This is a genomic window from Pseudomonas sp. W5-36 (assembly GCF_046540455.1).
GTDB classification, from domain to species: Bacteria; Pseudomonadota; Gammaproteobacteria; order Pseudomonadales; family Pseudomonadaceae; genus Aquipseudomonas; species Aquipseudomonas graminis_B.
Genome location: NZ_JAXCIQ010000004.1, coordinates 1 through 230686, shown reverse-complemented (window position 1 = coordinate 230686; position 230686 = coordinate 1). Strand labels below are relative to the sequence as shown.

Sequence of the window (230686 nt, the reverse complement as noted above, 5' to 3'; positions counted from 1 at the left end):
CTTGCCGCCACGGCATTTCCCGGACGAACTGAGTTGGGGCTGGATCAGCGGACAGCTGTCGACCTTGTGGCAGCCGTTTTTGCTGGGATCGGTAGTGGCGGGGATTGTGCTGGGCGTGGCGGGGTATTTCGGGACGATGGCGTATTGGCGCTGGTGGGTCGGACGGCAGTGGCGGCGTCGCAAGGCTAAACGCCGATAGCAAGGACACAACAAAACATCTGGGAGTGAGCTTGCTCCCACATTGGAACTCACCATGTGGGAGTGAAATGCCCACTCCCACAGTATGCGGCGAGTTACTGACGCATCCCGCGTCCGCTCACCAGCAGCCGCGCGCAGCCCAGGTACAGCACGATGGTCGCGACGACCATGAACGCCAGGGCGATGCTGATCTTGATGTCCGACACACCGAGAATGCCGAAGCGGAAGGCGTTGACCATGTGCAGCACCGGGTTGGCAAGCGACACGGTCTGCCAGAACGGCGGCAGCAGGTTGATCGAGTAGAACACCCCGCCCAGATAGGTCAACGGCGTCAGCACAAAAGTCGGGATGATGGAAATATCATCGAAATTGCGCGCAAAGACGGCGTTGATGAAGCCCAGCAGGGAGAAAATCGTCGCGGTCAGCAGCACCACAATGATCGTGATCCCCAGGTGATGCACCTGCAAATCGGTGAAAAACATCGACAGCATCGTGACAATCACCCCCACCGCCAGCCCGCGCAGTACGCCGCCGATGGTGTAACCGATCAGGATGGTGTGGGGCGACACCGGCGAAACCATCAACTCTTCAACCGAACGCTGGAACTTGGCGCCGAAGAAGCTCGAGACCACGTTGCCGTAGGAGTTGGTGATCACCGACATCATGATCAGCCCGGGCACGATGTACTGCATGTAGGTGAAGCCACCCATGTCGCCGATCTGCCGGCCGATCAGGTTGCCGAAGATCACGAAGTACAGAACCATGGTGATCGCCGGCGGCAGCAGGGTCTGCGGCCAGATCCGCATGAAGCGCCGGACCTCACGATAAACGATGGTGTTCAGGGCGATCAGGTTGGGGCGCAGCTCCGAGCTCATATCGCCACCTTCGCCAGATTCTTCTCGACCAGACCCACGAACAGCTCCTCAAGGCGATTGGTTTTATTGCGCAGGCTCAACACCTGAATGTTCTGCAGCGACAGCTGGCTAAACAGCGACGTGATGCCGATGGTCTTGTCGACCTGCACCTCAAGTGTCTGGTTATCCACCCGCTTCACCGGGTAGCCATTGAGCTGAGGCGCGGCCTGCAGCGGGTCGCGAAGGTCCAGCAGGAAGGTCTCGACGTGCAGCTTGTTGAGCAGCGTCTTCATGCTGGTGTTTTCGATGATCGTGCCGTGGTCGATGATGCCGATGTTGCGGCACAGCTGCTCAGCCTCCTCCAGGTAATGCGTAGTGAGGATGATGGTGATGCCCTTCTCGTTCAGCTCGGTGAGGAAAGTCCACATCGAACGGCGCAGCTCGATATCAACGCCCGCAGTAGGCTCGTCGAGGATCAACAGACGCGGCTCGTGGATCAACGCGCGAGCGATCATCAGACGGCGCTTCATGCCGCCGGACAACGAACGTGACGGCGAGTCGCGCTTGTCCCACAAACCCAGCTGGGTCAGGTACTGCTCGGCGCGTTCCTTGGCGATCTTCGGCGGAATGCCGTAGTAGCCCGCCTGGGTCACGACAATGTCGAAGGTCTTCTCGAACTGATTAAAATTGAATTCCTGCGGCACCACGCCGATCGAGCGCTTGAGCTGCGCCGGGTTGCGATCAAGGTCGTGGCCGAAGATGTTCACGGTGCCGCTGGTTTTGTTGACCAGCGTCGACATGATCCCGATGGTGGTGGATTTGCCGGCGCCATTGGGGCCGAGCAATGCGAAGAAATCACCCTCGGCGACGTCCAGATCAATGCCCTTGAGGGCCTGGAAACCGTTGCCGTAGGTCTTGGTTAGCTGCCGGATGGACAGAGCTGAACTCATGACTGAACACACACCAATAAAATGAAAAGGAAGATAAACGAATGCGAACGTGCAGTTGCCGGGCCGATATGGCCGATCACAGGGGGCGCTGACATTGACGGCGCCGCGCAGCCGGAATGTCAGGCGCAACACATCACTTCAAATGCAGTGGCCGCAATGTTGCGTCCCGATGCCGCCCAAGTACAGCGACATCGATTGATAGTCAGTATTAACTCGACACGGGCTGAACTCAGGTCAGCGCGGTCATGACGGCCTTTCGATACGCCGGACGCTGTTGCAAACGTTCGTACCAGGCTTTGAGGTGGGGCAGCTCGCGACGTTCAATCGGCATTTCGAACCAGGGATAAGCGAAGCAGCCGAGGGGGATGTCGCCCACGCCGAATTCATCGCCCGAAAGATACGGCTGACGCGCCAGGGCTGCATCGACGATGACCAGCAGGCGCTCGACTTCGGCTTTAGCCGCATTGATCTGCGTCCAGTCCTGCTGCTCGGCGGGGGTACGCAATACGCCCCAGAAGACCGGACGGAAAGGACCGGCCAGCGTCGAGGTGGTCCAGTCCATCCATTTCTCAGCCTGGGCACGTAGCTTGGGGTTGCCGGGATAGAGAGACGAGTCAGGCGCGTATTGCGCCGCCAGATAGCGAACGATGGTGTTGGATTCCCACAGCACGAACTCGCCGTCTTCGATCATCGGCACCACGCCTTTGGGGTTCTTCGCCAGGTACTCGGGCTGATCGTTGATACCGAAAGCGCCGCCGGCATTCAGCGACTCGTAATCGAGCCCCAGTTCCTCGGCGATCCACAATGCCTTGCGCACATTGGACGAGTTCTTGCGGCCCCAGATCTTCAACATGTTGTCATTCTCCGTGTGGTCAACGAGCGATGAGTGGCGTTTGCGGCGGGCCACAGTCTACTCCGGGATGCGGGTGTTCAAGCCACAACTTCCTGCGCATCGGCCAGCCCCCGAACTCCGTTGGTAGCACGGGGTCACTATCGATGCGCGGGCCAGAGCGGTCGACTGCGCAGCCGGTTGCGCTTATCGCGCCGTCATCATGGAGGGCTGTTTATGTTGTTGCTGTGGATCGTAGTGTTGGTGGTTGGCGTGGCCTGGCTGGCCCATCGCAGGGTTGCACCCTTCCCGGCCCTGGGCATCGTCGCGGTGTACCTGCTGGCAATGGGCGCGTTCAGCCATGCCCATGGCTGGATGGTCATTCCATGGGTGTTGTGGCTGGGCGTCGCGTTGCTGCTGGCGTTGCCGGACCTGCGCCGCAAGCACTTCAGTGCGCCGATGTTCTCGTGGTTTCAGAAAGTGCTGCCGCCGATGTCCGCCACCGAGCGCGACGCCATCGACGCCGGCACGGTGTGGTGGGATGGCGAGCTGTTCAGCGGCCGTCCGGACTGGAACACGCTGCTCAGCTATCCAAAGAGCAAACTGACCGACGAAGAGCAGGCCTTCCTTGACGGCCCGACCGAAGAACTCTGTGCCATGGTCAGCGACTGGGAAGTCGGTCAGGCCATGGACCTGCCGCCGCAAGCCTGGGTGCATATAAAAGAACATGGCTTCTTCGCGCTGATCATTCCGAAGGAATACGGCGGCAAAGGCTTCTCGGCCTACGCCCACTCGCAAGTGGCGATGAAGCTGGCGACCCGCAGCGGCGATCTGGCCTCCACCGTGATGGTGCCCAATTCACTGGGCCCGGCAGAGCTCCTGCTGCATTACGGCACCGACGAGCAGCGGAATCACTACTTGCCACGCCTGGCCCGAGGCGACGAGATCCCGTGCTTCGCCCTGACCGGACCGCTGGCCGGCTCCGACGCAGGGGCGATGCCCGACACCGGGATCATCTGCAAGGGCCAGTGGGAAGGTGAGGAAGTCATCGGCCTGCGCCTGAACTGGGAAAAGCGCTACATCACCCTGGGCCCTGTCGCCACCCTGCTCGGCCTCGCCTTCAAGGCCTACGACCCTGAGCATCTGCTCGGTGACGAAACAGACCTGGGCATCAGCCTGGCGCTGATTCCAACCGACACCGCCGGTGTGGAAATCGGTCGTCGTCATGTGCCACTGGGCGCGGCGTTCATGAACGGCCCGAACTCGGGCAAGGACGTGTTCATTCCGCTGGAGTACTTGATCGGCGGCCAGGCCATGCTCGGCAAAGGCTGGATGATGCTGATGAATTGCCTGTCGGTCGGGCGTTCGATTTCTCTGCCTGCAGTCGGTACCGGCGCTGCGAAGTTCACCAGCCTGGTCACCGGCCAGTACACCCAGGTGCGCGAGCAGTTCAACGTACCGTTGGCAGCGTTCGAAGGGATTCAGGAATCCCTCGCGCGCATCGGCGGCAACGCCTGGCTGATGGACAGCGCGCGCATCCTGACCGCCAATGCGGTGGACCTGGGCGAGAAGCCTTCGGTGCTCTCGGCGATTCTGAAATACCACCTGACCGAGCGCGGCCGTGAGTGCATCACCCACGCCATGGATGTGCATGGCGGCAAGGGCATCATCATGGGCCCGAACAATTACCTGGGTCGCTCGTGGCAAGGCGCGCCGATCTTCATCACCGTGGAAGGCGCGAACATTCTGTCGCGCAACTTGATGATCTTTGGTCAGGGCGCCATTCGTTGCCATCCGTTCGTGCTGAAGGAAATGGCCCTCGCCGGTCGTCAGGATCATGACCGGGCGGTGGTGGAATTCGACGGCCTGCTGATGCAACACATTGGTTTCGCCGTGCGTAACGCGGCCAGTACGCTGGTGTTGAACCTGGGCCTTGGGCATTTCGAAAGCGTGCCGGGCGACCGGCTGAGTCAAGGTTATTTCCGCGCGCTGAACCGTCAGGCGGCGGCGTTCGCGATGCTGGCTGATCTGAGCATGATGTTGCTGGGCGGCGAGCTGAAACGCCGCGAGCGTCTGTCGGCGCGGCTGGGCGATGTGCTGAGCCACATGTACCTGGCGTCCGCCGCCCTCAAGCGTTACCACGATCTGGATTACCCTGAAGCGCTGGCGCCGCTGTTTTGCTGGTCCATGGAAGAAGCGCTGGGTGAGTCGGAGCGCGCGCTGGATGAGCTGCTGAGCAATTTCCCGAACCGCATTCTCGGTGGATTGCTGCGAGTGATCGTGTTCCCGTTAGGCCGTCGTCACAAAGGGCCTTCGGACAGGCTCGATGCCCAGGTGGCGGAAATCCTTGGCCGCGCCAAAGGCGATCCGGCGTTGGAATCAGTGCTTGCCGGTTGCTATCGCCCGACTGACGCAGAAGATCCGGTCGGCGCATTGCAGCACGCGAGCGACTTGCTCAGCGGCGCCAAGGCTATCCGCAGCAAACTCCATCAAGCGGTGAAAAGCGGTCAGGTCAAGCCGGCGGGGGGTGAGCATCTGATCGAAGCCGCGCTCAATGCGGGCGTGCTGCAGGCGGCGGAAGCGCAGACCCTGCGTGCGGCAGAGGCGGCACGCCGCAAAGTGATCGACGTGGATGATTTTGATAAGGAAGCGCTGGTCGCCACCGAAGGCAAAACACGCTAACCACGGCGTACCCTGTAGGCGTGAGCTTGCTCGCGATCGCGGCGGGTCAGCAACATACGGTTGGCTGACCCGCCGTCATTCCCAGGCAAGCGAATCGCTCCCTACAAATCGCAGCCCGCGACTTACGTCTACATACACCGCTCTGGCTAATTGTCCTACACTCCTTGGTAACAACAAGAAAAACCCAAGGGGACGCACCATGATTGACCAACGCCTGACCCACCGCTGCCTGCTCTCTGAAATTGCCTCGGGGGAGGATCTTTCCAGCGGTAAGCCGACACAAACCTTGCAAACCCTTCTGATGATGGGCTTCGTCACCCGTCTGCCCAGTCCCGACCGCACTTTTGCCCACCTGGCCCTGACTGAGGCAGGCCATCGGTATCTGGCCGGGTTGTGGCATTGAGATAGCCGCAGGCGGCGGGGGGATCTATACTCCCGCGCCTGTTTTTGTCTCTGAGGGCTTCATCATGGCCGACGCCAATCTCGACCACATCATGAATCAGCTGTTGCATTTGCGCGGCATCCTGGTCGCGCTGGGAGAGGCCGAGCAGGTCCCCGAAGAAAGTCATGCGCTGTTTCTGGAGCGTTACGATGAGTTGCTGACGCTGTTGCCGGCTGATCCGATCGAGAGTCAGTATCTGGGGCAGGATTTGTTGTGTCAGGTGATTCAGCGTTATCCGCAGATTGCTCATTTGGTGCCGCGGGATTTGTTGTGGTTTTTCGCCGGCGATTGTCTGCATTTCATGCCGGACGATGAGATTGATTTGTATACGGCGCTGGAGGAGCGTCGGTTTGAGGCGATGGAGAACGAGGAGCCGTTCGACTGGAATCAGGAGAAGCAGTTGTTGGCGATGTCGCAGTCTGAGTCCAAGCATTGATCTGAAGCTATCCGGATCAACATCAAGAGCGTCCGCCTGAGAGCATTGAGGGGACTGATTTATTTACAGCGCTTCACCGTAAATTAATCTGTCCCCGGTCGTCATGCGGCGTGGCTTATGACGCCAAGATCAAAGGCGTCAGCCTAACGGCCTCTGTTTCGCCTTCGGCGAGTTACTTTTAAAAAGCACTAAAAGTAACCAAAAGTGCCTGCTCTCGGTTTGGCCCGACTTCGTCGGGTTCCCTCACTCCGACGACGCTCCGTGGGCCCGCGCCGAACGGACATCCATGTCCTGACGGCGCTCTCGCGGCATCCATGCCGCTCGGCCCACTGCGCGTCGTCTGCGTTCGGCCTGCACCCAAGTCGCGTTCTGCGGTGTCTGGGATATTTATGTATGAAGATCAAAGCGTGGAGCAGATCAACGGCTTCCCGGCTAAAGCCGGTCCTACAGGGAGCGTCGCCGGTCCTACTGACTGCGCTCATTTTGTAGGACCGGCTTTAGCCAGGAGGAGGCCAGTGCGGGTGCCGCAAATTGATCGTTCCCACGCTCTGCGAGGGAATGCATCCCTTGGCGCTCCGCGTCACTCTGAACTGGCAGTGATACTTCCACTTTATAAAAGATTCCCTGATCTTACCTTTCCGCTAAATGCATTTTTTTTATAATTAGCTTAGCGCCAAATCGAATTTCACAGACCCTCCGCTTGCCCCTATGTTGCTGACTTGCTCCCGCGTGTCCTCTCGCGTCGGTTTGCCCATCAGTGCAAGGAGTTGTCATGAGCGTCGAGTTCATCGGTTATATCGCTACCCAGCCCGGATCGGAAATTCATCCCCGCAGCGGGCCGGCCGTTCAGCCTGAGTACGTGGAGAAAGTCGCCCGAGCCCATGAAGAGGCGGGGTTTGATCGGGCACTGGTTGCCTACCATTCCAACAGCCCGGACAGTGCGTTCGTGGCGTCTTATGCGGCGAGTGTTACGCGTACGTTGAAGTTTCTCGTGGCCCATCGTCCGGGCTTTATTTCCCCCACCGTCGCCGCTCGGCAATTCGCTACGCTGGATGTGTTCACTGGCGGGCGTATTGCGGTGCACATCATTACCGGCGGGGACGATCAGGAGCTGCGCGCTGACGGCAGTTTCATTGGCAAGGATGAGCGTTACGCCCGCACGGACGAGTACCTCGGCGTGGTGCGCCAGGAATGGACGGCCGACAAGCCGTTCGATCATCAGGGTGATTACTACCGGTTCGAGGGCGCTCATTCGTTGGTCAAGTCGCCGCAGCAGCCTCACATTCCGCTGTATTTCGGGGGTGCCTCTCAGGCTGCGCTGGAAGTCGCCGGTAAGCATGCCGATGTCTATGCCCTCTGGGGCGAGACCTACGAGCAAGTAAGAGACATCGTCAAGCAAGTGCGGGCCGAAGCCGCAAAACACGGCCGGACAGTACGTTTCAGTTTGTCGTTACGGCCGATTCTGGCGGAGACGGAGGAAAAGGCCTGGGCGCGTGCGGACGATATTCTTGAGCGGGCGAAGGCGCTGGCCCAAGCGTCGGGATTGGAGCGACATGAGCCGCCGAATGAAGGCTCGCGGCGTTTGCTGGAAGCAGCGGCCCAAGGTGCGCGTCTGGACAAACGCTTGTGGACCGGCATTGCCGGGCTGCTCGGCGCGAAAGGCAACTCCACCTCGTTGGTGGGTACCGCAGAGCAAGTGGCCGAGGCGCTGCTGGATTATTACGACCTGGGGATCACGACGTTCCTGATTCGAGGTTTTGATCCGCTGGAAGATGCGGTCGATTACGGCAAAAAGCTGATCCCGCTGACGCGCGAACTGGTCGCCCGGCGTGAGCAGGACAAGAACGAAAAAGTGGCGTAATCGCCGCCTGCGCTGGGGGTACATCGACATCCCATGCCTAGCGCGCCGCGTAACGGCGCGCCAGGATTAGGTAACACGCCTGATAATCCGTCCCGTGCCGATCCAGTTCGCGGATCAGCGCGTTCCAGTGCCGTGTCACGCCCGGGCCGGTGCCGCTTTTCAGGACTTTGGCCTGTTCTTCCACCCTCTTCACCACTTCTTCAGGCGGGAAGATCAATTCGGCATTGCCCGCGGCCTGCGCGGCAATCTGTCTGTATGTTGCAGGCATATTCGAGGTTGTGCAGCTGTTGAAACCCGTGCTCGACACTCACCCCCGCCGTGAGCAGACCGTGGTTGCGCAGGATCATCACGCTCTTGTCGCCCAGGTCCGCCACCAAGCGTTCACGCTCGCCGAGGTCCTGCGCGATGCCTTCGTAACCGTGGTACGCCACGCGCCCGGAGAACCCGAGGGAATGCTGGGAGATCAGCAACACCGTTCTTCTGCGTAGAGAAGGCAATCCCGTCGCGAGTGTGGGTGTGCAGCACCGCCTGTAAATCAGGCCGCGCTGCATGGATGGCGCTGTGGATTACGTAGCCGGCGTTGTTGATGCCCAGGCCGGTCGAGTCATCGACAATAGCGCCGTCAATGTCGACTTTCACCAGATTGGACGCCTTGATCTCATCGAACAGCAAGCCAAAGGCGTTGATCAGGAAGTGCTCGTCAGGCCCCGGCACCCGCGCGGAAAAGTGCGTGTAGATGTGGTCGGTCCAGCGTTTCAGGGCGGCGATCCGGTAAGCAGCCACCAGTTTCACCCGCACCTCCCATTCTCCCGGGCTGACCCGGTCACGCACGCTGCCCGCGTTGATGGCGGTGCTGATGCCGGACTGAACGGGTAAAGAACTGACGTTGCTCATGCATGACTCCCTGGTGGTCTGGTTCAGACGTAATCGGGGTAGCCTATGCGCTGAGCAAACCATTTAGAAATCACATTTTCTTATAAGATAATTATTAGTGTTTTTTATTATCTGGTTGAGCTTTTCATCAGGCGGAGTCGGCTGACAATTAGACCTATCAGCTGCATTAGTGCCATCAGACTGCCTACCGCAATATTTACTGACAGTTCTCCGCCCCGCTTTCAACCGTGTCTAAATCGTCTCATACCGGTGGAGTCCAGCAGCAGCAATCGCCCAGAAGCAGCCATTTGCAGGCGATGCCGCCTCAAGTGCGATGCACAGCGTCTACCCGCTGATTGCTCCGCAACTACAGGACTCCGCCCCGCCCAAGTCTTGGTTTTTCAAACCTCCACTGGTAGCGTGCCGCGCCTCGCGGTATCGCCCGCTCCCCTTTCGTCATCGTTTCCGATTCGGGGACTCGCCGCCCCCTACTCAAGGACGCTGCGCGTTATGCATATGGCGATGCACGGTCATTAGCAAATGGAGTTAACAATGACGCAAAACAGCACCGTGCTGTCCGGCATCCCGCTGGATCAATTTATGGACCGTGTTGAGGTCGAGCATCAAGAACACGGCGCCGACTTTTTACTGGGCCAGTTGCGCGCACAGCCGCTGAAGGCGATCTCGCTGGAATCGATCACCCGTCTGCACGTTTTGTGGGTTAACGCCGGTGACGCTGAAGCAGCCAGAGCGGTGCTTACCGACGACGGCCAAGCTTTGATCGAGGTTACGCCTGACGATGCGCGCAACGAACTCAAATTCAACCTGCTGCTCTACCAACTGCGACTAGGCAACTATTTGAAAGACGAGCAGGGCCTGCTGCAGGCGTTGGACAGCCTGCAGCAACTGACCAAGGAACCGCTGCCGTTCGACATCGAGCGGTACTGGCGCCACCACATCTTCGAAGATCTGCAGCACACAACGCTCGATGTGGCGCTCCGGGCCATCGAAGTGAGCCACACCCTGTCACTGATCACCCCCTGCCGTCACACTTTGCGGGCTTGGGACGATGCCGATCAATACCGGCGCCGGGCCAGGGTACTGGCCGTCCATGACCGTAACGAAGAGGCGCGTGAAACCGCGCTATCGGCAGTTGCCGCTTTGCGCACAGCCAAAGAAGATCAGGATGTCGACGTTAACGACTGGCTGTGGCTGGGCGATTCGCTGATCGAAATCGTACCGTTGCGCCTGGCGATGTTTGAGCAACCTGTGATGCGACTGACCGCAGAGTTGGCACTGCCCCAACGTCGGGAATATGAAGTGCGGCTGGCGCGTTTGGCCGCCCGGTCACTGCACGCCCAAGGCGACCTGGCAGGGGCGTTGAAAATCTGTGAAGTGGCGACGCTGAGCTTAGGGGCCGACGGCGGTGACAACTTCGTTGATTTCCATTTGCCTTGGCTGCTTGAGGACGGCCAGATCGAAGAGGCCGGGCAACGTGCGTTCGTGGAAATTTATGAAATGCGCGACGAAATGTGGCCGGGCACGCCTGCTTGGGTACACGATCGCCTGCTCGATGCCGAGGATGCATCCGCATGGTGGCCGTTGTGCGTGATGCGTGCCTGTGACGATCAAGCGGTGCTGGAGCGGTTCATTTCCGGCCTGCCGTCGCGTGACGAGTCGATGCCGACCTTCGGGCCGCTGCTTGATGCCATGCATGCCAAAGGCCACGAGCTTGGGCAGCTCGACAACGTCTTCACCGAGGCCCTTGCTGAAGCCAGGCGCCGCTCGCCAAACCACCCGTGGATCAATCGCCTGTTGGCGGTGCGGGAACGCATTGCCGGTCGAATCGACGCCAACACTGAACTTGCCATGCTCCGCGAGGCAGTCCCCGCCGGCAATATGCAGGACAACCGCAGCGCCTTCAGCCTGCTTAGCGCCCACGCGAGTGTGTTCGGCATTATCAATGCCCTGCGCCAACCTTTACCTCCACTGGCCGGTGGTATGTACTACTACCGGTTTGCGGTCCACACCGAGGGTCTGGTCGAAACGCACGTCGAGCAACTCTCGAGCGATGAGGCAGACCACGCCTGGGCGCTGCTGAGCCAAGTACAAAAGGCTGCCTACGAACACGGCCAGGCTCGAATGGAGCAATGTTTCTCTAGCGGCCGCGGGCACCGCTTCGATGCCTGTGCGCACCTGTACTCAATGCTGTGCAACAACTTGGCAAATAACTACCGGCGCTACAACGACCAACGCATGTATGAGCAGGCCATTGAGCTGCATTCCCGAGGCATCACCGCCAGCTCGTTCGCAGAACATTATCAGGGCATCCTCGAAAACCGAATTCTGCTGGAGGACAACGAGGGCATCGCCGACGCTGCCGAACGCCTTTGGCACTACGCAGCCGACTATGGCTACAGCCGCCACGACCCTGAAGAATACCTGCTGGGTGTCACCCGTGCCCTGCACCGCCTGGACCGCAACCGTGAAATATTGATCTGGCTGGAGCGTATTCTCCAATGGCAGGAAGAGCGCGGCGTATGCGACCAAGATTTGGAGTACTCGGAGCTGTTTGTAAGGACGAAAATCGCCTTGTACTTGTCGTTCAGTCTGCCGGAGGCGGCCACCAGCTTGTGGCTGCGCTACGCACCGCACATTAACGAACGCGACGAGGCATCCCTCCTGGGCTGCGCCGGAGAAGTACTTGAAGGGCTTGGCCGCAAGGAAGAAGCTTTGGCGTATTACCAGCGCTCCATCCTGCAAAGTGACCCGAACAACGCGGCCGACCAGCACAATATCGAAATTTTCCGCCAGAGCATCGCCGAGCTGGAGGCTGCTGGAAAACCGGACTGCAAGACCTGGTGGCAGATATGGCGGTGAAACCGCAAGCGCGACAATCCGGTTACGCCTCGCGCAACGCACTCAATGCTGATCAGCTCAAGCGCGGGATTGCTGAACGCAGCAAGGCCCGCGGTGATGCGCCAGAGGTGGGCAAATGGTTGCTCAATCATTATTACCGTCATCTGGTCGGCAATTTCGAACCCGCGCGGCGGATCCTGACCCTGGAGCAGGCTGCCGAAGCACTGGGCTCCGAGCCGCCCTCATGGGTGCCAAGGCATTTGAGCGACGCCGGCAAAAATTCGCAGCAGACACCCCCGCCGCTGGTTTGGGTCGATCCGCATCAAGCGCCACTGCTGGCTCAAGAGGCCTTGCTGGTGGAGTTCCTGACCTCTCGCCAAGGCACGGCGCTGGCCGGTAAGCTCGACCGCATCAACTGCCCGCAGGCGCTGGCGCTGTGGCAAAAAGAACATGCGCAAATGGCGGAGCGGGTCGAGCTAGGCTGGCGCAAGAGCGCCCCCGAGGCATTGCTCGCTCGGGTGACCACCGCTGAGCACGTATTACAGGAGCTGCGCCCCGAGAGCCCCTCGCTGCGCGCGGAAATGGCCTTTGAAAGCTACGTGATGCGCCACTGCCTGGGCCAGTTCGCTGATCGTCGTGCCTTGACCGGCGGCTACGGCGAGCGCTACGCAGAAGCGCTGGAGCAGCGGCGCATGCGCGTGTTCAGTTTTCGCGACAGCCAGGGCCAGCCACACATCACCATCAGCCTGATCGTTCAGGCCGACGGCACCTTGACCGTCGAGCAGGTCAAGGGCAAGCAGAACCGGCCACCGGTCGAGCGTTATTACCAGGACTTGCTGCAGTGCCTGAATGCCCTCGGCACCGACCTGCAGACGCCCGACGACTGCATTGCAATCGGTATCGTGCGCACCGAAGTCGGTTGGCAGCGAATCGAAACCGTCAGCGACCCGGCCGCTCAGAGTCGTCTGATAGCCTGTTATCCGCAACTGTACGATTGCCTAGATGCGCCCTCCGCCATGGTCGAATGGCTGGTGGCCGGACGTCAGCCACAGCAGTTCCTGCAGACTGCCCCGCACGCGGCTTCCGTCAAGTACGCCACTCGCCACATATTCTGCGAACGCGTTGAGCGTCCGTCTGATGCCCCGCTGTACCTGACCGAAGATGTGCAGTGGCCTGATATGACCTCGCCGCTGGCCGGAGAAATCCAAGCATGGCAGGCTCGGGCAAGGTAAGGAGAACGGCATGTTTTTAAGTATTGCAGCGGTTGTTTCAGGCTGGTTGTTGTGGCGAGTATTTAGGGCAAGGGGCGGCGCATCGTTGTTCAGCCCGTGCAAGCACTGGTCGCTACTGTTAGCCAGGCCCATGGCTGACGCAATGGAAATCGAGGGCTTCTACTCGCCGGCATGCGATCCCTTCACGGAGGAAGCGCAGACAACCGTGCGCGCAGCGTTGCTCTACCAAGCCGGAATACGCAGCAATTTCGATGACGAAGCGGTGCGGGAGCACTTCAGTGCGACACTCGAACAGCAATGGTACAGCCTCGACCTGCAAGCGCTGACGGCCGAAGATGAACCCCGTGCAGCCATGGCTTTCGCCTGCGCGCGGGTGGCGTTTCTGATCCGCTGTGCATTGCTGATGCGCTGGCTCGAGCCCGAACTCGCCTGGCGTGTCCTGCTGCTCAACGCACAGCGGGCGCAGGATTGTTTCGACAGTTGGGCAGATTTCGGTAGCGCCTATAAGCTGGGGCGCGAGCAGTGGGTTGCAACGTTTCGCGTCGATTCGCTGGGCGAAGCGTTCCACGAGCAGCATCTTCGCCAGTTGCTGGCAGCCGGCAGCGGCGCTTGGGCCGATATTTACTGGCAAACGCCTGCGGCGTTGAATCCAGTTTTGGCCGAGTAACGCCTGTGCTATGGCGAGGACTTTTCCTGGTAGTCAAAACGGTGTCTTGATCAGACCGTCCACCATCACGTCACAGCCCTCAAGCCGCATCCCGCTCCTGCTCCAGCGCTTGCGCCACCACACGACCGAAGGACGCCACCGGCGCCTGCAGATTGCCGAGGAAGCGCGGGTAGATCAGCCACAGGTCCATCACCGGCTTGAAATCCTTGAGCGGCATGACCGCCAGTGAATCGCGGTAGACGCTGCGCTCCAGCAATGGACGCGGCACAAGACCCAGGCCCATGCCGTCGGCGACCAGGCCCAGTTGCAGCTCGGTGCCGAAGGTTTCCAGATTGACCTTCAGGCTCAACCCCTGGTCAGCCAAGGTGCGTTGCAGCCCGGCACGGAAACCGCAGCCGTCGGGGTTGAGCACCCAGCCCAGCGCGTAGCAGTCGGCCAGTTTCACCGGTTTTTTCGGCAGCGCGCTCTTGGCGCAGACCACCACCAGCTCCATCTTGCCGATGGACTCGCCAACGATGCCTTCGGGGAAGATCTTGCCCGCAGGGAACAGCGCCGCCGCTGCGTCCAGTTCGCCGTTCTCGATTTTGCCAATCAGGTGGCTGCCCCAGCCGGTAATCACTTGGGCGCGCAGGTCGGGAAATTGCCCGCGCAGGTGTTTCAGCGCATCCAGCAGCACGACGTCGCCGATGGTTTGCGGCACGCCCAGTCTGAGCAATCCGGTGGGCGGCGTGTCGCTAGCAACGAGTTCGCGTAACGAGTCCATTTCCCGCAGGATCGCCAGGCATTTCTGATAGACCTGATTGCCCATTGCCGTGGGCTTGAGCGGCTTGGTATTACGGTCGAACAACTCGACGCCCAGTGCCTGCTCGAAATTCTGCACCCGGCGCGTGATGGCCGGCTGGGTCAGGTCCAGGGATTCAGCGGCATGGCTGATTGACTGGCAGCGAATGACCGCCACGAAAGCATCGATGTCATCAATTTTCATTCGGATCGCACATGGAATAAGGGAAATAAGATAGGCAAAAATCATAATCGCCACAGAAGGCTATGGATAGCCTCTGTTTAGCCACAGAACGGCCAGCAACCTGTGAGTCAGTTATCAGCTACGTTTTGGTTATAACCTAATCATCAATGAATCGCATATTAGGCGGCTTAATTATGCTTATATTAAGCATTATTCTGTGTCTGGAGCCGACATGATCCACATCCGACACCCTGAACGACTCAGGGCGTTTATCGGCGCGCTGGCCGAGCTGATCGACAGCCATCCGGGGGAAGAAGACCTGCTTTCCCGGGGTGGCAAGCTGCTGGGGCAACTGGTCAGTTATGACGACTGGCTGCCGGATGAGTTCGCAATTCCCGATCCGCTGCGCTATCAACAGTTTCTGTTGCACGCCGACTCACGGCAGCGGTTTTCGGTCGTCAGCTTTGTGTGGGGACCGGGCCAGAGCACGCCGATTCACGACCACCGCGTCTGGGGCTTGATCGGCATGCTGCGCGGCGCTGAGTATTCCCAGGGGTTCGCCCGCAGCGCCGATGGCCGATTGGAACAGGAAGGCCCGGCGATCCGCCTGGACCCCGGCCATGTCGAGGCCTTGTCGCCGCGCAGCAACGACATTCATCAGGTCAGGAATGCCTTCGACGATCAGGTGTCGGTCAGCATTCATGTCTACGGTGCCAACATTGGCGCCGTGAAGCGCGCCGTTTACCAGCCCGATGGCAGCGAAAAGCTGTTCATCTCGGGTTATTCCAACGCCTTGCTCCCGAACATCTGGGATCTGTCCAAAGAGAACCAAGCCCAATGAGCCATAACACCCGTTCCTGCGCCGACATCCGCCGCGCCCTGCTCGCCCATGAAGAAGTCGCGCTGGTCGATGTTCGCGAAGAAGCCCCTTTCGCCGAAGCTCATCCGCTGTTCGCCGCCAACATCCCTTTGTCGAAGCTGGAACTGGAAGTGCTCGCGCGCATCCCCCGTCGCGACACCGCCGTGACGGTGTACGACAACGGCGAGGGTCTGGCCGAACGCGCCTTACAGCGCTTTCTGGGCCTGGGTTACATCGACGTCAAGCTGCTTGAAGGCGGATTGCAGGGCTGGCGCCACGCCGGCGGCGAGGTGTTCATCGACGTCAATGTGCCGAGCAAGGCGTTTGGCGAACTGGTGGAGCACCATCGCCACACGCCGTCGCTGGCCGCCGAAGAGGTCAAGCAGTTGCTCGACGCCAAGGCCGACGTGGTGGTGCTGGATGCGCGGCGGTTCGATGAATACCAGACCATGAGCATTCCCTCCGGTGTCAGTGTGCCCGGCGCCGAACTGGTGCTGCGCGCGCGCGAACTGGCACCCGATCCGAATACCCGAATTATCGTCAACTGCGCCGGCCGTACGCGCAGCATCATTGGCACGCAGTCGCTGGTGAATGCAGGCCTGCCCAACCCGATTTCCGCCCTGCGCAATGGCACGATTGGCTGGCTGTTGGCCGGCCAGACCCTGGACCATGGGAAATCCCTGCGCTTCCCGCCGGCCAGTGATGCAACCCGGGAAGTCGCTCGGGCGGATGCGCGCAACGTGGCGGACAAAGCGCGAGTGAAACGCGTCAGCCGCGGGGACTTGCCGGTCTGGCAGGCCGAGACGACTCGAACGACGTACCTGTTCGATGTGCGCACGCCGGAGGAATTCGAAGCCGGCCATGTGCCCGGTGCCCGTTCGACGCCGGGCGGCCAACTGGTGCAGGAGACTGACCATTACGCCAGCGTGCGCGGCGCGCGGATCGTATTGCTGGATGACGACGGCGTGCGCGCAAACATGTCTGCTTCGTGGCTCGCGCAACTGGGCTGGGAGGTGTTCGTGGTGGACGACCTGCGCCCAGAGGATTTCAGTGAAAAAGGCGCCTGGAACGCGCCGACTCCGCTCGCGCCGCAGGTCGAGGAGATCAGCGCGCAGACGTTACGCGAGTGGCGCGAACACGGTGGTGCGGCGGTGCTGGATTTCACTGCCAGCGCCCACTACGTCAAGCAGCATATTCCCGGCGCCTGGTGGACACTGCGTGCCGACCTTGCCAACGCGCTGCAAAACACACCGGTGGCCGAGCGTTACGTGCTCACTTGCGGCAGCAGCATGCTCGCGCGGCTGGCCGTGTCGGAGGTCGAAGCGCTGACCGGCAAGCCGGTGTTTGTGCTGAAAGATGGCACCGCCAGTTGGGTGGCTGCAGGCTTTGAGCTTGAGCACGGCGAGAGCCATCTGGCCTCCCCGCGCATTGACCGCTACCGCCGGCCTTATGAAGGCACTGATGCGCCGCGTGAGGCGATGCAGGCGTATCTGGATTGGGAGTATGGACTGGTCGAGCAATTGAGCCGCGACGGGACCCACGGGTTTTATGTGATCTGAGCCACGCTGCATTCCCTCCCCTTGTAGGAGTGAGCTTGCTGACGAAAACGGCGTTCCAGTCGCTGAAAATTCAGCAAGCACGCCCGCCAACTCACGGGCAACCGCTCCTGCAAAAAACGCATTGCCTCAATATATCTATGCAATGTTTTTATAGAGTCAAGCTAGATAATCACAAACGTACATAATTAGCATATAACCAAAAGATACTTCTATTCCATTTCTTATCGGCATATGGTCAATCCCCTTGCCGACCCCTTCTCCAGGCGGAGGCCGAGAACCCTTTTTCATGCCTGGAGAGACGCACCATGTCCGCCCCTTTCACTCCCCTGCTCCGCGCCCGACACGTGATACTCGGCGCACTGCTCGCATTATCATTCAGCCAGACCACACAGGCCGCCGAGCCACTCCAGCCGCTGCTCGTCGCCAACCAGAAGTCCGCGCTGAAGGTGCTGCTGGAGGTGTCCGGCGAGCTGAAGGACGTACCCTACGAGATCAAGTTTTCCGAATTCCCCTCGGCGTCGCCATTAGGTGAAGCCCTGAACGCGGGGGCCGTCGACGTCGGCGCGCTGGGCGACGCGCCGTATGTCTTTGCGCTGGGCGCCGGTGCGGCGTTGAAGGTCATCAGCATCACCCACGTCAGTGGGCGCTACACGACTGCGCTGATTGTGCGCAACGACTCGCCGGTCCACTCGGTTGCGGACCTCAAAGGCAAACGCATCGTCACCGGTCGCGGCTCCATTGGTCATTACCTCGCAATCCGCGCGCTGAACGAAGCCGGCTTGAAGACCAGCGACGTGAACTTCGTTTACCTGTTACCCAGCGAGTCCCGGCTGATCCTCGACAACGGCGACGCTGACGCCTGGGCCACGTGGGCGCCCTACACCACCGTCGCCACGCAGAACGGCGCGCGCATCCTGCCCAACGGCCCGGACCTGCTGACCAATCATTCCTACCTCGCCGCGACCAGCAAGGCCATCGCCGACAAGCGCGTGCAACTGGACGATTTCGTGGTGCGCCTCGACCGCGCCTACCGCTGGGCCAACGCCCATCCGGCCGAATACGCCGCCGCCCAGACCAAGGTCACCGGCCTGCCGTTGGCCGTGCATCTGGCCGTCAACCAGGACACGAAAATGGAACGCGTGAGCATCGATGACGGCGTCATCAAGCGCTTGCAGAATACGGCGGACATCTACCAGCGCGAAGGCATCCTCAACAAACACGTCGACGTGTCCCATGGCTTCGACCCGGATTTCAATGCCATCCGCCTGGCCGCCGAGCCATCAGCCGAGCAAGCTGCCAGTCAGAACAATCCCCAAGCTGCGCGCTAAGGGAGCGGGCTAATTTGGAAGCCTGTGGAATGTGCAGAACAAAATCGATTTGAGGCGCGTGTGCGTTGTAAATCCCGCACACACAAAAACGCCGCTCTGTTGAGCGGCGCTTTTGAGAATTTGGAGCGGGAAACGAGACTCGAACTCGCGACCCCGACCTTGGCAAGGTCGTGCTCTACCAACTGAGCTATTCCCGCAAATGGCGTCCCCTAGGGGACTCGAACCCCTGTTACCGCCGTGAAAGGGCGGTGTCCTAGGCCACTAGACGAAGGGGACACAGCCTGGAAACACCATGGTGTTGTGTTCCAGTTCCAGAAACACATCCGAAGACGCTTCCTGGTTTCACTCAACTTCGCCCGAAAGCAAAGCTGCTTAAAAATGGAGCGGGAAACGAGACTCGAACTCGCGACCCCGACCTTGGCAAGGTCGTGCTCTACCAACTGAGCTATTCCCGCAATGGCGTCCCCTAGGGGACTCGAACCCCTGTTACCGCCGTGAAAGGGCGGTGTCCTAGGCCACTAGACGAAGGGGACACGCTACAACATTCACTCCCTGCTACGCTCTGCTGTGTGCTTTACGCTGCAAGTGGCGCGCATTCTATGGATGGATATAGGGGTCGTCAACCCCTCAGTGAAAATATATTCAAATCAATGACTTCGCCCTCTATTTAGGCAAAGGACGGCCGATACACACGTGTCAGCCGCCATGGGCAATATCAGGCGGAGTGACAGGACCACCTTCCCGCGATAGTGGATAGCCACTACACTCGCGCAAATTACTTGATTGAGGCTTGTGCGGTGACACCACTCTTTATCACCTTCTTGGTTGTAGCAGGCATCGTGCTCCTCATTGCGGTGGGCTATCTGAATCATGTCGCAGAAGGCAAAAAGGTCGAGCGCGCGCGCAGCATGGTCGAGCTCAACGACCGGCTACGCCGCTGCAGCGAGCTGTCCGAAACCTTCCCCGGTCAGTTGATGACGCCACAGTTGAAGCTGCTGCTGGTTCGGCTGGAGCTGAACGTGGTCAAGCGCCTGCTCGCTCTGGAAAAAAGGAACAACCCGAATCTTCAGGAGCGCCAGTCTGAACTGGAAGCCCTGGTAGCGCAGGGCGACGCGATCACCGTCAGCAACCCGCCCAGCCCGATTCAAACCGAAGCCAAGGCCAAGGACGTGCGCTTTCTGCTGGAAGCCATGCACGGCCAGGTGACGCGAGCGGCCCACGACGGTTTCCTGCAAACGTCCGAAGCCAAGCAATGGATTCGCGAGATCCGCAACTTGCTGGTGCTGCTGCACATCGAGTTTTTCAACAACTTGGGCCAGCACGCGATGAGTCAGGAACAGCCCGGTCAGGCGCGTCTGGCCTTCGAGCGTGGCGTTCAGTACCTGAAAAACCAGCCTGAACCCGCGCCGTGGAAAAGCCACTTGCAGGCCATGGAGCGGCAATTGGCCAAGGCGAACTCCATGGTGCTGGACACCATTGCACCGACCGAAGACGACAACAACGAGCTGACCGAAGGGTTGCGCGTCGTGGACGCCGAGGCAGAGTGGAAAAAGAAAGCCATCTACGACTGATGGCTCGACACCGACGCACCGCGCCAAGCGGTGCGTCGGGGCTTCACATCAGCAATCGGTCGAATTCAGGAAAATCGCCGCCAGCCGTTCAATCCCCGCCTGATCTTCCTCGTTAAAGCGCCCGACGCTCGGGCTGTCCAGATCCAGAACCCCGATCAGCTGTCCATCCTTCACCAGTGGCACGACCAATTCGCTATTGGAAGCGCTGTCGCAGGCGATGTGGCCGGGAAACTCATGGACATCGACCACGCGCTGGGTTTCGCGGCTTTGTGCCGCCGTACCGCACACGCCCCTGCCGAACGGAATGCGCACACAGGCGATCTGGCCCTGAAACGGACCCAGCACCAGCTCTTCGTTGCGGTTGAGGTAGAAGCCTGCCCAGTTCAGGTCGTCGAGCTGGGTATAAAGGAAGGCCGAGAACTGCGCGGCGTTGGCGATGAAGTCGCGCTCATCCGCCAGCAGGGATTCCAGTTGTGCAGCGAGCAGGCGGTAGCCATCAAGGCCCTCCCCTGCGGAATTCAAATCGATCATGCGTCTTGCTCCAGCATTTTCAAACCAACCCAGTAACGGGCGAACTGATACGCGCAACGGCCGTTGCGGTTGCCACGGCCGGTTGCCCAGCGCACGGCGTGAATCTCGAGCGCTTCATCGCGCTGCCATTGCAGGCCGGCCCTGATCGCCAGCTCGCCGATCCAGTGCTCCACCACATCCAGAAAATGCTCCTGAGTGAACGGATAGAACGACAGCCAAAGGCCGAAGCGGTCGGACAGCGCGATCTTGTCTTCGACGGCTTCACTCGGGTGAATCTCGCCGTCGTCACCGCGCTGCCAGTGAGCGTTATCGCTCTCCTTCTCAGGCACTAAATGCCGGCGGTTGGAGGTGGCGTACAGCAGGACATTGTCAGGCGCCTGTTCCAGCGAGCCATCGAGCACGCTCTTGAGCACCCGGTAGTCGCCTTCGCCGGATTCGAATGACAGGTCGTCGCAGAACAATACGAAACGCTGGGGTGACTTCTGCAGTTGCTCGACCACGCGCGGCAGATCGCCCAAGTGATCGCGTTCGATCTCGATCAGGCGCAGACCGGCCTTCGCGTGCTCGGCCAGCAACGCCCGGACCAGCGACGACTTGCCCGTCCCACGTGAACCCCAGAGCAGCGCGTGGTTGGCGGGCAGGCCGTCGATGAACTGCTGCGTATTGCGGCCCAGTTGCTCACGCTGGCGGTCAACGCCGATGAGGTCGGACAGGCGCATGTCCAGCGTGACGTCCAGTGGCATCAGGTAACCGCCGCGACCTTCGTGGACCCAGCGCGCGGCCAGGGTCGTTTCCCAGTCCACGGGCTGCCGAACGGCAGGCAAGAGAGGTTCGAGACGCGCCAGTACCGACTCGGCGCGCTCCAGAAATGCGTTCAATCGAGAATCCACGGTTTCTCCTTGATTTAACGGGTTAACGCGTGGCCGCGATCAGCTATGCTTGCCACGCGACGGACACAAGAAGTGACAGTGCCTTTTATGGATATAGCGATCACCCACCGGCTGTCATTTAAACAGGCCCGATTGACTGTGCTGATCGGCTTTGTATTGGGCACGCTGCTCAGTCTGTCTCAAATTGCGCTCGATTATGCCAGCGAAGACGCGTCCATCGATCGTGAAATTCGCTCCCTGCTGCAAATCAGTCATAACCCCGCCTCGCGCATTGCCTACAACCTGGATGCAGAACTTGCCCAGGAACTGACCCTCGGCCTGCTGCACTCCCCGGCCGTGATCGGCGCGCGGCTGACGGATAACAACAACGTTCAGCTCGCTGCGGTATCACGGCCGCTGGCGAAAAGCGCCTACCGCATGGTCAGTGATTTTCTGTTCGGCGGGAGTCGGCAGTTCGAAGACGTGCTGCACCTGGACCATATCCCCGATGAGTCCATCGGCACCTTGCACCTGGACGTCGATACGTTCGCTTTCGGCAACCATTTTCTGCAGCGCGCCGGCATCACTCTGGTCAACGGCTTCGTGCGCAGCCTGGTGCTGGCCGGCCTGCTGCTGGCGCTGTTCTATTTCACGCTGACCAAACCGCTGACGGGCATGATCCGTGCGCTGTCGGAACGTGATCCGCGCAGCCCCGTTCAACCTCCGGTGCCCTGCCCACCCGGCCACGAAGATGACGAAATCGGCGTGTTGGTGGCGGTCACCAATCGGCAGTTCGAGAGCGTTGCCAGTGAATTTGCGCAGCGGCGGGAGGCCGAAAACCGGCTGACCGATCACCTCAACGAGCTGGAAGACATCGTCTCCGCGCGCACCCAGCAGCTTGAATCCAGCAATGCCCGGCTCAGCCAGTCAAACGAAGAACTGCAGATTGCGCGCAGCACGGCGCTGGACATGGCCCACGCGCGCTCGGCGTTTCTCGCCCACATGAGCCATGAAATCCGCACGCCGCTCAACGGCTTGCTGGGCATGCTGGCGTTGTCCCTCGATGGCCCGCTCAGCGCAGAACAGCGCCAGCAGCTGTCCATTGCCCACGACTCGGGGAAGGTGCTTGTCGAACTGCTGAATGACATTCTCGACCTGTCGAAATTCGACGCCGGTCAGGTGGAGCTCGAGCGCATTCCGTTCGACCTGGCCGCCTTGATCGAAGACACCGCCAGCCTGCTGTCGCAAAACGCGGCGCCGAACGTCGAGCTGACCTGCCTGATCGACCCGCGCTTTCCGGCGTCCGTGCTGGGTGACCCGACGCGGGTGCGGCAGATCGTCAGCAATCTGCTCTCCAACGCGCTCAAGTTCACCCGCGCCGGGCGTGTGGATGTGCGGCTGGGTCAGTATGGCGACCGCGTGCGCATCGAGGTGTGCGACACCGGCATCGGCATCGCCCAGGACGCCCAGGCGAAGATCTTTCAGCCATTTACTCAGGCCGAAGCCGCGATCACCCGGCAGTACGGCGGCACCGGCTTGGGCCTGACCCTGACCCATAACCTGACCGATGCCATGAACGGGCAATTGAGTATCGAATCCGCCGTGGGCGTCGGCAGCCGCTTCCGTGTGGACCTGCCGCTGCCGGCGCACACGCCGGCGCTGAAATGGCCAATGCTCAAGGGCAAAGTGCTGGTGGCCAGTGACGCGAACAGCGGGTTGCTGGAAATGCTCAGCCGGCTGCTGCCGGAATGGGGCGTGACCTGTCAGCCGCTGGCGGACGGCGCGGCGCCCGATGCCGGTGCCGGTGCGGACTTGCTGATCAGCGATTGCCCGGAATGCCTGGTGGCCATCCGAGAAGCGTGCACGGTGCCGGTCTTGCTGGTGACGGCGTACGGCAACTTCATGCCCGGCGAGCAGGTGGCGGCACTGGCGCCGCTGCAACAGCAGGCGCGGCCACTCTCGCGCACTGTGTTGCATCAAAGCCTGGCGCGCATTCTGGACGCCGACGGTCAGGCAGGTATCCGCCAGGAACAGGGCGACCCTTCACCCACCCATCGGGCGCGTATCCTGCTGGTGGAGGACAACCCGGTGAATCAGCTGGTGGCGAAAGGCATGCTCGGCAAGCTGGGCTGCGATGTGGTCGTCAGCAGCAATGGCGCCGAAGCCCTGCAGCAGCTTGAGCAGGATCACTTCGATCTGGTGCTGATGGACTGCAATATGCCGGTGATGAACGGCTATGACGCGACGCGACGAATCCGGGAGAACGAGCGCTGGTCGCGTCTGCCGATCATCGCGCTGACGGCCAACGCGATGCCGGAAGAGCGTGAACACTGCAAGGCCGCGGGCATGAGCGACTACCTCGCCAAGCCTTTTCGTCGCGAGGAATTGATGGCGTTGCTGGATCAGTGGATCCCGGTAGAACAGCCGCATTAAACGCTGCGCCGATCAGCCGGCCGCTTGCTCCTTCAACAGCGCTTCGATGTCAGCCTTGATGTCTTCCGGCTTGGTCAGTGGGGCGTAACGTTTGACCGGCTTGCCGTCGCGGCCCACCAGGAACTTGGTGAAATTCCACTTGATGCCTTCCGAACCGAGCAAGCCCGGTGCACGCTTCTTGAGCTGCACGAACAGCGGATGGGCATGGCTGCCGTTGACGTCGATCTTCTTGAACAGCGGAAAACTCACCCCGTAGTTCAGTTCGCAAAAGTCGGAAATCGAGCCTTCGTTGCCCGGCTCCTGCTTGCCGAACTGGTTGCACGGAAAGCCCAGCACCACCAGTCCGCGATCCTTGTAGCCCTGCCACAATTGCTCAAGGCCCTTGTATTGCGGCGTGAAACCGCACTTGCTGGCGGTATTCACCACCAGTAGCGCCGTGCCGCCGAAGTCAGCCAGGGTCTTTTGTTCGCCCTTGATCGTTTGCACCGGAATGTTCAGCAATTCGTCGCTCATGGCGATGCCTCGATTGAGTAAACCGCAACGCTAGCGCGCCATTGCCTGGCGCGCTATCCCATTGTTACCGGTGATAGGCCTGCATCAGGCGCTGCGTGGCACCAGGTCCAGGCATACGGAGTTGATGCAGTAGCGCAGACCGGTGGGCGGCGGACCATCCGGAAACACGTGGCCGAGGTGAGCGTCGCACTTGCTGCAGACCACTTCGGTGCGAATCATGCCGTGACTGACGTCGCGCACTTCGACCACTGCGCTGCCTTCCAGCGGGGCGTAGAAGCTCGGCCAGCCGCAGCCCGAATCGAACTTGGTCTTGGAGTCGAACAGAGGCTCGTTGCAGCAGATGCAGTGGTAAACGCCGTCGGTCTTGGTCTCGTTGTATTTGCCGCTGAATGGACGCTCCGTGCCCTTCAGCCGGCAGACGTTGTACTGCTCGGGATCGAGCATCGCTTTCCATTCTTCAAGGGTTTTATCCAGCTTAGCCACGGGTTGACCTCCGTAAATGAAAAAGCCCGATCTGTGTCTTTTCCACGGATCGGGTGGCACGTATGATTGCGCCTTCGTTGGACGCCAGTCTGTCACCCGCGTTTCTCGCGTACAAACCCATTTTGATGGCGTCATGCTCAGCGGTCCGCGCTTCTTCTTACAGCGGGCCGTCTCTTTTCGGGACCAATCACCATGCAGTTCAGCAAATCGAACAAGCTCGCCAACGTCTGCTACGACATTCGCGGGCCGGTGCTCAAGCACGCCAAGCGCCTGGAAGAGGAAGGCCATCGCATCCTCAAGCTGAACATTGGCAACCCGGCGCCGTTTGGCTTCGAGGCGCCGGACGAAATTCTGCAGGACGTCATCCGCAACCTGCCCATGGCCCAGGGCTACAGCGACTCCAAGGGCCTGTTCAGCGCGCGCAAGGCGGTGATGCAGTACTACCAGCAGAAGCAGGTCGAAGGTGTCGGCATCGAAGACATCTATCTGGGGAACGGCGTCTCGGAACTGATCGTGATGTCGATGCAGGCCCTGCTCAACAACGGCGACGAAGTGCTGGTTCCTGCGCCGGACTACCCGCTGTGGACCGCCGCCGTTGCGCTGTCCGGCGGCAACCCGGTGCATTATCTGTGCGACGAGCAGGCCAACTGGTGGCCTGATCTGGAGGACATGAAGGCCAAGATCACGCCGAACACCAAAGCGATGGTGATCATCAACCCGAACAACCCGACCGGCGCCGTTTATTCCCGCGAAGTGTTGCTGGGGATGCTGGAGATTGCGCGTCAGCACAATCTGGTGGTCTTCTCCGACGAAATCTACGACAAGATTCTCTACGACGACGCCGTGCACATCTGCACCGCCTCGCTGGCACCGGACCTGCTGTGCCTGACCTTCAACGGGCTGTCGAAATCCTATCGCGTGGCGGGCTTCCGTTCGGGCTGGATCGCGATTTCCGGGCCCAAGCACAACGCGGTCAGCTATATCGAAGGCATCGACATCCTGGCAAACATGCGTCTGTGCGCCAACGTGCCGAGCCAGCACGCGATCCAGACCGCGCTGGGTGGTTATCAGAGCATCAACGACCTGATCCTGCCGCCGGGCCGTCTGCTGGAGCAGCGCAACCGGACCTGGGAATTGCTCAATGATATTCCGGGCGTGAGCTGCGTGAAGCCGATGGGCGCGCTGTATGCCTTCCCGCGCATCGACCCGAAAGTCTGCCCGATCCACAACGACGAGAAGTTTGCGCTGGACCTGCTGCTGTCGGAAAAGCTGCTGATCGTTCAGGGCACGGCGTTCAATTGGCCGTGGCCGGACCATTTCCGCGTGGTGACGCTGCCGCGTGTGGATGATCTGGAGCAGGCCATTGGCCGGATCGGCAACTTTTTGAAGACCTACAAGCAGTAACGCAGCGTGCTGCAAGCGCCGGCTTTTGGATGAACGCTGGTGATGATTGACGACGATGTTGTCTGACTCACCGGGTTCGCCCCCAAGCCGGCTGCTGTTGTTCCGGAGGCCAGTCGCACCGCCCTCACCCTCTTGCCGATGAGGCTTTTCGCCAGCGCGACAGCAAACGACACAGTTTGAAATGATCGCCCGGTTGAATACACCCCGACATCACCTTATATACCCCCGCAGTACGTTACATATTCTTCCCGAGGAGAAACTCTTAACCATGATGCGCATTTTGCTGTTTTTGGCCACTAACCTTGCGGTCGTGCTGATTGCCAGCATCACCCTGAGCCTTTTTGGCTTCAACGGGTTCATGGCGGCCAACGGGGTTGATCTGAACCTCAATCAGCTGCTGATCTTCTGCGCTGTGTTCGGTTTCGCCGGTTCGCTGTTCTCGCTGTTCATCTCCAAGTGGATGGCGAAGATGAGCACAGGCACCGAGATCATCACCCAACCCCGCACCCGTCATGAGCAATGGCTGCTGCAGACCGTGGAACAACTGTCCCGCGATGCAGGCATCAAGATGCCGGAAGTGGGTATTTTCCCTGCCTACGAGGCCAATGCCTTTGCCACCGGCTGGAACAAGAACGACGCGCTGGTCGCGGTCAGCCAGGGCCTGCTGGAGCGTTTTTCGCCCGATGAAGTGAAAGCAGTGCTGGCTCACGAGATCGGTCACGTTGCCAACGGCGACATGGTGACGCTGGCGCTGGTCCAGGGCGTGGTCAACACCTTCGTCATGTTCTTCGCCCGAATCATCGGCAACTTCGTCGACAAGGTGATCTTCAAGAACGAAGAAGGCCGTGGCATCGCGTTCTACATCGCGACCATCTTCGCTGAAATCGTGCTGGGCTTCCTCGCCAGCGCCATCGTCATGTGGTTCTCGCGCAAGCGTGAATACCGCGCCGACGACGCCGGTGCCCGCCTGGCCGGTACGGGCGCGATGATCAGCGCTCTGCAGCGTCTGCGTTCGGAACAGGGCGTTCCGGTGCAAATGCCCGAAAGCATGACGGCGTTCGGTGTCAACGGTGGTTTGAAGCACGGCCTGGCCGGGCTGTTCATGAGCCACCCGCCGCTGGAAGAGCGCATCGAGGCGCTTCGTCGCCGCGGTTGATTGTGTAGAGGCTGCATCCAGAAAGGGCGACGTGAAGTCGCCCTTTTCTTTTGTGCTGATTTCTTTGCGCTGCGCTATCGGCGATACAGCCGATACGCATATTCCATGAGGGACGTCGCCCCCGCCTGCTTGAACTTCACACCCTCCTCCAGCACGTCCAGATCCGCGACGCGTTTGACCCGCCAGTCCGGGGAGAGCAACTGCAGCACCTCGTCCTCATCCACGGAGAACGGCGGGCCGGCAATCAACGACTGATCGTAATCCAGCGTCACCAGCAAGCCGCAGGCATCGTTCGACAACAGATGATTGAGCTGTTTGACGTAACGCCAGCGCAGGTCCGGCGGCAGCGCGATCAGGGCGGCTCGGTCGTAGAATGCGGTGCAGTCGCCAACGTCTTCCGGCGTGAGGGCAAAGAAGTCGCCGCACCAGATCTCGCAGCCCTCCGCACGATAGACCTTGAGCGCGCCACGCTCTTCAATCGTGGGCTGCCAGCCGTTCTCGCTGAAGAAGCCGGCCACCGCTATCTCAGACAATTCCGCGCCCACCACGTGAAACCCCTGGTTGAGCAGCCAGACCATGTCGATGCTTTTGCCGCACAACGGTACCAGCACGCGCTCCCCTGGCATGGCGGTGAGCTCTGGCCACAGGCGCAACAGGTGCGGATTCACAGACGCCTGATTGAAACCGATCTGATTGATCGCCCAGCGCTCATGCCAAAAACGCGGCTCCATAGACACTCCTGATATCCCGATCAAAACGGACGAAAACTTATATTAGATTTAGATGGATGCACTGCCCGATGATGCCACTCACCTTATACGCTCAGGACACTGCAAATGCTGCCTAGCCTGTTCATTTCCCACGGCTCGCCCATGCTTGCCCTCGAACCGGGCGAGAGCGGGCCGGCGCTCGCGCGTCTGGCCGCCTCCCTGCCGCGCCCCAAGGCCATCGTGATGGTCTCGGCGCACTGGGAAAGCAACGAGCTGCTGGTCAACGGCAATCCGCAGCCGGAGACCTGGCATGACTTCGGTGGCTTCCCCCCTGCGCTCTTCGCCGTGCAGTACCCGGCGTCCGGCATGCCGGAGCTGACGCAGCGCGTGCTGGAGCTGCTGACAGAGACTGACCTGCCGGCGCGCATGAACACCGAGCGACCGTTCGACCATGGGGTTTGGGTGCCATTGTCGTTGATGTACCCGCGGGCGGACATTCCCATCGTGCAGGTTTCACTGCCCACGCGGATGGGCCCTGCCCTGCAGACACGCGTCGGGCAGGCGCTGAATCGGCTGCGTGAGGAAAACGTTCTGCTGATCGGCTCTGGCAGCATCACCCATAATTTGCGCGAGCTGGACTGGCAGGCGGGACCTGAGAGCATCACGCCCTGGGCCCTCGCATTCCGCGACTGGATGGTGGAAAAGCTCGCGGCGGACGACCTGGAAGCGCTGCACGACTATCGAAATCAGGCACCCAACGCCGCGCGCAACCACCCGACCGATGAACACCTGCTGCCGCTGTATTTCGCGCGGGCGGCGGGCGGACAATTCAGCATTGAGCATCAGGGCTTCACCATGGGTGCGTTGGGGATGGACATCTATCGGTTTGGTTGAGGGGGCTGGTTTTGTCCCCGTGGAGCGGCTTCAGCCGGGAAGCGCACTTATAGCGCACTTATAGGGGACTGATTTATTTACAGCGCTTCATCGTAAATTAATCTGTCCCCGGTCAGTTGTGTGGCAACCGACGCCTTCCCGGCTGAAGCCGGTCCTACCCAGCCAAAACCCACTCGGCCTGGTGCCTCCCCCCTCCGTCTATGGGATCGGCGCCAGAGACAAAACGGGGACAGATTAATTTACGGTGAAGCGTTGTAAATAAATCAGTCCCCTTCAAATACTGCGACCGATGAACACCTGCTGCCGCTGTATTTCGCGCGGGCGGCGGGCGGGGAATTCAGCATCGAGCACCAGGGTTTCACCATGGGTGCGTTGGGGATGGACATCTATCGGTTTGGTTGAGGGGGTTGGTTTTGTCCCCGTGGAGCGGCTTCAGCCGGGAAGCGCACTTATAGGGGACCGCACTTATAGGGCACTTATAGGGGACTGATTTATTTACAGCGCTTCATCGTAAATTAATCTGTCCCCGGTCAGTTGTGTGGCAACCGACGCCTTCCCGGCTGAAGCCGGTCCTACCCAACCAAAACCCACTCGGTCTGGTGCCTCCCCCCTCCGTCTATGGGATCGGCGCCAGAGACAAAACGGGGACAGATTAATTTACGGTGAAGCGTTGTAAATAAATCAGTCCCCTTCAAATATACAAATAGTCGTAAATAAATCAGTCCCCTTCAAATAGTCATCCAAACGCAGTACTAGCCCCCAAATCCCACGCAAAAAAAATCCCCGAACCAGTCGGGGATTTTTATTCAGACGATCAGCTCAAGAGCGGATCAGTCCTCACGATAGCGACGCAGCTTCAACTGCTTGCCGGCAACGCGGGTGTCTTTCAGCTTGGCCAGCAGGCGCTCGAGACCGTCTTCCGGCAGTTCGACGAGGCTGAAGCTGTCACGCACCTGGATGCGACCGATTGCTTCACGAGCCAGGCCACCTTCGTTGAGGATGGCGCCCAACAGGTTTTTCGCAGCGATGCCGTCACGGGCACCCAGCGCGGTACGGCAGCGAGCACGGCCTTCGGCCAACGGCACCGGGGCACGACGTTCGCGGTCTCCACGATCAGGGCGGTCGCCAGCTGGACGCTCCGGACGATCACCACGTGGCGCGTTGTTCGGCACCAGTGGACGTTCTTTCTCGATCGCGCCCAGGGTCAGCGCCTGACCGTTGGTGGCCTTGCGCAGCAGAGCAGCGGCCAGAGCACGCGGGGTGCAACCGATGTCGGCAGTCAGGCGGTCCAGCAATTCGCCATGGCTTGCTTCGGCATCAGCGACCAGCGGCGACAGGCTGTTGGTCAGTTTCTTGATGCGGGCATCGAGAACGGCCTGGGAGTCCGGCAGGCGGACTTCGGCGATTTTCTGACCGGTCATGCGCTCGATCACTTGCAGCATGCGACGCTCGCGCGGCGTTACCAGCAACAGGGCGCGACCTTCGCGACCGGCACGGCCAGTACGGCCGATACGGTGAACGTAAGCTTCCGGGTCGTACGGCATATCAACGTTGAACACGTGAGTGATGCGCGGAACGTCCAGACCACGGGCAGCAACGTCAGTCGCAACAACGATGTCCAGACGGCCATCCTTGAGGGAGTCGATGACGCGTTCACGCTGGTTCTGGGCGATGTCGCCGTTCAGCGCAGCAGCCTTGTAGCCTTTGGCTTCAAGGGCGCTGGCCAAATCCAGAGTGGCCTGTTTGGTGCGCACGAACATGATCAGGGCGTCGAAATCTTCGACTTCCAGCAGGCTCAGTACGGCAGAGGTCTTCTGGTCAGCGTGAACCAGCAGGTGAGCCTGCTCGATCGCGGTAACGGTCTGGGTCTTGCTCTGGATCTTGACGTGCTTCGGGTCTTTCAGGTGACGCTCGGCGATCGCGCGGATCGACTGCGGCAGGGTCGCCGAGAACAGCACGGTCTGACGGGTTTCAGGCATGGCCTTGAAGATGACTTCGAGGTCATCCATGAAGCCCAGCTTGAGCATTTCGTCGGCTTCGTCGAGAACCAGGTGGTTCACGGTGGCCAGGACTTTCTCGTCACGACGCAGGTGGTCACACAGACGACCCGGGGTGGCGACGACAATCTGAGCGCCGTTGCGAATGGCTTTCAGCTGTGGGCCCATCGGCGCGCCGCCGTAGACAGCCACAACGGTCACGCCCGGCATTTGCTTGGCGTAGGTTTCGAACGCGGTGGCCACTTGCAGGGCCAGCTCACGAGTCGGCGCGAGGATCAGCGCTTGCGGCTCGCGTTTCGCCGGGTCGATCAGGCTCAGGATGGGCAGAGCGAAGGCGGCGGTTTTACCGGTACCTGTCTGCGCCTGGCCGATCATGTCGTGACCGGCGAGGATGATTGGAATCGATTGCTGCTGGATGGCCGAAGGCTCTTCGTAGCCGGTGGCTACTACAGCTGCAACAATTGTCGGGTGAAGGTTAAGAGCGGCGAAGCCGCCGGTTTCCTGGGTCATGGGTCTGCCTCTGAGTGCATCCGCAAAGACCCATGCTTCAAAGCTGCGCGTGCCGTGTAAGACCCTAGAGTCACCCTGGCTGCTTTGTCGGCGGGGATTTGCGAAAACGTATTGATGAATGGATCGTCATGGGTGGTTCGTGACCGAACCGGTTCGAGAAGATGGCTTCGCGAACCCATACCGTGACGAGGGCCCTATGAAAGGCCGGCGCGCACTATACCGGAAATGCTGAAATAAGTGAGGATTTTTTTCGCGAATCAGCCCCTTGCGGCCAACTGTCACAGGCTTTGCGCAAAGCTGCGTCAGTGTCTACTTTTCATGTGCCCGGTATCGGTAGCGGGCAGAGCTTAAACGATTCACCCAGACAGTGCGACACCCCACCCTCCCTTTCTCCTCATCTGCAGGAAACAGCGACATGACCTCTTCGATCAAAGGCCACGTCAGCCGGGAACAGCGCGGCGCAATCATGCTCATCGGCCTGGACCGCGCCGCAAAACGCAACGCCTTCGACCTGGATATGCTCAACCAGCTGAGCCTGGCCTACGGGGAGTTCGAGCGTAACGACCAGGCGCGGGTCGCGGTGGTGTTTGCCCACGGCGACCATTTCACAGGCGGGCTCGATCTGGCCAAGGCCGGCCCGGCACTGAGAGAAGGCTGGACGCTCCCGCCCGGCGGTTACGATCCCTGGGGTCTGTCGGTCGGTCCGCGGGTCAGCAAGCCGGTGATCGTCGCGGCCCAGGGCTGGTGCCTGACCCTGAGCATCGAGCTGATGCTCGCCGCTGATATCAACCTGTGCGCGAGCAACGCCCGCTTCGCCCATCTGGAAGTGCAGCGCGGCATTTTCGCCTTTGGTGGCGCGACCCTGCGGCTGCACCAGATCGCGGGCTGGGGCAATGCCATGCGCTGGCTGCTGACGGGCGATGAATTCGACGCCCACGAAGCGTGCCGCATGGGCCTGGTGCAGGAGGTGATGGCCCCGGAAGACCTGCTGCCCTCGGCGTTGCGCCTGGCCCGGCACATCGCCGACCGGGCACCCCTGGGAGTCCGCACCACCCTGGAGTCCGCGCGTCAGGCAGTGCTCGAGGGTGAAAGCGTCGCGGCGAAGGCGTTGCCGGCGCTGGTCCGGCGGGTGCTCGACAGCGAAGACGCCAGGGAAGGCCTGCAGGCGATGATGGAAAAACGCACCCCGGTGTTCAAAGGCTGCTAATCAGAGTTTGCTGACAGAGCCGGCTGAACGGGGATGCTGATCACGTCGCAGGCCGCAGCGTCTTGATCAGCGGCAACAGCGAATAGCCCAGCTGCGGCGCGAGGCTTTCGGCGCGCTGGGTCAGCGCGTCGATGTCGAGCGTCTGATCAAGGTCAGCGGGGACGATAAGGATGACGTTGCCCTCCTTCACCGGCAGTTCCCAGTAATGCCGGTGATAAAGCCCGCGCAGCAGCGCCGCCCCAAGTGGTTTGCCATCGTCCGACGCCCACTGGTTGATGATCAGCCATCCGCCGGGGTTGAGGCGCTGTTGGCATTTTTCGAGAAACCCCCAGGCCAGATGGCCCACGGCAGGGCCGGTGTCGGTGTAGAGATCGACGAAAATCAGGTCAGCGTCTTCGGCGGTCGGCAGCAGGTCGAGGGCGTCGCCGATGCGCACGTACAGCCGGGGATCGTCCTGCAGGCCCATGTACTCCATGGCCAGACGCGGCACATCGGGGCGCAGTTCGATGGCTTCGACGTCGTCGAGGGGGAGAAACTTCAGGCACGCCTGGGTCAGCGTGCCCGCACCAAGGCCCATGAACAGCGCGCTTTCCGGGGCGGGATGGCACAGGGCGCCAATGAACATGGCGCGGGTGTAGTCGTATTCGAGCCAGGCCGGATCAGCCGTGAACGTGCAACTCTGTTCGATGGCGTCACCGAACTCCAGGAAGCGGTAATCGGCCACTTCAAGTACGCGGATTTTGCCGAATTCGTCGTGAACTTCGGCCAACACGTGCTCTACGCGTTCCTCGGTCATTGCTGTTCTCGTGCCCATGGTCAGAGTGATTCGGGATAGCGCCCGCAGGGATTAGCATCGCCGCGCTCAGCGATCGACGTAGCCGCGCACCGGGCCTGGCGTGCAAAAGGGAGCTGAAAGCGGCCCGCAAAGGCGCGGATTGTCGGCGAATCACGCCCCGCAGGTCACGCAAATTCTCGGAGCGAGCTGCTAACATGCCTGTCCGATCGCACTGACTTCGAGTTCAACATGAGCCAACCCTGGAGCCCCGACAGCTGGCGGAACCTGCCTATCCAGCAGCAACCTCAATACCCGGACGCCGAGCACGTTCGCCGTGTCGAACAGACCCTTGCCAGCTACCCGCCGCTGGTGTTTGCCGGGGAAGCACGCGAGCTGCGCCGACAGTTTGCCGAGGTCACCGAGGGCCGGGCGTTCCTGCTGCAGGGTGGCGATTGCGCGGAGAGCTTCTTCGAATTCTCGGCGGCGAAAATCCGCGACACCTTCAAGGTGCTGCTGCAAATGGCGATCGTCATGACGTTTGCAGCCGGTTGTCCGGTGGTCAAGGTCGGGCGCATGGCCGGGCAATTCGCCAAGCCGCGCTCGTCCAACGACGAGACGATAGATGGCGTGACCTTGCCGGCGTACCGCGGCGACATCGTCAACGGCATCGGTTTCGACGAGAAGAGCCGCGTGCCCGACCCTGATCGCCTGCTGCAGGCGTATCACCAGTCCACCGCGACCCTCAATCTGCTGCGCGCTTTCGCCCAGGGCGGTTTTGCCGACCTGCATCAAGTGCACAAGTGGAACCTGGATTTCATCGCCAACTCGGCGCTGTCGGACAAATACAGCCAGCTCGCCGATCGCATCGACGAGACCCTGGCCTTCATGCGCGCCTGCGGCATGGACACCTCGCCGCAATTGCGCGAAACCAGTTTCTTCACCGCCCACGAAGCGCTGCTGCTGAATTTCGAAGAAGCCTTCGTCCGTCGCGACAGCCTGACGAATGATTTCTACGATTGCTCGGCACACATGCTGTGGATCGGCGACCGCACACGGCAGCTGGACGGCGCCCATGTGGAATTCCTGCGCGGCGTGAAGAACCCGATCGGCGTCAAGGTCGGGCCGAGCATGAACACCGACGACCTGATCCGCCTGATCGACATCCTCAACCCGGACAACGACCCGGGACGCTTGAACCTGATTGCGCGCATGGGCGCCAACAAGGTCGGCGACCATTTGCCGGGGCTGATCCGTGCAGTGGAGCGCGAAGGCAAGAAGGTGCTGTGGAGTTCGGACCCGATGCATGGCAACACGATCAAGGCCAGCAGCGGTTACAAGACCCGCGACTTCGCCCAGATCCTTGCGGAAGTGAAGCAGTTCTTCCAGGTGCATCAGGCCGAAGGGACCTACGCCGGGGGCATCCACATCGAGATGACCGGACAGAACGTCACCGAATGCATCGGCGGCGCGCGTCCGATTACCGAAGATGGCTTGTCGGACCGTTACCACACCCATTGTGATCCGCGGATGAATGCCGATCAGTCGCTGGAGCTGGCGTTTTTGATCGCCGAGACGTTGAAGCAGGTGCGTCGGTAGGGGGGCTGCGTCTGACTGCCATGGCCCCTTCCCGGCTGAAGCCGGTCCTACTAACGGCGCGCTGTTTTCTGTAGGAATGTCTAAAGCCAGTCCCACTAACGGCAGCGCCGTTGTCTGTAGGACTGGCTTTAGCTGGGAAAGCGTCGGATGTCACACCCTGGAATTGAGGGTGCCAGCGCGGGCCCAATCCCGGCTAAAGCCGGTCCTACGTTTCATTACAGGTGATCGAAGCCGCTGGCCACAAACGCCTCCCGCAAGCGCGCCGCACTGGCGCGCTGGCAGTTGATCAGCACGTGCGGCAGTTCCAGCCAGCTCGCCAGTTGCCACAGGTGCATCGCCAGGGCGTGCATGCCTTCGTCATCCAGTCCGGGTTGCTCTTCGTGAACCCCATGGACCGCCAGACGCCCTGCCGCCCGTTCAGCACGCAGGTCGATGCGCGCGGCGATGCGTTCGTTGTGCAGAAACGGCAGCACGTAATAGCCGTAAATCCGCTTGTGCGCCGGGGTGTAGATCTCCAGACGGTAGTGGAAATCGAACAGCCGCTCGGTGCGCGCCCGCTCCCAGATCAAGGAATCGAAAGGCGACAGCAACGCGCTGACCGCCACCTTGCGCGGCACCGTCAGGCCAGGAAGCGTATACGCCGGTTGCTTCCAGCCCTGCACCTGAACCCGTTGAACCGCGCCCTCCTCCACCAGCTCTGCCAACCCGCGCTTCGCCGGGGCCGGGTCCTGCCGGAAATAATCGCGCACGTCCTTTTCGGTAGCGACGCCCAGCGCTTTGACCGCATGCAGCAGCAAGCCGCGCTGTGCGTCGGATTCGCCAATATCGGGGTGACAGACGATCGCCGGCGGCAGAACGCGCTCGGGCAAATCGTACAACCGCTCGAAACCGCGACGGCCGGCGACCGTGACCTCACCCGCTGCAAAGAGCCACTCCAGCGCATGCTTTTCGGCGCTCCAGTCCCACCACGGCCCGGCGCGATCCTGTCGGGTGCTGATACTGCCCGCACCCAACGCGCCCTGCTCGCGAACGGTCTGTAACACCCGGGCAATGGTGGTTTGCTGCTCGCGGCCGAACTTGGCCAGTTGCTGATAAATGCCCTCTCCCTGGGCCGCGCGCTGCATTCGCCAGCGCATCATCGGATACAGTTCGAGGGGCAGCAACGACGTCTCGTGGCCCCAGTATTCGAACAGCTTGCGCTGCCGACCCTGGCCCCATGCCGCCTGTTCCAGCAACGTGCGCGGGTAAGGGCCGAGCCGGGAAAAGAGCGGCAAGTAGTGCGATCGCACCAGCGCGTTCACCGAATCGATCTGCAGCACGCCGAGCCGTTCGATCAGCTGTGTGACGTGGGCTGCCTTGATCGTCGCAGGCGGCTGGCGACTGCTGAAGCCCTGGGCGGCCAGCGCCAGCCGGCGCGCATGCTTGAGGGAAAGTGGCGGGTGGATCGGCAGTTCGGCGGGCATTGCAACCTCCATGGCGGTGCCCAACGCTAACCGATCATCCGCTGCCCTGTCAGCGCTTCATCGGGTCATCCCAGAAAGGACGCTGCATTTCTTCGTAGAGATCCGCTCGACTCAGGCCCAGATCCTTCAGCGCATCATCGCTCAGCGTGGCCAGTTCGACGCGCTGCTGATGCAGCCTGCGCCAGCGAGCAACCTGCGCCACAAATCCTCTCCACCAATGTTTCGGCGCGAATACCCGCGACAGTGGCTTTGCGACCAGTACGTAACCTTTTTGACCTTTCATCGTCCTGCCCTCCAGTGGGGATGGGCAGATTCTCTCGCCGGGCTTAAGATCAATCCAACGAATGTTTCTTATGCACTGCATCTGGGAGATTGATGCATGACCACCTACCCGAGTATCGACAGCGAACTGCTGCGCACCTTTGTCGCGATCGCCGACGAGGGCGGTTACACCAAGGCGGGCGAGGTGGTGAATCGCACGCAGTCGGCCGTCAGCATGCAGATGAAACGGCTGGAGGAGGACGTGGTGCGGCGCCCGTTGTTTCTGAAAGACGGCCGCACCATCAGCTTCACGGCGGAAGGCCAAGTGCTGCTGGGCTACGCGCGGCGGATTCTGAAACTGCACAGCGAAGTGTTCAACACCCTGCGCGAGCCGCACATGGTCGGCACGGTGAAGATCGGCACGCCGGACGATTACGTGATGCGCTTTCTGCCGGGGATTTTGCAGCGTTTTGCCCAGGCCTATCCGCTGGTGCAGGTGGAAGTGCATTGCGAGTCTTCGTCGCAGTTGCTGCAACGCCAGGACCTGGACCTGAGCATTGTCACCCGCGAGCCCGGCAAGGAAATCGGCCAGATCCTGCGCCAGGAGCGGTTCGTCTGGGCCGTCGGCGCAGGCTTTTGCCCACAGGAGCAAACGCCGATGCCGCTGGCGATGTTCAACACCGACTGCTTTTGCCGGCAGTGGGCAATCAACGCGCTACAGGCGTCCGGCCGCGAGTTCCGGGTGGCCTACACCAGCGCGAGCCTGTCAGCGATCATGGCGGTGGTCAGCGCCGGGCTGGCGGTGACGGCACAGCTGCAAAGCCTGATCACCTCGGACCTCGAAGTGCTGGGAGAACAGCACGGGCTGCCGCAATTGCCGTCGGCGAGCATCGTGCTGCTGCGCAACCCCAACAACCCGTCGCCGATCACCGAGTGCCTGGCCGATCACATTGCCGAGGGGTTCAGGCTGTAAAAAGACTCAGGCTGTTAGATCACAGCTTGAAGCACAGCATGATCGCGCAGATGACCAGAAAGCCGCAGAACAGCGAGCGCAACGTACGCTCCGGCAAACTGTGCGCCAAGGCGACGCCCCAGCTGATGCTGGCCAGCCCGCCGATAGCCAGGGGAATGCCCATCAGCCAGTCGACGTGGCCGTGCAAGGCGTAAGTGGCCAGGGTAATCGTGGTGCTCGGCGCCGCCAGTGCCAGCGCCAGGCCCTGAGCGGCCACCTGCGTTGCGCCAAACAGGCCGGTCAGAATGGGTGTCGCGATCACCCCGCCGCCGACGCCGAACAGCCCGGCGGTGACGCCCGAGCCCACGCCCAGCAGCCACAACCATCGGGTGTGGCGCAATTGGGCGCCTGCAGTGCCCTTGCGCCAGACCATCTGGATCAGGTTGAACAGCGTCAGCACGATGAGAAACCCGACGAAGCCCAGGCGCATGCTTTGCGGGTCAACGCGCACCGCCCACAGTGAGGTCAGCCAGGACATCGTGAAACTGGGCACGATGAGCATCAGCGCATGGCGCACCGACACCCGATTGCGCTGGTTGTAACGCCACAGCGCCAGCAGCACGTTGGGCAGCACCATCAACAACGCCGTGCCCTGGGCCAGTTGCTGATCGAGCCCGAACAACACGCCCAGCGCGGGAATGGCGACCAGCCCGCCGCCAATGCCGAACAGTCCACCCAGTGTGCCCATGGCGGCGCCCAGCAGCAGGTACATCAATACGTCGACAATCACGGGCGTTCCTCTGATCCGATTTCAGCGCGCATGCTACGCAGTCAGCGCCGTCGAGGAAATCCGCGTTGACGATCTCCAGGGTGTACCACCGATTCACAGCATTGTCGGCGCCTGCCGCCGATCGATAGAAAGCTACACGCCCAGCCATTACCGAAATTATCTGGTGCATTAAACATCTGGGTACTAAATTACCGACCACTACTGACCGAGCGAGGGACACCCATGAACGCCAACGAGCCATCCCAAAAGGCTGGCGCTGGCAGCTGCGACGCGCTGCTGCTGGACAACCAGCTGTGTTTCGCCCTGTACTCGACGTCGCTGATGATGACCAAGGTGTACAAGCCGCTGCTGCAGGCGCTGAACCTGACCTACCCGCAATACCTGGCGATGCTGGTGTTGTGGGAGCGCGACGGCCTGACCGTCGGAGAGGTGAGCACGCGCCTGCTGACCGATCCGGGCTCGCTGACGCCGCTGCTGAAACGACTGGAAGCTGAAGGCCTGATTCGCCGGACCCGCAGCAAGGAAGATGAACGCGTCGTGCTGCTGACCCTGACCGACCAAGGAAAGGCGTTGCACACAAAGGCCCAGAGCGTTCCGCAATGCATTCTGGCCGCCAGCGGCATTAACCTTGAACAGCTCAAGGCCCTGCAGAAAGACCTGCTCGCCCTGCGTGGAAATCTGCTCGAGAGCCTCTGATCAGCCCCCTTCATCCACTCACCTCAAAAATCCCGAAAATTTATCTTGCGCACTAAACATTGGCGCAGTACATTTCACCTCACTTGCTTAGCGCACAAAACTTTAGCGCAAAGCAGACCCTGATTCATTCAACGCTATTCAACCCATCAGCACGTGAGGAATTACCATGCAAGCGCTCTACACTGCAGTCGCAACCGCAACCGGTGGCCGTGATGGCCGCGCTGTTTCCGACAACAAAATTCTCGACGTCAAACTGGCCACCCCGAAAGAACTGGGCGGCGCTGGCGGCGAAGCCACCAACCCAGAGCAACTGTTTGCTGCCGGCTACTCGGCCTGCTTCATCGGCGCACTGAAATTCGTCGCCGGCCAGAGCAAGAAAACCATCCCGGCTGACGCGTCGATCACTGCCCACGTCGGCATCGGCCAGATCCCTGGCGGTTTCGGTCTGGACATCGACCTGCACATCAGCCTGCCGGGCCTTGAACAAGCCGAAGCCCAGGCGCTGGTCGATGCAGCCCACCAGGTCTGCCCTTACTCCAACGCCACACGCGGCAACGTCGACGTTCGTCTGCACGTGACCGTGTAAAAACCTGGCGTAAGGCCTCGCCTCCAACCCTCGTCTGACCGGGAGAAGAACATGAACACGTTTGGCAAGATTCTGGCTGGCTCGCTCCTCGCACTGTCCATCGGCGACGCTTTTGCTGCAACCGATACGGGCGTCGAGCACAACACGCAGGCGTTTCTGGACGCGCTGAATTCGGGAAGCGGCAAGCCGATCGAACAGCTTTCGCCCAAAGATGCCCGCGCCGTCCTGACCGGTGCCCAGGCCGGGGTCAAGTTGACCCTGCCCAAGGCCGATGTCAGCCAGAAGACCATTTCGGTGGATGGCCAAGACATCAGCCTGACGATCGTTCGTCCGGCCGGCGTCAAAGGCACCTTGCCGGTGTTCATGTATTTCCACGGCGGCGGCTGGGTGCTCGGCGATTACCCGACCCACGAACGTCTGGTGCGGGATCTGGTCGAGGGTTCGGGGGCAGTGGCGGTGTTCGTCAACTACACCCCATCACCTGAAGCCCACTACCCGACGGCGATCAACCAGGCCTATGCGGCGACCAAATGGGTCGCCGAGCATGGCAAGGAAATCAACGTCGACGGCAAGCGTCTGGCGGTGGCGGGCAACAGCGTCGGCGGCAACATGGCGACGGTTGTCAGCCTGATGGCCAAAGACAAAGGCACGCCGGCCATCCGTTATCAGGTGCTGTTGTGGCCGGTGACTGACGCCAACTTCGATACCGGTTCGTACGATCAGTTTGCCGAGGGTCACTTCCTCACCCGCAACATGATGAAGTGGTTCTGGGACAACTACACCACCGATCCGAAACAGCGCGCCGAGATCTATGCCTCACCGCTGCGGGCCACGACCGAGCAGCTGAAAGGTCTGCCGCCTGCCCTGGTGCAAACCGCAGGGGCTGACGTGCTGCGCGACGAAGGTGAAGCCTACGCCCGCAAGCTGGACCAGGCCGGTGTGCCGGTGACGGCGGTTCGCTACAACGGCATGATCCACGATTACGGGCTGTTGAATGTGGTCAGCCAGGTCCCGGAAGTGCGCTCGGCCCTGCTGCAGGCTTCGCAAGAGCTGAAGCTTCATCTGAAGTAAAGGCGTCAGCGGGCGTCAACTCGGCGCCCACAAAAAAGCCCGACTCGATGGTCGGGCTTTCTCGTGTTCGGCGTTACATCACCGGCATTACAAAAACTGTGCTTATTTGGCACGGCCTTTGTAGGAACCGCCTTCACGGGTGTCGATTTCGATCTTGTCACCGATTTCGATGAAATCAGCCACCTGCAGCTCGGTGCCGTTGGCCAGTTTGGCCGGCTTCATGACCTTGCCCGAGGTGTCGCCACGAGCCGAACCTTCGGTGTAGTCAACGGTGCGCACGATGGTGGTCGGCAGCTCTACGGAAACCAGACGCTCTTCAAAGAAGATCGCTTCGCAGACGTCGGTCATGCCTTCTTCAACGAATGGCAGAACGGCTTCGATGTCTTCGGCGTTCAGCTCGTACATGGTGTAGTCGGTGGTGTCCATGAACGTGTAAGTGTCGCCGCTGATGAAAGACAGCGTGGCTTCTTTACGGTCCAGGATCACGTCGTCCAGCTTGTCGTCGGCGCTGTAGACGATTTCAGTCTTGTAGCCGGTCAGCAGGTTCTTCAGCTTGGTTTTCATGATCGCGCTGTTACGGCCCGACTTGGTGAATTCAGCTTTCTGAACCAGCCAAGGATCGTTTTCCAGCTTGATCACGGTACCGGGTTTAAGCTCTTTGCCAGTTTTCATTACGAGTATCCGAATTTGGATGAAAGATCTTTCTAAGCCCTGTACGAAAAGCCACTTTTCGTACAGGGCTTAATACAAGGCCGCGTATCATATCCAACTTTGGTAAAACCTTACCAGCGCAGTCGTCAGATCCTCCTGCAAGGCCTGTTCCAGACACCAGCGCCGGGCATGGGCGGCGAGTTCATCGGTGTGCTGATCCAGCGCATTCCAGCCCTGAGTCATGGCTGTTCCGCCATTCCAGCTGCGCCAGACCTCGGTCAGCGCCTGCCCTGCAGCCTCCGACAACCCCCCCCGATACAGCTCCAGAAACGCATCGAGCTTGGCCCAGTGGGCATCGTCATCCTGCTCATAGATGTGCCAGATCAGCGGCCGCCCAGCCCATTGCGCGCGGACGAAGGAGTCCTCGCCGCGCACCACGTTGAAATCACAGCACCACAACAGCGAATCGTAGTCTTGCTGATGCACGAACGGCAGCACCTGAATGGTCAGGGCATCGCGCGCATGCACAGCGCCCGCCGTCAATTCATCCACGCCCAACCAGCGCTGAACGTCGCCCAGAATGCGGCCCTCAGGCACCAGCAAATGGGTAGTGCAATCAGCCTGGGCCAGGCAATCCAGCCAGCTGCCGAGCCCGGCGTGTTCGTAGGCAAACAGTGACATCAGCCGCGCATCGGCGTGGGGCGCGATGTTCAGGCGCTGGAGGAAGGATTGGCGTGCGGCGGGATTGGCCTGAAACGCCTGGCGCATTTCGATCAAGCCGGCTTCACGCAACAACCCGCCGGTCTTCGCGGTGAATCCGGGGAAAAAGAAGTACTTGCGCAGGCCCGAAGACTGGATCGACGGCAGGCCGTGGCAGCCCGACACCCAGTCTTCGGCGCTCAGGTACTCGAGGTTGAACCACAGCGGCCGTTTCTCTGCCCCGAGCATGGCGTCGATGTAGTCCGGTGGCAGGCGACAGGCAAAGGCCTCGACCACGACGTGCGGCAGCTGCAACGGCTGCCAGGTTTTGGGCCATTCCGCTGGCCAGCGACAGACGATAACGCCATCCTGCATTTGCTGATCAGCCAGGGGATCGGCACCCGGGCACAGCCGGGCGAAGGCGTTCAGGTCATCGATCCAGAGGCGAACCTGCAGGTCGTGTTCGGCGACCAGTTGTCGGGCCAGGCGAAAGGTCACGCCGACGTCGCCGAAATTATCGACAACGCTACAGAAAATATCCCAAGAGGCTTTCATCCGGGCTCCCTGAGGATGTTCAAAAAAACCGATTGTCCGTCATTGCGGCGCAGAATCGCCAGCCCCGCTCGTGCGACAATCGCCGCCACTGCTGGCCACATGCATACAAGTCTGGAGTCTGTCATGTACGTCAACCCACGCGAACTGTCCGTCACGCTGCGCCCGCTCAAGCTGATACTGTCAATTGCCGCCGGCATCTGGCTGGGGTTTCTCGCTGTCCTGCTAAGCCTGTGGCTGATCTATCAACTGCTCCCCGCCGAGCAGACCCAGGCACTGAACAATGCCGCGGCGCAGATAACTGCCCCGCCCGCGGCCAGACCAAAACCCGAAACTGATAACCCGATGTTCGATCAGTACCGGCAGATCCTTCGCGACAGCGAAGCGCGGCAGACCCAGGAGGCTGAGCAGGCGGAGCGGCAACGCAGTTTCAACGGCCCGAAATGCCAGTTCTGGATGCAGCAGAACCAGACCGCGCCCAGCGAGAAAAGCCGTGCGAGCGTCTATCAGTTCTGCGGTTGAATCCCTTTTTGTCGAGCCATTCCATGCCACCGAATACGCCATGCCCGTGAACAAGCAAACCGTCCTGCAGTGCATCGTCGAGAAACTGCAGGTCGACCTCGATGTGGCCGTGCGTGCCGCGCAAACGGCGTACGAAACCGCGACCCACGAAGAGAACATCGCCGAGAACAAGTACGACACGCTCGGGCTGGAGGCGTCCTATCTGGCGGCGGGTCAGGCGCGGCGCGTGGAAGAAATCCGCCAGTCGCTGAACCTCTGCCGCCACCTCGTGCTCAAGCCGTTCGATGACCAGCGCGGCATCCAGACCGGCGACCTCATTGCCCTTCAGGCAGGCAACGGCGCGCAACAGCGGTTGTTTCTCGCGCCTGACGCGGCGGGGCTGAAACTCACGGTCGAAGAGCAGGTGATTACGGTGATCACCGCACGTTCGCCACTGGGACAAAGCCTGCTTGGCAAGTTCGATGGCGATGAGGTGGAGGTGGTGGTGAACGGCAGCCGTCAATTGTTCGAGATCACGCAAATCCTGTGACCCACTGATCATTTGCAGGGTTGTAGCGTCCGAGTTTTTGTGGGTAAGGTGCGCAGTCGCACCACAAAGGGTGAACCCCGGAACACGGAGCCGGGGACACGGATTTAACCAAGGAGATATTTCATGACGAACGTCATCACTTTCCCTGACGCCCATGAACGTGATCGCCTCAAGTCCAGTGACCACCACGGGTTGAGATACCTGAACAAGAAAGAGCGACAACTGATCGACCGACTGCGCATGACCAGTCACGCTGGCCGCCAGTACGTTTACGACTACGCCAGCATCATGCAGCGTTCCAAACCGCTGTACCTCGAGCCGGTGGACTGACGCGGCGCAACCGGGACACGCGCCGGTTCAGCAGAGGTTCAGTACAACGCCAATGAGCGCGGGCCTATAGTGGGCAGGTGTTTCTGTCCTCAGGAAAGCATCATGCCCACTGCCACGCCCACGCCCGTCCCCTCGCCCGCCGAACCGAGCGCTGCCGCTGCGCCGGCGGATCATCTGCGCTTTCACAAACGCCACGCCCACCTGGCGCCGACCTTTGGCACCGATGCCTTCGCCCTCAAGGCCGAGGCGTTTGCGCGCTTTTTCGGCACGCCCACCTTTCTCGGCGCCCAGACGTTTCTGGTGGTGCTGTGGGTCGGCGCCAACCTGAGCGGGCTGGTGTCATTCGATCTCTACCCGTTCATCCTGCTCAATCTGGCGTTCAGCCTGCAATCGGCCTACGCCGCGCCGCTCATTCTCCTCGCGCAGACACGACAGGCTGCCCGCGACAAGGCCAGCGCCGATGCCGACGCGCTCCACCGCGAGGCGTTGGCAACGGCTAATGAAGAACGCATGGCGCGAGCGGCGCAAAACACCACACAGATGCTGGAACTGCTGGAACAAAACACCCGGCTCACCGAAATGACCAAAGTGCTGACCGAACGGGTGGAAGCGCTGACGGCGGACATGCACAAGCATTTCGTAAAACGCGATGGGCATGTCTGATCTGGAGCCGGTCGCAGAACCCTGTGGGAGTGACCGCCACAGGCCCTCCGAAATCACATCCCGTTGAACGATCACGATCAAGCGCTGCCCGAAACTTCATGGCATTCATGATCCCCCGTCAAAACTCCCGTGCCCGCGCTGTGGTTTTTCCCTGCCAGCCGGCGCGGGATACTGGGCGTCTGCTTCGTTTATCCCCTTCCCCCTTGAACTCTGGAGTTTTCCCATGACTGTTCCCGCATTTGGCCTTGGCACCTTCCGCCTGAAAGATCAGGTCGTCATCGACTCGGTCAGCAACGGCCTGGAGCTGGGCTATCGCGTCATCGACACCGCGCAGATCTACGGCAATGAAGCCGAGGTCGGTCAGGCCATCGAGCAAAGCGGCGTGTCCCGTGATGAGCTGTACATCACCACCAAGATCTGGACTGACAATTTCGCCGCCGACAAGCTGATCCCGAGCCTTAAGGAAAGCCTGGCCAAGCTGAAAACCGATCACGTCGACCTGACGCTGATCCACTGGCCGTCGCCAAAGGGCCAGGTGCCCGTCGCCGAATTCATGGGCGCACTGCTGGAAGCCAAGCGGCAAGGCCTGACCCGCGAGATCGGCATTTCCAATTTCACCGTGGCGCTGATGGGTGAAGCCATCGCTGCGGTCGGTGCCGAGAACATCGCCACCAACCAGATCGAACTGCACCCGTACCTGCAAAACCGTACCGTGGCCGCTTTCGCTCAACAGCACGGCATCAAGATCACGTCCTACATGACCCTGGCCTACGGCGAAGTGCTGAAAGACCCGGTGATCGAACAGATCGCCCAGCGCCACAACGCGACGCCTGCGCAAGTGACCCTGGCGTGGGCCATGCAACTGGGCTATGCGGTGATTCCGTCGTCGACCAAACGCGCCAACCTGGAAAGCAACCTGAAAGCCGTCGACCTCACGCTGACCGAGGACGACATGGCGCAGATTGCGCAGCTGGACCGCGGCCATCGCCTGACCAGCCCGGCCAGCCTTGCGCCGCAGTGGGATTGATAAAGCGCTGATTCTGGCTTCGGCCAGAATCACCCCAATCAGCGCCCCCTAATAACGCACCCGAACCATAAACAGGCGCCCTGCCTGGACCCTCCCCCGAAATTGGTTCGCTTCCCGCCTGAACCAATCCCGCTCCTCCTCGCGAACCAGACTTCCGAACCTTTGCCGATTGGCCCGAAGCGGCGGGATCACGCCTGCCCTTGTGCCGGCCATCGGACCTTGCGGGTGAACCAATTTTCATTGGCATCGCTATTGCACTCCTCTTCTGCAGCCAGGCCCTGCTTCACGCAGCCCATGGCCTCCGGTTCACCCCCGTGACGAGAGACGCAGATGGACAGCATCGACACCGACGCAACCCGTGACACTTCGTCAAAGATGGCCCTCGACGCGTTGCGCCAACTGGTCGCGCAGCAGGCGGCCTTCCCGCAACGGCCGTTGCCGACCGAGCGCGATCTGGCGGTGGATTTCGGCGTCAGTCGCCGGGCCATTCGCCGCGCGCTGGCGGTGCTCGAAGCCGAGGGGCACATCTGGCGGCGGCAGGGCAAAGGCACTTTCGTCGGCCCTACCCCGCCGAGCGCGGCCATGAGCTTTGCCAAGCTGTCGAGCCGGACCAATTTCAGCGAGGTCATGGAAGCGCGCATCTATCTGGAACCGGCGCTGGCGTCACTGGCCGCCCTGCGCGCCAGCGGCGAACAGATGGCGATCCTGCGCCGGCTCGCCGAGCGCACCACCCACCAGCAACATGCCAGCGAACCCGACGCCGAAGGCATCGAACTGTGGGACAGCGCGCTGCACCGCGGCATCGCCGAAGCCGCCGGCAACCGCCTGATGCTCGATATCTTCGAAATGCTCGACGCCATTCGTCTTGACCCGGCCTGGCGCGACCTGCGCCAGCGCGCCCGCAACACCGATCGCCTGAGCACCTACAGCCACGACCACCACGACATCATCGGCGCCATCGAGAGCCGCGATCCGGCCAAGGCCGCCACCGCCATGCGCGGGCACCTGCGTGCGCTGCAACAGGCGCTCGATCACGTCATCCAGCAAGACCTCGAGGCCAGCGTATGAGTGCTTCACCCGCGAACACCCCATCGGTATTGAGCGTCAGCGACCTCACCGTGCGCTTCAAGGATGCCCCGGCCAATGTCGTCGACGGCGTGTCGTTCGCCATTCAGCCGGGCAAGACCCTGGCCATCGTCGGCGAGTCCGGCTGCGGCAAAAGCGTGACGTCCATGGCGTTGATGGGCTTGCTGCCCGACACCGCCACCGTCCAGGCCAGCGCCTCGAATCTGCTGGGCGAACCTTTGATCGGTATGTCCGACGAGCGCCTGCTGGACGTGCGCGGAAACCGCATGGCAATGATCTTTCAGGAGCCGATGACCTCGCTCAATCCGGTGTTCACCATCGGCGATCAGATTGCCGAGAGCGTGATTCGCCATCAGGGTCTGTCAGCCAGCGCCGCCCGCCAGCGCGCGCTGGAAATGCTGGAAAAGGTCCGCGTGCCTGATGCTCTTCAGCGCCTTGATGCTTACCCACACGAGCTGTCCGGCGGCATGCGTCAGCGCGCGATGATCGCTATGGCATTGGCCAACGACCCTGCGCTGATCATCGCCGACGAACCCACCACCGCTCTGGACGTGACGATTCAGGCGCAGATCCTTTCGCTGGTCGCCAGCCTCCAGGCCGAAACCGGCACGTCAATGATGCTCATCACCCACGACCTCGGCGTGGTCGCCGAAGTGGCCGACGAGGTCATCGTGATGTACGCCGGCCGCGTCGTCGAAAGCGGTTCGGTGAAGACCCTGTTCGATGATCCGCAGCACCCTTACACCATTGGCCTGATGGGCTCGATGCCCTCGGTCGGCCCTCGCGAAGGGCGTCTGGCAACGATCAATGGTCGTGTGCCGACGCCGGCCGAAATGCCCGGCGGTTGCCGCTTTGCCAGCCGGTGCCCATTCGTCATCGCCGCCTGCCGGGAAGCCCGTCCGCCGCTTCTGGAAGTCTCCGCCGGGCATTTCGCCGCCTGCATTCGCGTGCCACTTGAACAGCATCTGGGAGTCAGCGCATGAGCCTGTCAGGCCCACACATCGTGAACAACGGGGCGGCTGAGTCGGCACTGGAAAAGCCGATTCTGGAAAGCATCGCGGTGAGCAAACACTTTCACAGCGAAGCCGGATTGTTCCAGCGCAAAAAGCCGCCCGTGCAGGCGGTCAATGAGGTTTCCCTGGCCGTGCGCCGGGGCGAAACCCTGGCGCTGGTGGGTGAGTCCGGCTCGGGTAAATCGACCCTGGGCCGGGTGCTGCTGAACCTGCTCAAGCCCACCGCTGGCGACGTCATTTATGAAGGCCGCAACCTGGGCAACCTGCCCGCCGACAAGCTGCGTCAGGTACGCCGCGATCTGCAGATCATTTTCCAGGACCCGTTCGCCTCGCTGAACCCGCGCATGAGCGTGGAATCGATCATCGGCGAGCCGATCTGGCTGCACCGTGACGACAGCCGCAGCGCGCGTCAGGACAAAGTCGCTGAGCTGCTGCGCACGGTGGGTCTGGCGCCGGAGCACGGCAGCCGCTTTCCCCACGAATTTTCCGGTGGTCAGCGTCAGCGCATCGGTATCGCCCGGGCCCTGGCCTCGGAACCACGGCTGATCCTCGGCGACGAACCGGTGTCGGCGCTGGACGTCTCGGTGCAGGCCCAGGTGGTGAATCTGCTGGAAGACCTCAAGCACCAGTTCGGCCTGACCCTGCTGATCGTCGCCCACGGCCTCGCGGTGATCCGCCACATGAGCGACCGCGTGGCAGTGATGTACCTCGGCGAGATCGTCGAACTGGCGCCGGTCAACGCGCTGTTCGAAACGCCGTTTCATCCTTACACGCAAGCGCTGATGGCCGCCGTGCCGGTCAGCCATCCCGATCTGCGCCGTCCGCGGCCGTTACTCGGCGGTGACATGCCAAGCCCGAGCAAGCCGCCGTCCGGTTGCCGCTTTCACACCCGTTGCCCCCACGCCAAGCCGCTGTGCCGCGAGGCGAAGCCGCTCTTCGAAAGCGTCGAGCCGGGGCGTCAGGTGGCCTGCCATTACTGGCGCGAAATCGCCAATGCCGGCGCCGGTTCGCTGATCGTGCCCACGCCCAGCGCCGCCTACAGCCAGCGCCTGAACCTGTTCAAAAGCCATCAAGCCCTTTCTCTGGAGAGTCAGCCATGAAGTTCGCCCACCTGATGACAACCACGTTGTTGCTGCTCGCTGCGAATGCGGCTGTCGCCGAAACCACCCTGCGCATCGGCATTCAGGACGACCCTGACATGCTCGACCCGCACCGCTCGCGCACTTACTCGGGGCGTCTGGTCTACACCGCGCTGTGCGACAAGCTGGTGGACGTCAATCCGGACCTGACCTACGCACCGCAACTGGCCACCGCGTGGAACTGGAGCGAGGACGGCAAGACGCTGACCATGACCCTGCGCGACGGCGTGACCTTCCACGACGGCGAGGTGTTCGACGCCGCCGCCGTGAAGTTCAACCTCGACCGTGCGCGCACCCTGCCCGACTCCCTGCGCAAGAGTGAACTGGCGTCGGTGGAGAACGTTGAGGTGATCGACGCGAAGACCGTGGCGATCAAGGTCAAGCAGCCCGACGCGACGCTGATCTCGCAACTGTCCGACCGCGCCGGGATGATGCTCGCACCCAAGGCCTCGGCGACCGACGTGGCCTCCAAGCCGGTGTGTTCCGGGCCCTACAAATTCGTTCAGCGGGTGCAGCAGGACCGCATCGTGCTGGAGCGCTTCGATAACTACTGGAACAAGCAGGCGTACCACTTCGACAAGGTGATTTTCCTGCCGATTCCGGACACCTCGGTGCGCCTGGCAAACCTGCGTTCCGGCGACCTGGACATCATCGAACGCGTCGCGCCCACCGACGTGAAGACCGCCAAGGCCGACAGCCACGTGCAGGTGTTCAGCACGCCGGGCCTGGGCTACATGCAGCTGATGTACAACACCAACAACGGCGACAAAGCCAACACCCCGATGGGCAAGGACAAGCGCGTGCGCAAGGCCTTCGAGCTGGCGATCGACCGTGACGCGATCAATCAGGTGGTGTTCGAAGGCCTGTACGCGCCGAGCGCCCAGCCGTTCCCGAAAAACAGCCCGTATTACGACAAGGACTTGCCACTCCCGACCCGTGACGTCGAAGCCAGCAAAAAACTGCTCGCGGAAGCCGGGGTCAAGACGCCCCTCGCCGTGGAGCTGAAAGTCGCCAACAACCCCATCGCCCAGCAGGTCGGCCAGATCATTCAGGCGATGGCCGAAGAGGCTGGCTTCAAGGTCAATCTGATCGCCACCGAATACGCCACGCTGCTCAGCGAGCAACAGGCCGGCAACTTCCAGATCGGCATGAGCGCCTGGTCGGGCCGCCCTGATCCGGATGGCGACATCCACCAGTTCGTGACCTGCAAGGGCGGCCAGAACGACGGGCATTTCTGTGACCCGAAACTCGACGAGCTGCTGAACAAGGCGCGCACCGTGAACGATCAGGCCCAGCGTCAGGCCATCTACTTCGAGGCCCTGCGCCTGCTCGCCGAAGACGTGCCGACCAGCTACCTGTACTTCGATCCGCGAATCATCGCCATGCGCAGCAACCTCACCGGTTTCGTGCCCAACCCCGATGGTTTGATTCGCTTGAACAACGTCGCTTTCAAATGACAGCGGCGCCCGTGGACAACCGCTTCGGCCGCGAGGATTCGTCATGCTGACATTCATCCTGCGACGCCTGCTCAGTGCCATTCCGACGCTGATCCTGGTTTCGCTGTTCGTCTTCACCCTGCAAAAGCTGCTGCCCGGTGATCCGGTGCAGGCCATGGCGGGTGAAGAGCGCGACCCCGCGGTGATGGAATACCTGCGCGAGAAATACCGGCTCAACGACCCGCTGCCGCTGCAGTACGTGCACTGGGTCGGCAATGTCCTGCAGGGCGACTTCGGCACCTCGTTGCGCACCGAGCAACCGGTGACCGTGCTGCTGGCCTCAAAGCTGCCGGTGACCATCGAACTGGCGGTGCTGGCGCTGATCATCGCGCTGGTGATCGGCATTCCGACGGGGGTGATCTCGGCGGTGCGCAAGGGCACGTCGGTGGACTACGCGGCCAACGTGTTTGCCCTGTCGGGGATCTCGATTCCGCACTTCTGGCTGGGAATTCTGTTGATCATGATCTTCGCCGTGAAGCTGCAGTGGCTGCCGGCCTCGGGCTTTGTGCCGCTGGGTGAAGACGTCGGGCAGAACCTGAAAACCCTGATCCTGCCGGCCTTCGTGCTGGGCGCCGGGCTCTCTGGCGTGCTGATGCGCCACACCCGCAGCGCGATGCTCGAAGTGCTGCGCGCCGACTACGTGCGCACGGCACGGGCCAAAGGTCTGTTCCCGCGCACGGTGATCTTGAAGCACGCCCTGCGCAACGCGCTGATGCCCATCGTCACGCTCACCACGCTGCTGTTTGGCGAATTGCTTGGCGGCGCGGTGCTGACCGAGCAGGTCTTCAGCATTCCCGGCTTCGGCAAAATGATTGTCGATGCCGTGTTCAACCGTGATTACGCCGTGGTGCAAGGCGTGGTGCTGTGCGTTGCGATCGGCTTTCTGCTGCTGAATCTGCTGGCGGACGTGCTCTATCGCCTGATCAATCCGCGTCTGAGGACTGCCTGATGACTTCGATTGCGACCCATCCTTCGGCGCCGCTGAATACGCCGTCCCAGGCGCCGTTGAGAGAGCCGCTGCGGCCGCGCACCCGCTCGCCGTTCGTGAAGAAATTCCTCGCCAACAAGGGCGCGGTGGTCGGCGCGGTGGTGCTGATCGTCTTCATTCTCGCCGCGCTGCTGGCGCCGTGGATTGCGCCCCATGATCCGCTTAAAGCCAACTTCCTTGCCGTGCGCAAGGCGCCGTCGCTGATCTACTGGCTGGGCACCGACGAGCTGGGCCGCGACCTGTTCTCCCGCCTGCTCTGGGGTGCGCGCAGTTCGTTGCTGGCCGGCGGGGTTTCGGTGGCGATTGCCATGGTCATCGGCGTGCCGCTGGGCCTGTTGGCCGGTTACTTCGGCGGCAAGCTCGACGCGGTGATTTCACGCATCATGGAAGCGCTGCTGTCGTGTCCGTTTCTGGTGCTGGCGATTGCCCTGGGCGCGTTTCTCGGCCCGAGCCTGAGTAACGCCATGATTGCCATCGGGCTGTCGGCGATGCCGATTTTCTCGCGCCTGACCCGCGGTCAGGTGCTGGCGATCCGTCACGAAGATTACCTGGAAGGCGCCCGTGCCATCGGCCTGCCGGACCGCTGGATCATCCTGCGCTACGTGCTGCCGAACGTGCTCTCGCCGCTGGTGGTGCAAGCGACGCTGACCATCGCTTCGGCGATTCTGGCGGAAGCGAGCCTGTCGTTCCTCGGTCTGGGCCAGCAACCGCCCTCGCCGTCCTGGGGCTCGATGCTCAACACCGCGAAGAACTTCATGGAACAGGCGCCGTGGATGTCCATCGCCCCCGGCGTGGCGATCTACATCACGGTGCTGTGTTTCAACCTGCTGGGCGACGGGCTGCGTGATGCCCTCGATCCGAAAAGCTGACGGCGCTCGCGCTTATACGCCGAAGCTGCGCCTCTATAACCGATCAACTGCCAAGAAGAGAACGACTGCATGTTCGATGATCTGGATTACAGCCAACCCTACGCGTCCGCCCGCTCGCCGGTGATGGGCAACAACATGGTCGCCTGCTCGCAACCGCTGGCCGCCCAAGCCGGGCTGGACATGCTGCGTCAGGGCGGCAACGCCGTTGACGCCGCCATCGCCGCCGCCATGGTGCTGACCGTGGTCGAACCCACCGGTTGCGGCATCGGCAGCGACGCGTTCGCCATCGTCTGGGACGGCAAGACGTTGCAGGGCCTCAACGCCTCGGGCCGCTCGCCGAACGCCTGGACGCCGGAGCATTTTGCCGGTCAGCCGGAAATGCCCCAGCGCGGCTGGGCCTCGGTGACGGTGCCGGGCGCGGTATCGGCCTGGGTCGCGTTGTCCGAGCGCTACGGCAAGCTGCCCTTCGCCACCCTCGCCGCACCCGCCATCGGCTATGCGCGGGACGGTTATCAGGTGACGCCGATCATTGCCGAACTGTGGCGGCGTGGCGCCGGGCTGTTGAAGGATCAACCCGGCTTTGCCGAGTGCTTCCTGCAAGGCGGCAAAGCGCCGAAGGCCGGGGAGAAAGTCACGCTCAAGGATCACGCTAAGACGCTTGAGCTGATTGCCGAAACTAAGGGCGAGGCGTTCTATCGCGGCGAACTGGCCGAAGCGATGATCACTCACGCCAACGCCAATGGCAGCGTCATGAGCCTTGAGGATCTGGCGAACCATCGGGTGGACTGGATCGATACTTTGTCGGTGCCGTACGCCGGCGCCGTGGTCCACGAGCTGCCGCCGAATGGTCAGGGCATCGCCACGCTGGCGGGTCTGGGCATCCTTGAAGCGCTGGGCGTGGGCGAGCAGCCGGTGGACAGCGTCGAGACCGTGCACCCGGTGCTGGAAGCGATGAAGCTGGCGCTGGCCGATCTCAACCAGCACGTCGCCGACAACGACCACATGCGCGTCGCCGCTGAACACATGCTGGACCCGGCCTACCTGCGCGACCGCGCGGCGTTGGTCGGCGAACAGGCACAAGACCCGCTGCACGGTGCGCCCAAGGCCGGCGGCACGGTGTACCTGTCGGCGGCGGACGAGAGCGGCATGATGGTCTCGTTCATCCAGTCGAACTACATGGGTTTTGGTTCCGGTGTGGTGGTGCCGGGCACGGGCATCAGCCTGCAGAATCGTGGGGCGGGTTTTACCCTGGACGCGGATCACGTCAACACCGTGGCACCGGGCAAGCGGCCGTTTCACACCATCATTCCGGGCTTTGTGATGAACGCCGACGGCACGCCGCTGATGTCCTTCGGCCTGATGGGCGGGCCGATGCAGGCGCAGGGGCATTTGCAGATGATGCTGCGCATCCTGCGCTACAAGCAGAACCCCCAGGCCGCCGCCGACGCGCCGCGCTGGCGTATTGAGTCCGGGCTGAAGGTTGCGGTGGAGCGCTCGTTTGATCCGCAGGTGATCGAAGCGCTGCGCGCCAAGGGCCACGACGTGGAAGTGGAAGACCCCAGCGGCGTGTTTGCCTTCGGCGGCGCGCAGATCATCCAGCGCACGGCCCATGGATATGTGGGCGGGACCGATCCGAGGAAAGACGGGCTGGTGGCGGCGTATTGAGTCACCCGGCATTGTAGGACCGGCTTCAGCCGGGAAGAGACAGGTCCTGCTGAGCCACAATGTCTTGATCCACCGGGGACAGATTAATTTACGGTGAAGCGCTGTAAATAAATCAGTCCCCTCTACCGAGTCCCCTTTACCGTTTACACGAATTCATTCGATTCACTCCCTGATTCAGCCAGACACCACCGCAACAATCCCCACCAGACTCAACACCATCACTGTGCAACCCAGCACCGCCACTTCACGCAATGGCGGCGGAATGCGCTCGTGGGTGATGCCCCGGGCGCTTTTGCGGTAGCGCGCGTTGAGGCCGATCTGGATCAGGAGGCCCGCCATCAACGAAAAAATGACCGGCAGCAGCGCCACCCACCCAAACGGCGGAATCCAGCGCAAAAACAGAATGCACACCCCGATCAACGTCAGCAGCGTCCGGCGCCAGGCCAGCAGTGTGCGTTCGGGCTGCAGACCGGGATCGTCGTGGCGCAATGGCGTCGACGACACGGCATGACCGCGCCGGTTCACGACGCGCCGTAAATCAGAAAGACGATCAGCCCCGCCGCCACCAACGCGCCCCCCATCGACAGAATCGGCACCAGCACCGGCAACGGCAGCGGCTTGCGTTGACGCATCGCCCGTTCGACTTTCAGCCAGCGCACACAGGCACTGGCGCTCACCAACAAGGCCAGCACCAGCAACGACAGCGCCACAGCCCGACGCAGGCCGGGGCTGAACACGTCACTGGTGAAGGCTTCGACCGCGATGCCGCCCGCCAGGAACGCCAATGCCGTGCGGATCCACGCAAGAAACGTGCGTTCATTGGCGAGGGTGAAGCGCGGGTCAGGCTCGCAGCCGCCGCCGAGCAGCGAAGCCGACAGGCGATCACGCTCCGGCGGCGTGACGGGGGCGCTTGCGGAAGGAGTGGCGGGAGGAATGACGTTGCCGGGCTCGGGGGGATTCATGTCGCACCGTGGTCGGGTAGATGCGACGGATCATACCGGTCATGCCCGGGAAAGGCCCGTGTCCACAGCGACATGGGGTTGCCTGTTGCCGCAACGTGCATAACCTGTAGGAGCGTGGCTTGCCCCGCGATCGGGGACGCAGTCCCCGTAAATCCTGGCAACGCGCTGTGCCTGGAAAAACGCGTTGGGCGGGTCACGACGGGTTCCCCGCCGATCGCGGGACAAGCCACGCTCCTACAGTCGGATTATCGGTTCGCCAAGTCCACCCACACTGCGCCATCGGGATACTGATAGCGCTCCAGCGTTTCGGCGTGCATTTCGATGCTGTACCCCGGCCGTTGCGGGGGCATGTAGCGGCCGCGGCGGATGACCACCGGATCGAGGAAATGCTCGTGCAGGTGATCGACGTATTCCAGCACGCGTTTGTCCAGGGAGCCGGACACGGCGATGTAATCGAACAGCGAAATGTTCTGCACGTATTCGCACAACCCGACCCCGCCACCGTGGGGGCATACCGGGATGTCGAACTTCGCGGCCATCAGCAGCACGATCAGCACCTCGTTCAGCCCACCCAGCCGTGCCGCATCGAGCTGGCAGAAATCCAGCGCGCCGGCCTGGAACATCTGTTTAAACATCACCCGGTTGTGGCAATGCTCACCGGTGGCCACGCCAATCGGCGCGATGCGCTGGCGGATCGTCGCGTGACCGAGGATGTCGTCGGGGTGGGTCGGTTCTTCGATCCACCAGGGCTCGAACGCCGCCAGACGGCGCATGTTGCTGATCGACTGCTCGACGCTCCAGACCTGATTGGCGTCCATCATCAGGGTGCGTTCCCAGCCCAGTTCGTCCCGCAGGATCGCGGCGCGGCGCAGGTCTTCTTCGATGTCCGCACCGATCTTCTGCTTGATGTGGGTCCAGCCTTCGGCCACGGCTTCGCGGGCCAGCCGGCGCATCTTCTCTTCCGAATAACCCAGCCAGCCCGGCGCGGTGGTGTAGCCCGGATAGCCCTCCTCCCGCATCTGCGCCTCGCGCTTCGCTTTGCCCGGCACTTGGCGACGGAGCAACGCGATGGCTTCTTCGGGAGTGATGGCGTCGGTGACGTAGCTGAAGTCCAGGCACTTGACCAACTGCTCAGGGGTCATGTCGGCCAGCAACTTCCAGACCGGCTTGCCCTCGACCTTGGCCCACAGGTCCCACACCGAATTGACCAGCGCGGCGGTGGCCAGATGGATCACGCCTTTTTCCGGCCCCAACCAGCGCAATTGGCTGTCGCCGGCCGTGATGGTGTGCCAGAACGCGCCCATGTCCGCAGTGATCGATTCCAGGCTCAGCCCCACCACGCAGGGCGCCAGGGAGTGAATCGCGGCGGCGCAGATCTCATTGCCCCGCCCGATGGTGAACGTCAGGCCGTGGCCTTCCAGCCCGTCCGGTGAATCGGTGTGCAGCACGACATAGGCAGCGGAATAGTCCGGCGCGCTGTTCATTGCGTCGGAACCGTCGAGGGACAGGGAGGTGGGAAAGCGGATGTCGCGGACGGAAATGGACGTGATCTGCATGGTGGACTCTTGTTATGGGTAGCAAGATGGACGGGGGTGGGAGCGAGCTTGCTCGCGAAAGCGGCGTATCAGGCAAATTCGTAGCAGGTAAGACGCCTTCACGAGCAAGGTGGAACGCCACCCCGGTCACTCCCACAGGGACATGCGACTGTAGGACGGTTTGCGATACAGGCATAATCGCCAAATCCTAATCATCGATATCAAATCCGATATGTCAGATTCACCACCCTCCCCCGATCTGCCTGGCCCTTTCCCGATGCTGAAAATCTCCAGCCGGCAGATCGCGTTGCTCAACGCGTTGGGCGAACTGGGCAATCTGCGCAAAGCTGCCGCCGCCATTCACACCACCCAGCCGGCCGCCAGCCTGTTGTTGCAACAGATGGAAGAGCGCCTTGGCGTGCAACTGTTCGAACGCTTGCCGCGCGGCATGCAGCCGACGCTGTCCGGCGAGGTGATGATTCGCTACGCCCAGGGCGCGCTGCATGAGTTCGAATACGCCGAAGCGCAGCTGGCCGAGCTGGCACGCGGGTCCACGGGGATGGTGCGCATCGGCACGGTGATGGGCCCGGTGCCGACGCTGCTGACCCGCGGCGTGCTGGCGTTCAAGGCCGCGCACCCGAAAGTGCGCATCGCCCTGGAAGTCGGCACCAGCGATGAATTGATACCGGCACTGATTCGCGGCGATTTCGATGTGGTGCTGGGCCGGCTGCCCGATCAGCTCGACGGCCAGAGCCTCGATATTCAGCTGTTCGAACAAGGCGAATGCATGCGCATCATCGCCCGGCCGCAGCACCCTCTGGTGAACCACAGCAACCTGACCCTGACGGAGCTGGCGCCGCTGACCTGGATCCTTCACCCCATCGGCAGCCCCATGCGGCGCCAGGTTGAGAACGCATTGCAGGCAGCGCAATTGATTGAGCCCCTGGACATCATCGAAACCCGTTCGATTCTGGCGACCACCTCGATGCTGGAATCCTCGGACATGATCGCCGTGGTACCCAATGACGTCGCCCGGCACTACGCCCGCTACGGCATGGTCGCCATTCTGCCGGTGGAGTTGCCGTTGAGCATGGCCAATCTTGGCCTGATGACGTCGAAAGCCCGGCCGATGTCGGCAGCGGTGAAGGCACTGCTCGCTTTCCTGAGCTCACGTTTCTAAAGTCGCAGACGGTCGGACGAATCGATAACCCTGCGTTATCGCTCAATCGAAACCTTTCATTGGGAAATTACCCACCGGCTTCATAGAGTGGCTGAAAATCGGCCGGCAACGTCCGCACTTACGGGGCGGCTGCTTGAGAGGTCGTGAATAACAATAACCGGCCAGCCACGGTGCCGATCTCCGACGCAAGCCGTCGTCTCGCCCCGCTGATGCAGGCCGCCACCGTCATGAGAGGCCGCATGGAACTCATCGCCAAAACGCCTGCGTTCGACAGCAGCGCGCTGTTCATCCGCCTGAATCCCCTCGATAACGTGCTGATCGCTCGCCAGGCGCTCAACGAAGGCACGCACTTGGACGAAGAAAACGTCACCGTCTCGCAGCCGATTCCTTCCGGGCACAAGGTCGCGGCGGTTCGGGTCGAGCAGGGTCAGCCGCTGCGGCGTTACGGCCAGATCATCGGCTTCGCTTCACAGCCCATCGAGGCCGGGCAGCATGTGCATGTGCACAACGTCGAGATGGGCGACTTCTCCCGTGACTACGCCTTTGGCGTCGATGCCCACGAAACGCCGAAAACCGAGGCGTTCTTTCAGGGCATCGTGCGCGCCGACGGCCGTGTCGCGACGCGCAATTACATTGGCATTCTCACCTCGGTGAACTGCTCGGCCACCGTGGCCCGGGCCATCGCCGACCGTTTCCGCCGCGATATCTTCCCCGAGGCACTCGCGGACTACCCGAACATCGACGGCGTGGTCGCGCTGACCCACGGTTCGGGCTGCGCCATCGATTCCAAGGGCGAGGCCATCGACCTGCTGCGCCGCACCCTGGCAGGTTACGCCGTGCACCCGAACTTTGCGGCGGTGCTGGTGGTGGGCCTGGGCTGCGAGACCAACCAGATTCAGGACATGCTCGACAGCCAGGGCCTGAAAGCCAGTGACCAACTGCGCGCCTTCACCATTCAGGGCACCGGCGGCACGTCGAAGACCATCGCCAGCGGCATCACTCAGGTGCAATCGCTGCTGCCCCAGGCCAACCGGGTCACCCGCGAGACCGTCAGCGCCCGGCACCTGATCGTCGGCCTGCAATGTGGCGGCTCCGACGGCTACTCCGGCATCACCGCCAACCCGGCGCTGGGCAATGCGGTGGATCGGCTGGTGGCGGCGGGCGGCACGGCGATTCTGTCGGAGACCCCGGAGATTTACGGCGCCGAGCATTTGCTGACGCGGCGGGCGGCCAGTCAGGCCATCGGCGAAAAGCTCGTTCAGCGCATTCACTGGTGGGAAGACTACTGCCAGCGCATGAACGCCGAGCTGAACAACAACCCGTCCGCCGGGAACAAGGCCGGCGGGCTGACGACCATTCTGGAGAAGTCCCTGGGCGCGGTGGCCAAGGCCGGCTCGACCAACCTGATGGGCGTGTATGAATACGCCGAAGCCGTCCGCGCCCAGGGCCTGGTGTTCATGGACACGCCGGGCTACGACCCGGTCTCTGCCACGGGGCAAGTGGCCGGCGGCGCCAACCTGATTGCATTCACTACCGGTCGCGGTTCCGCCTACGGTTGCGCGCCGACGCCGTCGATCAAGCTGGCGACAAATAACCGCGTATTCGAATTTCAGCAGGAAGACATGGACGTGAATTGTGGGGGCATCGCCGACGGCACGACGACAATCGAAGAACGCGGCGCGTACGTGTTCCAGATGATGCTGGACATTGCCTCCGGCGCCCGCAGCAAAAGCGAACAACACGGTTATGGGCAAAACGAATTTGTGCCGTGGCACATCGGTGCGGTGACCTGACAGGACAGGCTGCCTTGGTAGGACCGGCTTCAGCCGGGAAGCTGTCTGGGTTTCAGTGGGACCGGCTTTAGCCGGGAAGCTTTTCCAGCGTCACACGGCAACATGGATGGTGCCCAAACCGGCCCCTTCCCGACTGAAGCCGGTCCTACACGAACGAAGCCGTCAAGCCCCACAACAATAAAAAAGGTGCGCAATGAAATCCCTCAAGACTTACCAGACGATCACCATCGTCTTCCTGATGCTGTTCGGGATCGTCAATTATCTGGACCGCAGCGCGCTGTCCATCGCCAACACGACGATTCAGAAAGACATGCTCATCAGCCCCTCGGAAATGGGCATTCTGTTGTCGGCGTTCTCGCTGGCTTATGCCTTTGCGCAGTTGCCGATGGGCATGATCATCGACAAGCTCGGCAGCAAGATCGCCTTGGGCGGCGCGCTGATGGTGTGGTCCCTCGCGCAGACGGCATCGGGCTTCGTCAACAGCTTCAGCGGCTTCTTCGCCCTGCGCGTACTGCTGGGGATCGGCGAGGCACCGATGTTTCCGTCAGCCGCCAAAACCCTCAACGAGTGGTTCGAGGAGCACGAGCGCGGCACCCCGACGGGCATCGTCTGGTCGGCGACCTGCATCGGGCCGTGCCTGGCGCCGCCGCTGCTGACGCTGTTCATGGTCAACTTCAGCTGGCGCGGGATGTTCATCATCACCGGTGTGCTCGGCATCGTCCTGTCGCTGTGCTGGCTGGTGTTCTACAAAAGCCGCGCGCAGTACCTGAAGGCGCTGGCGGCTGAGGGCCGTGAACCGGCCGTTCAGGTGGTTCAGGCCGATGCTGCGCCAAAGGCTTCGTTCTTCGCCGGCTGGCTGGACCTGTTCAAGCACCGCAGCACCTGGGGCACGTTCCTCGGTTTCATGGGCGTCATCTACATGCTCTGGTTGCACCTGACCTGGCTGCCCGGCTACTTCCAGCGCGAACACGGCCTTGACCCCTATCAAACCGCCTGGGTGGTGTCGTTCGCCTATGTATTCGGTGCGATTGGCACCATCGCCGCCGGACGCATCTGCGATCGGCTGGTCAGGCGCGGCGTCGGTGTGCTCAACAGCCGCAAATACACAGTGATCGGCGGGCTGGTGTTCGCTGCGGTCTTCACCCTGCCATTGACCTTCGTTACCGGCCTGAGCGGTTGCGTCGCCCTGCTCTGCCTGGCGCTGTTCGGCATCAACCTGTCCAGCGCCACGGCGTGGATGGTGGTCAACACCGTAGTCGACACCAAACGCGTGGCGTCACTGGGTTCTATCCAGAATTTCGGCGGCTACATCGCAGGCTCCATCGCGCCGATCGTCACCGGGTTCAGCGTGCAGTATTCCGGCACCTTCGCCACGGCCTTTGCGGTCAGCGCCATCGTGGCGTTGCTCTCGGCGGTCGCCTACTTTGTGCTGCTCAAGGCGCCGATACCCGAACACACCAACACGGCGCAGAAGGACTGGCAGGCGAATCTGGATGAGGTGCAAGGGCGTCGGGTTTGATCGGTGCTCCTTCAGCGGATTCCCGGGACCTCGCACCCGGTCCCAGGAATGCTGCAGTAGCCCGCCGAACGCAACGCCTGTGGGAGCGAGCTTGCTCGCTTCCACATGTCAACATCAGCCAAACTCGCACACCGGTCTATAACAACGTCACGCCCACACCGCAGCACATCTCCCGCAGAATTTATACGCCATAAATTTCCCTTCAAAATCCCGCACTTGTCCTACGCTGTGATTCAGACGGGTCGCTGTTGCGATGCTGCGTGTCCGAACGAGTGGATTGTTCGTCACAGTGGCGGGTCTGAAATCGTGACAGTCAGCGAGGGTGGGGTTTGAGACAGGTAGAAGGATCGGAGTTCGGCGTCAGAAACCGACGACTCAAACGCATGCCCGTATTGTGGCTGGCGGGGCTGTTTACCTTGTTGGTGTGCATATCCATCACGAGCATCACCGTCTGGCAATTGCGCCAGACGCGCATTCACGAGCTGGAGATCGCCAACACCAACGTCGCCAACCTTTCGCGCTCGATGGCGCAGCACGCCGATGACGCCTTCGATCAGGCACACATCGCCGTGTCCGCGGTGGTCGAGCGGCTTTCATTCGACGGTTTCGGCGCCGCCAGCGGTTCGCGGATGCACGATTATCTGCGCGCCACTGCCGCCAGCGTCGAACAGCTCCAGGGCCTGTTCATCTACGACAAGGACGGCAACTGGGCGGCCACCTCCCTCAACCACATGCCGGCCGGCGCCAACAATGCCGACCGTGAGTATTTTCGGTTCCATCAATCCATCGCCAGCAGCCTGCCCCACGTCGGTCCCGCCATCCAGAGCCGCACCACGGGTGACTGGATCATCCCGGTGTCGCGACGGGTGGACGATGAGATGGGCAACTTCGCCGGTGTGGTGCTGGCCACCGTCGAACTGAATTACTTCGAACGGTTCTTCGAGCGCTTCGACATCGGCAAGCATGGCGTCATCACACTGACCATGGCCGACGGGACCGTGTTGGCACGACGTCCGCTTATTCAAAACGTGCGCGGTACCTCCATTGGCGACGGCGAATTGTTCCGCCTTTACGTCCGCGAACACTACGAAGGCACGGCGAACGTCGTCTCGATGCTCGACCACGAACAGCGCCTGTACGGCTACAAGAAACTGGACCGCTACCCGATGGTGGTGCTCGCCGGTCTGTCCCAGCGCGAAGTGCTCGACGAGTGGCGGCAATACGCCTGGCGCTCGCTGGCGATCATCATCTGCGTGGTGGTCGCCAACCTGCTGTTTGGCGTGTTGCTGTTCCAGCAGATCCGTTTCGGCCTCAACGCCGAATCACAGCTGCGCATTGCCAGCCACTCGCTGGAAAAGCTCGCGCTGCAGGACAGCCTGACCGGCTTGGCCAATCGTCGGCATTTTCAGGAGATTCTCGGTCTGGAGTTTCTCAACGGGCAGCCGAACTTGCATCCGCTGAGCCTGATCATGATCGACATCGATTTTTTCAAGAGCTACAACGACAACTACGGACACGTCGCGGGCGACAAATGCATTGTCGCCGTGGCCGAGTGCATTCGCAGCAACATCAATCGTACCGGCGACCTGGCGGTGCGTTACGGCGGGGAAGAAATGGCCGTTTTCCTGCCCTACAGCGATATGCAGGGCGCGGTGAGCCTGGCGGAGAAAATCCGGCTGGCCGTGCTCACTCGAGCCCTTGAACACCACGGCAACCCGATCGGCATCGTTAGCATCAGTCTGGGGGTGTATGGCTGTAAAGCGCAGGAATGCGAGACCCTGGAAGACTTCGTCAAACGGGCGGATGCGGCGCTGTACGCCGCCAAACACCAAGGTCGCAATCGCACTGTGGCCTGGCAGGAGACGAAGCTGCTCAGTGCGCTGCCCGCGCCGTAACCATCTGCGCGACCTTGCCGCGAAACAGCTCCAGACGGTCGGCCGGCGCGTCGTATTCAACCACCAGCGCGCCCACCTCCTCACACTGCGCGACCTGGTAATGCGCAATGCTGGAGAGCTTCTCGTTAATCACCGCCACCGCCACCTGACCGCTGCGCGCCACCACGGCGCGCTTGAACTCGGCGACGTCCATGTCGAACGCGGTCACGCCTTTCAGCGCGTCCAGCGCACAGGCGCCGAGAAAGCACAGATCGAAATTGAAGTGGGCCAGTTGCTGAATGGTGGTGAAGCCGTAGGTGCTACCGGCGACGGGACTCAAGCGCCCGCCCAGCAAAATCACCTCCACCGACGGCAGCTTCATCAGCTCGACGGCGATCAGCGGCGCGTTCGTGGTGACGGTCAACGGCATGTGAGGATCAAGGGCTTTGGCGATGGCCAGATTGGTCGAGCCGCCGTCGATAAACACGTGCTGCCCGGCGCTGATCAATCCCGCCGCCGCGATACCCAACTGACGCTTGCGCCCGGGCTCATGCTCGACACGCATGGCCAGCGGCCCGTCCGACGCCAACGAAATCGCCCCGCCGTACACGCGTTTGCACAATCCGGCAGCCGCCAGCGCGCCCAGATCACGACGAATGGAATGCTCGGACACATTGAATTCGGCCGCCAGGTCCGCGGCGATCACCCTACCGTGCACGGCCAGACGCTCGGAGATCAAACGCTGACGCTCGCCGGGAAATGCTTCAGGGTTGGCAGACATGAGGCCTCGGTAAAGGGCTGAATCGATCAGAAACGAGCAGGATCATGCGGCGACGCCATTGGCAAAGTCAATGTGGCGGCGATTTGAGAAGACCCAGCTGGGCAGTGGATCTAACTGCGGCCAGACCACCGCCTTCGTGAGCAAGCTCACTCCCACATGGCCAGTGCTCGCCGTCGGACATCGCGGTTGCCTGAATGAACGGCCGGCGCCTCCAGTCTCTCAACTTGCGCCAATTTCCAAGAAAACAGAACACCGTGTGGGAGCGAGCTTGCTCGCGAAGATGCCGGTACATTCGCCGGATTTTCAGCGATGAAATACCGTGTCCTTGAGCCATGGGACGCGCCATCCCGGTCACGCCCACACGATCAATGTTGGCTACCCGCAGTGCAGCTCCAGGAAGACGGACGATCTGCCCTCCGCCCCACTTGAAGCGTCACTGCAACAACGAATAAACCAATGCCGAAATCGAGATCAACCCGATCACCACCACAAACACGTTCGACAGTTTGCCCGCATACCGGCGCATGGCCGGCACTTTGCGCACGGCGTACATCGGCATGAGGAACAGCAGTGCGGCAATGACCGGGCCGCCGAGGGTTTCGATCATCCCCAGAATGCTTGGGTTGAGCGTCGCCACCAGCCAGCAGACCACCAGCATGAAGCCTGCGGTCAGGCGATCGAGCAGACGTGGCGAAGGACGGCGGCCGGTCTTCATTACCAGACCTTTGAGGCCTTCACTCGCGCCGATGTAGTGGCCCAGAAACGACTTGGTGATCGCGACGAACGCAATCAGCGGCGCGGCAAACGCGATGGTCGGGTTGCTGAAGTGGTTGGCCAGATAGGACAGGATCGACAGGTTCTGCGCCTTGGCTTCCGCCAGTTGCTCAGGCGCCAGGGTCAACACGCAGCTGAAGACGAAGAACAGCACCATGACCACCATCAGCAGGTGGGCGCGGGCCAGGATTTGCGAGCTGCGCGGTTCGGCCTGCTCGCCGTATTGACGCTTCTGGTCGACGGCAAATGCCGAGATGATGGGCGAATGGTTGAACGAGAAGACCATCACCGGAATCGCCAGCCACAGGGTGTGCAGCAACGACGAGGGTGCCGGAAAGCTGCTGGCCGTGGTGAGAATGCCGCCGTTCCAGTGGGGAATCAGAAACACCGCGAGGAACAGCAAAGCCACGATAAACGGGTACACCATCAGGCTCATGGCCTTGACGATGATCTGCTCACCGCAACGCACCACCGCCAGCAAGCCAAGGATCAGCACAAACGCCAGCAGCGCCCGGGGCGGCGGCTGCACATGGAGTTGGTGCTCCATGAAACTGCCCACGGTGTTGGTCAGCGCCACGCTGTAGATCAGCAGGATCGGAAACACGGCGAAGAAATACAGCAGCGTGATCAAGGCACCGGCTTTCCTGCCGAAATGCTGCTCGACCACTTCGGTGATGTCCGCGCCATCGCGCCCCGACAGCACGAAACGGGTCAGCCCGCGGTGCGCGTAGAAAGTCATCGGAAAGGCCAGCACGGCCAGAATCACCAGCGGCCAGAACCCGCCGATACCTGCGTTGATCGGCAGAAACAACGTGCCTGCGCCGATGGCGGTGCCGAACAGCCCGAGCATCCAGGTGGTGTCGTTGCGGTTCCAGGTCGTTACGCTCGCGGGGGCGGCGTCGACGGTGTGTTCGACGCTGTTGGCCTGATCATTCATCCGGTCGATTCTCCGTTGCCGGTGATAGCTACATGGTCAAAAGCGCGTCGAAAAACGTGGCAGTCGGCGCCCCTGACCGGTTCTCTACAGGGAAAGGGGCGCGATTGTCCGGGATTGGAGAGCAGAATCAAAGGCTTGTCGGACCAAAAGCGTGCGGAACCGGAGGATGAAAGTTTCAAACCGGCTTAACTTCCGGCGCAAATAAGTAACTCTTCTTACTTATCAAAGCGGAAACTTCCCACGCCGGATATGCACAAATTAGTTCGCGAAACGAATTGTAAATCCACGGCAGTACACGTTTACTTCCTCCTGCACTAGGCTCTCGATCTACATTCAACCGCCCATGGAAGGCAACTCATGTTCAAGACTTTCGCTGTTATCACATTACTCACTGCCAGCTCGTTCGCCAGTGCAAATACTACCTCCGATCAATGCGCAACACTTGACAAGCAGCAGGCCGCAATGCTGTTCGACCGCTGGAATAACGCCCTGAAAACCGGCGATTCGAGCAAGGTGGCGGCGAACTACACCGCCGATGCCGTGCTGCTGCCCACCCTCTCCAACCAGCCCAGAACAGACCTTGCGGGCAAACTTGATTACTTCAATCACTTCCTTGAAAACAAACCGGTGGGCACTGTCGACAGCAGCACTGTGATGACAAGTTGCAATACCGCAATCGACACAGGCCTTTACACTTTTCGTTTTAACGACCACTCAAGCGTCAAAGCGCGTTACACCTTCACTTATGCACACGTGGATAACCAGTGGCTGATTACATCCCACCATTCCTCAGCCATGCCCGAGTAACGCACATTCAGTAAACAGCCGGCCTGACGTCCAACGCCAGGCCGACTCACATTTCAGACCCTTCCCACACCTCACTCGCCTGCGACGTCGCGCCGCAACGGCATGCTCAGCTCCACCCGCAAACCGTCCTGACGGCTGTCAAAGCGCAGCGAACACGCACAGCGTTGAACGATGGCCTGGACAATCGCCAGGCCCAGGCCAGCGCCGGGGCTTGTGCCGTTGCGCCAGAAGCGCTGGGTGAGCTTGTCCAGGTCCGGTTCGGGAATCCCCGGTCCATGGTCGCGAACGCGGAAATGCGCCTGCCCGTCGAAGGTTTCAACACTCAGTTCCACCTGCGCCGCGGCCTGGCTGTGGCGCAGCGCGTTGTCCAGCAGATTGCGCAGCGCGGCCACCGCCAGCGCCGCCGGCATCTGTACGGCGGCGCTGGACAACTGCGACGGCAGTATCAGGTCGATGCGCTGCTCGTCGCCGTGACTGGCGTCGTGAATGGCCAGCCGAGCGACCTGTTCGGCGTCGCACTGCACACCGTCATCAAACGACAGGCTGCCCTCGACCCGCGCCAACAGCAGCAGCTGTTCGAGGGTGCGGTGCATGCGATCGGCGCCCTCCTCCGCATGGCCCAGCGCTTTATCGCGTTTTTCGCCCTCGGTCATGCGCGCCACTTGCAGATGGGTTTTGATGGCAGTAAGCGGGCTGCGCAGTTCATGGGCGGCGTCGCCGGTCAGCCGACGCTCGCGCTCAAGGGTCTGGGCAATGCGCTGAAACAGCTGGTTCTGGCTGACCAGCAGCGGCTGCAACTCGCTGGGCAGGTTGGGCACGTCCAGCGGCTCGACCGAGTCGGCGCTGTGCCGATTCAAGGCATCGCGCATGCGGTTGAGCGGCGCCAGCCCCCTCCCGATGCCGAACCAGACCAGCGCCAGGCTGCCGAACAGAGCGACGAGCACCGGCACCGACGCCGCCAGCAGCACCGAGTGCCCCAGCACGTCGCGCTCGATCTGCCGGTCGGCGGTGCTCACCCGTACATTGCCATGCATCATCGTGTACACGCGCCAATGGTCGCCGTTGATCATCTGGTCATGGAAGCCGCTGGCGTCGGCCTTCAGCGGTTCGCTCGGCGAGCTGTCGGTGCGCGCCAGCACCTGCCCGCGCAGGGAGCTCAACTGACATGCCATGCCGTTGGGCAACGCCGGATCGTCGGCCCGCAGCGAGCGGGTGTCGCTGCCGGTGGGCATCTGCATCTGCTCGAGCAGCCCGGCGACCATGCGCGCCGAGGCCTCAAGGCGTTGATCGAGGGACTGCATCATCTGCGTGCGCAAGTCGCGCAGCATCCACGCCGCCGCCAGCACCCAGATCAGAATGAACGCCGAGCCCAGAATCAGACTCAGCCGCGTGCGCAGGCTCATCATGGCGTGGGCTCCGAATCATGGCCGGCCGGGCCGAGGCGATAACCGAGCCCGCGGACGGTTTCGATAATGCGGCCGCCCAGCTTGCGCCGCAGGTGATGGATATGAACATTGAGGGCGTTGCTCTCCACTTCGTCGCCGAAGCCGTACACGCAGTCCTTCAACTGTTCGCCCGAAAGCACGCGACCGCTGTTGTTGAGCAACGCTTGCAGCAGGGCCTGTTCCCGGCGGGACAGATCGACCGGCTGACCGGCAAGGCGGGTTTCCCGGCTGCTCGGGTCATAGCTGAGCACGCCATGTTCGATCACATTGACGCTGCGCCCGGCCATGCGTCGCACCAGGGTGTGCAGGCGCGCGCTGAGTTCACGCAGGTCGAAGGGCTTGAGCAGGTAATCGTCCGCGCCGGCCTGCAAGCCGTCGACACGGTCGGTGACGGTATCGCGAGCGGTAAGAATCAGCACCGGGATTTCCACGCCCTGCTGGCGAATCTGGCGCAACAGCTTCAGGCCATCTTCATCGGGCAGGCCGAGGTCGAGGATCATCACGTCGAAATGTGCGGCCGACAGCATCGCCCGCGCCGATGAGGCCGTGGCCACGCGGTCCACTGTCAGGCCCTGGGCATCAAGGCCTGCGACGATGCCGCTGGCAATCAGGTCGTCGTCTTCACAAAGCAGTACGTGCATGGTCGGCCCCGAAAAAAGGCGATTGAAGCGCAGAGGGATTAACGGCGGATTATGCACGAGCCGCCGCAGACACGACGCGCCGCACAGCGTTAATCGACTGTTAATCGCCACTGCGCAGGCTGCGCCCCATTCATAAGGATTGGAAGGTGAGCATGCGTAGGTTGTGGTTGATGATTCTGATGCTGATCCCGTTACTGGCGCAGGCAGTGCCCGGCGGGGATCCCTTCCCGGCGAAATCCGGTCCTTCACTCTTCAGCGAGAAGCCTGATTTTCTGTCGGCGAAGGACGCCTTCATTTTTACCTCGCAGCGAATGGCGTCCGGGCAAACCCGCCTGTACTGGCAGATTGCGGACGGTTATTACCTGTATCAGCAACGGCTCAAGTTCGACGGACTGAGCCAGGAACAGCAGCCCGGCCTGCCGACCGGCGAGGACCATCACGACGAGTATTTCGGCCAGCAGCAGGTCTATCGGCAGGCCCTTGAACTGACAATCCCGGCCTCGGCCAACGGTCAGATCAAAGTGAGCTGGCAAGGCTGCGCCGATGCCGGGTTGTGCTATCCACCGCAAAGCCAGCTCGTTGATGTGGGCAGCGGCAACGCGCAACCGGCTAGCACTGAAAAAGGCAACAACGTCGGCAATCAGGCAGAGGACGAGGCACTGGCGAGTGGCCTGGCGCAGCGTTCACTGGCCCTGAGCCTGCTGGCGTTTTTCGGGTTGGGTCTGCTGCTGGCGTTCACGCCGTGTTCACTGCCGATGCTGCCGATCCTGGCCGGCGTGGTGGTCGGCAGCGGCGCAAGACCCGCCCAGGGCTTAGCGCTGGCGAGCGTTTACGTGCTGAGCATGGCGATGATCTACGCCGGGCTGGGCGTGGTCGCCGCGCTGTTGGGCAGCAACCTGCAATCGACCCTGCAACAGCCGTGGCTGCTGGGCAGTTTCGCGGTGCTGTTTGTGGTGCTGGCGCTGCCGATGTTCGGCTTCTTCGAGCTGCAGTTGCCGGGCTTCCTGCGCGATCGTCTGGAGAAGGCCGGGCGTCAGCGCCACGGCGGCAGTCTGTTGGGCGCCTCTGCGCTCGGCGCGCTGTCGGGACTGATGATCGGCCCGTGCATGACCGCCCCACTGGCCGGCGCGCTGCTGTATATCGCCCAGAGCGGCAATGCGCTGCACGGCGCGCTGGTGTTGTTCGTCATGGGCGTGGGCATGGGCCTGCCACTGTTGCTGCTGGTCACGGTCGGCACGCGCTTTCTGCCAAAACCGGGCGCCTGGATGAATGTAGTCAAAGGCCTCTTCGGCTTCCTGTTGCTGGGCACCGCGCTGATCATGATTCGGCCGTTGCTCGCCGAAGTACTGTGGTTGGGGCTGTTCGGCGCATTGCTGATCATCTTTGCCTACAGCGCCATCGTGCAGACCCGGCCGTTGCAACGCGCTTCACGCCTCTGCGCACCCGTCGGTCTGCTCGTGGGCCTGTGGGGCCTGATGATGGTGATCGGCGCGGCGGCGGGTGGCGACGATCCCTGGCAGCCGCTCAAGGTCTACAGCGGGTCGAAATCATCCACCCCAAGCGCGGCCCATGACGCGTTCACCACGATCAAGGACCCGTTGGCCCTGGACCGCGAACTCGCCGCTGCAGCAGCCGCTGGGCAGTGGGTGCTGGTCGACTATTACGCTGACTGGTGCGTGTCCTGCAAAATCATGGAAAAGACCGTGTTCGCCAAGGCTGAAACCCTGCAGGCCTTGAACGGCGTGCGCCTGCTGCGCCTCGATGTGACGGCCGACAACGACGCCAGCCGGGCGCTGCTTGATCGTTTCAACGTGCCGGGGCCGCCGACGCTGGTGTGGATCGCACCGGACGGCAGCGAAAGACGCGACCGGCGTATCACCGGCGAAGTGGGCCTCGACGGCTTTTTGCAGCACTGGCAAACCACCCGGGGGCGCGACTGATGCTGAGCTTTTCCGTGGGGCCGTTCGCCCTGTCGCTTAATCATTTGCTGCTGCTTGTTGCCTTGGCGCTGGCGACTTTGGTCGGCTGGATCAGTGGCCGCAAGCAGCGAATAAACCCGGAACGCGCCGTCTTCGGCCTGTTTATGTTCGGACTGCTGGTGGCGCGTCTGGCGTTCGTCGCCCGCTACTGGGCGCAGTATGAAAGCGACCTGCTGCGCATCGTTGATGTCCGCGACGGCGGGTTCAGTGCCTGGCCCGGTGTTCTGGCAATTGTGGTCGGCGCCGCTGTCATCGCGTGGCGCCGACCGTTGCAGCGCAGGCCACTGGGATGGGGCGTCGCCAGCGGGTTACTGTTCTGGTGGCTGAGTAGTCTGGCCATTGAAAGCCTGCGTCGGGATGTCCCGCTGCCGGATCTGACGCTGCGCAACGGCGCCGGCGAGTCCGTGCAGCTGCGCGATTACACAGGCCGCAAACTGGTGGTCAACCTGTGGGCGACGTGGTGCCCGCCGTGCCGCCGGGAAATGCCCGTGCTGCAAGCCGCGCAGCAGGCCAATCCCGACGTCGTATTTCTGTTCGTCAATCAGGGAGAAAGCCCCCGTGAAGTGGCGACGTTTCTCAGCAGCCAGGGTCTGCAACTGGGCAACGTGCTGTTCGATGACAGCGGCGAACTGGGTCGCCGTGCCGGTTCAGCCGCCCTGCCCACCACGCTGTTTTACGGGATGAACGGCCGTCAACTGGACGGGCATCTGGGCGAACTGTCCAGCGCCAGCCTCACCCATTACCTGAACGGCCTCAGCCAGCCGCCGAGCGCTTCTTCACCGACGTCTTCACAGCCTTCGTCACCCCCTTCTTCGCAACAGAGGACCACCCCATGAACATCTTGCGCCCTGCGCTCATCGCTATCGCCGTTTCGCTCAGCCTGCCAGGCGCGCTGGCCCACGCCGAAGAACTGCCCGCCCCGGTCAAGGCGCTTGAAGCCAAGGGCGCGACCATCAAAGGCAGCTTCGACGCGCCGGCAGGACTGAAGGGCTACGCCGCCGAGTACCAGAATCAGGGCATGGCGCTGTACCTGACCCCGGACGGCAAGCATGTGCTGGCCGGCAATCTGTTCAATGAAAAGGGCGAGGACCTGAGCACCGCGCCCCTGCAGAAGCTGGTCTATGGGCCGATGTCCGAGGCGATGTGGGGCCGCTTGGAAAACAGCACCTGGATCGCCGACGGCGCCAAGACTGCGCCGAAAATCATCTACCTGTTCAGCGACGCCAACTGCCCGTACTGCAACCTGTTCTGGGAGCAGGCGCGGCCTTGGGTCAAATCAGGGAAAGTGCAACTGCGCCACATCATGGTCGGCGTGATCCGCGAGGACAGCGCCGCCAAAGCCGCGAGCCTGCTGGCCGACGTGAACCCGGAACTGGCCCTGCAGAATCACGAGCAGGCGGGCAAAGCCAGCACGCTCAAGGCCATGCAGAACATCCCCAAAGACATCCAGGCCAAGCTCGACGCCAACATGAAACTGATGGAAGACATGGGCCTGTCCGCCACGCCGTCGATTTTCTACAAGGACGAGGCCGGGCACCTTCAGCAGCAACAAGGCGCACCCCGGCCTGAGGCGCTGGCGAAAATGATGGGGCCAAAATAGCCGAATATCCGCCGTCGTGGGCGGGCGGTGGCGGACGGAGCGCTCTGACCGGTGGCAGCTCGTGTTTCAACGCGGGTACTGCACCGGCCTGTCATCCGTGTAAAAATGTCGACCACCATTTCAAGAGCCACACTCGGGAGGCTCGCTCCATGCGTTACGCCGAAGATCACAAAGCCCAGACCCACCAGCGGATCCTTCAGGAAGCCGCCGCACGCTTTCGCCGTGACGGCATCGGCGCCACCGGTTTGCAGCCGTTGATGAAGGCATTGGGCCTGACCCACGGTGGTTTTTATGCCCACTTCAAATCCAAGGACGACCTGGTCGAGAAATCCCTGCGCTGCGCCGTCGACCAGCTGCAGGCCGCACGCGCCGAGAAACTGGCGGAAGACAGCTCGACCCAGACGTTCATCGACCTGTACCTGTCGACCGCCCATCGCGATCACCCGGAAAAGGGCTGCCCGTTGCCGACCATGGCGTCCGAACTGGGCCAGCGCGGGCAACCGAGCGAGATCACCGACGAGTTGATTCATCGCATGCTCGCAACCCTTGATGCAGGCATGCCGGCCGATGGGCAGAGCAGCGACAAGAGCGTGATGCTGATGTCCGGGCTGGTGGGGGCGATGGTGCTGGCGCGCAGCGCAAAGGATCCTGCGCTGGCCGAGCGGATTCTGGAAACCACCCGCGATCAGCTCAAGCAACTGGTCGAGGGCTGACGCTCACTTCCCTGCCCTTTCTCGGCAGGGAAGCGTGACGTTTGTTTCACTGATGCCTCTCAGGGATGCCAGCGACGAAACAGCACGCTGGCGTTCACGCCCCCGAAGCCAAAACCGTTCGACAGCGCGTACTCGATGTTCATCGGGCGCGCCTTGCCGCGGACGATGTCGATGCCCACCGCCGCCTCGTCGGGGTTCTCCAGATTGAGGGTCATCGGCGCGATCTGATCGCGGATCGCCAACGCCGTGAAGACCGCCTCGATCCCGCCTGCTGCGCCGAGCAAATGCCCGGTGGCGGATTTGGTCGACGTCACCGCGACGCCATTCTGGTCACCAAACACCGTTTTGATCGCCGCCATTTCACCCTTGTCGCCCACCGGGGTGGACGTGGCGTGGGCGTTGACGTGCTGGACGTCGGCAGGCTGGATGCCCGCCTGACGGATCGCTGCCTGCATCGCTCGACGCGCGCCACTGCCATCCTCCGGCCCTGCAGTCAGATGATAAGCGTCCGCGCTGGTGCCGTAGCCGACCAGCTCGACGATGGGCGTTGCACCGCGGGCAAGTGCGTGCTCCAGGGTTTCGATAACGATGATCCCCGCGCCTTCGCCCATGACGAAGCCGTCGCGGTCACGGTCGAAGGGCCGCGAAGCGCGCGCAGGCGTTTCGTTGAAGCCATGGGAGAGCGCACGGGCGGCCGCAAAACCGCCCAGGGCGACGCGGTCGATACAGGCTTCGGCGCCACCGCAGATGGCCACGTCCGCCTCCCCGTTGCGAATCAGCCGCGCGGCATCGCCGATCGCCTGGACACCCGCCGCACATGCCGTCACCGGGGCGCCCAGCGGACCTTTGAAACCGTGCTGGATCGACACATGCCCGGCTGCCAGATTGACCAGAAACGACGGAATGGTGAACGGCGACAAGCGCCGCGGCCCGCGGCTGTCCGTAATGCGCACGGCCTCGGCGATGGCGCCGAATCCACCGACGCCGGCGCCGATGATGGTCGCGGTGCGTTCGCGCTCCTCTTCGGTGGACGGCACCCAGCCCGCCTGCTTGACCGCCTGTTGCGCAGCGCCCAGGGCGAACAAGATGAAGCGGTCCATCTTCTTCTGCTCTTTGGGCGGCGCCGCAGCGTCAGCATCGAACCCGGCTTCAGGGTCTTGCTCCAGTGTCGGCACCGGGCCGCCGACTTTTCCCGGCAAATCAGCCACCGTCCCCTCAGGCAACTGCACAATGCCGGAGCGGCCTTCGAGCAACCGCTTCCATACCGCTTCGACGCCGGAGCCCAATGGCGTTACCAGCCCCATACCCGTCACTACGATGCGACGCTCACTCATGGGTTCACCTTCTCCTCGTTTTTGGCAGTGGCCGGCACCCTTACGCGCCAGCCGTTTTGTAACGCTGCGCCGCGTGCTGCAGCGACAGATTCGGGCCCAGCGCCAGACGTGCCTGGGTGAACGCCTGCCAGAGCGCGGCATCGGGCAGCGACGGAATGGTCACCCGCTCCTGCTGATCAAACCCGGCCAACGCGGCGTCGACCATTTCGTTGACGTCCATGACCATTTCCGGCGGGAAGGCGTTGATGTCCATGCCCGCGCGCTCCCAGATTTCAGTGCGTGTGGCACCGGGCATCACCGCCTGAACCTGCACGCCCCGCTCGCTCATCTCGACGGCCAGCGATTGGGTCAGGCTCAACACATAGGCCTTGCTGGCCGTGTACACCGCGTTGAAGCGCTCCGGCAGCATGGGCACAACGGACGCGATATTGATGATCGCCCCGGTGCCGCGCGCCGCGAAACCGGCCGCTGCCGCTGATGCCAGATGGGTCAGCGCCACGATATTGAGTTGAATCAGGCGGTCCACTTCCCCCAGATCCGATTCGGCAAGGGGCGTACTCAGTGCAACCCCGGCGTTGTTCACCAGCAAAGTGACCGATGCGTCCGAGCGCAAACGCTGCTCGAGAACGCTGACGTCGGCGGGCTGGGTCAGGTCGGCTTTCACCACCTCAACGTGGATTGAATGCTTGGCGCGCAGATCGGTCGCCAGTGCTTCCAGCCGCGCCTGGTCACGGGCCACCAGCACCAGATCAAATCCGCGCCGTGCCAGCCGGTCCGCGTAAGTGAAGCCAATGCCCGACGAGGCGCCGGTGATGACAGCTTTGCCTTGAGTCTGAGTAGTCATGAACGTTCTCCGTGGGAAGGTAAGCGTAGCGGCGGAGAGATATTACATCCGTAATTTAAAAAATAATATGTCAGTCGACATTTTTCATTCTGTGCGTGATTGGCCAGCCCTGGTTTATTGCAGGCATAAAAAAGACCGATCAGTGATCGGCCTTTGCTCACAGGGTTTTAGTTGATCGACAGCTTGTCGCGGTTCTTGTCCAGCAGCGCTTTGCCGATGCCCTTCACTTCGAGCAACTCGTCCACCGCCGTGAAGCCGCCGTGTTCTTCACGGTAAGCGACGATGGCGTTGGCCTTCGCGGCGCCAATGCCGGACAGCTCTTTCTGAAGGGTTTCCGCACTCGCGCTGTTGAGATTGACCTTGGCGTCCTGCATGCCCGCCGGCGCGGACATGGCAGGTTTGCTGGCGTCCGGCGGGGTGGCGGCAGGGGCGGCAGTCACGGCGAGGGACGTACTCGCCAGCAGTGCGAAGATCAGAGAGGACAGGTAAGAAGTACGCATGAGTCATGCTCCATCGGCATCGTAAGTGGAAGCAGCATTCCTGAGCTGCTTCCCAAACCTAGCCGATGGCGGCAGTGCGTCAACGCAGGGATCGGTGACCGGATATGTCCTGTCTCGCAGGCCCCGTGCACAGCGGCCTGGCGCCCGTTTCAGCGATCGTTTGGCTGAGTAAGAAAAGGTTTCCGGTGTGCGTGTACTCAGGGTTCCCGACGACGCTGCTGATGAATCCAGTCAACGATATCGCCCTCGGGCGCATAGCCACTGACGGTGTCCCCGAGGATCTGCCGCACGCGGGTGTAATCATCGTCGTCCAGCGCCTTGAGTAGCTGCGAAAGGCTTTGCTTGAAGACGTCCCACGTGAGGAAGTCCTCCTGAGCTCTCATGATCATCGGGTGGCGAGTCGCTGCCACGTTGTTGCCGATCAGCAGCTCCTCATAGAGCTTCTCGCCAGGCCGCAGACCGGTGAACTCGATGGCAATGTCGCCCTGGGGGTTGTGTTCCGAGCGGATGCTCAGGCCCGACAGATGCACCATCTTCTCGGCCAACTCGATGATGCGCACCGGCTCGCCCATGTCGAGCACGAACACGTCGCCGCCCTGCCCCATGGAACCGGCCTGGATCACCAACTGCGCCGCTTCCGGAATGGTCATGAAGTAGCGGGTGATTTTCGGGTGCGTGACCGTCAGCGGCCCACCGGATTTGATCTGCTGATGGAACAGCGGGATCACCGAACCGGACGACCCCAGCACATTGCCGAATCGCACCATGATGAATCGGGTCTTGTTGACCTGATGCACATTGGAGCGGTCACCGAACATCACCGGCGCGGTTTCCCGGCTCAGTGCCTGCAACGTCAGCTCGGCCAGGCGCTTGGTGCTGCCCATCACATTGGTCGGGCGCACGGCCTTGTCGGTGGAGATCAACACGAAGTTCGCCACGCCGGCCTGCAGCGCGGCTTGGGCCGCATTCAGCGTACCGACCACGTTGTTGAGCACACCCTCGGCGATGTTGTGCTCGACCATCGGCACATGCTTGTAGGCCGCCGCGTGGTAGACCGTATTGACCTGCCAGGTCTTCATCACGTCCAGCAACTTGGCGTGATTGCGAATCGAGCCCAGGATCGGCAGCAACTTGACCTTGAGCGACTCACGAGCCACGCGCCGCTCCAGCTCGGTGAGGATCGTATAAAGATTGAATTCGCTGTGATCGAGCAGCAACAGCGTGGTCGGCTTCAGCAGCAGGATCTGTCGGCACAGCTCCGAGCCGATCGAGCCCCCTGCCCCGGTCACCAGCACGCACTGGTTCTTGATGCAGTGTTCGAGCAGTTCTTCCTGGGCAGGTACGGCGTCGCGGCCGAGCAGGTCGGCGATGTCGACTTCCTGCAGATCGTCGACCTTCACCCGGCCGGCGGCCAGATCAGAGAAATTCGGCACGCTGCGAACATGCAGCGGGAAGCCTTCGAGAAAGCCGAGAATTTCCCGGCGGCGCGCACGGGCTGACGACGGAATCGCCAGCAGGATTTCCTGGGCGCCGGTCACATCGATCATCTGCTGAATGTGCTTGGGCTTGTAGACCTGCAGCCCGGAAATGACCCGGTTAGAGATCGAGTCGTCGTCATCGATAAACGCCACGGGACGCATCGACCGGCCCATGCGCAAGGCGGCAACCAGTTGATTACCTGCCGCGCCGGCGCCGTAAATGGCCACTTTGGGCAGGCCATCGTCACGGGTCGCAAACGGCACATGGCGAGCGGCAGAGAACCAGTCGCCGAGGAAGTACTGACGCATGGCCAGCCGCAGGCCACCGATCATCACCAGGCTCAGCCACCAGTAATTGAACATCACCGATCGCGGCACAACGTGCTGGTGGTTGCTGTAGAGGTAGACCACGACCCCGAGAATCAGGGCCGAAAGGCTGACGGCTTTGATGATCGCGATCAGCGCGTCGTTGCCGAAATAACGCATGACCGCGCGGTACATGCCGAACCGAATGAACAGCGGGATGGCCACCACGGGGGCGCTTGCGAACAGCCAGGTATGGATTTCCAGGGGATTGATGAGCTCGTCGATGCCCAGGCGAACGACGAACGCCATCCACAACGCGAACCAGATCAGACAGACGTCTGCGGCGACCTGCATGATCCGCTTGTGCCGGCGAGGCAGCGCCAGCAGCGAAGTGCGAATTTTCTCCATTGTCCCCTCAAGCACGCGTTCAAACTCCTTTCAGTCGACCCTTGCACCGGCCATTGATTCCTGTCCCGCAAGGGAATCGGATCAACAGCATCAGCGCCAATGTCCACGCTCAGCTTTTTTCAAGCGCCCCTGCCTTGAAGATGACTGCCAGGGCGAGCAATGGAGCGTAAGCAATGATCACGCCGAGTGCCCCGTCCAGCCCGAAACGGGTGACACCTACAGCGACCGGCAACAGCCAGCACAGATTGATTACACCGACTGCGGACGTCACGGGAAGGTGCTTGCCAAAACGGCGCGAGGCGAATTGATAAGCGTGACTTCTGTGCGCCTCATAGACCTTGTCGCCCCGAATGAGCCGACGGATGAGGGTTACGGTAGCGTCTACGATGAAAACCCCGAGGAGGATAAGCCATACCCACAAGAACTGCGAGGAAATCCACGCGCCCTGCAGCGACAGACAACCGAGCATGATGCCGAGAAACCCGCTGCCGGCGTCGCCCATGAAGATCTTTGCCGGGGGGAAATTCCAGGCCAGAAAGCCCGCCACTGCGCACGCCAGCAGGACCGGCAGCCACACCAGCGTGGCGACACCGCTGAGGGCGTAGATGATCGCCGCACCGACGCAGACGCAGATCGCCTCGACGCTGGCAATGCCGTCGATGCCGTCCATGAAGTTGTACAGATTAAGCAGCCAGACCAGGTAAAACGCCGCCAGCACGTTGACGATCAAGCCCGGGGCGAGGGTCATGCCGAACACGCTGATCGGCGGAAGACCTCCCAGCCAGAACAACGCCCACGCTGCCGCGAAGAAGTGCCCCAGCAGGCGCCATCGCGCCGCGATGTGGCCGTGATCGTCGAGAAACCCCAGCGCCGCGATCAACGCGCCCGCGCCGAACATGGCCAGGAACGGATCGCGCCCGATCAGCCCTGCACAAAGCATCCAGACCAGTGCCACCAGGTAACTGATGACAATCGCCACACCGCCGCCCCGTGGCGTCGGGATCGTATGAGAGCTTCTACCGTTGGGAATATCGAGCAGGCTCTTGTGCAATGCATATCGTCGCAATACATGCGTCAGCGCAAACGACAACACCCCAACAGCAACCGCGACCCACCAATAATTCATGCTCGATCCGTAACCAGAAAATGCTCGACGGTCTTTTTCAGGCCGTCCTCTACCGACACCGGGGGCTGCCACTGCAACCGTTCGCGATTTTTGCTGATGTCCACCCGCAGCGAACCCAGCACCCGCTCGGCCGCCGATGTGCGACCCAACAGTGAGGCGCCGAGCATGATAAGGGATTCGGGGACGGGGATAAGCCAACCCGATGCCCCAATGTGCGATTTGAGGCGGGCGGCCAGTTCGGTGGTCGACAGGTCTTGGCCGTCGCTGACCAGAAAGACCTGGTTCGCGGCGGCAGGATGATCGATGCAGACGCGGATCAGGTCGATCAAATTGTCCAGCGAGACCAGGCTGCGCGCATTGTTCACCAAACCGAGCGGCAGCGGCACACCTTTGCGCAGGGTGCGCATCAGTTGCAGGAAGTTCGCCTTGACGCCGGGCCCGTACACCAGCACCGGACGGATGATCACCACTTCCATCGCAGAGGTCTTTGCCAGCGCCAGAAGGCCCTGTTCTGCTTCGTGCTTGGAGATGGCGTAGGGATCGCTCGGATTGGGCGCGTCGCACGGACGAAAGCATTGGCCCCGCGCAGTGGACTCGCCGTTGACCTTGATCGTGCTGATAAAGATGAAGCGCCGGACACCGGCTGCGGCGGCCTGCTCAGCGAGGTTCAGCGTGCCGAGGGTGTTGACCTCCCGGTACAGCGAAAGGGGGTCAGCCGCGGTGTCGTGCATGACATGCACCCGCGCTGCAGCATGAACGACCGTATCGACGTCGTGCAGCACTGCTTGCCATGGGGTGTCGGCAGTCAGCCCGGCAACAGCGGTCGTCGTGACGTTTGCAGAAGAATGGGGCATCGCCCGTCGGCTGACCGCAACAATGTGCGTGTCAGGCAGGTGTGCAAGGTGGTCAACCAGCGCTGTTCCCAAAAATCCCGAACTGCCTGTTACCAGGATTTTTCTGGTCATATCCGATCCATGCACATAAGAATTCGTCGTCAATCATGACGGCCGCTCCGGGGCAGCGGCGCCATTGTAGACGATTGGCTCGCGGCCCTGCCATTCAGTCAGCAGGACCGCGTGCCAAGTGCATCACTTGCCGTTGATCAACGCTTCGATCTCTTTCACCTTGGCCTCGACCAGGGCTGGATCACGACGGCTTTCGACGTTCAGACGCAGCAACGGCTCGGTGTTCGAACCGCGCAGGTTGAAACGCCACTCAGCGAACTCAAGGCTGATGCCGTCGGTTCTGTCGATGTTCGAGCAGGACGGCGTGTAGTGCTCCAGGATCTTGGCGATGATGGATTTGACGTCGTCGACCTTGTAGTTGATCTCGCCGCTGCACGGGTAGGCCGCCATGCGCTCATCGACCAGCTGCGAGAACTTCTTGCCGGACACCGACATCAGTGCAGCGACCAGCAGCCACGGGATCATGCCGCTGTCGCAATAGGCGAAATCGCGGAAGTAGTGGTGCGCACTCATTTCGCCGCCATACACGGCGTCTTCAAGACGCATGCGCTCCTTGATGAACGCGTGGCCGGTCTTGCACAGCACCGGCGTACCGCCCGCCTGCTCGACCTGATCAATGGTGTTCCAGGTCAGGCGCGGGTCGTGAATGATTTTCGAGCCCGGGTGTTGCTTGAGCAGCATTTCTGCCAGCAGGCCCACCAGGTAGTAGCCCTCGACGAAACGGCCTTGCTCGTCAAAGAAGAAGCAACGGTCGAAATCGCCGTCCCAGGCCAGACCCAGGTCGCAACCGTGCTTGAGCAGCGCGTCGCGGGTGATGCTGCGGTTTTCCGGCAGCAGCGGGTTCGGTACGCCATTAGGGAAGTTGCCATCCGGCTCAGCGTTGATGATGACCCACTCAAACGGCAGCTGGGAGCGGATCGCCTCCAGTGCAGGACCGACCGCGCCATTGCCCGGATCAGCGAGGATCTTCAGTGGACGAAGATCGGCGTCTTTGACGTAGGTCAGCAGGTGCTGAATGTAGGCCGTTTTGTCCGGCTTGGACTGAACGCTGCCGTGCTGGGCGGCAACCTGACCGAAATCGCCCGCATCGACACGCTGGCGAATGGCATCAAGGCCGGTGTCACCGCTGATAGGACGAGACGACTTCTGCACCAGCTTCATGCCGTTATAACCCTTCGGGTTATGACTGGCCGTGACCATCACGCCGCCGTCTGCTTCGTAGTGGCTGGTGGCGAAATAGACTTCTTCGGTGCCGCACAGGCCGATGTCGATGACATCCGCCCCGGCTTCCTGGATGCCTTTGATCAACGCTTGAGCCAAGGCCGGGCTTTCAAGACGCATGTCTCGGCCCACGACGATATTTTTGGCACCCAGTTCGACAACCATGGACCGACCGATGCGGTACGCGATGTCATCGTCAAGGTCATTAGGCACCTGACCACGGATGTCGTAGGCCTTGAAGCAGCGAGTCTGAAGAGCGGGATAGTCGGAATTCATGTGTAAAAACCTATGCGACGAAAAAACCCGAAGGTTCCTCTGTTCAGTAGAAGCAGCTCGAATGAAGAACTGCACGCAACCCTCGCGCCTGAAAGCTTGAGGCGTGGGTTAGGCATTGAAAAAGGGAATTAGTTATAGGTGCGCTTGTAATTATCTTCAACGCAAGCGTTGAGGTGTCTGGCGCGCGGGGATTCTATCAGGGCAGGCGTGACGCTTTGGTCTTCCTGCGCAGACGCGCGACTGAAACCAACAGCGGGCCCATCAACATGCCCACCAGCAGTGCAAAGATCACCGGCACGGCAACAGGCAGCTCGGGCGCGTTCCAGCCAAAGAATACCAGTGCGACGGTTTGCTGGTTTTCCAGCACAAATACGAGAATCGCCGCTGCGATCAACAGGGCGATAACTAAAAAGATCAGACGCTTCACATTTCGCATGAGAACTCCTCAAAGAGCTATTGGAGCTCGTGCTCCTCTTCTTCGTTCACCCGGTCGCGGAGCTCTTTGCCTGGCTTGAAGTGAGGGACAAACTTGCCATCGAGGCTGACAGACTGGCCTGTCTTTGGATTGCGGCCTACGCGAGGCGCGCGATAATGCAGGGAAAAGCTGCCGAAGCCGCGTATTTCAATACGGTCGCCCGTCGCGAGGCATTGCGACATCTGCTCAAGCATGGTCTTGATGGCCAGCTCCACATCTTTGGATGAGAGCAGTCCTTGATGGGTGACAATTCGTTCGATCAACTCCGACTTCGTCATGTTTTTCCCTTCTTTTTCAAGCAGCTAGGTAAAGCGCTTTGAAGGTTTTAGCATGACCTGAAGCATTTGAACAGAGTATGTCCAGACTTAAATCAACCGAGCTTGAAGATCGTCAACAGGCACTGGCCGAACATGCCGCAAAAACACCCGCCCACAAAAAAGGGCGACCGAAGTCGCCCTTTTTCAATGGTCAGACAGAACTCAGTTCTGTTTTTCCATTTGAGCACGCAGCAGGTCACCCAGAGTGGTAGGACCAGTGCTTTCAGCGGTTTCAGGCTTGCTACGCAGGCTCTGAATCGCTTCTTTCTCGTCTTCAACGTCTTTCGACTTGATGGACAAGCTGATCACGCGGCTCTTGCGGTCAACGCTGATGATCTTGGCTTCGATCTCTTCGCCTTCTTTCAGAACGTTACGCGCATCTTCAACGCGGTCACGGCTGATTTCGGAGGCTTTGAGGGTCGCTTCGATGTCGTCGGCCAGAGTGATGATGGCGCCTTTGGCGTCAACTTCTTTAACGATACCGCGGACGATAGCGCCTTTGTCATTGACAGTGACGTACTCGGAGAACGGATCGCTTTCCAGCTGCTTGATGCCCAGCGAGATGCGCTCACGCTCTGGATCAACCGACAGGATCACGGTGTCAAGCTCGTCGCCCTTCTTGAAACGACGTACGGCTTCTTCGCCCACTTCGTTCCAGGAGATGTCGGACAGGTGAACCAGACCGTCGATGCCGCCGTCCAGACCAATGAAGATACCGAAATCGGTGATCGACTTGATGGTGCCGGAGATCTTGTCGCCCTTGTTGAACTGGCCAGAGAAATCTTCCCACGGGTTAGATTTGCACTGCTTGATGCCGAGGGAGATACGACGACGCTCTTCGTCGATGTCCAGAACCATGACTTCCACTTCGTCGCCAACCTGAACGACTTTAGACGGGTGGATGTTCTTGTTGGTCCAGTCCATTTCGGAAACGTGTACCAGGCCTTCCACGCCTTCTTCCAGCTCTGCGAAGCAGCCGTAGTCGGTCAGGTTGGTAACACGCGCGGTAACGCGAGTGCCTTCCGGGTAACGAGCCTTGATAGCAACCCATGGATCTTCACCCAGTTGCTTCAGACCCAGGGAAACACGATTGCGCTCGCGATCGTACTTCAGGACCTTTACATCGATCTCATCGCCAACGTTGACGATTTCCGATGGATGCTTGATGCGCTTCCAGGCCATGTCGGTGATGTGCAGCAGGCCATCGACGCCACCCAGATCGACGAATGCGCCGTAATCGGTGAGGTTCTTGACGATACCCTTGACCTGTTGGCCTTCCTGCAGCGATTCCAGCAGAGCTTCGCGCTCGGCGCTGTTTTCGGCTTCCAGGACACTGCGACGGGAAACGACAACGTTGTTGCGCTTCTGGTCCAGCTTGATGACCTTGAATTCCAGCTCTTTGCCTTCCAGGTGCGTGGTGTCGCGCACTGGACGGACGTCAACCAGAGAACCTGGCAGGAACGCACGGATGCCGTTAACGTCGACTGTGAAGCCGCCTTTAACCTTACCGTTGATAACGCCCTTGACCACTTCCTCAGCTGCGAAAGCCGCTTCCAGAACGATCCAGCACTCGGCACGCTTGGCTTTTTCGCGGGACAGCTTGGTTTCGCCAAAGCCGTCTTCGACCGCGTCCAGCGCAACGTGGACTTCATCGCCGATCTTGATGGTCAGCTCGCCAGCATCGTTGTGGAACTGCTCCAGCGGGATGAGGCCTTCGGACTTCAGACCAGCGTGAACGGTGACCCAACCAGCCTGGTAATCGATATCGACGATGATCGCGGTGATGATCGAACCGGCCTGAAGGTTAAGAGTCTTTAGGCTTTCTTCGAAAAGTTCAGCAAAGCTTTCGCTCATTTTAATTCCTGTTGATAAGGGCGAAGAATACGCCCATCTGCCACGCTCCAGACAACGTGGGTTTCGTTCATATGAAAGAAAGCCTGCGGGACTATGACTGGTCTCCCACATGGCTTTCTGGTCATCCGGCGAGATCGCGGAGTGCGACTTCACTCAGGATGCGTTCAAGCACCTGCTCGATGGACAATTCGGTGGAATCCAGCTGAATGGCGTCATGCGCCGGCTTGAGCGGGGCTACCGCTCGCTGGGTGTCACGCTCGTCGCGGACACGGATCTCATCTAGCAGACTCGGCAGACTAACATCGTCACCCTTGGCCTTCAACTGCAAATATCGCCGTCGGGCACGCTCGTCGACGCTGGCCGTCAGAAAAATCTTCAACGGCGCGCCGGGAAAGACCACCGTGCCCATGTCGCGGCCGTCGGCAATCAGGCCCGGAAACTCCTGAAACGCCCGCTGGCGCTGCAGCAGTGCTTCACGAACAGCGGGCAACGACGCCACCTGCGACGCGCCACTGCCGACATGCTCATTGCGGATGGCCGACGTCACGTCCTCCCCTTCGAGGATAATGCGCTGACCGTGGTCATCGGTCGCTGCCATGAACTGCACGTCCAGGTGCGCAGCCAGCAGTTTCAGTGCTTCTTCATTGGTCAGATCGACGCCATGGTTGACGGCCGCGAAGGCCAGCAGCCGATACAGCGCGCCGGAATCCAGCAGGGACCAGCCCAGACGTTTGGCCAGCTTGCCGGCCACCGTGCCCTTCCCGGAACCGCTGGGTCCGTCGATCGTAATGACCGGAGCTTGAACTTTCACGATTGCCCCTCTTGCGTTACACGAATACCCACCTGAGCACACAGCGTCAGGAAACTGGGAAATGAAGTCGCCACATTGGCGCAGTCCCGGATATGAATCGGGCTGGCCGCACGCAGCGACGCGATACTGAATGCCATGGCGATGCGGTGATCGCCCTGCGCGTTGATTTCACCACCGCCGAGGTTTCCACCATCAATAATGATGCCATCTGCGGTCGTTTCAACGTTTATGCCGAGCGTCGCCAGACCGTTGGCCATGGCGCCAAGGCGGTCTGATTCCTTGACGCGCAATGCCTGAGCGCCCTTGAGGACCGTTCGCCCTTCGGCGCAAGCGGCGGCAATCAAGAGCGCCGGGAGCTCGTCAGTGGCCAGCGGTATCAGGGCCAGCGGGATATCGATACCCCTGAGACGGGCATGGCGCACGTGCAGATCAGCCACCGGCTCACCGCCCGCATCGCGCGGGTTGTCCAGCGTGATGTCCGCGCCCATCAGGCGCAGGATATCGATGACGCCCGAGCGCGTCGGGTTCACACCCACCCCTTCGAGGATCAAATCCGAGCCCTCAGCGATGGAGGCTGCCACCAGAAAGAACGCCGCCGAAGAAATATCGGCGGGCACTTCGATGCGGGCGGCCTTGAGCTCAACCCCTGACTGCAACGCGACTGTCGCGTCATGAGCGGAAACCGAATGACCCAACCCTTGCAGCATGCGCTCGGTGTGGTCCCGGGTCGGGGCTGGCTCATGCACCATCGTTGTGCCATTTGCGTAGAGACCGGCGAGCAACAGCGCGGATTTCACCTGAGCGCTGGGCAATGGCATGTCGTAGCGGATGGCCTGAAGACCCTGCCCGCCGCGAAGGGTCAGCGGCGGCCGGCCGTCTTCTGCGGTGTCGATCACGGCGCCCATCTGGCGCAACGGTTCGACGACACGGGTCATCGAATGCCGTGACAGCGAGGCATCGCCGGTCAGCACGCTGTCGAATCGCTGCCCGGCCAACAGGCCACAGAGCAGGCGCATTGACGTGCCCGAGCTTCCCAGATAAAGCGGTCCCGGCGCAGGTCGCAGCCCGTTGAGGCCGACGCCATGAATGTTCAGGCGACCGTGGTGTGGCCCCTCGATGACCACACCCAGGTCGCGGAATGCCTGCAACGTCGCCAGCGCGTCCTCACTCTCGAGAAAGCCTTCGACGACGCTGGTGCCCTGGGCCAGGGACCCGAGCATGATCGCCCGATGGGAAATCGACTTGTCACCCGGCACGCGAACCCGCCCCCGGACAACGCCGCCAGGCTTCCCGATAAACTTCAGGTCGGCGCACGTGGCGTGTTCGACGTAGGCACGACGGGCAAGGATCTTGCCGAAATGCTCGCGGGCGACCCGGGCCCGGGTGAACACACCGAGCAACTGGTGGCCATCGCCTGCATCCACGGCATCGCGCAGCGCATCGAGGTCGCTGCGGAACGTGTCGAGGGTGCGCAGCACGGCCTCGCGGTTCGCGAGGAAGATGTCATGCCACATCACCGGATCACTGCCGGCGATGCGCGTGAAGTCGCGGAAGCCCCCCGCCGCATAGCGGAAGATGTCGAGGTTTTCGTTGCGCTTGGCCAGCGAATCCACCAGGCCGAACGCCAGAAGGTGCGGCAAATGACTGGTCGCCGCCAGCACTTCATCGTGGCGCTCGACCTGCATGTGCTCGACGTCGGCGCCCAGTGCCGACCAGAGACGGTCAACCAGCGCCAGCGCCAATGGGTCGGTTTCGGCCAGTGGCGTGAGGATGACTTTGTGCCGCTTGAACAGCTCGGCGTTGGAGGCTTCCACTCCGCTCTGCTCGGAGCCGGCAATCGGGTGGCCGGGCACGAAGCGCGGCGGCATCACACCGAACGCTTCACGCGCGGCGCGGACCACATTGCCTTTGGCGCTACCGACGTCGGTCAGCACGGCATTGCCCAGGTCCAATCCAGCCAGTACGCCGAGGAGTTTTTCCATGGCCAGAATCGGCACGGCCAACTGAATGACGTCAGCCCCTACGCAGGCGGCAGCGAGAGTGTCTTCACAGCGATCGACCACGCCCAGCTCCACGGCCAGTGTGCGCGATTGCGGATCGAGATCGACGCCCACGACTTCGCGACACAGGCCACTCTCCTTCAAGCCCTTGGCGAACGACCCTCCGATCAGGCCGAGCCCGACCACCACCAGGCGGCCGATCATAGGCGCAGCGGGTTGCAGCGACGTGACATCAACCACGTGCCAGAACCTTGCTCAACGCCTCGATGAAACGACTGTTCTCGCTCGGCAAACCGATGCTCACCCGCAGGTGATTGGGCATGCCATAACCACCAATCGGGCGAACGATCACACCTTCACGCAGCAATCCTTCGTAAACCGAAGCGGCCTCGCGGCCCAGGTCTACGGCGATGAAGTTGGCTTTGGAGGGAATCCAGCTCAGGCCCATCTGACCAAGCCCCTCTTCCAACTGCTGCATGCCGGCTTCATTGAGCTGACGGCTTCGCGCAACGTAGTCCACGTCGCCCAGCGCAGCGCAAGCGGCGGCCAGCGCGAGGCTGTTGACGTTGAACGGCTGACGCACGCGGTTCAGCACGTCGGCCACGACCGGCGAGGACAACCCATAGCCGACGCGCAACGACGCCAGGCCATAGGCCTTGGAAAACGTCCGCGACACCAGCAGGTTTGGATAGGCGCTCAGGAAGTTAAGCCCGTCAGGCAGCTCGGCGCTTTCGGCGTATTCGATGTAGGCCTCGTCCAGCACGACCAACACGTTGTCAGGCACCTGCGTGAGGAAATCCGCCAGCGCGCTTGGCCCGAACCAGGTCCCGGTGGGGTTGTTGGGGTTGGCGATGAAGACGACTCGGGTGTTGCTGTCGATGGCGGCGAGCATGGCCGGCAGGTCGTGACCCCACGCCTTTGCCCTGGCGACGTGAGCAGTCGCGCCCACGGCCTGGGTGACAATCGGATAGATGGCGAACGCGTGTTCGCTGAACACCGCATTCAGCCCCGGCGCCAGATAGGCACGGGCGACGATTTCCAGAATATCGTTGGAGCCGTTGCCCAGCGTCACTTGCTCGGGCTGCACGCCACAGGCTTGCGACAGCCGCTGCTTGAGCTCGAAACCGTTGCCGTCCGGGTAGCGGGTCAATTCCGCCAGCGCGTCTTTGATCGCCTGCAACGCCTTGGGGCTGGCGCCCATCGGGTTTTCATTGCTCGCCAGCTTGATGATGCGCGCCGGATCGATATCCAGTTCACGCGCCAGTTCGTCCACCGGTTTGCCGGGAACGTAAGGCGATAGTTTTTGCACGCCGGGCTGTGCCAGCGTGAGGAAGTCGCCGCTCATGTACCGCTTTACCTCTTCAGTGAAACCCGTAGGGCTACAAGTCCGGACGCAGGATCAAAGCACTGCCTTCGGATAGGAACCCAACACCTTGAGCGCCACGGCTTCCTGGCTGATCTGCTCGAGGACGGCCTTGATCAGCGGGTCGCGGTGGTGGCCGACGAAGTCGATGAAGAACACGTAGGTCCATTTCCCGCTTCGCGAGGGGCGCGTCTCGATGCGCGTCAGGTCGATGCCGTTTTGGTGAAACGGCACCAGCAGTTCATGCAGCGCGCCCGGCTTGTTGCTCATCGACACAATGATCGACGTTTTGTCGTCACCGGTCGGCGGCACTTCCTGATTGCCGATCATGAGGAAACGCGTGGCGTTGTCCGGACGGTCTTCGATCTTCTCGGCAATCCGCGTCAGGCCGTAAAGGCCCGCCGCCATATCACCGGCGATCGCCGCCGAGTTCCACTCGCCCTTGACCCGCTTGGCCGCATCGGCGTTGCTGGCAACGGCGATGCGCTCGACGTTCGGGTAGTGCGCGTCCAGCCACTTGCGGCATTGCGCCAGGGACTGGGCGTGGGAATAGATGCGGCTGATGCTGTCAGTCTTGGTGCTTTCGCCCACCAGCAGATGATGGTGAATGCGCAGCTCGACTTCGCCACAGATCACCATGTCGTGCTCAAGGAAGCTGTCCAGCGTGTGGTTGACTGCACCTTCGGTGGAGTTCTCCACCGGGACGACACCGAAATTCACCGCACCGGCGGCCACTTCACGGAACACTTCATCGATCGCAGCCATCGGCTTGCTGATGACGGCGTGGCCGAAATGCTTCAGCGCGGCAGCCTGGGTGAACGTGCCTTCAGGACCCAGATAAGCGACCTTGAGCGGCTGCTCCAGCGCCAGGCACGAGGACATGATTTCGCGGAACAGCCGCGCCATCTCTTCATTGCTCAACGGGCCACGGTTGCGCTCCATGACACGTTTCAGGACCGCCGCTTCACGCTCAGGCCGGTAGAACACCGGCACCTCGCCCGCTGGCAGGTCGGCCATCTTGACCCGGGCGACTTCCTGGGCGCAGCGGGCGCGCTCGCTGATCAGCTCCAGAACCTTTTCGTCCAGGCTGTCGATGCGGACCCGCAGGGCCTTGAGTGCTTGTTCAGACATTAGCCGTGTTCCTTCTCGAACTCTGCCATGTACGCGATCAGGGCGTTGACCGCACTGAGGTCGATGGCATTGTAGATGGACGCGCGCATGCCGCCGACTGAACGGTGGCCTTTGAGGTTGAGCAGGTTGCGCGCTTCGGCACCCGCGAGGAACGGCTTGTCCAGGCGATCATCGGCCAGACGGAACGGCACGTTCATCCACGAGCGGTCGGACGGGTTGATCGGGTTGCTGTACAGGCCGCTGGCATCGATGAAGTCGTACAGCGTGCGCTGCTTGAGTTCATTGCGCGTGGCCATGGCTTCGACACCGCCCTGCTCTTTCAGCCATTCGAAGACCAGACCGGACAGATACCACGCCAGCGTCGGCGGCGTGTTGTACATCGAGCCGTTGTCGGCCGCGACCTTGTAGTTGAGCATCGTCGGGCACAGGGAACGCGCGCGACCCAGCAGGTCCTCGCGGATGATCGCCACGACGATGCCGCTCGGGCCGATGTTCTTCTGGGCGCCCGCGAAGATCATGCCGAAACGCGAAACGTCGAGGCGGCGCGAGAGGATGTCCGAAGACATGTCGGCGACCAGCGGCACGTCGCCGGTTTCCGGAATCCAGTTGAATTGCAGACCGCCAATGGTCTCGTTGGGCACGTAGTGAACGTAGGCCGCGTCTTTCGACAGCTTCCACTCGCTCTGGGCGGGAATGGCGAAATAATCGGCAGGTTTGGCGCTGGCGGCGACATTGATGTTGCCGTAACGCGATGCTTCTTCAATGGCTTTCTGCGACCAGATGCCGGTGTCGATGTAGTCGGCTGTGCCGTTTTCAGGCAGCAGGTTCAATGGAACCTGAGCGAATTGCTGGCTGCCGCCGCCTTGAAGAAACAGCACTTTGTAATGGGAGGGGATGGACAGCAGATCGCGAAAATCCTGCTCCGCCTTGGTGGCAATGGAGACGAACTCGTCGCTGCGATGGCTCATTTCCATGACGGACAGGCCTTTGCCATGCCAGTCCAGGAGTTCGGCCTGGGCACGCAGCAGAACAGCTTCAGGGAGCGCGGCAGGACCTGCGCAGAAGTTAAAGGCTCGCTTGCTCATATCCACTCTCGTCGTGTCACTGAATTAATTTGGAACGGGTGAAGTGCGGGGAAGTGCGGAAGGTGCTCGTTTCATTACGATCACCCGTTACCGGAACTGTTGACCGGCGCGTAGGGCATCGGTCAAAAAGGGGGGGCTGTCACCAGCCCCCCTCTCGGCGTTACTCCTGCGGCTCTTCTTCGTCAGCCGCGGGATCCGCTTGCGCATCGTCAGCGGACTCGTCGGTGTCGACGGCACCAATCACGTCAGCATCAACCTCTTCGCCTTCGAACGCTTCACCTTCCAGCTCTTCGCCCTCGACTTCCGATGGCTCCTGGACGCGCTCCAGACCGACCAGTTTCTCGTCCTTGGCCAGCTTGATCAGGGTCACGCCCTGAGTATTGCGGCCCAGACTCGAAACTTCGCCAACACGGGTACGCACCAGCGTGCCTTGGTCGGAAATCAGCATGATTTCCTCGCCTTCCTGCACCTGAACGGCGCCGACCAGACGGCCGTTACGCTCGTTGCTGACCATGGCGATGACGCCCTGACCGCCACGCTTGTACTCAGGGAACTCGGTGATCGCGGTGCGCTTGCCGTAGCCACGCTCGGAAGCGGTGAGGATCTGGCTGCCCTGCTCCGGAATCAGCATGGAAATCAGCTTCTGACCTTCCGGCAGACGCATGCCGCGCACACCGCGAGCCGTACGGCCCATGGCGCGCACTTCGGATTCCTTGAAGCGGGTGACCTTGCCGCCGTCGGAGAACAGCATGATTTCCTGCTCGCCATCGGTAACCGCGGCCGAGATCAAGATGTCGCCTTCGTCCAGCTCCAGCGCAATCAGGCCGACGCTGCGTTGACGACTGAACGCCACCAGCGGGGTCTTCTTGACGGTGCCGTTGGCGGTCGACATGAAGATGAACGGCGCCTTCTTCTTGTCAGCAGCCTTGATGCGCGCCTTGCGCTCTTCTTCGGTCTCGTTGCTGTTTTCGAGGTCTTCGGCCTCGGCGTCCACGCCTTCGGCTTCTTCTTCGTCAGCACGCTTGCGCATGGCTTCGAGATCGACCGGCAGCATGGTGGTGATGTATTCGCCTTCGCTCAGCGGCAACAGGTTGACCAGCGGACGACCACGGGCAGCGCGGGACGCTTCCGGGATCTCGTAGGTCTTGAGCCAGTACACCTTGCCTTTGCTGGAGAACATCAGCAGCGTGGTGTGACTGTTGGCGACCAGCAGGTGAGCGATGTAGTCCTCATCCTTGACGCCGGTGGCCGACTTGCCTTTGCCGCCGCGACGCTGGGCCTGATAGACAGCCAGCGGTTGAGTCTTGGCGTAGCCACCATGGGAGATGGTCACGACGCGCTCTTCTTCCGGGATCATGTCGCCGAGGGTCAGGTCCAGGCGCGCATCGAGGATCTCGGTGCGACGCACATCGCCGTACTCGGCGCGGATCAGCTCGAGCTCTTCGCGGATGACTTCCATCAGGCGCGTGGCGCTGTTGAGGATGCGCAGCAGCTCGCCGATCTGAGTCAGGATTTCCTGGTACTCGGTGAGCAGCTTCTCGTGTTCCAGACCGGTCAGGCGGTGCAGACGCAGCTCGAGGATGGCCTGAGCCTGTTCCGGCGACAGGAAATACTTGCCGTCTCGCATGCCGTACTGAGGATCGAGGTTTTCCGGGCGGGACGATTCGGCGCCCGCGCGCTCGACCATCTCGACCACGGCGCTGGATTCCCACGGCGTGCTGATCAGCCCTTCCTTGGCTTCGGCCGGGGTCGGCGAGGCTTTGATGAGGGCGATGACCGGGTCGATGTTCGACAGGGCAACGGCCTGACCTTCAAGAATGTGACCACGCTCGCGGGCCTTGCGCAGTTCGAACACGGTACGGCGGGTAACGACTTCGCGACGGTGACGAATGAAGGCTTCCAGCAGGTCCTTGAGGTTCAGGATGCGTGGGCGGCCGTCGATCAGCGCAACGATGTTGATACCGAAGACGCTTTGCAGTTGGGTCTGGGCGTAGAGGTTGTTGAGGATGACCTCAGGCACTTCGCCGCGACGCAGCTCGATGACCACGCGCATGCCGTCCTTGTCGGACTCGTCGCGCAGTTCGGTGATGCCTTCAAGCTTCTTCTCTTTAACCAGCTCGGCGATCTTCTCGATCAGACGCGCCTTGTTCAGCTGGTACGGCAGCTCGGTGATGACGATCTGCTGGCGACCACCGACCTTGTCGATGTCTTCGACAATGGAGCGGGCGCGCATGTAAATGCGGCCACGGCCGGTCTTGTACGCTTCTACGATGCCGGCACGACCGTTGATGATCGCGGCAGTCGGGAAGTCCGGGCCGGGGATGTACTGCATCAACTCGTCGACGGTGAGGTCGCCGTTGTCGATCAGCGCCAGGCAGCCGTCGATGACTTCACCGAGGTTGTGCGGCGGAATATTGGTCGCCATGCCCACGGCGATACCGCTGGAGCCGTTGACGAGCAGGTTGGGAATACGGGTCGGCATGACCGCAGGAATCTGTTCGGTGCCGTCGTAGTTCGGCACCCAGTCCACGGTTTCCTTGTGCAGGTCGGCCAGTAGCTCGTGGGCCAGCTTGGTCATGCGCACTTCGGTGTATCGCATGGCGGCGGCGTTGTCGCCGTCCACCGAACCGAAGTTGCCTTGGCCGTCTACCAGCAGGTAGCGCAGGGAAAAGGGTTGGGCCATACGAACGATGGTGTCGTAGACCGCGGTGTCGCCATGCGGGTGGTACTTACCGATAACGTCACCGACCACACGGGCGGATTTCTTGTACGGCTTGTTCCAGTCGTTACCCAGTTCGCTCATCGCGAACAGTACCCGACGGTGCACGGGCTTCAAGCCGTCGCGCGCATCGGGGAGAGCACGTCCGACGATGACGCTCATCGCGTAGTCGAGGTAGGACTGCTTCAGCTCGTCTTCGATATTGACCGGGAGGATTTCTTTGGCCAGTTCGCCCATGAGAAGCCTGATTCCTTTTTCTGGTGAAACCGCGTTCAGCCATCCGGGATGAACGAGGCTTGCCGCTGCCGACGATTGTCAGGCAACGACTTACGACAAATCAGCGAGTTATGCCATGAATGTGCGCAGTCATAAGGGTCGCCATGCGCCCCTTTGGAAACCGCCGGATGGTACCACAATCGCCGTCAGGCACGAAGTGTTTGCAGGCGCCGCGAACAAGCCGTTTCGCCAGCAGACGCCTGAGAAGCGCTCACAGAGCCCGATAGCGCGTTTGACGACGAATGGCATTATCGGCTGCGGGGTGATCAATGCAGGCGTTTGCGGCACATCAGCAGGGCCATTTTTGCCGTATCCGGGCGTTCGACAATGCCCTTCTCGGTGACGATGGCGTCGATGAGATCAGCAGGTGTAACGTCGAACACCGGGTTGAACGCATCGACGTCGGCCCCCACGCGTTTGCCGCCAACCTCAAGCAATTCGCGGCCGTCGCGTTCTTCGATGGGGATGTCGTCGCCACTGGCCAGGTTCATGTCGATGGTCGAGCTCGGCGCCACTACCATGAAGCGCACGCCGTGGTGCATGGCCGCGACCGCCAGCTGGTAGGTGCCGATCTTGTTGGCGACGTCGCCGTTGGCGGTGATGCGGTCAGCGCCGACGATGACCCATGTGATGCCTTTGGTTTTCATCAGGTGCGCGGCGGCGGAGTCGGCATTGAGGGTGACCGGGATGCCTTCGTTGACCAATTCCCATGCGGTCAGGCGCGAGCCCTGCAGCCAGGGCCGGGTTTCGTCGGCATAGACACGCTCGATCATGCCTTCCAGGTGTGCCGCGCGAATCACGCCGAGCGCCGTCCCGAAGCCGCCTGTGGCCAGCGCGCCGGTGTTGCAGTGGGTCAGCACGGTCTGCAGATTGCCCTGATGCTTGCGGATCAGCTCTGCCCCCAGTTGCGCCATGGTCAGGTTGGCTTCGCGGTCGCTCAAGTGAATGGCCACGGCTTCGGCTTCCATGGCCTTCAGGGGATCTTCGTGATCCTTGAGGCGATACAGGCGCTCGCGCATGCGGTTCAGCGCCCAGAACAGGTTGACCGCCGTGGGCCGGGAATTGGCCAGCAGGTCGAAGTCCTCCTCCAGAGCCATCTGCCAGTCACCGCCTTCGGCGAGCCGATCAACCACCGCCAGGACGATGCCGTAGGCCGCACTGATGCCAATCGCCGGCGCGCCGCGCACGACCATCGTGCGAATGGCTTCGGCTACGCCTTCAGCACTGGTGTAGGGATGCCAGGTTTCTTCGAAGGGCAAGACCCGCTGATCCAGGAGATACAACGTGCCGTCCCGCCAATCGATGGCCTTTACCTTCTCCGCAGCCAGTAATCGATCGCGCATTGCACACCCCACTTGATGAATTTTGAAAAGCTTGCCGCCACAGCGACGGTGCAAAGAAGCAAATCGCAAGCACCTTAAAAAGCCGCCGATTATAGCGAGCCGCCTGCGAAGACGCTCGGGTATACTTCGCCGTCCCCGTAATAAGCCATTGGATGCCCGCCCCATGCCCCATTCCGCTGCCCCGCTCGACCTGTTGTTGCTGCCGGACTGGCTGGTACCGGTCGAACCCGCCGGCGTTGTGTTGCAGCAGCACGGGATCGGCATTCGCGACGGCCTGATCGTTTATATCGGTCCGCGCGCCGAGGCCCTGCGCCAGCCGGCCATCGAGGTGCGCGAGTTACCGGGCATGCTGCTCAGTCCCGGGCTGATCAACGCCCACGGCCATGCGGCGATGACCCTGTTCCGCGGGCTAGCGGACGACCTGCCGTTGATGACCTGGCTGCAGGATCATATCTGGCCGGCCGAGGCGAAGTGGGTCGACGAGGATTTCGTCCGCGACGGCACCGACCTCGCCATCGCTGAACAGTTGAAGGGCGGCATCACCTGCTTCTCCGACATGTATTTCTTCCCGAAGGTCGCGTGCGAGCGAGTGCACAACAGTGGCATTCGCGCACAGATCACCGTGCCGGTGCTGGACTTCCCGATACCCGGCGCGCGCAACAGCGACGAATCCCTGCACATCGGCATCGAGCTGTTCAACGATCTGGCCCACCACGACCGCATCAAGATCGCCATGGGGCCCCACGCGCCCTACACCGTCAGCGACGAGAACCTGGAGAAGATCCGGGTCATCGCCGATGAACTGGACGCGATGATCCAGATGCACGTTCACGAAACCGCCTTTGAAGTGCACGACGCCGTTCAGCAACGTCAGGAGCGCCCCCTTGCGCGGCTGCATCGCCTAGGGCTGCTGGGCCCGCGCTTTCAGGCGGTGCACATGACCCAGATCAGCGATGACGACCTGGCGATGCTGGTCGAGAGCAACTCCAGCGTCATCCACTGCCCCGAATCGAATCTGAAACTGGCCAGCGGCTTCTGCCCGGTCGAGCGCCTGTGGCAGGCCGGTGTCAACGTCGCCATCGGCACCGACGGCGCGGCCAGTAACAACGATCTGGACCTGCTCGGCGAAACCCGCACCGCCGCGCTGCTGGCAAAAGCCGTTGCCGGCTCGGCCACCGCGCTGGACGCCCACCGTGCACTGCGCATGGCCACGCTGAACGGCGCCCGCGCCCTGGGCATCGACGATCACACCGGCTCGCTGCAAATCGGCAAGGCCGCCGACATGGTCGCGTTCGACCTGTCCGGCCTTGCGCAACAGCCGGTCTACGATCCGGTATCACAACTTATTTATGCAACGGGTCGCGATTGCGTGACGCACGTCTGGGTCGCCGGCAAGCCATTGCTGCAGGACAAACGCCTGACCCGCATGGACGAAGAAGCGCTGACCCGGACCGCCAAAGCCTGGGGCAACCGCATCGCGGCTGACAAAGCCTGACCCATTGAGCGCCGCCACGGTCAGATACCGTGCCCGGACACCGAATTCAAGTTTCAGAGGATCACACATGAGCAACGTCGACAACGCCGAAATCGCCAAATTCGAGGCCCTCGCCCATCGCTGGTGGGACCGCAACAGCGAGTTCAAGCCCCTTCACGACATCAATCCGCTGCGCGTGAACTGGATTGACGAACGGGTAAATCTCGCGGGCAAGAAGGTCCTCGACGTCGGCTGCGGCGGCGGCATTCTGAGTGAGGCCATGGCCTTGCGTGGCGCGACCGTGACCGGCATCGACATGGGCGAAGCGCCGCTGGCCGTGGCGCGACTGCACCAGCTGGAATCCGGCGTGAGCGTAGAATACCGGCAGATCACCGCCGAAGCGCTGGCCGAAGAAATGCCCGAGCAGTTTGATGTCGTGACCTGCCTGGAAATGCTGGAGCACGTGCCGGACCCGTCGTCGGTGATCCGTGCCTGCTACAAGATGGTCAAGCCGGGCGGTCAGGTGTTTTTCTCTACCATCAATCGCAACCCGAAGGCCTACCTGTTCGCCATTATCGGCGCCGAATACATCATGAACCTGCTGCCGCGCGGCACCCATGACTTCAAGAAATTCATCCGCCCTTCCGAGCTGGGCGCGTGGAGCCGCGATGCCGGGCTGCAGGTCAAAGACATCACCGGTCTGACCTACAACCCGTTGACCAAGCACTACAAGCTGGCCTCGGACGTCGACGTCAATTACATGATCCAGACACTGCGGGGAGTCTGAGCCATGCGCTTGAGGGCAGTTCTCTTCGACATGGACGGCACGCTGCTCGACACCGCGCCGGACTTCACCGCGATCTGCCAGGCAATGCTGGCCGAACGCGGCTTACCGCCGGTGAACGACAAGCTGATCCGCGACGAGATCTCCGGCGGTGCCAGGGCGATGGTCTCGGCGGCGTTCGCGATGCCCCCCGAGGCAGCGGAATTCGAGGCGCTGCGCCTGGAATTCCTGGCGCGCTATCAGACCGATTGCGCGGTGCACAGCAAACTGTTCGACGGCATGGCCGAATTGCTGGCCGACATCGAGAAAGCCAGACTGATCTGGGGCGTGGTGACCAACAAACCGGTTCGTTTCGCTCAACCGATCATGGAGCAACTGAGTTTGTCGGAGCGTTCCGCGGTGCTGATCTGCCCGGACCATGTGACCAAGAGCAAACCCGATCCGGAGCCGCTGCTGCTGGCCTGCAAGATGCTCGGTCTGGACCCGGCCAGTGTGCTGTTCGTGGGCGATGACCTGCGCGACATCGAATCCGGTCGCGACGCAGGCACCAAGACCGCCGCCGTGCGCTATGGCTACATCCATCCCCAGGACAACCCCGATCACTGGGGCGCGGACGTGGTGGTGAATCACCCGCTGGAGCTGCGCCGGGTCTTGGATGACGCGTTGTGCAGTTGCTGAGGCGACAGTCCGCAACCAAATCCTTCACTGCGCCCATTTAGACATTAGAAAGGAGCCGCCATGTTCAATTACTCCGCCCGCCCCGACCTGCTCAAAGGCCGGGTGATTCTGGTGACCGGGGCCGGCCGTGGCATCGGCGCCGCTGCCGCGAAAACCTATGCCGCCCACGGCGCGACGGTCTTGCTGCTGGGCCGGACCGAAGCGAATCTGAGCGCGCTGTATGACGAGATCGAGGCTGCCGGGCATCCGCAACCGGTGGTCGTCCCGTTCGATCTCGAGACTGCCCTGCCCCGTCAGTACGACGAGCTCGCCGCGATGATCGAAGCAGAGTTCGGCCGCCTGGACGGCATCTTGCACAACGCCTCGATCATCGGCCCGCGCACGCCGGTCGAACAGCTCACCGGTGAGCAGTTCATGCAGGTGATGCACGTTAACGTCAACGCCACGTTCATGCTGACCACCGCCTTGCTGCCGTTGCTCAAGCTTTCGGGCGACGCGTCCATCGCGTTCACCTCCAGCAGCGTCGGGCGCAAAGGCCGCGCATACTGGGGCGCCTATGGCGTGTCCAAGTTCGCCACCGAAGGGCTGATGCAGACGCTGGCCGACGAGATCGATGGGCTTGGTTCGCTGCGCGCCAACAGCATCAATCCGGGCGCAACCCGCACCGACATGCGCGCCCAGGCATACCCGGCGGAAGATCCGACCAACAACCCGACGCCGGAAGAAATTATGCCGGTGTACCTGTACCTGATGGGCCCGGACAGCATCGGCATCAACGGACAGGCATTGGATGCCCAGACCCGCTGAACCGGGTGATGCTGACGCGGTTGGCTCACCAAGGCGAGTGACTGCGCAGCGCCGCACTGCAACGCTTTTATCCGCTGAAGGGACGGGCGTAGACCTGGCGGTCAGCCTCGGTTGCTCGACGCTGCCGCCGGGCGAATCGCCCGACAGCATGGTGCAACGTGAGGACACGGCCCTGTACGCCGCCAGGCGCAAGGGCCGCCACCGCCTGGATACGGCGGGCTGAGGGATCAGGCGCGGGCGGGGATCCGGTGTTCACGGACCGAGCCGCTGCCTTCCTGAGATCGTTCCAGCGTCATGCACCGTTCCAGGAACAGGAACATGTACTCGTAGCTCTTGCAGACCGCCATTCGCAGGTCGCTTTGCAATTGCTCGCTGGGGTTGTTGCCGGCCAGGGTGCAGATGATTTCCAGCGCTTCCCAGGGGTGGGAATCGTCGTACTGCGCGTGCATCTTCAGCCACTTCATCGCCCGCTTTCGTGTGTCCGGCGGGAACATGTCCGCGTAGGTGTCCTGGGAACAGACCACGGCCGACCATTCACCGGTGGCGCCTTCGATGGCGTAGTTGGTCGCCGCGATGGCCACCACCAGCGAATCCGACGAACAGCTGTGCCAGCACCAGTGATTCAGGGCGTGAAGTTCCGACGGCACCCGCTGCGCCTGCAAGTCTTCCAGGCTCACCCCGTGGGCGGCGCTCCAGTTGACCCAGTAATCGGCGTGGTTGAGTTCGACCCGAATGTTGCGCATCAACCATCGTCGCGCCATGTCTTCACCCGGGTGTCGGGCGAATCGGGTTTTGGTCAGGTTATGCGCCATATAGACCGCGAACTGTTCGACGACCGGCCAGCCACCAATCAGGTACTGGCGCATGGTCTTAGAACTGAGCCGCCCGTCACGCATGCGTTGATAAAGTTCATGCCCTACCACCTTGGCCTTGGCGTCACTGCAATCTTCAATCAATTGCTGTGCCCAAGCGGGGTAACTGCTGGCATCCATCAGCGGACCGGTTCTAATGAACATATCGATCACTGTGTAGCTCCTTATATGAGTTGCTTAATGGTGTGTTCAGCGAAAAGTCCCGGGAGCGCTGAACAACAGTGGGGTCTGCCTCGCGGGCCGTGCGTGCAGACATTCACAGGTGAATAATTGCGGTCGCTCGATAACGTACCCCTGAGCGTAGTCCACACCGATTTCCAATAACGCCTGCTCTATCTGAGGGCTCTCGACGAACTCGGCGATCGTCTGTTTGCCCATTACGTGCCCGATATGGTTGATCACTTCTACCATCGCCCGGTTGACCGGATCGTCGAGCATGTCCTTTACGAAACTCCCGTCAATCTTCAGAAAATCCACAGGCAAGTGCTTCAAGTAAGCGAATGACGACATGCCTGCACAGAAGTCATCCAGAGAGAAACGGCATCCCAGACCTTTAAGTTCATTGATGAACCGAATGGCGCTGCCCAGATTGGCGATCGCACTGGTTTCGGTGATTTCAAAACAGATAAGTTCAGGGGGGATTGCGTAGATCTGGAACTGCTGTCGCAAATACTCGAGGAAGGCGTCGTCGCCAATGCTGCTCCCGGACAGGTTGATCGCACACACGGCCATTGGCCCTTCGCGGTGTCCGGACTTGAGGCACTCGGCGATGATCATGAAGACGTGCTGCACGACCCAGCGGTCCAGGGTGGTCATCATGCCGTAGCGCTCGGCGGCGGGGATGAAACTGTCGGGCAGGATCATGCGCCCGGACTCGTCGCGCAGCCGCAGCAGAATCTCGATATGGCCGTGGCGTTGCTCGGCATTGCGACCCAGCGCTGCAATTTCCTGGGAATACAGGCAGAAGCGGTTCTCTTCGAGGGCCATGTGCAGGCGCTGAATCCAGGCCATCTCGCCGAAGCGGGTGGACAGATCAGAGTCATCATCGTGATAGACCTGAACCCGGTTGCGGCCTTTTTCCTTGGCCATGTAGCAGGCCATGTCGGCGGCGCGCAGCGACGTCTCAAGGGTGGTCGGGACGTCGTCGATGTGCACCAGACCAATGCTGACGGTGGTGACAAACGGCCGGCCTTTCCAGACAAAATGCAGGCTTTCCACGGTTTGGCGCAGGCTCTCGGCCACTCGCTCGGCGGCCTCCGGCGCGCAGTGTTCAAGGAGGATGCCGAACTCGTCGCCGCCCAGACGTGCCAGCGTGTCGCCTTCGCGCACGCCCTGTTGCAGCAGCGTGCAAATGTGCCGCAGCAGTTCATCCCCCGCAGCGTGACCGCTGGTGTCGTTGACCAGCTTGAACTGATCGAGGTCCAGAAACATCAACGCATGCCGCGCCGGCTGTTCGGTCAGGCCGTTGAGGGCCAGCTCCAGGCGGTATTCGAACTCGCGGCGGTTGGTCAGACCGGTCAGCGCATCGTGGGTCGCCTGCCAGGACAAATTGGCGATGTACTGCCGCTCCTGGGTCATGTCATGCAACACCAGCACCGCGCCGCTGACTTTGCCTTCGGTGCGAATCGGCGAGCCGACTAGCGCGACCGAAACGGTGCTGCCGTCCAGGCGTTGAATCAGTCGTGAGCTTTCACTGCCGCCGCCCAGATTGCCGCTGAGCATGCGCTCGATCAGGGTCGAGGTGTCTTTCTGGTCATTCTCGTCGAGCAGACTGAACAGCGCCGCCAGCGGCAGGCCGGCCGCCTGCTCGTTCTTCCAGTGGGTCATGAGCTCGGCGGCGGGGTTCATGTAGACGATGGAGCCGTCGACATCGGTGGTGATGACGCCATCACCGATGGACTCCAGGGTAATCTGCGCGCGTTCTTTTTCCATCTGCAGCGCAATCGCAAAGCCGTGGCGCTGCTCCAGCAGTTTATGGGTGCGCAGCAGCGCGAGGATGATCAGGCACAGCGCGGTGGCGAGGTTGACCACCAGCAGAATCCGCAGGATGACCCGCGAGCCCTCGCCCAGCGCGTCGCTGAAGGCCATGGCCGCCGGCGTGACGCCTTCGTTGATGGCACTGATGCGCTGGCGCCAGCCCATGACTTCACTGTTGGTGACGTTGCCTTCCTGAATGCGCGCGTGCATTTCGCGGGCGACTTCATCCAGTTGCACCAGATAGTTGTCACCGACCTTCCACAGGTCGATGGCCTTCTCGAGATAGCTGAAGTGCTGAAAATTCAGGTAGAGCCAGATGATGCTCTGGGCATCGTCGGGATGGTTACCACCCTGCAGAATCCCCGCAGTAGCGCGCGCGATGTCGGGCACCGGCTGATCCATTGCCAGGCGCAAGTCATGCCCGCCCTGGGGAATGGCAATCGCTTTCTGATATTTCAGGTAATTGATGTCATCTCGACTGTTGGCGTAGAGATTCAGGTAGTAAATGGCGTCCTTCTGGCCCTTCGACCACAGGCTCTCGCCGCCAATGTAGCTGCGGACCGCCGACATCATGTACAAGCTGACGCAGCCGAGCAGTGCCTGTAACAGCACGACGGCGATAAATGGCCAGACGATGCCCAGAAGACGAGGCTTCTCGAGAATCCGCTTTTGCTTCATGGTGTCCCTTTGATCAGCACTGCCAGATACTCATTCCCCCTTCACCAGGCAACCTTCCTGGAGCCTGAGGGACTTCGCTAATTTCCACGATGCAGCAGACAATCTCTCACATCTTTTACAAGACGTAACCAGCCATTTGAGTGCGGAGACGTAAATATGACGCTTTTCACATTTTCAGTGATTGCCATGGGAGAGCATAGCCCGAGGATTGACGTGGTCCAGTTGCGATACGCCATTTCAGTGTGGCGGCTCTAAAACCCGTCGCGCTGTGTCACACCTGTTGCAGGTGTCCGTAGAGCCTGGCGTACAGCCCGCCGTCTGCAATCAGTTGCTGGTGATCACCGTCTTCGGCGATCCGCCCGCCATCGAACACCAGTACACGGTCCGCCTGTTTCACCGCCGACAGTCGGTGGGCAATGATCAGCGTCGTGCGGCCACTGAGAAACCGGTTGAGCGCCTGGTGCAGGTTGTACTCGGTGGCGGCGTCCAGCGCAGAGGTGGCCTCGTCGAGAATCACCACCTTGGGATCGGCCAGCACCATGCGCGCAATGGCCAGCCTTTGGCGCTGGCCGCCGGACAACCGAACACCCGAGCGCCCGACCACGCTGTCCAGCCCCAGCGGCAGCGCGCGGATCGTCGCATCCATCTGGGCGATTTCCAGCGCCTGCCAACAGGCCCTGTCGTCCTGCTCCCGGCCCATCAACAGGTTGGCGCGGACGGTGTCGTTGAACAGCGCCGGATGCTGCAAGACCACGGCGACGTTCTCGCGCACGGTGTCCAGGCCGATCTCCTGCAAGCTTGAGCCACCAAACCGGATGAGACCGGATTTCGCGGTGTAGAGCCCGAGCAGCAACTGCACCAGGGTGCTTTTGCCACCGCCGCTGGCGCCGACGATCGCAACTTTTTCGCCGGGATTGATCGACAGGTCCAGCTGATCGAGGACCAACTCGTCGTTGTAGCCGAAGCTCAGCCCGCGGACGTCGATGCTCACCGTCTGCCGACCCGCGAACGGATTGCTGTGCCCCGGATACTGAGGCTCGTCCGCGCGGGCCAGCAGTTCGTTGATGCGCGTCAGAGCACCGCCCGCCGCGTAATAGGCGTACTGCAGATTCAGCAGTTGTTCGACCGGACCGATCATGAACCACAGGTAGCTGAACACCGCGAGCATGTGGCCGATGGACAGGTCGGAGAACAACACCGTGAGCATCGCGGCAGCGCGGAAAATGTCGATGCCGAATTGAAACAGCAGCCCGCTGGCCCGGCCCGACGCGTCGCTCTTCCATTGGGACGACACCGCGTAATCGCGTACTTCCCGGGCACGCAGGCCGAGCAATCCGAGGAAATAGCCCTGACGGTTACTGGCACGGATCTCCTGAATACCCTCGAGGGTTTCGGTCAGCGCCTGGGTGAAGCGTGAGGTGCTGTCGTTTTCCAGTTTCTTGAGGTGCTTGACGCGCTTGCCGAGCTTCACCGTGGCGAACACCACCAGCGGGTTGAACAGCAGGATCAGCAGCGCCAGTTGCCAGTGCATCCACATCAAAATCGCAGCGGTCCCAGTGAGGGTCAGCATCGCCACGAGAAACTTGCTCAGCGTCTCGCCGACGAATTTGTCCACGGTGTCCAGATCCGTCACCAGATGCGCGGTGACCGTGCCAGTGCCCAGGCTTTCGTATTCGCTCAGCGAGATCCGCTTGAGCCGCTCGATCAGGCGCGTGCGGATGCGATAGACGATGTCCTTGGCGAGCCCGGCGAACAAGCGCGACTGGATCACGTTGAACACCAGTGCCCCCAAACGCAGACACAGTGTCGCCACCAGCATCAGACCGATATAGCCGACGGGCTTTTGCAGGCTGTCCGGCAAAAACTGATTCATGAAGACGAGTGCCGAATTACCTTTGCCCAGCAGCACTTCATCGACCAGCAAGGGCAGCAGCAGCGGGATCGGCACCGAGCAGAGCACCGCCAGGACCGCGACGCCATTGGCCACCCACAGCGCCTTCTTGTGCTGCAGCGCGAGGCGCCTGATCTGCGCCCAGTTCAAGCGGTCAGCGACAGGAGGTTCATTAGCCGGTGCAGCGGGATGGCGATGTTCCAGATCAGGGACGTCAGGCACTGGCGTTGCGCTCCAGCCAGCGACCCAGCAAAGGCCCGAGGACCTCCAGGGGTTGATAGCCGTTAGTCAGCAGCGCCAGTTGGCCGTTGCGCTCGGCGAGCATCGTCGGGAAACCCGCGATGCCCAAGTCCTGAACCCAGGAAAAATCCGACGCGGTCGCCGTGTGCTGTTCGACGCTGTCGAAGGCTTCGGCGAACTCGATGCGCGGCAAACCGGCTTTTTCGGCGAGTTCGGCCAGCACCGAGCCGTGGGTCACGTCGCGACCGTGAAGGTAAAAGGCCTGCTGGATTTCTTTGACCAGCCGCCAGGCGACGTCCGGTGCCAGGCTGCGCGCCGCAACGATGGCCCGGCAGGCGGGCGCAGTGTCGTAGACGAAACCGTCGGGCAAGGCACCCTCAAAACGGAACGTCTGGCCCGTGGCCTCGTGCACCGCTTGCCAGTGTTCAAGAATGTAACGTTTGGTCGTCGGTTCCAGCGCCGCGCCACTGCCGGTGCGCAATCCGCCCACCACCAGATGCAACGGCACCCCCGCCGCTCCCGCCTGCTCGACCAATGCTTCGGCCACCGGAGAAAACCCCCAGCACCAGGAACACATCGGGTCCATCACGTACAGCAGGCGGGTGGACATGGTTCAGGCCTCGTTGCTTGGGGTTTCAGTCGCCTGGCCGTCGAGCGCACGGTAATTGCGACCGATGGGGTGCGGCTGATTGCGCGCCTTCGCCAGTTCGATCTGCTTCTGCCGGTCGATGGCGCTGCGGCGGGTTTTCTCGCTCAGCGAATCCCAGCAGTGCGGGCAACTGACGCCCGGCGAATAATGCTCGCTGGCACGGTCTTCTGCGCTGATCGGCGTGCGGCAGGCATGGCATTGATCGTAGTCGCCTTCGGTCAGGTCGTGGCGGACTGTGACGCGATTGTCGAATACGAAGCAGTCGCCCTGCCAGCGGGTTTCTTCCTCGGGCACTTCTTCCAGGTATTTGAGGATGCCGCCCTTGAGGTGATAGACCTCTTCAAAGCCTTCACCGAGCATGTAGCTGGACGCCTTTTCACAGCGAATGCCGCCGGTGCAGAACATCGCGACCTTCTTGTGCTTCGCCGGATCGAAGTGGGCCTTGATGTACTCCGGAAATTCACGGAAGGACGTGGTTTTGGGGTCAATCGCGCCTTCGAAGGTGCCGATGGACACTTCGTAATCGTTGCGCGTGTCGATGAGCAGGACTTCAGGGTCGGCGATCAGCGCATTCCAGTCCTTGGGATCGACGTAGGTGCCCACCGCCTTGTTCGGGTCAACGCCCGGGACGCCCAACGTCACGATCTCTTTCTTGAGCTTGACCTTGGTGCGGTAGAACGGCTGGTCGTTGCAGTACGATTCCTTGTGGTCGATGTCGACCATGCGCGGATCGTTCTTCAGCCAGGCCATCAGGCCGTCGATGCCCTCGCGGCTGCCGGAGACCGTGCCGTTGATGCCTTCTTCAGCGATCAGCAAGGTGCCTTTGATGCCGTTGTCGACCATCGCCTGCAGCAGGGGCTCGCGCAGTGCGACGTAATCGGAAAGGGTGACGAATTTGTACAGCGCCGCGACGACGATGGGGGCGGTTTGGGTCATGTAGCGTCTCCAGGTGGTGACCCTCGCAAAGGGCCTACCGGGTGAATGATTCAGATGAACGCGTGCCGACCGGGCAACGCGGCGCGGATTCTATCAAGAATCGAACGTAGGCAGGCAGGCGGGTTGATCAATCGTCTCAATCACCCTGCTCATCTATCGGGAACATCGGCATCCGCCTCACAGACGCCTCAAAACCTGGGCACGAATGGTGGGTATACCGGCCATCGACGCGGTGGTCTCGGAGGCAACCCTCGCGGATTCGACGACCGCAGAAACGAATTTCAACGCGGCGCTGGCACAGGCCTCGAAGCTGGCTGCAGATCTGACGTGAAGGGTGGTTAGCATGAGGCAGAAACAAACCTAACGAATGTTAGGTAGCCTATTGACGTCTACGGTTTTCGCGCCTAAGGTTTGCCTACCTAACAAACGTTAGGTGAACATTCTTCCACCACAGGACGGCGCCATGACAACCAAATTGCAGCTTTTCACCTCTCCTTCGGCGTTTCCCAATCCCCAGCGACTGCGCCTGTTCATGCACGAAAAGGGCATCGCCGATCAGTTCGATGAAACCATCTATGACATGGCGCCCGGTGGCGAGCAACGCGGCTGGCGTCACCTCAACATGAACCCTTGGGGAGAAACCCCTACGCTCCAGTTGGCGGATGGCAGCTATATTTCCGAAACACCGGCCATCGCCCGTTTTCTCGACCAGTCCTACCCAGGCCGCAAGATCATGGGCGAAAGCGCGCTGGAACAAGGCCTGGACAACATGTGGGATAACCGCATCTGGGTGCATATCCTGTATCGGATCGTCACGGCTTTTCACGTCTTGCACACCGGGCTCGGCTTCAAGCTGGAGCTGACGAAGAATGAGGCATGGGGTGAGCACTGCCGCAAGGAGGCACTGATGCACGCCGCCCTGGTGAATCGTCATCTGGCTGACGGTCGCGAGTGGCTGCTCGGCGGTGCCGAACCCACGTTTGCCGACATCACGCTGGCGACCGCGATTGCCTTCTCCAAATTCCCGGTGAACGCAACCCCGCTGGACGAGCGTTTCGAGCACCTGGACAGCTACTGGCAGCGCTGGCAGAAACGCCCGGCCTTCCAGGCCGCCTACGCTGATCGCAGCAGTGGCATACCGGAGCTGGATTCGCCTTCCGCGTGATACGTCCGTAGGGCAAGTCATGATCTGTGAGGACGGTTGCAGGGACTTTTGCTTTAAGATCGCCGGTTCCACTGCAACTCGTCCGACCCAGGAAAGGCACGACAATGAGCATCAACGCCCGCGAAGCCATCCTTCTGGCCGCCCGAAACATTGCCCAGTCACAGGGTTACAACGGACTGAATTTTCGCGACCTGGCCCAAGCGGTTGGCATCAAGCCAGCCAGCATCTACTACCACTTCCCGAGCAAGGCTGACCTGGGCATTGCCGTTGCCAGGCGGTATTGGCAAGACGGTGCGGCGGCGCTGGAGACGCTTTCTGAGGAGACGCCGGATCCCGCTGAAGCACTGCGTCGTTTTCCAGAGATCTTTCGTCGCTCGCTGGAGGCCGGCAACCGGCTGTGTCTGGCCAGCTTCGTGGGAGCGGAAACCGATAATCTGCCCACGGCCATGGCCGAGGAGATTCAGGCTTTTGCTCAGGTGAATACAGACTGGCTGCGCCGACAGCTTGTCGCCGCCAACTGCTGCGAGGCAACCGACAGCGACGTCCGCGCGCGCGCCATTTTTTCGGCCGTCGCGGGGGCCCAGCTCATCGCAAGAAGCCGGTCAGACATCACGCTGTTCGATACGTTGATCGAGGCCTATCGCGCTTATGGCCCCTTACCGGCTTGATAGCCGCTTGCCCCCGAAGCCTGCAGCAAGGCCTGCTTCGGGGGGCAGGCGTCAGTCATGCCCACCCGCACAGGTCGGTGAAGACGGCGCGGCGCCGAGCTTCGCCCATTCCTCCGGTGTGTAGGTGTGCAGCGCCAGAGCGTGGAACTCACCCATCAGGCCACCGAGCAGGCCGTAGACCTTCTGGTGACGCTTGACCGCGTTGAGGCCGGCGAACTGCTCGCTGACCACCACCGCCTTGTAGTGAGTGTCCGTGCCGCGACTGTGCATGTGGCTTTCATTGAGCACCTGAAGGTACTCGGGCTGAAAGACCGTCAACGCGGATTCGATTCGCTGTTGCATGCTCATGTCAGGCTTCGCTTATGGCTTCTTGGCAGGAGCGGCCGGTGCAGCTGGCTTGGCGCCGGCCGGGGTCAGTTCCTTGGTCATGTCGGCGAGCAGCTTGTTGACCACAGGCACCGCGCTTTCCAGTTTGCTCTGGGTCAGCTGGAACGACTGCTGGCTGATCTGCGGCATCTTCGCCTGGACTTTCTGGCCCAGTGGCGACTGATAGAAGGCAACCAGGTCTTTCAGCTCGCTTTCGGAGAAGTTCGAGGTGTACAGCTTGACCATGTCAGGCTGCAGTTTTGGCCAGCTGATCACCTGATCCAGCGCGGCGTTGGCCTTGCCCTGATAGGTTTCGAGAGTGGCTTGCTTGGACGCAGGTGCTTTGGTTTCAGCGAAGCGCTGAGCGAACATCTGCTGGACTTGCATGTAAACCGGCGCACCCAGTTGATCGGCGTGAGCCAGTTTGAGGAACGCTACAGCACTGGCTTCATGGCTGGCGGTATCGGCAAGAACCTGGCCGCTGGCACATACCAGAGCAACCGCAGCACAAATGGCACGAAGACGGGTCATCGAGTTTCCTTATCTAGCAGGCGAGGCAGAACCCCAAGGCCGGCCATTCTGCGCCCCTTTGCGCATTTCCCTCAACCCCCGACCCTACGAGCGGTTATCCCGCAACCGTAACGCCCTCGCCCTCACGAAGGTTTAAGGCGACCGGCCCGGGCGTTTTGTCGCACACTGTGCGCACCTGTTCCGACCGCACAGCAGCCACGGGGAACCCACCGACTCCCCCGGTTACTAAACTGCGCCAATCGATCTTAAGGAGAGAGTCCAGTGAGCCGTACCGAAACCGACAGCATAGGTCCGATCGACGTCCCCGAAGACGCTTACTGGGGGGCACAGACGCAACGATCCCTGATCAACTTCGCCATTGGCCAGGAGCGCATGCCGCTGCCGGTATTGCACGCGCTGGCGCTGATAAAAAAAGCCGCTGCGCGGGTCAATAATCGCAACGGCGACCTGCCGGCCGATATTGCCAACCTGATCGAGCAGTCCGCTGACGAGGTGCTGCAAGGCCAGCTCGACGACCAGTTTCCCCTGGTGGTCTGGCAGACAGGCAGCGGCACCCAGAGCAACATGAACGTCAACGAAGTCATCGCCGGCCGTGCCAACGAACTGGCGGGTGGTGTTCGCGGCGGCAAATCGCCGGTTCACCCCAACGATCACGTCAATCGCTCGCAAAGCTCCAACGACTGCTTCCCCACCGCGATGCACATCGCGGCCGTGCAAGCGGTGAAAGAGCAACTGCTGCCGGCGATCGCCGAACTGTCCAGCGGTCTGTCCGAGCAGTCCTCGCGGCATATGAAGCTGGTGAAAACCGGCCGCACGCACATGATGGACGCCACGCCGATCACCTTCGGCCAGGAGCTCTCGGCCTACGTCGCCCAGCTCGATTACGCTGAAAAAAGCATCCGCGCCGCGTTGCCTGCGGTGTGCGAGCTGGCCCAGGGCGGCACCGCTGTCGGCACCGGCTTGAACTCGCCCCACGGATTCGCCGAGGCCGTTGCCGCCGAATTGTCCGCACTGTCCGGCCTGCCCTTCGTCACCGCGCCGAACAAGTTTGCCGCGCTGGCCGGCCATGAGCCCCTGACCGCCCTGTCCGGCGCGCTGAAAACCCTGGCCGTGACCCTGATGAAGATCGCCAACGACCTGCGCCTGCTGGGTTCCGGCCCACGTGCGGGCCTGGCTGAAGTGAAGCTGCCGGCCAACGAACCGGGCAGCTCGATCATGCCGGGCAAGGTCAACCCGACCCAGTGCGAAGCGCTGTCGATGCTGGCGTGTCAGGTGATGGGCAACGACACCACGATCACCTTCGCCGCCAGTCAGGGCCACCTGCAGCTGAACGTGTTCAAGCCGGTGATCATCCACAACCTGTTGCAATCGATCCGCTTGCTGGGCGATGGCTGCCGCAACTTCAACGAGCACTGCATTGCCGGCATGGAACCGGATGCCGCCAAGATGGCCGAGCATCTGGAGCGCGGCCTGATGCTGGTGACCGCGCTGAACCCGCACATCGGCTACGACAAGTCGGCGCAGATCGCCAAGAAAGCCTACAGCGAAGGCTTGACCCTGCGCGAAGCGGCGCTGCAGCTGGGCTTCCTCACCGACGCCGAGTTCGACGCCTGGGTGCGTCCGGAAAAAATGCTCGAGGCCGGCAGCAATGGCTGAATCCATCAGCGGCGCCACGCCACTGGAAGGCTATGGCAAACGTATCCTGATGATCATCGGCACGCCGAAAAGCACCAGCCTCGGCCACGCGCTGGGCGAGGCGTATGCCCAGGGCGCGCGTAGCAAAGGTCATGTGGTGCGGGTGCTGAAGCTCGACGAAATGGATTTCGACCCGGTGCTGCGCGGTGGCTATGAGTCCGCCCAGACCCTGGAACACGATCTGCTTGAAGCCCAGCGCGAGGTGCACTGGGCACAGCATCTGGTGTTTGTGTATCCGGTCTGGTGGGGCGGTTTGCCGAGCCTGCTCGGTGGGTTCTTCGACCGGGTGTTCATGCCCGGTTTTGCCTTCAAGGCCCATGGCAGGCACCACCCTTCCAACGAGCTGCTGAAGGGCCGGACAGCGGAATTGCTGGTGACCATGGACACGCCCTCGCGGTATTTCCGCTGGGTCTTCAAGGCCCCTGCCCATCGGCAGATGGTCCGAACCATCCTTGAATTCTGTGGGATCAAGACCACACGCCTGACGGAGTTCTCGCCGGTGCGCACCTCTACCGAGGAGCAGCGTCAGCAGTGGATTCGTCAGGCCGAGGGGCTGGGGAAGCGCTAAATCAAGTGCCTGCACTTCCAAAAATGGGGGGCGGAGGTGCAAGTTGATGGAACCGTTAAGAACGCTACTATTCAAATGCTCTGACTCACATTGTGGCGGCGCCTGTCGCCCATTCAGATCATTCGCGTACCAACCCAATGCCCGGAGAAGGCCATGTTAAGCAAGCGTGAACAAGATCCAGCCCCCACTGTTCGTTTTCGCAGCGACCGCGTTTCCCGTGTCAATGGCCTCTACTTCTTCAGCACCCGGGAAAACACCCTCGAAGGTCCGTTCATGAGCAAGGAAGACGCTGCACGGGAAACCGAGGTCTATGTCCGTCGCATGCAGGCGGCCAGCGCGTATCAGCCAGGCATGCCCTCCTCGCTCAACGGCTGACCGATCCCGCCTTTAGGAATGATTGCGGCGAAACGTCTCTTCGCCCATTGCCGCAATCTGTCCGTCGATCAGTGCATCGAACGGGCGCAACAAGCCCTCGAATGATGTCTCCGGCTCCAGCGTGTGCAGCGCATGGACAATGGCCTCCAGCGTCGACAGCGCGTCGGGCCCCGGCGCCTTGCGCAATCGATAGCGTGAGCGCGGCGCGTCCGTCAGCACGACCCTGGGCAACGCCGCCAGCAAGGGGTTCAGGTGCAGCAACTTGCGCGCTTTGCGCCAGGTGCCATCAGGCACGACGAGCAGCAAGGGCACTTCGTCGGCACTGCTGGCTGTCAGCGCCACGGCCTCCTCCCCCGGGAATAGCAGACACGCTCGATAACCGGGCCGGCTCAGCCATTGCGTCAGATCCTCGAACACCTCCCCCACGTGCAACTCCGCATTCTCAAGGCCCAGGGCTGCGAGGCGCGCCGTGTTGAGCGCGTGATTGACTTCGCTGGGATGCTGCAGGATCAATACCCGCGTCCGGCTGCTCAAAGCAGGTATGAGCGCACACAGGCAATGATCGGTCGGACGCAGGCAGCGTTCGCAGCGGGCACGGGACATCGTCGGTTTCCTACAGTGGATTAAGCTGCGCTTTAAGCAGATCCCGAAAGGTCTGAATCAGCGGCTCACGGCTGCGACCGCGACGCAGGATCATTGAGAACGGCGCCTGATAGCCAAAGGTTGCCGGCAGCAAGACCCGCAGGTGCCCGGAATCCACCCACGATTGCGCGTAGTGCTCGGGCAAGTAACCGATGTAGGCGCCGGACAGCACCAGAATCAGCTGCGCTTCCATACTCTCGACGGTCGCGGCGCTGTGCTTGAAGCCGTGACGGGCGAGTTCGGCCTGGCTCCAGTAGCCGCGTCCGACCATGCGCTGTTGAGTGATGACGGGCTCGGGAATGCGCCGCTCGGCATACAGCGCGTGGCGATTGCTGCAATACAGCCAATGCTGCTCGCGGTACAGCGGCTGATAGAGCAGGCCGTTCATGCGCGTGGAAAACGATCCGATCGCCAGGTCCAGCCGGTTGTCCAGCACGCCCAGCTGCAGTTCGTAGGGGCTCATCACCGCAAGGTGCAAATGCACGGCCGGATGCTCCGCACTGTAGGCGCCGATGACTTCCGCAAAGGGCAATGCGCGGTCACTGACCGTCGAGTCCAGCACGCCGAGATTGAGCGTGCCGCGCAGCTCGCCCTTGAGCGCAGCGGCGTAGAGTTCGAAGCCTTCCAGCTCGCCGAGCAGGCGCAGGGTTTCCTGATGAAACAGCTCGCCCTTGCTGGTCAGGCTGAACCCGCCACGCCCGCGATGACAGAGCACGATGCCGAGCGCGGCCTCAAGCTGGCTCATGTAGGTGCTGATCGCCGAGGTCGACAGATTGAGTTCTTGCTGAGCGCTGGCAAAGCCCTGATGGCGCACGACGCAGGCGAAGATGCGCAGCAATTTGAGGTCGGGAAGCGCGCTGGGCATGGGGTTTCCAGGATGGTTTTCCGCGCAGCTTACCCGATACTTCAGGAATATCTGAACTAAGTATTTCGCCTGACGGATTGTTCGCGGCGGGTCCGGTCAACAGAATCGGGGCCATGCCGGAAGCCTGCTTCCGCCCCTTTTGCTTACCACCGATGAGGCATTCCCGTGGACAAGATTTTCCATCAACCACTGGGCGGCAACGAAATGCCGCGCTTCGCCGGCATCGCCACCATGATGCGCTTGCCGCACCTGCAAACCGCGGCCGGGCTGGACGCGGCGTTCATCGGCGTGCCGCTGGACATCGGTACGTCCCTGCGTGCCGGCACCCGCTTCGGCCCACGGGAAATCCGCGCCGAATCGGTGATGATTCGCCCCTACAACATGGCCACCGGCGCCGCCCCCTTTGACTCGCTTTCAGTGGCGGACATCGGCGACGTGGCGATCAACACGTTCAATCTGCTGGACGCCGTGCGCATCATCGAAGAGGCCTACGACGGTTTTCTCGAGCACGGCATCATCCCGCTGACCCTCGGCGGCGATCACACCATCACGCTGCCGATCCTGCGCGCCATGAAGAAGAAACACGGCAAGGTGGGGCTTGTGCACATCGACGCCCACGCGGACGTCAACGATCACATGTTCGGCGAGAAGATCGCCCACGGCACCACCTTCCGCCGAGCGGTGGAGGAAGGTCTTCTGGATTGCGATCGGGTGGTTCAGATTGGTCTGCGTGCCCAGGGCTATACCGCCGAAGATTTCAACTGGAGCCGCAAGCAGGGGTTCCGCGTGGTCCAGGCCGAGGAGTGCTGGCACAAGTCGCTGGCGCCGCTGATGGCCGAAGTGCGCGAGAAGGTGGGCGGGGGTCCGGTGTACCTGAGTTTCGACATCGACGGCATTGACCCGGCCTGGGCGCCGGGCACGGGTACGCCAGAGATCGGCGGGCTGACCACCATTCAGGCCATCGAAATCATCCGTGGGTGCCAGGGGCTGGACCTGATCGGCTGCGACCTCGTCGAGGTCTCGCCGCCCTACGACACCACCGGCAACACCTCGTTGCTGGGCGCCAATCTGCTCTACGAAATGCTCTGCGTGCTGCCCGGCGTGGCACACCGCTGACAGACCACATTTGACCCGCCGGCCCCTTCCCTGCTAGAGCCGGCCCCACAATGGGTGTGCGCTGTGTCAATAAGGCCAGGCGCGCTGCTTTCTAGTGGGACCGGCTTCAGCCGGGAAGAGGCCTGTATGAACACCCTCAATTTTGCGGCGTAGCGCCTGACGCCTTCCCGGCTGAAGCCGGTCCCACATGTGTGCGCTGCATCGGGCGCGCCGTTCTTTCATTGCTCGCCGTTACAAAAAATCCGCACACACCTTCCATTCGTGTCCCGCCAACTTGGGCTAGCCTTAGTCCGAGACCGCCGACGTTGCGCATCGCAGCGCAGGTTTTCAGGGTGGTTGCTCACTGGGCATTTCTGCCACAACCCTCTGTTTTTTGATGTTGGGGTGATTACCACTTGAATCAAAGCAGAGGCCTGCCATGAAGCGAAGCGAAGTCAGACAACATGTCATCGACACAATCGGAAAGATTCTGGTCGATAAAACCCTGATTCAGGAAGAAGAGGACGTGACGCTGAGCGCGCTTGAGCTGGATGAAGCCGACTTCAACGAATTTTTTTCAATTCTGCAAAGCGACTTTGGCGTTGTCCTCCCGAATCAGATTAAGGCCGACATAGCAGGTATGTCCGCGCATTCACCCTACGGACAACTGACGCTGCAGGGCCTGGTTGACCTGATTCTCGTCGAGAAGAAACGCAGAACCCATCACTGAGGGCAATCGGCATCGATTTGGGAAAGCAACTGAATCATGCGGGAGAGGTGACCGAACGGTCGGGGAAAACAGAGCGGGCTATCGGGCGATAGCGCCGCTTTTTTTACACGTGTTACCGGGCACTCAACGGCGTGGACGACGACGCTCATCATCGTTGCTGCGCACGGGAATGGGTTGCAGCTTTGGCTTTTCAATCAACCCGAGCGCGACGCCTACATCGTGAAGCCATTCTTGCAATTTGCTGTTCATATAACGCCCCCTTCAGGGAAATACTCGGCAGCCAATGTCCGAACTGCCTAGAGCAGATCATAGTGCTAAGGCGCACTTTACGCCTGCTACCGAGTGTCGCGGCAGGAATTTTTCGCCTTGCATGACGATGTGACACTGCAAATCGGCCATTCGAAGCCATCACGCGACAAACGGCAGGGCCGTCAACCTGCCACCACGGGCGTCATCACCGCGCATTCATGGGCCTGGCGACGTCTGGCCAGCAGATAAAACACGCCACCACCCAGGAAACATCCTGTAAACCATGCAAAGTTCGCCATCGGCTGCAATGCCGGGATGAAGGTGATGGCAATGCCTGCCAGGGTTGCCAGCAACAGCGCCTTCACCGCCGTGTAATTCACGCCGCCGGTGTACCAGTAACGTCCGGTCGGCCCATCGTTGAACAGCGCGTCGACGTCGATTTGCTGCTTTTTGATCACGTAATAATCCACCAGCAAGATGCCGAACAACGGCCCGATGAACGCTGCCAGCACGTCCAGCGTGTAATGGATAACGGCGGGGTTGTTGAACAGATTCCATGGCGTGATGAAGATGGACGCCACCGCCGCGATCATACCGCCTGCGCGCCAGCTGATCTTGCTGGGGGCGACGTTGGCGAAGTCGAACGCCGGCGACACGAAGTTGGCGACGATGTTGATGCCGATCGTCGCGGTCACGAAAGCAAATGCGCCAAGAAGCACAGCGATGTCATTGTCGATGCGCGCCACCGTGGCGATCGGGTCATGCAACATCTCGCCGAACACCGGCAACGTTCCCGAAACGATGACGACGGTGACCAGCGAGAAGGCCAGAAAATTGATCGGCAGCCCCCAGAAATTGCCGCGCCGTACTTCAGACATGCTCCGGCAGTAGCGACTGAAGTCGCCAAAGTTAAGCGTAGGACCCGAGAAGTAGGACACCACCAGCGCCGTGGCCATGATCACTTGGGAAAACGCTTCCCAGCCGGTCAGCGATTTTTCGGAGAGGGTAAAACTGATGTTGGCCCAGCCCGCCTTCCAGACAATCCAGCCCGCCAGGATGAACATCACGGCGTAGACCACAGGGCCGGCCCAGTCGATGAAGCGGCGGATCGAGTCCATCCCGGTCCAGAACACAGCCGCCTGTACCACCCAGAGTGCCAGGAAGCCGAACCAGCCGAGGTAAGACAAACCTGCAAAGTGCGGCTCTGCGTAGACCGACATCTGTGGGAAGAAGCGCAGCACCACGATGATCAACGCGCTGGACGCCAGGTACGTCTGCACCCCGTACCACGCCACCGCGATCAGACCGCGAATCACCGCTGGAATATTCGCACCGAACACGCCGAAGGCCAGACGGCAGATCACCGGATATGGCACGGCGGCCTGCTGACTCGGCCTGGCCAGCAGGTTGGCGATCACCTGAATAATGCAGATACCCGCCAGCAGCGCGATCAGCACCTGCCAGCTCGCCAGCCCGAGGGCAAAAAGGCTGGCCGCGAAGACGTAGCCTCCCACGCTGTGCACGTCACTCATCCAGAACGCGAAAATGTTGTACCAGGTCCATTTCTGCGGCACGGGGCCCAGGTCCTCATTGTACAGGCGGGGGCTGTAGCCCTTCGGCAATGGCTCGGTCATCGCATTTCTCCCTCATAAGGACGAAGCGGCTCCCGGCATCACACGTGCACACACTGCGTACGGGAGCGCGTGTGGGTTGTATACGAAACAGGAGGCAGAATGCGTGCCATTGCCGAAGAGATTCGCGTGCAAGACGCCAAGACAGCGGGTTTCCGGCAGCCGATGAGGCCAAGATGTCAGATTTTCAAAGAGGTGATTTCAGACGCCGCGCCTGCCCACAGTGCACCGTGACCAAAGTCGGTGCATTTTTAACGGGCAGGAAATGGGCTGATGGATGAACGAGAAGGTGTATACGATTAGCGCGGGCTTTGGTTCAACTTATAAGCGCTAGCCTCATCGCCTCCCCTTCGATTAACGCCCGCAATCACTCCGGCAGCTGGGCCAGTCCATCCGGGTCGGTCATTGCCCGCTCCAGCAGATCCGCCGGCAGACTCTTGCTGGCCCGCGCGCCCAGCAGCTTGAGCTGTTCGCTGCGGCTGACCAGATTGCCGCGCCCCTCGACGAGCTTGTTGCGCGCGGCGCCGTAGGCCTTGTCCAGCTGCTGAAGGCGGTTGCCGACTTCGTCCAGGTCCTGGATGAACAGCACGAACTTGTCATAGAGCCACCCTGCCCGTTCGGCGATCTCCCGCGCATTCTGGCTCTGCCGCTCCTGCTTCCACAGGCTGTCGATGACCCGCAGCGTTGCCAGCAGCGTGGTCGGGCTGACGATCACGATATTGCGGTCGAACGCCTCCTGAAACATGTTCGGCTCGGCCTGCAACGCTGCAGAAAACGCCGCCTCGATCGGTACGAACAGCAAAACGAAATCGAGACTGTGCAGCCCCTCAAGGCGCTTGTAGTCTTTGCCGGACAGGCCTTTGACGTGATTGCGCAGGGACAGCACGTGCTGTTTCAGCGCCGCCTGGGAAATCACCTCATCGTCAGCTGACACGTACTGTTGATAGGCCGTCAGGCTGACCTTCGCGTCCACCACGACCTGCTTGTCGCCGGGCAGCATGATCAGAACGTCGGGCTGGAAGCGCTCGCCGTCGGGGCCTTTCAGGCTGACCTGGGTCTGATACTCCCGGCCCTTTTCAAGTCCGGCATGTTCGAGCACCCGCTCCAGAATCAATTCGCCCCAGTTGCCCTGGGTCTTCTGCCCCTTCAACGCACGGGTCAGGTTGTTGGCTTCGTCGCTCAGGCGCAGGTTGAGCTGCTGCAAGCGCTCCAGCTCCTTGCTCAGGGAGAAACGTTCGCGGGCTTCGTTCTGATAACTCTCTTCGACGCGCTTTTCGAACGACTGGATGCGTTCCTTGAGCGGGTTGAGCAACTGCCCCAACTGCTGCTGACTGGTTTCGGCAAAGCGCTGCTCGCGTTCATCGAAAATCTTGCCGGCCAGCTCCGCAAACTGCGCACGCAGCTCATCGCGGGAGCCTTGCAGGTCGGTGAGGCGCTGCTGGTGACTTTCCTGCTGTTCACGCAGCTCGGCGCCCAGCGAGGCGCACTGGGCGTCGAGTCGACGCAGTTCGGCTTCTCTGACGGCCCGTTCGCGCCCCCAGTCTTCCTGGGCCTCCCGCGCACCCTCATGCTGTTGGCGCAGCAGTTCCACTTCCCGGCGCAGGGCCGCCAGGTCCGCCTGCTTGACCGCATTGGCCTGGGCAAGGTCGCTGATCTCGTCGCGACTGGCGTCGAGCTGGGCATTCAAGCCATCCTGCGCCATCTGCGCATTACTCAAGCGCTCGTCGAGCAACGCGGTGTCCGCTTCCCGTTGCGCCAGACGCCGCTGCAACTGCCACGCCAGCCCCAACAAAGGCACCGCTGCCACCGCCAAACCCAGCAACAGGCTGGTTAACTCAAACACCATAAAATCCAGACTCCGACATTCATGCAGACCGCATTATGCGCAGAAGCAGGCTCGACGTCCGATCCGGGTAAATCAGTGCCTCGGAAAAAGAAAACCGCCAGCGGGTGCTTCAAGAGCGCCGCGATAGAGCCGGCGCTTGGGACAATCCACAGAACCTGTGGATAACTCAGTGGACAACACCCCTTAAGCTCTCGCAAACGCACGTAGAATGGGGCCTGCGTTCAAACTGACGATTTTTTCACCAGCGTAAAAAAACGATGGTTTTCATTGACTTAATAATTCGTTGCATTAAATCAAGCGCTTAGCGGCCGACGTGACAGTGACATGACAGATACCTTTCGCAATGTGCACAAGTTCATTTCGTCTGTTCATAAGCCCGTTTCGACAGCCCCCATCGCCAGTGGAAATTCTCGGGAATAAGGCACTGGGCCACCTTTTCTGCCCGATATGCTGTACGCTCTTTCGCCCGCTTTCCGGCATACTTCTGCCCTATTGCAAATCAGTGCTTGCTTTGCCCCAGCGACTCCATTAGCATCGCCGCCGTTAGTACCAAGCTGAAAGTCAATTCTGATCGAACAAATCCCCCAATCCCGGTTCGCCAACTGAGCGAACGGATTGAAAAAAGGGATCGATCACCTCGATGGTTTCCAGACATGAACTCACACGACCTGCCGTCAAAACGGAGGGGTGTGTAAAACATTCATGCTCTACCCAACCAGCCTGCAAATTGATCAGGATCTTCACCTCGAGCATCGAACCTTAGCTCTTGTTGTGTTGCCTGCCCTCCTAAGTACCTACCAGTCAGCCCCGCGCCACACTTCAAACGCGCTCAACTGGCTGCTTTTGTTCCAGACAGGTTCTGCGCCCTGCCCTTGACTCGCATTCGAGCATCGGTCCGCGTTTACTGGAACGTTTTAATTTTGCACGCCTCTTATTGCGTGTCGATTGAGGAAACACCCATAACATGACTACCCATATCCAGACTCAAAACGCTATTCGTACACTGACCAACGCTTTTGCTCCAATGAACTGCCTGATCATGGCAGCACGCAAAGGCTGCTTCAGCTTCACCATCGTCAACGAGCACGGTATCGCCCGCCACAGCGAGCGTTTGTACCCGGATCAATACTCCAGCGACGCTCCGCTGCAGGCTGTGATCGACCGTACGCGTCAGGCCCTGGTTGCCTGATATGGCTGCCTGACACCGTTGCCTGATACCGTCCGTCGGTTAATATCGCTGCATCGACAAGGCCTCACCCGATAACGGTGGGGCTTTTTTGTGTCTGTTTTACTTACATAAAAAGCGACAGCTGCAGTAATGAATGCCGGTCAACGTGGTGACGCAGCACGGGAACTGACCGTAAAACAGACCTTTACACCGCAAATATCACACTACACTTCAAGTCAGCGGCTCCGGTCGCTGCCGGTGGGCCCACTCCATCCCTGCTGCCAAGCGCCAGGGCCTGCCGACTCATCAACTCCCCGAGGGTGTTATGGGAATCGCCGCCAGTGAACTGTGTCGCTATGTCATCCGCCCGACACTCGTCTACCTCGGCCGACACAATCGAGCGGCCGAATCCCTGCTGCTGGGCGTCGCCGCCAGCCAGTCCGCGTTAGGCGCCGAGCTGGACAACCCACGCGGCCACGGGCTTTACAGCATCGCCGACACCCAGCACCGCCAGTTGTGGGATCACTACCTCGCCCGCGATCCGGACCTTGCCAGCCTGGTTCGAGGCCTGGCCAGCCAGCACGCGTTTCTCACCGGCCCCGATCTGGAACTGACCGTCAACCTGCGCTACTCGACCGCCATCGCCTGGTTGATGGTCGAAGCGAGCCATATGTCGCTGCCGGATGCCGATGATTCGCTGGCCATGGCGCGGATGTGGCGCGAGGTATTTCAACCTGGCGGTCAGCTTCAGGATTTCACCGCGGCCTGGCAAACATGGGTCAGCCCCCTGTTTCAGTCCTCGCCAGCCATTTCGTGACCGAGTGGTATTCAACGAAGAAGCGGCGAACTTTCAGGATTGTCCTACAAGAACCGCTCTAAATAGGCTGATTCGGGCTATGGCGCGGGGGCGGAAATATTGGTAATTTCCGCGCGGTGATCAACAAGGAGTTCTAACAATGAAAAAAACAATGATCAAATCCAGCCTCAGTCTCGCCATCACTCTTGCCTCCACCCAGATTTTTGCATCCGGCTTTGCCCTGAATGAGCAAAGCATCAGCGGCATGGGGACCGGTTTTGCGGGCCGTACCTCTTCTGTCGATGACGCCAGCATCGTGTACGGCAACCCGGCCGGCATGTCGCGCCTCAAGCGCGCTCAGGCGACCGTGGGGGTCGCCGCAATCGATGCCTCCACCGACATTACCGACACCAGCGGCCGCAGCACCGGCTCGAACAAAGGCGACATGGTGCCTTTCATCGCCGTACCGATGGGTTTCTACGTGAACCCGGTCGACGAGCACTGGGCGTTCGGCTTCGGTGTCTACGCGCCATTCGGCCTGGTCACCGACTATGAAGACAACTTCCAGGGCCGCAACTTCGGCAGCAAGAGCATCGTCAAGGTCGTGACCTTCCAGCCGACCGTCAGCTACGCCTTCAACGACAAGGTATCGATCGGTTTCGGCCCGACCATCAACCGTATTTCCGGCGCGCTGGAATCGGCACTCAATGTCAGCCCACTGCTGGGTGCCCGCACCGGCGACGGCCGCGTGCAGGTCAAGGGCGATGACGTTGGTTACGGCTTCAACGCCGGTATCCTGGTGCAAGCCACCGATACCACCAGCGTTGGCCTGACCTACCACTCCAAAGTGACCTACAAGCTTGAAGGCCACACCGAAGTGACCCCGGGTGCAGGCGTGCCTTCGGCCATCCTGCCGGGCGGTCGCTATGACGCCAAGCTGAACATCGATACACCGGAAACCGTCGACTTCTCCGTCACTCAGAAAATGAACGACGCCTGGAAGCTGTACGCCGGTGCAACGTGGACGCGTTGGAGCCGTCTGGAAGACATCACTGTTCAAAACTCCGGCATTACGCCGGTGTCTCGTCGCGACGCTACTCAGTCTCTGGTCGGCACCATCAAGGAAGAGCAGAACTGGCACGACACCTGGGCCTACGCCGTGGGTACGTCGTATCAATTGAACAAGCAGTGGGTGCTGCGTACCGGTCTGTCGTTCGACCAGTCGCCGACCAACAACGAAAACCGCTCGCCGCGCATCCCGACGGGCGATCGCACGATCTTCAGTCTGGGCGCCGGTTACAGCCCGACCGACGACATCACCATCGATGTGGCTTACTCCTACTTGCAGGAAGAGAAGGTCAAGGTTGCCGACGCGAACGCGCTGGGCCAAAGCTACAACGCCAAGTACGACAACAGCGCCAACGGTTTCGGCGTGGGCATGACATACCGCTTCTGATGCAGTGGGCGGGACAGGCCGATCACCTGTCCGCCCTATAGAAAACCCCGCAGCCAGCGATGGATGCGGGGTTTTTCGTTGTGGCCCGTCTGCTTTGCGTCAGCGCGTTTTTAGGGTTTGGAAGCGATAGCCTTCTCGATGGCTGAAATCAGCTCGGGATCGTCCGGTGCGGTCTTGCTGGAGAAGCTGGCAACCACGTTGCCTTTGCGGTCGACCACGTATTTATAGAAGTTCCAGCTTGGCGCGCTGCTCTGCCTGGCAAGCACCTTGAACAGGTTGATGGCGTCGGCGCCACGCACCGGCTGCGGCTCGGTCATGGTGAAGGTCACGCCGTAGTTCACGTAGCAGACCTTGGCGGTTTCGTTAGCGTCTTTGGATTCCTGCAGAAAGTCATCAGAAGGCACGCCGAGGACTTCCAGCCCCTCGCTTTTGAAGCGCTGATTGAGGGCTTCAAGGCCTTTGAACTGCGGCGCGAAGCCACAGAAGCTTGCGGTGTTGACCACCAGCATCGGCTTTCCGGCGAACTGTTTGCAGAGGTCGATCTCCTGTTTCGCCCGCAGCTTGGGCAGCTCGCCCTGCAGCAGTGGCGGGCAATCGGCGGCCGCGGCGGCGCCACTGAGGGCAAGCAGAAGCAAAGGCGCGTGAATCCAGCGAAGGGCCATGGTGACGTCTATTCAAGAGCGGGCAGGAAAGGTGGAGCTGTCGCTACGCTACTCCGCCGCGCGATGTATGCCTAGCGCGCCACAGAAACGTGGCTATTAGCTGGCTTTTCGGTCGCCATGAACGCCCGCTGGATCGCCTGGGGCGGTTCGCCGAAGTTGCGCAGAAACGCCTGGCGCATCCTTTCCCGATCGCCGAAGCCGGTTTCCCGGGCCACCACCTCAATGGGATGCCGGCTGGTTTCCATCATTGCCCGCGCGACTTCCACCCGCAGGCATTCGATGGCTTTGGCCGGGGTCTGGCCGGTTTCCTCGCGGAACACCCGACTGAACTGGCGGGGGCTCAAGCGGGCAATGGCCGCCAGCGCGTCTATTGAAAGATCGCTTTTGAGGTTCTCGCGGGCATAGGCCAGCGCCAGTTGCACGCGGTCGGACTTGGGGTCCAGTTCCAGCAGCGTCGACAACTGGGAATGCTCGCTGCCGCGCCGCTGATAAATCACCAGCTTGCGCGCGACCTGCCGGGCGATGTCGGCGCCGAGGTCGTTCTCGACCATCGCCAGTGCGAGATCAAGCCCGGCGCTCATGCCCGCGCCGGTCCAGATCTGGCCGTCCACGGTGAACAGTTTGTCGTCCTCGACACGAACGTTCGGGTAGCGCTTGCGAAACTCCGGGGCGTGAATCCAGTGCATGGTCGCGCGCTTGCCATCGAGCAGGCCCGCTTCGGCCAGCACAAACCCGCCCGTGCACAGCGACGCCACGCGACGCGATTGAGCCGACGCGGTGCGCACGAACTCAAGCAGGCTGGGGGTGGGCAATTGCAGGTCCATGTAGCCGCTGACAATGATGGTGTCGTAACCGTCGGGCTGCAATGGCGTGGTGTTGACCGAGAAGCCTTCGGACGACATGACCGCCCCGCCGCTTTCGGACACCAGATGAAAGGAATACGCCGCCTCGCCCTGCATCAGGTTCGCGCAGGTCAGCACGGAACCGACCGACAGACTGAGGGACTGAAATTGCGGGTACACCACCAGCGCAACGCTATGCATGACACCTCTCCGGTTGGTCCGGAACACCATGGATAAATCTTCGATTAGCTAGCGTAGCGGGTTTGTAGGAGCGTGGCTTGTCCCGCGATCTGGCGCGCAGCGGCAGCAAGTCTGCTTACGGACTGTCTGGCACACCGCCGCGCAGGATTTTGCTGCCGGTTCCCGGCAGATCGCGGGACAAGCCACGCTCCTACTCCTACTCCTACTCCTACTCCTACTCCTACTCCGCACGCCGCACGCCGGCGGCAGGACACTGCATCAATCCCACATCAGCGCCAACGTCACCAGCACCAGGGTTTCGAGCAGTTCAAGCATCGCGCCGGCGGTGTCGCCGGTGCTGCCGCCCAGACGTTGCATCATCACCCGGCGCAGCCAGAAGAAACCGCCCGTGGAAACGACCAGCACCCACGCCGCCGCGCCGCCACCGATGAGCACGCAGACCACCGCCACCGCTGCCAGCACCTGCACCCCGACCTTGCGCGGCAGATGATCGGCCAGCGCCTGGCCCAGCCCGCCGGCGCGCACATATGGCGTGTTCAGAAACAGTGCCAGCATCGCCGCGCGGCCTATCACCGGCGCCAGCAGCAGGCCAATGCCCGTGTGCGCTTCAATCAACGCCAGCACAGCGCTGAATTTCAACAGTAACACCACCACCAGCGTCACCACCGCAATCGGGCCGCTGCGCGGGTCTTTCATAATGAGCAGCGTGCGGTCGCGGTCGCCAAACCCGCCGAGCCAGGCGTCCGCGCTGTCGGCCAGGCCGTCCAGGTGCAGCCCTCCACTGAGCATCACCCACGCCGCCAGCAGCAGGGCGGCATGCAACAGGGTCGGCGCGCCGTCGAGCAGGTGATTCAGCACCATCAACAGCACGCCGAACAGCAACCCCACCAGCGGGTAGAACAGCAGAGAACGCCCCGATTCCTGGGGCGTCGGCATGCCCGGCAGGCGAATCGGCAGACTGCTGAGGAACTGCAAGGCGATCCAGAACGGCAGCATTTAAACCTCCGTCAACTCACCGTCGGCCTGGACATCGAGGCCGAACATACAGCCGTGTGCCACCGTGACCTGCAGCAATTGCTCACGGGGCAGACCGCGGGCGCGGGCCAACAGCAGACGCATCACCCCGCCATGGCTGATCAGCAGAATGCGCTGTCCGTCATACGCCCGCTGCACCCGCTCAACGGCAGCCAACACGCGAGTGGCAAACGCCTCAACCGGCTCACCGTTGGGTGGCGTAAACCCGTACGGATCCTCCCAGAAGCGGCCCAACCCGGCAGCATCGGTTTCCATCAACTGCGCGGGGCTCTGCCCTTCCCAGTCACCGAAATGCAGTTCCTGAAGACCGGCTTCCAACTCCACGGGCAAGCCCAGTCGCTCGGCCAGCTCGTCGGCGAAGCGGGCGCAGCGTTGCAGCGGCGAGCTGACGATGCGGTCCCAGGGGCCACGATCAATCACCGCCGCGCGCATCTGCTGCCAGCCGGTGTCGGTCAGCGCATCGTCAATACTGCCGCGCAGGCCGCCGCCGAATTCGGTTTCGCCGTGGCGCAACAGGTCAAGATGCAAGGTCATGCCGGGCGGTCTGCCACGGCGGCTTCAGCGAAGGTCGCCATGCCGTTATGCAGCTCACAGGCCAGACGCAACAACGGCACCGCGAGCGCCGCGCCACTGCCTTCGCCCAGACGCAATCCCAGGTCCAGCAACGGCTCGGCCTGCAGCGCGTCCAGCACCAGACGATGGCCCGGCTCGGCGCCCCGATGGCCGAAAAACAGCCACTCCCGGCACGACGGATTGATGCGCACCGCCACCAGCGCCGCCACGGAACAGATAAAGCCATCGACCAACACGACGATGCCCTCCTGCGCACAGGCCAGGTAGGCGCCGACCAGCGCCGCCACTTCAAACCCCCCGAGGGCGCGCAGACTGGCCAGGGCGTCACCGACGGCGTCGGCGTGCAGCCGCAGGGCCCCCTCGATCACTTGGGCCTTGTGGCTCACGCCCTCGGCATCCAGACCGGTGCCGGGGCCGACCAGCAAGGTGGCCGGACAATCGAGCAGCGCGCAGGCCAGCGCGCTGGCGACGGTGGTGTTGCCGATGCCCATTTCGCCGCCGATGAACAGCTGAGTACCTGCGGCCTTGGCGCGCAACACGCTGTCGCGACCGCCTTCGAGGGCGGCGTGCAGTTGCGCCTCCGCCATCGCCGGGCCGTGGGCAAAATTTGCGGTGCCCGGGCCAAGATTGAGGTGGCGCACACCCGGCAGGTCCAGCGGCGCAACCGTGCCCAGATCGACCACGTCCAGCTGCGCGGACAGTTGCCGGGCCAGCACGCTGATGGCCGCGCCGCCCATGATGAAGTTGTGCAGCATCTGCCCGGTCACTGCCTGCGGGTACGCCGAAACCCCTTCCGCGACTACGCCGTGGTCACCAGCAAAAATCGCGATCCAGACCTCATCGACCTTCGGCTTCGGACGACCCTGCAGGCCGGCCAGTTGCACCGCGACGTGTTCCAGACGGCCCAGTGAGCCGGTCGGTTTGGTCAGTTGCTGCTGCCGGGCCATCGCGTCGTCGCGGCTGGCGTGATCGACGTCTCGGGCAGGCGCGAGCCACCAGGCGTTACTCATAGTGCAGGTCCTTTCAGGGTCATGGGCAGTCCGGCGACGGTAAACACCACGCGATGGCAGCGTTCTGCCAGCGCCTGATGCAGCCAGCCGGCTTCATCGACATAACGACGGGTCAGCTCACCGAGGGGCACGACGCCGAGCCCGGTTTCGTTGCTGACAAAAATGATCTCGCCCGGCCATTCCGCCAGGCCATCGAGCAAGGCTTCACGCTCTTGAGCCAGGCGCTGCGGATCGTCGAGCATCAGCAGATTGGTCAGCCACAGGGTCAGGCAATCCACCAAGAGGCAGCGGCCCTCCCCGGCGTTTTCCCGGAGCACGCGGGCCAGCTCGACGGGTTCCTCGATCAGCCCCCATTCAGCTGGCCGACGCTCGCGGTGCAAGGCGACGCGCTGGTTCATTTCGCCGTCGAGGGGCTGACTGGTGGCGATATAGATGACGTCGAGGCCGCTGTCGCTGGCGAGTTTTTCAGCCAGCCGACTTTTGCCGGAACGCGCACCGCCGAGGATCAATTGCAGCATCAGGGTTGCTCCAGGCCGCAGAGCTCACGCAGCAGTGTGCCGTCCAGGTGAGTTTCGACCAGATCGGCGAGGCGTTCGATGTCGCGCTCGCGCAAAGCGTGGTAATCGACCGACTGCACATTCTGCAGCCCGGCCCATCGCAGCAAGGCGCTGCTCGACGCCGGGTTCTCGAACAGACCGTGCAGGTAGGTGCCGAGCACTTGGCCGTCAGGGCTGCACGCGCCATCGCAGCGGCCGTCGGCGAGCTGGACCAGTGGACGTTCCAGCGCCGGGCCGGTGGTCACGCCCGCATGAATCTCGTAGCCGATGACGTCGGCGTCTTCGAGGGTCAGGCGACCGCTGACGTTGCGCAGTTGCTTCTCTTCTTCCAGCACCGTGCTCAGGGCCAACAGCCCCAGGCCCGGGCTTGACCCGGCAGCGCCTTCGAGCCCCAGCGGGTCATGCAACTGCTCGCCGAGCATTTGCAGGCCACCACAGATGCCCAGCACGTTGCCGCCGTAACGCAGGTGGCGGTTGATGGCGGTGTCCCAGCCATTGGCGCGCAGATACTCGAGATCGCTGCGAACGCTTTTCGAGCCGGGCAGGATGATCAGGTCAGCACCAGGAATCGTCTGCCCCGGCCCGACGAATTGCAGATTGACCTGGGGGTGCAGGCGCAGCGGGTCGAAGTCGGTGTGGTTACTGATGCGGGGCAACACCGGCACGATGACGTTGAGCACCTGCTCGGCCTTGTCGGCCTGACGCTGGTCGAGGCCGTCTTCGGCTTCCAGGTGCAGGTCCATCACGTAGGGCAGCACGCCGACCACTGGTTTGCCGGTGCGCTGTTCGAGCCAGTCGAGGCCGGGCTGAAGCAGCGCGATGTCGCCACGAAAGCGATTGATGATGAAGCCTTTGACCCGCGCCTGTTCGCTGGGCGACAGCAATTCCAGGGTGCCGACCAGATGGGCAAACACCCCGCCGCGATTGATGTCCGCCACCAACAGCACCGGGCAATCCACCGCTTCGGCAAAGCCCATGTTGGCGATGTCGCCGGCACGCAGGTTGATCTCTGCCGGCGACCCGGCACCTTCGACCATCACCACCGGCCAGCCTTCGCTGAGGCGACGATGGGAGGCGAGTACGGCCTGCATGGCGATGGCTTTGTAGTCGTGGTAGGCGACGGCGTTCATGGTGGTCACGGCGCGACCGTGGATGATCACTTGCGCGCCGGTGTCGCTGTTGGGTTTGAGCAGCACCGGGTTCATGTCGGTGTGGGGTTCGAGGCCGCAGGCCTGGGCTTGCACGGCCTGGGCGCGGCCGATCTCGCCGCCGTCGGCGGTCACTGCGCTGTTCAGCGCCATGTTCTGCGGCTTGAACGGCACGGTGCGCACGCCCTGACGGGTCAGCCAGCGGCACAGCGCCGTCACCAGCGTGCTTTTGCCGGCGTCGGAGGTGGTGCCCTGAACCATCAGGGTTTTGCCGAGGGTCATAGCCGCTCCCGGGAGAATTCGCTCAGCGCCTGCTCAAGACGCTGCCAGTCCGCTTCTTCGCGCGGCAGGCCGAAACGCAGGCTGCTGTTGTGGGTGAAGATGCGCAGGAGGATGCCCCGCTGTGCGCAGAATTCGTAAAGCGCTTCCGCCAGCGGCGTGATCAACCACTGGAACAGCGCGCAACCGCCCTTGGGCGCGAAGCCGTGGCGATTGAGCACGTCCACCAGACGCTGGCTGGCCTGCTCGGTGCGCTGACGCTGGCGTTGATGGCCGGCGACATCGTTGAGACAGGCCTGACCGATGATCCGCGTCGGCCCGCTGACCGACCATGGCCCGATCTGCCGCGCCATGACTTTCAGAAAGCGCGGCTCCGCCAGCACAAAACCCAGGCGCACACCGGCCAGGCCGAAAAACTTGCCGAACGAGCGCAGCACGATCAGGCCCGCGCGCTGGGTGTACGCCGCCAGGCTCAACTCCGGCGTGTTGTCCATGAACGCTTCGTCCACCACCAGCCAGGCGCCGCGCTGGGACAGACGCGCGTGCCATTCCAGCAGGCGTTCGGGCGGCAGGCTCAGGCCGGTGGGGTTATTCGGGTTGACCACGACGAGCACATCGAGGGTGTCGATGAACCGCTCCACTTCGTGCTCCAGCACTTCGCGCACCAGAAAACCGGTGTTGCGCCAGGCCTCGGCGTGCTCGGCGTAGCACGGCGACAGCACGCCCACCTTGCCCGCCTGACGCAGACGCGGCAGCGCCTGGATCGCCGCTTGGGAACCGGCCACCGGCAGCACGTCCGTGGCGCCGTAGTAGCGACGGGCAGCGATTTCCAGGCCGTCATCGGTTTCCGGCAAACGCGCCCATGCTGCTTCGGGGATCGCAGGGATCGGCCACGACCACGGCGAAATCCCGCTGGACAGGTCGAGCCAGTCCGCCTCATCAATGCCGTATTTCAGGACTGCGCCACGCAATCGGCCGCCATGTTCAAGCATAAAATTCTGTCCCCAGACACAAGATCAGCAACCACAGCCACACGCCGCGCTGCACCAGTTGCCAACCGCGATCAATAGAGTCGGCGTCCGCTGGGACGCCTTCACCCAGGGTCGCACGCTCATGCAGTTCGCCGTGATAAATCGCCGGACCACCCAGTTCGACGCCCAACGCACCGGCACCGGCCGCCATCACCGGGCCTGCGTTCGGGCTGTCCCACTTCGGGGCCTGGGTGCGCCAGCAACGCAGGGCCAGTCGGGTGTTGCCCAGCAGCGCGTAGGTCAACGCCACCAAGCGCGCGGGAATGTAGTTAAGCAGGTCGTCGATTTTCGCCGCCGCCCAGCCGAAGCGTTCGAAGCGCTCGTTGCGATAGCCCCACATGGCGTCGAGGGTGTTGCTCAGGCGGTAGAGCACGACGCCCGGAGCGCCCAGCACGACGAACCAGAAAATCGCCGCAAACACTGCGTCGCTGCCATTCTCGAGTACCGATTCCGTGGCCGCACGGGCCACTTCAGTGCTGTCCAGCTCGGAGGTCTGGCGACTGACCAGGTAACCGACCCGGCGGCGCGCCTCGTCCAGATTGTCGCTGCGCAACGCCTGGGCAACCGGCTCGACGTGCTCGCCCAGACTGCGCAGGCCCAACGCGCAGTAAAGCGCCAGTACGTCCACCAGCCAGCCAACGAACGGCAGCCAGCTGAGTAACGTGGCGATCAGGGTCAGCGGAATGACGGCGATGAACCATGCGCTCACGCCATGGCTGCGCCAGCCCCGGCCGGCGACGTTCAGGCGCTGTTCGATACGTTCGGCGAAACGGCCGAACGCCACCAGCGGGTGGTTCCGTTTTGGCTCGCCGAGCAGCGCGTCCAGCGCGACTCCGGCGACGCTCAATAACGCCACACTCATGCAATCACTCCCCATGTGTTCTCGTAGACCAGCTCTTGCAACGCGCGCGGCTGCGCCCAGCCTTCCATCACCAGCATCGGCGCCGGGTAGAATTCCTTCACAGGGCCCAGGCACAAAATCGCCAGGGGTTTCGAACCGGCTGGCATCTGCAGCAGATCGGCCAGGGCCTGGGGGTCGAACAGCGATACCCAGCCCATGCCGAGGCCTTCGGCACGCGCCGCCAGCCAGAGGTTTTGAATGGCGCACGACAGCGACGCCATGTCCATCTCCGGCAGGGTGCGGCGGCCGAAGATATGTTTGTCGCGGTCATCCATCAACGCGGCGACCAACACTTCGGCGCAATCGCTGATGCCCTCGACTTTCAGCTTCATGAAATCGTCAGACCGCTCGCCCAAAGCTTCAGCGGTGCGAACGCGCTCCTCCTCCACCTGCGCCTGAATCTGCGCGCGCAAGGCCGGGTCGGTGATGCGCAGAAAGCGCCACGGCTGCATCAGGCCAACGCTCGGTGCGTGGTGCGCGGCTTCGAGCAGACGGGCCAGCAACTCCGGCGCGACCGTGCCACCGCAGAAGTGGCGCATGTCGCGACGCTCGGCGATGGCGCGGTATACGGCGGCGCGTTCGGGGTCGGTGAACGTGTGGTCAGTCATGCAAGCGAGCTCATGGCAAAAACAGCGCCGCCATCGCCTGGGGATTCGAGGGGAAGTAGAAGTGCACGTACGACGCAGTCATGCGCCCTTCCCGGTACACCGCTTCGGCACCGCGCCCGCCATTGGGGCTGAGGCCGCGGGCGATGGGGGTCAGCTCGGTGCTGGTCAGGGAGTGGTGATAGGTGTGGCCACGCAGCGTGCCTTCCGGCAGCTCGACCGATTGCAGGGCCAGGGCTGCCAGACGCTTCTGCATCACGGCTTCACCCTTGAGCAAGCCCACCCCTTCGGCGCGCTGGCCGTCGACATCGGTCAAGGCATTGAGCAGGTACAACATGCCGCCGCATTCGGCGAGCAGGGGTTTGCCGGCGGCGTGGTGCGCACGAATCGCGGCGAGCATGCTGTGGTTTTCGGCCAGCGCCGTGTGATGCAATTCCGGGTAGCCGCCCGGCAGATACAGGCTGTCGGCGTCGGGTAATTCCCGGTCGCGGAGCGGCGAGAAGAACGACAGTTCGGCGCCCATCTCCCGTAGCAGGTCAAGGCTGGCACCATAGAAAAATGCGAACGCCTCGTCGTGGGCGATGGCGATTTTCACGCCGGCCAGCAGCGGTTCGGCGGGATCGAAGTCAGGCGCGGTGAAGGTCACGGCCGGCGGCAACGTGGCGTCGCAGGTGCTGGCCAGCGCGTTGGCAGCAGTGTCGAGGCGCATGTCCAGGTCATTCAGTTCACTGGCCTGAACCAGGCCGAGGTGCCGGCTGGGCAGCTCAATGCCGGTTTCACGGGACAGCGCGCCGTACCAGCGCAGGCCTTCGGTCAGGCTGCCTTCCAGCAACTGCGCGTGGCGCACGGTGCCGACGCGATTGGCCAGCACGCCGGCAAACGGCAGATCCGGCTGATACCGCGCCAGTCCCAGCGCCAGTGCGCCGAAGGTCTGGGCCATGGCCGTGCCGTCGATTACCCCGAGCACCGGCACGCCAAAACGCCGGGCCAGGTCCGCGCTGGACGGGGTGCCGTCGAACAAGCCCATGACGCCTTCGATGAGGATCAGGTCGGCCTCCGCGGCGGCTTCCCACAACAGGCGCCGACTTTCGTCCTCGCCGATCATCCACATGTCCAGCTGGTACACCGGATGGCCGCTGGCGCGCTCGAGGATCATCGGGTCGAGAAAGTCCGGCCCGCATTTGAACACGCGCACCTTGCGGCCCTGATTGCGATGCAAGCGGGCCAGTGCGGCGGTGACGGTGGTTTTGCCCTGACCGGACGCAGGGGCGGCGATCAATACTGCCGGGCAGTGCCGCGGTGGGCGCTCACTCACAGCTCGATGCCTTTCTGCGCCTTGATGCCGGACTGAAAGGCATGCTTGACCACGCCGATTTCGGACACGGTATCGGACAGGTCGATCAATTCCTGCTTCGCCCCGCGACCGGTGACGATCACGTGCTGCATCGGCGGACGTGCCTGCAAATCGCTCAGCACCTGCTCCAGGTCCAGATAGCCGTGCTTGAGGGCGATGTTCAGCTCATCGAGCACGACCATGCCGATGGAGGCGTCCTTGAGCATTTCACGGGTCACGGCCCAGGCGGATTCGGCGGCGGCAATGTCACGCTGGCGGTCCTGGGTTTCCCAGGTGAAGCCCTCGCCCATCACGTGGTAACGCACTTGTTCAGGGAAGCGGCGGAAGAACAGCTCTTCGCCGGTGCTGTGCCGGCCTTTAATGAACTGCACGACGCCGCACTGCATGCCGTGGCCCATGGCGCGGGCAAGCATGCCGAACGCCGAGCTGCTCTTGCCTTTGCCGTTACCGGTCAGGACCAGCAGCAACCCGCATTCATTGGGCGCGCTGGAAATGCGCTCGTCCATCACCGCCTTTTTGCGCAGCATGCGCGCCAGGTGGCGTTCGTCACGTTCGGGGGATTCGCTCATCTCAGCTCTCCGCTTGAGGGCAAGTGTGGCAAACGGAGGGCACAGGCAAAGACTGTCAGCAGGCACTGGGCAAAACCCGGCCTGCAGCAGAGCATCGCCCTCCGTGATGCTGTTCGATGGATCAGGCCGGTCTCCGGACTCACGAGTTGCCACAACCGTGGCAGGCCAGGCGCCTTCCCATGTTCAGCGAACACAGTGGCATTGTGCGTGGCTTTGACTCATCTACCGTTGCGGAGGCAGCGCCGGAATTGATCACACGAGCAATCGCACCGGCTTCCCTGTTTCACCCTGCGGACCTGACGGGTCCCGGGCACCTGAAACATGGCGCGAAGGTTAGAGGGTTGACTCGGGAGCGTCAATCGAACCGTAGGCAGACCGCCTCCGGCTAAACGGGATTTCACCCTGAAAGGCATACGTGCTCACCCAGCAACAGCGGATGAGCATAGTGCTCAGGAAGTCGCTATTGCCTGGCCAGGTTCGATGGCTGGATGACGCGCTTGGCATTCAGCCAGGCCTTTTGCCAATACGGCTTGTCGAGACTGTCGAGTTTGACCGTGCCGCCAGTGGCCGGCGCGTGGACGAACCGCCCTTCCCCGACGTAGATGCCGGCGTGACTGACGTGGGAGCCGCCACTGGTGGCGAAGAACACCAGATCACCGGTCTGCAACTGACTGCGATCGATGTCAGGCCCGCGCAGGGTGATCATTTCCCGCGTCGACCGAGGCAGGGTGATGCCCGCGGCGTCGTGGTAGACGTAGCCGATCAGGCCACTGCAATCGAAACCCGAATCAGGCGTGTTGCCGCCCCAGCGATAGGGCGTGCCGACAAGGCCGATCGCGCGCAACAGGACGTCGTCGGCAAGCGGTGAAGAAAACTGGGGGGGAGCGGACACCACAGGCCGGTAGACGACCTTGCGTGGAGCGGGCGGTGGCGTGCTGGAACATCCGGCCAGCAGCACAGCCAGGGAGGCGACGATCAGGCGAACCGTTAACGACATAAACACGACAACCTGTGCGGGGTGCAGCTTACTTTGCCGAGAGCCGGGATTGCGCGCAAGAGGGTCAGGCCCTTTGCGCGCCCGGAATTAACGGTGCTGGCGCTTGATTGTAGTCGAGGTCATCGCGGTGGTAGTTGCAGGTACCGTTGACGATGCCGTTACAGGTGCCATTGCCAGCGCGCGTTTGGCTTCGATGAACGTCTTGGCCCAGTAGGCATCGTCGAGGCTGTCGACACGGACTCCGCCACTGCGACGACTGCTGGAGTGGATGAACTGATCATCGCCCAGGTAGATGCCGGCATGGCTGACACGGCCGCGGCCGGCGGTGCTGAAGAACAGCAGATCGCCTGGCTTGAGGTCATTGCGCTTGATGAGGGGGGCATCGATATTGATCATTTCGCGGGAAGAACGCGGCAGGCTCATGCCCGCCTCTTCACGGAACAGATAACCGATGAAACCGCTGCAGTCGAAACCGGAGGTGGTCGACGTACCGCCGAAGCGATAGCGAGTGCCTATCAAGGATTTGCCGCGTTCGAGGATGCTGTCAGCCAGAACCGGCAGGCGGTAAGGCTTGTTGTCGGCAAATTGAGCGAGTTCATCTTCGGTAGCGACTTCGTCATCCAGTACGGAGGATGCGTAATCAGCACGCTTGCTGGCGGATTGAGCGGTGGCAGAGTCCCGGAATTGGGGGCTTTGCGACTGTTGTTGCGACGTCGGCATCTGGGCCGCGCAGCCGAACAACAGCGTGACGAGTGCGAGAGGCACGAGGGGTGCGAAGCGGTTTAGCATGTGCACGACCGTGGCTGAAGTGTAAAGAAGCCAAGACTATGCCTTCAATCGTACCCATTTGCAAATTCAATCGAAACAAATGTGACTTACGATGTCGTCCATCACTTCTAAGGCTCTACACCTCAGAAACGCATCCATGTGCGCGGAATGATCGGTCGGAGAAGGGTTTATCTCGGCAGTAAAGCCGCCCGTCACCCGAGCGCGCAGCATGGGCTCATGAATGTACGGGAAGCTGGCAGTGGTTCCGATGCTGAGCACAGCGTCAAAACCTTTTGCCATCTCCTCCTGAAGCACATTCAATGCCAACTCCGGCAACATCTCCTGAAACAACACCACCGATGGCCTCAAAACGCCACTACAGCGGGGGCACAGCGGTGGCAGTGGTCGACTGAGGTGCTCGCTTGACTGCGGATCTACGGCGCCACAAGATTGACAGTACAGCGGCGCCAGCTGTCCGTGGATCTCGATCAGCCGCTCTGACGGACTGCCCGCCGCCCTGTGATAGCCGTCGACGTTTTGCGTCAATACCCAGCACTCCGGCTTGCGCCGCTGCAATTCAGCGATGGCGTAGTGCGCCGCATTGGGACGTCCGCCCAGGCAAGCGCTGCTCAATTGTGCGATGTACTTCCAGCACAGCGTGGGATCACGCCGCAACATCGGGCCGGACAAGGCCATTTCGATGGGCAGGCCGTCGTCGGTCTCGCCGTTGTACAAGCCACCGACGCCGCGATAGGTCGGCAACCCTGAATCCGCCGACAGGCCGGCACCGGTAATGATCAAAATCCGCGTGGCGTGGCGCAAGGCTGCTGCGGTTTGCAGGACCAGGGCCGGATCGACCACGGACTCGCTTACCAACCGAGGGTTTCTTTCAAGAAGGGAATGGTCAGCTTGCGCTGGGCCTGCAGCGATGCCTGATCGAGTTGCTCAAGCAAGTCGAACAGCGCGCTCATGCTGCGCTTGCCGCGGGTGAGGATGAAATGCCCCACCTCATCGGTGAGGTGCAGGCCCCGACGGGACGCGCGCAGTTGCAGAGCGCGGAGTTTTTCTTCGTCGGACAAGAGGCGCATCTGGAACACCAGCGCCATGGTCAGCCGGGATTTCAGGTCCGCCAGTTTGACCGGCAGCTCACGGGGCGAGCATGAAGCGGCGATGAGCAAGCGTCGGCCGCTGTCGCGCAGGCGGTTGAACAGGTGGAACAACGCTTCTTCCCACTCGGGTTTGCCGACCACCGCTTGCAGGTCGTCGAGGCACACCAATTCGTATTGCTCCAGATGATCGAACAGGCCGACGCCTTGATCGAGAAGTTCGGCCATCGGCAGGTAAACCGCCGGCTCGCCCATCTGTTCGAAGCGCAGGCAGGCAGCCTGCAACAGATGCGTGCGCCCTACCCCGTTCTTGCCCCACAGATAGATGAGGCTTTCTGTCCAGCCGGCCTCGGCTTCGCACAGCCGCTCGACATAGCCGAGTGCAGCGGCATTGGCGCCTGGATAGTAATTGATGAAGGTGGCGTCATCACGCAGACGCACACTCAGGGGCAGCTGAACTGGTTTCATGCTGGCTGAACGGTTCGTGACGAACCGCCAAGGGGCCTCTGTGAAAAGTGTGCAAAGTCTATACCCGCAGGGCTGGCCGCACAATGCGGCAGACCGCCAGCAAAATCAAAGGCTTGCGCAGGTCACTGGTATGACAGGGGATTACGGGACAATGCCGTGGAGGAAAGAGACGCGCGGTGAACACCGCGCGCCTTCACGAATCCTGATTCGCGGGAATCAGAGATCCAGGTCGTCCAGACCGCCGTAAATGTCCGAATCCTTGTACAGGTCATGAACATGGCGCACCAGGACCATGATCACCGCCGCCACCGGCAACGCCAGCAGGATACCGGTGAATCCGAACAGCTCGCCGCCCGCCAGAATCGCGAAGATCACCGCCACCGGGTGCAGGCCGATGCGGTCACCCACCAGCAGCGGCGTCAGCACCATGCCTTCCAGCGCCTGACCGACCATGAACACCGCGACGATGCCCAGCATCGGGTACAGGTCGCCGCCGAACTGGAAGAAACCGGCCAGAATCGCCGAGCCGATGCCGATGACGAAGCCCATGTACGGCACGATGGCCGCCAGACCGGCAATGACACCAATCAACAGCCCCAGCTCCAGCCCGACCAGCATCAGGCCGGCGGCGTAAATCACGCCCAGCGCGACCATCACCAGCAACTGGCCACGGATGAACGCACCCAGGACTTCATGGCATTCATCCGCCAGTGCGACGATTTTCTTCTCGCGATGACGCGGCAGCAGGCTGCGCACCTTCGCCATCATCACGTCCCAGTCACGCAGCAGATAGAAACAGACCACCGGGATCAGCACCAGATTGGTCAGCCAGCCGATGAGCGCCAGGGTCGAGGTGGTGGCCTGGGACAGGACGATGCCGACGATGTCGCCGGTCTGACCCATGTGCTCCGAGATCGCCGCCTTGACCTTGTCGAACTTCCAGAACCCTTCTGCCAGCCCCAGTTTGGCCTGCGCCCACGGCATCGCGGTGTGCTGCAGCCAGTCGAGAATCTGCGGCGCCAGTTCGTACAGGCGATAAAGCTGCTTGGCCAGCATCGGCACCAGCACCAACAGCAGGCCCATGAAGATCAGGGTGAACAACAGAAACACCGTCACCACACTCATGGTGCGCGACAGCTTCAGTTTTTCCAGCCGGTCTGCCAGCGGATCGCCCATGTACGCCAGCAGCAGCGCCACCAGGAACGGGGTCAGAATCGAATGCAGCAGCCAGACGAACAAACAGACCAGGACAACCCCGCCCAGCCAGAACCAACGACGCGTATCAGTCATTACTGCCTCTTTCCCCAGGATGATGTGCTTCGTGCAACGTCGTTATGAACCTGTTCACCAACGGAAGTGCAATGCGCTGTCGGAAACAGCGGGCGGCTGCGGTGCCGCTGGCGTGCCGTCCGCGGAAACCGGCGCGGGATTGGCCGCAGAACTGTCCGGCGCACTGGCGATTTCACCGGCCGGCACTTCCTGCAGTTTCGCCAGCGCCAACTGGGAACGCAACTGATCGGGGCTGCCGCTGACATCGAAGGCGATACGGTCACCCTCGGCTGATTTCAGACGGCCACCGAAGGGTTCGAGCAGGTGCAACAGCTGCGCGTAACGCTCAAGATTCATGCCCTGTACGTCCAGCACCATGCCCGTCGAAGCGCCCGGTTTGACCACAAAGCGTGGCGCCAGACGCTGGCTCACCGCCAACAGCACCGCGTCGGCCAGTTCCGCCGAGCTGGCGCCGCTGGCACTGCCCTGCTCCATCTTGTCGCCCAGCCACAGGTGCCATTTGCCCTGCCACTGGCCGCCATTCTCCTGCGCGTGAACCGCCAGAATCGCATCCGAACCGTAGCGCTCGGAAGCCTCTTTGAGCGGGCCGACGTTGTTGCCGTCGAGGGTCTTGGCGTTGCCGATACCCTGCTCGCCCAGGTCCGCGAGTGGCAGACGCAGCGGCAGACCGCGATGCTGAGCCGCGCGGCGCAACGGCTCGGCAGAGGATTGGCCGTCGCCGACCAGGTTGGCGCCGTCAGTCGCGTCGTTCAACCACCAGGCCATGATCACCGGACGGTTGGAGCCCCACAACGACAGCCCGGCCTGCCGCAGCACGCGCTCGGTGCTCGACGGGTCGAAGTCGACCTGGAGGGTTTCCGGCGGGCCGGCGTCATAACCATACTGGCTGATGATTTGTTGAGGGTCCTTGCGCACGTCGGCAAGGCCGCCGTTCTGCACGGCCTTGGGGTCGCCGGTCAAGCGGATGACCAGGGTTTCCAGCGCGGCCTGGGTGGCGCGGGTTTTCTCGTCAGGGGTCTGGCCGCTGACGGGCTCGCGCACCTGATAAAGAGTGTTCACCGTCTCGGCGAGCGCCGGCAGACTCATCAATGAGAGGCACCCTGCGAACAGGCAGTTTTTTAGGCGCATGAATGAAGGTGGACGCATGAAAGATTCCCGCTGGGTAAAAAGGCAACGCTATAAATAGCTGCATAAAGACGAATGACCCGACTCTGACCGCAGACGCGTCCGAATCGCTCACTCAGGCGCCAACGTTACACCGGATCCCTCTGTCGACGAACGGGTGCGGCGGGATAAACCGGGTTATTTTTTCTTCACCGTTGTCCTGCCCGTCGGCCCAAGGATGGCCGCTTGCGCCCAACCCTGATAAAATCGCGCGCCTTCGCAGACCGGCGATGACACGGCCCCCGCGTCGTTGCCACTCGGTCGTTACCCCGAATCCCCCCCTTAAAGGCCTGGATCATGAGCAAGCAACCCTCCCTGAGCTACAAAGACGCCGGTGTTGACATCGACGCCGGTGAAGCGCTGGTCGAACGCATCAAGAGCGTCGCCAAGCGCACAAAGCGCCCGGAAGTGATGGGCGGGCTCGGGGGCTTCGGCGCTCTGTGCGAAATCCCGGCCGGCTACAAGCAGCCTGTTCTGGTGAGCGGCACCGACGGTGTCGGCACCAAGCTGCGCCTGGCACTGAATCTGAACAAACACGACACCATCGGCATCGACCTGGTCGCCATGTGCGTCAACGATCTGGTGGTCTGCGGCGCTGAACCGCTGTTCTTCCTCGACTACTACGCCACCGGCAAACTCAACGTCGACACCGCGGCTCAAGTGGTGACCGGCATAGGCGCGGGCTGCGAACTGGCTGGTTGCTCGCTGGTCGGCGGCGAGACCGCTGAAATGCCCGGCATGTACGAAGGCGAAGACTACGACCTGGCCGGCTTCTGCGTCGGTGTCGTGGAGAAAGCTGACATCATCGACGGCTCGAAGGTGGCCGCCGGCGACGCACTGATCGCCCTGCCGTCTTCCGGTCCGCACTCCAACGGCTACTCGCTGATCCGCAAGATCATCGACGTGTCGGGTGCCGATATCGACACCATCCAGCTCGACGGCAAGCCGCTCACCGACCTGCTGATGGCGCCAACCCGCATTTACGTCAAGCAGCTGCTCAAGCTGATCAAAGACACCGGCGCGGTGAAAGCCATGGCCCACATCACCGGTGGCGGCCTGCTGGACAACATCCCGCGCGTGCTGCCAGAAGGCGCTCAGGCCATCGTCGACGTGGCCAGCTGGACCCGTCCGGCGGTCTTCGACTGGCTGCAGGAAAAAGGCAACGTCGATGAGCATGAAATGCACCGCGTGCTGAACTGCGGCGTCGGCATGGTCATCTGCGTGGCCCAGGAACACGTCGAAGTCTCGCTGAATGCCCTGCGTGAAGCCGGTGAGCAGCCGTGGGTTATCGGCCAGATCGGCACCGCTGCCGAAGGCGCTGCACAAGTCGAGCTGAAGAACGTCAAGGCTCATTAATGCCTGACATGCCCCAACCCTGTGATGTGGTGGTGCTGCTGTCCGGCACTGGCGGTAACCTGCAGGCAATGATCGACAGCTTTCAGGACAGCGCGAGCCCTGCGCGCATCCGTGCGGTGATTTCCAACCGCGCCGATGCCTTCGGGCTTGAGCGGGCCGCCCGTGCGGGAATCGACACCCGCGTGCTCGATCACACCGGCTACGAAGGTCGCGAGGCCTTCGATGCGGCGCTGATCGAGGCCATCGATTCGTTTCAGCCGTCGCTGGTGGTGCTCGCCGGATTCATGCGCATCCTCACGCCCGGGTTCGTCCGCCACTACCATGGCCGCCTGCTGAACATTCACCCTTCCCTGCTTCCGCGGTATAAAGGCCTGCACACCCATCAACGGGTGCTGGAGGCCGGCGATGCCGACCATGGCTGCAGCGTGCACTTTGTCACCGAGGAACTCGATGGGGGGCCTCTGGTCGTACAGGCAGTTGTTTCTGTAGAGTTGCACGACACGCCCGCCACGCTGGCACAGAGGGTACACGCCCAGGAACACTTGATTTATCCCCTGGCCATTCGCTGGTTCGCCGAAGGACGATTGACCCTCGACGAACACGGCGCCTCACTGGACGGCCAGCCCTTAGGGCCCAGCGGCCACTTGATCCGACATTAGGAGATATTATGCGTCGCGCTTTGCTCTTCGCTTTCGCTCTGTTCGCACTTCCCGCAGTCAACGCGGCAGACCTTCAACCTTTTTCCGCCAGCTACACCGCTGACTGGAAACAGCTGCCCATGAGCGGTGGCAGCGCCACCCGCAGCCTCGAGAAGAACGCCAACGGCACCTGGACCCTGAATTTCAAGGCATCGATGATGATCGCCAGCCTGACCGAAGTCAGCACGATCAAAGTCGACAAGGATCAACTGCTGCCGCAGACCTACCACTTCGAACGTGGCGGCCTGGGCAAGAGCAAAACGGTCGATCTGGTATTCGACTGGCCCACCAAATTCATCACCGGTTCGGACCGTGGCGACGCGGTGAAAATCCCGCTGAATGCCGGTGTCCTCGACAAGTCCACTTACCAGCTCGCGCTGCAGCATGACGTAGCGGCGGGCAAAAAGAGCATGTCGTACCAGGTCGTCGACGGTGACGAAATCGACACCTATGACTTCCGCGTGCTCGGCACTGAAAAGGTCGAGACCAAAGTCGGTTCGGTCGACGCCATCAAGGTCGAACGCGTGCGTGACCCGACGCAGAACAAGCGCATCACCGTGATGTGGTTCGCCAAGGACTACGACTACCTGCTGGTTCGCCTGCAACAGGTTGAAACCGACGGCAAGGAATACAACATCATGCTGCAGGACGGCACGGTGAACGGTAAGTCGGTCAAGGGCAGTTAATTCAGCCAGCTGATTCACGCCCTGCATCGAGCGTAATACGAAAAACCCCGCCTTCATGGCGGGTTTTTTTTTGGCGTCGATCAGTGATTCGGGCCTACATGAAACATTCTTCATGGCCTTCAACCGAGTGTGACAAAACGCCGCACACCCTTCAAATACAAGCATTTAGCGCACTGTTACGGATTTGGTAAATAACTGTTGCCGGATGCGCGCGTTTACTTGGTCGGCCGCCGAAAACTATAAAGAAGGCCTGCGACGTCCTGCCGCAGATTTCCAAAAGTCAGGAGTTTGCACTATGACCGTAACTGTTACTGAACGCGACGACGCCCACATCTCCCACGAAAGCATCGCCGATGGCATCCAGATCTGGGATGTACGCCAACAAGACCAGCTGGTAGGGATGTTTCATTACGAATCGGACGCACAGCGTTACGCAGCAGAGCTTGCCGAGCAAGAAGCAAAGCTTGAGGCCAGTCATTCGTAATTTCGGAATCGCAGCAAAACAAAACCCGCCACGTGGCGGGTTTTGTTGTTTTAGCTGAGTGAGCGACGGGCGCTTACCACATCAGGTCATCCGGGATCTTATACGCAGCGTACGGATCGTCGCCATCCGGCTCTTCGGTCGGCGCGCTGAGCATGACGATACGGCGCGGATCGCGCTCCTGCACCTTGAGGGCGGCTTCGCGGGGGATCACCTCGTAGCTGCCGCCGTGGTGCACGATGGCCAGCGAGCCGTTGCTCAGTTTGCTGCGCATCAGGGCGTTGACGGACAGGCGCTTGACCTTCTTGTCATCGACGAAGTTGTAGTAGTCCTCGGTGGTCAGCTTCGGCAGGCGCGTGGCTTCGATCAGTTGCTTGACCTGTGCCGCACGGGCTTTCTGCTCGATTTTTTCCTGCTGCTGACGATTCAATTCCTGGTCACGTTTGGCTTTCTCGGCCATCGCTTCCTGGGCAGCGCGCTGGCTGGTGTCGTCCGCCACCGCCTGGCCCTTGTGCACCAGACGTTGCTCCTTCTGCTTGCTCTTGCTGGCCTGCTTCGCCTGTTTTTCATTGACCAGTCCGGCTTTCAGCAACTGGTCACGAAGGGAAATACCCGCCATCTGTCTTCTCTCTCTAAATAGTCAACTCAACCGCAGTTGGGCGTGATCTTTTCCTGACGCTTGGCTTCGCCCCAGAGCGCATCCATCTCTTCGAGGCTGCAATCTTCGATGGGGCGCCGGGTGTCGCGCAAGGCCTGTTCGATAAATCTGAAGCGCCGCTCGAATTTGGCATTGGCGGCGCGCAGGGCATTTTCCGGATCAACCTTGAGGTGGCGGGCCAGATTGACGGCGGCAAACAGCAGATCGCCGACTTCTTCGGTGATCCCCGCGCTGTCGTTGTCAGCCATGGCTTCGAGGACTTCGTCGAGCTCCTCACGGACGTTATCGACCACCGGCAAGGCGTCCGGCCAATCGAACCCGACCTGGGACGCGCGCTTCTGCAGCTTCGCCGCCCGCGACAGCGCCGGCAATACGCCCGGCACATCGTCCAGCAGGGACAGCTGCTCGGGTGCACTGGCCTTCTCGGCGCGTTCCTCGGCTTTGATCTGTTCCCAGCGGTGCTTGACCTGGTCTTCGCTGAGACGCGGGGTTTCCAGCGGCGCGTACAGATCGCCGGTCGGGAACACGTGGGGATGACGGCGAATCAGTTTGCGGGTGATACCGTCCACCACGCCATCGAACTCGAAGCGCCCTTCTTCCCGCGCCAGTTGGCAGTAGTACACCACTTGAAACAGCAGATCGCCCAGCTCACCGCGCAGGTCATCGAAATCGCCGCGCTCAATGGCGTCGGCCACTTCGTAGGCTTCTTCGAGGGTGTGCGGCACGATGCTCGCGTAATGCTGCTTCACGTCCCACGGACAACCGAATTGCGGATCGCGCAGACGGGCCATGAGCGTGAGCAGGTCTTGGAGGCTATACATGAGGGATCCCTTTGGTCACAGCTTCAAGCGGCAAGCCACAAGCTTCAAGCCGTGCGCGTACAGCTTGCAGCTTGTGGCTTGCCGCTTGTAGCTTGCAGCTACGCCTCACGGCGTTCTGTTTCGCCGCGTTTCGATGATGTTCGGCAGTTGCGAGATGCGCCCCAGCAGCCGGCCCAGCGCGTCCAGGCCCGGGATCTCGATGGTCAGCGACATCAGCGCGGTGTTGTCTTCCTTGTTCGAGCGGGTGTTGACCGCCAGGACGTTGATGCGCTCGTTGAGCAGGATCTGCGAAACGTCGCGCAGCAGGCCCGACCGGTCGTAGGCTCGGATGATGATGTCCACCGGGTAGGTGAGCACCGGCACCGGGCCCCAGCTGACCTGAATGATCCGCTCGGGTTCGCGCCCGCCCAGTTGCAGCACCGAGGCGCAGTCCTGACGGTGAATGCTCACGCCGCGGCCCTGGGTGATGTAACCGACGATCGCATCGCCCGGCAGCGGCTGGCAGCAGCCGGCCATCTGGGTCATCAGGTTGCCGACGCCCTGGATCTGAATGTCCCCGCGCTTGCCCGGTTTGTAGCCCGTGGCCTTGCGCGGAATCAGCTCCAGCTGCTCGTTGCCCCGCTCCGGCTCGACCAGTTGCTGAGCCAGATTGACCAACTGAGCAATGCGCAGGTCGCCGGCACCGAGGGCGGCGAACATGTCGTCGGCGATCTTCATGTTGGCCTTCTCGGCCAGCTTGTCGAAGTCCACCTGAGGCAGCGCCAGACGCGCCAGTTCGCGCTCCAGCAGCACCTTGCCGGCGGCAACGTTCTGGTCGCGCGCCTGCAGCTTGAACCAGTGCACAATCTTCGCCCGCGCCCGGGAGGTGGTGATGTAACCCAGGTTCGAGTTCAGCCAGTCGCGGCTCGGCGTGCCGTGCTTGCTGGTGATGATCTCGACCTGCTCGCCGGTCTGCAGGCTGTAGTTCAGCGGGACGATGCGGCCGTTGATCTTGGCGCCACGGCAGTTGTGGCCGATTTCGGTGTGCACGCGGTAGGCGAAGTCCAGTGGCGTCGCGCCCTTGGGCAGGTCGATCGCGTGACCGTCCGGGGTGAACACGTAGACGCGGTCGGGCTCGATGTCGACGCGCAGCTGTTCCGCCAGCCCGCCGATATCACCCAGCTCCTCATGCCACTCGAGGACCTGACGCAGCCAGGAGATTTTCTCTTCGTAGTGATTGGAACCGGATTTGACGTCGGTGCCTTTGTACTTCCAGTGCGCGCAGACCCCCAGCTCGGCTTCTTCGTGCATGGCGTGGGTGCGGATCTGCACTTCCAGCACCTTGCCTTCCGGACCGATCACCGCCGTGTGCAGGGAGCGATAGCCGTTTTCCTTGGGGTTGGCGATGTAGTCGTCGAATTCCTTGGGAATGTGCCGCCACAGGGTGTGGACGATGCCGAGGGCGGTGTAGCAATCGCGCATCTCCGGCACCAGCACGCGAACGGCGCGCACGTCGTAGATCTGGCTGAACTCCAGACCTTTGCGCTGCATTTTTCGCCAGATCGAGTAGATGTGCTTGGCCCGGCCGCTGATGTCGGCCTTGACGCCGGTGGCCAGCAGCTCGTTCTCAAGCTGCGACATGACGTCGGTGATGAAGCGCTCGCGATCAAGGCGGCGTTCGTGCAGCAGTTTGGCGATCTGCTTGTACTGCTCGGGCTCCAGGTAGCGGAAGGACAGGTCCTCCAGCTCCCATTTGATGTGACCGATGCCCAGCCGGTGGGCCAGGGGTGCGTAGATGTCGAAGACTTCCCGGGCGACGCGGTTGCGCTTTTCATCGTCGGTGTTCTTCACCGCACGGATGGCGCAGGTGCGTTCGGCCAGCTTGATCAGCGCGACGCGCACGTCGTCGACCATGGCCACCAGCATCTTGCGCAGGTTTTCGACCTGGGCCTGGGTGCCGAGCACCAGCGATTGACGCGGGCTGAGACTGGCGCTGATGGCCGCCATGCGCAGCACGCCGTCGATGAGCTTGGTGACGGTGGGGCCGAAGCGGTGGTTGACGTCGGGCAGCGAGATCTTGCCTTCGCGCACGCCGCGGTAAATCACGGCGGCGACGAGTGAGTCCTGGTCGAGCTTGAGGTCGGCCAGGATTTCAGCGATTTCCAGGCCCGTCTGAAAACTCGACGTGCCCTCCGCCCAGAGGTTCTTGGCGGCGTTGTCCTGTTGCTCGGCGTGCCGGGCAAATTCACAGGCCTCTTTAAGGGCCTGTCGGTCCACTGCGAGGTCGACGCTGACCACGTGATCCAGCCACGCGTCGAGGTTGATACTGCCGTCTGTGTTGATCGGCTGGTGGGGTCTCACCTGTACCATGTTGCTTACCTTCCCTACGGCGCGATGAAATGCGCCATCAGTCGCCGGCCTTCTTGAGCGCGTGCGCCTTGCGGGCCATGCAAGGTCGTGTACGCGCGGGCCAGTCGGATTAAACGAGACTCCGTGTAAGGCATCGGCATTTCCTGAGCCGCCGCCTCACTTGCTCGCTTCAAATAACGCCATCGCCTCGACATGCGCTGTCTGCGGGAACATATCGAGGATTCCGGCACGTTTTAAACGGTAGCCCTGCTTGATCAATTCAACCGTGTCGCGCGCCAGCGTGGCCGGGTTGCACGACACATAAAGGACGCGTTGAGCGCCCAGCGACTTGAGCTTGCCCACCGCTTCGAACGCCCCGTCACGCGGCGGATCGAGCAGCACTGCGGCGAAACCTTCCGCCACCCAGGCCGCCTTGTCCAGTGGCTGCGACAGATCGGCCTGATAAAACGTCACGTTACTTAAACCGTTGACGGCGGCATTGGCCGTCGCCCGCTGAACCATGGCCTCGACGCCCTCCACGGCCACCACGTCGCGCGTCATTTGCGCAAGCGGTAGGGCGAAGTTACCAAGCCCGCAGAACAAGTCCAGCACTCGTTCGTCCTTGTCCGGCGCGAGCCAGGCCAGCGCCTGTTCGATCATCGCGGTGTTGACCTGAGCATTGACCTGCACGAAGTCGCCAGGGCGATAGGCCAGGGACAGATTCCACGGTTCCAGGCGGTAGCCCAGTTGCGCGGAAGGGTCGACCGGTTGCGGTTCGCCTTCGCCGTGCAACCACAGTTGCGCGTCATGGGTGTCGCAAAATGCTTTGAGAATGGCCAGATCGTTTTCAGGCAACGGCGCAGTGTGCCGCAGCAGCACGGCATTGGCCGAACCGCTGAACAGCTCGACATGCCCCAGCGCCTGAGGTTTGCTCAGACGGCGGAGCATGGGCGCCAACGCTGTCATGATCGGTTGCAAGGCCTGTACCAGCACCGGGCATTGTTCGATGGCGATGATGTCCTGACTCGCGGCGGCGCGGAATCCGACGTCCAGGCGTTTGGCGCGGACGTCCCAGCGCACGGCGACGCGGGCGCGGCGGCGGTAGGCGTATTCATCGCCGGTCAGGGGCGCGGCCCATTCCTGCGGCTCGACCCCGGCGATGCGGCTCAATTGCTCGGCAAGCATGCTCTGTTTCAGGGCGAGCTGTTCGGCGTGGGGCATGTGCTGGGTGCTGCAGCCGCCGCAACGGCCAAAATGCGGGCACGCGGCTGGCCGGCGCACAGGACTGGCCTGGAACACGCGCTCGGTGCGGGCTTCGACCACTTTGCCGTGGGCATTGAGCACGCGGGCCTCGACCTCTTCGCCGGCCAGACTGCCCATGACAAACCAGGTGCGGCCGTCGACGAAAGCAATGCCGCGACCGTCGTTGGCCAGCCGCTCGATGGTCAGGCGTTGTTTTTTACCGGTGGGGACCTGCGGGGCCCGGGTGCCGCCGCTGGGCTGGAAACGCAGGCCTGCATCACGCTTGGCCATCAGTTGGGCGCATCGTAGACGCCGGTCGACAGGTAACGGTCGCCGCGGTCACAAATGATCGCGACCATCACCGCGTTTTCGACTTCCTGCGACAGCCGCAGCATCCCGGCGACGGAGCCGCCCGACGACACGCCGCAGAAAATACCTTCTTCCCGCGCCAGACGACGCATGACGTCCTCGGCTTCGGCCTGGCCCATGTCCAGAATCCGGTCAACGCGGTCGGCCTGATAAATACTCGGCAGGTATTCCTGAGGCCAGCGGCGAATGCCCGGAATCGACGCGCCATCCATAGGCTGGAGGCCGACGATCTGGATGTCCGGGTTCTGTTCCTTGAGGAAGCGCGAAGTGCCCATGATGGTGCCGGTGGTGCCCATGGAGCTGATGAAATGGGTGACGGTGCCGCCGGTCTGCCGCCAGATTTCCGGGCCGGTGCCGACGTAGTGCGCCTGGGGATTGTCGCCGTTGGCGAACTGGTCGAGCACTTTGCCGTGGCCTTCGGCCTGCATGCGCTCGGCCATGTCACGGGCGCCTTCCATGCCCTCTTCCTTGCTGACCAGAATCAGCTCGGCGCCATAAGCGGTCATGGCGGCCTTGCGCTCGGCGCTGGAATTGTCGGGCATGATGAGAATCATGCGGTAGCCCTTGATCGCCGCGGCCATGGCCAGGGCGATGCCGGTGTTGCCGGAGGTGGCTTCGATCAGGGTGTCGCCGGGGTGGATCTGCCCGCGCAGTTCGGCGCGGGTAATCATCGACAGCGCCGGGCGGTCCTTCACGGAACCGGCCGGGTTATTGCCTTCTAGCTTGAGCAGCAACGTGTTGCTGGTGTTCCCGGCCATGCGTTGCAGACGCACCAGCGGGGTGTTGCCGACGCAATCGGCGATGGTTTGATACTGCAGGGTCATGGCGTGTTCGCGATCCAGACGTGCGGGGGTCGCCTATCATACCGGCAATCGCCGCCAGCCCATATCACGCAAAGTGAGGGGGTTATCGCTGAATGGAATAAGGCGGATTGTTCCGCGCCGGCAAACGCATGATCATCCTCAAGCCCTGCCCGGTGTTCTCCGCCCACAAGTCCCCGCCCTGCAGGCGCAGCGAGTTGCGCGCGATGCTCAGACCCAGGCCGAAACCACCGTCGCCGGGGCGGGCGCCGTCCAGACGGATGAACGGCGCGAAGATCCGCTCGAGATCGCCCTCGTCGATCCCGCCGCCTTGATCTTCCAGCCACAACAGCCAGTCATCGCCCTCACGCCGACCGTCCAGGCGCACGATGCCCTCGGGCGGCGAGTGGCGGATGGCATTGCGCAGAATGTTTTCCAGCGCCTGGGCCAGGGTGTTGAGATGGCCACTGACCCAGCACTCGCTGTCCAGATCGCAGCGCAACTGACGGGACGGCCAGCAGGTTTCGAAACAGGCGTCATCCACCAGCATCTCCCACAGCGCCACCACCTGAATGTCCTCGTCGGGCAGTTTTTCGCGCTCGGTGTCGAGCCAGGCGAGTTGCAGGGTGTCGTCCACCAGCCGGCGCATGCCATCCACCTCCCGGCTCAGGCGCTCGCGCAGTTCGGGCAGGCTTTGCTCGCTGTCGCAGGCCACCCGCAGGCGACTCAGGGGCGTGCGCAGTTCGTGGGAAAGATCGCGCAATAACTGCTGCTGAACCTGCACCGTCGAGTGCAGGCGCGCGGCCATGTGGTCGAAGGCGCGGTTCAGCTCACCCAGTTCATCACGGCGCTCGGTCATTTGCGGCGACAGTCGGCTGGTCAGCCGATCGGCGCGCCATGCGTTGGCCTGTTCGCGCAATTGATTGAGCGGACGAATCAGCAGGCGATACAGCCCGACGCACAACAGCAGGGTGAACAGCGCGGGAATCAGCCCGTTGGTGAGGATCTGCCCGATCAGCGCATAACGGCCCGGCTTGAAGCGCTCCGGCAGTTCGATCACCAGACTGCCCGCGTCCGGGTTACCGGGAAACGGGATCTTCAGCCAGGGCACGGTTTTCTGCCGCGTGCTCATCGGCCAGTCGATGCCGCGCATGAAGGTCAGGCGTTGAAACTGCTCGCGGGTCAGCCGCGCGCTGCCGAGTGATTGCAAATCGCTGCCGATGACCCCGACCCAGCCGGGTTCCTGCTGACGGACCTGCTTCAGCCATTCGTCGACGCCGCGCTGGCCACCCCTGCTCCACGCCCGTTCGGCCTGCGCCGCGTAGTCGTTCAGCACCTGATGGGCCTCGGCGTTGAGATAGGCGTTGCGGGTCTCGATGTAGCGGCCCCAATACCAGCTGAGCCAGATCATCAGCAGGCAGAAGCCGACCAGCAGGACCGCCAGTTTCCAGAACAGCGAATGCCGGCCGGGCAGCCGTTTGCGTGACTCAGGCATTCAACACCTCAGGCATCCGCCACCGCCGCCGTGAGCACGTAGCCTTTGCCCCAGACCGTGCGCAGCTGCCGCGCCTGATAGCCGACGGCTTTGAGCTTGCGACGAATCTGGCTGATGTGCATGTCCAGGCTGCGGTCATGCCGCGAGTAGCCGCGCTGCAAGACGTGCTGATAAAGGAAGGCTTTGCTGAGGACGTCTTCGGGATTGCGCCACAGGGTTTCCAGCAGACGGTATTCGCTGCCGGTCAATTGCGCCGGGGCGTCGGCGAAGAAGACGTCACAGCGCGCTTCGTCGAAGGTCAAACTGTCTTCATCGGCTTTTTCGACGCTGGGCTCGGGCTCGATCGCCGTCAGGGCGTGGAAGCGACGTTCCAGGTCGACCCGGCGCAGGATCGCCTCGATGCGCACCCGCAGTTCATCGACGCTGAAGGGTTTGGGCAGGTAATCGTCGGCGCCGTTCTGGAAGCCGGTGATGCGGTCGGCCTCGGCGCCGAGGGCAGACATGAGGATGATCGGCATGCTGTGGCGGCGACGCAGATGGGTGAGGATGTCGAGGCCGTTCATGCCCGGCAGCAGGATGTCCATCACCACCACGTCGAACGGTTCGCGTTGCGCGCAGGCCAGCCCTTCGACGCCGTTCTGGCACCAGGTCACCTGAAACCCGCAGCGATCAAGCTGATCATGAACGAACGCACCGAGCACGACATCGTCCTCGATGGCGAGTATGTGGGGGCGGTGAATGCTGGCGGGAGTCATTGGCGTCTGCGATTGATTCTCAAGCAGCGGATTATTCAAGATTGCGCGCCATGGGGCAATGCTGGCCTGCCGGCGATGCGTTCTCCAATGGGAGCAACGTGCTTCGGTAGGACCGGCTTTAGCCGGGAAGAGGCCGGTTTGGGCACCGTCAAATTTCGCGGTGTGACCTCCAATGCCTTCCCGGCTAAAGCCAGTCCTACAAGGGATATGTCCAGCTCCATCAAGTGTGCACGCCGCGCTCCCGTAGGACTGGCTTCAGCCGGGAAGAGGCCGGTTTGGGCACCATCAAATTTCGCGGTGTGACCTCCAATGCCTTCCCGGCTAAAGCCAGTCCTACTAGGGCAGTGTCCAGTTCCATCAGGTCGGCACGCGTCGGCGCACTGTGTGCACGAGGCGCAAATGACTACACTGCGCAGTGATCGAGCGCCACACGCTGCACTGGCGCAGCGGTTGCCTGAATTCATGCCGGGTTGTTGGAGAAGAAGTGTGCTGAGAAAAGTGGGCATCAAAGGCCGCGTCATGCTGCTGACTCTGCTGCCGGCGTGCCTGATGGCGGCGCTGCTGGGCGGGTATTTCACCTGGATGCAGCTCACCGAGTTGCAGACCCAGTTGCTCAAGCGTGGCGAGATGATTGCCAACGAGCTGGCGCCGCTGTCTGCCGCCGCGCTGGCCAGCGGTGACCAGGCCATGCTCGAACGCATCGCCGGCCAGGTGCTGGAGCAGGCCGACGTGCGCGCGGTGTCGTTCCTCAATGCCGAGCGGGGAATGCTGGCCCACGCCGGTCCCAGCATGATCAATCAGGCCCCCATCGGTAACAGCACGCACATGCTGCAGCGCTCGGAAAACGACGCGACCCGCTACCTGATGCCGGTGTTCGGGCGCAGTCGCCACCTGACCGGCGATGTGGTTCCCGCCGAAGCCGACCGCCTGCTCGGCTGGGTCGAGCTGGAGCTGTCCCACAACGGCACCCTGCTGCGCGGTTATCGCAGCCTGTTCGCCAGCCTCATCCTGATTGTCATCGGTCTCGGTCTGACCGCCATTCTGTCGCTGCGCATGAGCCGCACCATCAACGGCCCGATCACCCAGATCAAACACGTCGTCGCCCAGCTCAAGGACGGTAATCTGGAAGCGCGATTGCCGCCCATGGGCAGTTACGAGCTGGACGAACTGGGGTCGGGCATCAACCGCATGGCGGCGACGTTGCAGAACGCCCAGGAAGAATTGCAGCACAGCATCGAGCAGGCCACCGAAGACGTGCGCCAGAACCTGGAAACCATCGAGATCCAGAACATCGAGCTGGACCTCGCGCGCAAGGAAGCCCTGGAGGCCAGCCGGATCAAATCCGAGTTTCTGGCGAATATGAGCCATGAAATCCGCACGCCACTCAACGGCATCCTCGGCTTCACCCACCTGTTGCAGAAAAGCGAACTGACCCCGCGTCAGTACGATTACCTGGGCACCATCGAAAAATCCGCCGACAACCTCTTGAGCATCATCAACGAGATTCTGGATTTCTCGAAGATCGAGGCCGGCAAGCTGGTCCTCGACGCGATCCCCTTCAACTTGCGCGACCTGTTGCAGGACACCCTGACCATCCTCGCCCCCGCCGCCCACGCCAAACAGCTGGAGCTGGTGAGCCTGGTCTATCGCGACACGCCACTGTCGCTGGTGGGCGATCCGCTGCGGCTACGGCAGATACTGACCAACCTCGTCAGCAACGCGATCAAGTTCACCCGCGAGGGCACCATCGTTGCGCGGGCGATGCTGGAGGAGGAACACGACACCACCGTGCAGTTGCGCATCAGCGTGCAGGACACCGGCATCGGCCTCTCCAGCCAGGACGTGTGCGCGTTGTTCCAAGCGTTCAGCCAGGCGGACAATTCCCTGTCGCGGCACTCCGGCGGCACGGGGCTGGGGCTGGTGATTTCCAAGCGGCTGGTCGAGCAAATGGGCGGCGAGATCGGCGTTGAGAGCACGCCGGGGGAAGGTTCGGAGTTCTGGATCAGCCTGACGCTGCCGAAAACCCGCGACGACCTCGAAGACCTGCCCGCCCCGCCGCTGCTGGGCCGTCGAGTGGCGGTGCTGGAGCATCACGACCTGTCGCGTCAGGCGCTTGAGCATCAGCTGGAAGACTGCGGTCTGCAGCCGATGGTCTTCAACAATCTGGAAAACCTCATCAACGGCGTGACGGTGGTGCACCAGACGCCCCACGCCATCGACATGGCCGTGCTCGGCGTCACCGCCCACGAACTGCCGCCCGAGCGCCTGCGCCAGCAGATCTGGGACCTGGAAAACCTCAACTGCAAAGTGCTGGTGCTGTGCCCGACCACCGAACAGGCGCTGTATCAGTTTTCCGTGCCCGACGCCTACAACCAGTTGCAGGCGAAACCTGCGTGTACGCGCAAATTGCGCCGCGCGCTGTCGGAGCTGATCCAGCCCAAGCAGTTGCGCAACGAGGTGCCGGAGCCGCTGTCGAGCCGGCCGCCGCGCATTCTCTGCGTCGACGACAACCCGGCCAATCTGTTGCTGGTGCAGACCTTGCTCGAAGACATGGGTGCCAAGGTCAAGGCTGTCGACAGTGGTTATGCGGCGGTGCAAGCGGTGCAGGATGAACCCTTCGATCTGGTGCTGATGGACGTGCAGATGCCCGGCATGGACGGGCGTCAGGCCACCGAAGAAATTCGCAGCTGGGAGAGCGAGCGTCAGGCCACGTCGCTGCCTATTGTCGCCCTGACCGCCCACGCCATGGCCAACGAGAAGCGCGCGCTGTTGCAGAGCGGCATGGACGATTACCTGACCAAGCCGATCAGCGAGCGTCAACTGGCGCAGGTGGTGCTGAAGTGGACCGGGCTGGCGCTGCGCAATCAAGCGCCGGAGCGGCCGATCGAAATCGCTCAGGGCGGCATCAATCTGCAGGTCCTCGATCACGAAGAAGGGCTGCGGCTGGCGGCGGGCAAAGCCGATCTGGCGGCGGACATGCTGGCGATGCTGCTGGCCTCCCTCGCCACTGACCGCGAGGCCATCCTCACTGCACGCGAGGCCAGGGACAACGTCGCGCTGATCGAACGCGTCCACCGCCTCCACGGCGCCACCCGTTACTGCGGCGTCCCGCAATTGCGCGCGGCGTGCCAGCGCAGCGAGACCCTGCTGAAGCAGGAATCGGCGGACAGCGACAAGGCCCTGGATGAACTGGAGAAGGCCATCAGCCGACTGGAAACCGAGGCGCGCGTGACGGCTTGATCCAGGTCACTGATTTTTGCTCTGTGATGGATAGGCTGCGGGGGGTGGGTCAGGTCAAATGAAGGGCGTTGACAGGACGCCTTCGCGAGCAAGCTCACTCCCACAGGACCTTTGTTTGCTGCGACAGCCATACGTCAGGCCATTTAAGGAGCAACCATGCGCACGCTTGTTTACAGCAGCCAGACCTACGACCGCGAGAGTTTTCTTGGCGCGCAGGTCGCCCCGGAAATCGAGCTGCATTTCCAGCCCGCGCGGTTGACGCTGGACACGGTGGCGCTGGCCGATCAGTACGAGGTGGTCTGCGCGTTCATCAACGATGACCTGAGCGCACCGGTGCTGGAGCAACTGGCCGCAGGCGGCACCCGATTAATAGCCCTGCGCTCGGCCGGTTTCAATCACGTTGATCTCGCCGTCGCCAAGCGGCTGGGCCTCAGCGTCGTGCGGGTTCCGGCCTACTCGCCCCATGCCGTCGCAGAACATGCGGTGGCATTGATCCTCTCGCTGAACCGCCATCTGCACCGCGCCTACAACCGCACCCGCGACGGCGATTTCAGCCTGCACGGCCTGACCGGTTTCGATCTGGTGGGCAAGACCGTCGGCGTGGTCGGCACCGGCCAGATCGGGGCGACGTTCGCGCGGATCATGGCGGGCTTCGGCTGCCAATTGCTGGCCTACGATCCGTCCCCCAACCCGCGGGTCGAAGCACTGGGCGCCCGCTATCTGCCCCTCGACGAATTGCTCGCCGAAGCGCAGATCATCAGCCTGCACTGCCCGCTCAACGAGCACACCCGGCACCTGATCAACCCGGATTCGCTGTCGCGCATGCAGCACGGCGCGATGCTGATCAATACCGGGCGCGGCGCGCTGGTGAACACGCCGGCGCTGATCGACGCCCTCAAGAGCGGCCAGTTGGGCTACCTCGGACTGGACGTCTATGAAGAGGAAGCCCAGCTGTTTTTCGAGGACCGCTCGGATCTGCCACTGCAGGACGATGTGCTGGCCCGTCTGCTGACATTTCCCAACGTGGTGATCACCGCCCATCAGGCGTTTCTGACCAAAGAGGCCCTCGGCGCGATCGCCCAGACTACGCTGGATAACATCACCGGCTGGGCGGCGGGCAGCCCGCAGAATCTGGTGCAGTAAGCATGCGTGCTGCCGGTCGCGGGGTCGTTGGCCACGAGAATTCATCCTCTAAAGTGTTAGCATGCGCGCCTATTTGGAGACCCCCATGGCCGAACACGATTTCCGTTACAGCATGCTCACCCCGCAACACACCCTGATCGAATGCCGCAGCCTGGCCGTCGGTCGCTATCAAGTGACCGGCAACGGCGGCTCGATCAAGCCCGACGACGTGCTGCTGGTCACCGTCAAAGGCAGCAAAGAGCTGTTCATGCGCCTGAACGTCGAAAAAGTCCGCCACCTGATCAATCCGACCGGTCAGTGGGTGGCCGTCGCCAACGGCCCGGCGTTCACCGAGCTGGCGATCCATCAGTGGAAAGTCAATTGCAACGACTGCGGCAAAGAGCGCGACATCGAGTTCATGGTTGACGGCAAGGACGGCAAAAAAGCCCTCAAGCCTGCCGCCACCGCGCGCATCGAGGAGCTGGGCTGGAAGGTCGTCGGCGAAAACCACCTCTGCCCTGCCTGCGCGAAGAAAGCCGCATGAAACCGCTTCTGCTGACACTGCTGGCGGCCACGCTGCTGGCGGGATGCGCCACCGAATCACCTGCCCTCAAGCAGGACCATGGTTACGTGCTGGAATGGATCGGTGAACGGCCGTTGATCGACAACAGCCACCTGACCATGACCCTCGGCAACGACGGCCGCGCCTACGGCAATGCCGGCTGCAATCACTGGTTCGCGTCATACCAGTTGCAGGGCGATGCCATCACATTCGGCCCGGTCGGCAGTACCCGCAAACTGTGCGCGCCGGCGCTGATGGAGCAGGAACACCGATTCCTTGAAGCGATGGGCAAGGTGCAGAGGTGGGATGTGTCGCCCATCGAGCAATTGCGGCTGTGGCCGGCGCAGGGCAAACCGTTGCGGTTTTGGCTGGAAGAGGACTGATCGCATCCGGACGACGGGACGCGCTTCGCCTGAATCATCTGGTCGCCGGTAACGGCTGGAATTCGCCGCGCTCAAGGTTTTGCACCCGGTTGCCCATGGCGTCTGTGGCATTGAGATCCGCGCCTTTGGCGGCCAGTGCGTCAAGCACATCCTTGCGATGGAACAGCGCCGCGTACATGGCCGCCGTTTGCCCCGCGTTATTGCGTTGATCGGGCGCGCAATTAGCGGCGACCAGTTGCCGAGCAATGCTGAGTTCACCTTTGAAGATCGCCCCCATCAACGCTGTGTTGCCCCTGAGGTCTTTGGCGCAGGGATCAGCGCCAGCGTTGAGCAGTTGGGTGACGGCAGGTTGTTGGCCGTGGTAAGCGGCGAGAATCAGGGCGGTGTAGCCCTTTTCGTCCTGAACATTCAGGTCGAATCTGGCATTGATGAATTCGTTGAGCATGTCTTGTCGGCCCTCTCGGGCGGCTTGAAAAAACAGCTCTTTCAGTTGCGTCTGGGTGTCGGCGGTGCTGCCGGTATCTGACGGCCCGGCGTGGACCACGCTCGCGGTCAGACACAGCAACAACGCGTAAAAGGTTCTGCGCATGTGTTGTCCTCCAAGAGGTGATGTCCTCAAAAGCCTCGGCCCGCTGTGCCAACGGGCCGAGGGGGTCGGTCAGTCCTTCAGTGCAGCGGCCAACTGCTTGACCTTGGCCAGGTCGCCATTGGCAACCTTGGTCACGCCGGTGCCGTATTCCGGATCGGCCTTGTAGAGGTACGACAGCATGATGTTCTTGCTTTCGGTGTCGGTGGTCGCCAGGGATTCACCAAAACTCTGAATCAGGTCCTTGCGGTCCTTCTCGCTGTAAGAACGATACAAATCGCCCGCCTGTTTGAAGTTTTGTTCCTTCTGAGTCTTGGCCTGTTGTGTGCTGCCGGTCAGTGGCAGTTGGCTGTAGCGCGCCTCTTCAGCCGCTGGACGCTGATTGAGTCGGCTTGGCTCGTAGTTCACGCCGGTAGTGGTATGACCGGTATTGAGCGCGCCGTCCTGATTGCCGTTGTTGACCTTGACCCGTGGCGCGTTGATCGGGAGGCTCAGCACGTTAGTGCCCACGCGATAGAGCTGGGTGTCAGCGTAGGAAAATACCCGGCCTTGCAGCAGGCGGTCTTCCGAAGGCTCGATACCCGGCACAACGTTGGCGGGCGCCATGGCGACCTGCTCGGTTTCCTGGAAGTAGTTATCCACATTCTTGTTCAGGACCATCTGGCCGATTTTGCGCTCGGGAATATTGGGCCAGATTTTGGTGGCGTCCAGCGGGTCGAAGTCAAACTTCGCCAAGTCCTCAGGCTTGACCACCTGGACGTACAGGTCCCACTTCGGAAAGTCGCCCTTGTTGATGGCGGCAACCAGATCGTTGGTCAGGTGGCTGTAGTCCTTGGACTGCACTTCAGCGACCTGCTTGGGATCGAGGTTTTTCAGGCCTTGCAGGCTTTTCCAGTGGAACTTCACATAGTTGACTTCGCCCTTGGCGTTTACCAGTTTGTAGGCGTGCACGCCGTTGCCATCCATGGTGCGATAGCTGGCGGGTGTGCCTTCGTTGGAGTACAGCAACGTCAGCGTGCGGGTGGCTTCCGGGACGTGGGAGAAGAAGTCGAAACGTCGGGAGTCGTCATCCAGGTTGGTGCGCGGGTCAGGCTTGAAAGCGTGGACCATGTCCGGGAACTTGATCGCGTCACGGATGAAAAACGTCGGGAAGTTGTTACCGACCAGGTCCCAATTGCCGTCGGCGGTGTAGAACTTGGTGGCGAAGCCGCGGGGGTCACGCAGGGTTTCAGGGGAGTGGTTGCCGTGGACAACGGCTGAAAACCGTACGAACACCGGGGTGTGCTCGCCCTTGCTGAAGACCTTGGCTTTGCTCAGGTCGGAGGCGTCGTCGGAGGCAACGAATTCGCCATGTACGCCCGTACCGCGAGCGTGCACGACCCGCTCCGGAATGCGTTCACGATCAAAGCGCTGGAGTTTTTGCAGCAATTGCACATCTTGCAGGAGGACCGGGCCGTTGGGGCCGGCGGTTTGGGAGTTCTGGTTGTCGCCAACGGCGGCGCCATTGTCGCGGGTCAGGGTGTCTGCGTACGCTGCAGAACTGACCATCAGGCTCGCGCCAATCAGGCTGGCGGCGATAGGGGATCGGGGTAAGTACATCTCGGTCTCTCTCTCTGTTTTTGGTTGTTCTGAGAGTAGAAGCCTACGGTCCGAGCCCGCCATTCCTGAATTGGTTCTGACTATGTCCTTGATAAATTAAAAAATGTTGACGTGCTGACGGTCCTGGTCGGTCCGCTCGGCACTGAATGGGTTGCGGTTTTGGCTGGGACAGGAATCACTGCCTTAGCCCACGGGCATCGCCATCCTGCGCCGCAATAACTGCTTGCCCACCCCCTGCCCTCTGAGCTCGACATAGTGATAAGTCGCGCTGGAAATCGTCACGACCACCGCCAGAATCAGCAACACCATCAGGTTATTCAGCCAGGCATGCCCGGTGTCCAGATAGCGAATTTCACCCAGCATCGGCGCAGCGTCAAAGCCGGTTTTTTTCTGCACCACCATAAAGGCCGAAATAACAAAGAACAGTATGGCCAGATGGGTCAAGTAGATGGAGTAGGACAACCGCCCCAGACGTGCGAAGAATTCATACTTGAGCACGCGGGACAACGCTCCGCCATCGAAGGCAAACACCACGATGGTCACGCAGAATACTGCGCTGGCTGCCAATACCTTTTGCGACAACTCAGAGGTCAGCACCCACCAGATGGCGAGCGCTGACAGGGCTTCCAGCACGCTGAACAACCCAAAGCCAGGGGCAATCCAGCGTCTTGAGCGGGTGAAAAAGGCGTAGGCCAATGCCCCGGCAAAGAAACAGCCCACGCCTTTTTGCGCGTAGACGGTCAGGACATCGATCTGGCGGTAAAGCAGCGCAAATCCGCAAAGAGCGATGACGGCCCACAGCAGGTATCGCCGCGTGGAAGCCATCAACACAGTCGCGGCGAACAACATGTAGGTCCAGTACTCGATGCTGATGCTCCAGGACGCGGTGTTGAATGACAGGTTTTCCGTCAGGTGCGTCCAGCTTTGCACCAGCAGAAGATTGGGCAGGATCTGCGACGGCGCGTAGATGCCGGTAAAAGGCGTTTGATTGAAGGAAAAGCCACGCTTGTAGGCGGCGTACTTGAGGAATTCCAGGCCAATGAAGACCGCGAGCATGAACACGTGCAGGGGCAACAGGCGGAAGGTGCGCGAAATCAGGAAGTGACTGAAGTCCAGTTGACGCTTGCTGCCGTAGGCGTGCGCCATGACGAAACCGCTGAGAACAAAGAAGAACTCGACGAACAAGTCGGCATTGGCGAAGAAGGCCCACTCCGTGATGCTGCCGACAAGATGGGTGTGGTAAAGGACGACCGCTATTGCGCAGATACCCCGCAGGCTGTCCAGCGCGTGAAATCGTTTCACATCCTGCATGTAAACCCCCGATAAGTTGCCATCGCTCGAAAGCGCCTAAAGCAACCCGTCGGGGTTCGGTCGCGTACTACCTAAGGCAGAACCATAGTGCAGGGACGGTTTTGTGCAAGGAGCGGTGGTCGAAGACTTTTCGTGACGTGGGGTAAGGGTTTGTTGCAAGCCCCTACCCAACTCAGTCTTGACTCGTCAGTGGCCAGCCTGGGTCGTCACCGATACCCACGCGCCTGGATGTCGAACAGGCTCGCATAGCGCCCGCCGCCCGCCATCAGTTGCACGTGGGTGCCTTGTTCCAGAATCCGACCCTGATCCAGCACGATGATGTGGTCGGCGTTGCGCACGCTGGAGAATCGGTGAGAGATCAGCAGCGTCATGCGCCCCTTGGCGTACTCGCGGAAGTGCTCGAATACGGCAGCCTCGGCCGCTGCGTCGAGGGCGGCCGTCGGTTCGTCCAGAATGAGCAGATCGGCCCCGCGGCGCATGTAGGCCCGTGACAGCGCCAGCTTTTGCCATTGCCCGCCGGACAGTTCCTGCCCACCCACGAACCAGCGCCCCAGCTGCGTGTGATAGCCGTTGCTCAAGCGTTCGATGAATTCGGCGGCGATCCCTTGAGTGGCCGCTTCGCGCCAACGGTCCTGGTCATCGAAAGCGTCGACGTCACCCACCCCAAGGTTTTCGCCGACGGTCATCTGGTAGCGGATGTAGTCCTGAAAGATCACCCCGATGCGCTGGTGCAAAGCCTGTTCGTCCCAGTCCTGCAAATCGCTGCCGTCCAGCAGGATCCGGCCCTCGTCAGGGGTGTAGAGCCGGGTGAGCAATTTGATCAAGGTGGTTTTGCCCGAGCCGTTTTCGCCCACCAGGGCCAGGCTCATGCCAGGCGTCAGGTGCAGGCTGATGTCGCTGAGCGTGGCGTGCGCTGCACCCGGGTAGCGGAACCCCAAGCGCTCGCAGCGCAGGCCGTCGCCCGGGCGTGCACCGGCCTTGAGCGTGCCGCGTACAGGTGCCACCGGCACCCCAAGGTATTCATAGAGGTCGGACAGGTACAGGCCGTCCTCGTACAAACCGGCAATCGCGCTGAGGCTGGCAGTGATGGCGACCTGGCCTTGCTTGAACAGCACCAGGTACATCGTCATCTGGCCCAGTGTGGTCTGGCCGCGCACGGTGTCCAGTACCACCCAGGCGTAGGCCACGTAGAACGCGGCAGTGCCCAATAGCCCTAGGACAAAGCCCCAGACGTCGCGTCGCACGGTTAGCCGACGGTCTTCGGCGTACAGGCGCGTGAAGTTGTCGCGGTAGCGTTGCAGCAACAACGGCGCCATGCCGAACAGCTTGACCTCCTTGGTGTGCGACTCATGGGACAGCAGTGCTTCCAGGTAATTTTGATGGCGGGTTTCCGGGGCGCGACGCTGAAACAGGCGGAAGGCATTACCGGAAAAATGCGTCTCGGCGAAGAACACCGGCAGCGCACCGAACACCAGGATCAAGAGCGCCCAAGGGGAAAAATGCACCAGCAGCACCGCGAAGCTGACCAGCGAGATAAGGTTTTGCGTAAGTCCCAGGCCTTTTGTGACGAAGCCCAGTGGCCGGGCCGACGCATCGCGGCGCACGCGCACCAGCTTGTCGTAAAAGGCTGAGTCTTCGAACTGCAGCAGCGAAAGGGTCTGGGCCTTTTCCAGGATCATCAGGTTGACCTTCTGCCCCAACTGCACCCGCAGGAGCGCTTGTTGCATTGAAAGCGCCCGTTGCGCCGCGGCCAGCAACGCCAGTACGCCTGCCTCAGCCAACACATAACGCAGGACAGGCCATACCGGCGCCTGGCTGCCACTGCCATGGATCTGCATCGCCTGAACCACCGCATCGACGATCCGCTGGCCGATCCAGGCGGCAAGCGCGGGTAAGATGCCGGCGATCAGCGTCGCCACGATCAAGCCGCTGAACAAGGGGCGGGAAGTCGCCCAGACCAGGCCGACCGCCCTGCCGCTCTGGGTTGAAAATGCAGTCAAACGATTGAACAACGACATTAAAGGCCCAGGCTCCGGGTTGTCAGTGACGGGGGATTGTACCGGCTAGTTCGGCACGCTCTGTCGATCTTGTTCATAGCTGTCCAGATGATCAGGGGCGATTCAGGCCTTGGATACAACAACACACCATTGAATTAGAGCGGTACAACCGGACAAACACACCTAGACTACCGCTGTATCGGAAGCGGGAACCCGCAGACAGTGGCCCAGTCCAACTGCACGACAAACCAGCATGGGCTCATGACAGTGTTATCAACCGTTTTAGTGGTGGAAGACGACTGGCTCATCCGCAGTTTGATCCACGAAATTTTAGAGACGGAAGGCTTCGAGGTCGTAACAGCAGAGACAGGCGACGACGCCTGGGAATGGTTGTGCGAGACCTCAGGAGGGGCGGATCTCATCCTGTCTGATATTCATATGCCGGGGGGGCTGAGCGGTATCGGCCTGGCCAATCGGGTGCAGGCTCATTGGCCCCGCATCCCCGTGATCTTGTCCTCGGGGGGACGAGGGCAACAAATCCTGGAGTCTGGATATGCCCCACTGTTCATCCCCAAACCTTGGCATTCCCTGGACATAGGTACGATTTGTCGGCGCGCATTAGCCCTGGCCATAAACCGACAGTGATCCTGCCGATCCCAGGGCGTTTGCGTTGGAGAGTCTTTTTCCGAACCACTGCTTTTCAGACCTCGACCTGGTTCAAGGAACCAGGGGGGTTGAAGGAAGCAAGGGCTAGCGGGCAATCATGCCGGCTGCCTGCTCAGTGGCTTCAGTGGTGCGCGTTGCCAACTTGCGAACCTCGTCGGCAACCACTGCAAAGCCCCGACCCGCCTCCCCCGCACGTGCAGCCTCAATAGCCGCATTCAGGGCTAAAAGGTTGGTCTGGCTGGCGATGCTCTGGATCGTCCCCACGATCTGGGACAATTGCTCGATATTGTGCTCAAGCGTCTGCTGATGCTTGACCTCTGTTTCCCTCAGAACTTCCTGCTCGTGCTGCAAGTTGACGTCCACAAGGGCACCGACTACGCGCACAGGCAGGCCGGCGGGGTCACGCCTGGTCTGGCCTCGCGCACGGAACCACCGATATTCGCCGCTTTTCATCCTCAGCCGGTACTCGATATCAAAAGGTGTCTTGCCTGATCGGTCATTCAGATGAGCCCCGAAAGCGCTGAGGCTTCTGTCCTTGTCATCCGGGTGCAGCCTGGATGCCCAGCTGTCCAAGACATCTGGAAACTCCTCGACCGTTTCGAAGCCCAGCAACCGACGGAACTGGGGTGACCACCAGAACGGGTTTTTGGGATTTACAGGGTCGCCGGCAATGACCTCCATATCCCACAGCCCATCCGAGAGCATCTCCCGAGCCAGCTCGAATCTGGTGATGATGACGTCATGCTCCTGGTCCCGCTCCAACTGGTCATGGATATCCCGGAGCGAGCCGGCGACACGGATGGGCGTGCCTCGCTCGTCGCGGAGTGTCTCACCCTGTGCGTGGAACCAACGATACGAACCGTCTTTCATGGCGAGCCGGTTATTGACTTTGTACGGGGTCATTCCGGACTTGTCGTTGAGATGACGAGCGAAGGCGTCGAGCGTTGCCTGCTTGTCCTGCGGATGGAGCCGATCCGCCCAACTGGCGAGCACATTCGGAAAATCCCTTTCATCCTTGAAGCCCAGAAGGCTGCGGAATTGCTGCGACCACCAAAAGCGGTTTCCGGGATTGACGGGGTCGCCGGCCACGACCTCCATGTCCCAAAGACCTTCACTGGACGCGCGATTGACGAGATCGAATCGGATCTCGTGCGCTGACGCGGAGGCTGCTGATTCGCGAAGCAACTCGCGGGCATCCTCAAGCTCCTTCTCGAGCAGGCCTATGCGGGATTGATATTGATCATGAGAGGACTGGATCAGGCGCCAGGCATCCAGGACCGCTGGACCTTCTTTGCACTGGGCGACCTCAGGATTGTTGCCGCTCATGATCGAGGCCAGCAGTTGCTTCAGCGCGCGACGATCACGGCGAAGAAGGAAAAAATTGGACATGTTGTACACACTCGAAATGCGTGACGGGCCTCCTCCATGGCACCTTGCCATTCGTATCGTCTTCAGCGACCAAAACTTTATCGGCCTGGCTGAATAAATGGCCGTCAACTCGCTGAAATTGTTCAGTAATAGGGGCCACCCTTGCGAGGTGTGTTTCAAACGAGCTGCGCGGAGGGAGCAACGGCCAGATCTGATATCCAGCCTTGGGGTGCCCCTGCTGACCAAGCCGCTTGCGGCGCTGGAAGCTACTCCCATCAGGCCGTGTCGGGGCAGATGATCACGCAGGAATGATCGAGATCTTGCCGTTTCGCTCGAGGATCGCGTACTTGATCTGCTCCACCCGCTCGAAGCCCTGCTCTATTCTGGCGGCCTCCAGGATGTCGTCCTCCTGGACACGGGCTTCGTGCATGCGATGGCGCAGGAACGCGCCGTTTTCGACGATGATCGTCGGCCCCCCATCGATCAGCTTGGCCAAGCGTTTGGAGCGCCGCTTGACGAGGGAAAGGCCGATGTCGATCACCATCAACGTCACAATCACCAGAATCGCATTGGTCACGGAGAAGTCATCGCCCAGCAGCGCTTGCTGGGTGGCTTCACCAATGACCATCAGCAGCACAAAATCAAACGACGTCAGCTCGCCCAATGATCGTCGGCCAGAAATCTTGAAGAGCACCATCAGTGCAAGGTAAATCGCACCCGCGCGTAGTACGGCATCCATTGAGCACCTATGGGTAGATGAACTGAGTGAGGGGAATGTGGCCGCCGCCCACGACACTGATCTGGCTTTTAAACAGCCCGATGCCGTCGCTGCGCCATGAAATGAAGAGCGTGACGTGACCACTCTTGTCGGTAGGGAACGTAAGACTCAAACCTTGGGGACTGCCCACGGAGCTGGCCGGCTGCGGCTGGATAGACTCGATGCTGAAGCCATCCAGCATGGGCTTGCTAATCGACAGCGTAATTTCTTTGCCCGGCTGCCCCGTGGCCTGAACGATCATCGGATTGGTCCCGCCGGCGCGGTGGAAACGCTCGTACTGCACCGTCAGGTCACCCTGCTCACTCACCGTTTCGAGCGAACTGAGCGGGCCTCTGGAAAACAAACCGAGCAACGTCAGGATGACAACCGCCGTCAGCACATACCAGCCCACCCTCTGGAACCGCCAGACTTTACGCTGCAGCGTAAGGTCCTCGGCTACGGGGTGTACACGGTCCTGCATTTCCTGCTCTAAGAGGCTCATACGCATCACTCGTCGGGACTAGCGATGTGACCGCTTTGGTCTTTGGGAAGTTCTGGTGGGGTAAGCGTGCGCTGCTGATTGCTTGGGGTGTTTGAGACGGTGAGCTCGTCTTTGGAGTCGGCGCTTCGATTAGGCTGGCGGCTGCTTTGGGTCGAAAGCCGTCGTTCGCAATGAACAAACATTTGCGGGAACGCGCTTAGCAATACCTGAAATACCTTATTTCTGACAGTAGTTATCGATCGAGAGTCAATCTTTAGTGCGGACCGTCACGCCCGACGCTCGTATGTTAAGTACTCATGGCGACCGGTGCCGGTGCATGAAAAGCCTGCCGTCAAGTACATCAACTTCGCAGGGTTATCAGGCCGCACGCTTAAACGACAATGCTTGAAACCCTGCCGTGCCGCATCGCGTAGATAAGCATCAAGGAGTGCCTTTCCCACGCCGAGCCGCCGAAAGTCTGGCCTTACGTGAATAGTGCAAAGCTCGGCGCACCTGTGTTCGGCCGCCCATAACATATAGCCCGCGAACTGCCCCCGCATGACCGCGACTGTCAGTCGGTCGAGATTCTCTACCCAAAGCGTCAGATGCCGCTCCAATTGCGAGCGCCATGCAGCTTCATGATCCGGCTCCCAACATCGAATATAACTCTCCTCACCTCGGTAGATGGCGGGGAGATCAGTCACACAGCCTTGCCTGAGTTTGAGTATCATTCCATTAGCCTTCGATAGAGCGAGGCAACATGGTAGAGCCCGCTTAGCTTTTTGCAAACCCTGACGGCCATGTCTTAGCCCCAGCGCGAGCACTAAGCGTCAGGTATTGTCGGCCAAAAGCAGCCGCTTAAGGATTGGTTGATAATTTACTTGTGGTCCATAACCTTCATGAATCTGAGCATCTCATTGTCCTCCCCTTCTAGATGGACCTGACCCGAAGTCTGGTTTGGATCCGGATGAAATTTGTTATAGAACTCAACAATTTTGAAGCCACACCTATTTACATAAAAGTGAATGTTTCGCTTCTCAAAATGTGGGGTGACGGTTTCCCAGACCTTGGTGTTTGGATACTCGTTCTCTATTGCTTTCCAGGCTTGCAGCCCTAGCCCACGACTCTGCTGGTTGGTTGAAATGAAGAAGAAGGACAGTGAGTTTAGATGGCTGATTTCATCAACTACCAAAACTGCACCACCGACACGCTGATCGTTCTCCATGATCCAGTAAGTAGCAGCCCCGTCAACAGCGATGGACTGCTCTATGTCCGCATCAGGAGGAATTGGCTCTTCAAGCGGCTGACCTAAATCAGCTTCTACCGCTACTCGGAACGCGTCTTGGAGAGCAGTTTTAAAATCGTTGAGAGTACCTACGTTAGCCATAAGGAGTTTGACCATTCTGAAATCCTCGAACGCTCTGCTAATGGTTTCGCAAGATTCACTGGTAGTGAGATCGTGCGACTAAATATAGTGGACATGAATACGCTGAACGAGGCGACCCCGACGCCTGCGCACAACCCATACGCAGCGTTTTCCAGCGAGCCCGCGCAACGCCCTTACTGGCTTCCACGGAACCCATGATCGCAATGGACGACGCCGTTAGTCCGATAATGAGGGGCCAGAGCTGCTCTGACAGCGACAGTTTCCGGGAGATCGCGCTCATGCAGGCCGCCGCCGAGGGACTTGTAAAGCGCCACCTGGTTGGAAATTTCTTCACGCCGTAACTCTAGCTGCGTCTGCCGTGCGGCCTGCAACTGGCGCTGTGCGTCGAGCAGTTCCAGACGGCCATCGACGCCTGCGCGGTAACGCAGGTCGGACAGTTGTAGGCGCTTTTCTCCGGCGCTCACCGCGCGCAGTTGCGCCTCGATCTGGAGATCAAAAGTAGCGGTTCCCGCCAGAGCGTCGGCCACCTCGCGGAAGGCGGTCTGGATGGCGCGCTCGTACTGCGCGACCGCTTCGGATTTGCGCACTTCGGCGAGGCGCAATTCGGCACGAAGGCGCCCGCCCTGAAACAGCGGCTGGGAAATCTGTGGAGCGAAACGCCAGACCTGCCCTACCGGGTCGAACAAACTGCCAAGCGAGGTGCTGGCATATCCGAACGACGCGGTCAGGGAAATCTGCGGAAAGAACACTGCCCGCGCCGCGCCTACATCGGCATTAGCAGCCACCAGCATCTGCTCGGTCTGACGCAGATCTGGCCGATTCAGCAATAGATCAGCGGGCAATCCAGCTGGCAAACGCCTAATCAGAGGCTGACACTCAAGCGCGAAAGCAGCTGGCAGGTCGCCTGGCAGCTCGCTGCCCACCAGCAACTGGAGGGCGTTATCCGCCTGCGCCAATGCACGCTGGCGCCCCTGCAGGTCGGCTTCGATCTGGGCCACTTGCCCTTCGGCCTGAGCCACATCCAGGCTGCTGCTCTGCTCGGCCTGCTTGAGCAGGCGTGCCAGCTCAAGCGACTGCTGCCAGTCGGCCAGGGTGCGTCCAGTGAGCTGCAGTTGCTCGTCAGCCAGGCGCTGGGCGAAGTAGGCCTCGGCCACCGCACCGACCAAGGCAATCTGTGCCGCATCGCGCCCCTCCTCGTTGGCCAGATAGCGCGCGAACGCCGCATCGGAAAGTGCCCGTACGTGACCGAACAGGTCCAGCTCAAAGGCACTGAGGGCGACGTTCACCCCGGTCTGCTGGTTGACCGCGCGGCTGGTCTGGCCGCTGGTATCTACGCTCAGGGCGCGTTCACGCGTGCGCGTTCCCTCCAGCCCCACGCCCGGCAAACGCGCGGCGCGCTGGATGTTCGCCTGTGCCTGCGCGGCCTCGACGTTGAGGGTGGCCAGCCGCAGATCGCGGTTATTGGCCAGTGCCAGCTCGATCAGCCGCTGCAGGCGCGGGTCGGCGAACATCTCGCGCCAGCCCAGAGCACTGGCCGGCAGCGTCGAGACCCGTGTGACAGTGGCCATAGCAAAGCTCGCCGGCACAGGTGCGGCCGGACGCTCCAGAGTCGGCGTCAGCGAGCAGGCGCTCAGACAGACTAGCAGCGGGAGGATTACTAACAAACGCATCACGGGTTCTCCCGGGGCAGCGCGGTTGCGCCACGCTGCGCACGCCAGGCGCTGAAGCGCTCCTGCGTGCCAATAACGAAAACGAAAAAGGCCGGCACGAAGAACACCGCCAGCAGAGTGCCACTGAGCATGCCGCCGAACACCCCGGTGCCGATGGCGTGCTGGGTTTCCGCGCTGGCGCCGGAGGCGAGCATCAGCGGCACCACGCCGAGGGTGAAGGCCAGCGAGGTCATCAGGATCGGCCGCAGGCGCTGGCGTGCTGCGGTCACGGCAGCGTCGACCAGCGTGCGCCCCTCGCCATGCAACTGGCGGGCGAACTCGACGATGAGGATGGCGTTCTTCGCCGACAGGCCGATGATGGTGATCATCCCCACCTTGAAGAACAGGTCATTGGGCATCCCACGCAGCATCACCGCCGCCACCGCACCGAGCAGCCCCAGTGGCACCACCAGCATCACCGACAATGGGATCGACCAGCTCTCATAGAGCGCCGCAAGCACCAAGAACACCACCAGCGCCGAGAGCAGCATCAACAATGGCGCCTGCGCGGCCGACTGTTGTTCTTGCAACGACTGCCCGGTCCAGGCCAGGGCGAAACCCTGCGGCAACTGCTCCACCAGGCGCTCCATCTCGGCCATCGCCGCACCGCTGGACACGCCCGCAGCCGCGCCACCGGCAATACGCACGGCGGGGAAGCCTTGGAAGCGCATCATCTGCTGGGGAGACTTGCTCCATACCGGCCTCACCACCTCGCGCAGCGCCACCATGCCGCCGCCGGCATTGCGCACGCGCAGGCCGAGCACGTCATCCAGTTGCATGCGCGCCGAGGCGTCGGCCTGCAGGATGACCTGCTGCATGCGTCCGGCATTGGGGAAGTCGTTGACGTACAGCGAGCCCATGGCCGCCGACAGCGTGCTGCTCACCGCCGCGAAGGACAGGCCCATGGCCTCAGCCTTCTGCCGGTCGATCTCCAGACGAACGCTCTCGCCGGGCGGCAGGCCATCAGGGTAGACATCGCTGACCACTTCACTCTGCGCCGCCAGCTTCAGCAGTTGCGCCTGCGCCGCCAGCAGCGCGGCTTCGCCCCCGTTGGCGCGGTCCTGCAGAAATAGAGTGAAACCCGAAGATGTGCCCAGCTCGTCGATGGCCGGCGGCATCAGGCTCATTACAGTGCCTTCTACGTTGTCCGCCATGGCCAGTTGCGCCAGCTCGGCTTCTTCCGCGGCAGTGGCGCCATTGCGCTGATTCCAACCCTTGAGCATGGTAAAAGCCATCGCGGCGTTGGGACCAGAACCGGCGAAACTGAATCCCAGAACCACCAGGTTGGCGTCCAGTCCCGGACGCGAGGCAACGTGGGCCTCGTAGGCCTTGACCACCTCCAGTGTGCGTTCGCTGGTGGCGCCCGTGGGCAGCTGGATGGAGGTCATAAAGTAGCCCTGGTCTTCCTCGGGCAAAAAAGCCGACGGCAACTGCGCGGCAGCGACGGCGAGCACGGCGCAGATCACTGCGAAGGCCGCCATCATCCGCCCGCTGCGCCCGACCAGGCGGCCCACCCGCGCGCCGTAGCTCGCGGTGAGGCGTTCAAAACCACGGTTGAAGGCACCGAAAAAGCCGCGTTTTACATGATGGTCGGCGCTCACTGGACGCAGCAGCGTGGCGCACAGCGCCGGTGTCAGAGTCAGGGCTAGGAAGGCCGAGAACAGGATCGACACCGCCATCGACAGAGTGAACTGCTGGTAGATCACCCCCACGGAGCCGCTGGCAAACGCCATGGGGATAAAAACGGCGGTGAGCACTAGGGTGATTCCAATAATTGCCCCGGTGATTTCCTGCATCGCCCGCGTAGTCGCTTCCTTCGGCGACAATCCTTGCATGGCCATCAGCCGCTCGACGTTCTCTACCACCACGATGGCGTCATCGACGATGATGCCGATGGCCAGCACCATGCCGAACATGGTCAGCGAGTTGATCGAGAAACCTGCCAGCAGCATCACCGCGAAAGTGCCGAGCAGCGCGATGGGCGCGACGATGGCCGGGATCAGCGTGTAGCGCAGGTTCTGCAGGAACAGGAACATCACTAGGAACACCAGCGCCATGGCCTCGAGCAAGGTGTAGATCACCTTCTCGATGGACACTTTGACGAAGGGCGCGGTGTCGAACGGCACCGAGTAGGTCATGCCCGCCGGCATGCTCGGCGCCAGTTCCGCCAGGCGCTTGCGCACCTGTGAGGCGGTGAGCACGGCGTTGGCCCCGGGCGAAAGCTGTATAGCGGCACTGGTCGCGGCCAGGCCATTCTCGCGGTTGGAGAAGCCGTAGGACTGCGCACCCAGCTCGACGCGCGCCACGTCCCCGAGCAGCACCTTGGCACCATCGCTACCGGCGCGCAGGACGACGGCAGCGAACTGCTCCGGCGTGCTCAATTGCCCCTGCACCGTCAGTGGCAAGGTCAGGCGCTGGCCTGGCAACGCTGGCTCGTCGCCGATCCGCCCGGGGGCAATCGACGCATTCTGCTGCTCGATGGCCTGGGACAGTTCGTTCATGGTCAGGCCATAGGCGGTGAGCTTGTTCGGGTCGACCCAGACACGCATGGCCTGCTCGGCGCCGAACAGTTGCACGCGTCCCACGCCGTCGATGCGGCGCAGCTCCTGAACGATGTTGCGCGCCAGATAGTCATTCAGCGCTACTTCATCGCGCTGGCCGTTGGGCGAAGTCAGGCCGACCATCATCAGAAAGCCCGAGGCGGCGGATTCCACCTGCAGGCCGCTTTGCCTCACGGTCTGGGGCAGGCGCGACTCCACCGCCTTGATGCGGTTCTGCACATCGACCTGGGCCAGCTCCGCATCGGTTCCCGGCTTGAAGGTGGCGGTGATCTGCGCGCTACCCGAGGTGTCCACTGAAGACTCGAAGTACAGCAGATTCTTCACGCCCGACAGCTCACGCTCGAGTAGGCTCACCACCGAGTCGTTGAGCGTCTGTGCAGAGGCCCCTGGATAGGCGGCAAATATAGTCACCGACGGCGGCGCCACCGATGGGTAACGGGCGATGGGCAACTGCGGTATAGCGATAACGCCGACCAGTACGATAAATAGGGCGATCACCCAGGCAAACACCGGGCGGTTGATGAAGAACTGTGGCATGAGTGTTTCTCCGGAATCAGCGCGCAGCGGCGTTGAGTTGCTCGTGGGTGGCGGCGGGCTGCCAAAGTCGCGTAGCAACCTGAGCGTCGGGGCTCAAGCGTTCGATACCCTCGATAACCACCTGCTGCCCGGCGCTGAGCCCCGACACCACGCGATAATTGCCCCCGAGCAGCTCACCGACCTCGATGGACTCCGGCTGGACCTGGCCCTGGGCATCAACCACCCACACTTTGGCCTGACCTGCTGTGCGGGTCACCGCCTGCTGCGGCACGCTGAGGGCGGCCGAGTAATGCGCCCGGGGAATCCGCGCCTGTACGTAGAGGCCGGGCAGCAGGCGGCGTTGCGGGTTGTCCACCAGCACGCGCAGCAGCACGTCACCGGTGCCGGCATCCACCTCGATGCCGGAGAACAGGATGCGCCCGCGCATGCCCAGTGGCTTGCCGTCGCTGCCGAGGATGTCCACGCCCAGTTCCGGGGTCGCCGAACCCGCCTGCTGACGCAGCGTGTCCAGTACCGAGGCGGACTGGCGCACGTCGACGTACACCTGGTCGATCTGCTGAATGCGCGCCATGGGCGTGGCATCGCTCGGCGACACCAACGCGCCTTCGCTGACCAGCGCCTGATCGATGCGCCCGGCAATCGGGGCCTCGACGCTGGCGAACTGCAAATCCAGCTTGCGCCGTGCCAGCGTCGCCTTGGCCTGGGCAACGTCGGCGGAGGCCTGCTCGCGCAACGCCACGGCGTCGTCATACGTCTGGCGGCTGACTGCCTCGGCCTGCACCAGCGGGGCCAAACGCTCGACCTGTAGCCGCGCCCGTGCCACAGCAGCATTGGCGCGCTGTAAGACGGCTGCGGCGCTGTCGACTTCGGTCTTGAACGGCGCTGGATTGATCTGGAACAACACGGCGCCGGCCTCAATCTCGGCGCCCTGCTCGAACAGGCGGTGCTGCACGATGCCGCCAATCTGCGCACGAATCTCGGCGCTGCGCACGGCAGCCACACGCGCAGGCAGAACCTCGCTGATCGCCAGTTCGTGCGGCATCAATGTCATCACCGACACCTGCAGAGGCGCGGACGTTTCGGCAAACTCGGGTGCCGAATCGCACCCTGCCAGTGCCAATACGGCAAGCCCTGCGAGCACACTGCTCAGATGCCGCTGTTTGCTGCCCATAACCCACTCCTCGTTACACCCTGCGCCCGGCGACTTGATGGAGTCCGGGAGCTGATCGAGGCTGCAGTCTGGAACAGCGCTGTTGCGAATGATTCGAGGCTTTGTGGAGAAAGCATGGAGGCCGCGATAAACTCCAACGCCACCGTCTGCGAGCCTGCCCATGTCCGATCTCAACGCGCGCACCAGCACTGCCACACCGGCACTGGTACTGATCGCCGAGGACGAGGCCGAGATCGCCGATATCCTCATCGCCTACCTGCGACGCAGCGGCCTGCATACTCAACATGCCAGCGACGGGCAGCAGGCATTGTCCCTGCACCAGACACTCAAGCCGGATTTACTGCTGCTCGACGTGCAGATGCCCGTGCTCGATGGCTGGAAGGTACTCAGCGAAATCCGCTCCCGTGACAACACCCCGGTGATCATGCTCACCGCGCTCGATCAGGACATCGACAAGCTGATGGGACTGCGCCTGGGTGCCGACGACTACGTGGTCAAACCCTTCAACCCGGCCGAGGTGGTGGCGCGGGTGCAAGCGGTTCTGCGCCGCACACTGAGCAGCGCGCCCGCCGCCACACAGATGCTGCGAGTGGGCGCGTTCCGGATCGACCTAGATAGCCACGAAGCCAGCGTGTTTCGTGAGGGCCAGCAACACACCCTGGATCTGACCCTCACCGAGTTCAAGCTGCTGGCCTGCCTGATGCGCGCGCCGAAACGCGCGTTCAGCCGTACCGAACTGCTGGAAAACTGTCTGCCCGAAGGCGATACCCAGGAGCGCACCGTGGACAGCCACGTCAGCAAGCTGCGCAAGAAGCTCGAAGCGCTGGATGTCCAGGGCGTGCCGAACAGCGTCTGGGGCGTGGGTTATCGCTTCGGCGTCGAGTCATGAAAACGACACCGGGCCTGCGCCGGCAGTTCATCCAGTCTCTGGCGGTTATGGCGCTGGGCATCATCTTCATCGCCGTGTTCGGCTCCTACGTGTTCTACGCCATCGCCGTGGCTTACATGCCGAACAGCATCTCCGAAACCTGGATACCCTCACGGGTAGAGATGATCTGGATCGGCTGCACCATAGCCGCCGCACTGGGCATGTCGGTGTTCGTCGCCATTCGCCTGTCGCGGCGCCTGATCACCCCGCTGAATTCGGTGGCGCACAGCCTGCGTGAAGTGGCCCAGGGCAACCTCACGGCCCGCGCACCGCTGGACGCACAGGCCTCGGGCGAGACGGCGCAACTGGTGCGCGACTTCAACGCCATGGCCGAGCGCCTGCAGAGCATGACCCGCGAGCGCGAATTCTGGAACGCCGCCATCGCCCACGAACTGCGCACACCGGTAACCATTCTGCGCGGGCGCCTGCAGGGCTTGGCCGAAGGGGTATTCGACCCCAGCAGTGAGTTGTTCGAGGGACTGCTGCGCCAGGTGGAGGGACTTAACCGTTTGATCGAAGACCTGCGCGTACTGAGCCTCAAGGACAGCGGCCATCTGGAAATACAACGAACCAGCGTGCGCCTCGCCGATGAACTGAGCACCGTATTGCAGGCCTTCGCCGCGCCCCTGGCCGCCAAGGGTTTTCACCTGCATAACGAACTGGACGCCAGCTTGCTGGTGGAGTGCGATGCGCTGCGCATGCGCCAGACACTCATGGCGCTGCTGGAAAACGCCCTGCACCATGCCGATCCGGGCAATGTGCGGGTGCGTCTGCAAAAGGTAGGCGACGACTGCCAACTGAGCGTGGCAGACGACGGCCCCGGCATCGACAGCGCACTGGCCGCCGACATCTTCGAGGCCTTTCGTCGTGGCGATCCCTCGCGCTCGCGCAAGAGCGGCGGTAGTGGTCTAGGGCTCGCAGTGGTCAAAGCTATCGCAGAGGCCCATGCCGGTCATGCGATATGCCAGGCCTCTGGAGTGGGGAGCTTATTCATTATTTCTTGGCCGGTAAGCAAGCCGGTGGCTCAGGCATAGCCCCTTAACTCAATGTCGGCTATTGGCCGATAGCGGACGCTGATGACGAGCCACTATCTAGGTCGCCAGCGCACTCCGAACATTCAGTCTGATTGAACTCAGGGCAGTTTCATCTTCATCATGAAATCAAAGATTCGCAGGTCATAGGCTCCCTTCCGGCAAGATAGGCGCCAACAACCCAAAGATGCCACCGGGAAAGCAGGTAACGAGAAGAGACTATGGACATGTCAGACGTCAAGCTCGCCCGGGTAACGCGCGCCGATATCGACGAGCTTCTCCACGCCAACCGGGAAAGCCGGGACTATCACGGCCGCTGGGTACAGCCGTTCATAACCGCTTCAGGCTTCGAGGAGTGGTACTCCGCTCAGACCACAGGCGCTAGCGTTGGGCTGCTGGCTCGCGATACCGAATCGGGTCACATCGTTGGAGTCACCAACCTGAGCCAGATTTTCTATAAAGGATTTCAGAACGCGTACCTCAGCTACTGGGGCATGGTCTCGTTTGCCGGGACGGGAAGAATGTCCCAGGCGGTAAAACTGACGACGCGGTACGCCTTTGAAGAGCTGGGTCTTCACCGTATCGAGGCCAATATTCAGCCTGAAAATGTGCGATCAATCGCGCTGGTCAAGCGCCTGGGATTTCGGAAAGAGGGGTTCTCCCCGAAATACCTTCAGATCGCCGGAGTCTGGTGCGATCACGAGCGCTGGGCGCTTCTGGCCGATGAGCGTTAATCAGCGAGCAATCCCGTTGTGAACCTAAGCTGACTTGATCTGCCTCAGCCCTTCCCCTTCAACTCCGCCAGCTTCTGCATCACCCCCGCCGCGGTCTGTTCGCCCATCAACTGCTCACGCACTTTGCCCTTGTCGTCGATGATGTAGGTCACCGGCAGGGCTTCGCTTTTCGGCAGGTCGTAGTGATCGGCCGGGTCCTGGGCCAGCACGGTGAAGGTGATGCCCAGCGCTTTGCTGGCGCTCTTCAGGTCTTCGCCCTGGAGGTTGTCGAAATTGACGCCGAACACGCTGACGTTCTGCCCTTTGACCTGCTCGGACAACTTGTTCAGTTCGGGGATTTCAGTTCGGCACGGACCGCACCATTCAGCCCAGTAATTGACCACCAGCCAGTGTTTGTCGACGCGGCTGCTGGCTACTTTCTCGCCATTCTGGTCCGTGCCCAGATCCACGCCGCACCCGCTGAGCAACAGACTTCCAATCAGTGCTGCCGCCGCTGCGAATCGCCTTGCCATGATGCCGTTTCCTTCTAGGTGCTCTTTATTTCCAGCTGCACGCTGCGCCGATTGTGCATCGCTCGCCGCGTGTTACCGGTCGTTACCGTGACGCAGGTAGAATAGCCGCCACCTCAGGCAAGATGCGACCCGCAAATGACCGATCTCACGCTTTATCACAACCCGCGTTGCACCAAATCCCGTGGCACGCTGGAATTGCTTGAAGCCCGCGGCCTGACGCCGACCATCATTCACTACCTCGAGACCCCGCCCGATGCCGCGCAACTGCGCGAGCTGCTGGGCAAGCTCGGCATCGGTGCTCGCGGACTGCTGCGCACCGGTGAGGACGAGTACAAAACCCTGAACCTGGCCGACACCGGCCTGAGCGACGAGCAACTGATCGCCGCCATGGCGGCCCATCCCAAGTTGATCGAACGCCCCATTCTCGTCGTCGGCGACAAGGCTGTAATTGGTCGTCCGCCGGAAAACATTCTGGAGATCCTGCCATGACCGCGCCGTACATTCTGGTTCTGTTTTACAGCCGTAACGGCGCGACCGCGGAGATGGCGCGGCAGATCGCCCGTGGCGTCGAGATGACCGGCATGGAAGCGCGCCTGCGCACGGTGCCGGCGGTGTCTACCGACTGCGAAGCCGTGGCGCCGAGCATTCCGGAGGCCGGCGCGTTGTACGCCACACTGGATGATCTGAAAAACTGCGCGGGCCTGGCCCTGGGCAGCCCGACCCGCTTCGGGAATATGGCCGCGCCGCTGAAGTACTTTCTCGACGGCACCAGCAACCTGTGGCTGACCGGCGCACTGGTGGGCAAACCGGCCAGCGTGTTCACCTCCACCGCCAGCCTGCACGGCGGTCAGGAAACCACGTTGCTGTCGATGCTGCTGCCCCTGCTGCACCACGGCATGCTCATCAGCGGCCTGCCCTACAGCGAAGCGGCGCTGATTGAAACCCGTGGCGGCGGCACGCCTTATGGCGCCAGTCATCACGCCGGCGCCGACGGCAAGCGCGCGCTGGATGAGCACGAAACCACGCTGTGCCGTTCCCTGGGTCAGCGGCTGGCGAAAACCGCGCTGTTGCTCGATCCGCCCAAGGGCTAACAGCTCAAGGCATTGCTCGCGCGCGATTGCTGGAACCCCTTGCTCAAACCGGGTCAAAGCACAGAGCCCCTGCCGGGGTTCTGCGTCAGCACTCGGAATGCGCTACGCCAGCAATCGCGCACATGAATTTTGTTTTGGAGAGGGCATGCAAGACTACAAATGGCTCCATGAATACTGCCTCAACCGCTTTGGTTCCGTCGCCGCCCTCGAGGCGCATCTGCCGACCCCCGCCACGCCGAAAAAACTCAAAGCCCTCAGCGACGACCGGTATCTGTCGACCATGGCGCTGCGGGTGTTTCGTGCCGGCCTCAAGCACAGCCTGGTGGACGCCAAATGGCCGGCCTTCGAGCAGGCCTTCTTCGGCTTCGATCCGGAAAAGGTCACGCTGATGGGCGGTGATCACCTTGAACGCCTGATGCAGGACGCGCGGATCATCCGTCACCTGGGCAAGCTCAAGAGCGTGCCGCGCAATGCGCAGTTGATCCTGGACATCGCCCACGAACATGGCAGCTTCGGCAATTTCATCGCCGAATGGCCGGTGACCGATATCGTCGGGCTGTGGCGTTACCTGTTCAAACACGGCAATCAGATGGGCGGGCTGTCATCGCCGCGCTTCTTGCGGATGGTCGGCAAAGACACCTTCATTCCCAGCCATGACGTGGTCGCTGCGCTGAATGCGCAGAAGATCGTCGATCGCGTGCCCAGCAGCCAGCGTGATCAGGCGGCGGTGCAAGCGGCGTTCAACCAGTGGCATGCGGACAGCGGCCGGCCGATGTGCCAGCTGTCGATGATGCTGTCGTACACGGCAAACCATTGATCGTTTTGCCGGTGGAGTGAGCAGACACAGCGCGTAACAAATCGGACGTCGTATACAATATTCGGCATCCGCCCTTTTCGAGTCATCTGCGTGCCTTTTCTTCTTCCAGACGCCCCCAACCTCGGTGTCGCGCCCTCCGCGTCCGAGGTCATTGCCAAGTACCTGCGCGAGTCGATCATCTCCGGCCAGTTCGCCGAGGAAGAGCCGATCCGTCAGGACGACATCGCCCGGGTGTTCAACGTCAGCAAGATCCCCGTGCGTGAAGCGCTCAAGCGTCTGGAAGCCGAAGGGCTGGTGCAATTCCAGCGCAACAAGGGGGCCGTGGTCACGCGGATTTCCGAGCCGGAGCTGGCGCAGATCTTTGAAGTGCGGGTGCTGCTGGAGGTGCAAGCCATCCGCCTCGCCGTGCCGCGAATGACCGCTGCCCAGCTGGACCGGGCCCGGGCCATTTGTGACGAATTCATGCGCGACGACGACATCGGGCGTTGGGCCGAGCTGAACTGGGCGTTTCACACCTGTCTGTATGAAGCGGCGCAGCGGCCGTTTCTGCTGAACATGATTCGCTCGATCCACGACAAGGTTGAACGCTACCTGCGGGTGCAGATGAGCTTTGAAGAAGGCAAAGAGCGCGCCGACCTGGAACACCGCGAGATTCTCAAGGCCTGTGCCGATCGTGACGTGGACAAAGCGGCCGAACTGATCGAGCACCACATCATCGGCGTCTGCCGAACCCTCTACGCCCACCTGCCTCATGCCGTGCTCAGCGAGATCTGAACGAATCGCGGCTATGCCGATTTCGTCATTGGCGAGGGTGAAATCGGTCAAGACCCAGGACGTCGTTCGCGGCACTCTTGCCTCAATAGTGAAGTTGCTCCGCGCCGCGATCTGTAAACCGGTTGTACAGCGCTTTTTGTAGGACCGGATTTAGCCGGGAAGAGGCCAGTGTGAACACCATAAATCTCGGGTGTGACGACCGACGCCTTCCCGGCTGAAGCCGGTCCCACAGGGATGGTCGTTGCCAGTTACGTCGGAGTGTACGCGGCGCTTTTAGTGGGACCGGCTTTAGCCGGGAAGAGGCCAGCGTGAACACCATGAATTTTGCAGCGTGGCGACTGACGCCTTCCCGGCTGAAGCCGGTCCTACAAGGGATCGTCTTAGCCAGTTCCATCGGGTATACGCAATAGCCAGTTCCAGACTCAGTCCGACAGGGGAATACATGAAACGCATCCAGATCCTCGATTCTCACACCGGCGGCGAGCCGACGCGGCTGGTGCTCGACGGGTTTCCCGATCTCGGGCGGGGCGGCATGGCCGAGCGGCGTCAGCGTCTGGCTGAGCAGTTCGATGACTGGCGCGCCGCCACCGTGCTCGAACCCCGCGGCAGCGATGTACTGGTCGGTGCGCTGTTGTGCGAGCCGGTGGATCCCGGGGCCTGCGCCGGGGTGATCTTTTTCAACAACAGCGGCTACTTGGGCATGTGCGGCCACGGCACCATCGGGCTGGTGGTGTCGCTGGCGCATCTGGGCAAGATCGGCCCCGGCGTGCACCGCATCGAAACCCCGGTCGGCACGGTTCAGGCCACGCTGCACGAAGACCGCTCCGTGAGCGTCGACAACGTGCCCTCCTACCGCTACCGCAAGGACTTCGTCGTGGAGGTGCCTGAACTGGGCAGCGTGACCGGCGACATCGCCTGGGGCGGCAACTGGTTTTTCCTGATCGCCGACCACGGCCTGAGCGTCGCCGCCGACAACCTCGACGCCCTCACCGACTACACCTGGAAGGTCCGGCAGGCGCTGGAAAACCAAGGCATTCGCGGTGAAGACGGCGGCGTCATCGACCACATCGAGCTGTTCGCCGACGACACTCACGCCGACAGCCGCAACTTCGTGCTCTGCCCCGGCAAAGCCTACGACCGCTCGCCCTGCGGCACCGGCACCAGCGCCAAACTGGCGTGCCTGGCGGCGGACGGCAAACTTCAGCCCGGTACGCTGTGGCAGCAGGCCAGCGTGATCGGCAGTCAATTTGAAGGCAGTTTCGTCTGGGAACACGGCGAGCGGCAGGCGGGCGATCGCATCGTGCCGACCATTCGCGGCCGTGCGTACATCAGCGCCGAAGCCACTTTGTTGCTGGACAACGAAGACCCATTCGCCTGGGGCATTCGCTCGTGACCGACGCCGCCACCCTGCAATGCCAGGCCGCCGATGTGATCGTCATTGGCGGCGGCATCGTCGGCGCGGCGTGTGCGGACGAGCTGGCGTCTCAGGGTTTGCATGTGCTGGTGCTGGATTGTCAGCGCCCCGCCGCGACCGCTGCGGGCATGGGCCATCTGGTGGTGCTGGACCACAGCGCGGCCGAGCTGGCGCTGGGGGAATATTCGGTCAAGGCCTGGCGCGAGCTCGCGCCGCAGATGCCGGACGACTGCGCGATGCGCACCAACGGCACCCTGTGGCTGGCCTGCAATGAAGAAGAAATGGAAGAAGCCGAGCGCAAGCATGCGGCCCTGAGCGAATACGGTCTGGCGTGCGAGTTGCTGTCCGGCGCCGAACTGGCAAAGGCCGAACCGTCATTGCGATCCGGCCTGCTCGGGGCACTGAAGGTCAGCGGCGACGGCATTCTTTACGCGCCCAACGCCGCGCGCTGGTTGTTGCAGCGTCAGTCTTCGCGAGTGGTTCTGCGGCAGGCCGAAGTCGTGGAAGTTCAGGGCAACCGGGTCCGCCTCGCAACGGGAGAATGGCTGCAAGCCCCGGCCGTTGTGCTGGCCAGCGGCATCTATGCCCGCGAACTCTGTCCCGATTTACCGCTGCAAGCCAAGAAAGGCCACCTGCTGATCACCGACCGTTACCCCGCGCAGATCACCCATACGCTGGTTGAGTTGGGCTACGTCACCAGCGCCCACAAGGGCAACGGCCCGTCGGTGGCGTTCAATGTGCAGCAGCGCCCGACCGGCCAGCTGTTCATCGGCTCATCGCGCCAGTTCGACAACCACGATCCGCAAGTCGATGCGGCCATGCTCGGACGGATGCTGCGTCGGGCGATGGATTTTCTCCCAGGCCTGGGCGAGATGAACGGCCTTCGCAGCTGGACCGGCTTTCGCTCCGCCAGCCCCGACGGTCAGCCGCTGATTGGCGAGCACCCGCATCAGCCCGGCCTGTGGCTGGCGGTCGGGCACGAAGGCCTGGGCGTCACCACGGCCACCGGCACAGCCCGCCTGCTCGCTGCGCAAATGCTGCGCACTCGACCGCCCCTCGACGTTGAACCCTACCTGCCACAACGCTTTATCGGAGCCCGCGCCCATGCCTGAATTGAGCATCGATGGTCAGCCCTTTCGCTTCGCCCAAGGCACCACGGTGGCCGCCGCGCTGATGTCGAGCGGCGATCGTTGCAGCCGCACCTCGGTCAGCGGCCAGCGGCGCGCGCCTTTGTGTGGCATGGGCATCTGTCAGGAATGCCGGGTGAGCATCGACGGCCTGCGCCGGCTGGCGTGTCAGACGATCTGCCGCGACGGCATGCGGGTCGAGACTCAGCCATGAGCATGAGCATGAGCATGAGCATGACCGAGCATGTCGATCTGCTGATCATCGGTGCAGGTCCGGCGGGCATGGCGGCGGCCCTGGCGGCGGCGCCTCACGGACCGAGCATCGCATTGCTCGACGACAACCCGCTGCCAGGCGGGCAGATCTGGCGCGACGGCCCCAACGCTCAAGTGCCGAAACAGGCTCAGGATAAGCGCACGCAGTTGCAGGGGTTCAGCAACGTTCGCCTGCACAGCGGCTGCAAGGTGGTCGCGCTGGCCGGGACGAAGCGCTTGCTGCTGGAGGACGCCGAGCGGGGCTGGGTGTTGAGTTACGGCACACTGATTCTGTGCACCGGCGCGCGGGAGCGACTGCTGCCCTTCCCCGGCTGGACCCTGCCGGGCGTCACCGGCGCGGGCGGTTTGCAGGCGCTGATCAAAGGCGGGCTGGCGGTCGCTGACGAACGCATCGTGATTGCCGGAACCGGCCCGCTGTTGCTGGCCTCGTCGGCGACCGCGCAGAAGCACGGCGCCGAGGTCGTGCGCATTGCCGAGCAGGCGCCCTTGAGCGCTGTCGCCGGATTTGCTGCCGGGCTGTGGCGCTGGCCGAACAAGGCGATTCAGGCGATCACCCTGGCCAGCGCCGCCTATCGAACGTCGGCCCATGTGCTGGCGGCGCTGGGTACGGATCGGCTGGAAGGCGTGCGCGTTCAGGTGGGTGACAAGGTCGAAGAGCTGGCCTGCGAGCGTCTGGCCTGCGGTTTCAGTCTGGTGCCCAACACCGAGATCGCCCGCGCACTGGGCTGCACGCTGCGGGATCAGGCCATCGTGGTGGATGAGTGGCAGGCGACGGGTCTGGCCGATCACTACGCAGCGGGTGAATGCACCGGTTTCGGCGGCAGCGAACTGGCGTTGGTGGAGGGGCGCATCGCCGGCCTGGTGGCGGTGGGTGATCGAAATAAGACTCGAGGGTTGTGGGCTGAGCGGCAGCGCTGGCAAGGTTTTGCGGATCGGTTGAACAAGGCCTTCAGCCTGAACCCGGCGCTGAAACATCTGGCGGCGCCGGACACGCTGGTCTGTCGCTGTGAGGACGTGCGTTACGCGGACCTCGCTGCGCATGACAGCTGGACCGGCGCCAAACTCGCCACCCGCTGCGGGATGGGCGCGTGTCAGGGGCGCATCTGTGCCACGGCGGCGCAGACCTTGTTCGGCTGGGAACCCCCCTTGTTGCGCCCGCCCTTCAGCCCGGCGCGGATCTCCACCCTCGCCTGTCTGGATGATATTTAAAGGGGACTGATTTATTTAGATATTTAAAGGGGACTGATTTATTTACAGCGCTTCACCGTAAATAAATCTGTCCCCGCAGATCCTGTAAATAAATCTGTCCCCGCAGATCAAATCTGTCCCCGCAGATCAGTCGCCCCCCGACTAGCCGCCGCATCCAACATCCCGCATCATCGATCCCATTCCCCACCCGGCCCTCCCGCCCGTGAACATGATCGACGTCCTCCTCACCAAGCCCTTGCACGACCTCGACCAACTGCTGGCCAGCCTGACGTTGGTCGCGCCGCTGTTCGATGCGATTCCCGGTGTGGTGTTCTTCGTCAAAGACGCCCACGCGCGTTATGCACTGGTCAACCAGACGCTGGTGCAGCGCTGCGGTTTCAAGGAAAAAAGCCAGATCGTCGGGCTGACCGCCGAGGAAGTGTTCCCCGCGCGCTTCGGGCCGTTGTATACCGCCCAGGACCGCCGGGTGCTGGCCGATGGCAGGCAACTCAGCGATCAGCTGGAGCTGCACCTTTATTACGGCAATCAGCCGATCTGGTGCCTGACTCACAAGATCGCCCTGCGCGATCAACACGGCGCGATCATCGGGCTGGCGGGAATCTCCCGGGACCTGCAAATCCTGCAGACGACCCATCCGGCGTATCAGAAACTGGTCGAGGTCGATGCGTACATCCGCGAACACTTCGCGCGGCCCATCACCCTTGAGCAACTGACGGCCATTGCCGGGCTCTCCATCGCCCAACTGGAGCGGCACTGCAAACGCATCTTCCAGCTGACGCCACGGCAGATGATTCACAAGGCGCGGCTGGGTGAAGCGTCGCGGTTGTTGCAGGAAGACCTGTCGATCACCGAAATCGCCCTGCGCTGCGGGTACACCGATCACAGCGCGTTTAGCCGCCAGTTCAAGGCGCTGACCGGGGCGTCGCCGAGTGAGTATCGGGGTTCGCAAAGGCGCATCTGAATTCGCTGCTCCCCTCTGGATGATCGCGGTATTTGTGTAGGACTGGCTTTAGCCGGGACGGGGCCTGTGTGAACACCCTAAATCTCGGGTGTGAAGACCGACGCCTTCCCGGCTAAAGCCAGTCCTACGGTGACCGCGGTTCCGGTGGTTTATCGCGGTGCGGCGGAATGTGGCGACTACCGCACTGCAACGTGCATCAATGAAGCACGCCGCGGATTCTTGCTCCTTTATGTAACACCGTCCCGCGCTCTTGAAATACCCATCCAAACCCCGGCCCGCTGATCCAGAGCCCTGCACGGCGTACTGGCAAAACAGGCACGCTGCGTGCATATCAAATATCGTATACGAAATTACTTATCCGGCCGTTTCTCCCTTTGCACGCACCGAGGCTTCTATGAAAAATCAAGCTGTCGCCGTCGCCCTCCTCGCCGTCATGAGCTCATCCTTTATCAACACCGCGTTGGCCGACAAGCTCGATGACATCATCGACTCCGGCAAGCTGCGCTGCGCCGTGACCTTGGACTTCCCGCCGATGGGGTCCCGTGACGACAAGAACAACCCGGTCGGATTTGACGTCGATTACTGCAACGACCTGGCGAAGGTACTGGGCGTGACAGCCGAGGTGGTGGAAACGCCGTTTCCGGACCGCATTCCTGCGCTGGTTTCAGGCCGCGCCGACGTGATCGTGGCGTCGACCTCGGACACCCTGGAGCGGGCGAAAACGGTGGCGATGACCATCCCCTATTTCGCCTTCCAGATGGTGGTACTGACCCGCGACGACGCCGGCATCAACAGCTATGACGACCTCAAGGGCAAGGATGTCGGCAACACCAGCGGCACGTTCGAAGCGATCGCCCTGGAGAAGGATCAGAAGAAATGGGGCAGCGGCAGTTTCCGCGCCTACCAGACCCAGAACGACACCATCCTCGCCGTTGCCCAGGGCCACATCAAAGCGTCCGTGGTGACCAACACCGTCGCCGCCGCCACGCTCAAATCCGGCAAGTACAAAGGCCTGAAGATCGCCGGCAATGCGCCCTACACCATCGACTACGTTTCCCTTGCGGCGAAGCGTAACGAGTACGGGCTCATTCATTACCTGAACCTGTTCGTGAACCAGCAAGTGCGGTCCGGGCGCTATGCCGAGCTGTATGAAAAGTGGGTGAGTGGCAAGCCGGTCGACCTGACCGTGCCGGGCGTCTATTACTGAGGGGAACGATCAGAGGGCGCGGACCGTGTAGGAGCGTGGCTTGTCCCGCGATCTGGCGCGAAGCGGCAGCAAGACCGTCGAACATGCTGATTCAGTGACGCCGCGCTTGTAGGTTTTACGACGACTTCGTCGCCGATCGCGGGACAAGCCACGCTCCTACAGGGCTACGCGTCCCGTCTGAATCATTCGCGGAACCTGAACCAGGAACCCATCAGCGTCACCCGCTAAAAGCGATTCACTCACTCAGGAGCCCACGATGTCTGAAGTCTCGTTGAACGGGCGCTGTCTCGTCGCCGGCAGCGCACAAGGTGAATTGCTGTACGCCGACGTGGGCCTGAGTTTCTGGGGCGGGGTCGAGCCGTTTACCGGTCAAGTGATCGACCGCCATCACCCCCTCAGCGGTCAGTTCATCAACGGCCGGGTGCTAGCCATTCCCAGCGGGCGCGGTTCGTGCACCGGCAGCAGCGTGCTGCTGGAACTGATCCTCAACGGCCACGCGCCGACCGCACTGGTCTTCGAACGCGTGGAAGACATCCTCACCCTCGGCGTGCTGATTGCCGAGCAGATGTTCGGCCATTCGATCCCGGTGATCAGCCTCGGCGAAGCGGGCTTTGCGGCCCTGCGGGACGTTGCTTTCGTGCGAGTGGAAGATGACCGCGTGAGCGGCTTCGCCTGGCTGCCGCCGCCACTCCCTCGCGATCAAAAAAGCCTGATACGTCAGCGCCCGATCACCCAGATTTCACTCACCGAAACCGACCAGGGTTTTCTCGACGGCGCTTACGGCAAAGCCGCGCAGGTGGCGATGGGCATCATCCTGCGCATGGCCGAGCTGCAGGGCGCGACGGAACTGCTGGACATCACCCAGGCGCACATCGACGGCTGCATCTACACGGGGCCGGCCAGCCTGCGGTTCGCCCGACAACTGGTGGCCTGGGGCGCCAAGGTCCGCGTGCCCACCACCCTCAATTCAATCTCCGTGGACAAGCGACGCTGGCGCGAACTGGGCGTCGACCCGGCCCTTGGCGAACCGGCCAGTCAGCTGGGCGATGCCTATCTGGAGATGGGCGCGCGGGTGAGTTTTACCTGCGCGCCATACCTGCTGGACAGCGCGCCGGAGCTGGGCGAGCAGATCGTCTGGGCCGAGTCCAATGCGGTGGTGTACGCCAACAGCGTGATCGGCGCGCGCACCCTGAAGTACCCGGACTACCTCGACATCTGCATCGCCCTCACCGGCCGCGCGCCGAAGATCGGCTGCCACCTGACCCAGCAACGGCTGGCGACCCTGCGCATCGACGTCCCTGTCTTGGACGGCCTCGACGACAGTTTCTACCCGCTGCTCGGTTATCACGTCGGGCTGCTGTGCGGCGCCACGATCCCGGTGATCTGCGGCCTTGAGCACAAGGCGCCCACGCTGGATGACCTCAAGGCGTTCGGCGCGGCGTTCGCCACCACCTCCGCTGCGCCGATGTTTCATATCGCCGGCGTAACGCCCGAAGCCACCACCGCCCAACTCGCGCTGGACGGGCACGCGCCGGAGAAAACCCTGAGCATCAGCCTGGCGGACTTGCTCCACAGCTGGCGCGAGCTGAACAGCGCGCAAACGCCCGAAGTGGACGCCGTGACGCTGGGCAATCCGCATTTTTCCCTGAGCGAATGCGCAATGCTGGCGCACCTGTGTGGCAACCAGCGCAAACACGAAAACGTGGCGATCGTCGTGACCTGTGGCCGCGCTACCCTGGAGCGCGCGCAACAGGCCGGCTACGTCGACACGCTGGAAAACTTCGGCGTGCGGTTCGTCACCGACACCTGCTGGTGCATGCTCGGCGAGCCGGTCATCCCGCCGACCGCACGCAACCTGATGACCAACTCCGGCAAATACGCGCACTACGCCCCCGGACTGGTGGGGCGTCGCGTGCATTTCGCCAGCCTGGCCGAGTGCCTCAACAGCGCGATCACCGGAGTCGCCAGCGGTCGCCTGCCAGCGTGGTTGATGGCGGCGCACCAGGCGGAGGTCAGCGCAGATGTTTGATTACAACTTCCACTGGCGCGCGGCGTTCAAGGCGCTGCCTGACATGCTCAACGGCGCGTGGGTGACCTTCGAAACCGCCGCGCTGTCGATGATCCTCGGCGTCACCATCGCGCTGTTTCTGGTGTTCATGCGCCAGGGCAAAAACCGGTTGTTCCGGGGCTTCGCGGCGACCTGGATTTCCATCGCGCGCAACACGCCGTCGCTGTTCCAGGTGTACATCCTGTATTTCGGCCTGGGCTCGTTCGGCCTGCACATCAGCTCGTGGGCGGCGTTGCTGGCGGGCATCACCATCAATAACGCGGGCTATCTGGCGGAGAACTTTCGCGGCGGTCTGAAGGCCGTGCCCGACACGCAATTGCGCGCCGCCCGTTCGCTGGGCATGAGCGCGCCCCAGGCCTATCGGCTGATCGTCATTCCGCAGTTGCTGCGCATCGTTTTCTATCCGCTGACCAACCAGATGGTCTGGGCCGTGCTGATGACCTCGATGGGGGTGATCGTCGGCCTCAATAACGACCTCACCGGCGTGACCCAGGATTACAACGTCAAGACGTTCCGCACCTTCGAATTCTTCGCCATTGCGGCGGTGCTCTATTACCTGATCGCCAAGCTGATCGTGGTCGTTGCGCGGCTGCTGTCCTGGCGGCTGTTCCGGTACTGAGGAGATGGGCATGTTCGAGAGCACGTTCAGCTGGAACGACCTGCAATTCATGCTTCAGGGCGCCTGGGTCACAATTTTGCTGACCGTGGTGTCGATGTTCATCGGCACGCTGGCCGGGGTGGTCTGCGGCATGGCCCGCGCCCTGCTGCCGCGCAGCACGATCCCGTTGGCGTGGGTGCTGGACGTGTTTCGCAGCGTGCCGTTGCTGATCCAGTTCGTGCTGTTCAACGCGCTGAAAAGCATCGTCGGCCTGAACTGGAGCGCCTTCGCCGTCGCCTGCGTGGTGCTGGGCCTGTACGTCACCGCTTACTGCACGGAGATCGTGCGCAGCGGCGTGCTGTCGGTGCCGCTCAGCCTGCGCCGCGCCAGTCGTTCCCTGGGCCTGACGTACTGGCAGGACTTGCGCCAGATCGTCATGCCGATGGCCACCCGCGTGGCGTTTCCCGGCTGGATCAACCTGCTGCTGGGGGTGATGAAAGACACCGCGCTGGTGATGTGGATCGGCATCGTCGAACTGCTGCGCGCCTCGCAAACCATCGTCACGCGCATTCAGGAGCCGCTGTTGGTGCTGTGCATCGCCGGCCTGATTTATTACGTCATGAGTCTGGTGGTCGCTCGCCTGGGCGCCCGGCTGGAAACGAGGTGGCAGGAAAATGATTGAGATCGACAACGTGCACAAGTCATTCGGCGAGCTTGAGGTCATCAAGGGCGTGAGCCTGCAGGTGAACAAGGGCGAAGTGGTGTCGATCATCGGCGGTTCGGGCTCGGGCAAGTCGACCTTGCTGATGTGCATCAACGGCCTGGAATCGATCAAGAGCGGCAGCATTCGCGTCGACGGCACCGAGGTTCACGCCAGGGGCACGGACATCAACAAGCTGCGGCAGAAGATCGGCATTGTCTTCCAGCAGTGGAACGCGTTCCCCCATCTGACGGTGCTGGAAAACGTGATGCTCGCCCCGCGCACGGTGCTGGGCAAAAGCAAGGCCGAAGCCGAAGCGCTGGCGGTCAAGCAACTGACCCACGTCGGGCTGGGCGACAAGCTCAAGGTGTTTCCCGGCAAATTGTCGGGCGGTCAGCAACAGCGCATGGCGATTGCCCGGGCGCTGGCGATGTCGCCGGATTACATGCTGTTCGACGAAGCGACATCGGCCCTCGATCCGCAGCTGGTGGGCGAGGTACTGGACACCATGCGCATGCTGGCCGAGGACGGCATGACGATGATTCTGGTGACCCACGAAATCCGTTTCGCCCGGGACGTGTCCGACCGCGTGGCGTTTTTCCGCAACGGGCTGGTGCACGAGATCGGCACGCCGGATCAGGTGATCGGCAACCCGCAACGGCCGGAGACGGCGGATTTTTTGCGATCAATCAACTAGAGCCTGCTCAGGAGGATTTTAGGTCATGCGCTCATCGAAAGTGATTCATGTGGTCAGTTGTCACGCCGAGGGTGAGGTGGGCGATGTGATTGTTGGCGGGGTTGCGCCGCCTCCCGGAGAGACGATCTGGGAGCAGTCGCGCTGGATCGAGAAGGACAACGCGCTGCGCAATTTCATGCTCAATGAGCCCCGCGGCGGGGTGTTCCGCCACGTCAATCTGCTGGTGCCGCCCAAGCACCCGAAGGCGCAGATGGGCTGGATCATCATGGAGCCGGCCGACGTGCCGCCGATGTCCGGTTCCAATTCCCTGTGCGTGGCGACGGTGCTGCTGGACAGCGGGATTCTGCCGATGACCGAGCCGGAAACCCGGCTGATACTGGAGGCGCCGGGCGGCCTGATCGAGGCGATTGCCCAGTGCCGCGACGGCAGGGTGACGAGCGTCGAGGTGCACAACCACCCTTCTTTCGCCGATCAGCTGGACGTGTGGATCGAGGTGCCGGGGCTGGGTTCGGTTCAGGTCGATACCGCCTATGGCGGCGACAGTTTTGCCATCGTCGATTCGGTGAAGCTGGGCTTTTCGTTGACCGCCGATGAAGCCAAGGACCTGGTGGACACCGGCCTGAAAATCACCAAGGCGGCCAACGAGCAACTGGGTTTCAGCCACCCGTTGAACACGGACTGGAATCACATTTCCTTCTGCCAGATCGCCGCGCCGGTGAATTTTGACGGCGGCGTGGCGAATGCGGCAAACGCGGTGGTGATTCGCCCGGGCAAGATCGACCGCTCGCCGTGCGGCACCGGCTGTTCGGCGCGGCTGGCGGTGTTGCATGCAAAGGGTCAGTTGAAGGTGGGGGACCGGTTTATCGGACGTTCGATCATTGGCTCGGAGTTCCACTGCAAGATCCAGAGCGAGACTGAAGTGGCCGGGCGCAAGGCGATCATCCCGAGCCTGTCCGGGCGGGCGTGGATCACCGGGACGCATCAGCACATGCTCGACCCGAGCGACCCGTGGCCGGAGGGCTACAAGCTGAGTGATACCTGGCCGGTGGGGTTGAAGTTGTGAGATGAACGCGGTCCCCGTAGGAGCGTGGCTTGTCCCGCGATCTGCTGCGAAGCGGCAGCGAGACCAGTGAATGAAGGGTGTCAGTTACGCTGCCGTTGCAGGTTTTACGGCGACTGCGTCGCCGATCGCGGGACAAACCACGCTCCTACAGGGGATCGGGGCGGACTGAAGTACTGATTAAACGCAGCAATCGTTGGGCGTGATTCGCCCGAAATTAAACGTATACGAAATACCTTTACCCAATCAGGAGTCAATCATGAGCCAGTCCGTATCCTGGAGCGGGGTCTTCCCTGCCGTTACCACGCAATTCAATGACGATTTCTCCCTCAATCTGGAGGCGACCCATAAGGTCATTTCCAACCTGGTCCGCGATGGCGTGTCGGGGCTGGTGATCTGCGGGACGGTGGGCGAGAACACCTCCCTGAGCGTCGCTGAAAAAATCAGCCTGGTGGAAGCCGCCAAAGACGCCTCGGCCGGGCGCGTGCCAGTGATTTCCGGCATCGCCGAATTCACCAGCGCCAATGCCAGTGCCGTCGCCAAAGAAGTGCAGAAAGCCGGCGCCGGCGGGATCATGCTGATGCCGGCGCTGGTGTACTCGGCCAAGCCTTTCGAAACCGCCACGCACTTCCGCACCGTGGCCGCCGCCACCGACCTGCCGATGATGGTTTACAACAACCCGCCGATCTACAAGAACGACGTCACGCCGGACATCCTCATCTCCCTGGCGGACTGCGACACCATCGTGTGTTTCAAGGATTCGTCGGGGAACACCAACCGCTTTATCGACGTGCGCAACGAAGTCGGTGATCGCTTCGTGCTGTTTGCCGGGCTCGATGATGTGTTGGTGGAGAGCGTCGCCGTGGGAGCGGTGGGCTGGGTGTCGGGGATGTCCAACGCCTTTCCGAAAGAGGGCGAGACGCTGTTCCGTCTGGCCAAGGCCGGGCGTTTCGCCGAGGCGATGGCGCTGTATGAGTGGTTCATGCCGCTGCTGCACCTGGATGCGCGTCCGGACCTGGTGCAGTGCATCAAGCTGTGCGAAGCGATCATGGAACGCGGCAGCGCCCTCACCCGGCCACCGCGTCTGGCGCTGCCGGACAGTGATCGGGAATATGTCGAGAAATTGATGAAGACCGCATTGGCGAACAAGCCGGTGTTGCCGGATGTGGGGTTGTAACCCGCGCTTTGATGGGGTGAACGAATACGTGAGCCCCGCACCATCTTCGGTAGGAGCGTGGCTTGTCCCGCGATCTGGCGCGAAGCGGCAGCAAACTGACAACTGCGGGGAGTCAGGTGCCCCGCGTTTGCAGGTTTCACGACGACTGCGTCGCCGATCGCGGGACAAGCCACGCTCCTACGGTTCTGCGGCGGATGAGCCTTCGCATTCGCCCTTACACATTCACCACATTTACAAACCGCGAGGCGGCGGTGTCGTCGATGCGCAGGTTGGTGAAATCGAACAGGTTGCGGTCCGCCAGTTGCGACGGCTGGACGTTCTGCAGGCTGCGGAAAATCATGTCGGAGCGGCCCGGGGTTTTGCGGTCCCATTCCTGCAGCATGTCCTTGACCACCTGACGCTGCAGGTTTTCCTGGGAGCCGCACAGGTTGCACGGGATGATCGGGAATTGCTTGATGTCCGAATAGGCCTGAATGTCCTTCTCGGCGCAGTAGGCCAGCGGACGGATCACCACGTTGCGGCCATCGTCGGCGCGCAGCTTGGGCGGCATGGCCTTGATGCTGCCCTGGAAAAACATGTTCAGGAAAAACGTCTCGACGATGTCGTCACGGTGATGACCCAGCGCCATCTTGGTCGCGCCGATTTCATCCGCGAACGTATACAGCGTGCCGCGACGCAGGCGCGAACACAGCGAGCAGGTGGTCCGGCCCTCGGGGATCAATTCCTTGACCACCGAGTAGGTGTCTTTCTCGACGATGTGGTACTCGACGCCCAATTGCGCCAGGTACGCCGGCAGGACGTGCTCGGGGAAGCCTGGCTGCTTCTGGTCCATGTTCACCGCGACGATGTCGAAGTGGATCGGCGCGACTTTCTGCAAATGCATCAGCACATCCAGCAGCGTGTAACTGTCCTTGCCGCCGGACAGGCAGACCATCACCTTGTCGCCCTCTTCAATCATGTTGTAGTCGGCCACCGCTTCGCCCGCGAGTCGACGCAGACGCTTCTGCAGTTTGTTCTGATTGACTGAAAGGGTGCCCATCGCGCTGGTATCCGCTCGCTGTGGTGTGAAGTGAGGTGGGGAAAGGGTCGGCATTTTACGCAAAAAGACCGCCTCGGGTAATGGCCGTTGCGGGTTCGATCGCGGTCGATTTCGGAGGGTCTCTGATCGCTAACCGTTATTAGCCGCGTGTTTGAACACCTCAATCGCTCTAACGCATCCGGTTTTGGAGTGATCAGCTTTCTATACTGACCTGAGAGGTCCCAGCCATTTCCCTTGCTCGACTGAGACCTTGTCCTGACGGCATCTGGCGGTCAGGCGCTGCGTCGCAAGCGCTGACACACTTCACGGGAGTAACGGACATGATCCATCACGTCTTGGGGCTGTTCACCCACCCCGATCAGGAATGGCAACAAATACGTAGCGAAGGTGAAGAAACCATCGGCCATATGTACCTCACCCACACGCTGATACTGGCAGCGATCCCGGCGGTGTCGGCGTACATCGGCACGACGCAGGTGGGCTGGCAAATCGGCGACCGCGCGCCGGTCATGCTGACCAGCGACAGCGCAGTGTGGATGGCGCTGATGTCGTACATCGCCATGCTCGCCGGGGTCGGCATCATGGGCGGCTTCATCCACTGGATGGCGCGCACCTATGACGCGACGCCCAGCCCTGCGCGCTGCGTCGCCTTTGCGACCTATACGGCGACGCCGCTGTTCCTCGGCGGGCTGGCCGCGCTGTACCCGCGCATGTGGGTGGGGATGATGGTCGGGCTGGCGGCGGTTTGCTACACGGTTTACCTGCTGTACGTCGGTTTGCCGGTGTTCATGGGCGTCCACCCCGACGAAGGCTTCATGTTCTCAAGCTCGGTGCTGGCGGTCGGGCTGGTGGTGTTGGTGGCGATCATGGCCTTTACGGTGGTGCTGTGGGGCGTCGGAGTCGGGCCGGAATTCACGAACTGATACAGGGTGACCATTCGGCGCCTGGGGTTTTGGCGGTACATGAGCTTTGCGGCATACTCGCCTCCTCTGGAGACCGATGAAACATGCTCGAACCTCTCAACACCCGCGTCGAATCCTGCTACCAGCAAGCCGAAGACTTCTTCAAACGTCCCTTCAAACGTCCGGTGGTAAGCGTCAAGTTGCGCGGCCAGAAGGCCGGCGTAGCCCACCTGCACGAGAACATGCTGCGCTTCAATCCGCAGCTGTACCTCGAAAACAGCGAAGACTTTCTGCGCCAGACCGTCCCCCACGAGGTCGCGCATCTGATCGCTCACCAATTGTTCGGCGACACCATCCAGCCCCATGGCGAGGAATGGCAGCTGATCATGCGCGGCGTCTACGAGCTGCCGCCGAACCGTTGCCACACCTACGAAATCCAGCGCCGCAGCGTGACCCGCTACATCTACCGCTGCCCGTGCCCGGAAAGCGATTTCCCCTTCACCGCCCAGCGCCACAAGCTAGTGCGCAAAGGCCGCCGGTATCTGTGCAAGCGCTGCCGGGAGATTCTGGTGTTCAGCGGCGAGACGCGGGTGGAGTGATTGCCGCAGACCCATTGTGTGCGAGCTTGCTTGCGAAGGCATTGGGTCAGTCGCCCCCCTTTGTCTGACCCACCGCATTCTTCAACAAGCTGACTCCCACAGGTTTTGTGTCCGCGGAGTAGCCCGCGGCCAGCGCCCAAAAAATACTCATAAAAAAGCCTGTCCGAAGACAGGCTTTTTGAACAACCTTTACCGCTAACGCATCTTACGAACGCACAACAGGGGTAGGCGCGGTTTCAGCCACACCCAGGTCGTCGGTCGGCGCGGTGTTGTCGATGGCACGACCGCCAGACGCCAGCTCGGCCTGCATCTGTGGAACGTCCAGTTCGCCGACCCACTTGGCGACCACCAGGGTTGCCACGGCGTTACCGCACAGGTTGGTCAGGGCGCGGGCTTCGGACATGAAGCGGTCGATGCCGAGGATCAGCGCCAGACCGGCCACCGGCAGATGGCCCACGGCGGACAGCGTCGCGGCCAGCACGATGAAGCCTGAACCGGTCACGCCTGCCGCACCTTTGGACGACAGCAGCAGCACCAGCAACAGGGTGACCTGATGGGTGATGTCCATGTGGGTGTTGGTGGCCTGAGCGATGAACACTGCGGCCATGGTCAGGTAGATCGAAGTACCGTCGAGGTTGAACGAGTAACCGGTCGGGATCACCAGACCGACGACGGATTTCTTCGCGCCCAGACGCTCCATCTTGATCAGCATGCGTGGCAGTGCCGACTCGGACGACGAGGTACCCAGCACGATCAGCAGCTCTTCGCGGATGTACTTGATCAGCTTGAGGATGCTGAAGCCGTGAGCTTTAGCGATGGAGCCCAGCACCAGCAGCACGAACAGCAGGCAAGTGATGTAGAAGCACAGCATCAGCTGACCCAGTTGCACCAGCGAGCTGACCCCGTAAGCACCGATGGTGAAGGCCATGGCACCCAGCGCGCCGATCGGGGCGAGCTTCATGATCATGTTGATGATGTTGAACATGACGTGGGCGAAGCGATCGATGAAGTCCAGGATCGGCTTGCCGTAAGCGCCCAGGCGATGCAGGGCAAAACCGAAGATCACCGAGAACATCAGCACTTGCAGGATGTCGCCGTTGGCGAATGCGCCGACGATGGTGTTCGGGATCACGTTGAGGATGAAGCCGACGATGCTCTGGTCTTTACCGGCGGTCACGTAGGCCGCGACTTTGGAAGCGTCGAGGGTGGACACGTCGATGTTCATGCCGGCGCCCGGCTGGACGACGTTGACCACGATCAGGCCGATGATCAGCGAGATGGTCGAGACGATTTCGAAGTAGAGCAGCGCGTAGCCGCCGGTCTTGCCCACGGATTTCATGCTCTGCATGCCAGCGATGCCGCTGACGACGGTGCAGAAGATGATCGGTGCAATGACCATTTTGATCAGTTTGATGAAACCGTCACCCAGCGGTTTGAGCGTTACGGCAGTTTCGGGGTACCAGTGGCCGAGGGCGATACCGACGATGATCGCGACGATCACCTGGGCGTAAAGGGATTTATAGATGGGCTGACGAGTCGTCATTGCAGTTTCCTCAAGAGCATCGAGCTGCAGCATTCCGGTTGCAGAGACGCCTAAAGTGCGAACCCTCCTGCTCGGAGGGATTTGTTTTTGTCGAGCTGCGCGCGGCAGACCTCTGCCCAGTGCTTTGCAGGCACCGTGCCAGTGTTGATAAATCGCAGGAGAGGCCCGGTTTCCGTGAACCGTCTGTTTAACGGTAGACCCGTAAACCGGAAAGGGATGGCGGTTTTCCGCCGTTTGGCGGCAAATACCTCACCACACTGGCGGGTATCCGCCTCGACGGGCGTGGGAACGCCTTGGGGTTAGATGGCGAACTGAATGCGGAAGGCCGCGCCGCCCAGTTCCGAATCGCCCAGGGTCAGCTGCGCGCCATAGCTTTCGATGATGTCTTTGACCACCGCCAGACCAATCCCCTGCCCAGGGTTTTGTGTGTCCAGCCGCTCACCGCGTTCGAGAATCCGTGCGCGCTGGCTCTCCGGAACGCCCGGGCCGTCGTCTTCGATGCACAACTCGTCGCCCATCATCGATGACCGCCAGCTCACGCGCACTTCGCCCAGGCACAGGCGGTAGGCGTTTTCCAGCAGGTTGCCGAGCATCTCCAGCAAGGCGCCCTCTTCCATTTGCACCTGGCCGTTGTCCGGCAGGTCGAGGACCACGTTGACGCGCTTGTCGCGGTAGACCTTTTCCAGCGTGTTGCACAGACTTTGCACCACCGGCCTGAGGGCCACGTGATAACGCACCAGCCCGCTTTTGCGCAGACTGGCGCGCTGCAATTGATAGCTGATCTGCTGGCTCATGCGTTCGATCTGCGATTGCAGAATCCGCGCCTGCTCCAGGTCTTCCGGCCGTTTGGCAATCTGCTCGCTGACGCCCTGCAGCACGGCCAGCGGGGTTTTCAGGCTGTGGGCGAGATCGTCGAGGGAGTCGCGGTAACGAATGCGTTGCTCCCGTTCGCTGCGCAGCAAGCGGTTGAGCGAGTCGGTCAGGCGCAGCAGTTCGCTGGGGTGTTCTTCGCTGAGGCTTTCCCGCGAGCCGGCCTCGACCTGATCGAGTTCCTGACTCATGCCCCGCAGGGCGCGCAGGCCCCAGGTCAGCCCGCCCCACAGCAGAATCAACAGAACCAGCAGCGCGCCGCCGAAGCCCAGGTAGAGCTTCTGGCGCAGGCCGGAGATGGTTTCCTGGTATTCGCGCACCGGTTGCAGGGCGACGATGCTGAAAGCGGCGTTGCGGCCGCCGAGCAGTTTGATTTCGACGTCGTAGACGAAAAATTCTTCGCCGTTGGGTTGGCGGATCTTGGCGAATTCGTTGCCGCGGCCGTCGTAGCGTGGCTGGTAGTCGATGGCTTCGTCTTCGGTGGCCCGGGAGCGCCACACCAGTTTGCCGGCGCGGTTATAGATGTAGCCGAGCAAGCGGCTGTCGGGCAGGGCAAATTGTTCGCCGGGCAGTAACGACGGCATCAACAGGTGATCGTCTTCGACCCGGGCGGCGGAGATCAGCGTGGTGACGTCGGACGCCAGGCGTTTTTCGATGGAGCTTTCCAGCGCCAGGCTGAAGGCGCTCTGCAGCGCCGGCAGCATCAGCAGCATGAAAATGACGGCCAAGGTCGCGGCGCCCAGCATCAGACGCAGGCGCAGCGAACGAATCATGTACAGCGCTCGGTGAACAGGTAGCCCAGGCCGCGCACGGTGTCGATCGGTTTGAAGCCGGCGGGCCCTTCGAGTTTGCGCCGCAGACGGCCGACCAACACTTCGATCACGTTCGGATCGCGCTCGTCATCATCGGGGTACAGCTGTTCCATCAGGCGTTCCTTGGGCACCACTTGCTGGTGATGGCGCATGAGGTATTCGAGAATCCGGTATTCGTAGGCGGTCAACGCCAGCGGCTGTTCGTCCAGAGACGCCTGCTTGCGGTTGAGGTCCAGGGTCAGCGGCCCGGCAACGATGGTCGCGTGGGTGAAACCGCTTGAGCGTCGCAACAAGGCGTTGAGGCGCGCTTCGAGCTCTTCGAACTGGAAGGGCTTGACCACGTAGTCGTCGGCGCCGGCAGCCAGGCCTTCGACCTTGTCCTGCCAGTTGCCGCGCGCGGTCAGGATGAGGATCGGGAATGCCTTGTTCTGCACGCGCAGCTGGCGGATCAGGTCGAGACCGCCAACCCCGGGCAGGCCCAGGTCGATGACCGCCAGATCGTGGTTGAACTGGCCCGCCTGATACAACGCTTCCTCGGCGTTGCCCACCGCTTCGACGACGTGACCGCTTTCGGTCAGACGGGTCTGCAGGTGGTGACGCAGCAGGGCTTCATCTTCGACAACCAGCAATTTCATGACGCTCTCCCAGGCAAAGGCAACCCTCTTTTTTCAAGAGTCTCAACGACGCTGCCGAGCGCGTGCAGTGTGACGAGCCCGGCAGTGATTGTGCAATCCAGACACCGCTAAAAACAGGCTGGCGGCTTATAAACCGGCTTATAAAACGTGGTGGACAGGTAAATAGGTGTGCGGGCTCTCGCTCAGGCTCAACGAGGGGGGTTGCTGCGCTGTGCGGGCTGGTGCGCCGGTCTCGAACAGTCTAGACGTGCCCGGTGAAGACATCTGCACGCTGTAAACGGCCGGAAGATTTCCCGTTTGAACGCTCACCCCGTTGACGCGGGCTGTGAGATTTCCGTAGCCGGCGGCGTAGGGATCGTCCACAGGCTGCTGGCTGAAAGTCTGGCTCCAATTGCCGACCTGGCTGGTGGTGGCCAGACTGCGGCGCAGGCCGTTGAGGCGGTCGGCGCGTTCGGTGTTCTTGCCGAAATCGGTGCGGGACAGGTCCGCGTTGCCATCAGCCGCTTGCGCCGCCGCGCTGCTGCCAAGGAACGCCAGCGCCAGAAAGAGCTTGTTGAACGTCAGCATGAGCAGGTCCTCCGGCGCCAGGCGCCTTGTTGGGTACGGTTTGGAGCATACCCAGCCAGCGCTGAACCCCTCCTGAACACGTACTGACCCACCGCATTCGTCAGCAAGCTGACTCCCACAGGTTCTGTGCCTGGCGCTGAATTCCCGGGCAGCGAAGATCTCTTGTGTCGGCCTAACGGCCTCAGGTTTCGCCTTCGGCGAGTTACTTGGAAAAGCACCCCAAGTAACCAAGGGTGCCTGCTCTTGGTTAGGCCCTTCGTTCCTCAGGGTTCCTTCACTCCGGTCTCGCTCCGTGGGCCCGCGCCGAACGGACATCCATGTCCTGACGGCGCTCTCGCCGCATCCATGCGGCTCGGCCCACTGCGCGAGACCTGCGTTCAGCCTGCACCCAAGTCGCGATTGGCGGTGTCTGAGCTTTCTGCGCATGAAGATCAAAAGCTTCCCGGCTGAAGCCGGTCCTACAGATCTACCGCGGCCACTGTAGGACTGGCTTTAGCCGGGAAGAGGCCGGTTTGATCACCACGCATTTCACTGAATGCACGCGCTGCTCTTTGTGGGACCGGCTTCAGCCGGGAAGAGGCCAGCAGAGCGAGCTAGCTCGCGAAGGCGGTCTGCCTCGGCCCTCAACTTTGTCTGAGCCACCCATTCGTCAGCAAGCTGACTCCCACAGGGTTTGTGCTTGCCTTGGGTTTTGCATTCAGTGGAATGCAGTTTTGTGCATGACGCTGAAATCCGGGGCAGCGCAGGTCTTTGTGGGAGCGAGCTTGCTCGCGAAGACGATTTGCCTGCCCGCAAACCGGTTTTGCGCACGACGCCGCGGTTCCGGCAGAATGCCGGGCATGACTCGATCTCCGACACTGCCTGACTGTTGCCCCGCCCTCACCGCTCACTGGCCCTTGCCCCATGGGCTGGCGGATGTGGTGTTGGTGAGCAGTCGCTTCGATCCGCAAAAGCTCATCGACGGCGATTTTCAGCGCTGTCTCATCGAGCCGCCCGCCTCCATTCAGCGGTCGGTGGCCAAGCGGCAGACGGAGTTTCTTGCCGGTCGTTTGTGCGCGCGGGAGGCGATGCGCCGGTTGGACGGCCGCTCCCACGTCCCGCTGATTGGCGAAGACCGCGCGCCGGTCTGGCCTGAAGACGTCACCGGTTCGATCACCCACAGCACCGGCTGGGCCGCCGCGATCGTGGCGCGCAAATCAGACTGGCGCGGACTGGGTCTGGACGTGGAACAGTTGATGAGCCACGAGCGCGCCGTGCGTCTGGCCAGTGAGATTCTGACGCCGGCGGAAATGCAGCGCCTGACCGCCGGGCCCGACCATCAAACGGCCAAACTCGTCACCCTGACCTTTTCCCTGAAAGAAAGCCTGTTCAAGGCGCTCTACCCCATCGTGCTCAAGCGCTTCTATTTCGAGGCCGCCGAGTTGCTCGACTGGTCAGATGAAGGCACTGCGCGCCTGCGGCTGAACATCGATCTGTCGGCGGAATGGCACAACGGCAAGGAGCTGGACGCGCAGTTCAGCGTGCAGGATGGGCAGCTGTTGAGTCTGGTGGCGATTCGAGGCTGACGGTCGCGCACAGCGGACAATGCTCACACCGCCCCACCCATTCCACCCGATAACTCAAGCAGCACGTGCGCCGCTGCCGAACCATTTGCCGGTCCCTTTCTCTATAGCTAACGGCGTTGAATAGGGGATTGCGCCGCCCATCCGGCCTCAGCCGTTCCCGCAACAGCCCATACCCTGCCGCAACTGAAACCTCGCTCGCCGCAGACAACTGCCGCAAGCAGGTTTCAAGATAATCCCCGGCGTTGCCCCACAGCACCGCCGTCGGCACATCGCCGTAGGCACTCAAGCGATCGATCACGTGCTGAAGATTCTCCAGCAGCGGCGCAAACCGCTCGAACGGATCGTCCGAAACCGCCACCGGCGTAACGGCCCCCTCAAACCTCACCCCATCCAGATAGCCACGTTCATGCAGGGCAAAACTCAGGCGATCCAGCCCCAGCGGCCACCCCAAGCCATAGGCCAGACTCGCCACCACCACCGGCGGGATCAGCTGCATGGCGTAGTACTTCATCCACTGCGAGACCAGCACCGGCAACTGCTCCCTCAGCAATGCCGGCCCGTACACCTTAAGCAGCAGGCGATCCAAAACCTCATCCTGCAACAGCTCGGTCAGCGGCAGCACAGGCCGTGTTTGATCGACCACCACCGCGCGGAAAAACCCGGCCAGCGCACCGTCGAACATCATGCATCTCCCTGCTTACGCGGCCAGGCCAGGCTGAAACACGCACCGCCCAAGGTATGGCTGCGCCCGATCAACGCCCGGCCGCCGTGCCAATGAATGATGCGGCGCACGATCGACAATCCCAGCCCATGCCCGCCCGACGCCCGGGTGCGGCTGTCGTCCAGGCGCATGAACGGCGTGAAGATCCGCTCCCAGGCACTTTCCGGCACGCCGGGTCCGTTATCGTCCACATCGATGCGACAGCGCTCTTTACCCAACTGATAGCCGATGCGTACCTCCGACTCGGCGTGGCGCATGGCGTTGCTCACCAGATTCTGCAGCGCACGGTGCAAGTATCGCGGTTCGGCCTCCACCCAGTGCTCTTCGCCCGATCCGACACGGTGCAGCGCATCAACACACTCCCCGCGCCTGACACTGATATTCGGCCGCAGCGGCGCCAGTTCGGCAATCACCTGATCGATCAGGGCGTCGAGGTCGATGCGCTGGAAATTCAGGGTCGGCGCGCCCTGCTCCAGGCGCGCGTAGGTGAGCATCTCGTCCACCAGCTTGTCGAGGTCCTGAATATCGCTGTCCATGCCGACCATGTATTTATGCCGCGCTTCCGGGGTCGTGGCGTCGTTGATCATTTCCAGCCCGAAACGCAACCGCGCCACCGGCGTACGCAGCTCATGGGACACCGCGCGCACCAGTTCGCGCTGGATCATCAGCGAACGCTGCAGGTGCTCGGCCATGCCGTTGAATGCCGACGCCAGCCGCCCGACCGAATCCGCGCCCGCCCCCGCACTTGCTACAGGCACGCGGGTTTCCAGGCTGCCTTGGGCGATCTGGGTGGCCGCCGCTTCCAGCCCGCGCAGCCGATGCTCGAGCCGACGCACCAGCAAATAAACCACCAGACCGATCAGGCACAGACCGAGAAACGCGATGAGGATCAGCAGCTCCGGCGGATAGGGATTCATCTGGAACAGCGGGCCGATCTCCAGCACCCACGGGGTTTCGCCAACGCCAGACAGCACGCGGATCGAATCGCCGCCCTTGCCCAGCGCCATCACCGTGTCACCCTCGTCGATGCGCCGACGCTGGTCATCGTCCACATCCAGGTTCTCCAGACGGATCATCTGCATGTCGAAGCCAAAACCCTTGCTTTGGCGCAAGTCTTCCAGCCGCGCCGGCTGCTCATCCACCGGCAGACGCACCAGTTCGTCGAGCAACAGAAAGATGGTCGCGCGGGCCAGTTGCTCACTGATCTGCCGCACCTCGCCGGTCAGCAGCAAGCCGCTGGACGGATTGCCTGACAGCCCAGGCTCGACCTCCCGAAACACTTGCGCGGCATGGGGTCCGGTCTGTTCGACCACCACCTGCCCGCGACTCAGCCGATTGCGCGCGCTGCCGTCCAGGTGCGCGCGCTCGGCGGTTTGCAGTGTCAGCGGAATGCCCAGCAGGCGCTCCCACACGGCGAGGGCGCGGGTGCGTTCAATGTCATCCATGCCGCGCAGGTTGTCGGCCATCAGCGTGAAGGTGCCGTGGGCCAATTGCTCGCGGTACTGATCGGCGCGCACGGCGTTGACCAGATGCAGGGTCAGCACACCCAGCAGCGCCACCAGCACCAGAACGCCGAGCATGCCGCCATAGATGCGCAGGAAGATGGAATTCATCGGTCAGCCGTCGCGCTTGGGGGATGGCAGTTGCGAGGCGGCGTGGGGCACGAACAGGTAACCCTTGTTGCGCACGGTCTTGATCAGGCGCGGGTGGTCGGGGTCGTCACCGATGCGCGGGCGGATTTTCGAGATGCGCACGTCGATGGAGCGGTCCTGGCCGTCGTAGCCGACGCCGCGCAGGGCGGTGAAGATTTCTTCGCGAGAGAGGATGCGCCCGGCGTTGCTGACCAACAGCCACAACAGGTCGAATTCGGCGCTGGTCAGCTCGACGCTCTGGTCGTTGAGCCAGGCTTCGCGCAGGGTGTTGTCCACCACCAGCGCGCCGAACTCCAGACGGTGCTGTGCCTGGACGGGGCTTTCGACGGTTTCGCTGCGCCTTAATAAGGCATGGATTCGCGCGAGCAGTACGCGGGGGTGCACCGGTTTGCCGACGTAATCGTCTGCGCCCATGTCCAGGCCTTGGATCTGGTCGCCGTCGTCGGTGCGCGCGGTGAGCATCAAGATCGGGCCGTCATAGCGGCTGCGCACCTTGCGGCAGATGCTCAGGCCGTCCTCGCCGGGCAGCATGAGGTCGAGGATCACGAGATCCGGCTGCTCGTCGACGATTCGCCGGGCCGCCCGCGCGCCGTCTCCTTCGAGGCTCACGCGCAGGCCATTGTTTTCGAGGTAGTCGCGGGTGAGCTCGGCCAGCCGCTGGTCATCCTCGACGATCAGCACCTGCCAGGGTTGTGGCTGCACGGTGAGGCTCCTTGTTTTTTGTTATTAATAGTGCTTGCGCAACGGGCTTTCGCGATCGCGTTCACGTCCGCAAAATTCCCGAAAAAATGATTTCGGCCGCCGACAAAGCGCTCATCCCAGACGCCATGCGGCCTACACGGGATTTCGCCGTTTCACACACAAATTACACACAGCCTTATCCACAGGTCATGCGTTGCAGTAAGTGTCCGAAACGCATATCTTGTAGCCCTTCGACGGCATAGACCCTACATGTGGGGTTTTTGTCTAAATCCCAAACACAAGTCATGTCGCGATTTCAAGGTTTTTTTCTCGCGCGTTACCTGTGTACGAAGGGCTGAATTACCCCCGAATCTACCGCTCTACCCCGCCAGCGCGAATGGCAGACCACCCAGCCTTGGGATCTGCGCGCAGCGGCACACGTGTTGCAACATCACACGCGCATTCTGCAACAGTTTTTGGGGTGACGGGCTTAAGTCCGGCACCCTTTTCGACTTCAACGCCAGGGAGGGTAAATCCGCCTTCCCATTCGTCTTGAAGTCATGGCCTGACATTTGTCAGTTCACTGCCGCAAGACGAAACGGTGGGCGCGTACTCCGCGTCCAAACAAACTTAAAGAACGTGGAGACACCCATGCAAACCGACACAACTCGCGAGAATCCGCAGGCCACCGCGCCGCAGACAGGTGCGACCCAGCAGGACCTGTCCGCCACCGCGCCGGGTCAGCTGCGTGTGATCAAGCGTAACGGCACCGTCGTTGCGTACACCGATGACAAGATCACCGTCGCCATCACCAAGGCCTTTCTCGCAGTTGAAGGCGGCACCGCTGCCGCTTCGTCGCGTATCCACGACACCGTTGCGCGCCTGACCGAACAGGTCTCCGCGACCTTCAAGCGCCGCATGCCGTCGGGCGGCACCATCCACATCGAAGAAATCCAGGATCAGGTCGAACTGGCGCTGATGCGCGCCGGCGAGCAGAAAGTTGCGCGCGACTACGTGATCTACCGCAACGAGCGCTCCAAGGAGCGTGCCGGTCGCAGCGCGGGCGAAACCCCCGTGCAAGCGCACCCGTCGATTCGCATCACCGCCAAAGACGGCAGCCTCGCGCCGCTGGACATGGGCCGCCTGAACACCATCGTCACCGAAGCGTGTGAAGGTCTGGCCGAGGTCGATGCCGACCTGATCCAGAGCGAAACCCTGAAGAACCTGTACGACGGCGTTGCCCTGACCGACGTCAACACCGCACTGGTGATGACCGCGCGTACCCTGGTTGAGCGTGAGCCGAACTACTCGTTCGTCACCGCGCGCCTGCTGATGGACACCCTGCGTGCCGAAGGCCTGGGTTTCCTCGGTGTCGCCGAAAGCGCCACCCACCACGAAATGGTCGACCTGTACGCCAAGGCGCTGCCGGCTTACGTCGAGAAAGGCATCCAGTTCGAACTGCTGAACCCTGTGCTGGCCGAATTTGACCTGGAAAAACTGGGCAAGGCGATCAACCACGAGCGCGACCAGCAGTTCACCTATCTGGGCCTGCAAACCCTGTACGACCGTTACTTCATCCACAAGGACGGCATCCGTTTCGAACTGCCGCAGATCTTCTTCATGCGTGTGGCCATGGGCCTGGCGATCGAAGAGAAAGCCCGCGAAGACCGGGCCATCGAGTTCTACAACCTGTTGTCGTCCTTCGACTACATGGCCTCGACCCCGACACTGTTCAACGCCGGCACCCTGCGTCCACAGCTGTCGAGCTGCTACCTGACCACCGTTCCGGATGACCTGTCGGGCATTTACCACGCCATCCACGACAACGCCATGCTGTCCAAATTCGCAGGCGGTCTGGGCAACGACTGGACCCCGGTTCGCGCGCTGGGCTCTTACATCAAGGGCACCAACGGCAAATCCCAAGGCGTCGTGCCGTTCCTGAAAGTGGTCAACGACACGGCCGTGGCCGTGAACCAGGGCGGCAAGCGCAAAGGCGCTGTCTGTGCGTACCTGGAAACCTGGCACATGGACATCGAAGAGTTCATCGAGCTGCGCAAGAACACCGGTGATGATCGCCGTCGTACCCACGACATGAACACCGCCAACTGGATCCCTGACCTGTTCATGAAGCGTGTCTTCGACGACGGCAAGTGGACCCTGTTCTCGCCGTCCGAAGTGCCTGATCTGCACGATCTGACCGGTAAAGCCTTCGAAGAGCGCTACGAGTACTACGAAGCGCTGACCGAGTACCCGGGCAAGGTCAAGCTGTTCAAGACCATTCAGGCCAAAGACCTGTGGCGCAAAATGCTGTCCATGCTGTTCGAAACCGGCCACCCATGGCTGACCTTCAAGGACCCGTGCAACCTGCGTTCGCCGCAGCAGCACGTGGGCGTGGTTCACAGCTCGAACCTGTGTACCGAGATCACCCTGAACACCAACAAGGACGAGATCGCGGTCTGCAACCTGGGCTCGATCAACCTGCCGAACCACATCGTCGACGGCAAGCTGGACACCGACAAGCTCAAGCGCACCATCGACGTTGCCGTGCGCATGCTCGACAACGTGATCGACATCAACTACTACTCGGTGCCGCAAGCGAAGAACTCCAACTTCCGCCACCGTCCGGTCGGTCTGGGCATCATGGGCTTCCAGGACGCGCTGTACCTGCAGCACATTCCTTACGGTTCCGATGCCGCTGTCGAATTCGCCGACCGCTCGATGGAAGCCGTCAGCTACTACGCGATCCAGGCGTCCTGCGATCTGGCGGACGAGCGCGGTGCCTACGAGACGTTCCAGGGTTCGCTGTGGTCCAAAGGCATCCTGCCGCTGGATTCGCAACAGATCCTGATCGAGCAGCGTGGCCAGAAGTACATCGACGTCGACCTCAACGAATTCCTGGACTGGGCGCCAGTCCGTGCTCGCGTTCAGAAAGGCATTCGTAACTCGAACATCATGGCCATCGCACCGACCGCGACCATCGCCAACATCACCGGCGTGTCGCAGTCGATCGAGCCGACTTACCAGAACCTGTACGTGAAATCGAACCTCTCGGGCGAATTCACCGTGATCAACCCGTACCTGGTTCGCGACCTGAAAGCCCGCGATCTGTGGGACTCGGTCATGATCAACGACCTGAAGTACTACGACGGTTCGGTGCAGCAGATCGAGCGCATCCCGCAGGAGTTGAAAGACCTCTACGCAACCGCCTTCGAAGTGGACACCAAGTGGATCGTTGACGCGGCCAGCCGTCGTCAGAAGTGGATCGACCAGGCCCAGTCCCTGAACCTGTACATCGCCGGCGCCTCGGGCAAGAAGCTGGACGTGACCTACCGCATGGCCTGGTACCGTGGTCTGAAGACCACTTACTACCTCCGTGCCCTGGCCGCGACCAGCACCGAGAAGTCGACCATCAACACCGGCAAGTTGAACGCCGTTTCCAGCGGTGGCCACGGCCCGGACGACTCGGCGATCACCGCCCCGCGTCCAGCCGAAGCGGCTCCGGCCGGTCCAGCGCCAGTGCCCAAAGCCTGCGCGATCGACGAGCCGGACTGCGAAGCCTGCCAGTAACAGCGCGTCAAGCGTCACCTTCGGGTGACGCCCTGATTGAAGGCTCCGCGTCCCCTGGGGCGCGGGGCCTTCTTGCGTTACACTCCACTCATTCCCAGCCAGGAGAATGCCCATGCCAGCTGCCTCGCTAGAGTCCAAAAAAGCCTACTGCGCCAAAACGCGCCGCTCCAACTACGCCGCCAGCCTGCGTCTGGAAGGTTACGAGAGCTCGCCCGCCGACTCCGAACGCCGCCTGCCCTCCCGGGAAGAGCTGCTCACCAGCTACCGCAAAAAACAGGCCTGATGGTCGACAAATACGGCGTCGGACAGGACCCTTACTGTCCGCCCGGCAGCAATGTGCTGCGCAACCGCCTCGACCTCACCGACGCTGAAACCCTGGCCCAAGCCGAGCGCGACCTGTCCGAAGTCGCCGCCGAAGCCATCGACTTCTCCCCTCCTCCCTACGACCTGCCCTACCTGCAAGCCATCCACCGCCAGCTGTTCGCCGATCTCTATGACTGGGCGGGCGAACTGCGCACCGTCGACATCTCCAAAGACCAGACCCACTTCTGCGTGACCCACCGCATCGAGCCCGAGGCCAATAAGCTGTTCAAGGTACTGGCCGACGCGAACTGGTTTCAGGAGCTGGATCGTGGAGCCTTGATTGCGGCGAGTGCGGAGCTGTTTGGGGATTTGAACGTGGTTCATCCGTTTCGAGAAGGGAATGGGCGGGCGCAGCGGATTCTGTTTGAACACCTCATCGTGAATGCGGGGTTTGAGATCAGCTGGTGGCCGGTGGAGGCGGAGGAATGGATACGGGCGAATGTGGATGCGGTGGGGTGTGATTATGAGGGGTTGGTGCGGGTGTTTGAGCGGTGTGTTGGGGGGGTCATAGAGCGCGAAGCTCCGACGCCAGCCGAAGCCTGATTACCGTCCGTTCGTCGATTATGACCTTCGACACAGCTGTTCGCCGCTACAGCGAAATACGCATATCCTCCAGAGCCGGCAGTGGCTGCGGACATCAGAGAAATTGACTTGCGTCACGATGCCCAGATTTTGAACACTCTGTGCGATTGCCGGCAAACCGAAGACACTATATGCTGCGTTTCGAAATGTAAAAAACACTACATAAGCGATTTGCGATAGGTTTTGCATCGTTTCCGGCGAACCAAAAAGCCCAGGCAAAACCCTAAAAAGTAAAGCGATTTCACACATGCTTAATCCACTCACGGATGAACAAGTGTTGGGCGATATCTGTATAATCCCGCGCTCGTTCCAGGGTAGGACAATGACGATTTGCATCAGCAAACATGGCTCACCTGGACACAACCTCAGATACACCTGCCGCGCGCTGACCCGTCGCGACTACAGCGGCAATACCAACGAGCGACCGGCGGCCTGACCGACTGGTAGCCACAAGACCCCAAGCGTAACCAAGACATTCGTTGCCAGTGTTCTCAACGCGACGCTGGCATCTCATACTTTAAAATTCCACCGATCGTTTCGGCGATCACCAAGCAGGAGCCTCATCACCATGCTGAGCTGGGACGAATTCGACAAAGAAGACGCCGCTGAACCCGCCAAAGGCGCCAACGCCGGCCATGCTTCCGAAGCCGCGATGGACAAACTCGACAGCGCCGGTGGTGCTGCTGCGCTTGAAGCCCGCGCCGTCAGCGCAAACGACTCCGACGCCATTGCCCGCGCCAAAGCCGCGCTGGACAAGCTGGACGTCGCTGAAGGTCTTGCCGAACTCGAAGGCTCCGCCGCCCGCGTCGCGGTCGACGAAAAACGCATGATCAACTGCCGCGCCGACCTCAACCAGCTGGTGCCTTTCAAGTACGACTGGGCCTGGCAGAAATACCTCGACGGCTGCGCCAACCACTGGATGCCGCAAGAGGTCAACATGACCACGGACATCGCCCTCTGGAAAGACCCGGAAGGCCTGACCGACGACGAGCGCCGCATTGTCCTGCGCAACCTGGGCTTCTTCTCCACCGCCGACTCCCTGGTTGCCAACAACCTCGTACTGGCCGTGTATCGCCTCATCACCAACCCTGAATGCCGCCAGTACATCCTGCGCCAGGCCTTCGAGGAAGCGATCCACACCCACGCCTACCAGTACTGCATCGAATCGCTGGGCATGGACGAAGGCGAGATCTTCAACATGTACCACGAGATCCCGTCGGTCGCCAAAAAGGCAGCCTGGGGCCTGAAGTACACCCGCTCGATCTCCGATCCGAAGTTCGAAACCGGCACCGTCGAAACCGACAAAGAACTGCTGCGCAACCTGATCGCCTACTACTGCGTCCTGGAAGGCATCTTCTTCTACTGCGGCTTCACCCAGATCCTCTCCATGGGTCGCCGCAACAAAATGACCGGCGTCGCAGAACAGTTCCAGTACATCCTGCGTGACGAGTCCATGCACCTGAACTTCGGCATCGACGTGATCAACCAGATCAAAATCGAAAACCCACACCTGTGGGATGCCGAAATGAAGGAAGAAGCAACCCAGATGATCCTGCAAGGGACCCAACTGGAAATCGAATACGCCCGCGACACCATGCCTCGCGGCGTACTGGGCATGAACGCAGCGATGATGGAGGACTACCTCAAGTTCATCGCGAACCGTCGTCTGTCGCAGATTGGTCTGAAGGAAGAGTACCCAGGGACCACCAACCCGTTCCCATGGATGAGCGAGATCATGGACTTGAAGAAAGAGAAAAACTTCTTTGAGACGCGGGTTATTGAGTATCAGACGGGTGGGGCGTTGAGCTGGGATTGATATGGCTTAAAGCCATGATATAAGGTGAATACTTCAATACGGACATATAAATAAAAGCCCTGCGCAAGCAGGGCTTTTATTAAGGAGTACACTATGAACACACCCATGCTGCTTGAATACCAAACCGATGGAGATAGTTCTAAAATAAGAAGCTTCTATATCAAAGAGACGCTATACGTCTCGCTTGAAGATGTCGTTCTTATGCTTGCCAAATCCAACAAGGCTATTAACAATAAAGTGAAGGTCGGACTTGGCGAACTTATAAAAGCACAATTGAAAGTACTAGACACGGATGAATATGAAAACTTCTCAGTTCCTGATGACAAATCGAACGACCCCCGACAAGAAGTATTTATAACCCAACCAGGATTATTCCGGTTAATCTCAACAGATAGCACTCCTGCAAGTAAAAAATTTCAGCGCTGGCTATTTCACGAAGTACTCCCATCTATTCATAAGCATGGTACATATCCTCCACCATCAAAACCGAGCGGCTCAGAGATAATGTCCTTGGCTCACGCGCTCGCTCAAAATACTAATCTCCTCATACGTGAAATCGAAGAACGTGAAAAGCTGGCTCATGAAACGAGACTTCGTTTTGAGAATACGGAGAGACAGCTGCATGAGATAAATAAGAAAATCGAAGATATCTCACCACAGACCGACCTCAAAGACCTTACCAATATCCCAGATTACTGTAAAACCAACAATATAAGTATCGACCACCAGCACCTTTGGGCAATGTGCACCAAACTCTGCATAGAGCAAGGAGTTCGGACAAAGAACAAGCTCAGCACAAACGGAACTCAGGAACATCTCTATCCGCCAATAATAATTAATGAAGCAGTGAAAATGATACAGGGAGTATAACAATGCACGAACTTATCCAATCCGAGCTACCGTTAGAGCTGCCATCAGCTTCGTTCAAAGAAGTGGATGGCATTCAGATGGGAGTTTTAAATGACACAACTCCTTACCTCACAGAACGCGGTCTAGCGCGCCTTTGCGGAGTAAATCCAAAAACGATAAGTGACCTTTCAAATAATTGGAGTGACGAAAAATTCAAACCTAGAGGAAAGCGGATAAAGCAAATATTAGAGCAACACAAATTTACAAGCGAAAGAATAGTAATAAAAACCGAGCAACACGGTCAAAAAATAAGCGCATATCCAGACGCGGTTTGTATGGCAGTCCTTGAATATTACGCATTTGACTCTGACAACACAGACGCAGAAACTGCCCAGCGAAACTATCGCTTACTCGCAAGGAAGACGCTGCGTGATTTTATCTACGAAAGCGTAGGTTTTTCACCTGAGTCACTAAAGCTAAACTCATGGCGACACTACCATGATAGGATTTTATTAAATAAGCTTCCCGCGGGCTATTTTAGCGTGTTTAGGGAGATTGCCGATATTGTGATATCAGCGATTGAGACCGGACTGATTATAGATAGCCACACTGTACCTGACATAAGTGTTGGCCAAATGTGGGCTAGTTACTGGAAAGCCGAAAACCTTGAGTCGGCTCATGGTGCACGTCAGAAATTTCCTCATGAGTATCCTGAGTACTTCCCACAATCCAGTGCTAAGACTGAAGCCAACATTTACCCACTGGGCGCACTAGGCGAATTCAGAGTATGGCTTGAAAACGTATATCTTCCACAAAAGTTTCCGGCTTACCTAGACAGAAAAATATCGCAGGGATATATACCTAAGCAAACGGCTGGCCTACTTCTCGAATCACTGAAACGGCCGAAAAACTAGGCATTCCGCCGCTGAGATACTGATCAATCGTCTCCGCTCACTCTGAGCTAGTTGTTGATCTAGTAACTCTACAGGCCTGTCCAACACTCCATCAAATTTAGCTATACCTGAACATTTTTATAACGCATTACTATTATTAGGCTATCAGCAAGCGTTGTTATACTGAAAATACCGGCATCACCGCGCCGTATCTACAATTTTCAAATCCATTGCCGGCTTAAATCACCGCACTTCGCAAAATGTCGTCGATTAGCTTTAACTCGCGCATGCTGTGAGCACTCTCCAGCGGCTTCGATTAGCTATGTGTGCGCATTCGGTCGTCTATGAGGTCTGGTAGGACGGCGTGCATGCGGAGATGGTCTACAGCAAGAGTGTCATGCAGCAGAAGCTCGACTACATGCACTAGAACCCTGTGAAGCGAAGGTATGTGGACTTCGGAGACCAATGCCGATATTTGAGTGCGCTGGATTACCACGTTAAGTCAGGGCTGATCGAGGCGCAGCGTTGGAGGTGAAGGAGGCAGAGCGGCCTCGGCTGAATTTCCACGCAGCGCGCGGGAACGATCAAGTGGGTGTCGCAAACGCAAGAAACGTGGCCGTCTTCTGTAGGAAATTTCCTAGACGTAGATAATGGCTATTCAGTATCGTTCGAGGGTCTAGAGCTTTCGGCGGTCGCATGGAAATTAAGAAAGGCAGTCTCAGATGGACTGATCTCGAGATAAGAGCATCTGTCGATGCATATCTCGACATGCTGGAACGCGAGCAGAATGGCCAGAAAATTAACAAAGCTCACGAGAACCGCACCCTGCGTGCGGGGCCTCTAGCGGGGCGCAATGCCAGCGCCGTCGAGTACAGAATGCAAAACATCTCAGCTGTTTTGAGTCAGATGGGCCGTCCCAGTATCGTTGGCTACAAGCCCGCAGGTCACGCTGGCGCTAATGTCGAAAAGATCATTCGCGAGAGGCTCATCGAGTGGGACAACAAACCCAATCCTGAAGACTTAGAGCCTACCGCTGATGACGCGACGCTTGAACGACGAGCTACTCAGCTTGAAAAGCGCCCGATTAAGAATCCTCCGGAAGGTATCGCGAAGCCACAACAATCGGCCTCTTCTAGAGCGATGTTTGTTCGTGATCCAGCGGTAAGAGCTTGGGTACGTCAGCACGCCAAAGGTATTTGTGAAGGATGTGGCGAGTCAGCTCCGTTTCTTATGAACGGGGTCCCATTCCTAGAAGTTCATCATGTAAAGCATCTGGCTGATCTAGGTTCGGATCGCGTTAGCAACGCCGTCGCGCTTTGTCCAAACTGTCATCGTCGCTGCCATCATTCCAGCGACAGGGAATCGTTCACCGCGTCGTTGTACGAGAAGGTTTCGCGGTTGATACGAGAAAATTAGCCTGACTATCGCTGCCCGGCTTGATCACCGGACAGAGACCGGACAATACCTAAAGCTAAAACCTTATCTGCAGGCAAAACGAAAGAAAAGAGGCGCTCTCGATATTTGCCAACCCGCCGATACGCTGATATCTGCCGCACCGGATCGCGAGCAAGCTCACTCCTACAGATCGTGCAGCGCTCACCAGTTCTCCACACCAACGGATTAAAAAAAGACCAAGGACATGGCCAAGAAAACCTCTCTCTTCGAAGACCTTTTTCAGATCGCCAGCAAACTACCCTGGTGGATCAGCGCGCTCATTGCGATCAGCTCCGGCGTTTACTTGCACTCGGTAGCGACCGCGCCAATGCCGGTCTACTCAGACCCTCAACAATTGCAGTCGGTAGTCTTCAGCACCATGGCGCACACCGGCGCTTTGTTTGGGCAATACCTCCTGCCATTCATCTTCACCGCCGGCGCCATCGCCTCAATCATCGGTCGCCGCAAACGCCGTAATCTCCTCGAATCCGCCGCCGCCACCAAAGGCAACCCACTGCTGAGCATCTCTTGGCACGAGTTCGAGTTACTGGTGGGCGAAGCCCTACGTCGGCGCGGCTATTCAGTACGAGAAACAGGCAAAAACGGCCCGGACGGCGGCATCGATTTGATCGCGCGCAAGGACGGCGAGACGTACGTGGTGCAGTGCAAGCAGTGGCGTTCGGTACAGGTGGGCGTGCCGGTGGTGCGGGAGTTGTATGGCGCGATGGCGGCTAAGGGCGCTGTCGGCGGTTTCGTGGTCACCAGTGGGACGTTCACCAAACCAGCGAGGGATTTTGCAGAAGGCCGTAACGTGCAACTGGTCGACGGGACAGTGCTGAAGCAGTGGATCGCCGAGGCGAAGAAGCCTGGTCCAAAGCCGACGGTCGAGGTGGTACCAGAGCGTGTCGAGCCAGTAATCGTTGAGCCGGCGGTGGTCGTTACGCTAAGTCCTGCTCCAGCTCCGATCCCCGTTCAAGCGCCAGCTCCAACCGCGACGCAACCCGTCACACGAGAAGCCGAGCCTGAACCTGCTGCACCACTCTGCCCGCACTGCCGCAAAACCATGGTGATACGTGTCGCAAGAACCGGCGCCAACGCGGGCGGGAATTTCTGGGGTTGCGTGGCTTATCCGAAATGCCGCGGGATCCGGCCGATTTTCGCGCCGATGACGGTGAAGTAACGCCGCAAGACTAGCTGAGCACGTCAGCCAACCCATGGCGTGCTCCGCACCACAAAGCCCCCCCCGCGCGAACACTCTGACGGCGGTATGAGATGGCGGTGTGTCAGTGACGAATCAGGTGCTGACACGATTTCGCGGGCAAGCACGCTCCTACAGTGGATGTGTGCCTGGCCGGGACTATCTTGCCGCCCTCATACAAAGCGCCGTGCTGCGAAGCATCACGAAATCCTGAAAGTTCCGCCCTCACCCCCCTCCCCGCACATAACATTTTCGCTAACCAATAGTTACCCGGGTTTCATTTGCCCCTGCGTCCGATGCTTCGTAAGGTGGCTTCACCCCATCAAACCCGCCAAGCGCGGAACGATGGAAACCTACACCCAAGCCGGAGAACGTCAAACGCCTGATCAGCTTTTAGCATTTTGTTTCTGTCGTTCGCTGCGTCGTTGCTCCCGACGTGGTGCCTCCAAGCTCCAAACTTCAGCCGCTCCCCAGCGGCTTTTTTTTGCTCAGGATTTGCTGAATCCGACCTGATATCTGCGCGGTATCAGCGACCGGCCGAGCATGCAGCCGACCGCAACCGCCGACACGCAAAACATCGCCTAGCAGTCGCGCTACCTCTGTCATATCAAAGACCTCCATCCCCTGCCGGGTAATAAATTGCGTACCCAACCGCAGCGCCTGATGTCCCGCACGGGAAGGATCAACACAAGTCCCAATCAGAATCCCCTGCGCCTGCAACGCGTGCATCACAGCCCGCGGATCAGCATCAAGTGACAGCGGCAAAAGCAGTTGATGGGTGTGCACCTCGCCGTCATTAGCCCCTATGACGGGCAACCCGGCATCGACCAGCGCGCGATGCAGCGCCGCGCTGTTGCTGACAATGCGGGCGGCGTATTCCCGCCCATCGAATTGGGCCTCGGTAAGGGTGACCGCCAGGGAGGGCAGTCGGCCGGCGTCGTAGTTCGCGAGCAGGCGGGTGTCGAGCAGGTTGTGCAGCGCCGGTGCATCGTCCGGGTCACGTCCGAGCACCAGCCCTTGGGGTCGACCGGGCAGGGTTTTGTAGGTGGAGCTGCTGATGAGGTCGACGCCAGCGTCAAAGGGGTTGGGGTACGTGCCGCCGGCAATCAGGCCCAGCATGTGGGAGGCGTCGAATAGCGTTTTGGCGCCGACCGCACGGGCGGCGTTGACCACCGGGGCGATGTCGTCGGCCTTGATCATGACGCTGCGGCCGAGCACGACGAGCCTGGGGCGGATTTGGGTGATCATTTCCGCCGCGCGCGCTGCGTCGAGCTGGCAGTTGCGGCGGTCGAATGGCAGGTCTTCAACCACCAGACCTGCCAATTCTGCGGTGCCGCCCCGGCGCTGGCTCAGGTGCCCGCCGTGCTCGGCAGCGGGTGCCAGCACCTTGTCGCCCGGTCGGCAGTAGGCGTGGAAGATGGCCAGGTTGGCGAAGGTGCAGCTAGCCAGGCGGACTTCGGCCCATGCCGCACCGAACAGGGTCATGGCCGCCTGGCGGGTGAAGCTTTCAAGCTCACTGACCAGTTCGGTGTCGGGCTGTTCTTTGTGGCCGGTGGGGCCCATCGCCGGGTAGGCGCTGAGCGCAGGGTTGTACGCGGCCATGGCGCGGGCGCTGGGGAGGTTGGCGCCGGCATAGAGCATCAGGCGCTGGGTTTCCAGTTGCGGCAATCGGTCGGCACAAGCGGCGAGCAATGCATCGAGATCACGGGGCATGGTCGGCAGCCTCCTTAATGACGCATCAACGACGAATGGAATCCGGGTGCTCGGACTCGTCCCTGACCAGCAGCATCAGGGCGTCGCGTTTTTCAAGCAGGTGGTGCCGCAGGATGCTGCTCAGGCGCTTGCCGTCCCGGGCTTGCAGGGCCTCGATCATTTCTTCGTGGTCGTGCAGGGCGCGGTCCCATTTCGGGGCTTGATGATTGGAGAGAAAGCGTAATGCGTGGATGCGCCGGTTCAGCGACAGGTAGACCTGCCGCAGCGCCGAGTTGCGCGCGGCCAGGTTGATCAGGTCGTGGATGGCGCGGTTGCGCTGGTAGTAACCCGGCAGGTCATTCTGGTTTTTGCTGACCACCATGGCGTAGTGCAGCGCTTTGATGTCTTCGATTTCCTGAGCGGTGATGCGCTCGCAGGCCAGCTCTCCGGCGAAGGCTTCGATGCCGCTCATCAGTTCGAAGGTTTCGCGAATCTCCAGCTCCGACATGCGGGCAACGCTGGCGCCACGGTTGGGGTTGATTTCGATCAGCCCTTCCACGGCAAGGACCTTCAACGCTTCGCGCAACGGCGTGCGGGAGATGCCGAGGGTTTCGCACAGCTCGCGCTCGTTGAGTTTGGTGCCCGGGGCGAGCACGCCTTCGGTGATAAAGCCGCGCAGGTGATCAATGACGATGTCATGGAGGCGCTGGCGTTCGACCTTGGGAATGAGACGGGGCGCCGGTTGGTCGGATAGTTCGTCAAAATTTTGCATACAAAATCCTTATCGGACCCGCTCTGGCATCGAGTCCTTATTCGAAAATGCTCCAGTTCGCTGGGAAGATTAGCGTAATTAGGCCGTTTGACACAGCATCGCCCTGTGCTAGGTTAATTTTGAATTCAAAATACAAAACTATAAAAAACCAGGAGTCACCGATGCTGAAGCTCGATTTCCACCCTGCCGGTCGCCACTTCCTTCAGATTCCGGGGCCTAGTCCGGTTCCGGATCGCATCCTTCGGGCGATGAGTTACCCCACCATTGACCACCGTGGCCCGGAGTTCGGCGAGCTGGGGCTCAAGGTGCTGGAAGGCATCAAGCAGATCTTCAAGACAGTGCATCCGGTGGTGATTTATCCGGCGTCGGGCACCGGGGCCTGGGAAGCGGCGCTGTGCAACACCCTGAGTTCGGGTGACGAAGTGTTGATGTTCGAGACCGGCCATTTCGCGACGCTGTGGCAGAAGATGGCCCTGAGTCTGGCCCTCAAACCGCAGTTCATCGGTCGGCCCGGTATTGAAGGCTGGCGCGGCGGGGTTGATGCGCAAATGATCGAAGACCACCTGCGGGCTGACGGCGGGCATCGCATCAAGGCGGTCTGTGTTGTGCATAACGAGACCAGCACCGGCGTGACGTCGGACATCGCGTCCGTGCGCAAGGCCATTGATGCAGCGGGCCACCCTGCCCTGCTGCTGGTCGACACCATCTCCGGCCTGGCCTCCGCCGACTATCGGCATGACGAGTGGGGCGTGGACGTGACGGTTTCCGGCTCGCAGAAGGGCCTGATGCTTCCGCCGGGCATCAGCTTCAACGCCCTGTCGCCCAAAGCCATCGAGGCCAGCAAAAGCGCCGGTTTGCCCCGCAGTTTCTGGGCGTGGGACGACATCATCGAGATGAACAAGACCGGCTACTGGCCGTACACGCCCAACACCAACTTGTTGTACGGATTGTCGGAAGCGCTGGACATGATCCTCGGCGAGGGCCTGGACAACGTGTTCATCCGTCACAACCGCCTGGCGAAGGCCTGCCGCACCGCCGTAACGGCCTGGGGCCTGGAAATCCAGTGCGCCGACCCGAGCGTTTACAGCCCCGTGCTCACCGGTGTGATGACGCCCGAAGGCATCGACGCCGACCAGCTGCGCAAGACCATTTACGAGCGCTTCGACATGTCCCTCGGCACCGGCCTGGGCAAGATGAAAGGCCGCATGTTCCGCATCGGCCACCTGGGCGACTGCAACGATCTGATGCTGATGGCCACCCTGACCGGCTGCGAAATGGGCCTGCAGATGGCCGGCGTGAAACTGCAGTCCAGCGGCGTGCTGGCCGCCATGGATTACCTGGGAGGGCAATCGGTGCCGCTGCGACGCGACTAATGCCACACCCCGCTGCGGCACCCCCGCAGCGTTTTTGACACATCTCACTATCCCGAATCATCGCGTTGTCAGCGAACACAATAAGAAACTGGAGATAGCACATGAAGTTTTTACGTCTGCGCCCCACCACGGTGGTGCTGTTCATGCTGTGCGCCATGTATTTCATTACGTACCTGGACCGCGTCAATGTCAGCACCGCCGCGGTCGGTTTCGGTAAAGAATTCAACCTGAGCAAAACCGAGATCGGCATCGTCTTTTCGGCCTTCGCGTACCCCTACCTGATCTTTCAAATCATCGGCGGCTGGGTCAGCGACCGATTCGGCGCCAAGCGCACGCTGGTGGTGTGCGGGCTGATCTGGGCCAGCGCCACGGTGTTGACCGGCCTGGCTGGCGGCTTTGTTTCGCTGATCGTCGCGCGGATCCTCCTCGGCCTCGGTGAGGGCGCTACGTTCCCCGCAGCCACGGCGGCAATGTCCCGCTGGATCCCCAAGGAAAAGCGCGGCTTCGCCCAAGGCATCACCCACGCCTTCGCCCGTCTCGGTAACGCGCTGGCGCCGGCAGCGATGATCGCGGTGATGGCCACCTACGGCTGGCGTGAATCATTTTATGTCTGCGCGGCAACCAGTTTTGTCTGGGTCATCCTGTGGATGGCGGTGTTTACCGAGCACCCGAAAGACCACCCGCGCATCTCCAAGCAGGAACTGGACACCCTGCCGCCGCCAAAAGTGAAATCCAGCGTCGTGCTGCCGTGGGGTCGCCTGTTCAAGCGCATGGCCCCGGTCACGATCGTGTATTTCTGCTACGGCTGGACGCTGTGGCTGCTGCTCAGTTGGGTGCCGATGTACTTCATGAACATGGGCCTGGATTTGAAGGGCACCGCGATTTTCGCGTCGACGGTGTTTTTCGGCGGCGTGGTCGGCGACACCCTGGGCGGCATTGTCAGCGACCGCATTTATGCGCGTACCAAGGACCTGAACAAGGCGCGCAGCCTGATGGTCGCCGTGTGCCTGGGGCTGACGCTGCTGTCGCTGGTGCCGTTGATGTTCACCAAGGACATGCACATTTCCCTGGCCTGCCTGGCGATCGGGTTTTTCTTCTCCGAGATGACCATCGGCCCGATGTGGGCGATTCCGATGGACATCGCGCCCGACCATTGCGGCACCGCCAGCGGCATGATGAACACCGGATCGGCCATGGCCGCCATCGTCAGCCCAGTGGCCGCCGGTCTGTTGATCGACAAGTTTGGCAACTGGCAGCTGCCGTTTCTGGTCAGCATTGTTCTGCTGGCGATTGGCGTCGTGCTGTCGTTCCGCATGAAGCCGCAGAACAAGTTTGACTACGGGCAGCCGGCTGCGCCGCTGACGCCGGGCGCGGAACCTTCTCCAGTGGTCAGTAAATAAAGCGACACCGGGAGCCGCCTTCGGGCGGTGCTTGATCCATAAAGCTTCAGCCCGGCACCTGCAATCGAGCCACTTCAATGGAGAACGCTTTTGGACACTGACACCCAACCTTCGCGTCTGGCGCAGTTGATCGTCGATGCGCAGAACAAGCATGATTTGTTGGGCGACCTGGATTTCGAGCTGAACCCGTCCGACCGCGACGCGGCGTACCTCACGCAGCAGAAAATCCTGCGCTTGCGTGGGGTTGAAGCGGGCGGCTGGAAGATCGGTTCGAAGTCCACGGACGGGCCTATTCAGGGCTCGCCCCTGCCCCGCGACTGCCTGTTCCCGTCGACCGGCACACTGGACCGCAGCGTCTATCCGCCGGTGGGTCTGGAGCTGGAAATTGCCTTCCGCTTCAACCGCGACTTCAGCCCGCGGGATGAGGCGTACAGCGCCGAGGAGGTCATGGCCGGCATCGGCGAAATGGCGGCGTCCGTCGAGGTGGTTTCCAGCCGGTTTGCGGCGTGGCCCAAGATCGAGCCGCTGACGCAACTGGCCGATCTGCTTAACCACGGCGCCCTGGTGGTGGGTGATTTCGTACCCTACAACGGGTCGTTTCCCTTTGTTGCACCGACGCTGACCTTCACGGTGAATGGCGAGAGCATCGTGCCGTCAAAAGTCGCCAATCCGGCAGGCGACCCGCGCCGGCTGTTGCCGTGGCTGGTCAACCATCACACCCTCAATGGACTGCCGTTGTCCAAGGACTTGGTGATCACCACAGGTTCTTACACTGGCATGCACTTCGCCCAGGGCATGGCTGAGGTGTCGGGACAGATCGACGGGCTGCCACCGGTTTCATTGACGCTGGCCTGACGCTTTACCTCGCTGCCATAAAAAAAACCCGCCGAGCTGGCGGGTTCTTTTTGTATGCGACGGTCTTAGTCAGGGCGGCGAACATACGACCGGTAAACCGGCTGCCAGAAGTCTTTCTCGATGGCCGCTGACAGTTCATCTTCCGATTGCGGTGGCGCCACACTGTCGCGCTGGGCCGCCATGCCGACGGCAAAGGCGATGCGTTTGCTGACGGCCTGAACATCCCGAAGCGGCGGCAACATCTGCCCTGCCGCTGCGCACTCAGCCAGCGCCTGAGCCGACGCCATCAGCATGCCGTCGGTGACGCGGGTGGCCTTGCTGGCGATGGCGCCGAGGCCGATACCGGGGAAGATGTAGGAGTTGTTGCACTGCGCGATGGGAAAGGTTTTGCCCAGCACCTCAATGGGTAAAAACGGACTGCCCGTGGCCACCAACGCCTGCCCGTCGGTCCATTGCAGGATGTCCTTGGGGTGCGCTTCGATCTGCGAGGTCGGGTTAGACAGCGGCATGATGATCGGCTGCGGGCAATGGCTGTGCATCGTCTCGACGATCTGCTGGGTGAACAGTCCGGCCTTGCCCGACACGCCAATCAGCACCGTGGGTTTGGCGTTGCTGACCACCTCAAGCAGCGAGGGCCAGTGGGCGCTGAACGCCCAGTCGTTGAGGGAATCGCTGGAGTGGGCCAGGCGCTGTTGGAAATCGTAGAGGCCCGGCTGGCGATCGGTCAGCAGCCCTTTGCTGTTGAGCAGATACACCTGACTGCGCGCTTGGGCTTCGGACAAGCCTTCGAGCTGCATGGCGGCGATGATCTGCTCGGCGATCCCACAACCCGCGGATCCGGCGCCGACAAAGGCGACGGTCTGATCGGACAAGCGCTGGCCCTTCATCTTGCAGGCGGCCAGCAAGGTGCCGACGGTGACGGCGGCAGTGCCTTGGATGTCATCGTTGAAGCAGCAGAGTTGATCGCGGAAGCGCGCGAGCAAGGGCATGGCATTGGTCAGCGCGAAGTCTTCGAACTGCAGAATGGCTTCCGGCCAACGGCGCTGCACGCCCTCCACGAATGCCTGCACGAACGCATCATATTCAGCGCCGCGAACACGCTCCTGGCCACGGCCGAAGTACAGCGGATCCGCCAGCAGCGCCGGGTTGTTGGTGCCGACGTCGAGCACCACCGGCAGCGTGTAGGCCGGGCTGATGCCACCGCACGCCGTGTACAACGACAACTTGCCGATGGGGATGCCCATGCCGCCGACGCCCTGATCGCCAAGGCCGAGAATGCGCTCGCAATCACTGACGACGATGACTTTGACGTTGTCTTTGGTGACGTTGTTGAGGATTTCGTCGATGCGGTCCTTGTCGGCGATGCTGATGAACAAGCCGCGATGACTGCGGTAGATGCGGGAAAATTCCTGGCAGACCTTGCCGACGGTGGGGGTGTAGATGATAGGCAGCATCTCGTCGAGGTGGTCGTCGACGACGCGGTAGAAAAGTGTTTCGTTGGAGTCCTGGATCGAGCGCAGGAGGATGTGTTTGTCCAGGTCGGTCGCGCAGGCTTGGTACTGGTGATAGGCGCGGCTCGCCTGTTGTTCGATGGTTTCGACACGTTCGGGGAGCAGGCCTTGCAGGGCCAGGGCTTCACGCTCGTCGAGGCTGAACGCGGTACCTTTGTTCAGCAGTGGAGTGCCCAACAACGTGGGACCGGCGAAAGGGACTTGCAAGGTGCGATCAGTGGCATGGGTCATGTCTGTCTCCTGTGCTTATTGTATTTTGAATTCAATGTACACCTTTGGCACGGAAAGCCAACCGTGGAGGGCGCTCACAATTCATCGGACCTGCATATGGCCTGGTAGGACCGCGATCATCCAGTAGGACCGGCTTTAGCCGGGAAAGCGTCGGGTGTCTCGCTGCAAATCTTGTGTTGTACATACCGGCCTCTTCCCGGCTGAAGCCGGTGCTACAGATACACTGCGATCATCCCGTAGGACTGGCATTAGCGAGTCCCGCTGACACCATCGCCCACATGACTATCAACCTGCCATCACCCTCAGGCAAAATGCCGGATCTTTGTAGGAATCATCCCCAGGAGTGGTCGGAATGCGCTTGTTCAGTTTAAGAACCCTGCTGGTCTGCACCGCTTTAGCCTCATGCCTGGGCATGGTCGGCGCGCAGGCGGCGTCCAAAACCAAACCTGCGCCGAAACCTTCTGGGCAAAAAGTCGCGATGCTCGGCGGCAAATTCGCCTTCACCCTGCCGAAGGACTATGTCAAAGGCCCGATGGAAGAGATCGATGCCAAGGCCAGGGCCGCGGGCGTGACCGGCTCGCTGTACATGAACAAGCCGGCCAAGCGCGTGGTGATCATCACCGAAGCGCCGTTGCCCAATGACCAGAAGGTCGGCGCCAACGACAAGCCAACCCTCGACGGCATCATCGCCGACACGCTGCAACAGCAGCAGTCCAGCTACAAGGATTTCAAGAAGCTGGGCGAGAAGAAGATCGTACGAAAAGGCCTCGGCATGCGTCAGCTTGATATCTCAGGCAGCGTAGACGGCGGCCGGGTGTTGAGCACGACGATTACGGCTGCCTACGGTAAACGCACGGCAATGGTCAACGTCATCTCCCTGGCGAAGGATGCCAAGGCCCACGCCGAGGTGGTGAAGGGCGTGACCGGCGGGAAATGAGGACTGCTGCTTTTTGGGCAGCGATTGCAGCCGAAAAAGCAGCGATTCCAGCGCCCCGTCGTCAGATGCGGGTAAACAACAACAGAGGCTGAGTTACTCGGGCAGCGTCAGTTTGCTCCCGCCCGGATGCGCCTTGATGACGCTGTAAGGCAAGACCGACCATTCCGGACCTTCACACGCGCGCGCAACACGCGCGAAAGACGGACCGAAAACGATGCCTTTTTCAGTGAAATACCACGACGGAAATTCCCAGACCGACGGGTCGGTGTAGTCGCAGTCGTCTTCGGTAGCAGGCTTCACCATGTCTGCAGGGTGCGCCGCTTTCAACTGGTCAACGAGCCAAGGGGCGAAGGCTTTGCTGCGGTAGTCGGAATACGTGTCGAAACTCGTGCCACCTTCTTCATCACGTTCGTAGTGAAACGGCGCGCCCTTGCCGACCCACACCACATCTTCCAAGGTCAATTCTTTGCCCGTGCTGGCATCCAGATTCAGCGGCGAGTCGCCAAAATCAGGGTGCGCGCCGCCGCAATCGTAATCGGTGAAGACGCTCAGGCTCACAATGCCGGGCGCAAGCAAGCGCGGCGTGACCGTCTGGGCAAAGTCGCCGCCGTTGCGACTCGCATTGAGCATGCACTGGTGATAGCTGACAACCTCTTGCCACAGGCGGGAGCGCAGCTGCTCATTGATAGGTGCAGCCTGCTCGGGCGAATAACCCGATGTGATTGCAAACATCGAGACGCCCGATTCCGGCTCGACCCACCACTGCAGCGAATGGCCCATAAACGTAGCTGTTTTATCCGACTTGAGCGGCAGGTGCGTGAGCCGCAGGTAGTCGTAAGCCGACTGCTTGTAGATGTCCTGCCAACCCGATTCGGCGGAAGCATCTGGCGCGGTGATAGCGCGTTCGGCCAGTTGCACCTTGTAGGACTTGCCCTTGCTGCTCCAGTCCCCGGTCCAGCTCGCGTCCGGATTTTTATGAAGGACCAGCTTCGGCAACCTGGCCTCATCGTCGTAGCTCAGGCCTTCGGTCAGCGTCAGATCATTCCCTTTTGAGGTGCCGGACAGCGGCAGGTCCTTGTGGTACTTCTCGTAGAAATAGCGACCCGTCACATCTTCCGGGCTGGTGAGATCCAGCTCGACGACGATGGGCGATTTACCCAAGGTGCCTGTCAGCACATGGACCGCATTCTCGGCGTGCAGCGTGAATGGCGCGACCAGCGCGGCGAGGCAGGTGATACGCAAAACGGAGAGAGAAACAGGCATCAGACGTCCCTTGTGATGATGCTAACGAGTGGGGCCAGTAATCTCCCGAATCGCGGAGCGTCTGGCAAGGGCCAGCCGTGATTTCTCAAAGCCTGACGGCGCCCTCACCGCTTGCCCTCAACCGCCATCCGCACCGCGAACCCGAACAACACCGTGCCCATCAGCCAGCGCTGCACCGCCGCCCAACCGGGCTTCTGGGTCAGAAACACGGCGATGGAGCCCGCCGCCATAGCAACCATGGCGTTGACGCTCAGGCTGACCACAATCTGCGCGCTGCCCAGGATCAGCGACTGGCTGAGCACGCCAGTGCCGTCGCCGACGGTGATGAATTGCGGCAGCAGCGACAGGTAAAGCACCGCCACCTTGGGATTGAACAGGTTGGTCATCAGGCCCATCAGGAACAACTGCCGGTTGCTGTCCTTGGGCAAATCCTTCACTTGAAACGGCGAGCGACCGCCCGGTTTCACGGCCTGCCAGGCGAGGTACAGCAAATACACGGCACCGGCCATGCGCAGCGTGTCGTAGGCATAAGGAACTGCCATCACCAACCCGGTGATGCCGAACGCCGCGCACAGCATGTAGAAGATAAAGCCAACCGCCACGCCGCTGAGGGAGATCAGTCCCGCCTTGCGTCCTTGTGAGATGGATCGCGAAATGACGTAAATCATGTTCGGCCCTGGTGTCAGCACCATGCCGAGGGCGACCAGGGAAAAAGCGATGAGGTTTGAGAGTTCGGGCATCAGAGGCTCCTGCCGGCGTGATCGAATGCATCCGGGCCGTGCCGAATGGCAGGCATATTTCAGCCAACCTCCGTACAACCGTCTATACACAGATGGCCGGAAAACACGCCATGACAGACGGCGCCCGTCACTTATCCCAACGGCACCTGCGCCCGCGCACCCTCCGACGGCGCACGGTGTAAATTATTTGTCCAATAGTGGCTAAATGCTCTTCCCAGTACCGCCGTCGGCGGGGGACACTCGGAGCGTTGGTCGTGACCGATGTGGCAGTCGGGATGCTGCGTTATTACCCAGTAGAGCGCTATGAACACTCCGGTCCAAAAAGGTCTCTCCTACGCCAGACGCATGTACTTGCCGCGCAGCATCGGCCTGGGCATTGGGTTCTTCGCGGTGGCTGCAGCGCTGTACCCTTCTCACCCACCGACCTGGGTGTGGATCGCCATGATCGCCCACGGTTATGGCTGGCCGCACATGGCTTTTCTGCTCGCCAAGCGTTCACCTCAGCCTTATGCCGCCGAGCGCCGCAACCTGATCTACGACTCGCTGGGCGGCGGTTTCTGGGCGGGCGCCATGGGGATCAGCCCGCTTCCCACCGTGACGGTGCTGTCGATGATGGCGATGAATAACATCGCGGCCGGTGGTTTACGGCTGTTTATGTTGGGTTCGCTGGCGCAAATCGCGGGCGCCCTGGTGTCGTACAAGATTTTCCTGCCGGCGCTGTTCCCCCACGTCTCTCAGCTGCAGCTATTCGCCTGCCTGCCCATGCTGGTGATCTACCCGATGGCCATCGGGCTGGTCTGTTATCAGGTCGCGGTGCAACTCTCGAAAAGCAAGAAGGCGCTGGAAAAACTCAGCGCCACCGACAGCCTTACAGGGCTCATGAACCACGGCGCGTGGAAGGATCGACTGACGCTGGAGTTCGAGAAATGCCAGCAGCTCAACCGCCAGCACAGCGTGGCGCTGATTGACATCGACCACTTCAAGACCATCAACGACACCTACGGCCACATCACCGGCGACAACGTGCTCAAGCAACTGAGCAACGCGCTGTCCGCCAGCCTGCGACAGACCGATATGGCAGGCCGTTACGGCGGCGACGAGTTCTGCGTCATCTTCCCCGACACCACCCTGGCCCAGGCCACCGAGATACTCGAACGCCTGCGGCGTACGGTTCATGACCACGCCCACTCGGCCCTCCCCGATCTCAAGCTGAGCCTGAGCATCGGCGTCGCGGCCTACGGCGCCCACCAGACCGACGCCGCCCAGTGGCTGCACGAAGCGGACATGGCGCTGTACGACGCAAAAAGCGCCGGGCGCAATCGGGTCACTCCCGCGCAGCCATCCAGCGACGTGCGCGCGCGCGAGGGTGCGGCGTTGGGGTGAATTCAGCGCTTCGTGCGCATCAACGTTTCGAACAACGTAGGGACATCCGTTTCCTTCAGGTAGGCGCCGATGGTCTCTCGAAGGGAGCGTGAAGGCTCCCTATTAAAAGGGGCCGTTTCATCCGCTGATTCGCGCATCGCAAGCGCGGCGCGACTATCAAGCGTCGTACCTTTTAGGAAAGGTACGACGGTAGAAAGATCGTATGTTTGCTCTGAAACGTTCTTGATCCAGTTCTTGTGATCAAGAGAAAAGTGATCAAACTGCCGGCCGAAGTCGGGTACAACGTCCCCTTTTTCCGAGAACTTGTTGACGATCTGCTCCAGGAAACCAAAATTCAGGGTGCTCAGCGGGCTGTAATCGACATCCAGTGCAAAACGCAGAAAGCCGCGATCTACGACTGTCGTACTGAGAGCACTTCCGTTCAATATTCGATGGGCCGTCTTGGCGCTTTCCTCAATAAAGGAATAAGACACTTCGTGCCCTTCAGTATCAAACCGTTTGAGAGGCCGCTGCGGGATGATCTCGCGTCCATTGTCCGATTTCCGGTAATAAGCAATAGACCAAGCCAGATCGTCCACGTAGGCAAGGTCGGCGCCTTCTACATTTGCGAATTCATAAACCGCAGAGAGTAGATTCCGATCTTCTGGTAACAGGAACAGTGTAGGGAATAACGTCGATAAGTTTGGATCGTATGCCACTGTCGTGGGCTCAACCGCATGCCCCTTGAAGAGTCGGGACATCATGAGTCCCCTTCCATTGAGAAAGACAGGCGACTCGGGGGTTTGCTGCGCTTCATGAAGCGAGGCGCCCACAACCCTCTTGATTTCGGGTTGGGTGATCGTCATCAAAGAGGTGGACTGAACATTGGTATTTTCTGGAATTGAAATGCTCATCACACATACTCTGCTTGAGGCCGTCTTCGCCTGGGGGAGGACGGCCTGAGTTTTACTCAGTTACCTATTTTTGCGTTGATCCGGGACCAGGTACCCGGAAATCATGGAAGCATTTCTGCCGAGTTGTGAATCTGGTTGAGCAGATCTTTAGGTGTAACTGTTTCAAATATCGCAACAAGGCTGTCGCCCAGCATAAGCGGCCCGTACAACCCTTCTTCCCGATCCAGATGCGTTTGCTGCACCTCGCGGTAGGCCTCGGGGTAGATGCTTTTTTCGATCGGCAGCAGGCGGTCGTAATGTTCCAGCAAACCGTGGAAGACGATGCGCCGTTCGGTGACGCCGCGAGTGGTGGCGATCAGTTTGATGAAGAAATCCGAGTCGCTCTGGCGCATGGCTTCGTACGCGGCGTAACGCTCCGCCAGGGTGTACGCGCCGGTCTCGTCGAACACCACGCAACACAGGTCCTGACGCGAACGTGAGCCAAAGGGGTTGTTGGCCGCGCGCCGGCGATTGCTCTGCGCCAGCGCGAACGCTACCGCCCGTTCAGCTTCGTTCATCCGCTCCGCGCTGCCCAGGCTGGAAAGATCATCCAGCGCGGGCGCCTGACGCCCCAGTCGCTCGACCTCCGCGCTGAAGGTGGCAAAGACGCCGTGGGGCCCGAGCCATTGCTTGTGCAGCTCGCTCAACTGGTCTCGGGACAGTTGGCTTTGCTCATCGACCAATTGCTGAAACGCGCTTGACGCGTCCACATTAAAGTCTGCATCGATGCACGGTTGCTTCAAGGGCTCAGACGTTGCGATTTGAAGGGTCATCGATTTCATCCTTATTATTGATCGTTATTGTGGGTGCATCATCGCGAACACTTCGTGAGGACATATCGAAGTGCCGAAAACAGGGTCATCACTCAAAAGACCACTTATTACGACGCCAGCGTCATCGCGGCAACGTAAAGGCCGAAGACAGCTTTAAAAGTTCAGTGATTAAATCGGGTTAATTATGCACTTACCGCTCAACGGAACAATCCGTCAGATGTAGGGGTGGTGCCAGTTTTTTCTTGCGCGCTGCCGAAACGTGCAGAGCGATGAGCTGCGCCCGATTGCTGACTTCGTTCTTCCTGAGCAAGGCCGACACATGGTCGCGGGCCGTGTAATCACTGATCCCCAGCCGCTGGGCGATCGCTTTGTTGGTGTGCCCCTGAAGCACCAGCTGAAGGACTTCCTGCTCTCTGGGGGTGGTTTTTTTCAATGGTCTACGTTTGCGTTGTTCTTCTATCATTGGCCCTCAACAGTCTCCGCGACGTGCCGACCCTGGCGGTAACTCAGCCATGGCCGTAATAGTGTTCTTATTGATTTTTAAACCTCTAACGGTTAGAGAATGTGCACAGTCAAGCCCGGTTAATAGCCGAACAATGATAAGTAAAGTTTCCTACAAATATTGGCGAAACATCCCCACTGAACCAGCAGACAATTGATCCACGCACGACCCAATGCAGAGCCATGTGGTTATATAACAGCGGGTGAGTTGTATAGACGGGGGACAATAAACGCTGCAAATGATAATTACAATCATCTGTTACAAATCAGCGGATCAATCTCGTTTGAAATGGCACGGATTTGAAATCCGCACCCTCATGTCGACAAGGGGCGCCATTGCGACGCCCGCTGCCCTGTCAGTTTCCAGCCTGTACCACCCGCGGATCATCGACCTGCATGCCCTTGCGCAGGCCAAAGAACATGGCCGTCACCAGACCGACCGCACCCATGATCACGCAGTAGCCGACGCACACCCACGGGCTCCAGGGCATCAAGGCGATCAGCGCCAGCGGCGTGGTGCTTGCCCACAGGGCGTAGCTGATGTTGTAGGTCAATGAGATGCCGGAGACGCGAATGTTCGCCGGAAACAGTCCGACCATGACCGAAGGCACGACGCCGACAATGCCGCAGGCCAGGCCGGCCACCGAGTAAGCGAGGCTCAATGGCAGCCAGTGACTGACCAGACTCGCGTAGAGCACGCCGACGCCCACGGGCAGCAACAGGCTGTAAAGCACCACCCCGCGCCAGGCGCCGATTCGGTCGACCAGCATGCCGGCCAGCACGCAGCCGATATTGAGAAAGACGATACCCACGCTGCTGAGGGCGAACGTGTCGCTGGGGGCCATGCCGAAACGCTGCTGCATCACCGTAGGCGTGATGACCACCAGCGTCACGACGGCGGACGTCAGCACGCAGGTCAGTAACGCAGCCGGCAGCAGAGATTGCCGATGTTGACGCAGGACGGCGCGCAGCGGCAGCTCAGTCATGCCCTCGCGCTGGGCGTGCATCGCCATGAACACCGGGGTTTCGCTGAGCCAGCGGCGCAGCCACACGCCGATAACGCCGAAGACCCCGCCCAGCAGAAACGGGATGCGCCAAGCGTAATCGAGAATTTCCGCGTGGCTGAAGACCTTCGCCAGCCAGGTCGCCGTCAGTGCACCGATGAGGTAGCCGAAGGTCAGCCCGGCCTGCAAAACGCCCAACGCATAACCGCGATGGCCCTTCGGTGCGTGCTCGGCGACGAACACCCAGGCGCTTGGCACTTCGCCGCCCACGGCTGCGCCCTGAAGGATGCGCAGCGCCAGCAGGATCAACGGGGCCCAGTAGCCGATGTCGGCATAGGTCGGCATCACACCGATCAGCAGACACGGCAGCGCCATCATCAGGATACTGAGGCTGAACACCCGCTTGCGACCCAGTTTGTCGGCGAAGTGCGCCATCAGAATCCCGCCCAGCGGGCGCGCCAGGTAGCCGGTGACAAAGATGCCGAAGCTTTGCAGCAGGCGCAGCCACTCGGGCATTTCCGGCGGAAAGAACAGCTGACTGAGCGTCAGCGCGAAAAATACGAAAATGATGAAATCGTAGATTTCCAGCGCCCCGCCCAGTGCCGCCAGACCCAGGGTTTTGTAGTCTCCCCGGCTGATGGGTTGTGGCCGTGGTCGAAGAATGGCTGTCATGAAAGACCCCAAATCACAGGTTGAAACGCACGCGGGTGCGACAAAGGCGCGCAGGATAACAAAGCTGACGGCCTGCGGGCGGATCGCTGACGGCTGACGCGTTTCAGCAGCTGATTTAAAAATTCACCGTCGCCGACACCCGCGCCGTACGCGGTGCGCCGAGGAACAGGTAATCGTCCCCCAGGTATTCGCCCGCGTCGCGCCAGTAGCGCTTGTCGAAGAGGTTATCCACGGTCAGGCGCAAGACCGTGTCGTAGCCCTCGATTTTCGTGCTGTAGCGACTGCCCGCGTTGAACACTGCGTAGTCATCGACTTTCACCGAGCCTTCGCGGTTGGCGTATTTGCTGGCGCTGTATTGCACGCCGCCAAGCAACGCCAGCCCCTGAATCGGCAGTGCGTAATCGGCTGACAGGCTGCCGCGGAATTTGGGCACGTTGATTGCCTGATGATCTTCGTAAGCCGCGGTGCCGCTGTCTTCAACTCGCGCGCGAATGGCCGCGACGCTGGCCGACATCTGCAACTGCGAGGTCACGTAACCATTGGCGCTCAGCTCGACGCCGGTGTTTTTCTGCTGGCCCTGCTGGACGAAGGTCAGGCTGCCGTCGTCGCTGGGTTTCGAATACTGATACGCCTGGCGGGTCTGGAATACGGCAGCGGTGAAGCTCATGCGGCGCCAGTCGTATTTGACCCCGGCTTCCAGTTGACGTGAGATCGTCGGCGCGAGGATTTCCCCGACATTGCTGTCGAACACCGATGCCGTGCCGCCCAGAGAAAGCCCTTTGCTGTAGCTCGTGTACAGCGAAACGTTGTCGATCGGCTTGTAGATGAGCGCAGCCTGGGGCAGAAAGATCGAGCGCTCGGTATGACGGTTGTCGCTGCCGTCCTCGTTGTAGGCCTTTTCATCGAGCTTCACCTCACGCCCGCCGATCACCGTCTGCCAATGCTCGTTGAAACGGATGCGGTCGGTGGCGAAGAGCCCGTACTGGCGGCTGTCCAGGCGCCGTTCGGTGTGGCCAACGGACAGGTCCGACGGCGCGAAGGTGTCCGGCGTCTCGTGGATGTTGCCGGAGCCGACGTATTCGCTGAAATACGGTCGGGTGTCGACCGTGCGGCGGAACGCGCTGCTGCCGAAGGTCAGCTCATGCTTGAGCCAGCCGGTGTCGAATAGGCCGGTCATGGACGCTTCGACTTCATCGTTGCGTCGCGTGTCGTCCGGGCTGCGGAAATCGTAGATGTCGTACCCTCCGCTGGGCGTGAAGTGCCCGGTCAACGGCTCGGCAGGGCAGTCGCTCTGGTAATAGCAGCCGTAGGCGAAAGCGCTGTAATCGTCGATGACCACGCGGCTGCGTGAAGCGCTGAGGCTGGCTTTCCAGTCGTCGCTGAGGCGGTATTCGTAGCGGCCGTTCATGTTCAGCGAGTCGATGCCCACCGGGTTCGAGCCGTTTTGATAGCCCAGCAGTTTGCGCGGCGAAGCGTCGTGGGGCAGCGCGGTGCCGCCCAGCAGTTGATAGCCCGGCACCGAGCGCTGTTCTTTCGTCTGGTATTCGACGTCGAGCTGCAGGGTGGATTGGTCGTTGATGTTCCAGTCAAATGCGAGGGAGGCGAAATCCCGCTGACCATTGGCGTGCTCGACGTAAGAGCGAATATCCTCGTGGGCAACGTTGGCGCGCAGGCCGAATTGCTTCTCGCTGCCGAACCAGCCGCCGACGTCCGTGGCGATGTAGCGCTCGCCGTGCTCGTTGGTTGAGACCGTCACCGAGCGCACGTCTTCCGGGCGTTTGGTCTGGTAATTGATCACGCCCGCCGGCTCCGACACGCCGCTCTGCAGGCCCGAGAGCCCCTTGAGCAGCTCGACCTGTTCCTTGTTTTCCAGCGCCACGTTCTGCTCGCCGGTGATGCTCCGCCCGTTGATGCGGTAGCTGTTGGCCGCGTTGAGCGAGAAGCCGCGCACGACGAAATTCTCGTAATAGCCCACCGGCGCATAGCTGTCGCCCACCGACGCGTCGTTGCGCAGGACATCGCTGAGCAGCTTGGCCTGCTGGTCCTTCAGCCGCTCGGCGGTGAACACCGAAATCGACGCCGGCGTGTCGCGCAGCGGCGCTTCACTGAAACCGCCAACCGACGCGCCACTCGCTTGATAAATCGACTCCTGCTCCCCCGTCACGCGCAGTTCATCCAGGGTCACGGGCTCGGCTTCCTGGGCTGCCAGCCATGGCGAAGCGAAAGCGATACTCAACGGCAACAGCCGACGGGTGAAGCCGGCAGCGGGACGGGACGAGGTGATCATCGGCGGTTGAATTCCTGGAGATAGGCAGTCGGGCAGCAAGAAATGCAGGCCAGTTCGGCGGCGCCTCTTTTACGTTCTGCGCGGCATTTTTACAACCGGGATTGGTGTGGAATTCGGTGTGCAGGTGACTTTTGTATGACCGGCTTCAGCCGGGAAGACTGCGGCACTGATGAGAGAGATGCGTCGAATTTACCGGCCGCTTCCCGGCTGAAGCCGGTCCTACAGTCCCTTTCTGGCCGACATAGCAATTTCGAATGAGACGAGCTTTTGTAGGACCGGCTTCAGCCGGGAAGACTGCGACACTGACGAAACAAACGCGTCGGATGTACCAGCCACCCCCCGGCTAAAGCCGGTCCTACAGTCCACTTCTGGCCGACATCGCGATGTTGAAGAACGAGCTTTTGTAATTGGATGGACTCGCCCAAGCCGAGGCGTCAGTAGCGCCACGGTGGCATTCTTAAGAAGCCAACGACAGCGAGGGCGAGCCCATGAAAAAGCATACGATCAAAAGTAA

211 protein-coding genes, 4 tRNA genes, 5 pseudogenes and 1 riboswitch (1 of these 221 cut by a window edge) are annotated in these 230686 nt (G+C 61.4%); of the genes and pseudogenes, 105 read left to right on the top strand and 115 right to left on the bottom strand.

Annotated features, from left to right (window positions below):
• Positions 1-199 carry the 3' portion of a DUF2062 domain-containing protein gene (locus tag SLW74_RS09405; RefSeq protein WP_410928697.1) on the top strand. 317 nt of this gene lie to the left of the window's left edge, so the window shows 199 of its 516 coding nt (coding positions 318-516); its start codon lies off the left edge, out of view; it ends in the stop codon at positions 197-199.
• Between the two features lie 94 nt (positions 200-293).
• On the opposite strand, the gene SLW74_RS09400 is transcribed toward SLW74_RS09405, so the two are convergent.
• The 3 genes from SLW74_RS09400 to SLW74_RS09390 all read right to left on the bottom strand — a co-directional run bounded on the left by SLW74_RS09400 (position 294) and on the right by SLW74_RS09390 (position 2855).
• On the bottom strand, positions 294-1073 hold the full coding sequence (locus tag SLW74_RS09400; protein ID WP_065993104.1) for an ABC transporter permease: 780 nt from the start codon (positions 1071-1073) through the stop codon (positions 294-296).
• Entirely contained in the window at positions 1070-2002 is a 933-nt protein-coding gene (locus SLW74_RS09395) for an ABC transporter ATP-binding protein (protein WP_065993102.1), read from the bottom strand. The genes SLW74_RS09400 and SLW74_RS09395 overlap by 4 nt, the downstream gene beginning before the upstream one ends.
• A gap of 229 nt (positions 2003-2231) precedes the next feature.
• On the bottom strand, positions 2232-2855 hold the full coding sequence (locus SLW74_RS09390; RefSeq protein WP_410928696.1) for a glutathione S-transferase family protein: 624 nt from the start codon (positions 2853-2855) through the stop codon (positions 2232-2234).
• A 213-nt stretch (positions 2856-3068) separates the two neighbouring features.
• On the opposite strand from SLW74_RS09390, the gene SLW74_RS09385 reads away from it, so the two are divergent.
• The 4 genes from SLW74_RS09385 (at position 3069) to SLW74_RS09370 (ending at position 8252) form a co-directional block, all read left to right on the top strand.
• On the top strand, positions 3069-5513 hold the full coding sequence (locus SLW74_RS09385; protein ID WP_410928695.1) for an acyl-CoA dehydrogenase: 2445 nt from the start codon (positions 3069-3071) through the stop codon (positions 5511-5513).
• A gap of 199 nt (positions 5514-5712) precedes the next feature.
• On the top strand, positions 5713-5916 hold the full coding sequence (locus SLW74_RS09380; protein ID WP_074888180.1) for a hypothetical protein: 204 nt from the start codon (positions 5713-5715) through the stop codon (positions 5914-5916).
• A gap of 64 nt (positions 5917-5980) precedes the next feature.
• A complete protein-coding gene (locus SLW74_RS09375; protein WP_065993096.1) occupies positions 5981-6391 on the top strand; it encodes a PA2817 family protein in 411 nt (136 codons plus the stop codon).
• Between the two features lie 772 nt (positions 6392-7163).
• Entirely contained in the window at positions 7164-8252 is a 1089-nt protein-coding gene (locus SLW74_RS09370; RefSeq protein ID WP_410928694.1) for an LLM class flavin-dependent oxidoreductase, read from the top strand.
• 37 nt (positions 8253-8289) lie between these two features.
• Here the strand turns inward: SLW74_RS09370 and SLW74_RS09365 are convergent.
• Positions 8290-9146, bottom strand: a pseudogene (locus SLW74_RS09365) (class II aldolase/adducin family protein).
• A 531-nt stretch (positions 9147-9677) separates the two neighbouring features.
• Here SLW74_RS09365 and SLW74_RS09360 point away from each other — a divergent pair.
• The 3 genes from SLW74_RS09360 (at position 9678) to SLW74_RS09350 (ending at position 13883) form a co-directional block, all read left to right on the top strand.
• Positions 9678-12005, top strand: a complete 2328-nt coding sequence (locus SLW74_RS09360) for a hypothetical protein (protein WP_410928693.1) — start codon at positions 9678-9680, stop codon at positions 12003-12005.
• Positions 11996-13216, top strand: a complete 1221-nt coding sequence (locus tag SLW74_RS09355) for a hypothetical protein (RefSeq protein WP_410928692.1) — start codon at positions 11996-11998, stop codon at positions 13214-13216. Before SLW74_RS09360 ends, SLW74_RS09355 begins: the two co-directional genes overlap by 10 nt.
• Positions 13217-13358: 142 nt before the next feature.
• On the top strand, positions 13359-13883 hold the full coding sequence (locus SLW74_RS09350) for a DUF1266 domain-containing protein (protein ID WP_244160423.1): 525 nt from the start codon (positions 13359-13361) through the stop codon (positions 13881-13883).
• 79 nt (positions 13884-13962) lie between these two features.
• Here SLW74_RS09350 and SLW74_RS09345 read toward each other — a convergent pair whose 3' ends face one another.
• Positions 13963-14868 carry a LysR family transcriptional regulator gene (locus SLW74_RS09345; RefSeq protein ID WP_410928691.1) on the bottom strand — a complete coding sequence of 302 codons (906 nt, stop codon included), beginning with the start codon at positions 14866-14868 and terminating at the stop codon, positions 13963-13965.
• A gap of 211 nt (positions 14869-15079) precedes the next feature.
• On the opposite strand from SLW74_RS09345, the gene SLW74_RS09340 reads away from it, so the two are divergent.
• The 3 genes from SLW74_RS09340 (at position 15080) to SLW74_RS09330 (ending at position 18593) form a co-directional block, all read left to right on the top strand.
• Entirely contained in the window at positions 15080-15688 is a 609-nt protein-coding gene (locus tag SLW74_RS09340) for a cysteine dioxygenase (protein ID WP_410928690.1), read from the top strand.
• Positions 15685-17265: a rhodanese-related sulfurtransferase gene (locus tag SLW74_RS09335; protein WP_410928689.1), complete on the top strand. Its 1581-nt coding sequence runs from the start codon at positions 15685-15687 to the stop codon at positions 17263-17265. Before SLW74_RS09340 ends, SLW74_RS09335 begins: the two co-directional genes overlap by 4 nt.
• A 305-nt stretch (positions 17266-17570) precedes the next feature.
• Positions 17571-18593, top strand: a complete 1023-nt coding sequence (locus tag SLW74_RS09330) for an ABC transporter substrate-binding protein (RefSeq protein WP_410928688.1) — start codon at positions 17571-17573, stop codon at positions 18591-18593.
• 121 nt (positions 18594-18714) lie between these two features.
• On the opposite strand, the gene SLW74_RS09325 is transcribed toward SLW74_RS09330, so the two are convergent.
• The 4 genes from SLW74_RS09325 to SLW74_RS09310 all read right to left on the bottom strand — a co-directional run bounded on the left by SLW74_RS09325 (position 18715) and on the right by SLW74_RS09310 (position 19126).
• Positions 18715-18790 (bottom strand) — tRNA-Gly (locus tag SLW74_RS09325).
• 3 nt (positions 18791-18793) lie between these two features.
• A tRNA-Glu gene (locus SLW74_RS09320) sits at positions 18794-18869 on the bottom strand.
• 103 nt (positions 18870-18972) lie between these two features.
• Positions 18973-19048: transfer RNA gene (locus SLW74_RS09315), tRNA-Gly, on the bottom strand.
• Positions 19049-19050: 2 nt separating this feature from the next.
• Positions 19051-19126, bottom strand: a tRNA-Glu gene (locus SLW74_RS09310).
• A gap of 264 nt (positions 19127-19390) precedes the next feature.
• Here SLW74_RS09310 and SLW74_RS09305 point away from each other — a divergent pair.
• Positions 19391-20164, top strand: a complete 774-nt coding sequence (locus tag SLW74_RS09305; RefSeq protein ID WP_065993078.1) for a hypothetical protein — start codon at positions 19391-19393, stop codon at positions 20162-20164.
• Between the two features lie 48 nt (positions 20165-20212).
• Here SLW74_RS09305 and SLW74_RS09300 read toward each other — a convergent pair whose 3' ends face one another.
• Together SLW74_RS09300 and SLW74_RS09295 are read right to left on the bottom strand one after the other, a co-directional pair.
• Positions 20213-20695, bottom strand: coding sequence for a GAF domain-containing protein (locus tag SLW74_RS09300; RefSeq protein WP_065993077.1), 483 nt, complete (start codon positions 20693-20695; stop codon positions 20213-20215).
• Entirely contained in the window at positions 20692-21585 is an 894-nt protein-coding gene (locus SLW74_RS09295) for an ATP-binding protein (protein ID WP_065993074.1), read from the bottom strand. Before SLW74_RS09295 ends, SLW74_RS09300 begins: the two co-directional genes overlap by 4 nt.
• Before the next feature lie 87 nt (positions 21586-21672).
• On the opposite strand from SLW74_RS09295, the gene SLW74_RS09290 reads away from it, so the two are divergent.
• Positions 21673-23997, top strand: a complete 2325-nt coding sequence (locus SLW74_RS09290) for a response regulator (protein WP_410928687.1) — start codon at positions 21673-21675, stop codon at positions 23995-23997.
• A 12-nt stretch (positions 23998-24009) separates the two neighbouring features.
• On the opposite strand, the gene SLW74_RS09285 is transcribed toward SLW74_RS09290, so the two are convergent.
• Entirely contained in the window at positions 24010-24510 is a 501-nt protein-coding gene (locus SLW74_RS09285; RefSeq protein ID WP_410928686.1) for a glutathione peroxidase, read from the bottom strand.
• 84 nt (positions 24511-24594) lie between these two features.
• Positions 24595-24993, bottom strand: a complete 399-nt coding sequence (gene msrB, locus SLW74_RS09280) for a peptide-methionine (R)-S-oxide reductase MsrB (protein ID WP_410928685.1) — start codon at positions 24991-24993, stop codon at positions 24595-24597.
• A gap of 192 nt (positions 24994-25185) precedes the next feature.
• Between msrB and SLW74_RS09275 the strand changes: the two genes are divergently transcribed.
• Positions 25186-26397, top strand: coding sequence for a pyridoxal phosphate-dependent aminotransferase (locus SLW74_RS09275; protein ID WP_065993069.1), 1212 nt, complete (start codon positions 25186-25188; stop codon positions 26395-26397).
• A gap of 268 nt (positions 26398-26665) precedes the next feature.
• Positions 26666-27553, top strand: coding sequence for a protease HtpX (gene htpX, locus SLW74_RS09270; protein WP_410928684.1), 888 nt, complete (start codon positions 26666-26668; stop codon positions 27551-27553).
• A gap of 74 nt (positions 27554-27627) precedes the next feature.
• Here htpX and SLW74_RS09265 read toward each other — a convergent pair whose 3' ends face one another.
• Positions 27628-28284 carry a thiopurine S-methyltransferase gene (locus SLW74_RS09265; RefSeq protein ID WP_065993068.1) on the bottom strand — a complete coding sequence of 219 codons (657 nt, stop codon included), beginning with the start codon at positions 28282-28284 and terminating at the stop codon, positions 27628-27630.
• Positions 28285-28389: 105 nt separating this feature from the next.
• Between SLW74_RS09265 and SLW74_RS09260 the strand changes: the two genes are divergently transcribed.
• Together SLW74_RS09260 and SLW74_RS09255 are read left to right on the top strand one after the other, a co-directional pair.
• Complete coding sequence (locus SLW74_RS09260) at positions 28390-29157, top strand: DODA-type extradiol aromatic ring-opening family dioxygenase (RefSeq protein ID WP_410928683.1); 768 nt, start codon at positions 28390-28392, stop codon at positions 29155-29157.
• A 285-nt stretch (positions 29158-29442) separates the two neighbouring features.
• A pseudogene (locus SLW74_RS09255) lies at positions 29443-29559 on the top strand (dioxygenase); the annotation flags it as partial.
• Positions 29560-29987: 428 nt separating this feature from the next.
• Here SLW74_RS09255 and SLW74_RS09250 read toward each other — a convergent pair.
• Positions 29988-31664 (bottom strand): DEAD/DEAH box helicase, encoded by a 1677-nt coding sequence (locus SLW74_RS09250; RefSeq protein WP_065993064.1) that lies wholly within the window; start codon positions 31662-31664, stop codon positions 29988-29990.
• Between the two features lie 415 nt (positions 31665-32079).
• Here SLW74_RS09250 and SLW74_RS09245 point away from each other — a divergent pair, with 415 nt between their 5' ends.
• Complete coding sequence (locus SLW74_RS09245; RefSeq protein WP_410928682.1) at positions 32080-32871, top strand: crotonase/enoyl-CoA hydratase family protein; 792 nt, start codon at positions 32080-32082, stop codon at positions 32869-32871.
• Positions 32872-32911: 40 nt separating this feature from the next.
• Here SLW74_RS09245 and SLW74_RS09240 read toward each other — a convergent pair whose 3' ends face one another.
• Positions 32912-33667: a spermidine synthase gene (locus SLW74_RS09240; protein WP_065993059.1), complete on the bottom strand. Its 756-nt coding sequence runs from the start codon at positions 33665-33667 to the stop codon at positions 32912-32914.
• 228 nt (positions 33668-33895) lie between these two features.
• Here SLW74_RS09240 and SLW74_RS09235 point away from each other — a divergent pair, with 228 nt between their 5' ends.
• Positions 33896-35242: a class II 3-deoxy-7-phosphoheptulonate synthase gene (locus tag SLW74_RS09235; protein ID WP_065993057.1), complete on the top strand. Its 1347-nt coding sequence runs from the start codon at positions 33896-33898 to the stop codon at positions 35240-35242.
• A gap of 215 nt (positions 35243-35457) precedes the next feature.
• Here SLW74_RS09235 and SLW74_RS09230 read toward each other — a convergent pair whose 3' ends face one another.
• On the bottom strand, positions 35458-36705 hold the full coding sequence (locus tag SLW74_RS09230) for a winged helix-turn-helix domain-containing protein (RefSeq protein ID WP_410928681.1): 1248 nt from the start codon (positions 36703-36705) through the stop codon (positions 35458-35460).
• A gap of 49 nt (positions 36706-36754) precedes the next feature.
• Entirely contained in the window at positions 36755-36988 is a 234-nt protein-coding gene (locus tag SLW74_RS09225) for a DUF1127 domain-containing protein (RefSeq protein ID WP_410928680.1), read from the bottom strand.
• Between the two features lie 96 nt (positions 36989-37084).
• On the opposite strand from SLW74_RS09225, the gene SLW74_RS09220 reads away from it, so the two are divergent.
• Entirely contained in the window at positions 37085-37939 is an 855-nt protein-coding gene (locus tag SLW74_RS09220) for a LysR substrate-binding domain-containing protein (protein ID WP_065993052.1), read from the top strand.
• A gap of 19 nt (positions 37940-37958) precedes the next feature.
• Here SLW74_RS09220 and SLW74_RS09215 read toward each other — a convergent pair whose 3' ends face one another.
• Positions 37959-38690, bottom strand: coding sequence for a sulfite exporter TauE/SafE family protein (locus SLW74_RS09215; RefSeq protein ID WP_141695274.1), 732 nt, complete (start codon positions 38688-38690; stop codon positions 37959-37961).
• A gap of 240 nt (positions 38691-38930) precedes the next feature.
• Here SLW74_RS09215 and SLW74_RS09210 point away from each other — a divergent pair, with 240 nt between their 5' ends.
• The 3 genes from SLW74_RS09210 to SLW74_RS09200 all read left to right on the top strand — a co-directional run bounded on the left by SLW74_RS09210 (position 38931) and on the right by SLW74_RS09200 (position 41061).
• Entirely contained in the window at positions 38931-39404 is a 474-nt protein-coding gene (locus SLW74_RS09210) for a MarR family winged helix-turn-helix transcriptional regulator (protein WP_065993051.1), read from the top strand.
• Positions 39405-39570: 166 nt separating this feature from the next.
• Positions 39571-39990, top strand: coding sequence for an organic hydroperoxide resistance protein (locus SLW74_RS09205; protein WP_065993050.1), 420 nt, complete (start codon positions 39571-39573; stop codon positions 39988-39990).
• Positions 39991-40041: 51 nt separating this feature from the next.
• Positions 40042-41061: an alpha/beta hydrolase gene (locus tag SLW74_RS09200; RefSeq protein ID WP_410928679.1), complete on the top strand. Its 1020-nt coding sequence runs from the start codon at positions 40042-40044 to the stop codon at positions 41059-41061.
• Between the two features lie 102 nt (positions 41062-41163).
• On the opposite strand, the gene SLW74_RS09195 is transcribed toward SLW74_RS09200, so the two are convergent.
• The gene (locus SLW74_RS09195) at positions 41164-41733 is read right to left on the bottom strand and encodes an elongation factor P (protein WP_065993048.1); all 570 of its coding nucleotides are present in this window, start codon (positions 41731-41733) and stop codon (positions 41164-41166) included.
• Positions 41734-41820: 87 nt separating this feature from the next.
• Entirely contained in the window at positions 41821-42966 is a 1146-nt protein-coding gene (gene earP / locus SLW74_RS09190) for an elongation factor P maturation arginine rhamnosyltransferase EarP (RefSeq protein ID WP_410928678.1), read from the bottom strand.
• Between the two features lie 123 nt (positions 42967-43089).
• On the opposite strand from earP, the gene SLW74_RS09185 reads away from it, so the two are divergent.
• The 12 genes from SLW74_RS09185 (at position 43090) to SLW74_RS09130 (ending at position 54290) form a co-directional block, all read left to right on the top strand.
• Positions 43090-43485: a hypothetical protein gene (locus tag SLW74_RS09185; RefSeq protein WP_410928677.1), complete on the top strand. Its 396-nt coding sequence runs from the start codon at positions 43090-43092 to the stop codon at positions 43483-43485.
• Between the two features lie 46 nt (positions 43486-43531).
• Positions 43532-44014 (top strand): transcription elongation factor GreAB, encoded by a 483-nt coding sequence (locus SLW74_RS09180; protein WP_296314023.1) that lies wholly within the window; start codon positions 43532-43534, stop codon positions 44012-44014.
• A 123-nt stretch (positions 44015-44137) separates the two neighbouring features.
• Positions 44138-44344 carry a hypothetical protein gene (locus tag SLW74_RS09175; RefSeq protein ID WP_410928676.1) on the top strand — a complete coding sequence of 69 codons (207 nt, stop codon included), beginning with the start codon at positions 44138-44140 and terminating at the stop codon, positions 44342-44344.
• 102 nt (positions 44345-44446) lie between these two features.
• The gene (locus SLW74_RS09170) at positions 44447-45007 is read left to right on the top strand and encodes a DUF1003 domain-containing protein (RefSeq protein WP_410928675.1); all 561 of its coding nucleotides are present in this window, start codon (positions 44447-44449) and stop codon (positions 45005-45007) included.
• Between the two features lie 223 nt (positions 45008-45230).
• A complete protein-coding gene (gene dkgB, locus SLW74_RS09165) occupies positions 45231-46034 on the top strand; it encodes a 2,5-didehydrogluconate reductase DkgB (protein ID WP_410928674.1) in 804 nt (267 codons plus the stop codon).
• A 330-nt stretch (positions 46035-46364) separates the two neighbouring features.
• Positions 46365-47102 (top strand): FadR/GntR family transcriptional regulator, encoded by a 738-nt coding sequence (locus tag SLW74_RS09160; protein ID WP_410928673.1) that lies wholly within the window; start codon positions 46365-46367, stop codon positions 47100-47102.
• Positions 47099-48103, top strand: a complete 1005-nt coding sequence (locus tag SLW74_RS09155; RefSeq protein WP_065993030.1) for an ABC transporter ATP-binding protein — start codon at positions 47099-47101, stop codon at positions 48101-48103. Before SLW74_RS09160 ends, SLW74_RS09155 begins: the two co-directional genes overlap by 4 nt.
• Entirely contained in the window at positions 48100-49233 is a 1134-nt protein-coding gene (locus SLW74_RS09150) for an ABC transporter ATP-binding protein (RefSeq protein WP_065993028.1), read from the top strand. The genes SLW74_RS09155 and SLW74_RS09150 overlap by 4 nt, the downstream gene beginning before the upstream one ends.
• A complete protein-coding gene (locus tag SLW74_RS09145; protein WP_065993027.1) occupies positions 49230-50729 on the top strand; it encodes an ABC transporter substrate-binding protein in 1500 nt (499 codons plus the stop codon). Before SLW74_RS09150 ends, SLW74_RS09145 begins: the two co-directional genes overlap by 4 nt.
• A 43-nt stretch (positions 50730-50772) precedes the next feature.
• Positions 50773-51717 carry an ABC transporter permease gene (locus SLW74_RS09140; RefSeq protein ID WP_037011865.1) on the top strand — a complete coding sequence of 315 codons (945 nt, stop codon included), beginning with the start codon at positions 50773-50775 and terminating at the stop codon, positions 51715-51717.
• Positions 51717-52625 (top strand): ABC transporter permease, encoded by a 909-nt coding sequence (locus SLW74_RS09135; protein WP_410928672.1) that lies wholly within the window; start codon positions 51717-51719, stop codon positions 52623-52625. The genes SLW74_RS09140 and SLW74_RS09135 overlap by 1 nt, the downstream gene beginning before the upstream one ends.
• 69 nt (positions 52626-52694) lie before the next feature.
• Positions 52695-54290 carry a gamma-glutamyltransferase family protein gene (locus SLW74_RS09130; RefSeq protein ID WP_410928671.1) on the top strand — a complete coding sequence of 532 codons (1596 nt, stop codon included), beginning with the start codon at positions 52695-52697 and terminating at the stop codon, positions 54288-54290.
• Positions 54291-54464: 174 nt separating this feature from the next.
• On the opposite strand, the gene SLW74_RS09125 is transcribed toward SLW74_RS09130, so the two are convergent.
• From SLW74_RS09125 to SLW74_RS09115, 3 genes are all read right to left on the bottom strand, one after another.
• Positions 54465-54815, bottom strand: a complete 351-nt coding sequence (locus SLW74_RS09125) for a DUF202 domain-containing protein (RefSeq protein WP_410928670.1) — start codon at positions 54813-54815, stop codon at positions 54465-54467.
• On the bottom strand, positions 54812-55252 hold the full coding sequence (locus SLW74_RS09120) for a YidH family protein (RefSeq protein ID WP_410928669.1): 441 nt from the start codon (positions 55250-55252) through the stop codon (positions 54812-54814). Before SLW74_RS09120 ends, SLW74_RS09125 begins: the two co-directional genes overlap by 4 nt.
• 245 nt (positions 55253-55497) lie before the next feature.
• Complete coding sequence (locus tag SLW74_RS09115) at positions 55498-56808, bottom strand: L-fuconate dehydratase (RefSeq protein WP_410928668.1); 1311 nt, start codon at positions 56806-56808, stop codon at positions 55498-55500.
• 256 nt (positions 56809-57064) lie between these two features.
• On the opposite strand from SLW74_RS09115, the gene SLW74_RS09110 reads away from it, so the two are divergent.
• The 4 genes from SLW74_RS09110 to SLW74_RS09095 all read left to right on the top strand — a co-directional run bounded on the left by SLW74_RS09110 (position 57065) and on the right by SLW74_RS09095 (position 63174).
• Positions 57065-57967: a LysR family transcriptional regulator gene (locus tag SLW74_RS09110; RefSeq protein WP_410928667.1), complete on the top strand. Its 903-nt coding sequence runs from the start codon at positions 57065-57067 to the stop codon at positions 57965-57967.
• 239 nt (positions 57968-58206) lie between these two features.
• Positions 58207-59760 (top strand): UxaA family hydrolase, encoded by a 1554-nt coding sequence (locus SLW74_RS09105; RefSeq protein ID WP_410928813.1) that lies wholly within the window; start codon positions 58207-58209, stop codon positions 59758-59760.
• A gap of 193 nt (positions 59761-59953) precedes the next feature.
• Entirely contained in the window at positions 59954-61279 is a 1326-nt protein-coding gene (locus SLW74_RS09100) for an MFS transporter (RefSeq protein ID WP_296309862.1), read from the top strand.
• 383 nt (positions 61280-61662) lie between these two features.
• Complete coding sequence (locus tag SLW74_RS09095; protein ID WP_296309860.1) at positions 61663-63174, top strand: diguanylate cyclase; 1512 nt, start codon at positions 61663-61665, stop codon at positions 63172-63174.
• Here SLW74_RS09095 and SLW74_RS09090 read toward each other — a convergent pair.
• Positions 63152-63934, bottom strand: a complete 783-nt coding sequence (locus tag SLW74_RS09090) for a DeoR/GlpR family DNA-binding transcription regulator (RefSeq protein ID WP_192133764.1) — start codon at positions 63932-63934, stop codon at positions 63152-63154. The two genes, SLW74_RS09095 and SLW74_RS09090, sit on opposite strands and share 23 nt — an antisense overlap.
• Positions 63935-64367: 433 nt before the next feature.
• Positions 64368-65645, bottom strand: coding sequence for a serine/threonine transporter (locus SLW74_RS09085; RefSeq protein WP_065993011.1), 1278 nt, complete (start codon positions 65643-65645; stop codon positions 64368-64370).
• A gap of 357 nt (positions 65646-66002) precedes the next feature.
• Here SLW74_RS09085 and SLW74_RS09080 point away from each other — a divergent pair, with 357 nt between their 5' ends.
• Complete coding sequence (locus SLW74_RS09080; protein ID WP_192133768.1) at positions 66003-66452, top strand: SgcJ/EcaC family oxidoreductase; 450 nt, start codon at positions 66003-66005, stop codon at positions 66450-66452.
• 71 nt (positions 66453-66523) lie between these two features.
• On the opposite strand, the gene SLW74_RS09075 is transcribed toward SLW74_RS09080, so the two are convergent.
• Together SLW74_RS09075 and SLW74_RS09070 are read right to left on the bottom strand one after the other, a co-directional pair.
• Entirely contained in the window at positions 66524-67858 is a 1335-nt protein-coding gene (locus SLW74_RS09075; RefSeq protein ID WP_410928666.1) for an ATP-binding protein, read from the bottom strand.
• Positions 67855-68538, bottom strand: coding sequence for a response regulator (locus tag SLW74_RS09070; protein WP_065993005.1), 684 nt, complete (start codon positions 68536-68538; stop codon positions 67855-67857). The genes SLW74_RS09075 and SLW74_RS09070 overlap by 4 nt, the downstream gene beginning before the upstream one ends.
• A 152-nt stretch (positions 68539-68690) precedes the next feature.
• Here SLW74_RS09070 and dsbD point away from each other — a divergent pair, with 152 nt between their 5' ends.
• The 4 genes from dsbD (at position 68691) to SLW74_RS09050 (ending at position 72830) form a co-directional block, all read left to right on the top strand.
• On the top strand, positions 68691-70478 hold the full coding sequence (gene dsbD / locus SLW74_RS09065; protein WP_410928812.1) for a protein-disulfide reductase DsbD: 1788 nt from the start codon (positions 68691-68693) through the stop codon (positions 70476-70478).
• On the top strand, positions 70478-71353 hold the full coding sequence (locus tag SLW74_RS09060; protein WP_410928665.1) for a prolipoprotein diacylglyceryl transferase family protein: 876 nt from the start codon (positions 70478-70480) through the stop codon (positions 71351-71353). Before dsbD ends, SLW74_RS09060 begins: the two co-directional genes overlap by 1 nt.
• Positions 71350-72117 carry a thiol:disulfide interchange protein DsbG gene (gene dsbG / locus SLW74_RS09055; RefSeq protein WP_410928664.1) on the top strand — a complete coding sequence of 256 codons (768 nt, stop codon included), beginning with the start codon at positions 71350-71352 and terminating at the stop codon, positions 72115-72117. The genes SLW74_RS09060 and dsbG overlap by 4 nt, the downstream gene beginning before the upstream one ends.
• A gap of 149 nt (positions 72118-72266) precedes the next feature.
• The gene (locus SLW74_RS09050; protein WP_065992998.1) at positions 72267-72830 is read left to right on the top strand and encodes a TetR/AcrR family transcriptional regulator; all 564 of its coding nucleotides are present in this window, start codon (positions 72267-72269) and stop codon (positions 72828-72830) included.
• Positions 72831-72889: 59 nt separating this feature from the next.
• Here the strand turns inward: SLW74_RS09050 and fabF are convergent, their stop codons facing one another.
• The 17 genes from fabF to mtnA form a co-directional block, all read right to left on the bottom strand.
• Entirely contained in the window at positions 72890-74164 is a 1275-nt protein-coding gene (fabF, locus tag SLW74_RS09045) for a beta-ketoacyl-ACP synthase II (RefSeq protein WP_410928663.1), read from the bottom strand.
• 40 nt (positions 74165-74204) lie between these two features.
• Positions 74205-75008: an SDR family NAD(P)-dependent oxidoreductase gene (locus tag SLW74_RS09040; protein WP_410928662.1), complete on the bottom strand. Its 804-nt coding sequence runs from the start codon at positions 75006-75008 to the stop codon at positions 74205-74207.
• A 167-nt stretch (positions 75009-75175) separates the two neighbouring features.
• Entirely contained in the window at positions 75176-75508 is a 333-nt protein-coding gene (locus tag SLW74_RS09035; protein WP_296313596.1) for a ComEA family DNA-binding protein, read from the bottom strand.
• 197 nt (positions 75509-75705) lie between these two features.
• Positions 75706-77700, bottom strand: a complete 1995-nt coding sequence (locus SLW74_RS09030) for a polysaccharide biosynthesis protein (protein ID WP_410928661.1) — start codon at positions 77698-77700, stop codon at positions 75706-75708.
• Positions 77701-77809: 109 nt separating this feature from the next.
• The gene (locus SLW74_RS09025) at positions 77810-78826 is read right to left on the bottom strand and encodes an MraY family glycosyltransferase (RefSeq protein WP_410928660.1); all 1017 of its coding nucleotides are present in this window, start codon (positions 78824-78826) and stop codon (positions 77810-77812) included.
• The gene (locus tag SLW74_RS09020; protein ID WP_410928659.1) at positions 78823-79791 is read right to left on the bottom strand and encodes a UDP-glucose 4-epimerase family protein; all 969 of its coding nucleotides are present in this window, start codon (positions 79789-79791) and stop codon (positions 78823-78825) included. The genes SLW74_RS09025 and SLW74_RS09020 overlap by 4 nt, the downstream gene beginning before the upstream one ends.
• Positions 79792-79914: 123 nt before the next feature.
• Positions 79915-81288, bottom strand: coding sequence for a phosphomannomutase/phosphoglucomutase (locus SLW74_RS09015; protein ID WP_065992989.1), 1374 nt, complete (start codon positions 81286-81288; stop codon positions 79915-79917).
• A 196-nt stretch (positions 81289-81484) separates the two neighbouring features.
• A complete protein-coding gene (locus SLW74_RS09010) occupies positions 81485-81724 on the bottom strand; it encodes a LapA family protein (protein WP_410928658.1) in 240 nt (79 codons plus the stop codon).
• A gap of 17 nt (positions 81725-81741) precedes the next feature.
• On the bottom strand, positions 81742-82041 hold the full coding sequence (ihfB, locus tag SLW74_RS09005; protein WP_037011901.1) for an integration host factor subunit beta: 300 nt from the start codon (positions 82039-82041) through the stop codon (positions 81742-81744).
• A gap of 201 nt (positions 82042-82242) precedes the next feature.
• Positions 82243-83934 carry a 30S ribosomal protein S1 gene (gene rpsA, locus SLW74_RS09000; RefSeq protein ID WP_065992985.1) on the bottom strand — a complete coding sequence of 564 codons (1692 nt, stop codon included), beginning with the start codon at positions 83932-83934 and terminating at the stop codon, positions 82243-82245.
• A 121-nt stretch (positions 83935-84055) separates the two neighbouring features.
• Positions 84056-84745 carry a (d)CMP kinase gene (gene cmk / locus SLW74_RS08995; protein ID WP_065992981.1) on the bottom strand — a complete coding sequence of 230 codons (690 nt, stop codon included), beginning with the start codon at positions 84743-84745 and terminating at the stop codon, positions 84056-84058.
• A complete protein-coding gene (locus SLW74_RS08990) occupies positions 84742-86949 on the bottom strand; it encodes a bifunctional prephenate dehydrogenase/3-phosphoshikimate 1-carboxyvinyltransferase (protein WP_410928811.1) in 2208 nt (735 codons plus the stop codon). The genes cmk and SLW74_RS08990 overlap by 4 nt, the downstream gene beginning before the upstream one ends.
• Positions 86950-86977: 28 nt before the next feature.
• On the bottom strand, positions 86978-88090 hold the full coding sequence (hisC, locus tag SLW74_RS08985; RefSeq protein WP_410928657.1) for a histidinol-phosphate transaminase: 1113 nt from the start codon (positions 88088-88090) through the stop codon (positions 86978-86980).
• A gap of 54 nt (positions 88091-88144) precedes the next feature.
• Complete coding sequence (gene pheA / locus SLW74_RS08980) at positions 88145-89239, bottom strand: prephenate dehydratase (protein ID WP_065992977.1); 1095 nt, start codon at positions 89237-89239, stop codon at positions 88145-88147.
• Entirely contained in the window at positions 89239-90324 is a 1086-nt protein-coding gene (serC, locus tag SLW74_RS08975) for a 3-phosphoserine/phosphohydroxythreonine transaminase (protein WP_410928656.1), read from the bottom strand. The genes pheA and serC overlap by 1 nt, the downstream gene beginning before the upstream one ends.
• A gap of 160 nt (positions 90325-90484) precedes the next feature.
• Positions 90485-93280, bottom strand: coding sequence for a DNA gyrase subunit A (gyrA, locus tag SLW74_RS08970; protein WP_065992973.1), 2796 nt, complete (start codon positions 93278-93280; stop codon positions 90485-90487).
• A gap of 305 nt (positions 93281-93585) precedes the next feature.
• Positions 93586-94662: an S-methyl-5-thioribose-1-phosphate isomerase gene (mtnA, locus tag SLW74_RS08965; protein ID WP_192133795.1), complete on the bottom strand. Its 1077-nt coding sequence runs from the start codon at positions 94660-94662 to the stop codon at positions 93586-93588.
• Between the two features lie 163 nt (positions 94663-94825).
• Between mtnA and SLW74_RS08960 the strand changes: the two genes are divergently transcribed.
• The 5 genes from SLW74_RS08960 (at position 94826) to SLW74_RS08940 (ending at position 98628) form a co-directional block, all read left to right on the top strand.
• Positions 94826-96157: a TRZ/ATZ family hydrolase gene (locus SLW74_RS08960; RefSeq protein ID WP_065992970.1), complete on the top strand. Its 1332-nt coding sequence runs from the start codon at positions 94826-94828 to the stop codon at positions 96155-96157.
• A 67-nt stretch (positions 96158-96224) separates the two neighbouring features.
• On the top strand, positions 96225-96923 hold the full coding sequence (gene ubiG, locus SLW74_RS08955; RefSeq protein WP_192133799.1) for a bifunctional 2-polyprenyl-6-hydroxyphenol methylase/3-demethylubiquinol 3-O-methyltransferase UbiG: 699 nt from the start codon (positions 96225-96227) through the stop codon (positions 96921-96923).
• A 3-nt stretch (positions 96924-96926) separates the two neighbouring features.
• Positions 96927-97598, top strand: coding sequence for an N-acetylmuramic acid 6-phosphate phosphatase MupP (gene mupP, locus SLW74_RS08950; RefSeq protein ID WP_410928655.1), 672 nt, complete (start codon positions 96927-96929; stop codon positions 97596-97598).
• Positions 97599-97658: 60 nt separating this feature from the next.
• Positions 97659-98405, top strand: a complete 747-nt coding sequence (locus SLW74_RS08945; RefSeq protein WP_410928654.1) for a YciK family oxidoreductase — start codon at positions 97659-97661, stop codon at positions 98403-98405.
• Positions 98389-98628, top strand: coding sequence for a hypothetical protein (locus SLW74_RS08940; RefSeq protein ID WP_410928653.1), 240 nt, complete (start codon positions 98389-98391; stop codon positions 98626-98628). Before SLW74_RS08945 ends, SLW74_RS08940 begins: the two co-directional genes overlap by 17 nt.
• Before the next feature lie 4 nt (positions 98629-98632).
• Here SLW74_RS08940 and SLW74_RS08935 read toward each other — a convergent pair whose 3' ends face one another.
• From SLW74_RS08935 to SLW74_RS08915, 5 genes are all read right to left on the bottom strand, one after another.
• Positions 98633-99430 carry a TenA family transcriptional regulator gene (locus SLW74_RS08935; protein ID WP_065992963.1) on the bottom strand — a complete coding sequence of 266 codons (798 nt, stop codon included), beginning with the start codon at positions 99428-99430 and terminating at the stop codon, positions 98633-98635.
• 36 nt (positions 99431-99466) lie between these two features.
• On the bottom strand, positions 99467-101932 hold the full coding sequence (locus SLW74_RS08930; protein ID WP_192133813.1) for an EAL domain-containing protein: 2466 nt from the start codon (positions 101930-101932) through the stop codon (positions 99467-99469).
• 271 nt (positions 101933-102203) lie between these two features.
• Positions 102204-104027, bottom strand: a complete 1824-nt coding sequence (locus SLW74_RS08925) for an ABC transporter ATP-binding protein (protein ID WP_065993245.1) — start codon at positions 104025-104027, stop codon at positions 102204-102206.
• A 10-nt stretch (positions 104028-104037) separates the two neighbouring features.
• The gene (locus SLW74_RS08920) at positions 104038-104673 is read right to left on the bottom strand and encodes a DsbA family protein (RefSeq protein ID WP_410928652.1); all 636 of its coding nucleotides are present in this window, start codon (positions 104671-104673) and stop codon (positions 104038-104040) included.
• 3 nt (positions 104674-104676) lie between these two features.
• Complete coding sequence (locus SLW74_RS08915) at positions 104677-105648, bottom strand: rhodanese-related sulfurtransferase (RefSeq protein WP_410928651.1); 972 nt, start codon at positions 105646-105648, stop codon at positions 104677-104679.
• Between the two features lie 187 nt (positions 105649-105835).
• Between SLW74_RS08915 and SLW74_RS08910 the strand changes: the two are divergent.
• From SLW74_RS08910 to SLW74_RS08900, 3 genes and pseudogenes are all read left to right on the top strand, one after another.
• A pseudogene (locus SLW74_RS08910) lies at positions 105836-105979 on the top strand (FMN-dependent NADH-azoreductase); the annotation flags it as partial.
• Positions 105980-106111: 132 nt separating this feature from the next.
• A complete protein-coding gene (locus SLW74_RS08905; protein ID WP_296306417.1) occupies positions 106112-106813 on the top strand; it encodes a glutathione S-transferase family protein in 702 nt (233 codons plus the stop codon).
• A 104-nt stretch (positions 106814-106917) separates the two neighbouring features.
• Positions 106918-107481, top strand: coding sequence for a TetR/AcrR family transcriptional regulator (locus SLW74_RS08900; protein ID WP_065992951.1), 564 nt, complete (start codon positions 106918-106920; stop codon positions 107479-107481).
• A gap of 51 nt (positions 107482-107532) precedes the next feature.
• Here the strand turns inward: SLW74_RS08900 and SLW74_RS08895 are convergent, their stop codons facing one another.
• Complete coding sequence (locus SLW74_RS08895) at positions 107533-107829, bottom strand: BolA family protein (protein WP_065992949.1); 297 nt, start codon at positions 107827-107829, stop codon at positions 107533-107535.
• Positions 107830-107841: 12 nt separating this feature from the next.
• A complete protein-coding gene (locus SLW74_RS08890; RefSeq protein ID WP_122535666.1) occupies positions 107842-108378 on the bottom strand; it encodes a DUF2059 domain-containing protein in 537 nt (178 codons plus the stop codon).
• 261 nt (positions 108379-108639) lie between these two features.
• On the opposite strand from SLW74_RS08890, the gene SLW74_RS08885 reads away from it, so the two are divergent.
• The 3 genes from SLW74_RS08885 (at position 108640) to SLW74_RS08875 (ending at position 111016) form a co-directional block, all read left to right on the top strand.
• Positions 108640-110034 (top strand): class II fumarate hydratase, encoded by a 1395-nt coding sequence (locus tag SLW74_RS08885; protein WP_065992945.1) that lies wholly within the window; start codon positions 108640-108642, stop codon positions 110032-110034.
• Positions 110027-110641, top strand: a complete 615-nt coding sequence (locus SLW74_RS08880) for an NAD(P)H-dependent oxidoreductase (RefSeq protein WP_410928650.1) — start codon at positions 110027-110029, stop codon at positions 110639-110641. Before SLW74_RS08885 ends, SLW74_RS08880 begins: the two co-directional genes overlap by 8 nt.
• Positions 110642-110794: 153 nt before the next feature.
• Positions 110795-111016 carry a DUF6316 family protein gene (locus SLW74_RS08875; RefSeq protein ID WP_192172835.1) on the top strand — a complete coding sequence of 74 codons (222 nt, stop codon included), beginning with the start codon at positions 110795-110797 and terminating at the stop codon, positions 111014-111016.
• A 12-nt stretch (positions 111017-111028) separates the two neighbouring features.
• Here the strand turns inward: SLW74_RS08875 and SLW74_RS08870 are convergent, their stop codons facing one another.
• Together SLW74_RS08870 and SLW74_RS08865 are read right to left on the bottom strand one after the other, a co-directional pair.
• Positions 111029-111619, bottom strand: coding sequence for a tRNA-uridine aminocarboxypropyltransferase (locus SLW74_RS08870; RefSeq protein ID WP_410928649.1), 591 nt, complete (start codon positions 111617-111619; stop codon positions 111029-111031).
• A gap of 10 nt (positions 111620-111629) precedes the next feature.
• A complete protein-coding gene (locus SLW74_RS08865; RefSeq protein ID WP_065992937.1) occupies positions 111630-112523 on the bottom strand; it encodes a LysR family transcriptional regulator in 894 nt (297 codons plus the stop codon).
• 165 nt (positions 112524-112688) lie between these two features.
• Here SLW74_RS08865 and speB point away from each other — a divergent pair, with 165 nt between their 5' ends.
• Both speB and SLW74_RS08855 read left to right on the top strand, forming a co-directional pair.
• A complete protein-coding gene (speB, locus tag SLW74_RS08860) occupies positions 112689-113639 on the top strand; it encodes an agmatinase (RefSeq protein ID WP_410928648.1) in 951 nt (316 codons plus the stop codon).
• Between the two features lie 418 nt (positions 113640-114057).
• The gene (locus SLW74_RS08855) at positions 114058-114348 is read left to right on the top strand and encodes a hypothetical protein (RefSeq protein WP_065992934.1); all 291 of its coding nucleotides are present in this window, start codon (positions 114058-114060) and stop codon (positions 114346-114348) included.
• A 123-nt stretch (positions 114349-114471) separates the two neighbouring features.
• On the opposite strand, the gene SLW74_RS08850 is transcribed toward SLW74_RS08855, so the two are convergent.
• Together SLW74_RS08850 and SLW74_RS08845 are read right to left on the bottom strand one after the other, a co-directional pair.
• Positions 114472-114597: a PA1414 family protein gene (locus tag SLW74_RS08850; protein WP_122535674.1), complete on the bottom strand. Its 126-nt coding sequence runs from the start codon at positions 114595-114597 to the stop codon at positions 114472-114474.
• 182 nt (positions 114598-114779) lie between these two features.
• A complete protein-coding gene (locus SLW74_RS08845) occupies positions 114780-116231 on the bottom strand; it encodes an NCS1 family nucleobase:cation symporter-1 (RefSeq protein WP_410928647.1) in 1452 nt (483 codons plus the stop codon).
• 99 nt (positions 116232-116330) lie between these two features.
• Here SLW74_RS08845 and SLW74_RS08840 point away from each other — a divergent pair, with 99 nt between their 5' ends.
• The gene (locus SLW74_RS08840; RefSeq protein WP_410928646.1) at positions 116331-116462 is read left to right on the top strand and encodes a hypothetical protein; all 132 of its coding nucleotides are present in this window, start codon (positions 116331-116333) and stop codon (positions 116460-116462) included.
• Between the two features lie 133 nt (positions 116463-116595).
• On the opposite strand, the gene rmuC is transcribed toward SLW74_RS08840, so the two are convergent.
• Both rmuC and SLW74_RS08830 read right to left on the bottom strand, forming a co-directional pair.
• Positions 116596-117960: a DNA recombination protein RmuC gene (gene rmuC / locus SLW74_RS08835; protein ID WP_167355836.1), complete on the bottom strand. Its 1365-nt coding sequence runs from the start codon at positions 117958-117960 to the stop codon at positions 116596-116598.
• Between the two features lie 675 nt (positions 117961-118635).
• Positions 118636-118827 carry a hypothetical protein gene (locus SLW74_RS08830; protein WP_192133833.1) on the bottom strand — a complete coding sequence of 64 codons (192 nt, stop codon included), beginning with the start codon at positions 118825-118827 and terminating at the stop codon, positions 118636-118638.
• Between the two features lie 211 nt (positions 118828-119038).
• On the opposite strand from SLW74_RS08830, the gene SLW74_RS08825 reads away from it, so the two are divergent.
• The 3 genes from SLW74_RS08825 (at position 119039) to SLW74_RS08815 (ending at position 121494) form a co-directional block, all read left to right on the top strand.
• Positions 119039-119263: a hypothetical protein gene (locus SLW74_RS08825; RefSeq protein WP_065992924.1), complete on the top strand. Its 225-nt coding sequence runs from the start codon at positions 119039-119041 to the stop codon at positions 119261-119263.
• 304 nt (positions 119264-119567) lie between these two features.
• Positions 119568-120059, top strand: coding sequence for a hypothetical protein (locus SLW74_RS08820; RefSeq protein ID WP_192133835.1), 492 nt, complete (start codon positions 119568-119570; stop codon positions 120057-120059).
• A 139-nt stretch (positions 120060-120198) separates the two neighbouring features.
• The gene (locus SLW74_RS08815) at positions 120199-121494 is read left to right on the top strand and encodes an OmpP1/FadL family transporter (RefSeq protein WP_065992919.1); all 1296 of its coding nucleotides are present in this window, start codon (positions 120199-120201) and stop codon (positions 121492-121494) included.
• Between the two features lie 110 nt (positions 121495-121604).
• On the opposite strand, the gene SLW74_RS08810 is transcribed toward SLW74_RS08815, so the two are convergent.
• From SLW74_RS08810 to SLW74_RS08725, 18 genes are all read right to left on the bottom strand, one after another.
• Positions 121605-122156: a glutathione peroxidase gene (locus SLW74_RS08810; protein ID WP_065992916.1), complete on the bottom strand. Its 552-nt coding sequence runs from the start codon at positions 122154-122156 to the stop codon at positions 121605-121607.
• A 71-nt stretch (positions 122157-122227) separates the two neighbouring features.
• Positions 122228-123199, bottom strand: a complete 972-nt coding sequence (locus tag SLW74_RS08805) for a GlxA family transcriptional regulator (RefSeq protein ID WP_192133837.1) — start codon at positions 123197-123199, stop codon at positions 122228-122230.
• Positions 123200-123457: 258 nt separating this feature from the next.
• Positions 123458-124195 (bottom strand): adenosylcobinamide-GDP ribazoletransferase, encoded by a 738-nt coding sequence (locus tag SLW74_RS08800; RefSeq protein ID WP_410928645.1) that lies wholly within the window; start codon positions 124193-124195, stop codon positions 123458-123460.
• Positions 124196-124768 carry an alpha-ribazole phosphatase family protein gene (gene cobC / locus SLW74_RS08795; protein WP_192133842.1) on the bottom strand — a complete coding sequence of 191 codons (573 nt, stop codon included), beginning with the start codon at positions 124766-124768 and terminating at the stop codon, positions 124196-124198. It lies immediately after the preceding gene.
• Positions 124765-125817: a nicotinate-nucleotide--dimethylbenzimidazole phosphoribosyltransferase gene (gene cobT / locus SLW74_RS08790; RefSeq protein WP_410928644.1), complete on the bottom strand. Its 1053-nt coding sequence runs from the start codon at positions 125815-125817 to the stop codon at positions 124765-124767. The genes cobC and cobT overlap by 4 nt, the downstream gene beginning before the upstream one ends.
• Complete coding sequence (gene cobU / locus SLW74_RS08785; RefSeq protein WP_065992905.1) at positions 125814-126335, bottom strand: bifunctional adenosylcobinamide kinase/adenosylcobinamide-phosphate guanylyltransferase; 522 nt, start codon at positions 126333-126335, stop codon at positions 125814-125816. The genes cobT and cobU overlap by 4 nt, the downstream gene beginning before the upstream one ends.
• Complete coding sequence (locus tag SLW74_RS08780; RefSeq protein ID WP_410928643.1) at positions 126335-127804, bottom strand: cobyric acid synthase; 1470 nt, start codon at positions 127802-127804, stop codon at positions 126335-126337. Before SLW74_RS08780 ends, cobU begins: the two co-directional genes overlap by 1 nt.
• Complete coding sequence (gene cobD / locus SLW74_RS08775; RefSeq protein WP_410928642.1) at positions 127801-128793, bottom strand: threonine-phosphate decarboxylase CobD; 993 nt, start codon at positions 128791-128793, stop codon at positions 127801-127803. Before cobD ends, SLW74_RS08780 begins: the two co-directional genes overlap by 4 nt.
• Positions 128786-129694 carry an adenosylcobinamide-phosphate synthase CbiB gene (gene cbiB, locus SLW74_RS08770; RefSeq protein WP_296310169.1) on the bottom strand — a complete coding sequence of 303 codons (909 nt, stop codon included), beginning with the start codon at positions 129692-129694 and terminating at the stop codon, positions 128786-128788. The genes cobD and cbiB overlap by 8 nt, the downstream gene beginning before the upstream one ends.
• Entirely contained in the window at positions 129691-130341 is a 651-nt protein-coding gene (bluB, locus tag SLW74_RS08765) for a 5,6-dimethylbenzimidazole synthase (protein WP_192133851.1), read from the bottom strand. Before bluB ends, cbiB begins: the two co-directional genes overlap by 4 nt.
• Positions 130342-130351: 10 nt before the next feature.
• On the bottom strand, positions 130352-131653 hold the full coding sequence (locus tag SLW74_RS08760; protein WP_410928641.1) for a cobyrinate a,c-diamide synthase: 1302 nt from the start codon (positions 131651-131653) through the stop codon (positions 130352-130354).
• Positions 131650-132261: a cob(I)yrinic acid a,c-diamide adenosyltransferase gene (cobO, locus tag SLW74_RS08755; RefSeq protein WP_192133855.1), complete on the bottom strand. Its 612-nt coding sequence runs from the start codon at positions 132259-132261 to the stop codon at positions 131650-131652. Before cobO ends, SLW74_RS08760 begins: the two co-directional genes overlap by 4 nt.
• A 106-nt stretch (positions 132262-132367) precedes the next feature.
• Positions 132368-132594, bottom strand: a riboswitch (cobalamin riboswitch).
• A gap of 127 nt (positions 132595-132721) precedes the next feature.
• Entirely contained in the window at positions 132722-133258 is a 537-nt protein-coding gene (locus tag SLW74_RS08750; protein ID WP_410928640.1) for a C40 family peptidase, read from the bottom strand.
• Between the two features lie 87 nt (positions 133259-133345).
• Positions 133346-134047, bottom strand: a complete 702-nt coding sequence (locus SLW74_RS08745; protein ID WP_065992890.1) for a C40 family peptidase — start codon at positions 134045-134047, stop codon at positions 133346-133348.
• 66 nt (positions 134048-134113) lie between these two features.
• Entirely contained in the window at positions 134114-134887 is a 774-nt protein-coding gene (locus tag SLW74_RS08740) for an NAD-dependent deacylase (protein ID WP_410928639.1), read from the bottom strand.
• Positions 134888-134895: 8 nt separating this feature from the next.
• Positions 134896-135600, bottom strand: a complete 705-nt coding sequence (gene hda / locus SLW74_RS08735) for a DnaA regulatory inactivator Hda (RefSeq protein ID WP_037011979.1) — start codon at positions 135598-135600, stop codon at positions 134896-134898.
• Positions 135601-135816: 216 nt separating this feature from the next.
• Positions 135817-136890, bottom strand: coding sequence for an AI-2E family transporter (locus tag SLW74_RS08730; protein ID WP_065992883.1), 1074 nt, complete (start codon positions 136888-136890; stop codon positions 135817-135819).
• A 54-nt stretch (positions 136891-136944) separates the two neighbouring features.
• Positions 136945-138018 (bottom strand): DUF2066 domain-containing protein, encoded by a 1074-nt coding sequence (locus SLW74_RS08725; protein WP_410928810.1) that lies wholly within the window; start codon positions 138016-138018, stop codon positions 136945-136947.
• Positions 138019-138351: 333 nt separating this feature from the next.
• Here SLW74_RS08725 and purM point away from each other — a divergent pair, with 333 nt between their 5' ends.
• From purM to SLW74_RS08705, 4 genes are all read left to right on the top strand, one after another.
• On the top strand, positions 138352-139410 hold the full coding sequence (purM, locus tag SLW74_RS08720) for a phosphoribosylformylglycinamidine cyclo-ligase (RefSeq protein ID WP_192133858.1): 1059 nt from the start codon (positions 138352-138354) through the stop codon (positions 139408-139410).
• 8 nt (positions 139411-139418) lie between these two features.
• Positions 139419-140069, top strand: a complete 651-nt coding sequence (gene purN / locus SLW74_RS08715; RefSeq protein ID WP_296307256.1) for a phosphoribosylglycinamide formyltransferase — start codon at positions 139419-139421, stop codon at positions 140067-140069.
• A gap of 8 nt (positions 140070-140077) precedes the next feature.
• A complete protein-coding gene (locus SLW74_RS08710) occupies positions 140078-140794 on the top strand; it encodes a DUF3108 domain-containing protein (protein ID WP_065992876.1) in 717 nt (238 codons plus the stop codon).
• A 295-nt stretch (positions 140795-141089) separates the two neighbouring features.
• Positions 141090-141278, top strand: coding sequence for a hypothetical protein (locus tag SLW74_RS08705; protein WP_065992874.1), 189 nt, complete (start codon positions 141090-141092; stop codon positions 141276-141278).
• 73 nt (positions 141279-141351) lie between these two features.
• Here the strand turns inward: SLW74_RS08705 and SLW74_RS08700 are convergent, their stop codons facing one another.
• From SLW74_RS08700 to SLW74_RS08670, 7 genes are all read right to left on the bottom strand, one after another.
• Positions 141352-141894 carry a DUF2058 domain-containing protein gene (locus SLW74_RS08700; protein ID WP_065992872.1) on the bottom strand — a complete coding sequence of 181 codons (543 nt, stop codon included), beginning with the start codon at positions 141892-141894 and terminating at the stop codon, positions 141352-141354.
• Positions 141895-141920: 26 nt separating this feature from the next.
• Complete coding sequence (gene mazG, locus SLW74_RS08695) at positions 141921-142754, bottom strand: nucleoside triphosphate pyrophosphohydrolase (RefSeq protein ID WP_410928638.1); 834 nt, start codon at positions 142752-142754, stop codon at positions 141921-141923.
• A gap of 105 nt (positions 142755-142859) precedes the next feature.
• Complete coding sequence (gene relA, locus SLW74_RS08690; RefSeq protein WP_410928637.1) at positions 142860-145103, bottom strand: GTP diphosphokinase; 2244 nt, start codon at positions 145101-145103, stop codon at positions 142860-142862.
• A 156-nt stretch (positions 145104-145259) separates the two neighbouring features.
• Positions 145260-146615, bottom strand: a complete 1356-nt coding sequence (rlmD, locus tag SLW74_RS08685; RefSeq protein WP_410928636.1) for a 23S rRNA (uracil(1939)-C(5))-methyltransferase RlmD — start codon at positions 146613-146615, stop codon at positions 145260-145262.
• Positions 146615-147517, bottom strand: coding sequence for a cysteine synthase CysM (gene cysM / locus SLW74_RS08680; protein WP_296307243.1), 903 nt, complete (start codon positions 147515-147517; stop codon positions 146615-146617). Before cysM ends, rlmD begins: the two co-directional genes overlap by 1 nt.
• Before the next feature lie 82 nt (positions 147518-147599).
• The gene (locus SLW74_RS08675) at positions 147600-148988 is read right to left on the bottom strand and encodes a sensor histidine kinase (protein ID WP_065992858.1); all 1389 of its coding nucleotides are present in this window, start codon (positions 148986-148988) and stop codon (positions 147600-147602) included.
• An 8-nt stretch (positions 148989-148996) separates the two neighbouring features.
• Positions 148997-149743 carry a response regulator transcription factor gene (locus SLW74_RS08670; protein WP_065992856.1) on the bottom strand — a complete coding sequence of 249 codons (747 nt, stop codon included), beginning with the start codon at positions 149741-149743 and terminating at the stop codon, positions 148997-148999.
• Positions 149744-150229: 486 nt separating this feature from the next.
• On the opposite strand from SLW74_RS08670, the gene SLW74_RS08665 reads away from it, so the two are divergent.
• The 4 genes from SLW74_RS08665 (at position 150230) to SLW74_RS08650 (ending at position 155050) form a co-directional block, all read left to right on the top strand.
• Complete coding sequence (locus tag SLW74_RS08665) at positions 150230-152983, top strand: response regulator (protein WP_410928809.1); 2754 nt, start codon at positions 150230-150232, stop codon at positions 152981-152983.
• A 156-nt stretch (positions 152984-153139) separates the two neighbouring features.
• Positions 153140-154126 carry a 2-hydroxyacid dehydrogenase gene (locus SLW74_RS08660; RefSeq protein WP_410928635.1) on the top strand — a complete coding sequence of 329 codons (987 nt, stop codon included), beginning with the start codon at positions 153140-153142 and terminating at the stop codon, positions 154124-154126.
• Positions 154127-154211: 85 nt separating this feature from the next.
• The gene (locus tag SLW74_RS08655) at positions 154212-154649 is read left to right on the top strand and encodes a hypothetical protein (RefSeq protein WP_065992852.1); all 438 of its coding nucleotides are present in this window, start codon (positions 154212-154214) and stop codon (positions 154647-154649) included.
• Positions 154646-155050, top strand: a complete 405-nt coding sequence (locus SLW74_RS08650; protein WP_296309909.1) for an META domain-containing protein — start codon at positions 154646-154648, stop codon at positions 155048-155050. Before SLW74_RS08655 ends, SLW74_RS08650 begins: the two co-directional genes overlap by 4 nt.
• A 34-nt stretch (positions 155051-155084) precedes the next feature.
• Here SLW74_RS08650 and SLW74_RS08645 read toward each other — a convergent pair whose 3' ends face one another.
• The 4 genes from SLW74_RS08645 to SLW74_RS08630 form a co-directional block, all read right to left on the bottom strand.
• Entirely contained in the window at positions 155085-155639 is a 555-nt protein-coding gene (locus SLW74_RS08645; RefSeq protein WP_410928634.1) for an ankyrin repeat domain-containing protein, read from the bottom strand.
• Positions 155640-155708: 69 nt separating this feature from the next.
• Positions 155709-157184, bottom strand: coding sequence for a catalase KatB (katB, locus tag SLW74_RS08640; RefSeq protein ID WP_410928808.1), 1476 nt, complete (start codon positions 157182-157184; stop codon positions 155709-155711).
• A 234-nt stretch (positions 157185-157418) separates the two neighbouring features.
• On the bottom strand, positions 157419-158546 hold the full coding sequence (locus tag SLW74_RS08635) for an acyltransferase family protein (protein ID WP_410928633.1): 1128 nt from the start codon (positions 158544-158546) through the stop codon (positions 157419-157421).
• Between the two features lie 206 nt (positions 158547-158752).
• Entirely contained in the window at positions 158753-160564 is a 1812-nt protein-coding gene (locus tag SLW74_RS08630; protein ID WP_410928632.1) for an ABC transporter ATP-binding protein, read from the bottom strand.
• Positions 160565-160765: 201 nt separating this feature from the next.
• Between SLW74_RS08630 and SLW74_RS08625 the strand changes: the two genes are divergently transcribed.
• Positions 160766-161188: a response regulator gene (locus tag SLW74_RS08625; protein ID WP_083233264.1), complete on the top strand. Its 423-nt coding sequence runs from the start codon at positions 160766-160768 to the stop codon at positions 161186-161188.
• A gap of 114 nt (positions 161189-161302) precedes the next feature.
• Here SLW74_RS08625 and SLW74_RS08620 read toward each other — a convergent pair.
• The 9 genes and pseudogenes from SLW74_RS08620 to SLW74_RS08580 form a co-directional block, all read right to left on the bottom strand.
• Positions 161303-161572, bottom strand: a pseudogene (locus SLW74_RS08620) (methyl-accepting chemotaxis protein); the annotation flags it as partial.
• Positions 161573-161587: 15 nt separating this feature from the next.
• A pseudogene (locus tag SLW74_RS08615) lies at positions 161588-162307 on the bottom strand (PAS domain-containing protein); the annotation flags it as partial.
• 568 nt (positions 162308-162875) lie between these two features.
• Positions 162876-163316, bottom strand: coding sequence for a DUF421 domain-containing protein (locus SLW74_RS08610; RefSeq protein ID WP_065992844.1), 441 nt, complete (start codon positions 163314-163316; stop codon positions 162876-162878).
• Between the two features lie 7 nt (positions 163317-163323).
• Positions 163324-163836, bottom strand: a complete 513-nt coding sequence (locus tag SLW74_RS08605; protein WP_410928631.1) for a hypothetical protein — start codon at positions 163834-163836, stop codon at positions 163324-163326.
• 266 nt (positions 163837-164102) lie between these two features.
• Positions 164103-164546: a GNAT family N-acetyltransferase gene (locus tag SLW74_RS08600; RefSeq protein ID WP_410928630.1), complete on the bottom strand. Its 444-nt coding sequence runs from the start codon at positions 164544-164546 to the stop codon at positions 164103-164105.
• Positions 164547-164692: 146 nt separating this feature from the next.
• Positions 164693-165217: a GNAT family N-acetyltransferase gene (locus SLW74_RS08595; RefSeq protein ID WP_410928629.1), complete on the bottom strand. Its 525-nt coding sequence runs from the start codon at positions 165215-165217 to the stop codon at positions 164693-164695.
• Positions 165218-165375: 158 nt separating this feature from the next.
• The gene (locus SLW74_RS08590) at positions 165376-166872 is read right to left on the bottom strand and encodes an efflux transporter outer membrane subunit (RefSeq protein WP_410928628.1); all 1497 of its coding nucleotides are present in this window, start codon (positions 166870-166872) and stop codon (positions 165376-165378) included.
• Positions 166872-170009 (bottom strand): multidrug efflux RND transporter permease subunit, encoded by a 3138-nt coding sequence (locus tag SLW74_RS08585; protein ID WP_410928627.1) that lies wholly within the window; start codon positions 170007-170009, stop codon positions 166872-166874. The genes SLW74_RS08590 and SLW74_RS08585 overlap by 1 nt, the downstream gene beginning before the upstream one ends.
• A 16-nt stretch (positions 170010-170025) precedes the next feature.
• A complete protein-coding gene (locus tag SLW74_RS08580; RefSeq protein WP_410928626.1) occupies positions 170026-171180 on the bottom strand; it encodes an efflux RND transporter periplasmic adaptor subunit in 1155 nt (384 codons plus the stop codon).
• Positions 171181-171340: 160 nt separating this feature from the next.
• Here SLW74_RS08580 and SLW74_RS08575 point away from each other — a divergent pair, with 160 nt between their 5' ends.
• The 3 genes from SLW74_RS08575 to SLW74_RS08565 all read left to right on the top strand — a co-directional run bounded on the left by SLW74_RS08575 (position 171341) and on the right by SLW74_RS08565 (position 173873).
• Complete coding sequence (locus SLW74_RS08575) at positions 171341-172069, top strand: response regulator (protein ID WP_410928625.1); 729 nt, start codon at positions 171341-171343, stop codon at positions 172067-172069.
• Positions 172066-173142 carry an ATP-binding protein gene (locus tag SLW74_RS08570; RefSeq protein WP_410928624.1) on the top strand — a complete coding sequence of 359 codons (1077 nt, stop codon included), beginning with the start codon at positions 172066-172068 and terminating at the stop codon, positions 173140-173142. Before SLW74_RS08575 ends, SLW74_RS08570 begins: the two co-directional genes overlap by 4 nt.
• Positions 173143-173360: 218 nt before the next feature.
• Positions 173361-173873, top strand: a complete 513-nt coding sequence (locus tag SLW74_RS08565; protein WP_410928623.1) for a GNAT family N-acetyltransferase — start codon at positions 173361-173363, stop codon at positions 173871-173873.
• Between the two features lie 44 nt (positions 173874-173917).
• Here SLW74_RS08565 and SLW74_RS08560 read toward each other — a convergent pair whose 3' ends face one another.
• Positions 173918-174385: a TlpA family protein disulfide reductase gene (locus SLW74_RS08560; protein WP_065992836.1), complete on the bottom strand. Its 468-nt coding sequence runs from the start codon at positions 174383-174385 to the stop codon at positions 173918-173920.
• Between the two features lie 135 nt (positions 174386-174520).
• Between SLW74_RS08560 and arsC the strand changes: the two genes are divergently transcribed.
• The 16 genes from arsC (at position 174521) to SLW74_RS08480 (ending at position 189558) form a co-directional block, all read left to right on the top strand.
• Positions 174521-174874, top strand: a complete 354-nt coding sequence (gene arsC / locus SLW74_RS08555) for an arsenate reductase (glutaredoxin) (protein ID WP_065992834.1) — start codon at positions 174521-174523, stop codon at positions 174872-174874.
• Positions 174871-175476, top strand: a complete 606-nt coding sequence (gene wrbA, locus SLW74_RS08550) for an NAD(P)H:quinone oxidoreductase (protein WP_065992832.1) — start codon at positions 174871-174873, stop codon at positions 175474-175476. Before arsC ends, wrbA begins: the two co-directional genes overlap by 4 nt.
• Before the next feature lie 145 nt (positions 175477-175621).
• A complete protein-coding gene (locus SLW74_RS08545) occupies positions 175622-176293 on the top strand; it encodes a DNA-3-methyladenine glycosylase I (RefSeq protein ID WP_122622243.1) in 672 nt (223 codons plus the stop codon).
• Positions 176294-176383: 90 nt separating this feature from the next.
• Positions 176384-177067, top strand: coding sequence for a GntR family transcriptional regulator (locus SLW74_RS08540; RefSeq protein WP_410928622.1), 684 nt, complete (start codon positions 176384-176386; stop codon positions 177065-177067).
• A gap of 442 nt (positions 177068-177509) precedes the next feature.
• On the top strand, positions 177510-178460 hold the full coding sequence (locus tag SLW74_RS08535; RefSeq protein ID WP_410928621.1) for a 4-hydroxyproline epimerase: 951 nt from the start codon (positions 177510-177512) through the stop codon (positions 178458-178460).
• On the top strand, positions 178457-179593 hold the full coding sequence (locus tag SLW74_RS08530; protein ID WP_410928620.1) for an NAD(P)/FAD-dependent oxidoreductase: 1137 nt from the start codon (positions 178457-178459) through the stop codon (positions 179591-179593). Before SLW74_RS08535 ends, SLW74_RS08530 begins: the two co-directional genes overlap by 4 nt.
• On the top strand, positions 179586-179822 hold the full coding sequence (locus tag SLW74_RS08525; protein ID WP_065992824.1) for a (2Fe-2S)-binding protein: 237 nt from the start codon (positions 179586-179588) through the stop codon (positions 179820-179822). The genes SLW74_RS08530 and SLW74_RS08525 overlap by 8 nt, the downstream gene beginning before the upstream one ends.
• Before the next feature lie 20 nt (positions 179823-179842).
• A complete protein-coding gene (locus SLW74_RS08520; protein WP_410928807.1) occupies positions 179843-181090 on the top strand; it encodes an FAD-dependent oxidoreductase in 1248 nt (415 codons plus the stop codon).
• Positions 181091-181298: 208 nt separating this feature from the next.
• Complete coding sequence (locus SLW74_RS08515; protein ID WP_410928619.1) at positions 181299-182051, top strand: helix-turn-helix domain-containing protein; 753 nt, start codon at positions 181299-181301, stop codon at positions 182049-182051.
• Between the two features lie 394 nt (positions 182052-182445).
• The gene (locus SLW74_RS08510) at positions 182446-183258 is read left to right on the top strand and encodes a transporter substrate-binding domain-containing protein (protein ID WP_065992820.1); all 813 of its coding nucleotides are present in this window, start codon (positions 182446-182448) and stop codon (positions 183256-183258) included.
• A gap of 256 nt (positions 183259-183514) precedes the next feature.
• Positions 183515-185287 carry an aconitase X gene (locus SLW74_RS08505; protein ID WP_410928618.1) on the top strand — a complete coding sequence of 591 codons (1773 nt, stop codon included), beginning with the start codon at positions 183515-183517 and terminating at the stop codon, positions 185285-185287.
• A complete protein-coding gene (locus SLW74_RS08500) occupies positions 185280-185945 on the top strand; it encodes an amino acid ABC transporter permease (protein WP_037012083.1) in 666 nt (221 codons plus the stop codon). The genes SLW74_RS08505 and SLW74_RS08500 overlap by 8 nt, the downstream gene beginning before the upstream one ends.
• 10 nt (positions 185946-185955) lie before the next feature.
• Positions 185956-186606 (top strand): amino acid ABC transporter permease, encoded by a 651-nt coding sequence (locus SLW74_RS08495; RefSeq protein ID WP_192133912.1) that lies wholly within the window; start codon positions 185956-185958, stop codon positions 186604-186606.
• Positions 186599-187321 (top strand): amino acid ABC transporter ATP-binding protein, encoded by a 723-nt coding sequence (locus SLW74_RS08490; RefSeq protein WP_065992809.1) that lies wholly within the window; start codon positions 186599-186601, stop codon positions 187319-187321. The genes SLW74_RS08495 and SLW74_RS08490 overlap by 8 nt, the downstream gene beginning before the upstream one ends.
• A 25-nt stretch (positions 187322-187346) precedes the next feature.
• Positions 187347-188384: a trans-3-hydroxy-L-proline dehydratase gene (locus SLW74_RS08485; protein WP_410928617.1), complete on the top strand. Its 1038-nt coding sequence runs from the start codon at positions 187347-187349 to the stop codon at positions 188382-188384.
• Between the two features lie 256 nt (positions 188385-188640).
• Positions 188641-189558 carry a dihydrodipicolinate synthase family protein gene (locus SLW74_RS08480; RefSeq protein ID WP_410928616.1) on the top strand — a complete coding sequence of 306 codons (918 nt, stop codon included), beginning with the start codon at positions 188641-188643 and terminating at the stop codon, positions 189556-189558.
• Positions 189559-189772: 214 nt separating this feature from the next.
• Here SLW74_RS08480 and ttcA read toward each other — a convergent pair whose 3' ends face one another.
• Entirely contained in the window at positions 189773-190597 is an 825-nt protein-coding gene (ttcA, locus tag SLW74_RS08475; protein ID WP_065992805.1) for a tRNA 2-thiocytidine(32) synthetase TtcA, read from the bottom strand.
• A gap of 320 nt (positions 190598-190917) precedes the next feature.
• On the opposite strand from ttcA, the gene SLW74_RS08470 reads away from it, so the two are divergent.
• Both SLW74_RS08470 and SLW74_RS08465 read left to right on the top strand, forming a co-directional pair.
• The gene (locus SLW74_RS08470) at positions 190918-191520 is read left to right on the top strand and encodes a Yip1 family protein (protein WP_410928615.1); all 603 of its coding nucleotides are present in this window, start codon (positions 190918-190920) and stop codon (positions 191518-191520) included.
• An 83-nt stretch (positions 191521-191603) separates the two neighbouring features.
• Entirely contained in the window at positions 191604-192098 is a 495-nt protein-coding gene (locus SLW74_RS08465; RefSeq protein ID WP_296316048.1) for a SprT family zinc-dependent metalloprotease, read from the top strand.
• A gap of 205 nt (positions 192099-192303) precedes the next feature.
• Here SLW74_RS08465 and SLW74_RS08460 read toward each other — a convergent pair whose 3' ends face one another.
• From SLW74_RS08460 to SLW74_RS08445, 4 genes are all read right to left on the bottom strand, one after another.
• A complete protein-coding gene (locus SLW74_RS08460; protein ID WP_192133922.1) occupies positions 192304-193641 on the bottom strand; it encodes a dicarboxylate/amino acid:cation symporter in 1338 nt (445 codons plus the stop codon).
• A gap of 299 nt (positions 193642-193940) precedes the next feature.
• Positions 193941-195284 (bottom strand): ATP-binding protein, encoded by a 1344-nt coding sequence (locus SLW74_RS08455; RefSeq protein WP_065992797.1) that lies wholly within the window; start codon positions 195282-195284, stop codon positions 193941-193943.
• Positions 195281-195958: a response regulator transcription factor gene (locus SLW74_RS08450; RefSeq protein ID WP_192133924.1), complete on the bottom strand. Its 678-nt coding sequence runs from the start codon at positions 195956-195958 to the stop codon at positions 195281-195283. The genes SLW74_RS08455 and SLW74_RS08450 overlap by 4 nt, the downstream gene beginning before the upstream one ends.
• A 138-nt stretch (positions 195959-196096) precedes the next feature.
• Complete coding sequence (locus SLW74_RS08445; RefSeq protein ID WP_410928614.1) at positions 196097-196525, bottom strand: hypothetical protein; 429 nt, start codon at positions 196523-196525, stop codon at positions 196097-196099.
• A gap of 839 nt (positions 196526-197364) precedes the next feature.
• Here SLW74_RS08445 and SLW74_RS08440 point away from each other — a divergent pair.
• Entirely contained in the window at positions 197365-198090 is a 726-nt protein-coding gene (locus SLW74_RS08440) for a 4'-phosphopantetheinyl transferase family protein (protein ID WP_410928613.1), read from the top strand.
• Here the strand turns inward: SLW74_RS08440 and fhuF are convergent.
• The 3 genes from fhuF to SLW74_RS08425 are packed head-to-tail and all read right to left on the bottom strand — an operon-like array spanning position 198041 to position 201165.
• A complete protein-coding gene (fhuF, locus tag SLW74_RS08435) occupies positions 198041-198775 on the bottom strand; it encodes a siderophore-iron reductase FhuF (RefSeq protein ID WP_410928612.1) in 735 nt (244 codons plus the stop codon). The genes SLW74_RS08440 and fhuF overlap by 50 nt on opposite strands.
• On the bottom strand, positions 198772-200424 hold the full coding sequence (locus tag SLW74_RS08430; RefSeq protein ID WP_410928611.1) for an ATP-binding protein: 1653 nt from the start codon (positions 200422-200424) through the stop codon (positions 198772-198774). The genes fhuF and SLW74_RS08430 overlap by 4 nt, the downstream gene beginning before the upstream one ends.
• Before the next feature lie 3 nt (positions 200425-200427).
• Complete coding sequence (locus tag SLW74_RS08425) at positions 200428-201165, bottom strand: response regulator (RefSeq protein ID WP_410928610.1); 738 nt, start codon at positions 201163-201165, stop codon at positions 200428-200430.
• A gap of 630 nt (positions 201166-201795) precedes the next feature.
• Between SLW74_RS08425 and SLW74_RS08420 the strand changes: the two genes are divergently transcribed.
• The 8 genes from SLW74_RS08420 to SLW74_RS08385 all read left to right on the top strand — a co-directional run bounded on the left by SLW74_RS08420 (position 201796) and on the right by SLW74_RS08385 (position 211828).
• On the top strand, positions 201796-204711 hold the full coding sequence (locus SLW74_RS08420) for a ribonucleoside-diphosphate reductase subunit alpha (RefSeq protein ID WP_065992783.1): 2916 nt from the start codon (positions 201796-201798) through the stop codon (positions 204709-204711).
• Between the two features lie 112 nt (positions 204712-204823).
• Complete coding sequence (locus SLW74_RS08415; protein WP_122535490.1) at positions 204824-204994, top strand: YhfG family protein; 171 nt, start codon at positions 204824-204826, stop codon at positions 204992-204994.
• Positions 204994-205617 carry a putative adenosine monophosphate-protein transferase Fic gene (locus SLW74_RS08410; RefSeq protein WP_410928609.1) on the top strand — a complete coding sequence of 208 codons (624 nt, stop codon included), beginning with the start codon at positions 204994-204996 and terminating at the stop codon, positions 205615-205617. Before SLW74_RS08415 ends, SLW74_RS08410 begins: the two co-directional genes overlap by 1 nt.
• Before the next feature lie 607 nt (positions 205618-206224).
• Positions 206225-207472 carry a ribonucleotide-diphosphate reductase subunit beta gene (locus tag SLW74_RS08405; protein ID WP_037012114.1) on the top strand — a complete coding sequence of 416 codons (1248 nt, stop codon included), beginning with the start codon at positions 206225-206227 and terminating at the stop codon, positions 207470-207472.
• A gap of 93 nt (positions 207473-207565) precedes the next feature.
• On the top strand, positions 207566-208342 hold the full coding sequence (locus SLW74_RS08400; RefSeq protein ID WP_410928608.1) for a Bro-N domain-containing protein: 777 nt from the start codon (positions 207566-207568) through the stop codon (positions 208340-208342).
• Positions 208343-208344: 2 nt separating this feature from the next.
• Entirely contained in the window at positions 208345-209235 is an 891-nt protein-coding gene (locus SLW74_RS08395) for a hypothetical protein (protein WP_410928607.1), read from the top strand.
• A 675-nt stretch (positions 209236-209910) separates the two neighbouring features.
• Positions 209911-210630 (top strand): HNH endonuclease, encoded by a 720-nt coding sequence (locus SLW74_RS08390; protein WP_410928606.1) that lies wholly within the window; start codon positions 209911-209913, stop codon positions 210628-210630.
• 223 nt (positions 210631-210853) lie between these two features.
• Positions 210854-211828, top strand: a complete 975-nt coding sequence (locus SLW74_RS08385; RefSeq protein ID WP_410928605.1) for a restriction endonuclease — start codon at positions 210854-210856, stop codon at positions 211826-211828.
• Between the two features lie 477 nt (positions 211829-212305).
• Here the strand turns inward: SLW74_RS08385 and SLW74_RS08380 are convergent, their stop codons facing one another.
• Together SLW74_RS08380 and SLW74_RS08375 are read right to left on the bottom strand one after the other, a co-directional pair.
• On the bottom strand, positions 212306-213559 hold the full coding sequence (locus SLW74_RS08380; RefSeq protein WP_410928604.1) for a glycine hydroxymethyltransferase: 1254 nt from the start codon (positions 213557-213559) through the stop codon (positions 212306-212308).
• 25 nt (positions 213560-213584) lie between these two features.
• On the bottom strand, positions 213585-214310 hold the full coding sequence (locus SLW74_RS08375) for a GntR family transcriptional regulator (RefSeq protein ID WP_065992768.1): 726 nt from the start codon (positions 214308-214310) through the stop codon (positions 213585-213587).
• Between the two features lie 161 nt (positions 214311-214471).
• Between SLW74_RS08375 and SLW74_RS08370 the strand changes: the two genes are divergently transcribed.
• The 3 genes from SLW74_RS08370 (at position 214472) to SLW74_RS08360 (ending at position 217938) form a co-directional block, all read left to right on the top strand.
• The gene (locus SLW74_RS08370; RefSeq protein WP_410928603.1) at positions 214472-215683 is read left to right on the top strand and encodes a pyridoxal-phosphate-dependent aminotransferase family protein; all 1212 of its coding nucleotides are present in this window, start codon (positions 214472-214474) and stop codon (positions 215681-215683) included.
• Positions 215684-215784: 101 nt separating this feature from the next.
• Positions 215785-217083 carry an MFS transporter gene (locus SLW74_RS08365; protein ID WP_410928602.1) on the top strand — a complete coding sequence of 433 codons (1299 nt, stop codon included), beginning with the start codon at positions 215785-215787 and terminating at the stop codon, positions 217081-217083.
• Between the two features lie 90 nt (positions 217084-217173).
• Positions 217174-217938 (top strand): 2-keto-4-pentenoate hydratase, encoded by a 765-nt coding sequence (locus tag SLW74_RS08360; protein ID WP_410928601.1) that lies wholly within the window; start codon positions 217174-217176, stop codon positions 217936-217938.
• 65 nt (positions 217939-218003) lie between these two features.
• Here the strand turns inward: SLW74_RS08360 and SLW74_RS08355 are convergent, their stop codons facing one another.
• Entirely contained in the window at positions 218004-219680 is a 1677-nt protein-coding gene (locus tag SLW74_RS08355; protein WP_065992759.1) for an NAD-dependent malic enzyme, read from the bottom strand.
• Positions 219681-220032: 352 nt separating this feature from the next.
• On the opposite strand from SLW74_RS08355, the gene SLW74_RS08350 reads away from it, so the two are divergent.
• Positions 220033-220617: a polyribonucleotide nucleotidyltransferase gene (locus tag SLW74_RS08350; protein ID WP_410928600.1), complete on the top strand. Its 585-nt coding sequence runs from the start codon at positions 220033-220035 to the stop codon at positions 220615-220617.
• Between the two features lie 93 nt (positions 220618-220710).
• On the opposite strand, the gene SLW74_RS08345 is transcribed toward SLW74_RS08350, so the two are convergent.
• Both SLW74_RS08345 and SLW74_RS08340 read right to left on the bottom strand, forming a co-directional pair.
• A complete protein-coding gene (locus tag SLW74_RS08345; protein ID WP_410928599.1) occupies positions 220711-221880 on the bottom strand; it encodes an RsiV family protein in 1170 nt (389 codons plus the stop codon).
• Between the two features lie 104 nt (positions 221881-221984).
• The gene (locus tag SLW74_RS08340) at positions 221985-222620 is read right to left on the bottom strand and encodes a LysE family translocator (RefSeq protein ID WP_410928598.1); all 636 of its coding nucleotides are present in this window, start codon (positions 222618-222620) and stop codon (positions 221985-221987) included.
• 303 nt (positions 222621-222923) lie between these two features.
• On the opposite strand from SLW74_RS08340, the gene SLW74_RS08335 reads away from it, so the two are divergent.
• The gene (locus SLW74_RS08335) at positions 222924-224003 is read left to right on the top strand and encodes a diguanylate cyclase (protein ID WP_410928597.1); all 1080 of its coding nucleotides are present in this window, start codon (positions 222924-222926) and stop codon (positions 224001-224003) included.
• A gap of 2 nt (positions 224004-224005) precedes the next feature.
• Here the strand turns inward: SLW74_RS08335 and SLW74_RS08330 are convergent, their stop codons facing one another.
• The 5 genes from SLW74_RS08330 to SLW74_RS08310 form a co-directional block, all read right to left on the bottom strand.
• Positions 224006-224896, bottom strand: a complete 891-nt coding sequence (locus SLW74_RS08330; protein WP_410928596.1) for a hypothetical protein — start codon at positions 224894-224896, stop codon at positions 224006-224008.
• Between the two features lie 101 nt (positions 224897-224997).
• The gene (locus tag SLW74_RS08325; protein WP_410928595.1) at positions 224998-225708 is read right to left on the bottom strand and encodes a hypothetical protein; all 711 of its coding nucleotides are present in this window, start codon (positions 225706-225708) and stop codon (positions 224998-225000) included.
• A 190-nt stretch (positions 225709-225898) separates the two neighbouring features.
• Positions 225899-226171, bottom strand: a complete 273-nt coding sequence (locus tag SLW74_RS08320) for a LuxR C-terminal-related transcriptional regulator (protein ID WP_065992746.1) — start codon at positions 226169-226171, stop codon at positions 225899-225901.
• Between the two features lie 394 nt (positions 226172-226565).
• The gene (locus tag SLW74_RS08315) at positions 226566-227885 is read right to left on the bottom strand and encodes an MFS transporter (protein WP_410928594.1); all 1320 of its coding nucleotides are present in this window, start codon (positions 227883-227885) and stop codon (positions 226566-226568) included.
• 115 nt (positions 227886-228000) lie between these two features.
• Positions 228001-230172: a TonB-dependent siderophore receptor gene (locus SLW74_RS08310; RefSeq protein WP_410928593.1), complete on the bottom strand. Its 2172-nt coding sequence runs from the start codon at positions 230170-230172 to the stop codon at positions 228001-228003.
• Positions 230173-230686: the final 514 nt, after the last annotated feature.

Bases quoted from the DNA above. Each gene is read 5' to 3' on its own strand.
- SLW74_RS09035 (WP_296313596.1), bottom strand. From the start codon at position 75,508: ATGCGTACTTCTTACCTGTCCTCTCTGATCTTCGCACTGCTGGCGAGT.
- SLW74_RS09275 (WP_065993069.1), top strand. From the start codon at position 25,186: ATGCAGTTCAGCAAATCGAACAAGCTCGCCAACGTCTGCTACGACATT.
- SLW74_RS09340 (WP_410928690.1), top strand. From the start codon at position 15,080: ATGATCCACATCCGACACCCTGAACGACTCAGGGCGTTTATCGGCGCG.
- SLW74_RS08595 (WP_410928629.1), bottom strand. From the start codon at position 165,217: ATGGTCAAACTCCTTATGGCTAACGTAGGTACTCTCAACGATTTTAAA.
- SLW74_RS08450 (WP_192133924.1), bottom strand. From the start codon at position 195,958: ATGAAATTGCTGGTTGTCGAAGATGAAGCCCTGCTGCGTCACCACCTG.
- SLW74_RS08350 (WP_410928600.1), top strand. From the start codon at position 220,033: ATGCGCTTGTTCAGTTTAAGAACCCTGCTGGTCTGCACCGCTTTAGCC.
- fabF (WP_410928663.1), bottom strand. From the start codon at position 74,164: ATGAGTGAGCGTCGCATCGTAGTGACGGGTATGGGGCTGGTAACGCCA.
- SLW74_RS08930 (WP_192133813.1), bottom strand. From the start codon at position 101,932: ATGAAGCAAAAGCGGATTCTCGAGAAGCCTCGTCTTCTGGGCATCGTC.
- SLW74_RS09075 (WP_410928666.1), bottom strand. From the start codon at position 67,858: ATGATGAGCCTGCGCACGCGGCTGAGTCTGATTCTGGGCTCGGCGTTC.
- cobU (WP_065992905.1), bottom strand. From the start codon at position 126,335: ATGCTGCAATTGATCCTCGGCGGTGCGCGTTCCGGCAAAAGTCGGCTG.
- SLW74_RS08395 (WP_410928607.1), top strand. From the start codon at position 208,345: ATGCACGAACTTATCCAATCCGAGCTACCGTTAGAGCTGCCATCAGCT.
- SLW74_RS09210 (WP_065993051.1), top strand. From the start codon at position 38,931: ATGAACGCCAACGAGCCATCCCAAAAGGCTGGCGCTGGCAGCTGCGAC.
- SLW74_RS08355 (WP_065992759.1), bottom strand. From the start codon at position 219,680: ATGACCCATGCCACTGATCGCACCTTGCAAGTCCCTTTCGCCGGTCCC.
- SLW74_RS09390 (WP_410928696.1), bottom strand. From the start codon at position 2,855: ATGTTGAAGATCTGGGGCCGCAAGAACTCGTCCAATGTGCGCAAGGCA.
- SLW74_RS08405 (WP_037012114.1), top strand. From the start codon at position 206,225: ATGCTGAGCTGGGACGAATTCGACAAAGAAGACGCCGCTGAACCCGCC.
- SLW74_RS08675 (WP_065992858.1), bottom strand. From the start codon at position 148,988: ATGCCTGAGTCACGCAAACGGCTGCCCGGCCGGCATTCGCTGTTCTGG.
- SLW74_RS08660 (WP_410928635.1), top strand. From the start codon at position 153,140: ATGCGCACGCTTGTTTACAGCAGCCAGACCTACGACCGCGAGAGTTTT.
- serC (WP_410928656.1), bottom strand. From the start codon at position 90,324: ATGAGCAAGCGAGCCTTTAACTTCTGCGCAGGTCCTGCCGCGCTCCCT.
- SLW74_RS09370 (WP_410928694.1), top strand. From the start codon at position 7,164: ATGAGCGTCGAGTTCATCGGTTATATCGCTACCCAGCCCGGATCGGAA.
- SLW74_RS09300 (WP_065993077.1), bottom strand. From the start codon at position 20,695: ATGATCGATTTGAATTCCGCAGGGGAGGGCCTTGATGGCTACCGCCTG.
- SLW74_RS09115 (WP_410928668.1), bottom strand. From the start codon at position 56,808: ATGCAGATCACGTCCATTTCCGTCCGCGACATCCGCTTTCCCACCTCC.
- SLW74_RS08645 (WP_410928634.1), bottom strand. From the start codon at position 155,639: ATGCGCAGAACCTTTTACGCGTTGTTGCTGTGTCTGACCGCGAGCGTG.
- SLW74_RS09085 (WP_065993011.1), bottom strand. From the start codon at position 65,645: ATGAATGATCAGGCCAACAGCGTCGAACACACCGTCGACGCCGCCCCC.
- SLW74_RS08725 (WP_410928810.1), bottom strand. From the start codon at position 138,018: ATGCGCCTAAAAAACTGCCTGTTCGCAGGGTGCCTCTCATTGATGAGT.
- hisC (WP_410928657.1), bottom strand. From the start codon at position 88,090: ATGAGCGGCGACTTCCTCACGCTGGCACAGCCCGGCGTGCAAAAACTA.
- SLW74_RS08870 (WP_410928649.1), bottom strand. From the start codon at position 111,619: ATGTCCCGTGCCCGCTGCGAACGCTGCCTGCGTCCGACCGATCATTGC.
- SLW74_RS08400 (WP_410928608.1), top strand. From the start codon at position 207,566: ATGAACACACCCATGCTGCTTGAATACCAAACCGATGGAGATAGTTCT.
- cobD (WP_410928642.1), bottom strand. From the start codon at position 128,793: ATGCTTGAACATGGCGGCCGATTGCGTGGCGCAGTCCTGAAATACGGC.
- SLW74_RS09195 (WP_065993048.1), bottom strand. From the start codon at position 41,733: ATGAAAACTGGCAAAGAGCTTAAACCCGGTACCGTGATCAAGCTGGAA.
- SLW74_RS08705 (WP_065992874.1), top strand. From the start codon at position 141,090: ATGACCGTAACTGTTACTGAACGCGACGACGCCCACATCTCCCACGAA.
- SLW74_RS08940 (WP_410928653.1), top strand. From the start codon at position 98,389: ATGCCCAGACCCGCTGAACCGGGTGATGCTGACGCGGTTGGCTCACCA.
- SLW74_RS09345 (WP_410928691.1), bottom strand. From the start codon at position 14,868: ATGAAAATTGATGACATCGATGCTTTCGTGGCGGTCATTCGCTGCCAG.
- SLW74_RS09215 (WP_141695274.1), bottom strand. From the start codon at position 38,690: ATGTACCTGCTGCTGGGCGCCGCCATGGGCACACTGGGTGGACTGTTC.
- SLW74_RS08895 (WP_065992949.1), bottom strand. From the start codon at position 107,829: ATGAGCATGCAACAGCGAATCGAATCCGCGTTGACGGTCTTTCAGCCC.
- SLW74_RS09225 (WP_410928680.1), bottom strand. From the start codon at position 36,988: ATGAAAGGTCAAAAAGGTTACGTACTGGTCGCAAAGCCACTGTCGCGG.
- SLW74_RS08340 (WP_410928598.1), bottom strand. From the start codon at position 222,620: ATGCCCGAACTCTCAAACCTCATCGCTTTTTCCCTGGTCGCCCTCGGC.
- SLW74_RS08670 (WP_065992856.1), bottom strand. From the start codon at position 149,743: ATGACTCCCGCCAGCATTCACCGCCCCCACATACTCGCCATCGAGGAC.
- mtnA (WP_192133795.1), bottom strand. From the start codon at position 94,662: ATGCGCGATCGATTACTGGCTGCGGAGAAGGTAAAGGCCATCGATTGG.
- SLW74_RS08710 (WP_065992876.1), top strand. From the start codon at position 140,078: ATGCGTCGCGCTTTGCTCTTCGCTTTCGCTCTGTTCGCACTTCCCGCA.
- SLW74_RS08560 (WP_065992836.1), bottom strand. From the start codon at position 174,385: ATGGCAAGGCGATTCGCAGCGGCGGCAGCACTGATTGGAAGTCTGTTG.
- SLW74_RS09245 (WP_410928682.1), top strand. From the start codon at position 32,080: ATGACCTCTTCGATCAAAGGCCACGTCAGCCGGGAACAGCGCGGCGCA.
- SLW74_RS08335 (WP_410928597.1), top strand. From the start codon at position 222,924: ATGAACACTCCGGTCCAAAAAGGTCTCTCCTACGCCAGACGCATGTAC.
- hda (WP_037011979.1), bottom strand. From the start codon at position 135,600: ATGAAACCAGTTCAGCTGCCCCTGAGTGTGCGTCTGCGTGATGACGCC.
- ihfB (WP_037011901.1), bottom strand. From the start codon at position 82,041: ATGACGAAGTCGGAGTTGATCGAACGAATTGTCACCCATCAAGGACTG.
- SLW74_RS08945 (WP_410928654.1), top strand. From the start codon at position 97,659: ATGTTCAATTACTCCGCCCGCCCCGACCTGCTCAAAGGCCGGGTGATT.
- rpsA (WP_065992985.1), bottom strand. From the start codon at position 83,934: ATGAGCGAAAGCTTTGCTGAACTTTTCGAAGAAAGCCTAAAGACTCTT.
- SLW74_RS09235 (WP_065993057.1), top strand. From the start codon at position 33,896: ATGAGCCAACCCTGGAGCCCCGACAGCTGGCGGAACCTGCCTATCCAG.
- SLW74_RS08525 (WP_065992824.1), top strand. From the start codon at position 179,586: ATGCCTGAATTGAGCATCGATGGTCAGCCCTTTCGCTTCGCCCAAGGC.
- SLW74_RS08730 (WP_065992883.1), bottom strand. From the start codon at position 136,890: ATGACTGATACGCGTCGTTGGTTCTGGCTGGGCGGGGTTGTCCTGGTC.
- earP (WP_410928678.1), bottom strand. From the start codon at position 42,966: ATGAAAGCCTCTTGGGATATTTTCTGTAGCGTTGTCGATAATTTCGGC.
- SLW74_RS09350 (WP_244160423.1), top strand. From the start codon at position 13,359: ATGGAAATCGAGGGCTTCTACTCGCCGGCATGCGATCCCTTCACGGAG.
- SLW74_RS08805 (WP_192133837.1), bottom strand. From the start codon at position 123,199: ATGCATAGCGTTGCGCTGGTGGTGTACCCGCAATTTCAGTCCCTCAGT.
- SLW74_RS08465 (WP_296316048.1), top strand. From the start codon at position 191,604: ATGCTCGAACCTCTCAACACCCGCGTCGAATCCTGCTACCAGCAAGCC.
- SLW74_RS09070 (WP_065993005.1), bottom strand. From the start codon at position 68,538: ATGCACGTACTGCTTTGTGAAGACGACGACCTGATTGCCAGCGGCATC.
- SLW74_RS08580 (WP_410928626.1), bottom strand. From the start codon at position 171,180: ATGGGCAGCAAACAGCGGCATCTGAGCAGTGTGCTCGCAGGGCTTGCC.
- SLW74_RS08825 (WP_065992924.1), top strand. From the start codon at position 119,039: ATGACTACCCATATCCAGACTCAAAACGCTATTCGTACACTGACCAAC.
- SLW74_RS08890 (WP_122535666.1), bottom strand. From the start codon at position 108,378: ATGACCCGTCTTCGTGCCATTTGTGCTGCGGTTGCTCTGGTATGTGCC.
- SLW74_RS09025 (WP_410928660.1), bottom strand. From the start codon at position 78,826: ATGAATTATTGGTGGGTCGCGGTTGCTGTTGGGGTGTTGTCGTTTGCG.
- SLW74_RS09400 (WP_065993104.1), bottom strand. From the start codon at position 1,073: ATGAGCTCGGAGCTGCGCCCCAACCTGATCGCCCTGAACACCATCGTT.
- wrbA (WP_065992832.1), top strand. From the start codon at position 174,871: ATGACCGCGCCGTACATTCTGGTTCTGTTTTACAGCCGTAACGGCGCG.
- SLW74_RS08920 (WP_410928652.1), bottom strand. From the start codon at position 104,673: ATGTCCACCCGCCTGCTGTACGTGATGGACCCGATGTGTTCCTGGTGC.
- SLW74_RS09155 (WP_065993030.1), top strand. From the start codon at position 47,099: ATGAGTGCTTCACCCGCGAACACCCCATCGGTATTGAGCGTCAGCGAC.
- SLW74_RS08325 (WP_410928595.1), bottom strand. From the start codon at position 225,708: ATGACCCTTCAAATCGCAACGTCTGAGCCCTTGAAGCAACCGTGCATC.
- SLW74_RS09020 (WP_410928659.1), bottom strand. From the start codon at position 79,791: ATGACCAGAAAAATCCTGGTAACAGGCAGTTCGGGATTTTTGGGAACA.
- SLW74_RS08815 (WP_065992919.1), top strand. From the start codon at position 120,199: ATGAAAAAAACAATGATCAAATCCAGCCTCAGTCTCGCCATCACTCTT.
- SLW74_RS08375 (WP_065992768.1), bottom strand. From the start codon at position 214,310: ATGCAAAATTTTGACGAACTATCCGACCAACCGGCGCCCCGTCTCATT.
- SLW74_RS08635 (WP_410928633.1), bottom strand. From the start codon at position 158,546: ATGCAGGATGTGAAACGATTTCACGCGCTGGACAGCCTGCGGGGTATC.
- SLW74_RS08745 (WP_065992890.1), bottom strand. From the start codon at position 134,047: ATGCTAAACCGCTTCGCACCCCTCGTGCCTCTCGCACTCGTCACGCTG.
- bluB (WP_192133851.1), bottom strand. From the start codon at position 130,341: ATGACTGACCACACGTTCACCGACCCCGAACGCGCCGCCGTATACCGC.
- SLW74_RS08440 (WP_410928613.1), top strand. From the start codon at position 197,365: ATGACTCGATCTCCGACACTGCCTGACTGTTGCCCCGCCCTCACCGCT.
- SLW74_RS09170 (WP_410928675.1), top strand. From the start codon at position 44,447: ATGCCCACTGCCACGCCCACGCCCGTCCCCTCGCCCGCCGAACCGAGC.
- arsC (WP_065992834.1), top strand. From the start codon at position 174,521: ATGACCGATCTCACGCTTTATCACAACCCGCGTTGCACCAAATCCCGT.
- SLW74_RS08470 (WP_410928615.1), top strand. From the start codon at position 190,918: ATGATCCATCACGTCTTGGGGCTGTTCACCCACCCCGATCAGGAATGG.
- SLW74_RS09140 (WP_037011865.1), top strand. From the start codon at position 50,773: ATGCTGACATTCATCCTGCGACGCCTGCTCAGTGCCATTCCGACGCTG.
- ubiG (WP_192133799.1), top strand. From the start codon at position 96,225: ATGAGCAACGTCGACAACGCCGAAATCGCCAAATTCGAGGCCCTCGCC.
- SLW74_RS09110 (WP_410928667.1), top strand. From the start codon at position 57,065: ATGCTGAAAATCTCCAGCCGGCAGATCGCGTTGCTCAACGCGTTGGGC.
- SLW74_RS08700 (WP_065992872.1), bottom strand. From the start codon at position 141,894: ATGGCGGGTATTTCCCTTCGTGACCAGTTGCTGAAAGCCGGACTGGTC.
- SLW74_RS08320 (WP_065992746.1), bottom strand. From the start codon at position 226,171: ATGATAGAAGAACAACGCAAACGTAGACCATTGAAAAAAACCACCCCC.
- SLW74_RS09105 (WP_410928813.1), top strand. From the start codon at position 58,207: ATGGAACTCATCGCCAAAACGCCTGCGTTCGACAGCAGCGCGCTGTTC.
- SLW74_RS09145 (WP_065993027.1), top strand. From the start codon at position 49,230: ATGAAGTTCGCCCACCTGATGACAACCACGTTGTTGCTGCTCGCTGCG.
- dkgB (WP_410928674.1), top strand. From the start codon at position 45,231: ATGACTGTTCCCGCATTTGGCCTTGGCACCTTCCGCCTGAAAGATCAG.
- SLW74_RS08430 (WP_410928611.1), bottom strand. From the start codon at position 200,424: ATGAATTCCATCTTCCTGCGCATCTATGGCGGCATGCTCGGCGTTCTG.
- SLW74_RS09080 (WP_192133768.1), top strand. From the start codon at position 66,003: ATGTTCAAGACTTTCGCTGTTATCACATTACTCACTGCCAGCTCGTTC.
- SLW74_RS09200 (WP_410928679.1), top strand. From the start codon at position 40,042: ATGAACACGTTTGGCAAGATTCTGGCTGGCTCGCTCCTCGCACTGTCC.
- SLW74_RS09030 (WP_410928661.1), bottom strand. From the start codon at position 77,700: ATGGAGAAAATTCGCACTTCGCTGCTGGCGCTGCCTCGCCGGCACAAG.
- ttcA (WP_065992805.1), bottom strand. From the start codon at position 190,597: ATGGGCACCCTTTCAGTCAATCAGAACAAACTGCAGAAGCGTCTGCGT.
- SLW74_RS08500 (WP_037012083.1), top strand. From the start codon at position 185,280: ATGTTTGATTACAACTTCCACTGGCGCGCGGCGTTCAAGGCGCTGCCT.
- SLW74_RS09330 (WP_410928688.1), top strand. From the start codon at position 17,571: ATGTCCGCCCCTTTCACTCCCCTGCTCCGCGCCCGACACGTGATACTC.
- SLW74_RS09150 (WP_065993028.1), top strand. From the start codon at position 48,100: ATGAGCCTGTCAGGCCCACACATCGTGAACAACGGGGCGGCTGAGTCG.
- SLW74_RS08445 (WP_410928614.1), bottom strand. From the start codon at position 196,525: ATGCTGACGTTCAACAAGCTCTTTCTGGCGCTGGCGTTCCTTGGCAGC.
- SLW74_RS08900 (WP_065992951.1), top strand. From the start codon at position 106,918: ATGAGCATCAACGCCCGCGAAGCCATCCTTCTGGCCGCCCGAAACATT.
- cbiB (WP_296310169.1), bottom strand. From the start codon at position 129,694: ATGAGTGTGGCGTTATTGAGCGTCGCCGGAGTCGCGCTGGACGCGCTG.
- SLW74_RS08315 (WP_410928594.1), bottom strand. From the start codon at position 227,885: ATGACAGCCATTCTTCGACCACGGCCACAACCCATCAGCCGGGGAGAC.
- SLW74_RS08810 (WP_065992916.1), bottom strand. From the start codon at position 122,156: ATGGCCCTTCGCTGGATTCACGCGCCTTTGCTTCTGCTTGCCCTCAGT.
- SLW74_RS08650 (WP_296309909.1), top strand. From the start codon at position 154,646: ATGAAACCGCTTCTGCTGACACTGCTGGCGGCCACGCTGCTGGCGGGA.
- SLW74_RS08520 (WP_410928807.1), top strand. From the start codon at position 179,843: ATGACCGAGCATGTCGATCTGCTGATCATCGGTGCAGGTCCGGCGGGC.
- SLW74_RS09220 (WP_065993052.1), top strand. From the start codon at position 37,085: ATGACCACCTACCCGAGTATCGACAGCGAACTGCTGCGCACCTTTGTC.
- SLW74_RS08840 (WP_410928646.1), top strand. From the start codon at position 116,331: ATGCGTGCCATTGCCGAAGAGATTCGCGTGCAAGACGCCAAGACAGCG.
- SLW74_RS09100 (WP_296309862.1), top strand. From the start codon at position 59,954: ATGAAATCCCTCAAGACTTACCAGACGATCACCATCGTCTTCCTGATG.
- SLW74_RS08565 (WP_410928623.1), top strand. From the start codon at position 173,361: ATGGACATGTCAGACGTCAAGCTCGCCCGGGTAACGCGCGCCGATATC.
- SLW74_RS09385 (WP_410928695.1), top strand. From the start codon at position 3,069: ATGTTGTTGCTGTGGATCGTAGTGTTGGTGGTTGGCGTGGCCTGGCTG.
- SLW74_RS09250 (WP_065993064.1), bottom strand. From the start codon at position 31,664: ATGACCCAGGAAACCGGCGGCTTCGCCGCTCTTAACCTTCACCCGACA.
- SLW74_RS08590 (WP_410928628.1), bottom strand. From the start codon at position 166,872: ATGCGTTTGTTAGTAATCCTCCCGCTGCTAGTCTGTCTGAGCGCCTGC.
- purN (WP_296307256.1), top strand. From the start codon at position 139,419: ATGCCCCAACCCTGTGATGTGGTGGTGCTGCTGTCCGGCACTGGCGGT.
- SLW74_RS08585 (WP_410928627.1), bottom strand. From the start codon at position 170,009: ATGCCACAGTTCTTCATCAACCGCCCGGTGTTTGCCTGGGTGATCGCC.
- SLW74_RS09130 (WP_410928671.1), top strand. From the start codon at position 52,695: ATGTTCGATGATCTGGATTACAGCCAACCCTACGCGTCCGCCCGCTCG.
- relA (WP_410928637.1), bottom strand. From the start codon at position 145,103: ATGGTACAGGTGAGACCCCACCAGCCGATCAACACAGACGGCAGTATC.
- SLW74_RS08455 (WP_065992797.1), bottom strand. From the start codon at position 195,284: ATGATTCGTTCGCTGCGCCTGCGTCTGATGCTGGGCGCCGCGACCTTG.
- gyrA (WP_065992973.1), bottom strand. From the start codon at position 93,280: ATGGGCGAACTGGCCAAAGAAATCCTCCCGGTCAATATCGAAGACGAG.
- SLW74_RS08485 (WP_410928617.1), top strand. From the start codon at position 187,347: ATGCGCTCATCGAAAGTGATTCATGTGGTCAGTTGTCACGCCGAGGGT.
- SLW74_RS08600 (WP_410928630.1), bottom strand. From the start codon at position 164,546: ATGATACTCAAACTCAGGCAAGGCTGTGTGACTGATCTCCCCGCCATC.
- cobT (WP_410928644.1), bottom strand. From the start codon at position 125,817: ATGAGTAACGCCTGGTGGCTCGCGCCTGCCCGAGACGTCGATCACGCC.
- SLW74_RS08460 (WP_192133922.1), bottom strand. From the start codon at position 193,641: ATGACGACTCGTCAGCCCATCTATAAATCCCTTTACGCCCAGGTGATC.
- SLW74_RS09335 (WP_410928689.1), top strand. From the start codon at position 15,685: ATGAGCCATAACACCCGTTCCTGCGCCGACATCCGCCGCGCCCTGCTC.
- SLW74_RS09120 (WP_410928669.1), bottom strand. From the start codon at position 55,252: ATGAATCCCCCCGAGCCCGGCAACGTCATTCCTCCCGCCACTCCTTCC.
- SLW74_RS09285 (WP_410928686.1), bottom strand. From the start codon at position 24,510: ATGAGCGACGAATTGCTGAACATTCCGGTGCAAACGATCAAGGGCGAA.
- SLW74_RS08345 (WP_410928599.1), bottom strand. From the start codon at position 221,880: ATGCCTGTTTCTCTCTCCGTTTTGCGTATCACCTGCCTCGCCGCGCTG.
- SLW74_RS08780 (WP_410928643.1), bottom strand. From the start codon at position 127,804: ATGACCCTCGGCAAAACCCTGATGGTTCAGGGCACCACCTCCGACGCC.
- SLW74_RS08875 (WP_192172835.1), top strand. From the start codon at position 110,795: ATGTTAAGCAAGCGTGAACAAGATCCAGCCCCCACTGTTCGTTTTCGC.
- SLW74_RS08330 (WP_410928596.1), bottom strand. From the start codon at position 224,896: ATGAGCATTTCAATTCCAGAAAATACCAATGTTCAGTCCACCTCTTTG.
- SLW74_RS08905 (WP_296306417.1), top strand. From the start codon at position 106,112: ATGACAACCAAATTGCAGCTTTTCACCTCTCCTTCGGCGTTTCCCAAT.
- SLW74_RS09175 (WP_410928676.1), top strand. From the start codon at position 44,138: ATGACGAACGTCATCACTTTCCCTGACGCCCATGAACGTGATCGCCTC.
- htpX (WP_410928684.1), top strand. From the start codon at position 26,666: ATGATGCGCATTTTGCTGTTTTTGGCCACTAACCTTGCGGTCGTGCTG.
- SLW74_RS09095 (WP_296309860.1), top strand. From the start codon at position 61,663: ATGCCCGTATTGTGGCTGGCGGGGCTGTTTACCTTGTTGGTGTGCATA.
- SLW74_RS09040 (WP_410928662.1), bottom strand. From the start codon at position 75,008: ATGACTACTCAGACTCAAGGCAAAGCTGTCATCACCGGCGCCTCGTCG.
- SLW74_RS08310 (WP_410928593.1), bottom strand. From the start codon at position 230,172: ATGATCACCTCGTCCCGTCCCGCTGCCGGCTTCACCCGTCGGCTGTTG.
- SLW74_RS09230 (WP_410928681.1), bottom strand. From the start codon at position 36,705: ATGCCCGCCGAACTGCCGATCCACCCGCCACTTTCCCTCAAGCATGCG.
- rlmD (WP_410928636.1), bottom strand. From the start codon at position 146,615: ATGGCCAAGCGTGATGCAGGCCTGCGTTTCCAGCCCAGCGGCGGCACC.
- SLW74_RS08370 (WP_410928603.1), top strand. From the start codon at position 214,472: ATGCTGAAGCTCGATTTCCACCCTGCCGGTCGCCACTTCCTTCAGATT.
- SLW74_RS08495 (WP_192133912.1), top strand. From the start codon at position 185,956: ATGTTCGAGAGCACGTTCAGCTGGAACGACCTGCAATTCATGCTTCAG.
- SLW74_RS09290 (WP_410928687.1), top strand. From the start codon at position 21,673: ATGGATATAGCGATCACCCACCGGCTGTCATTTAAACAGGCCCGATTG.
- SLW74_RS09160 (WP_410928673.1), top strand. From the start codon at position 46,365: ATGGACAGCATCGACACCGACGCAACCCGTGACACTTCGTCAAAGATG.
- cobC (WP_192133842.1), bottom strand. From the start codon at position 124,768: ATGACCTTGCATCTTGACCTGTTGCGCCACGGCGAAACCGAATTCGGC.
- SLW74_RS08410 (WP_410928609.1), top strand. From the start codon at position 204,994: ATGGTCGACAAATACGGCGTCGGACAGGACCCTTACTGTCCGCCCGGC.
- pheA (WP_065992977.1), bottom strand. From the start codon at position 89,239: ATGTCTGAACAAGCACTCAAGGCCCTGCGGGTCCGCATCGACAGCCTG.
- SLW74_RS08365 (WP_410928602.1), top strand. From the start codon at position 215,785: ATGAAGTTTTTACGTCTGCGCCCCACCACGGTGGTGCTGTTCATGCTG.
- SLW74_RS08575 (WP_410928625.1), top strand. From the start codon at position 171,341: ATGTCCGATCTCAACGCGCGCACCAGCACTGCCACACCGGCACTGGTA.
- SLW74_RS09355 (WP_410928692.1), top strand. From the start codon at position 11,996: ATGGCGGTGAAACCGCAAGCGCGACAATCCGGTTACGCCTCGCGCAAC.
- SLW74_RS09375 (WP_065993096.1), top strand. From the start codon at position 5,981: ATGGCCGACGCCAATCTCGACCACATCATGAATCAGCTGTTGCATTTG.
- SLW74_RS08385 (WP_410928605.1), top strand. From the start codon at position 210,854: ATGGCCAAGAAAACCTCTCTCTTCGAAGACCTTTTTCAGATCGCCAGC.
- SLW74_RS09360 (WP_410928693.1), top strand. From the start codon at position 9,678: ATGACGCAAAACAGCACCGTGCTGTCCGGCATCCCGCTGGATCAATTT.
- fhuF (WP_410928612.1), bottom strand. From the start codon at position 198,775: ATGATGTTCGACGGTGCGCTGGCCGGGTTTTTCCGCGCGGTGGTGGTC.
- SLW74_RS08865 (WP_065992937.1), bottom strand. From the start codon at position 112,523: ATGCCCAGCGCGCTTCCCGACCTCAAATTGCTGCGCATCTTCGCCTGC.
- SLW74_RS08510 (WP_065992820.1), top strand. From the start codon at position 182,446: ATGAAAAATCAAGCTGTCGCCGTCGCCCTCCTCGCCGTCATGAGCTCA.
- SLW74_RS08820 (WP_192133835.1), top strand. From the start codon at position 119,568: ATGGGAATCGCCGCCAGTGAACTGTGTCGCTATGTCATCCGCCCGACA.
- SLW74_RS09380 (WP_074888180.1), top strand. From the start codon at position 5,713: ATGATTGACCAACGCCTGACCCACCGCTGCCTGCTCTCTGAAATTGCC.
- SLW74_RS09090 (WP_192133764.1), bottom strand. From the start codon at position 63,934: ATGTCTGCCAACCCTGAAGCATTTCCCGGCGAGCGTCAGCGTTTGATC.
- cysM (WP_296307243.1), bottom strand. From the start codon at position 147,517: ATGACCCTGCAGTATCAAACCATCGCCGATTGCGTCGGCAACACCCCG.
- SLW74_RS09050 (WP_065992998.1), top strand. From the start codon at position 72,267: ATGCGTTACGCCGAAGATCACAAAGCCCAGACCCACCAGCGGATCCTT.
- SLW74_RS08655 (WP_065992852.1), top strand. From the start codon at position 154,212: ATGGCCGAACACGATTTCCGTTACAGCATGCTCACCCCGCAACACACC.
- SLW74_RS08915 (WP_410928651.1), bottom strand. From the start codon at position 105,648: ATGACCCAAACCGCCCCCATCGTCGTCGCGGCGCTGTACAAATTCGTC.
- SLW74_RS08505 (WP_410928618.1), top strand. From the start codon at position 183,515: ATGTCTGAAGTCTCGTTGAACGGGCGCTGTCTCGTCGCCGGCAGCGCA.
- SLW74_RS08855 (WP_065992934.1), top strand. From the start codon at position 114,058: ATGAAGCGAAGCGAAGTCAGACAACATGTCATCGACACAATCGGAAAG.
- SLW74_RS08750 (WP_410928640.1), bottom strand. From the start codon at position 133,258: ATGTCGTTAACGGTTCGCCTGATCGTCGCCTCCCTGGCTGTGCTGCTG.
- SLW74_RS09205 (WP_065993050.1), top strand. From the start codon at position 39,571: ATGCAAGCGCTCTACACTGCAGTCGCAACCGCAACCGGTGGCCGTGAT.
- SLW74_RS08545 (WP_122622243.1), top strand. From the start codon at position 175,622: ATGCAAGACTACAAATGGCTCCATGAATACTGCCTCAACCGCTTTGGT.
- SLW74_RS08490 (WP_065992809.1), top strand. From the start codon at position 186,599: ATGATTGAGATCGACAACGTGCACAAGTCATTCGGCGAGCTTGAGGTC.
- SLW74_RS09015 (WP_065992989.1), bottom strand. From the start codon at position 81,288: ATGAATTCCGACTATCCCGCTCTTCAGACTCGCTGCTTCAAGGCCTAC.
- SLW74_RS09260 (WP_410928683.1), top strand. From the start codon at position 28,390: ATGCTGCCTAGCCTGTTCATTTCCCACGGCTCGCCCATGCTTGCCCTC.
- SLW74_RS08420 (WP_065992783.1), top strand. From the start codon at position 201,796: ATGCAAACCGACACAACTCGCGAGAATCCGCAGGCCACCGCGCCGCAG.
- SLW74_RS08960 (WP_065992970.1), top strand. From the start codon at position 94,826: ATGCCCCATTCCGCTGCCCCGCTCGACCTGTTGTTGCTGCCGGACTGG.
- SLW74_RS08480 (WP_410928616.1), top strand. From the start codon at position 188,641: ATGAGCCAGTCCGTATCCTGGAGCGGGGTCTTCCCTGCCGTTACCACG.
- SLW74_RS08990 (WP_410928811.1), bottom strand. From the start codon at position 86,949: ATGATCGGCCGCCTGGTGGTGGTCGGGCTCGGCCTGATCGGAGGGTCG.
- cobO (WP_192133855.1), bottom strand. From the start codon at position 132,261: ATGAGCGAATCCCCCGAACGTGACGAACGCCACCTGGCGCGCATGCTG.
- SLW74_RS08800 (WP_410928645.1), bottom strand. From the start codon at position 124,195: ATGCTGCCGTTCTGGATCGCCTTGCAGTTCCTCAGCAGTCTGCCGATT.
- SLW74_RS08630 (WP_410928632.1), bottom strand. From the start codon at position 160,564: ATGTCGTTGTTCAATCGTTTGACTGCATTTTCAACCCAGAGCGGCAGG.
- SLW74_RS08415 (WP_122535490.1), top strand. From the start codon at position 204,824: ATGCCAGCTGCCTCGCTAGAGTCCAAAAAAGCCTACTGCGCCAAAACG.
- SLW74_RS08845 (WP_410928647.1), bottom strand. From the start codon at position 116,231: ATGACCGAGCCATTGCCGAAGGGCTACAGCCCCCGCCTGTACAATGAG.
- katB (WP_410928808.1), bottom strand. From the start codon at position 157,184: ATGGTCAGTTCTGCAGCGTACGCAGACACCCTGACCCGCGACAATGGC.
- SLW74_RS09265 (WP_065993068.1), bottom strand. From the start codon at position 28,284: ATGGAGCCGCGTTTTTGGCATGAGCGCTGGGCGATCAATCAGATCGGT.
- SLW74_RS08570 (WP_410928624.1), top strand. From the start codon at position 172,066: ATGAAAACGACACCGGGCCTGCGCCGGCAGTTCATCCAGTCTCTGGCG.
- SLW74_RS08390 (WP_410928606.1), top strand. From the start codon at position 209,911: ATGGAAATTAAGAAAGGCAGTCTCAGATGGACTGATCTCGAGATAAGA.
- SLW74_RS09185 (WP_410928677.1), top strand. From the start codon at position 43,090: ATGTACGTCAACCCACGCGAACTGTCCGTCACGCTGCGCCCGCTCAAG.
- SLW74_RS09135 (WP_410928672.1), top strand. From the start codon at position 51,717: ATGACTTCGATTGCGACCCATCCTTCGGCGCCGCTGAATACGCCGTCC.
- SLW74_RS08605 (WP_410928631.1), bottom strand. From the start codon at position 163,836: ATGAGCCTCTTAGAGCAGGAAATGCAGGACCGTGTACACCCCGTAGCC.
- SLW74_RS08515 (WP_410928619.1), top strand. From the start codon at position 181,299: ATGATCGACGTCCTCCTCACCAAGCCCTTGCACGACCTCGACCAACTG.
- SLW74_RS09240 (WP_065993059.1), bottom strand. From the start codon at position 33,667: ATGACCGAGGAACGCGTAGAGCACGTGTTGGCCGAAGTTCACGACGAA.
- SLW74_RS08880 (WP_410928650.1), top strand. From the start codon at position 110,027: ATGGCTGAATCCATCAGCGGCGCCACGCCACTGGAAGGCTATGGCAAA.
- dsbG (WP_410928664.1), top strand. From the start codon at position 71,350: ATGAACATCTTGCGCCCTGCGCTCATCGCTATCGCCGTTTCGCTCAGC.
- SLW74_RS09060 (WP_410928665.1), top strand. From the start codon at position 70,478: ATGCTGAGCTTTTCCGTGGGGCCGTTCGCCCTGTCGCTTAATCATTTG.
- SLW74_RS08850 (WP_122535674.1), bottom strand. From the start codon at position 114,597: ATGAACAGCAAATTGCAAGAATGGCTTCACGATGTAGGCGTCGCGCTC.
- SLW74_RS09395 (WP_065993102.1), bottom strand. From the start codon at position 2,002: ATGAGTTCAGCTCTGTCCATCCGGCAGCTAACCAAGACCTACGGCAAC.
- SLW74_RS08610 (WP_065992844.1), bottom strand. From the start codon at position 163,316: ATGGATGCCGTACTACGCGCGGGTGCGATTTACCTTGCACTGATGGTG.
- SLW74_RS08380 (WP_410928604.1), bottom strand. From the start codon at position 213,559: ATGCCCCGTGATCTCGATGCATTGCTCGCCGCTTGTGCCGACCGATTG.
- SLW74_RS08535 (WP_410928621.1), top strand. From the start codon at position 177,510: ATGAAACGCATCCAGATCCTCGATTCTCACACCGGCGGCGAGCCGACG.
- SLW74_RS08830 (WP_192133833.1), bottom strand. From the start codon at position 118,827: ATGCTCGAGGTGAAGATCCTGATCAATTTGCAGGCTGGTTGGGTAGAG.
- dsbD (WP_410928812.1), top strand. From the start codon at position 68,691: ATGCGTAGGTTGTGGTTGATGATTCTGATGCTGATCCCGTTACTGGCG.
- purM (WP_192133858.1), top strand. From the start codon at position 138,352: ATGAGCAAGCAACCCTCCCTGAGCTACAAAGACGCCGGTGTTGACATC.
- SLW74_RS09010 (WP_410928658.1), bottom strand. From the start codon at position 81,724: ATGCGAAATGTGAAGCGTCTGATCTTTTTAGTTATCGCCCTGTTGATC.
- mupP (WP_410928655.1), top strand. From the start codon at position 96,927: ATGCGCTTGAGGGCAGTTCTCTTCGACATGGACGGCACGCTGCTCGAC.
- mazG (WP_410928638.1), bottom strand. From the start codon at position 142,754: ATGTATAGCCTCCAAGACCTGCTCACGCTCATGGCCCGTCTGCGCGAT.